This is a genomic window from Streptomyces sp. BK208, assembly GCF_004364245.1.
Classification (GTDB): Bacteria; Actinomycetota; Actinomycetes; order Streptomycetales; family Streptomycetaceae; genus Streptomyces.
In genome coordinates, this window is record NZ_SOAV01000001.1 from 452,333 (window position 1) to 676,476 (window position 224,144).

The following is a 224,144-nucleotide window of genomic DNA, read 5'->3' on the forward strand; positions in this document are numbered from 1 at the left end:
GTGGTCGTGGTGGCCGAGCGAGCGCCACAGCCGGGCCGTCTCCACCAGGAGTTCCAGGGCGGTCTCGCGCTCGAAGTCGGTGTCGCCGGTGGCCGCCGTGTAGCGCACCGCGGCGTGCGCGATGTCGGCGGCCACGTGGAAGGCGGCGGTGCCGGCCGGCCAGTACGCGGAGCCCTCCGAGCCGTCGATGGTCCGCCACGGGAAGGCGGCGCCGCGCAGCCCGAGCTGGGCGGCGCGTTCCCGGGCGGCGGGCAGGGTGGCCTGCCGCCAGCGCAGTGCCTCGGCGACGGCCTTGGGGGCGGTGTAGGTCAGCAGGGGCAGCACGAACATCTCGGTGTCCCAGAACGCGTGGCCGTCGTAACCGGAGCCGGTCAGTCCCTTGGCCGGAATCGCGCGCTGCTCGGCGCGGGCTCCGGCCTGCAGCACGTGGAACAGGGCGAAGCGGACGGCCTGCTGGATCTCCTCGTCGCCGTGCACCTCGACGTCCGCGCGGGCCCAGAAGTCGTCGAGGTACTCCCGCTGTTCGGCCACCAGGCCTTCCCAGCCGCCGTGCGCGGCGGCGGCCAGCGCGGCCTCGACCTGGTCGCTCATCGCGGGCCGCGACCGGGCACCCGACCAGCCGTGTGCGACGGTCTTCTGCACCCGCAGCCGCTGTCCCGGGTCCAGGACGGAGGTGATGGTCAGGCGGGAGACGTCCGTGTTGCTCTCACTGCTGGTGGTGATCTCTCCCGGGGCGTCGACGACGTGGTCGGCGGCCACGGCGACCCTGAGCCCGCTGCGCCGGGTGCGGTGGACCAGGCGCAGCCGCGATCCGGCCGCCAGGTCCTCCTCCGGTTCCAGCGGGGACTGCAGGGCCTTGGCCGTCCTCGGGTCGCCGTCCGGGCTGGGCAGGCTCTCGTTGGCGACCAGTTCCGACTGGATGACCACCCTGGTCCGGCTGTCGACGGGCTCGACCTCGTACTCCACGGCGGCGATGGCGCGTTGGGTGAGGGAGACCAGGCGGGTGGAGCGCACCCGGATGGTCGTGCCGGCCGGTGAGGTCCACTCGCAGGACCGCTCCAGCACGCCGCGCCTGAGGTCCAGGGTGCGTTCGTGCTTGCCGAGCCGCCCGTAGCGCAGGTCGAAGGGCTCGTCGTCGACCAGCAGCCGCAGCAGCTTGCCGTTGGTGACGTTGATGGCGGTCTGGCCCGACTCCGGGTAGCCGTAGCCCGCTTCGGCGTAGGGCAGCGGGTGCAGTTCGTAGACGCCGTTGAGGTAGCTGCCGGGCAGGCCGTGCGGTTCGCCCTCGTCGAGGTTGCCGCGCCAGCCGACGTGCCCGTTGGACAGGGCGAAGACGGACTCGCTCTGTGCGAGGAGGTCGAGGTTGAGGGCGGTCTCGCGCACCCGCCAGGGTTCCACGGTGTACGTCCGGTTGGTGATCACGCGCGGCCTCCCAGCTCGGCGAGGTCCTTGACGACGCGGTCGGCCCCGTGGGCGTACAGCGCGTCGGTCTGGCCGACGCGGTCGACGCCGACGACGAAGCCGAAGTGCCCGGAGCGGCCCGCGTCCATGCCGGCCAGCGCGTCCTCGAAGACGGCGGCCCGGGACGCCTCGACGCCGAGGTCGCGGGCGGCGGCCAGGAAGGTGTCGGGACTGGGTTTGCCCGGCAGCTTCCTCTCCCGGGCCACCACGCCGTCGATCCGCACGTCGAACAGCCGCTCGGCGTCGATGGAGCGCAGGACGTCCCGGGTGTTGGCGCTGGAGGAGACGATCGCGGTGGCGAGGCCCGCGGCGCGGACGGCCTCGATGTAGCGCAGCGTGCCCTCGTAGGGTTCGACGCCGTCGGTGCGGATCTTCTCCAGGAGGAGTTCGTTCTTGCGGTTGCCGACACCGTTGACGGTCCGCGCGTCCGCCGGGTCGTCGGGGGTGCCCTCGGGCAGCTCGATGCCGCGGGAGGCGAGGAAGGAGCGGACGCCGTCGGCGCGGGGGCGGCCGTCGACGTACTCGTCGTAGTCGGAGTCGGTGAAGGGGCGGAAGTCCGCGCCGTCCCGCTCGCGCAGGAAGGCGTCGAAGGTCGCCTTCCAGGCGGCGGCGTGCACCACCGCCGTCCTGGTGACGACCCCGTCGAGGTCGAAGAGACAGGCCTGGATGTCGTCGGGGAGTCCGAGCTGCGTCGTCATACCCCCACAGTTCCCCGCCGGGGCGGGTCCGATCAGGTGACACACTGTGGGATGTGCCGCTGACCTTCGACGACCTGCTCTCGCGTGCCCGCCGCCTCCCCGGTGAGGGCCGGCGGGCGATCCTGGGCATCGCGGGCAGTCCCGGCGCGGGGAAGTCGACGCTCGCCGAGGCGCTGGTGCGGGAGCTGAACGGTGCGGGAGAGCCGTGGGTGGCGCACGTGCCGATGGACGGCTTCCATCTGGCCGACGCCGAGCTGGACCGGCTGGGCCGCCGGGACCGCAAGGGCGCGCCGGACACGTTCGACGCGGCCGGGTACGCCGCGCTGCTGGAGCGGCTGCACCGGGAGACGGACGGCGAGACGGTGTACGCGCCGGGCTTCGAGCGGGAGCTGGAACAGCCGATCGCCGGGGCCGTTCCGGTGCCGCCCACCGCCCGGCTGGTCGTCACGGAGGGCAACTACCTGCTGCTGGAGAGCGGGGCCTGGGCGCGGGTGCGCCCGCGGCTCGACGAGGTGTGGTTCTGCGGCCTGGACGAGGCGGAGCGCGTCCGGCGGCTCGTGGCGCGGCACGAGCGCTTCGGCAAGTCCGCACCGGCCGCGGCCGCGTGGGCGCTCGGGCCCGACCAGCGCAACGCCGACCTGGTCGCGGCGACCCGGCACCGGGCGGACCTGGTGGTACCGGCGGACGCGCTGACGGGCCCGCCCCCGGGCGCGCCGGGAGCGGCGCCCTCACCGTCCTGGTGACTCGGTCACTCCTCGTCGAAGTCGTCGGGGCGCACGTGCGCCTCCTCCAGGGCCTCGCGCATGGTCCGGCCGGTGCCGCCCGGCGGGCGGGGCTCGTCCTCCTGGCGCCGGCCTGCGCGCTGGTCGAGAACGTCGTCGGTGGTGTCGGTCTTCGGCCGGTTCTCTTCCGGGACGGTCATGACGTGGTGCTCCTCGTCCGTGTCTGCGGGTGCTTCCGTGGCGGCGGGTTCCCGGGCGGCGCGGTGCTATCCCCGTCCGGGGCGGTGCCGTTGCCGCGCGCCGCGGCCGGCCCGGCCCGTCGCGGGGGGTGAGCTATGTTGACCTCCGTGGGAGACATGGGAGACACCGGAGGCGCACCCGTGCCGTCGCCGCAGCAGGCACGTGCCCAGGCGTCGGCGATCACCTCGGGACGGGCGGCCCCGCAGTCGGAGGTCTCCCCCACTTCACGGCTCAGGACGCTGTTCGACCGGCCCCGTCTCTCCCCGGGGCAGCGACGCATCGCCCAGTACCTCATCGAGCACCTCACCGAGGCGGCGTTCCTGTCGATCACCGACCTGGCCGACCGGGTGGGCGTGAGCCAGCCGTCGGTGACGCGGTTCGCCTCGGCCGTCGGGTTCAGCGGCTACCCGGCGTTGCGGGAGCAACTCCAGGCGATCGCACTGGGCGGACGGGGCGGTTCGGCGGCCGAGGAGTACGGGGGCAACGAACTCCAGGCGGCCGTGGACGCCGAGATCGAGAACCTGGAGAACCTGCGGCGCGACTTCGCCGACGCGGACCGGGTGATCGACGTGGGCCGCAAGCTGGCCGCCTCGGCGCCGCTGACCGTCCTCGGGCTGCGCATCTCCGTCTCGCTCGCCGAGTACTTCGCCTACGCGGCCCGTCGCGTCCACCCGGACGTACGGCTGGTGACGAGGGGCGGCACCGTCGCCTACGACGCCCTGCTCCAGTCCCGGGAGGCGGGCGGGACCTGGGTGCTGGCCTTCTCGATGCCCCGGCACGCCCACGAGACGCTGGGCGCGGTGCGGGTGGCACGCGACGCCGGGCTGAAGGTCGCGCTCATCACCGACCTGGCGCTGGGCCCCGTGGTGGACGAGGCCGACGTCACGTTCGCCACCGGCACGGGCTCCCGGCTGGTCTTCGACTCCTACGCGGCGCCCGGCGTGATGTGCGCGGCGCTGCTCCAGGCCATGACGGACGCCGATCCCGAGCGGACGCAGGCCCGGCTGGAGGGGTACGAGCAGGTCGCGGAGCAGCACCAGTTCTTCCTGCGGGACTGAGCGGATCTTCCTTCGGGACTGAGCGGACACGTCCCGCCCCGCGCCACCTGCCGTCGGAAGCAGGCATGAATGTTTTCATACGTCTTGCAAACCGGATGGCATATATAAATACTTCTCACGGATCGCGACCCGGCCGCCCCGGAGCGCGTCCGCACCTGCCGCGAACACCTCGGTCGCCGAACTCCTACCCGCTCCGGTGTGCCGGGTGTTCCGGTCGGGCATCGCCTGCGCGAGCGCCCGCGGCGGTCCCGGTCGTCCCCTGGACCGGGACCGCCCCCCACCCGTCGCCCACCCCGCGACGCCGCACCTCCGGAAGCGATGATCATGCCCCTGACGACCACGCGCATCAGCCCGGACTGGCCCTGCCAGGTCAAGGCGCCCGGCAGTTACGACTGGGAACGCTCGGCCACCAGGTGGCTGCGCGAGCTGGTCCCGGCGCGCTACGCCGGGTACCCGGCCCTGATCCGGCACCCGGTGCTGCTCGCCCGGCACGCGCACATCCAGGTGCAGCACGAGATCCGGGTGGCCCGCACCGCGCTGCAGACCGCCCGGGCGGACCTGCCGCGGCTCGGTCTGCACGAGGCGGCCATCGAGCACACCATCAAGCTGTACGCGGCGGAGGTCCTCCAGTTGCAGCACATCGCGCGCAGCGTGCGGGCGGTCACCGAGGCACTGGCCGAGCAGGGCGCCGCCGGTCGCTGAGCGGTCCTGCGCCCGTCAGTCCACCGGATGTCCCGGCCGGATGGTGCGGGCGCCGGAGAGCCGCAGCACCGGATCGCCGGCCCCCTTCCCGCGCCCGCCCCACTCGACCGGTTCGAGGACGAACCCGACGTGGTCGCCTCCCTCGGCCCGCTCCACGACCCGCCCGACGAACCACGCCTCGGCGTCCTCCAGCACGGCGGCCCCGCCGTGCGCCTCGCGCCAGCGCACCCGCCGGAACTTGTCGACGTCGTCGCCGCTGCGGCCGCCGAACAGCTCGGCCGTCTCCCGTTGGCCGCGCGCGATCAGGTGGACCGCCAGGACGTCGGCGGAGCGCGCGACGCGGAGGGTGTGGTTGACGTCGGAGATCCAGACGACGTACCGCACGGGGCGGATGGAGCACTGCGAGGAGAAGCCGACCAGGCAGCCGGCGCGTTCTCCGCCCGCGGCCGCCGTGACGACGCACATGTCCGGGTCGAGCCGGTCCAGGAACACGTCCATGGCGGCCATGCTAGGTCCCGCCCGGCCCGCCCCGTCCGTCGCCCGCCGGGCGGCCCTCACCGGCCGGAGGTGCGGCGGCGGGTCAGGCGGCGAGCAGGCGGCGCAGGGCCGTGCGCAGGGCGGCGACGAAGGCGTCGCGGGCCGGCTCGTCCAGGGCGTCCAGGGACAGGTAGGGGTTGAGGTCCTCCAGTTCGACCAGCAGCAGCTCCCCGTCGGGCGCGCGGCAGGCGTCGACGCGCTGGATGCCGTGGTCGACGCGGTTCCACTCGATGAACCGCCGCGCGAAGTCGAGGTCGGCCACGGTGGCGTCGTACGGCTCCAGCCGCCAGCGGCGGTCGGGGTGCGGCGCGTGGAGGGCGTACTGGTAGTCGTGGTCGACGAAGTAGAAGGAGACCTCGTAGGCGAAGTCGACGCGCGGCTGGACGAGCAGGTCCGGGGCGCCGCCCACCGCCTCCGGGACGCGCGCCGCCGGGACGGTCCGCAGGCCCGCCGAGTCCGCGCCGAGCCTGGGCTTGACCACGTACTCGTCGGCGGCGGGCAGCAGGTGGAGGTCCTCGGCGCGGTCGACGGTGGGGATGACCGGGAATCCCGCGGCGGTCAGATCGAGCAGGTACTGCTTGCCGAGCATGTCCGCCCGGCCCGTGAGCTGGTTGTAGACCCGCGTCCCGCGCTCGGCGGCACGCTCGCGGAAGGCGTCGTAGGCGTCCTTGTACCGCTGCACCGGACCGCTGTTGCGGACGACCACGGCGTCGAAGGCGTCCAGCAGCGCGGCGGCGTCCCTGGGGTGGCACAGGGCCAGGTCGAACTCGTCGCGCAGCCGGGAGGCGAGGAAGATGTCCTCGTCGCAGTAGCGCCGCCCGCGGGCCTGATAGGCCAGGTCGGTGACGTACAGGATGCGGGGGCGGGCGAACGGCATGCGGGGCTCCTCCGGGGCTGACCGGAAGTGATCGTATGCGACCGGTACGGAGCCGTGCCGAGTGCACTCAGTTCCCTCCGGTCACTGCACTGAGTGCCACACACCTCGATGGGCTGCTACGTTCCCCTTCCATGAGCACCAGCAGTGCGGCGCCCCGCCGCGGGGACGGGACGGACACGGCGGAGGCCAGGCCGCCGATGCGGGACGCGCTGGTCGCGGCGGCGTTCCGGCTGTTCCTCGAGCGGGGGTACGAACAGACCACCGTGGACGACATCGTCGCCCTCGCGGGCGTCGGACGGCGGTCCTTCTTCCGGTACTTCCCGTCCAAGGAGGACGTGGTCTTCCCCGACCACGAGCGGTGCCTGGCCGACATGACGGCGTTCCTGGCCCGCTCCCCCGAGGACGCCGACCCGGTGCGCCGGGTCTGCGACGCGGCCCGTCTCGTCCTGCGCATGTACGCCGAGAACCCGGCGTTCTCCGTGCAGCGCTACCACCTGACCAAGAAGGTCCCCGGGCTGCGCGCCTACGAGTTGTCGGTGGTGTGGCGCTACGAGCGCGCCCTCGCCGCGTACCTGCGCGGGCGGCTGGGCGGACGTCCGGACGGCATCCTGCGCGCCGACGTGATCGCGGCCGCGGTGGTCGCGGCGCACAACAACGCCCTGCGCTCCTGGCTGCGTTCCGACGGGCGCGACGACGCGGGCGCGGCGGTGGACCACGCACTGGCGTACGCGCAGTCCGCGTTCGGCGACGTGCCCGTACCGCCCCGCGGCGAGTCACCCGAGGACGTGGTGGTCGTGGCGGCGCGCCGCGGGACGCCCCTGTGGCAGGTGCTGCGCGAGGTCGAGACGGCGTACACGGGCGACTGACGACCGGCCGCCGCCCCGCCCCGCTCGGCCCTGCTCGACCCTCATTCGCAGACAAGGGTACCGAGTGCCTTTACGAGTGACACTGAGTGCCATACGCTGTCGTGCGTGCACGGTGGCACGGTGAGCCGCGCACCCGCGTGCCCGGGGACCGTGCACGCGGAATTCCGGCCCGAGTGCAGGGAGTTGACCAGCGTGTACCACTCAGGAAACGTCGCTCAGCAGGCGGCCGGCGCCGCGACGGGCCTGCTCGACTCCAAGCCGCAGGACCGGGCCACGGACACGGAGGCCGTCTTCTACCAGCGCTGCACCTGGTGCGGGACCGCCATGTACCACCGGGTGCTGTGCCCGGTCTGTCGCGGCAGCGAACTGCGGACCGAACGCAGCGAGGGCACGGGGACGGTGCGGCACGCCACGGTGGTGCACCGCAACACCCCCGCGGCGCGCAATGTCTCCCTCATCGAGATGGCCGAGGGTTTCGTGGTGCGCGGCCGGGTCATGGGCCCGCTCATCGGCATCCACAGCGGCGACCGGGTGCGGCTGTCCACGGCGAAGGACCCGGTGCGGGGCGAGCCCGTCTTCCAGTTGGTCGACGAGCCGTACCGGGCCTGGACCTGAGGGCCGGTCAGCTCCCGGCCGCCGGCCCCGGCGTCAGGGTGATGCGGATGCCCACGGTGCCGTCGAGTCCCCGGCGCAGCCTGCTGCCGAAGAGGGTGAGCAGGCCGATGACGCCGTACTTGCGGATCAGCAGCTTCCGGTAGCGGGCCGTGGTGGCGGCGTCGCAGATCTCCGCCGTCCCCGGGACCTGGCCACCGGTCGGCCTGCCGCGCACGTCGCAGGGGCCCACCAGGACGTCGGCGCGGTTGCGGACGCGCTTGACCTTCCAGGAGTCGGCCACCGTCCACACACCGAGCGCGTCCTCGTCCCGGACGACCCACACGGGGGTGGCGACCGGGGTCCCGTTCTTGCGGTAGGTCGTGACCAGCAGGTACTTGCCGGCGCCGAGCCGGTCCAGTGACGCGTCGTCGTCCATGGTCCGGGAGTCTAGACCCGGCCCCCGGGCGGGCTCGCCGCGCGCACCGGCTCGCGGCGGGCCGGGCCCGTGGACGTCCGCGCGTCACTCCAGGGCCGCCGCCATCCTCCGCACCGCCTCCGTGAGCACCTCGGGCGAGGTCGCCAGGTTGACCCGTACGTGCCCTGCGCCGCCGCTGCCGAAGGGGATCCCGGAACTGAGGGCCACCCGGCCGCGGCCCAGGAAGACCTCCGCCGGGTCGTCACCGAGGCCGAGGGGACGGCAGTCGAGCCAGGCGAGGTAGGTCGCCTGCCCCGCCCGGTGGACGACGCCGGGCAGGTGCTCGGCGAGCAGGGCGGTGAGCAGCCGCCGGTTCTCGTCCAGCCCGGCGAGCACCGCGTCCAGCCAGGCGGTGCCGTCGCGCAGGGCGGCGGTGTGGGCGAGGACGCCGACGTGGCTCGGCCCGTGCCCGACCTCCTCGGGCATCCGCGCCAGGTCGGCGGCGGCGCCCGGCCCCGCCAGGGCGAGGGCCGCCTTGAGGCCGGCCAGGTTCCAGCCCTTGGACGCCGACATCAGCGCGAGGCCGCGCTCGGCGCCGGGCACGCTCAGGTACGGCACGAACCGCGCGTCGGGGGCGGTGACGACGGGCGCGTGGATCTCGTCGGCCACGACCCGGACGCCGTGGCGCTCGGCGAGGGCGGCGACGTCCGCCAGTTCGCCGGCGGAGTGCACGGTGCCGGTCGGATTGTGCGGGCTGCACAGCAGGTAGGCCGCCCGGCCGCCGCCCGCGACGGCACGCCGGAACGTCTCTTCCAGCACACCGAGGTCGATCCGCAGGTCCGGGCCGAGCGGCGCCTCCACCACGCGCCGGTCCATGTGTGCGACGAACTGGTAGAACGGCGGGTACACCGGCGGGTTGACGATCACCGGGTCCCCGGGTGCGGTGACCAGCTTGAGCATCTCGACGACGCCCAGCATCACGTCGGGCACGATCGCCGTGCGTTCCACGGCCAGGTCGTCCCAGCCCCACCGCTTGCCGGCGAAGGCGGCCAGGGCCTCGGCGTAGGCGGTCCCGACGGGGTAACCGGTGTCGCCGCGCTCCATGGCGCCGGTCACGGCGCGCACGACGGCTCCGGCGAGCGGCACGTCCATCTCGGCCACCCACAGCGGCAGTACGTCCGCGGGGTAGGTGTGCCACTTCATGCTCGTACGGCGGCGAAGTTCGTCCAGGGTGAGCGCGTGCAGGGGGTTGGGTCCTCCGGACGGGTCCCGCTCGATGCTGGTCATGGGCCCAAGATAGGACGCCCTCGCGGACGGGGTGAACACCGCGCGGTCCGCCGCCGTATGGGAGGAGGGCGCTCGACGTCCGGAGCCCCCCGCGGCGGCGACGCCGCGCGGCCGGGTTCGGGAGCGCACGCATGAGGCACGCACGACGACGCATCGTCCGGCGAGTGGCACGGCTGGCGGCCGTCGGCGGGCTGCTGGTCGGGGGCACGATGGTCACCCGGGCGGTGGCGAGCGAACCCCCGGGCGCCTCCCCCGCGCCGCACACGCTCGCGCAGACCGCGTCCGGCGCCGGAGCGGACCTGGTGGCGCGGCTGGGCACCGACCGTACGGCGGGTCACTGGATCGGCGCCGACGGGCGGCCGGTCGTGGCGGTCACGGACGAGTCCGCGGCGCAGGAGGTGCGGCGGGCGGGCGCCACGGCGAAGACGGTCCCGCGCAGCATGACCGAGTTGAGGTCGGCGGCCTCGACGCTGCGTGCGGCGCCGCGGGTGTCCGGTACGGCATGGGCGCTGGGCTACCGGGCGAACGAGGTGGTGGTGCGCGGTGACCGCACGGTCTCCGGGGCCGACTGGTCGCGGCTGACGGACGTCGCCCGTGGCATCGGCGGGTTCGTCCGCATGGAGCGCACCGAGGGCACCTTCACCACCCGTCTGAACGGTGCGGAGCCGATCCTCTCCACGGCGGGCCGCTGCTCGGCCGGTTTCAACGTGACCGACGGCACCAGCGACTTCATCCTGACCGCGGGGCACTGCGGGCCGACGGGTTCCGTCTGGTTCGGTGCCGGCGGAGACGGACGGCAGGTCGGCACGACGGTCGCCGGCAGCTTCCCCGGGGACGACTTCTCCCTGGTGCGCTACGCGAACGGCAAGGCCGGCGAGGGCGCCGGCGTGGTGGCGGTCGGCGGCGGCAAAGGGGTGGCCGTCACGGGGGTGGGTACACCGGCGATCGGCCAGCGGGTGTTCCGCAGCGGGAGCACCAGTGGACTGCGCGACGGCCGGGTGACGGCGCTGGACGCGACGGTCAACTATCCGGAGGGCACGGTCACCGGCCTCATCCAGACCGACGTGTGCGCCGAACCCGGGGACAGCGGTGGGCCGATGTTCTCCGAGGGGGTCGCGCTGGGCGTGACGTCGGGCGGCAGCGGCGACTGCGCCAAGGGCGGTACGACGTTCTTCCAGCCGCTGCCGGAGGCCATGAAGTCGCTCGGGGTCCGGCTCGTCGTCTCCGGCGGGCCGGGAGGCACCGCGGGCACCTCGGCGACCTCGGCACCGGGTGCGGCGGCGCCGGGTGCGTCGGCAGCGGTGACGGGAGGCGTCTCGGGTCCGCCCCTGCTCGCCCGGCTCACGGACCGCAGGAACGTCGGGCCCGGGCTGCTGGTCGTGGCGGGCAGCCTGGTGGCGCTGGTGGCCACGCGGTGGATCCGTACGGAACGGGACCGCAAGGCCTACCGGCGGCACTACTCGGCGACGTGGGGATGACCGGAGCCGGGACGAGGGCCGGGTCCGTGGTGTGCGGCGGCGGGCCGGGGACGAGGAGCGTGGCCGCGGTCAGGCGGCGTTCACGGGCTCCGGGGCCGCGTGGGCCCACTCCATGACGAGCCGCTGGTACTCCGCACGCTGCTCGACGCTCAGTGTCCCGCCCGACCGGCGCCACAGGGCCCGGATCTCCTCGTTGACCTCGGCAGCCGATCGCTCGGAGGAGGGTTCAACAGTGGTGGACATGCTGTGAAGCATACGGGCCCCGGCGTGAAGACGATGTGAGTAATCGCGAGCCAAACGGACATAACGGACCGTGTCGCTGATCACGTCGATCCCGTCATCTGTCAAGACCTGCGGGCGAGTTCGATCCCACCCGATGTGTCGTGCCGCACACGGCCGGCTCTTCACGAGCGTTCCGCCGCCGAAGGTGAGCACGGGCCGCCGGTACGGGCGCCGCGGCGTGAGCCGGGCGCCCGTGTCCGTCAGGTGCCCGGCTTGCGGCCGTACACGTAGACGTCGTCGCCGTTCTTCAGCAGCGACCAGTACTTCTTGGCGTCGGTCTTCGTCATGTTGACGCAGCCGTGCGAGCCCGGCGGGTTCCACATGCTGACGCCGACGGAGTGGAAGGCCTGGCCGCCGTCGAAGAACTGGCTGTAGGGCATCGCCACGTGGTAGATCGTCGAGACGTGGTCGATGTGGCGCCAGTAGACCTTCTTCAGACCGGTGCGGGTCTCGTAGCCGTTGCGTCCGGTGCGGACCGGGACCGGCCCGTACACCAGCTTCTTGCCGTCCTGGATCCAGCTCAGCTGGAGGCTGAGGTTCACACAGGCGATACGGCCCTTGTTCGTCGGGCACTTGCCGGACTTGTTCGGGTTCTTCCCGACCGCCTTCTGCTTCGTCATGAGATCCATCACCCCCCAGGTGACGGGGCCCGCGTAGCCGGCGTTGGGCTGGATGCCGTGCTTGGTCTGGAAGGCGCGGATGGCCTTGCAGTCGGCGGTGGACTGCTTTCCGTCGGCCGTGCGGCCGAGGAATTTCTCCACCTTCTTCTGGTACGGGCCCGCTTTCGCGGTGCAGCTGCTCGCGGCCTGGGCCGGTGCGGCCGTGAGCGCGAGTGTGAGCGGTGCCACCAGTGCGGTGACGGCGAGTGCGACGGCTCCCCGTCTGCGTGTGTCCCCCATGGCCGGTCATGCCTTTCGCGTCGAGGCGGTGCGCTGGGCGGAAGGTCGCCTTCGTGCGATCCCCGCCTGCTAGACCGCCGTCCGGCCGCAATGGTTGCGCACCGTCGGCCGCCGCGACGAAACAGTGACAAAGGCCACCGGACGCTCCGATCCGTCAGTCCGTGCCGCCCGGCGCTCTCACGGCCTGCCGGAAGCCGGTGTTGACCGCGGTCAGGCCGCCGTCGACCACGAGGGTGGTACCGGTCACCCAGGACGCGTCGTGCGAGGCGAGGAAGGCGACGGCCGCAGCGATGTCCTCGGGCTCGCCGACCCGCCCCAGCGGGTACTGCCCCCGGACCGCCTCCAGGTCCTCGTCCCGCCCCTCCCAGGCCGTGGTGCGCACCGTGCCCGGCGTCACGAGGTTGACCCGTACACCGCGCGGCGCCGCGTGTCCGGCGAGCGTGCGGGTCAGCGAGGCGAGCCCCGCCTTGGCCGCGCTGTAGGCGTGGTTGCCGAAGTCCTGGATGCCGTTGACCGAGCCGATGCTCACGATCGCGCCGCGTCCCGAGGCGGCGAGGTGCGGCAGCGCCGCCCGGCAGCAGCGGTAGGCGCCGGTGAGGGTGACGTCGAGGTCGCGGGCCCAGACCTCGTCGGGCTCGTCCTCGAAGAGCGGGGCGTCGGGCGCGCAGGCGTAGGCGTTGTTGACCAGGACGTCCAGCCCGCCGAAGGTGTCCACGGCGTGCGCCACGGCGGCCTCCACGGACGTGCGGTCCCGCACGTCGCAGGCGAACGCCTCGACGGCGAGGCCTCCTTCGGCCGGATCCGTCATCCGCGCCGCGGCCCCTCGTGCCGCGTCGAGGTCCACGTCGGTCAGCAGCACCCGGGCCCCCTCCGTGGCGAGCCGGTGTGCGACGGCCGCGCCGATGCCCCGGGCGGCGCCCGTCACGAGTGCCGTGCGGTCGGTGAAACGCCTGGTGTCCGTCATGGGAGCGACCGTACTGCCGCGGTGATCGCGGGGGTAGCGTGCGGCCATGTCCGTGTTCCTGCAGCAACTCCCCGCGCTCATAGGTGTCGTGATCGGCGCCCTCGGTTCCTACCTCGCCGTGGTGCGCAGTGACCGTGCCCGGTACGACCGTGAGACGGCGGCCCGCTGGGAGGAGCGCAGGCTCGCGGTGTACGCCGACTACGCGCGGGCCCTGAAATCCTCCGTCACCCTGGCGTACCGCGTCGCCGCACACTTCGGCAACGACCCGCACCCGCACCCGCTGACTCCGCGGGAGGCGGCGCCGTCCCAGGCCGAGGCCGTCGTCGCCCGGGATCCGGCCGGGGAGGCACTGCTCCTGCTGGGCAGCAAGGACGTGGTGGACAGGGCGCGGGTCTGGGTGGTGGCGGTGATGGACATGGAGCGCTTCCTGCGCGAGGAGACCCGCGACCCGGAGGCCTGGCGGACCCTGCTGGAGGAACAGCGCACCGCGCGCGAGGGCTACTACGCGGCGGTGCGCGAGGACCTGGCCCTGCCGCCGGGGCACGGCGCCCGCTGGTCGCTGCCGCCCGTCAGCGGTACCCCGTGACGTCGGCCGGCTTGTCGGGGTCCTGGACCTCGACGAGATAGCGCCAGGCGTCCGGACGGCTGCCGTCGAGGTCGGTGAAGCCGTACTCCTGGGCGAGGGCGCCGCTGGACAGGGACTGCCCGTTGAAGCGTGCCACGGCCGGGTCGGCGGCCAGGGCGGTGACCGCGCGGCCCACGTAGCGGGGTGTCTCGGAGATGGCGAAGTGCGGGACGCGGTCAAGGGCGTCGCGCCAGTTCTCCTCGCGTACGCCGAAGTGGTCGAGCATCATCTCCGAGCGCATCCAGCCGGGGGTCAGCGCGAGCGCCGTGGCGCCGCGCGGTCCCAGTTCGTGACCGAGGGAGAAGGCCATGCGCAGGACGGAGGTCTTGGCGAGGTCGTAGAAGAAGCTGTTGCGGTAGTGGTCGCGGTTGTAGGCGTCGGTGCCGTCGGTGACCTCGACGACCAGTCCGCCCGGACGGCGCAGCAGCAGCGGCAGGGCGTGATGGCTGGTGACGGCGTGGGTCTCGACGGCGAGCCGCAGCAGCCTCAGGCCCTTGTCGAGGTCGTGCTCCCACACCGGGCTGTCCCACTCGAAGAGGTGCTCGCCGCCCCAGATGTCGTTGACCAGGACGTCGAGGCGGGCCTGTTCCCGGGCGATGCGGTCGACGAGGGTGGCGACCTGCGCCGGGTCGAGGTGGTCGGTGGGCACGGCGATGCCGCGGCCGCCGGCATCGGTGACCAGGTCGGCGGTGTCCTCGACGGTCTCGGGGCGGTCGTATTCCGAGCGCCGCGCACGGGTGCTGCGGCCGGTGACGTAGACGGTGGCGCCGGCCGCGCCCAGTTCGACGGCGATGCCCCGTCCCGCGCCGCGGGTCGCCCCGGCGACCAGTGCGACCCTGCCCGCCAGCGGACCCTTCGGTGACCCTGCCATGCCCGGCTCCCGTTCTCTCCTCGGCCCCCGCACGGGATCGGTCCCGTGCGGGCGATGTCGTGTTCGAGGGTGCCCGGGAAGCCGGACATCTTCTGTCACCTTTCACCGCGTGTCCGGGTCGCTCTCGGCGGTGCGCGTCCCGGGCGGGTCAGTGACCGCGGCTGATCCACTCCTCCAGGTGCGGGGCCTCGGCGCCGATGGTCGTGGGATCGCCGTGGCCGGTGCGCACCTGCGTCTCGGGCGGGAGGACGAGCAGCCTGTCGCGGATCGAGTCGATGATGGTCGGGAAGTCGGAGTACGAGCGGCCGGTGGCGCCGGGTCCGCCCTGGAAGAGGGTGTCGCCGGTGAAGACGGTGCCGAGGCCGGGGTCGTGGAGGCACACGGCGCCGGGTGCGTGGCCCGGGGTGTGCAGGACGGTGAGGTCGGCGCCGGCCGCCTCGATGACGAGGCCGTCGGTCAGCCACGCGTCGGGGTTCCGGTCGGGGTGGGTCTGCCGCCACAGGGGCAGGTCGTCGCGGTGCAGCCAGATGGTGGCGCCGGTGCGCTCGGCGAGTGCGGGCGCCGCGTTGACGTGGTCGTTGTGGGCGTGGGTGCACACGATGGCGGTGAGCCGGCGCTCGCCCACCGCTTCGGCGATCGCGTCGGCGTCGTGGGCGGCGTCGATGACGACGACCTCGTGGTCGTCGCCGACGAGCCAGACGTTGTTGTCGACGTCCCAGCTCCCGCCGTCGAGGCTGAACTGGCCCGAGGTGACCAGGCGTTCGATGCGGGGGGCCATCAGAGCACCACCACCGAACGCAGCACGTCGCCGGCGTGCATCCGGTCGAAGGCCTGCTCGACCTCGTCGAGGCGGATGGTCTCGGTGACGAACTTGCCGAGGTCCAGGCGTCCTTGCAGGTGGAGGTCGACGAGCATCGGGAAGTCCCGGGAGGGCAGGCAGTCGCCGTACCAGGACGACTTGAGCGAGCCGCCGCGGCCGAACACGTCCAGGAGCGGCAGCTCCAGCTTCATCTCGGGGGTCGGTACGCCGACGAGGACGACGGTTCCGGCCAGGTCGCGGGCGTAGAAGGCCTGCCGGTAGGTCTCGGGGCGGCCGACGGCCTCGATGACGACGTCGGCGCCGAAACCGCCGGTCAGTTCGCGGATCGCCTCGACGGGGTCGGTCTCGCGGGAGTTGACGGTGTGGGTGGCGCCCATGCCCCGGGCGGTCTCCAGCTTGCGCGCGTCGATGTCCACGGCGATGACCTTCGAGGCGCCCGCCAGGTGCGCCCCGGCGATCGCCGCGTCTCCGACGCCGCCGCAGCCGATGACGGCGACGGTGTCGCCGCGGGTGACGTTGCCGGTGTTGAGGGCGGCGCCGATGCCGGCCATCACGCCGCAGCCCAGCAGCCCCGCCACCTCGGCCGGGACGGCCGGGTCGACCTTGGTGCACTGTCCGGCGGCGACCAGGGTCTTCTCGGCGAAGGCGCCGATGCCGAGGGCCGGGGAGAGTTCCTGGCCGGTCGAGGCCAGGGTCATCTTCTGCTCGGCGTTGTGGGTGTCGAAGCAGTACCAGGGGCGGCCGCGCAGACAGGCCCGGCACGAGCCGCACACGGCACGCCAGTTGAGGATCACGAAGTCGCCCGGGGCGACGTCGGTGACACCGGCGCCGACCGATTCCACGACGCCCGCGGCCTCGTGCCCGAGCAGGAAGGGGTAGTCGTCACTGATGCCGCCCTGCTTGTAGTGCAGGTCGGTGTGGCACACCCCGCAGGCCTGGATCTTGACCACGGCCTCGCCCGGGCCGGGGTCCGGCACGACGATCGTCTCGATCCGCACCGGTTCGTCCTTGCCCGGTGCGATCACGCCGCGTACTTCCTGCGCCATGGTCCTGACCCCTTCCTCGGCCGTCCAGCGTTCCCCCAAACCCTACGCGCAAGTGATCGTGAAGCGGCAGGTGGCGGGGCGGTTCGCGGGGTACGGCAGGCCGCCCGCACGCCGGTGGTCCGTGGGCACGCGCCGGGACCCGGGTGACCGGCGATCCGCTGTACGCGGAGCCGAGGTCACCCGGGTCCCGGCGGCCGGCGGGCGCCGGTGCGGGTCGCCGCAGGCGTCAGCCCAGGGCCGGGACGGCGCCGAAGAGGGGCGCCGCCAGGCCGGTGACCTGCTGGAGCTGTTGCAGGTCGCTCAGCCGGTTGAGCTGCTGCGAGGGGAGCGGCATGCGGGCCCGGTCCTCGGCGGGCATGTCACCGACCGCGAGTGAGTCGAGGGTGTTCGTCACGCTGAGTTTCTCCGTGCCCAGCGGGCCCCCGCCGGCCGCGCTCGCCATCGGGACGGCGAGACCGGTGACACCGGCGGCGAGCCCGACGACGGCGACGATACGTCGTGTTGAGATCATGTGCTGCGCAACTCCGGCGGGCCGGGGGCGGACACGGGCGGGCGGCGCCGGTCACCCGTGTGGACCAGTCCGGGCCGGACGTTGCCCCTGGGGCCGGGAGGGAGGAAGCTCGAAGGAGGAGGGCCGTGACGGCCCGTTTCCGATCCGGGCCGCGGCCTTCGACGTCCGGAGGAGGTCGTCATGAGCACCACGACAGGCCCCGGTTTCGACACCGAAGCACTGCGCCGGGGCATCGAAGGAGAGACGGCGGCACCCCTGCTGTCGCTGTACGCGCGGGACGCGGAGGTCCGTATCGTCGACCGGCACGACCAGCCGAGCCGTCCCAAGGTCCTGCGCGGCCGGGACGAGATCGCCGAGATGCTCGACGACGTCTACAGCCGTGACATGACCCACCGGATGGCGCACTGCGTCGTCCAGGGCGACCAGGTCGCGTTCAGCGAGGAGTGCACCTATCCGGACGGCGTGCGGGTGCTCGCCGAGTCGATGCTGTCGCTGCGGGACGGCGAGATCGTCGAGCAGACCGTCGTCCAGGCCTGGGACGAGTAGCCCGGATCCGCGTCACGGGTGCGGGTTCGGCGTACCGGTCATCTCGGTGGCAGCCGGTGCAGCTCGACGTCCCCGAGCCGGCCGTCGGCGACCGTGGCGGTCAGGTAGGTGCAGTGGGGCTGGCGGCGGCGGTCGGTGGGCGAGCCCGGGTTGAGCAGCCGCAGACCGGTGGCCGCCGTGGTGTCCCAGGGGATGTGGCTGTGCCCGAAGACGAGGACGTCGAGGTCCGGGAAGCGGGCGGCGCAGCGTGCCTCGCGGCCCTGGGCGGCGCCGGTCTCGTGGACGACGCCGAAGCGCAGGCCGCCCAGATCCGCGTACGCCACCTCGGGCAGCCTGGCGCGCAGTGCGGGGCCGTCGTTGTTGCCGTACACCCCGAGGAGCCTGCGGCTGCGGCTCTCCAGCAGGTCGAGGGTGGCCGTGTCGACCCAGTCCCCCGCGTGCAGGACCACGTCCGCGCGCGGGAGCTCCGCCAGCAGCGGCGCCGGCAGTTCCTTCGCCCGCTTGGGCAGGTGGGTGTCGGACGTGATCAGCAGTCGCACGCGTTCCAGCTTAATCGACAGGCAAAACTGTGCAGTCTCAGCTGGACAGTTTTACCTGTCGAATTTACGGTGGTGGTTCCGTACGAGATCCATCTGAGAGGCACCACCCCCATGGCCGTCACCGCCCTCGACCCCCGCACCGCCCTCGTCGTGATCGACCTCCAGGCCGGCATCGTCGCCGCGCCCACCGAGCCCTGGAGCGGCGCAGAGGTCGTCGCCCGCAGCGTCGAACTGGCCGAGGCCTTCCGGGCCCGCGACCTGCCCGTGGTACTGGTCCGGGTCTCCTTCGCCGCCGACGGCGCGGACGCCGTGCCCGGGCGCACCGAGGCAGGAGGCGCCGCCGGCCCGCGGCCGGAGGGCTGGGACGTCATCGTCGACGAGCTGTCCGGGCACCCCGGTGACCTCACCGTCACCAAGCGCAACTGGGGCGCCTTCCACGGCACCGGCCTCGACGTCCAGCTGCGTCGCCGCGGTGTCACGCAGATCGTGCTGTCCGGCATCGCCACCAGCATCGGCGTGGAGTCCACCGCCCGCGCCGCCCACGAGCACGGTTACCACGTCACGCTCGCCACCGACGCCATGAGCGACATGAGCGCCGAGGCACACCGGGGCAGCGTCGAGCGGATCTTCCCGCGGCTGGGCGAGACCGGCACGACGCGGGAGATCCTCGACCTGCTCGCCAAGACGCACGGCTGACGATCCGGGCGCGACGGTCAGCCCGCGTCGGTGCGCCGCTTGAGCGGCTCCCACCAGGACCGGTTGTCCCGGTACCAGGCGACGGTCTCGGCCAGCCCGGCCGCGAAGTCGCGCCGGGGGCGGTAGCCCAGCTCCTCGCGGGCCTTGCTCCAGTCGACCGAGTAGCGCAGGTCGTGCCCCTTGCGGTCCTCGACGTGCACGACCCGCTCCGGGCCCGCGCCGCAGGCGTCGAGGAGCAGGGCGGTGAGGTCGCGGTTGCTCAGTTCCGTGCCCCCGCCGATGTTGTAGACCTCGCCCGCCCGGCCCCCGGTCCGGACGAGGTCGACGCCCTGGCAGTGGTCGTCGACGTGCAGCCAGTCGCGCACGTGACGGCCGTCCCCGTAGAGCGGGACCCGGCGGCCGTCGAGAAGACGGGTGACGAAGAGCGGCACGAGTTTTTCGGGGAACTGGTGCGGCCCGTAGTTGTTGGAGCACCGGGTCACGCGCACGTCGAGGCCGTGCGTGCGGTGGTACGACAGGGCCAGCAGGTCGCCCGACGCCTTCGACGCGGAGTACGGCGAGCTCGGCCGCAGCGGATGCTCCTCGGTCGCCGAGCCGGACCCCACGGAGCCGTAGACCTCGTCGGTCGAGACGTGCACGAACGGCCCGACGCCGTGGCGCACGGCCGCGTCCAGCAGGTTCTGGGTGCCGACGACGTTGGTGAGGACGAAGTCGGACGCGGCGTGGATCGAGCGGTCCACGTGGGACTCGGCGGCGAAGTGCACCACCTGGTCGGCCTCGGACACCAGCTTGTCGACGAGCGCCGCGTCGCGGATGTCGCCGTGCACGAACTCCAGGCGCGGATGGCCGAGTTCGAGGTTGGCCGTCGTTCCGGCGTAGGTCAGCGCGTCCAGCACCGTGATCCTCGGCGTCCCGGGGCCGTCGGAGGCGAGGAGCCCGCGCACGTACCGGGAGCCGATGAATCCGGCGGCGCCGGTGACCAGGATGTTCATGGAAGGTTCCGTGCCTTGCTGCGGTCGGGGGCGGTGCGTGCCGACGCTACCCGCGCTCCCCGCGCCCGGCGCGACCGGCCCCGGAACGCGCACCGCGCCGGCAACGAGGCCGGCGCGCTGGGCGGTGTCACCACCCTCGGGGCTCGCTCAGTCCTCGCCCCGGACTATGTTCGACTCCTGGCCCGCTTGCGGTGCGCGGGGGGCCGCGCCGTCCTCGACGGCGGGTACGCAGGTACGCATCGCGTCTCTGCTCCGCAGGCGGCGGGCCTTCGACCAGCCGGTCTCCAGCCTGCGGACGGCGGGTTCGCCGCTGGTGTCCGTGGTCACGAATATCATCTTCCTTCTGGTTCCGCGGCTGACGCGCCCGGGCTTCGACGTCGTCGTCCTGGCCCCGGTGCGCTCGCCGCTGCGGGTCCCCTCGCGGGGCGCGGCCAAACACCGGTCCCCTGCGAGCTGTCGCGCTCACGGGCGGGACCGTGGCCGGGCGCTCAGACGCCGCGCACCGGGATCTCGCTCCAGACCTGCTTGCCTCCGCTGACCGGCAGCGTCCCCCAGGTCGCCGACATCGCCTCGACGAGGAGGATGCCGCGCCCGCCCGTGGCCTCCCAGCCGATACTGGTCGGCTTGACGGGCGTGCGCGGCGAGGCGTCGGCGACCGCGACGCGCAGGCGCCCGCCGATCAGGGTGAGGTCGAGGCGCACCTTGCCGTCGGTGTGCACCAGGGCGTTGGTGACCAGCTCGGAGACGATCAGCAGCACACCCTCGATGTCGTCGTCGGGTACGCCCCAGGAGCGCAGGGTGCGCCGGGTGAAGCGGCGGGCGTGCCGCACGGCCTCGGGCAGCCGCCACACCGACCAGCTCTCCCGCAGCGGACGCAGGGACATCCCGTCGTAGCGCACCAGCAGCAGGGCGACGTCGTCGTTGCGGCGGGCGTTCCCGAGCAGGGCGTCGGCGACGAGCCCGAGGTGGGCGGGGGCGGACACGGCCAGCGCGTGGGCGAACCGGTCCATGCCCTCGTCGATGTCGGACTCCGGCGACTCCACGAGACCGTCCGTGGTCAGGGCGATCAGCGTGCCGGGCCGCAGCCGCAGCGGGCTCATCGGGAAGTCGGCCTGTGTCACCACGCCGAGCGGCGGGCCGCCCTCCACCTCCGCGATCTCCGTACTGCCGTCGGGGTGGCGCAGCACCGGCGGCAGGTGCCCGGCCCGCACGCACCAGGCGGAGCCCTCCTCCATGTCGAGGTCGACGTAGACGCAGGTGGCGAAGAGGTCGGTCTCCATGCCCGTCAGCAGCCGGTTGGCGTGGGACACCACGACGTCCGGCGGGTGGCCCTCGACGGCGTAGGCGCGCAGGGCCGTGCGCATCTGGCCCATCAGGGTGGCCGCGCCGGCGCTGTGGCCCTGGACGTCGCCGATGACGAGGGCGACGTGGTGGTCGGGCAGCGGGATCACGTCGTACCAGTCGCCGCCCAGCTCCAGTCCCGCCGTGCTGGGCAGGTAGCGGGCGACGGCGACCGCGCCGGGCAGCTTCGGCAGCCGGCGCGGCAGCAGCTGGCGCTGGAGCATGCCGACCAGTTCGTGCTCGGCGTCGAAGGCGTGGGCGCGCATCAGGGCCTGCCCGGCGAGCCCCGCGGAGGCGGTGAGCAGGGCGCGCTCGTCGGGACCGAAGTCGTGCGGGGCGTCCCAGCCGATCAGGCAGGCTCCGGCCATGCGGCCGCCCGCGGGCAACGGCAGTACGGCCAGGCCGCCGGGGCCGACGTCGGCGAGGGCGGGCTCCAGGTCGCCGGTGCCCGCGGGCCAGATCCGGGCGCGTCCCTCGCGCAGCGCGGCGGCCAGGGTGGGCATGGCCCGTACCGGCGCGTCCGGCCACTCGGTGCGCCACTCCAGCCGCCACAGCTCGGGCCAGGACTCGGGCTCCGGCGGATCGAGGACGGTGACGACGAGCCGGTCGTTCTCCACCTCGGCCAGCGCGATCCGGTCGGCGCGCAGCGGTCTGCGCAGGGCGGCGACGACGGCCTGACTGACGTCGCGGACGGTCCCGGCGGTGGCGAGCGCGGCGGCGAGGCGCTGGACGCGGGCGACGTCGGTGACGTCCGGGCGCAGGGTGGAGGCGTCGGCGACGGTGCCGACCAGGCGGGCGGGCCGGCCGTCGCCGCCGGGCAGCAGGCGCCCGCTGAGCCGGAGCCACTTCGGCGGGCCGGTGGGCTGCAGCACCCGGAACTCCAGCTCGCGTTCGCCGATGCTCATGTGGTCGGACTCGGTCACCGACATCAGCGACGGCAGGTCCTCCGGCACGGTGAGCCCGAGCAGCGTCTCGACCTTGCCGTCGAACTCGCCGGGGGCGAGGCCGAACAGGCGCAGGATGTCGTCCCCCACCTCGGCCCGGCCGGTGTCCATGGCCAGGGTGAAGGCGTCCGGCTGGAGCGGACCGGCCTCGGCGGGCTCGGCCGCCTCGGCGGGAGCGGGGCAGGTCAGGGCCTCGGCGATCAGGGCCAGGCACGCGCGGTCGTCGGCGTCGAACCCGTCCGGGCGCTCGGTCAGGGCGAGGAGACAGCCGCCGCCGTCCCCGCCCACGGGCAGGACGGCCAGCGAGAAACCGCTCGACGGCACGTGCCGCGACTCCGCCGATCCGGCGAACTCCTCCGGCCCGATCCACACCGTCTCACCGGCGCGGTGTGCGTCGGCGACCGGGGAGCCGCCGTCCGCGGGATAGCTGTCGCGCACGCCGTACAGGGTGCGCGGCACACCGGCGGACTCGACCAGGCAGAGCAGCTCACGGTCGTCGCCCGGCGTGTAGAGGGCGGCGAGGGAGGCGCCCGCGAAGACCAGCGCCTGTTCGAGGATCCCGCGTGACCGTTCCTTCGGCCGCGGACCGGCCGCGATCGCCTTCAGGGCGCCCTCGGCACGCAGCGTCCTCGGTCCGCGTTCCGCAGCGCCCTCTTCGACCACGTCGCCATTACAGCGCTTATGGGGCATCTGCGCAGCCCCTGCGGATGGAGTACCGGTGATCAGGAGCGCGCGGGGGCGCGGGGAGGCTCTTCGCGCCGCCGTGCGGAGCCGGTGCTCCCGTCGGCTGCGGAAGGGGGACACGACGGCAGGACGACGTCACGTGCGCGGCGGGTGCCCCCGTCCGCCCGCCCGCGTCCCGACGGACCGCGTCCCGACGGACCGCTGCCCGGCCCCGTCGGGGGTCGGGCAGCGGTCCGGGGGTCGGCCGTCGGTCCGCTGGCGGACACTGACCGCCGGCAGACACGGACCGGGGGACGCGGTCCCCGGGGACGGCGGTCCGGGGGGCGGGGCTGTGTCGAGCCCGCCGGACGTCAGCCCGTCGGACCCGAGCCGCCCACGCCGTCCGCGTCCGAGCCGTCGGACGTCAGCCGACAGCCGTCAGCCGTCAGCCGTCAGCCCGTCGGATGCGAGCCGTCCGAGCCGTCCACGCCCGTGCCGTCAGCCGCGTCACCGGTGCCGGCTCCGCTGCCGTCAGCCGCGCCGTCGTCGTCGGCACCGGAACCGGGGGCGCCCGAACCGCCGTCTCCGGAGGCATCACCGGCGCCACCCACGCCATCCGCGTCGCCCGCACCGGTGCCCTCGCCGCCCAGTGTGGCGCCGACCGCCTCCAGGGCGGTGGTGACCGGCTGGAAGAAGGTCTCGCCGCCGGCCGTGCAGTCGCCGCTGCCGCCGGAGGTCAGTCCGACCGCGAGGCCGTCCTGGGTGAACAGGGAGCCGCCGCTGTCTCCGGGCTCGGCGCAGACGTCGGTCTGTATGAGGCCCGTGACCGTGCCCTCGGGGTAGTTGACGGTGGCGTCCAGGCCGAGGACCCGGCCGTCGGCCAGTCCGGTCGTACTGCCCATGCGGAAGACCTGCTGCCCGACCGCCGCCTCCGCGGCCCGGCTGATCGCCAGTGTCCGGTCGCCCAGGTCGACCTCGCTCGGAGCCTCGGTCGCCGGGTCGTCGTACCTGACGAGCGCGAAGTCGCCCTCGCCGGGGAAGACCGCCTGGTCGACGGTGGCGATGGGCTGCCCGCCCTGCGCGTCGGACCACTGGTCGGCCGCGACCCCGCAGTGACCGGCCGTCAGGAAGGCGGGCGAGCCGTCGCCCGCGGTGACGTTGAAGCCGAGCGAGCAGCGTGCTCCGCCGCCGAAGACGGCGTCGCCGCCCGAGACGAAGGTCTTGAAGGTGCCGGCGGATTTCCTGACGGTCGCCATGCCGGAGCCGAGGTCCTGGACGGTGGACTCCAGCCGGTCCCAGCGGTCGCCGGTGACGGTGCTGTCGGCGGTCACCAGGATCTTGTTGGTGCGCGGATCGATCGCCCACGAGGTGCCCGGAATGCTCGCCCTGGATTTCAGGGTCTGCGCGCCGCTTTTCAGCTCACCCATGCTGTTGTCGACCTCGCGGACCGCCGCCCCCGCCTTCTTCGCCTCCACGACGCCCTGGTCGTCGTCGCCCGGGACGACGTTGACGACGAGCTGCCGGGCGCCCGGGTCGTAGTAGGAACCGGCGAAGGTGTCGCCGAGCAGGCCGGCCAGCCGTGAGGCGAGATCCGAGGCGTCCGCCGCCTTGAGGGTCCTGGGTGCCGGCGCGGCGTCCGGGGACCCGCCGTCCTGCGAGGCGTTGGCGTTCGGCAGCAGGACCGCGGCCGCGCCGAGCGCCACCACTCCGCCCGCCGCCATCGCGGCCCTGCGCTTGGGGATTCGCTTGTGACTCAACCTGCTCGACCTCCTGGGACCGGGGTCCGTGTCCACGGTCCGGCATCGGATGGGGGGCGCCTGGACGGCTGTTGGTACGCGCGGGCCGGGCAGGGCGTTCAGACGGTCCGTCGGATCGCGCCCCGTTCACGCGGTGCCCCGCACGGCGGCGCGACGGCCGTCGGCACCCTCCGCGTTCGTCCGACGACGCACTGTCCCGAACACGGAGCGGAATGACCGCTTCAGCGAATCTGCACATCGAATGCCCAACCCGGTCACCCCCGTCGGATCTTCTGCACAAGCCGACGGCGGTCCGCGCGCCTTTGCGGCGGGAGTGTCCCAATCGCACGCGTTCGGGCAAGGGGTCGTGCGGCGCGATGCCGCGCGCGGTGTGAAGAAGTCGCCGCGAAGGCGTGCGCGCTCCTGCACGCTTGGTCGCCCGGGCGTCGCAAGTGCGCTGGTGAGAGGGGTGATTGATTGGAAGCCCGCACCGGCCGCGTGCTTTGATCCATCGCACCGCGGGGGCCGCGGAGGGCTCGGGAAACGGGCCGCCCGGCGCCCGCGGTCGCGGCCGTCATCTGTCCCCAGAGGGGGCCGCTCCCCCCTTGTGAAAATGGCTATACGAAGGGAAGTTCCATCATGAACTCCACCCCCCAGGTTGAGACCGTCGAGATCTCCGACGCCGACCTCGACAACGTCTCCGGCGGCCTGAACGTGAACGCCGTCGGCACCGTCACCGGCCTGGTGGACGGCATCGCCCCGGTCTCCGGCCTGCTCAACACGGTCGTCGGTACCGTCGAGGGTGCCACCGGCCTGAACACGGCCCCGGTCACCAACCTGGTCGCCGGTCTCTGATCGCGCCCTTGCGTCGCTGAGTCCCGGAGCCGCCCAGGCTCCGGGGCTTTTCGGCCGTTCTCGCTCTTCGGCCGCTCCCGCTTCGGCCGATCGCGTTCTTCGGCCGTTCTCCATCGAGCCCTGGATACGTCAGCGTGCAGTTCCGCCAACAGGCCCTCGCAAAACTCCAGTCACCGGAGGAACTCGATCTCCCGGTGCGTTTCGCCCGTCCCCAGGGCTGGCTGGTGCTGTCCGTCACGGTGGTCGCGATGGCCGCCGCGTCCGTGTGGGCCGTGGGCGGCTCGGTGACCTCCACGGTCTCCGCCCCCGCCATCCTCACCCACGGGCAGGGCAGTTATCTGCTGCAGAGTCCCGTCTCGGGGCAGGTCACCGCGGTCCTGGCCCGCCCGGGTCAGCGCCTGGCCGCCGACGCCCCGGTACTGAAGGTCCGTACCGCCGACGGCGAGAGCGTGGTCCGCGCGGTCGACGCCGGCCGGGTCAGCGCACTCGCTGCCACCGTCGGGCAGATCATCGCTACCGGCGCGAACGTCGCCTCGGTGGAGAAGGTCGCCCACACCGACGACCCCCTCTACGCCACCGTGTACGTACCCGCCGAGAACGCCGCCGCCATCCCCGCGCACGCCCCCGTCGACCTGACCGTCCAGTCGGTGCCGACCCAGCAGTACGGCGTGCTGCACGGCACGGTGCAGTCCGTGGACCGCTCGGCCCAGTCGGAGCAGACCATCGGCGCGTTCCTCGGCGACAGCCAGCTCGGCGAGCAGTTCACCCGGGACGGCAGGCCGGTGGCCGTGACGGTGCGGCTGGCCGTCTCCCGGTCCACGAAGAGCGGCTACGACTGGTCCTCGGCGGACGGGCCGCCGTTCGCACTGACTTCCATGACTCTGGCGTCGGGCTCGATCCGGCTGGCCGACCAGCGTCCCGTCGATTGGCTGCTGCCGTGAGCACCGCACAGGAGACCCGGGGCAGACGCCGTGCCGCCCCGGCCGGGCGCGGTGTGCCCAAGGGCCGCGCGAAGACCGTCCGGACGCCGACCGTGCTCCAGATGGAGGCCGTGGAGTGCGGTGCCGCCTCACTCGCGATGGTGCTGGGGCACTACGGCCGCCACGTCCCGCTGGAGGAGCTGCGCATCGCCTGCGGCGTCTCCCGGGACGGGTCGCGCGCCAGCAACCTGCTGAAGGCGGCGCGCAGTTACGGGTTCACCGCCAAGGGCATGCAGATGGACCTGGCCGCCCTCGCCGGGGTGACGGCGCCGGCCATCCTGTTCTGGGAGTTCAACCACTACGTCGTCTACGACGGCATGGGCCGCCGCTTCGGGCGGCGCGGGGTGTTCATCAACGACCCCGGCAAGGGCCGCCGGTTCGTGTCCCTGGAGGACTTCGACGGGTCCTTCACCGGCGTCGTGCTGACGATGGAGCCCGGTGAGGGCTTCACCCGCGGCGGACGCAAGCCCGGTGTGCTCGGTGCGATGCCGGCCCGGTTGCGCGGTACCGCGGGCACGCTGCCCGCGGCCGTGCTCGCGAGCCTGCTGCTGGTGGCGGTGGGCGCGGCGGTGCCCGCGCTCAGCCGCACCTACATCGACATGTTCCTGATCGGGAGGCAGACCTCGCTGCTCGGCGTGCTGTTCGCGTCGATGGGCGCCTGTGTGCTGCTCACCGTGGTGCTGACCTGGCTCCAGCAGGCGAACCTGCTGCACGGCCGCATCATCTCCTCGACCCTCTCCAGCGCCCGCTTCCTGCGGCACCTGCTGCGGCTGCCGGTGACCTTCTTCTCCCAGCGCAGCCCGGCCGACCTTGTGCAGCGGCTCCAGTCCAACGACGCCGTCGCCGAGACGCTGGCCCGCGACCTCGCCGCGGCGGGCGTGGACGCGATCGTGGTCGTCCTGTACGCCGTGCTGCTGTACACGTACGACCCGCAGCTCACCTTCGTCGGCGTCGGTGTGGCGCTGCTCAACATCCTCGCGATGCGGATCGTCATCCGGCTGCGCGCGACCCGTACGGCGAAGCTGCGGGCGGACACGGCCCGGCTGACCAACACCGCGTACACCGGCCTCCAGCTGATCGAGACGATGAAGGCGACCGGCGGCGAGGACGGCTACTTCCGCAAGTGGGCCGGACAGCACGCCACCACTCTGGAGGAGCAGCAGCGCCTCGGGGTGCCGAGTGCCTGGCTGGGCGTGGTCGCGCCGACGCTGGCGACGCTGAACAGCGCGCTGATCCTGTGGATCGGCGGGATGCGCGCGGTCGAGGGTCACATCTCGGTAGGTCTGCTCGTCGCCTTCCAGGCGCTGGTGGTCCGCTTCACCGCCCCGCTGACCCGGCTGAACGGCGTCGCGGGCCGCATCCAGGACTTCGCCGCCGACGTGGCCCGGCTCAAGGACGTGGAGAACTTCCGGGCGGACCCGCTGTACGACCGTCCCGGCGGCGACTCCACGCGCCGGCTGCGCGGTCACGTGGAGCTGCAGAACGTCTCCTTCGGCTACAACCCGCTCGACAAGCCGCTGCTCACCGGATTCGACCTGACCGTCGGCCCGGGTCAGCAGGTGGCGCTGGTGGGCGGCTCGGGCAGCGGCAAGTCGACGGTGTCCCGGCTGATCTCCGGGCTCTACGCGCCCTGGGACGGGGTGATCCGCGTCGACGGGCAGCGGCTCGACGACATTCCGCGCGGGGCGCTGGCGTCCTCGGTCTCCTTCGTCGACCAGGACGTGTTCCTGTTCGAGGGCTCGGTGCGCGACAACGTGGCGCTGTGGGACCCGTCGATCCCCGACGACGCCGTGGTGGACGCGCTGAGGGACGCGGCGCTGTACGACGTGGTGATGCGCAGGCCGGGTGGCCTGCACAGCCCGGTCGAGCAGGACGGCCGCAACTTCTCCGGCGGTCAGCGCCAGCGCCTGGAGATCGCGCGGGCCCTGGTGCGCCGGCCCAGCATCCTGGTCCTGGACGAGGTGACCAGCGCGCTGGACGCGGAGACCGAACTGGTGGTCATGGACAACCTGCGCCGGCGCGGCTGCGCCTGCGTGGTGATCGCGCACCGGCTCAGCACCGTGCGGGACAGCGACGAGATCGTCGTCCTGGAGCACGGCACGGTGGTGGAGCGCGGGCGGCACGAGGAGCTGGTGGCGCGCGGTGGCGCGTACGCGGCGCTGGTCAGGGAGCGGTGAGATGACGACCGTGCAGGAGGGACAGGGCGACCTGGTCCTGGGGGCGCTCGGCTCGCTGGGTACGCGCGTCGACTGCGCCGGGTTCAACCGGCTCGACCTGGAGGGGCCGCAGGTGCTGTGGCTCGTGGTGTCGGGCGCGGTGGACCTGTTCGCCGTCGACGCCCGGGAGCAGGGCCACTGGCACCATCTGGGACGCCTGGAGGCCGGCTCGGTACTGCTGGGGCCGGTGTCCGGACCGCAGCACACACTGGTGGCGCGTCCGCTGCGGGACTGCGTGGTGCACCGCATCGCCCTGCGCGAGCTGTACCAGCCGGCGCACACCCAGACCTGGTCGTACGACGCCTACGGCAACCCGCAGTACGTGCCGCCGACGACGAGTCCGCTGGAGTACGCCCTCGCGCTCGGCGTGGGCCGGGGCCTGACCGTCCTCTTCCAGGCGCCGATGGCCGGCGAGCGGGCGGGCGCGCCCACCGACGACGACGTGTTCTGGATGCAGGTGCCGCCCGGCAGCGTGCAGTACGGGGCGGTCTACGGCGAGGAGGCGGCCGCCGACCTGCTGATGGACCCGGCGCTGTGGCAGAGCATGGTCGACCAGCAGTACCGGCTGCTGACCACCCTGGACCGCTGGATCGAACAGCTGGAACGCACCCACGAGACCCGGACCGCCGCCGGTATCAAGGCCGGTGAGGCGGTGCGCGCGCAGGCCGACCGTACGCTGCTGGCCTCCATCGGCAAGCGGTCGGCGCAGCGCACCACGGCCGCCGACGCGGACGCCACGTACGCGGCGTGCAGACTGGTCGCCCGCGCCGCCGGGATACCGCTGGCCGAACCGGCCGTGGGGGGCACGGAGAGCGAGCGGCTCGACCCGGTGGAGCGCATCGCGCTCGCCTCACGCGTGCGCACCAGGTCCGTACGGCTGGAGGACCGCTGGTGGCGCGACGACGTCGGGCCGCTGGTCGGGCACCGCACCCTGTCGGGGGCGCCGGTGGCGCTGCTGTGGCGGCGCGGGGGTTATGTGGCCGTGCATCCGGCGACCGGGCGCGAGACGCCGGTGGAGAAGGCCAACGCCGGGGAGTTCGAGCCGCGTGCGGTGATGTTCTACCGGCCGCTGCCGGAGCGGCGGCTGGGTCCGCTGAGGCTGCTGCGGTTCTGCCTGACCGGCACCCGCGGTGATCTGACGGGCCTGCTGCTCGCCGGTCTGGTGACGGTGGGCCTCGGCGCGCTGGTGCCGATCGCGACGGGCAAGGTGCTCGGCGAGTTCGTGCCGAAGGCGCAGACCGGGCTGATCGTGCAGGTGTGCCTCGCGGTGATGCTGAGCAGCGTCGTCGCGGCGGCCTTCATGCTGTTGCAGAACCTCACCATGCTGCGCCTGGAGGGCCGCATCGAGGCGACGCTGCAGCCCGCCGTCTGGGACCGGCTGCTGCGGTTGCCGACGAAGTTCTTCACCGAGCGCTCCACCGGTGAACTGGCGAGCGCGGCCATGGGCATCAGCGCGATCCGCAGACTGCTGGCGGGGGTCGGGCCGACGGTGGCCCAGTCGGTCACCGTCGGTGCGGTGAACCTGGTCCTGCTGTTCTGGTACAGCGTGCCGATGGCGCTCGCGGCGATCGGCATGCTGGTGGTCGTCGCCGGGGTCTTCCTGGGGCTCGGGCTGTGGCAGGTGCGCTGGCAGCGGCGGCTGGTCAAGCTCACCAACAAGCTGAACAACCAGGCGTTCCAGACACTGCGCGGACTGCCCAAGCTGCGAGTGGCGGCGGCGGAGAACTACGCCTACGCGGCGTGGGCGGAACGGTTCGCGCAGAGCCGCGAGCTGCAGCAGCGGGCGGGCCGGATCAAGAACCTGAACGCCGTTCTCGGTGCGGTCTACCTGCCGCTGTGCACGCTGCTGATGTTCATGCTGCTGGCCGGTCCGGCGGACGGTTCGATGTCGGCGGCCGAGTTCCTCACCTTCAACGCGTCGGTGACGATGCTGCTGACCTCGGTCACCCAGCTGACCGGCGCCTTCGTGTCGGGAGTGGCGGCGCTGCCGCTGTTCGAGGAGATCCGGCCGGTGCTGGACGCCACGCCCGAGGTGCGGACGGCGAGCACGCGGCCGGGACCGCTGTCGGGGGCCATCGAGGCGCGTCGGCTGTCGTTCCGGTACACCGACGACGGACCGCTGGTCCTGGACGACGTGTCCTTCGAGGTGCGCCCCGGCGAGTTCGTGGCGGTCGTCGGCCCCAGCGGCTGCGGCAAGTCGACGCTGCTGCGGCTGCTCATCGGCTTCGACCGGCCGCTGTCGGGCAGCGTCCTGTACGACGGTCAGGACCTGGCCGCGCTGGACCGGTCGGCGGTGCGCAGGCAGTGCGGGGTGGTGCTCCAGCACGCGCAGCCGTTCACCGGCTCGATCCTGGACGTCATCTGCGGAACCGAGCCGTACACGCCCGAGGAGGCGATGGCCGCGGCCGAGATGGCGGGACTGGCGGAGGACATCAAGCGGATGCCGATGGGCCTGCACACCATCGTGTCGGGCAGTGGAGCGGTCTCCGGGGGGCAGCGGCAGCGGTTGATGATCGCGCAGGCGCTGATCCGCCGGCCGCGCGTCCTCTTCTTCGACGAGGCCACCAGCGCCCTGGACAACGAGACGCAGCGCACGGTGATCGAGTCCACCAAGGCGCTCAACGCCAGCCGCGTCGTGATCGCGCACCGCCTGTCCACGGTGCTGGACGCCGACCGCGTGATCGTGATGGAGGACGGCAAGGTCGCCCAGCAGGGCTCGCCTGCCGAGCTGCTCGCCGACACCGGCGGCCGGCTGCACGAGCTGGTGCGGCGGCAGCTGGCCTGACCGGCGCGCACCTGGGTACTTGTTGCCCTTATGCGGATCAGCTTGGTGGATGTGGGGTCGAACACGGTCCGGCTCATGGTGGCGGACGCCGAGGGCGGGGTCCCGCTGCCGGTGCACACCGCGAAGTGGCGGCTGCGTCTGTCGGAGCAGGTGAGGCCGGGTGACCCGGTCCCCGAGGAGGCCGTGGAGCGGCTGGTGTCGGCGGTCGCCGACGCGAGCAGGACCGCGGGCCGGTGGGGTGCGTCGGGACCGCTGGCCTTCGCGACCGCCGTGGTGCGCGCCGCGCCGAACCGGCGTGAGGTGCTGCGCACCGTCCAGGACCGCACCGGGGTGCCGCTGTGCACCCTGCCCGGCGAGGTCGAGGCGGAACTGACGTTCCTCGGGGCACGGCGCTGGATGGGCTGGCGGGCGGGTCCGCTCGCCCTGCTCGACATAGGCGGCGGATCGCTGGAGCTGGCGTTCGGACGCGGCCGGCTGCCGGGCTTCGTGGCCTCTCTGCCGCTGGGGGCGGCCCGGCTGACCCACGAGTTCCTGGCGGGTGGTCAGGACCCGGCGTCGCCGGACCAGCTGCGGGCGCTGCGCCGCAGGGTCCGCCACCAGCTGCGGGACGCGGCGGCACGGATCCGCTGGGAGGGACCGCGCACCGCCGTGGCCACCTCGCGCACCTTCCAGCAGCTGGGGCGGTTGTGCGGGGCCCCGCCCGGTCGGCACGGGCCCTTCACGGAGCGCCGGATGCGCTGCTCGGACCTGGGGGACGCGGTCACCCGGCTGGCCGCCCTGTCCGCGCCCGAGCGGGCCCTGCTGCCCGGCATCTCGGCGCCGCGCGCGGCACAGAGCCTGGCCGGCGCCGTCGTGGGTCACACCGCGATGAAGCTGACCGGTCTCGACTCGGTGGCGCTCTGCCCCTGGGCGATCCGGGAGGGCGTCCTGTTGCGGCACATCGAGGACGGCCCGTCCTGGTGGGCCGAGGTCGTCCGCCGCAGCGACGAGGCCGCGCCTCCGGCACCGGCGCCACTGCGGCTCGCGTCCACGTCCGGCTGACCGCTGGAACACCGGTACGACCAGCACAACCGGTACCACCACACGGACCGGCAGAACCGGAAGCACGTACGAGGAGAGGAGCACTTCGTGTCCCACAACGGTGAGCACGACCACGAGCAGCCCCGGACCGCCGTGGAGGAGGTCCTGCGCGAGGTGGAGAACGCCAGGCCCCGCGACGCGGAGTCCGACGAGAAGGAGCACCGGGGCGAGGCCGGCGACGCCACCTCGCCGAACACCGGCGCCCAGGAGGACGCCGAGGGCGAGTGACGCACCGCTCGGCGCGCCCGGGGGTGCCGCGGCGGTCTCCGGGTACTCGCGGCGCATGGAGTTCGACCGCGAAGGACCACGACTGCCGGCGCCCCGGGGACCGGTCTCCGAGGCAGTCACCGCACATCTGCTGGGAACGGGCCCGTTGCCGGCCCCCGAGGCCGTCGCCGCCGCACCGGTCTACGGCGACGACCTGCAGCTGGCCCTGTACCAGTGCTACGAGCTGCACTACCGGGGCTTCGCCGGTGTCTCGCCCGACCTGGAGTGGGACCCGGACCTGCTGCGCACCCGGGCCGGACTCGAGCGGCGCTTCCTGGCCGCCCTGCGGGCCGACACCCCCGTGCACGACAGTGTGGAGGACGCGGTGGGGGCGCTGCTCGTCGAACCCGTCCACGGTGAGGGTGTCAGCCACTTCCTCCGGGACGAGGGCGAGTTGTGGCAGCTGCGCGAGTACGCGGCCCAGCGTTCCCTGTACCACCTGAAGGAGGCCGACCCGCACGCCTGGGTGCTGCCGCGGCTGTGGGGCCGCTCGAAGGCGGCGATGGCGGCGGTGGAGTTCGACGAGTACGGCGGTGGCCGCGCGGACCGGGTGCACGCCCGTCTGTTCGCCGACCTGATGACGGATCTGGACCTGGACACGACGTACGGGTGCCACCTCGACGCGGCCTCGGCCGAATGCCTGGCCACGGTGAACATGATGTCCCTGTTCGGGCTGCACCGGGCCCTGCGCGGCGCGCTGGTGGGGCATTTCGCGGCGGTGGAGATCACCTCGTCGCCCGGTTCCCGGCGGCTCGCCGAGGCGATGCGCCGTACCGGTGCGGGCCCGGCCGCCGAGCACTTCTACGACGAGCACGTCGAGGCCGACGCGGTCCATGAGCAGATCGTGCGGCACGAGGTCATCGACGGCCTGCTCGAGCAGGAGCCGTGGCTCGCGCCGGACGTCGTGTTCGGCATCGACGCCACCGGATTCGTCGAGGACCGCTTCGGTGACCGGCTGCTCGCCGACTGGCGGGCGGGACGGTCGTCCCTGCGCACGCCGCTGCCGGCCACGTCGCGCGTGCGTGAGGAAACTGCTCATATTCCGTGACGGCCGGGGTACCTGGGGTCCGTGAATTTCATGGTGCTACCGGGCGTCTACGCCCCCCAGGAGGACACCGCCCTGCTGGTCGGGGCGCTGTCCGACGAGCCGCTCCCGCCGGGCGCGGCCGTACTCGACGTGGGCACCGGCACGGGCGCGCTCGCCCTGGCCGCTGCCCGGCGGGGCGGCCGGGTGACCGCCGTGGACGTGTCCTGGCGCGCGGTGTGCGCCGCGCGGCTCAACGCCGCCCGGGCCGGGCTGCGGATCCGCGTCCGGCACGGCAACCTCTTCACGCCGGTACGCGGTGAGTCCTTCGACCTGGTGCTGGCGAACCCGCCGTACGTTCCGGCGCCGGGCGGTGGCCGGCGGCCGCGCGGTGCCGCCCGGGCCTGGGACGCCGGCCACGACGGCCGCATGGTCCTGGACCGGATCTGCCGGGAGGCGCCCGGGCTGCTGCGCCCCGGAGGCGTGCTGCTGCTCGTGCAGTCGGCGCTCAGCGATCCCGCAAGGACCGAGGCCCTGTTGCGCGAGGCGGGCATGAAGGCCGCGGTGACCCGGCGGCAGCGGATCGCGTTCGGTCCGGTGCTGCGCGGCCGGGAGCGCTGGCTGCGCCAGCGCGGGCTGCTGTCCATGGCCGAGTACGAGGAAGAGCTGGTGGTGGTCCGTGCCGAACTCCCCGTCTGAGACCCCTGACACCCCCGGCCCGCAGGAGGCTCCGCGCCGGATCAGGATCCAGCGCCGGGGGCCCCTGCTGGTGGAAGGGCCGGTGGAGGTGGAACTGGAGGACGGTACGACGGTGTCCTCCGACCGTTTCCGGGTGGCACTGTGCACCTGTCGCCGCAGCCGGCGTTATCCCTGGTGCGACACCAGCCACCGGGCCCGGTCGGGCGGGTCCGCCGACGGGCACGCCGGCCAGGAGTGACCTGGCGGCGCCTGAACCGGGAGGACGGCGGACGGCCCCACTCCGTCCGCCGCCCCCGGTGCGGGGCCGCGGGACCCGTGCGGCGGCGCTCGCACTCCCCAGTAGCGAGCCGCCGATCACGCCGCACGGTCCGGACGGTCCCGGTCCCTCAGAACGTGAAGACGCTCTCGCTTCCCGCGTTCTTCACGCACTCGTTGGCGAAGGTGCGCTCGTAGGAGAGGCGCCGGCCCTGCCAGACCCCCTCGACGGTGACGACCACGGGGGCGTACTCCCGGGTGCACATCACCGAGTCCTCGGCGGCGAGGACGCTCGGGTCCCCGCCCGCGGCGCGCAGTTCCGCGCAGGCCGCGGGGGCCGCGGGGTGGGTTCCGGAAGCCGTCGGGGCGCAGGTCAGGGTGACCGCGCGCAGGGGTGCGGCGGTGGCAGCGCTCTCTCCGTGTCCCACGGTCAGCACCAGGGCCGAGGGGGCGTAGAGCGACGCGGGGGCGTTGGCCGGGGAGGCAAGGGAGGCCCCGGCGAGGGGCCCGCAGACGGCGGTGGCCGTCAGGCCCAGAGTCGCTGCCCAGCGCGCGGTGTTCCGCATTGTGTGCATCCTTCCGCTCGTTTCGAGGGTGATGCCGGCCCGGCTCGGTCGGTGCCGGAACGGCGAGCGCGAGTCTGCCGAGTCCGGCACCGAAACTCATCTCGACCCCATGGATTTCGGTAACCTTGGGTATTCAATCAGTGGCGCGAAGTCACGAAATTGGAACGTTCCAAGTCCGGATCTGCGCGTTTCTTGATCGATTATTGAGATCAGAACTGGCCGAATGGCGTGATCCACACCTTCGCCAATAGGCCGGAAACATCCCTGAAACAGACCCGTCGACCCCGACGGCCGCCCTTTCGTACCCGCGGGTAGGGTGCCGGCAGCGCGAGCCCGACGAGGAGAGGCGGACCCGGGATGCCGAAGCACTGGGCGGATTTCCAGTACGAGATCTATCTGAACGGCATGACGGGCGCGGTCCCGCGGCTGCCCACCGACCTGACCCGGCTGGAGGAGCTGACCGAGCGGCGCCTGGGCCCCGGCCCCTTCGGGTACGTCGCGGGAAGTGCCGGCGACGGCAGCACCGCCCGGGCCAACCGGGCGGCGCTGGACAGGCACCGGATCGTTCCGCGCATGCTGCGGGACGTGCACGAGCGCGACCTGCGCGTCGAGGTCCTGGGCCGCGAACTGCCCGCCCCGCTGGCGCTGGCGCCGGTCGGCGTCCTGTCGATCATGCACCCGGACGCGGAGCCCGCCGCCGCCCGGGCCGCCGCCGCCCAGGGCGTGCCGTACATCCTCTCCTCCGCCTCCAGCACGCCCATGGAGCAGGTCGCCGAGGCGATGGGGGACGCCGAGCGCTGGTTCCAGCTGTACTGGCCGAAGGACCGCGAGGTGGCGCGCAGCTTCCTGGCCCGTGCCCGGGCGGCCGGGTACACCGCGCTGTTCGTCACGCTGGACACGCCGCTGCTGTCCTGGCGCCCGCGCGACCTCGACCAGGCGTACCTGCCCTTCCTGCACGGGGTGGGCACCGCCAACTACTTCTCGGACCCGGCCTTCCGCGCCGGGCTGGCGAAGCCGGTGCACGAGGATCCGAACGCGGCGGTGATGCATTTCGTCGGCATGTTCTCCGATCCCGCCAAGTCCTGGCCCGACCTGGCGTTCCTGCGGGAGAACTGGGACGGCCCGATCGTCCTCAAGGGCGTCCTGCACCCGGACGACGCCCGGCTCGCCGCCGACGCCGGGATGGACGGCGTGGTCGTCTCCAACCACGGCGGCCGTCAGGTGGCCGGGTCCGTCGCGGCGGCCGACGCCCTGCCGCGGGTGGTGGAGGCGGTCGGCGACCGGCTGACCGTCCTCTTCGACAGCGGTGTCCGCACCGGCGACGACGTCTTCAAGGCCCTCGCGCTCGGTGCGCGGGCGGTCCTCCTGGGCCGTCCCTACGCCTACGGACTCGGCCTGGACGGCCAGGCCGGTGTCGAGCACGTGATCCGCTGCCTGCTCGCCGAACTCGACCTCACCCTGGCCCTGTCCGGGCACGCCTCACCGGCCACGCCGGGGCCCGCCGACCTCGTCGAGGACCCGGCGTGAGGGTGCGGTGGCGCCGCCCGGCACATCCCTGACGGCGCCACCCGGTGCGCAGCCCTCAGCGACCGGACAGGTCGACGGCCCGCGCTCCCGGGGCGTCGGTGCGGGCGATCGACAGGGAGCCCTCCGCCGCCACTGCCGGTTCGGTGCTCCAGCGCTGGTCGTCGGAGCCGTCGTGCACCTTGACGACGACGTCGGCGTCCGGCGCCCGGGTGGTGGTGGCGAGCGCCAGCAGTTTCTGGCCGCGCGGCACCAGCTCCCCCTGCCCCGTGAGGTCGTAGCGCACGTCGTCGCCCCGCTCGGTGCCCTCGTCGGCGCAGGTACCGAGAATGACGACTCCGGCGTCCGCCCGCGAGTCCAGACACAGCCCCGGATCGGCGACGCTGCGCAGGAGCCCGTCCTCCTCGTGGGTCCACTGCTGGGTCCACGCCTGCGAGCACTTCACCACCCGGGCGGCGGCCCCGGCCCTCGGTTCCCCCCGCACGTCCAGGCACAGGTCCGCGGCGACGTTGCGCAGCCGTACGGGGTCGGCCGACGCGGGCATCCCGGCCGTGCCGGGAGGCCGGGGGCGGCTCGTCGCGGACGTCTCGCCGTCGACCGCGCTGGTGGAGGCGGCCGGGTCGGCGCCCCCGCCGTCGTAGGACCACACGCTCACCACGAGCACGACGGCCAGCACGCCGGCCGACGCGGCGCCGAACTGCCTGAGCAGTGACCGGCCCGAGCGCGGCCGTACCGGTGTCCTGCGCAGGGGTACGGGGACCCGGGCGAGCAGCCCGGGGCGCGCGCCGCGATGCCGGGCGGCGCCCTTGGCCAGCGTGCCGAGCGTCGCGCGCGCCGGGCGGGAGTCGAGATAGCGGCGTGCGCCCCAGCCGAGCACCGCCTCGGCGATCAGCGTGCCCAGCTCCCCTTCGAACTGGCCGAGCTGGTCGGCGGCATGCCGGCAGTGACGGCAGTCCGCCAGGTGCTTGCGCACATCCGGCAGCAGGGCGCCGCCCCGGCGGATCGGGACGTCGAGCAGCCGGCTGTGGAAGCGGCACTCCTGGCTCGGCGCCAGCTGCCTGTGGGCGTGCAGACATCCCTCGCGGAATTTCTCACGCGCCTGTTCGAGAGTGGCCGACGCGGTGTCGGTATCCATGCCGAGCAGACCCGCCGGGACGCTTATGGGCTCGCCTTCGACCTCCGTGTGCCACAGCAAACAACGGGCCGGTCCGGGAAGAGAGGCGAATGCCCGGGCCGCCAGCGTGCGGTTTTCCGGGGTCAGGGACTTCGCCGCCCGCATACCGCGTCCGCCGGCCGGTTTGAGCAACTGCGGCAGGATGCCGGATATCGCGTCGTCGGCGGACCACTGGCGGACCGTGTCGCGCACGGCGACCAGCAGGCGCGGACGCAGCGCGGTGGCCGGTTCGCCCTGGGCCAGACGGTCCAGCACCCGGTGCCAGGCGGCAGCGGTGACCATGGCGGCGACCTGGGACGACGTGGCGAGGCAGATGGCCGCGTAGTCGTGCGCGGGCTGCCAGTGGCGAGCCATGAGCAGCGCGGCGATCCGGGCGGCCTCGGTCTCCGGGCCGTCCCGCAGTCGGGCGGCCAGCAACTCGTCGGACTCCCCGGGACCCCCGCCGGTGGGCGGGTGGGCGGGCCGAGGGGGGTGGGGGGTGGGCACTGAGATGTTTCCTTCCCACGCGCAGGTGACTCAGAAGTTCCGAGCGCCGAAAAGGACCCACGGATTGGTGTGTACCTCTTGGACGCGGCACGGGAGGCGTGAATTCGCCACGGCGAATTCTGACCCGGCCCGTCAAAGCGCGTGCGAGACCCGGCCTTTGCCCCCCGCACGGGTGCTTCACTGTCGCACAAACCACTCATGGTCAACAAGGCGACCGGACAACATCGGCCGCCTTTGAAAGATGGTCAGAATCCCGGGCACGCCGAGAGGGCCGTACCGGCATTCCGCATTTCTCCGCGGAAGCGGCACGGCCCTCGGGTGCGGGGCGCCGGGATCAGGGCGCCGGGATCAACCGGTCATCCCTGGTCCGCCACGAAGGAGGCCATCCGGGCCAGCGCGGCGTTCCAGTTGATCGTGTGTTCGTTGGTCGACCAGGACTGGATGTCGTCGATGAAGCAGAACTGACCGACACAGCCCTGGAGTTTGCTCTGCGCGTAGGGGTCCTGGATGCTCGAGTTCGGACCGCCGGACAGGGTGCCGTCGGGCGGTGCGGGGAGCTTCGGGTCGAGCTGGTGGGCGTACCAGCGACTGTGCTGGTTGTGCGCGTTGGCCTCGCCGTACCCGGTGACGTAGGACATGTTCAGCGCGTTGCGGCCGAGGATGTAGTCCATGCTCTGGACGGCGCCGTCACGGTACTTGGAGCCACCGGTGATGTCGTAGGCGGTGGCGAGGACGACGGCGTTGTTCAGGACCTGGTGGCTGGAGCCCCAGTCGTAGACGTTGCCCGCGGGGGCGTAGGGCATGCCGTACGGGTGCGCCTTCAGCGTGGCCAGGTAGCCGTCGGCGCCCTCCACGACGGAGCGGCGGACCTTGTCCCGGCCGGGGAGGCGGCTGGGGACGGTCGCCAGGTCGAGGCGGGCGGGGGCCGCGGTGCTCGCCCAGTCGAAGCTGATCGGCCCGAAGACGTCGGCCGTGTGCACCGGGGAGTTCAGCACGTACTCCTTGAAGTCACGCTCCCCCGTAGTCAGGTACAGCTCGGCCGCGGCCCAGTAGAAGTCGTCGGCGACCTTGGCGTCGGGGTAGGCGCCGCCGCCGATGCCGTCGTTCTCGTCGGCGAGCAGGTCGGGGTGGGCGAGCGCCGCCTTCCAGGCGGTGCGGGCCGCGTCGAGCGCCTCGGCGGCGAACTCGCGGTCGTAGGGGCGGTACAGGCGGGCGGCCTGGGCGGCCGTCGCCGCCAGGTTGAGGGTCGCCGCGGTGGTCGGCGGGTGCAGCTCGCGCTTCTGCGGGTCGTCGCTCGGCAGCAGCGGCAGCCCGGTCCACTGCTCGTCGTGGATCTTGTGGTGGGCCATCCCCGCCAGCGGCTGCCCGTCCGGCACCTGCATCTTCAGCAGGAAGTCCAGCTCCCAGCGGGCCTCGTCGAGGATGTCCGGCACCTTGTTGCCGCTCTCGGGGATACGGAGCGATCCGTCGCCGAGCTTCGAGGGCTGCCCGGTGCGGGCGTGCAGCGAGCGCTCGTACGTGCTCAGCAGTTCCCAGGTGGAGATGCCGCCGTTGACCACGTACTTGCCGTGGTCGCCCGCGTCGTACCAGCCGCCGGAGACGTCCAGGGTGTAGTCGCACTCGCCGGGCCGGCAGGGCACCTCGGTGTCGCCCTGGTTCGGCGCCGTGCCGACGTGTCCGGCGGGGCGGCCGTAGCCGGGGCGGAGTTCGTCGCTGATCGCGATGCCGCTGCGCTGCGTGTAGTAGTACTTCGCGGAGTCCAGGCGCAGCCGCTCGTAGGCGGCGGTGCCGATGTCGAAGGGACGGCTGGTCTCGCCGTCGGCGACCAGCGTGTATCCCTCGCCCCGCGTCCTGTAGCGGCCGAAGTCGATCGAGTGGACGTTCTGCCCGGAGGAGGCGTCGACGCCGCGCGGCACGCTCCAGCCGTCGGCGACGACCCGTCCGGCGCCGTTCTTCAGCTGCCAGCGCAGGCGGGAGGTGGCGTCGGTGACGAGCGTGGCGTTCTTCGGTCCGGACGGCAGGTAGGCGACCTGGTTGACCCGGACCCGCGGTCCGGTGTCCGGCACGTACGGCTCGGGTGCCACACCGCCCAGCAGCGACACGTCGTCCACGCAGAACCGCCAGGCGTCGGGCGTGCCGCCGAGCTGGAAGCCGACCTGCCCCTGGGTGGTGTCGACGGGCGAGGTGAAGGTGTACGAGTAGGTGTTGCCGGAGACGCTCAGCTGCGGGCTGATCTCGTAGTAGGTGTCGTACGGGGACACCGACAGGCCGACGATCGCCCGGACCACGTGGTCGGCGGGCGTACCGGTGGCGGTGAAGGAGAACTTGTACGACTCCCCCGCCACCAGGGTGACGTCGTTCTGGCCGAGCGCCGCGTCCCAGCGGTTGGCGGTGCCGCCGGGGGCGTCGGCGCACAGCCGGCCGTCGGTCACGGCCGCGGTGACGTTGCTGCTCGTCCACCAGGAATCGGTGCCGTTGTCGAAGGTGCCGTTCCTGACCTGCTCGGTCTCCTCGGCGCCGGCCGGGGCGGCGGGCAGCGCGGTGACGGCCGCCGCCAGCAGGGCCGTCAGGGAGACGAGCGCGGTTCTGCGTCTTTTCACGTCCGGGCTCCTCGGGGGAGGTGGCGCTCGCCGGGAATGGGAGCGCTCCCAAATGCGGTCGCAGGCCATGCTTGTGGCAGACATGACACGCAGTCAACGGTCCGGACGGGACCGGTTTGCCGACCGGTCCCGTCCGGAGCGCGAGGCGGCGGCTCAGGCGGCGGGCGCCTCCAGGCGGCTGACGCGGATCGCTCCCCGCGTTTCACCGGGGTGGCGGCTGGTGAGCGTGAGGCGGACCCGGGAGCCGCGCTGCCGGTCGAAGGTGACGACGGTGGGCGCGTCGGAGGCGGTGGCCCAGTCGGTCCGCGTCCCCCGCGCCGCCCGCCAGGTGTGGCCGTCCCAGACGGCCACCTCGACGCCCGCGGGCAGGCTGTGGGCGTCGTCCACGGTGAAGGAGACCTCGATCCGGTCGTAGGCGCGGGTGCGTCCGTGGTCGACCGAGATCCAGTCCTCGGCGCGGGCTCCGTCGAAGGCGGGCAGCAGGGCGGTGGCGTCCTTGTGGAAGCCGTTGGACCAGCCGGTGGCCGGGTCTCCGTCCAGCATGGCGGCGGGCAGGGTGCCGGGCCGGCCGGAGTAGCTCGCGTCCGCGTACGGGTGGTCCGCGGGCGCCGGGTGCTCGGGGCGGAACGCGGGGGCCGGTGTGGTCGCCCGGTCCGCCGCCCGCCGGGCGCGGACCGTCGCCGTGCCGGAGCGCAGCCCCTCCGCCCGGGCCGTCACCCGGACCGTGCCCGGCCGGGTGCCGGACCGCACGATGGCCAGCGCCATGCCGTGGAAGGCGGTGCGGGTACTGGCCTGGTAGCGCTCGGCGCTCTCCTGGCGGCCGTTGTCGACACCGGCCAGTGAGCCGCCGGCGACGCCGAAGGAGATCAGGTGCTCGGCTCCGGGCACCACCACCCCGTGCCGGTCGACCACCTCGGCGGTCACGAAGACCAGGGAGCGGCCGTCCGCCGCGACGCTCTCGCGGTCCGGGGTGAGGCGCAGGGCGTGCGGCGCCTGGGCGGTGCGCAGCACGTCGGTGGCGACCGTCCTGCCGCCGCGCCGGGCGACCGCCTTCAGCTCGCCCGCCTCGAAGGGCACCCTCCAGGTCAGGTGCAGCTTGCCCGCGCTCCCGTTGGGGCTGGTGTAACTGCCGGGGTAGGGGCCGTCGGTGAAGGTCTTGTCGTCCCCGGTGGCCTCGGTGGTCTCCAGGTAGGCCCGGCCGTCGACGGTGCGCTTCCGGTCGAAGCGACGGGTGCCGAGGGACTTCCCGTTCAGGTACAGCTCCACGGTGTCCACATTGCTGTACGCCCAGACCTCGACGGTGTCGCCCGCGCGGTGGTTCCAGGTCGCCGGCAGCAGGTGGACCATCGGCTCCTCGGTCCACTGGCTGCGGAACAGGTGGTACATGTCCTTCGGGAACCCGGCCGTGTCGACCGCGCCGAAGAAGGACGCCTTCACCGGGAAGACGTCGTACGGCGTGGGCTCCCCGATGTAGTCGATGCCGGACCACAGGAACTGCCCGGCGAACCACTTGCGGTCCCGGTCCTTCTTGTGGCCGTACTCGCCGCTCATCGTCCAGGAGGCGAGGTTGTTGTCGTAGGAGGAGGTGGCCCGCCCGCCCGGTGTGTGGTTCTCGCCGGTGTTGAGGTGCTCCGGCTCCTGGTAGGTGCCGCGCGTGGAGGTCTCGGAGGACGACTCGGACTCGAAGAGGAACAGGTGCGGGTAGGCCGTGTGCAGGTCGTCCACCGACTTGGCGGTGTTGTAGTTCAGGCCGAGTCCGTCCAGCTTGGCCAGCATCAGGTCGGCCGCGGAGCCCTTGGCCGGCATCCGGCGGTACTTGTCGGAGCCGATGACCAGCGGGCGGGTGGCGTCGGCGGCGCGGACGGCGTCGATGATGCGGTCGGCCATGGCGAGTCCGGCGGTGGCGGTGGAGTCGGGGATCTCGTTGCCGATGGACCACATGACGACGGCGGGCGAGTTGCGGGCCGCGAGCACCATCTCGGTGGCGTCCCGCTCGCACCACTCGTCGAAGAACCGGCCGTAGTCGTAGCGGTTCTTGCCGGTGCGCCAGCAGTCGAAGGCCTCCACCAGCATGATGATGCCCAGTTCCTCGCAGACCTGGATCATCTCGGGCGAGGGCGGGTTGTGGGAGGTGCGGAAGGCGTTGACGCCCATCGACCGCATGAGGGTCATCTGGCGGCGGATCGCGTCGATGCTCACCGCCGCGCCGAGTGCGCCGAGGTCGTGGTGCAGGTCGACGCCCTTGATCTTGGCGTGCCTGCCGTTGAGGTGGAAGCCCTCGTCGGGGTCGACGTGGAAGGTCCGGATGCCGAACGGGGTGCGGTACGTGTCGACGGTCCGGCCGCCGACGCGCAGTTCGGTGCGCAGGGTGTAGCGGTGCGGGCTCGAGAAGTCCCACAGGCTCGGGCGCGCGACGGTGAGTTCGTGGGTCTCGGACGCCGCGTCGGCGACGTCCACCGTGGAGGCGGTGCGGGCCACGGTGCGTCCGTCGGCGTCCTCGACCGCCGACCGCACCTCGACCTCGCATCCGGCGCCCGAGGCGTTCACCACCGACGTCTCCACCCGGACGACGGCGCTGCCCTCGCTCACGCGCGGCGTGGTGACGTACGTGCCCCAGCGCCGTACGTGCACCGGTTCGGTGACGACGAGGCGGGCCTCGCGGTAGATGCCGCTGCCGGAGTACCAGCGGCTGCTGGGCAGCTGGTTGCGCACCTGGACGGCGAGGACGTTCTCGGTGCGGCCGTCGGTGTGCACCAGGCCGGTCAGGTCGAGGGCGAACCCGGTGTAGCCGTAGGGGTGGTGGCCGGCCTCCCGGCCGTTGCAGTGGACGCGGGAGTCCATGTAGACGCCGTCGAACTCGACCGAGATCCGCTTCCCGGCGAACGCGGGCGGCAGCGTGAAGGCGAGGCGGTACCAGCCGAGGCCGCCGGGCAGGAAGCCGGTTCCGCCGGTGGTGCCGTGTTCGGTGGTGGGCGTCTGCTCGATGCTCCAGTCGTGCGGGACGGCGACCTCGCGCCACGCCGAGTCGTCGTGGGCGGGATCGGCGGCGCCCGTGGTGTCCTCGGCCGCTCCGTCGGCGTCGACCAGCCGGAAGCGCCAGCCGTCGCGCAGGGCGAGCGTGCGGCGGCCCGCGGAGTCCGCGGCCCCGTCCGCGGCCCACGCCGACGGGGCGGTAAACGCCGCCCCGGCCGCGGGCGCGGCGGCGGAGGCGATCAGAACCGTTCTACGCGTGACCGACACGACGGATCTCCCTCATAGGAACTCAGCAGAAATCAACAGCACTCAGCAGAACCCAGAAACACTCACAAGCGATCGCGAACAAACAGATTCTGACGTCGCGCCCTATGCGCCCGTCAAGGGCACAGAAAGCACTTTCTGCCCTGCGTCGGAAGGGCCCGCCGCGGACTCGCGCGACGACCGGGCGCCGTGGGCCTGGTGGGTTCGGGGTCCGCGTGGGCCCCGAACCCACTAGGCTGGGAACAAGGTGACGCGGTGATCACTGTGGGTGCGCGCAATGGAGTGGCGACGATGAGTCCGGTCAACCCGTTCGACGATGCCGCCACGGCCCGCGCCGTCGTCGACGGCTCCGGCACCGTGCGGGAGTGGAACGAGGGCGCCCGCCTGCTGCTGGGCCACCCTGCCGCCGAGGTCGTGGGCCGCCCCGCCACCGGCCTCCTCGCGGACGGCCACGAGGGCACGCCGCCGGGACCCGGCGACGAGCAGTGGAGCGGCACCCTGAAGCTGCGCCACCGCGACGGGCACACCGTGCCCGTGTGGGTGCTCGCGCACCGCCGGCCCGAGGCGGACGGCGCCCCGGCCACGTGGCTCGCCGTGACCCCGCTGGAAGCCGGACCGGAACCGGAGGACGACTCACTGGTCAGGGCGGCGCTCACGCAGTCCCCCTGCGCCATGATGATCTTCGACGACCGGCTCCTGCTGCGCGGGGTCAACGACACCATGGCGCGGCTGATGGGGCTCCCGGCCGACCGGGTGCGGGGCCTGCGGGCCACCGACATCAGCGGCCGGCCGCAGAACGTGGAGCTGGAACGGCACATGAGGCGCGTGCTCGCCACCGGCCGCCGCCAGGACATGCAGGCCCGTCTCAGGGCAGTCGGCGAGAGCCGCGCCCACGCCTGGAACGCCCGGATCGCACCGCTCACCGACGCCGAGGGCCGGGTGTACGGCGTGTGCGTGAGCGCCCACGACTTCACGGAACAGCACCGCGCCCGCGAGCGGCTGCAACTGGTCAACGAGGCCAGCGTGCGCATCGGCACCACCCTCGACGTCACTCGTACGGCACAGGAGCTGGCGGACGTGTGCGTGCCCGTGCTCGCCGACTTCGTCAGCGTCGACCTGCTGGACCCGCGCGAGAACGGCGGTGAGCCCGCCGCCGTGGTCGAACCGCCGGTCGGCCTGCGCCGCACGGCGCACCGGTCGGTCACGGCCGACTGCCCGCAGGCGGTGACCGAGACCGGACGGCTGGACGTCTACCCGGCCGGCTCGCCCCAGGCCGAGTGCCTGCTCTCGGGGCAGGCGATCGTGGCCTCGGCGGCCTACGGCGACCTCGAACGCTGGCTGCAGTGGGACCCCGTCCGCCTGAAGCGGACGGAGGAGTACGGCATCCACTCCACGATGTCGGTGCCGCTCCAGGCCCGCGGCACCACGCTCGGCGTCGCGGTCTTCACCCGCTTCCGGCGTCCCGACCCGTTCACGCACGACGACGTGCTGCTGGCCGAGGAGGTCAGCGCCCGCGCCGCCGTCTGCATCGACAACGCCCGCCGCTACTCGCGCGAGCGAGAGGCGACGCTGACCCTGCAGCGCAGCCTGCTGCCCCGGTGGCTGCCGCCGACCGCCGCGGTGGAGGCGGCCTCCCGCTACCTGCCGGCGGCCCGCTCGGGCGTCGGCGGCGACTGGTTCGACGTCATCCCGCTCTCCGGGATGCGGGTCGCCATGGTCGTCGGGGACGTCGTCGGCCACGGCATCCCGGCCTCGGCCACCATGGGCCGGCTGCGCACCGCCGTGCGCACCCTCGCCGACATCGACCTGACGCCCGAGGAGTTGCTCACCCACCTCGACGACCTGGTGGTCCGGCTCTCCGAGGAGTCCGGTGACGACCGGGCGGGCGAGGTGGGCGCGACCTGTCTGTACGTGGTCTACGACCCGGTCTCGCGGCACTGCGCCATGGCCCGGGCCGGGCACCCGGCCCCGGTGCTGATCCCGCCGGACGGCCCGCCCGAGCAGGTCGAGCTGCCCTCGGGGCCGCCGCTGGGGGTGGGCGGGCTGCCGTTCGAGTCGGCCGAGATGCAGCTGCGCGAGGGCAGCGTGCTGGCGCTCTACACGGACGGGCTGGTGGAGAGCCGGGACCGGGACACCGACGCCGGCCAGGCGCTGCTGCGCGAGGCGCTGGCCGTCCCCGCCGGCTCCCTGGACGCCGCCTGCGACCGCGTCCTGCACACCCTGCTTCCCGCGGGCAGCGCCGCGGACGACGTGGCCCTGCTGCTGGCCCGGACCCGGGGGCTGCCCGCCGGCCAGGTCGCCACCTGGGACATCCCGGCCGACCCGTCGCTGGTCGCCCCGGTCCGCAAGCAGGTCCTGGAGCAACTCTCCGACTGGGGCCTGCTGGAGGCGACCTTCACCGCCGAGCTGGTGGTGAGCGAGCTGGTCACCAACGCCATCCGCTACGGCTCCCCGCCGATCCGGCTCCGGCTGATCCACGACACGGCCACCCTGATCTGCGAGGTGTCCGACACCAGTCACACCGCGCCGCACCTGCGCCGGGCCAGGACCTGGGACGAGGGCGGCCGCGGTCTGCTCCTCGTGGCCCAGCTCACCCAGCGCTGGGGCAGCCGGCACACGACGGAGGGCAAGACGATCTGGGCGGAGCTCGGGCTGCTCGACGACGAGGAGTGAGCCCTCCGCGCCTCGATGCGGAGCGCGCCCTCGTTTCCCGGGCCGCCCGGCGGGACACTCGGCAGTACGAGTCGCACGGGACGGCCGGTCGTCGCCGGGCCGTGCGCACGAGCCCGACGGGAGGGTGGAGAAGCGATGGCGAACACGTCCCAGCCACTGCACCGGACGGCCCTGCTCGCGAGCGGGGTCGCCGTGCTCGGTCTGCTGACCGCCTGCGGCAGCGAGAGCGCCACGTCGAGCGGCAGCCCCGAACCCGCCACGACCAGCCGCGGCAGCGCGGAGCCGAGCGCCGGCCCGGCGACCCCCGGGGCCACCTCCCCCACGGTCGGCGCCTCGCCCAGCGACACCGTGGGCTCGGCCTCCGCCTCGGCGCGCACCGACGGCCGCTGCCGCACCTCCGAACTGCGGGCCGCCGTCGGCCGCGTGGACCCGGGGGCCGGCCAGCGCAACTTCCCCGTCGTGCTGACCAACGCCTCGGACCGCACCTGCACGGTGTACGGCTTCCCGGGGGCCGCCTTCGTGGACGCGGCCGGCAAGCAGCTCGGCCCGGACCCCGAGCGCGCGTCCGGCTCGCCGGAGACGGTGACGCTGACGCCGGGCAGGAGCGCCTGGGCCGGACTGTCGTTCTCCAGCCCCCAGATCAGCGGCGCACACATGGCCGCTCCGGCGGCACTGCTCGTCACGCCGCCGGACGAGAGGGAGCCGCTGAAGGTGCCGTGGACGGCCGGCGAGGTCCCGGTCGGCGGCAACGCGTCCTCGGTGTCCGTCACCGCCCTGGAACCGGGCACCGGCCCCTGAGGTGCCGTGCCCCGAAGGCCCGGGACTCCGGCCCCGTGATCAGTGTCCGGCGATCGGGTGCGGCGCGTAGGAACGCTCCAGCTCCTCGGTCTCCTTCTCGGACAGCGTGAGTTCGACCGCCGCCACCGCGTCCTCGAGGTGGCCCGGCTTCGAGGCGCCGACGATGGGCGCCGTCACGGTGTCCTGGTGCAGCAGCCAGGCCAGCGCCACCTGGGCGCGCGGGACGCCGCGTTCGCCGGCGATGCGGGTGACGGCCTCGACCACCGCACGGTCGCCCTCCTGGTAGAGGGTGCTGCCGAAGTCGTCGGTGGCGCTGCGCTCGGTGGCCGTGTCCCAGTCCCGGGTGAGGCGACCGCGGGCGAGCGGGCTCCAGGGCAGCACGCCGACGCCCTGGTCCGCGCAGAGGGGCAGCATCTCCCGCTCCTCCTCGCGGTAGACGAGGTTGTAGTGGTTCTGCATGGACACGAACTTCGTCCAGCCGTGCCGCTCGGCGGTGTACTGCATCTTGGAGAACTGCCAGGCGTACATCGAACTGGCCCCGATGTAGCGGACCTTGCCCGCCCTGACCAGGTCGTGCAGCGCCTCCATCGTCTCCTCGACCGGGGTGTGCGGGTCGAAGCGGTGGATCTGGTAGAGGTCGACGTAGTCGGTGCCCAGGCGGCGCAGGCTGTGCTCGATCTCGGTCATGATCGCCTTGCGGGACAGCCCGGCGCCGTTCGGACCGGGCCGCATCCGCCCGTTCACCTTGGTCGCGAGCACGATGTCGTCCCGGCGGGCGAAGTCACCGAGCGCCTTGCCGACGATCTCCTCGCTGGTGCCGTCGGAGTAGACGTTGGCCGTGTCGAAGAAGGTGATCCCGGCCTCCAGCGCCTGCCGGATCAGCGGACGCGATGCCTCCTCGTCGAGGGTCCACTCGTGCGTGCCGCGGCCGGGAACTCCGTAGGTCATGCAGCCCAGGCAGATCCGCGACACGTCCAGACCCGTCGCACCGAGCTTCACGTACTGCATCGTTGCTGCTCCTGTCTTCGCCGGTCATCGGTGACAGGGCGAGCGTACGTCTTCGTGCGGGCTCGAACTCCGTCCGGATCAGCGCCGCTCGTCGAGCAGGTCCAGGGCGCGTTCCCAGCCGAACCCGGGCCGGCCGCCGTCCTGGCCCGTGTCCCCGGTGTACGGGTCGCCGAAGCGCACGCCCATCCCGCGCAGCCGGGCCAGGCTCTCCCGGTACGCGGGGTGCGAGGCCAGCGCGTCGGACACGCAGGGCAGGACGGCGACGGGGACGCCCAGACCGCTCGCCTCGCACAGGGTGGCCACGGCGAGGGTGTCGGCCAGGCCCGCGGCCCACTTGTTGATCGTGTTGAAGGTGGCGGGCGCGACCACGACGGCGTCGGGCGGCGGGAAGGGCCGCGGATCGGCCGGCGTGCGCCAGGCCGAGCGGATCGGCCGGCCGGTCCGCTCCTCGACGGCCGCCGTGTCGAAGAAGCCGTTCATGGCGACCGGGGTCGCCATGACCCCCACCTCCCACCCGCGTCCCCGCGCGGCGTCGATCAGCCCGCCGACGCCGTCGGCGACGCCCGCGGCACAGACGACGACGTAGAGGAAGGGCCTCGCGGCCGCGTCGGTTCCAGCCTGTTCGCTCACCCCGGAACCCTACTGGGCGGGCGTCCGGCGGGGGCGGGCACGGGTGCCGGGGTCAGCCCACCCGTTCCGAGACGGTGATCGCGCCCACCGGGCACGCACGGGCCGCCTCCCGCACCAGCGCGCTGCCGCCGCCGTCCTCCCGGCCGGGCCGCAGGGTGCTGTAGCCGTCGTCGTCCTGGGTGAAGACGTCGGGGGCGGTGAGGGCGCACTGGCCCGCGCCGACGCAGGTGTCCTTGTCGATGCCGATACGCATGTCCGTACCCTCCTACCAGGTCACGGGGAGTTCCAGCATCCCCTGGACGGTGTCGCCGGGTTTGAAGGGGATCTCGTCCGCCGGGGCGGCGAGGCGCAGCGTGGGCAGCCGTTCGAAGAGGGTGCGCAGGGCGATCTCCATCTCGGCACGGGCCAGGTTCTGGCCCAGGCACTGGTGGATGCCGAAGCCGAAGGCGACGTGGTGGCGGGCGGGACGGTGCCAGTCGAGGGCGTCCGGTTCGGGGTAGACGGACGCGTCGCGGTTGATGACGGAGGTCGAGAAGACGACCCCGTCGCCGGCCCGGATGGTCTGCCCGTCCACCTCGATGTCGTCGGTGGCCATCCGCAGCAGCCCGTCCGCGATCGACAGGACGCGCATCAGCTCCTCCACGGCGCCGGGCAGCAGGGCGGGATCCGCTTGCAGTTCGGCCAGCCGCCCGGGGTTGGTCAGGAGGGTGTAGGTGCCCAGCGAGATCATGTTGGCGGTCGTCTCGTGTCCCGCGACCAGCAGGATCACCGCGAACGCGATCAGCTGCCCGCGGTCGAGCGTGCCCTCGCTCAACTGCCGCCGGACCAGGTCGTCCAGGAGTCCCTCGCCGGGTGCGACCCGTTTGCGGTCGATCAACTCCCCCAGGTACGCCTCCAGTCGCTCGCGAGCGTCCTGGGTGTCGGCGGGCAGGGGGCCGCGCAGCAGGCGGCGGGACTGCTCCTCGAAGAAGTCGTGGTCTGCGTAGGGCACTCCGAGCAGCGCGCAGATCACCGTCGAGGGCACGGGCAGCGCGAAGTCCCTGACCAGCTCCGCGGGCGGGCCCTGCGCGGTCATCGCGTCGATCCGTTCGTCGACGATCCGCTGGATACTCGGGCGCAGTGCCGCGGCGCGTTTGAGGGTGAACTCCGGCAGCACCATCTTGCGCTGGGTGCGGTGCTCGGGGTCGTCGACCCCCAGCAGGGCGGTCCTGCGTCCGCGGACCGCGGCCAGACGCGCGGAGGTGGCGGGGAAGCCGTCGCGGGTGCGGTCGGCCGACAGGCGCGGGTCGGCCAGCAGCCGGCGTGCGGCGGCGTGGCCGGTCACCAGCCAGGCCTGACGTCCGTCGTAGAGCGTGACCCGGGCCAACGGCCGGGCGGCGCGCAGCGGGTCGTAGGCGGCGGGCGGGTGGTAGGGACAGGTCCGGTCCTGCGGGAAGGCGACGGGGTCCGCCGTGTCCTCGCCCGTCGCCTTGGTGGTGCCGGTCGTCGTGTCGGTGTCCGTCATGGAAGACCTCGCAGACGAAGAGTGCGTCGTACCGATCTTCATTAGATGCCTTGGGCATCTACAGGGGGACGGCAAGTTCGGCCAGATCGGTGGCGTGGGCAGACTGGCCGGGGATCACCGGTCCGTGGCGGCTGGACCCGTCCGCGGGGGCCGGGGCCGCGGCGCGAGTGGCGCGAACCGGCCCTCCGGCGGCCCCGGCCGTGCCCCGTGACTGGCCGAGCCGGACGGGGTGGCGCGCCGGCGGCCGGAGTTGCTCCGTCCGGATGTCCGCGCCGCCGTGGGGTACGCGGGGCGGGATGCGGTAAGGATGGTTGCGGGCCGGTGTCGGTGTCCACCGCCTCGGCCCGCCCCGGCCACGACGACACACGGACGGAGACACATGCCTCTTGACGGCGAGTACGAGCCCAGCCCCACGCAGTGGGTGCGCGAACAGGTCGAGCTGTACGAGAGTTCGGGCGGCACCGAGGGGACGACCCTGCTCGACACGGGCCTGCCCGTGATCGTGCTGACCACGCGGGGAGCGCGGAGCGGCAAGGTGCGCAAGACGCCGCTGATGCGCGTGGAGCACGAGGGCCGCTACGCGGTGGTCGCCTCCCTCGGTGGGGCTCCCAAGCACCCGGTCTGGTACTTCAACGTGATCGCCGACCCCCGGGTGGAGCTCCAGGACGGGCCGGTGAAGCAGGACATGACGGCCCGTGAGGTCACCGGAGCGGAGAAGGCCGAGTGGTGGGAGCGCGCGGTCGCGGCGTTCCCGCAGTACGCCGACTACCAGGAGAAGACCGACCGGGAGATCCCGGTCTTCGTCCTGGAGCCGTCCGGCGCGAGCTGAGCCGGGTGGGCGGAGGTTTCCCGATCACCGTGAATGAACCGGCGCCCGCCGGGCAGACGCCGGTCAGGCCCCGCCGCGTTCCCCCGTCGCGGCGGGGCCTTCCGCTGCCGCCGCCGGACTGCCGGCCGCCTCCCGCTCGCTGCGGTCCGTGACGTCGAGGAAGACCTCCCCCGCCTCAGGGACGGTGCGCGTGATCGACCTCTTGATGCGCACGGAGACCTCCTCCACCCGCTCACTGTCCAGGCCCGGCACGAGGTCGACGCGGGCGGCCACCAGGGTGGAGTCGAGTCCGGTCTTCATCGTGAACAGCGCCTCGACGCTGTCGATCTCCGGCTGGGCCCGCAGCAGCGCCCGGATCCGGCCGCTGGCCTCGGCGTCTGCGGCCTCGCCGATCAGCTGGTCGCGGGCCTCGCGGCCCAGTCGGTAGGCCACGTAGACGAGCAGGCCGCCGATCGCGAGCGAGGCGCAGGCCTCCCACACCACCTGCCCGGTGACCATGTGGAGCGCCATGCCGGCCATGGCGAAACTGACGCCGAGCACCGCGGTGCCGTCCTCGGCGACGACCGTGCGCAGCGCCGGGTCGCGCAGCCCGTCGGCGAGCCCGCCCTGGCCCCGCACCTGGTGCAGCGCCCGCAGCAGGGACGCGCCCTCGGCCAGGAAGGCGATGCCGAGCACGACGAGTCCGGCCACGTAGCCGCTGAGGCTCTCCTCCGCTCCGTTGCGCAGGGCTTCGACGCCCTGGAAGAAGGAGAAGCAGCCACCCATGACGAAGATGCCGACGGCCGCGAGGAGCGACCAGAAGAAGCGTTCCTTGCCGTAACCGAAGGGATGCTTCCGGTCGGCGGGGCGGCGGCTCCGGCGCAGCGCGGCGAGCAGGAAGATCTCGTTCAGACTGTCCGCGACCGAGTGGGCCGCCTCCGACAGCAGTGCGGGCGATCCCGCGACGAACCCGCCGATCGCCTTGGCGACGGCGATCACCAGGTTGGCCGCCAGGGCCACGAGCACGGTCACGCGTGTCTTGCGGTCGGCCTTCCGGCCGGGCTGCTTCTCTTCTCCGTCTGTCCCAGTCACGAAGCCCCGACTGCCCCCTGCCGGGGCGGCTCACACCCACCTGGCGGAGGGCCACCAGTGCCGACGGGCGAAAACGGGGAACGCCTCTACAAGGCACCGGTGCGCGGGCATACGGATCCACGGATCCGGACACACAGGCACTCGGACGACTCGAACGCGGGAAGGCAGGCAGGGTCATGAGCGGTGACGGCGGGACGCCCGGCAACAGCGGCTACGGAACGAAGGCGTTCAAGCGGTCCCGGAGCCACTTCGCGGACCGGATCACGGCGGACGGCCGGGACGGCTGGCCGGTGGAGGCCGGCCGCTACCGGCTGGTGGTGAGCCGCGCCTGCCCGTGGGCGAGCCGGGCCCTGGTCTCCCGGCGGCTGCTCGGCCTGGAGGACGCCCTGTCCCTGGCGGTCGCCGACCCGGTCCAGGACGACCGCAGCTGGCGGTTCACCCTGGACCCGGACGGCCGGGACCCCGTCCTCGGCATCCGCTACCTCAGCGAGGCCTACGACCGCCGGGAGACCGGCTACCCGGGCGGGGTGAGCGTGCCGGCCGTCGTGGACGTGCCGAGCGGGGCCCTCGTCACCAACGACTACCAGCAGATCACACTCGACCTGGCGACCGAGTGGACCGCTCTGCACCGGCCGGGCGCGCCCGACCTGTACCCGCAGGCGCTGCGCGACGAGATCGACGAGGTGATGGCCGGGATCTACGAGGACGTCAACAACGGTGTGTACCGGGCGGGCTTCGCCACCGGGCAGGAGGAGTACGAGGCCGCGTGCGCGGGGGTGTTCCGGCGGCTGGAGCAGCTGACGCCCCGGCTGGAACGGCAGCGCTACCTGGTCGGTGACACGATCACGGAGGCGGACATCCGGCTGTTCACGACGCTGGTGCGCTTCGACGCGGTCTACCACGGCCACTTCAAGTGCAACCGCTGGAAGCTGACCGAGAACCCGGTGCTGTGGGGGTACGTCCGAGACCTGTTCCAGACGCCCGGGTTCGGGGACACGGTCGACTTCGACCACATCAAACGCCACTACTACCAGGTGCACACCGGCATCAACCCGACCGGCATCGTGCCCCTGGGCCCGGACCTGGCCGGCTGGCTCACCCCCCACCACCGTCAGGAACTGGGCGGGCGCCCGTTCGGCGACGGCACCCCGCCGGGGCCCGTCCGGGCCGGCGAGGAGGTACCGGTGCGGGGCAGGCCCTGACCCGGTTCGCGTACGACCATTCAGCTGATACGAGGCAAGGAGATGCCCATGGCGAAGACGAAGAAGAAGAAGAAGCTCCCCCTCGCCTACAAGCCCGTCGGGTTCGCGCTCGGCTGGCTCGGCGGCACGGTGGCGGGGATGGCCTTCCAGAAGACCTGGAAGGTGCTCCGGCACGAGGACGACGCGCCCGACGCCCTGGACCAGGACCGCGGCTGGGGCGAGATCCTCCTGGCCGCGGCCATCCAGGGCGCCATCTTCGCCGCGGTGCGCAGCGCCGTGGACCGCACGGGCGCCAAGGCCATCGAGCGCTCCACCGGCGTCTGGCCGGTCGGTGACAAGGGCGGCCGGGACTGACTCCCCCGAGGGTGCCGTTCGGATCTCGCCGGGGCCGCCGGGCACCGCGGCCCGCGGCCGGCTGATCCGAACGGCACCCCTCAGCCCTGTTTGGGTGCCGTCGGGGCGAGCGTCCGCAGGGTGAAGGAGTGGCCTGCCGGATCCGAGTAGCCGCGCTCCTCGTGCGGACCCGCCGGGTCCTTCGCCTCCACCGGGCGCCCGCCCAGCCCCACGATCGCGCGCTCGGTCTCGTCCAGGTCCGACACCACGAAGTCCAGGTGGACCTGGAGCGAGTTCTCCGGGCGCGGCCAGCTCGGCGGGGTGGCGTTCACGTCCCGCCGGAAGGCCATGCGGAAGCCGCGGGGGCCCTCGATCTCGATCCGGTTGGCGCTCGCGTCGCTCTCCTCGGCGCCCAGCAGGCCCTTGTAGAACTCGGCGAGCCGCTCGGGTTCGGCGCAGTCGAGCACCACGACGCCCGCGTTGACCAGTGCCATGTCTCCTCCGAAGGATTCCGGGTCCGGAGCGCCGTGCCCCGTGCCCTGTACCTTGCGGATATCCCCGCCCGGCCGAATCAGTCGGCGGTCAACGGGAGGCGGTCACGCGCCGGTTCGCGTTCGCCGCCGCGGTACGGGCGGATCCGGGCCGGTCGTCCCGGCGGCGCCCGGCCCGGCGTGGCGGCCGGTGCCGGGACCGGCCGGCGCCGATGGTGCCACGTTGCGTGGGGCCCGGCTCGATCGCGTCGCCCCGCGGTGCCGAGGGACGCCGGGAATGGCACGATCACCTCGGGGGTTGCAGACCGTGTCGCCCGTCCCCTCCCGAAGTGCGAGGTCCCGATGAACACCATGCGCGCCATCAGCCAGGACGTCCTCGGCGGTCCCGAGGTTCTCAAGGAGGTACGGCCGGCCCGCCCCGAACCACGCCCGAACGAGGTCCTGGTGCGGGTGCGCGCCGCCGGGGTGAACCCGACGGACTGGAAGCACCGGGCGACCGGCGCCTTCCTCGGCGAGCCGCCCTTCGTACTGGGCTGGGACGTGTCCGGCGTGGTGGAGGCGGTGGGGATCGGCGTCGCCGCGTTCCGGCCGGGCGACGAGGTCTTCGGCATGCTGTCCTACCCCTTCGGCCACGGTTCCCACGCGGAGTACGTCACCGCCCCGGCGCGCACCTTCGCCCACAAGCCGACCGGAATCGACCACGTCCAGGCGGGCGCCCTGCCGCTGGTCTCGCTGACGGCGTGGCAGGCCCTGGTGGAGCGCGCGGAGCTGCAGCCGGGGCAGCGCGTGCTCGTCCACGCGGCGGCCGGCGGGGTGGGCCATGTGGCGGTGCAGATCGCCAAGGCCCGGGGGGCGTACGTGATCGGCACGGCCAGTGCGGGCAAGCACGAGTTCCTGCGCTCCCTGGGAGCGGACGAGACCGTGGACTACCGGGAGACGGACTTCGCCCGGGCCGTGAAGGACGTCGACGTCGTCCTGGACACGATCGGCGGGGACACGTCCCTGCGGTCGCTGCGTGTGCTGCGGCCGGGCGGCGTCGTGGTGTCGATCCTGCCGGTCGGGTCGGACGAGTTCTTCGAGGAGGCCGACCGGCTGGGTGTCCGGGCGGTGCGGATGCTGGTGGACGCCGACCGGGCCGGCATGGAGGAGATCGCCCGCCTGGTCGAGTCGGGGAAGCTGCGCGCCACGATCGCGCAGACGTTCCCGCTGGCGGAGGCGGCGCGGGCGCACGCACAGGGCGAGACCGGCCGGACGACGGGCAAGCTCGTCCTCGTGGTCGACTGACCCGGGGCGCGGGTCGCTCCCTTCCGACGGGTCCCGCCGGGGCTCCGCTCGTCGCCCGGGCGACCCCGGCGACGGGTCGGCGAGATTTCGATGACATATGTCAATCGAACATGCTCAAACTCGCTCGATCGGGGTAACTTTCCGAGCGAGCTGGGTAGTTGAGCCCCCGAAAGCAGGCCGGAAGGGCCCGCGACAGGCTGGAGGCAAGGTTCGTGCGGCAGAAATCCGGGTCGCCCACCCGGCACCTGCGGGTGCGCCACTACCAGGGGCACACGGTCCTTGAGTTCCGGGGCGAGATCGACATCGCCTCGGCGGCGGAGATCGTCCCGCACCTGGACCGGGAGACGGCACGCCCCGGCGCCCGGATCGTGCTGGACCTCGGCGGCATCGAGTTCTTCGACTGCTCGGGGCTGCGCCTGCTGTACCGGGCCCGCAGCCAGGTGCTGGACCAGGGCGGGCAGGTGCTCCTGGTGTGCGCCCACCCGCTGACCCTGCGCATGCTGCGGATCACCGGCCTGGCACGGCTGCTGCCGCCCCGGCCGACCCTCGACGAGGCCCTCGACGTCAGCCCGCCGGCCGGGCCTCGAACAGGGCGCTGACCGACTCGCCGTTGTGGATCCGGCGTACGGCCTCGGCGAGCGCCGGGGCGATCGACAGGATCCGCAGCTTGTCCGTGTGGTGGTCCACCGGCACCGGCACGGTGTTGGTGCACACGATCTCCAGCACGTCCGGCTGCTCGCTGAGCCGCCCCAGCGCACCGGCCGCGAACAGCCCGTGCGTGCAGGCGAGGCGGATGCTGCGCGGGCCCGACTCCCGCAGCCGGTCGAGCAGTTCCAGCACCGTGCTGCCCTTGGCGATCTCGTCGTCGAGCACGATCACGTCCCGTCCCGCGACCTCCCCGATCACCGCGCTGATGCTGACCCGGTCGTCCGCGTACCGCTGTTTGGCCCCGGCCGCCACCTGGGCGCCGAGCATCCGGGCGAACGCGGCGGCCTCCTTGGCGTTGCCCAGGTCCGGTGAGACGACGGTCGCGCGGGAGAGGTCGTACCGCCTGAAGTGCGCGGCCAGTTCCCGCAGCGCGTGCAGGTGGTCGACCGGGACCGAGAAGAAACCGTGCACCTGGGGCGAGTGCAGGGTCATGGCGAGGACCCGGCTCGCGCCCGCGGCCACCAGCAGGTCGGCCACCAGGCGGCCGCCCAGCGAGATCCGCGGGGCGTCCTTCTTGTCGGAGCGGGCGTAGGAGTAGTGCGGCATGACCACGGTGATGCGGCCGGCCGACGCCCCGCGGGCCGCGTCGCACATCAGCAGCAGCTCGACGAGGTGTTCCTGCACCGGCTCGACCAGCGGCTGGACGAGGAACACGTCCCGCTCGCGGCAGTTGGCCATCAGCTGCACTTCCAGGCAGTCGTTGGCGAACCGGCTGACCCGGGTGGGGCTGAGCGGCACGCCCAGCTGGGCGCAGACCTCCTCGGCCAGCTCGGGGTGGGCACTACCGCTGAACACGGCGATGTCTCGCACGGACCGCTCCTCGCGTGATCCTGTCCGGCCGGGACCCTCAGCTTACGGAAATCCCGTTGCGCCGCTCCCGGGGCCCCGCGCCATGATGATCCCCGTCCGTGTCTCTCCCCCGCTTCCCTCACGTCAGGACACCTCGCATGCGCCGACTCCTCGGAACCCCCCAGTGCCCCTTCCGGCCCACGGCTTTCGAGGACTCCTCCACGCATGCGCACCCTGAACATCGGCATCCTGGCCCACGTCGACGCGGGTAAGACCAGCCTCACCGAACGGCTGCTCTTCGACCACGGCGCCGTCGGCCGGCTCGGCAGCGTCGACGCCGGCGACACCCGTACCGACGACGGCGCCATCGAGCGCCGCCGCGGCATCACCATCCGCTCGGCCGTCGCCTGCTTCGACGTCGGCGACAGGCGGGTCAACCTGATCGACACGCCGGGACACTCCGACTTCGTCGCGGAGGTCGAGCGCGCCCTGGAGGTGCTCGACGGCGCGGTGCTGCTGCTGTCGGCCGTGGAGGGCGTACAGGCGCGGACCCGCGTCCTGATGCGCACCCTGCGGCGGCTGCGGATGCCCACTCTGCTCTTCGTCAACAAGATCGACCGTGCCGGGGCGCGCCCCGACGGCCTGCTCGACGACGTCCGGCGCCTGCTGACGCCGCACGTCGCCCCGCTGACCGAGGTGACGGGCGCGGGCACCCCGCACGCCCGGGTCACCCGCCGCCCACCGGACGGGCGGACCGCCGAGGCGCTCGCCGAGGTCGATCCGGACGTCCTGGCCGCCCTGGTGGACGGCCCCCCGCCGACCGCCAAGGACCTGGCCGGGGCACTGGCCGCCCGTACCGCCGACGGCTCGTTCCATCCGCTGTACCACGGCTCCGCGCTCGGCGGCCAGGGCGTCGCGGAGCTGGTCGAGGGCCTGGTGCGGACGGTGCCGGGCACCGCGCCCGGCGCGGACGGCACCGCCGAACCGCGCGGCACCGTCTTCGCCGTACGCCCAGGACCCGCCGGTGAGCGCACCGCGTACCTGAGGCTGTTCGACGGTGAGGTGCGTCCGCGTCGGCGGCTCACCTTCCTGCGGCGCGGGTCCGACGGGCGGACCACCGAGGTCGGCGGCCGGGTGACCCGCCTCGACGTGGTCGGCGGGGACCCCACACTCACCGCGGGGAACATCGCCGCGCTCACCTTCCCCGGGGGCCTGCGGGTCGGTGACCGGCTCGGTGAGCCGGCCGGCCGGGCACCGCAGTTCGCGCCGCCGACCCTGCGGACGGTGGTCCGGGCGGTACGGCCGGAGCAGGCCGCGCCGCTGCGCTCGGCGCTGCTCGCGCTGGCCGACCAGGACCCGTTGCTGCACGCCCGCCCGGCGGCGTCCGGCGCCACCGCGCTGCTCCTGTACGGCGAGGTCCAGATGGAGGTGCTCGCCGCGACGCTGGCCGAGGAGTTCGGCATCGAGGCGGAGTTCGCACCGGGCCGTGTCCGGTTCCTGGAGCGCCCGGCCGGTACCGGCGAGGCCGCAGAGGAGATGCCGTGGCTGGACCGCACCCGCTACTGGGCGACGATCGGGCTGCGCGTGGAGCCGGGGCCGCGCGGCTCCGGCGGGGTGTTCACCCACGAGACGGAACTCGGCGCGCTGCCCCGCGCCTTCCACCAGGCGATCGAGGAGACGGTCCACGCCACACTGCTGACCGGACTGACCGGGGCCGCGGTCACCGACTACCGGGTGACGCTGGTCCGCTCCGGCTTCTCCTCGCCGGTCAGCACCGCCGCCGACTTCCGCGGGCTGACCCGGATCGTGCTGCGCCGCGCCCTCACCCGGGCGGGGACCGTGCTGTACGAGCCCTGCCTGGCCTTCGAGGCCGAGGTCCCGCCGGACGCGCTGGCGGCCGTGACGGCCCTGCTGGGTACCCTCGGCGCCGACTTCACCGGCACGACGGGCGGCGACCCGGCCTGGATCGTCACCGGCGAGCTGCCGGCCCGGCGGGCGCGGGAGGCCGAGTTGCGGCTGCCCGGGCTCACGCGCGGGGAGGCCGTCTGGTCGACGCGGCCCTGCGCCGACCGGCGTCTCGGGGCCGGGCGCTGAGCCGACCGGTGTCTCGGGGCCGGGCCCTGCGCCGACCGGCCGTCTCGGGGCCGGGCGCTGAGCCGCCGCACGCCCCGCGGCCCTCACCTCTCCGGCCGTGCGCCAACTGCGCTGTCTGCCGCCGGAGATGACGGGCATCCGGGTCAGTAGGAAGGAGGGCCGTCGCCATGACGACTCCCGTCAAGAAGCCCACGAGTTCCGTCGAGAGGCCCGCGCGGCGCATCCCCGGCTGGGCCAAGGCGCTGACCGCGTTGCTGCTGGTGCTCGTCGTGCTGTTCGCCGGGCTGCGGTTGAGCATCGTGCCGGGGCTGAAGGACCTGTTCGGCTCCGAGACGCAGGACCGTTCGGGCCCCGCGCTGCTCAAGTCCGTCCAGGACATCAGCCGTTACGACGCCGCGTCCGGCAACTTCCAGGTCGTCGTGGACCTGGAGAAGGACGCCAAGTTCCTGCCCGACGCGATCCGCGGCAGCCGCACCCTGTACGTCGGGGCGGGCACCGTGGACGCCTTCGTCGACCTCGGGAAGGTGGGCGAGAACGACGTCACGGTCGACGACGAGCGGACGTCGGCCACGCTGCGGCTGCCGCACGCCGCACTCGGCGAGCCGGCCCTCGACCCCGACCGCTCCTACGCGGTCTCCAAGCAGCGCGGACTGCTCGACCGGCTCGGCGACCTGTTCTCGGACAACCCGAACAGCGAGCAGGCCGTGCAGAAGCTCGCAGCCCGGCACATCGGCGAGGCCGCGAAGGACAGCGAGTTGAAGGCGCGCGCCGAGAGCAACACCACCGCCATGCTCAGGGGACTGCTGACCTCCCTCGGCTTCGAGGAGGTCCGGGTGACGTACGGGACGACGTGACCCCCGCCCGCGGGCACGGCTCGGCCCACCCGGCGGCACACACCCCCGGGGTGGACGGGCGTGCCCGCGCACGGGGGAACCCTCGGCACGGCGAGACGGTGGACGAGGGCGGGGACGGCCGACCGGACGATCGCCGGGCATGCTCGGCGCAACGGCGGGCATCCTCGGCCATGGAGCGGGTAACCGCCCCACCACGCGGGGACGTCGAGACTGGAGGACTGACATGACTCGTGCCGCCTCACGGGCGCGTTCGTGGCCGCGCCCCCGCGCCGCCAGGACGCCGGAGGCCGAGCCGCAGAAACCCGAGCGTCGCGAACGGCACGCTCTCGCCCTGCCGTTGCGCCTGCTGGCGACGGCGTGCGCGTTCGTCTTCATGGTGGCGTTCGCCGTGGTGCTGGCGCGGCTGACCCTGAACCCCTCCCCCGCGTCCGAGGCCCTGACCCACACGAACCTGCACCCCGGGCGCTCCGTGCGGGCCTACCTGGACCAGCCCGCGCTGCGCGACGCCGTCAAACAGATCGGCGGGAACATCCTGCTCGGTGTGCCGTTCGGCGTCCTGGTCCCGGTCGTCGCCCCCCGTACGCGCGGGGTGCTGCGCGTGGCGCTGCTGACGGCCGTCGTGATGCTGCTGGTGGAGTTCGCGCAGGGCGCCCTGGTCACCGGGCGGGCCTTCGACATCGACGACGTCATCCTCAACACCACCGGCGCGCTGATCGGTTACCTGCTCCTCGGCCGCCGGATGAGCCGCACGGTGCACGCCCGCGTGACCCGCGCCTGAGGGCACGTCCCGGAGCGCGGGCCGCGAGAGCGGTCCGAGGGCGGCGACATCTGGTCCGTACCAAGGTATTGACCACCCCTTATCTCACTACTTGAATAAAGAGGCGACACACTTCCCGCCCCCACCTCGGTCGGCGCCCGCCGCGGGCGCCGTACGGAAGGGAGAGCCGTGGCACGTCCACGCCTGCTCCGCAGATGTCTCCTCGCCGCCGCCCTGTCCGCCGGACTGGCCGCGACCCTCGTGACCGGCCCCGCCCAGGCGGAACCCGGCACCTCTCCGGCCGCCGGGTCCGTCGGCGCCTCGTCCTCGGCGGCCGCCGCCGTGACCTTCTCCGACACCTTCGACGGGCCGGCCGGCGCCGCCGTCGACTCCTCGAAGTGGCAGATCGAGACCGGCGACAACGTCAACAACCACGAACGGCAGTACTACACGTCCGGCAACAAGAACGCGGCCCTGGACGGACAGGGCCACCTGGTCATCACGGCCCGCAAGGAGAACCCGGCCAACTACCAGTGCTGGTACGGCTCCTGCCAGTACACCTCCGCCCGGCTCAACACCTCGGGCAAGTTCACCGCGCAGTACGGGCACGTCGAGGCGCGCATGAAGGTGCCGCGCGGACAGGGCATGTGGCCGGCGTTCTGGATGCTGGGCACCCCGGTGAACTGGCCGGACTCCGGCGAGGTCGACATCATGGAGAACGTCGGCTTCGAGCCCTCCACCGTGCACGGCACCCTCCACGGCCCCGGCTACTCGGGCTCCGGCGGCATCGGCGCCGGCTACACGCTGCCGGGCGGGCAGGCGTTCGCGGACGCCTTCCACACCTTCGCCGTCGACTGGGCGCCCGACTCGATCACCTGGTCGGTGGACGGCAACGTCTACCAGCGGCGCACCCCGGCCGACCTGGGCGGGAAGCAGTGGGTGTTCAACAGGCCGTACTTCCTGATCCTCAACCTGGCGGTCGGCGGCTACTGGCCGGGCGACCCCGACGGCTCGACGGTCTTCCCGCAGACCCTGGTGGTGGACCACGTCTCGGTGGCCACGGGCGACTCGTCGGCCGGGGGCGCGATCCGCGGTCTGGCCGGCAAGTGCGCGGACGTCGCCGCGGCGAACACCGCCAACGGGACCCCCGTACAGCTCTACGACTGCAACGGCACCGCGGCCCAGCGGTGGACGGTCGGGTCCGACGGGACCGTCCGGGCGCTCGGCAAGTGCCTGGACGTCAACGCCGGCGGCACGGCGGACGGCACGGTCGTCCAGCTGTGGGACTGCAACGGCAGTGCCGCACAGCGGTGGGTCGTCTCCGCCGCGCACGACATCGTCAATCCGCAGGCGAACAAGTGCCTCGACGTCACCGGCAACAACTCGGCCAACGGCACCCGGCTGCAGATCTGGACCTGCACGGGCGGCGCCAACCAGAAGTGGACGGTGGGCTGAGGCCCGGGCGGGGACGGCCCGGGGCGCCCCTCAGCGCGCGGCCCAGGTGAACTTGTCCCCGCCCACCCAGCGGACGACGGCCGGATCGTCCAGGTCGTGAACGGTGATGCCGAAGGCGGCGGCCGCCTCCAGCACGTCGGTGACGGCCCTGGCCTCACCGACCACCTGGCCGTCGATTTCCACGATCCGGAACGGTGGCGGGCCCGGGTGCACCCCGAACACGAGGATCCGCGGACTGCCGATGTACGGGCTGTCGATCTCGGTCATGCAATCGAGGGTAGGCCGCGACGTCCGCGAGCGGGGACCCGTGCCCGGCCCGGCACCGGCCGGCCGGCCGTCTCGTGGTGCGGGTCCCGGTCCTCTGGGGAACCCTGGACGGTGAGGACCGGCGGGTCGGGCCGAGGTCGCGCGAGGAGGTGGCGATGGACCCCGTCGAGGCGCTGGAGCGGATCGCGTTCCTGCTGGAGCGGGCCCAGGCACCGACGTACCGCGTCCGCGCCTTCCGTACCGCCGCCGGGGTGCTGGGCGGGCTGCCGGCCGGCGAGCTGCGCGAGCGGGCGGGGTCGCTGGAGTCGCTCAAGGGGGTCGGTCCCAAGACGGCGCAGGTGGCACGCGAGGCGCTGGACGGACAGGTGCCGGGCTACCTGGCGAAGCTGGAGGCCGAGGCGGACACGCCGCTCGCCCGCGGCGGCGAGGAGCTGCGAAAGCTGCTGCGCGGCGACTGCCATCTGCACTCGGACTGGTCCGACGGCGGCAGCCCGATCGAGGAGATGGGCCGGACCGCGGCAGCGCTCGGGCACGAGTGGGCGGTCCTCACCGACCACTCGCCCCGGTTGACGGTGGCCAGCGGGCTCTCCCCCGCACGGCTGCGCGAGCAGCTGGACGTGGTGGCGGAGCTCAACGCGGCCTGGGCGCCGTTCCGGCTGCTGACCGGCATCGAGTGCGACATCCTCGACGACGGCTCGCTCGACCAGGAGCCGGAGCTGCTGGAGCGGCTCGACGTGGTGGTCGTGTCCGTGCACTCCAAGCTGCGGATGGACAGCCGTTCGATGACCCGCCGGATGGTCGCCGCCGTCCGCGACCCGCACGCCGACGTGCTCGGGCACTGCACCGGCCGGCTGCTGACCGGGCGCGGCAGGCCGGAGTCGGAGTTCGACGCGGACGAGGTGTTCGCCGCCTGCGCGGAGTCGGGTACGGCCGTGGAGATCAACAGCCGCCCGGAGCGGCTCGACCCGCCGCGGCGGCTGCTGCGCCGGGCGGTGGCGGCGGGCGTGCTGTTCTCCATCGACACCGACGCGCACGCGCCCGGTCAGCTGGACTGGCAGATCCACGGGTGCGCCCGGGCCGAGGAGTGCGGGGTGCCCCCGGAGCGCGTGGTCACCACGTGGTCCCTGGAGGAGCTGCTGGCCTGGACGCGTGAGGGCCGCACACCGCCTGGAGTGGCGGACCGCTGACGCGGGTACCCGGCCGCCGATCCACACTCCACGCACCACGAAAGGGACACCGCATGCAACGGGCGGCCGTGTTCGACGTCGACGGAACCCTCGTCGACACCAATCACCTGCACGTGACGACCTGGTGGGAGGCGTTCCGGCAGGCGGGCCACCAGGTGCCGATGCACGCGATCCACCGGGCGGTGGGCCTCCCCTCCACCGACCTGATCGCCCACCTGCTGGGCAAGGACCGGGACACGGACCAGGACGCCGCGCTGAGCGCCGCCCACAAGGCCCTCTACGGCCAGTACTTCGACCGGCTCCCCGCGCTGCCGGGCGCCGGTGAGCTGCTGCGCCGGCTGGCCGGGGACGGCTGGACGGTGGTCCTCGCCACCTCGGCGGGCGGTGCGGAGCTGGGCGCCCTGCGGCGGGCGATCGACGCGGACGACGCGATCGCCGCCACCGCGAGCGCCGACGACGTGGACGCGGGCAAGCCGGACCCGGAGCCGGTCCGGCACGCCCTGGAGCTGGCCGGGGTACCGGCCGAGCGGTCCGTGTTCGTCGGCGACACCGTGTGGGACATGCGCGCCGGCAGCCGGGCGGGGGTGCGCTGCGTGGGCGTGCTGTGCGGCGGCCTGCCCCGCGCCGACCTGGAGGAGGCGGGGGCGCAGGCTGTCTACGCCGACCCGGACGACCTGCTGTCCTCGCTGGACGGGAGCCCGTTCGCATGAACCGCGGTTCCATGTCCCACCGCCCGACGTTCCGCCCCCGTACGACTCCGCCGGCCGGGCGGACGTCCCGCGCCGCATGACCGCTGTGACACCCGGCCGCCGGAAGACGCTCCGGGGGCGGCGGCCCCTGACCGCCGTGTGGTGGGAGCTGTGTGCCGTCGGGCGGGCCGTGCGGGCCGCCTGGCGAGGTCCCGGGCGGGAACGCGACCTGGTGGTGCAGTCCCTGAAGGCCGCGGGTGCGGCGCTGCTCGCCTGGGCCGTGGCGGACCTCTGGCTGGACGACCCGATGGCGTTGATGGCGCCCTGGGTGGCTCTCGTCCTCGTCCAGGCCACCGTGTACAGCTCGGTGCGGCAGGCCGGACAGCAGTTCGCGGCGATCTGCGCGGGAGCGCTGGTCGCGTCGGCCGCGCAGGCGATCACGGACGACACCACGGGTGCGCTGGCACTGTCCCTGCCGGTGCTGATGCTGATGGCGAACTGGCCCCGCTTCGGCCGGCAGGGCATCTACACGGCCACCACGGCGGTGTTCGTGCTGGCCTCCGGCACGGCGGTGTCGGCCCCCGCGGTCGGCCACCGGATCGGGCAGGCGGCGCTCGGCGCGGTCATCGGCGTGGCGGTCAACGCCCTGGTGCTGCCGCCGATCCACCTGAGGGACGTCCGCGAGAACCTCGCGGCGCTGGCCCGGGAGTCGGGCGACGTGCTGAGCACCGTCTCCACCGGCCTGCGGGAGACCGAGTGGGACGCGCAGAGCGCGGCCGCCTGGTCGAGCGACGCCGCGCGCCTGCAGCGGCGGCTGGGGGCCCTGGAGTCGGCCCGCTCGTGGAGCCAGGAGAGTCTGCGCCTCACCTCCCGCTCGCTGCGCAGGCTGCACCGCGCACCCGCCACGGTGCCGCCGGAGGACGAGGACCAGCGGTGGAGCCGGGTCACCGGGAACATCACGGCGCTGATCCGGACGCTGGCGGTGGCGGTCGACGAGCGGCGGACACCCGCCCCGCCCGAACGTCCGGTGCTCGACCTGTACGCGCGCCTGCTGCGGCTGATCGCCGAAGCCTGCCACGCCGAGGCGAGCCGTCTGGTGGGAGAGAGGCCCGAGACGGACACGAAGGCGGCCGCCGAGGAGACGATGGAGGAGCTGCACCTGCAGTTGCAGGAAGGGCTGCGGGAGCACGCCGGGCGGGAGGCGGCACGGGCGGCGGTCCTCGGCACCCTGGTCCTGCAGGCGGAGAACCTGTGGGCCGAGGTCGTGCCCGAGGCCCGGGACTCCGCGGCACGTCCCGCGGAACACCCCGCGGACGACAGGCAGTGACGCACCTCACCGCCCACCGCGACGAACGGTGGAACACCCGCAGGTCGTTCACCGTTGAACAGACCGTGGGTACGGAGGGGACAGTGTCCCCGGGCCTCACCTATTGCCCACAGGGACGATCGTTCGGCTGAAGCCCTGTGGAGCCTTTCGCCGAGAGGCGACCGCCCTCCGTATCCGCCCCGGTCCGCCCCGGCCGTGATTCCCCCGTCACGGCCGGGGCTTCTCCTTGTGCGCCTCCCCGGCTCCCGCGCTTCTCGCGCGTGCTCTTCCCGGGCGGCGGGTACCCGGTGCTCTCCGCACGGGCACGCGACCGAGAGGAGCACAGGGTGAGCAGCACGACGGGCGGCAGGATCGTGGTCACGGGCGCGACGGGCAACGTGGGCACCAGTGTGGTGCGGCTCCTCTCCGAGGACCCGGAGGTGGGGTCCGTACTGGGGCTGGCGCGGCGGGTGCCCGGGTGGTCGCCCGCGAAGACGGAGTGGGCGGCGGTGGACCTGGCCTCGGAGCAGACCGACCTGGCCGGCCACTTCGCCGGGGCCGACGCCGTGATCCACCTGGCCTGGGCGTTCCAGCCGACGCACGACCCGGCGACGACCTGGCGCACGAACGTGCTCGGCTCGATCCGGGTCTTCGAGGCGGTGGCCGCGGCCGGGGTGCCGGCGCTGGTGCACGCCTCGTCGGTCGGCGCGTACTCGCCGGGGCCGAAGACCCACGCGGTGGACGAGTCGTGGCCGACGCACGGCTGGCCGGACGCCGCGTACTGCCGGGAGAAGGCGTACCTGGAACGGACCCTGGACACCTTCGAACGCGACCATCCGGGCATCCGCGTGGTGCGGATGCGGCCGGCCTTCCTCTTCAAGCGGGAGTCGGCCAGTGAGCAGCGCCGGATCTTCGGTGGCCGGTTCCTGCCGGGCCCGGCGACGCGGGTGGACCTGCTGCCCTTCCTGCCGGACGTCCCCGGTCTGCGGGTGCAGGCCCTGCACACGGACGACGCGGCAAACGCCTACCGGCTGGCGGCGCGCTCCGAGGACGCGCGGGGCGCGTTCAACCTGGCCGCGGAGCCGCCGGTCGACGCGGAGGTGCTGGGCGAGATGCTCGGGGTGCGCCCGGTGCGGCTGCCCCGCACCGCGGCCCGCTCGGCGATCGCCGCCGCGTGGGGACTGCGGCTGCTGCCGGCCTCGCCGCACCTGTTCGACGCGGTACTGCGGTTGCCGATCATGGACTGCGCGCGGGCCGGGGACGTGCTGGGCTGGCACCCGACGCGTACCGCCACGCAGGTGCTGGAGGAGTTCCTGCGGGGCCTGCGGGAGGGCGCGGGGGCGGACACGGAGCCGATGCGCGGGCGCAAGGTCGGCTGAGCCCCACGCGTGAGGGGCGGCGGGCACGGTGCCCGCCGCCCCTCACGCGTGGGAGCGCACGCCGGGACCGGGAGACTCGCTCGCCCGCCCCGGTCAGCCGGAGGACTCCTCGGGCAGGTCAGCCGGAGGACTCGTCGGGCACCGGATGCTCGGGGTGTACGGCGCCGGAGTGCGGCGCACCCTGCCGGCCGGTCCCCGCCTCGTCGGTGTCCGGTACGTCGGTCGCCGGCTCCGACTCCGCGTCACCGGCCCCGCCGTCCTCGGGCCGCTCGTCGTCCAGGCCCTGCCGGTGCTCGAGCTGCTCGCGGGTCGGCGAGGCCGCCTCCCACGGGTCGTCGTGGTCCCCGGCCTGCTGGTCCGGCATGTCGCGGGGGACGGGGGCACCGTTCTCCCCCGGTCCCTGCTCGCGGTGGTCGGACACGGCGCACTCCTTCCCGACGGTTCTCCAGGACATCCGGGGACGGCACCGGCGGTCCTCCGCCGGTGCCGGCCTCCGGAGCGGCCCCGGGTACCTCCTCGGGGCCCGGCGAAACCTCAGTGCGGCGCCCGCTCCTCGAGCGCCGTGCGCCAGGCGGGGACCGGGTACTCCGGGGCCGGCTCGGGACGTCTGCCGCCGCGCGTGAAGAAGTCGGCCAGGGGCAGGATCGCGGCGCCGACGGTCACGGCGTCGGGGCCGAGCCGCCCCAGGTCGACCGTGACCTTCCTGGCGGGGTGGCGCAGGGCGTAGGACACCGCGTGCCGGCGTACGGCGGGCAGGAAGCGGTCGCCCAGCTGGAGGCCGGCCCAGCCGCCGATGAGAATCCGCTCGGGCTGGAAGAGGTTGATCAGGTCGGACAGGCCGGCGCCCAGGTACTCGGCGGTCTCCTCCAGGACGGCGAGCGCGACCGGGTCGGCGGCCTCGCCGTCGGCGGGGTAGGCGGCGGCGAGCAGCGCGGTGAGGGCGCTCTCCTCGTCGGTGCCCTCCGGCACCCGGCCGCCCTCCTCCCGCCAGCGGGCCAGCAGCGACTCGGCGCCCGCGTACGCCTCCAGGCAGCCGAGTGCTCCGCAGCGGCAGCGGCGCCCTCTGACCCGGACCGTCAGGTGGCCCCACTCGACGGCCCGGCCCTGCTCCGCCTCGGGGGTGACGAGGCTGGCGCCGACGCCGGAACCGAAGAGGACCACGACCGCGTTGCGGGCGCCGCGTCCGGCGCCGAACCACATCTCGGCCTGGCCGAGGGTCTTGGCCCCGTTGTCGATGAAGTAGGGGACGGTGTCGGGCAGCGGGGAGCCGGCGCGCAGCAGCGCCTCCAGCGGGACCGCGTCCCAGCCGATGGTCTGGCCGTGCACCACGGCACCGCGGTCGGCGGTGTGCTCGACGATGCCGGGGACGCCGATGCCGGCGCCGAGCAGCCCGGCGGGCGCGAGTCCGGCCGTGGCCAGGACGTCGGCGATGCCGTCGCGGATGTGTCCGACGATGACGTCGACGTCGTAGCGCTGCTGGGCCAGCGGGCGTTCGGCGCGGGCGAGTTCGGTGAGGGTCAGGTCGAACAGCTCGACGCGCACCCGGGTCTCCCCGACGTCCACGCCGATCATGTGGCCGCTCGCGGGGGCCACACGCAGCAGCGTGCGGGGCCGGCCGCCGTCGGAGTCGACGCTGCCGGCCTCCTCCACGAGTCCGTCGGCGACCAGGTCGGCGACCACGTTGCTCACGGAACCGGAGCTGAGGCCGGTCGCCGGGCCCAGCTCGAAGCGGCTGAGCGGTCCGTCGAAGTAGAGCCGTTGCAGCACGGCCGTACGGTTGGCCCTCCTCAGGTCGCGCACCGTGCGTCCGTTCCGCCCCGCCATGTGGCTCCTCCCGTACGTGCCCGGTCTGCAACATACCTCTGCCGGACAACCGCACGCGACTTCCCTTCGCCCTTAATTCATGCTATGAACTCGCGCTCGCCGAGAAATCGCTGGCACCCTCCGCCGTAGGCTATCTACGCTAGGCGTAAACCTAGAGAGTCTAGTTTTGGTGTCCATGTGCAAGGGAGGCTCCCATGAGAGCACTCGACGAGCAGGCCGTCCGGGCCTCTTTCATCAACTGCTCGAAGGGCGAGGCGAAGCGCTTGGCCGTGCCCCGCGATCTCGGCGAACGCCCCTGGGACGACCTCGACTTCCTCGGCTGGCGTGACCCCGGGGCGCCGGACCGCAGTTATCTGGTCCTGGAGGACGGTGGCCGGCCCACCGGTGTGGCGCTGCGGTTCCAGCCGCCGCGCAGCGGCTTCCTCCAGCGCAGCATGTGTGCGCTGTGCCTGACCACCCATCCCCGCGGCGGTGTGTCGCTGATGACGGCGCGCAAGGCGGGGGCGGCCGGCCGCGAGGGCAACTCGGTCGGCCTGTACATGTGCACCGACCTCGCCTGTTCCCTGTACCTGCGGGGAAAGAAGGTGCCGGAGAGCGGCGGCCGGTTCGAGGAGAGCCTCACCCTGGAGCAGCAGATCGCCCGGACCGTGGGCAATCTCGCCGCGTTCGTCGCCAAGGTGACCGGCTGAACCGTCCGGCGGCGCCCGGCGCGTGAGAGGGGTCCGGCCGCCCGCGTCCGGCTACCGTCCTGATCGGACACGTTCGAGGCGCCTGCGGAAGGGAACAGCCCGAGGATGCGGGATGTGCTTGAGGCCGCCAAGGCGGCTCTGCGTCGGGTGAAGTGGCTGCGGGACCCCGTGGTCGTGCAGGCCCTGCGCTCCGCCGCCGCGGCTTCGATCGCCTACGTCATCGCGGTGCGGCTGTCCCCCGACAAGTCGGCGGCACCGCTCACCGCGCCCCTGACCGCGCTGCTGGTCGTCCAGGTCACCCTGTACGCCACGCTGAAGATGAGCTTCCGCCGGGTGAACGCCGTGGTGGCCGGCGTTCTGGTCGCCATCGCCTTCAGCCAGTTGGTCGGGCTGAGCTGGTGGAGCCTGGCCCTGATCATCGTGGCGGCGCTGGGCGTCGGGCACCTGGTGCGCGCCGAGGAGTTCACCGCCGAGGTCGCGATCAGCGCGATGCTGGTGCTCGGCGTGACCTCGCACGGGAGCCTGGCCTGGGCCCGGGTGGTGGAGACCCTGATCGGCGCGATCGTCGGTCTGGTCTTCAACCTGATCCTCGCGCCCCCGGTGTGGGTGGAGCAGGCCGGCGAGTCCGTCGTCGGGCTGGCCCGGCAGGTGCGCCAGCTGCTGCTGCGCATGGGCGAGGAAGCGGCCGGCAGCACGCCGTTCCACGAGGCGGCGGCCCGGCTGCACGAGGCGCGCCGGCTCGACCACGACATCGGCGAGGTGGACGAGGACCTGCGCCAGGCCGAGGACAGCCTGCGGTTCAACCCCCGGGTGCGCGAGGGACTCCTGCACCGGGTCGTGCTGCGCACCGGCCTGGACACCCTGGAGATCTGCACGGTCGTCATGCGGGTCCTCGCCCGCAGCTTCACCGACCTGGCCAAGGAGCGGGAGCCGGAGCCCCTGTTCTCGCCGGAGACGGGGGCCGCCGTCCAGCAGTTGCTGTCCGAGATCGCCGACGCCGTGGTGAGCTTCTCGGTGCTGGTCACCAGCAGCGCGAGCGAGAGCGCCGAGTCCGCGGAGGAGCGGCTGGCCGCCGAGCTGCGCCAGGCCGCGGCCACCCGGGACCGGCTGGCCGACCTGCTCCTCGACGAGGTCCGGCGCGACTCCCGGCAGTGGCAGCTGCTGGGCGCGGTGCTGGCCGAGGTGAACCGGATCATCGACGAGATGGACACCGAGCACCGCTCCCGCCGGCTCCTGGAGGAGCTGGACCGCCACACCCGCGAGCAGCGCGAGCGCATGCCGCGGCTCACCCGGCTGCGGGACCGCGTGCGGGGCCGGCTGCGGGGGCGGCCGCGCAGGCGGAACCGCGGGGCCGCCGCGCGGCGTTCCTCATGAGGAGCGACGAACAGGCACGGCGGATGAGGGGCGTTCGGATGACCGACACCAGTGTGCGGATCGACGGGAACCGGCTGATGCTGCCGGGGGGTGCGGCGGTGCGCTTCGTACGCACCCTGCGGCTGCCCGAGACGGGGACGCACCCGCTGCCGCCGGGGCTCGGCGAGTTCCCGGTCCGGCGGGTGGCCGACTACGCCGACAGCGTGCCCGAGGCGTGGCGTGCGCGCGGCGGCGTGATGCTGCCGGTGTACCTGCGCGAGGCCATGTGGCTGAGCTTCGCGGGCACCCGGGAGCCCGCCGCCCTTCAGGTGGGGGTGGGCAAGGTGTGCGCGGTCTCGGGCCGCCCGTGGAGCGACCGGCTGACGCGCGATCCGCAGAACTACGTGGTCCTCCCCCGCCAGCCCTGGCTGGACGGCATCAACTCCGGGTCCGGCACGGTCCGGCAGTTCGTGGCGGTGCCGCTCGGCATGGGGGCGACCGTCGAGGGCCAGGTCACCGGCGAGGAGGTCTGGGGAGGCGTCCAGCTCCAGGCGTTCACGCTGGGCGAGGCGGAACTGGCCCGCTGGCGCGAGGAGGAGCGACGCCGCGCGGAGCTGGCACGCAGGGCGGCCCCCTCGGGCGGCGCCTTCGGGGCCGCGGCGCCGGCGATGGCCCCGCCGGCCCCGGGTGCGGCTCCCGGGTACGGCGGTGCGCCACGGGCCCGGTCCGCGCCGGCCATGGGCCTCGGCGTCGGCGGCTCCATGCGCCAGGAGGTGTACCGCGACGAGCGGGCGCTGACGGACTGGGCCGAGCGCCCGGCAGGCCGGGTCTTCGTGCACCTGGTGACGCCGCCCGAGTGGCGCCGCATCACCGGCGAGGCGCCGCCGCCCTCGCCGGTGGACCGGGCGGCGTACACACGCGCCGGTCTGCCCTGGTACGACTACTACGACCAGGACGCCGACGACCTCGCGCCCACCGAGCCGCTGCGGGACGTCAAACCGGTCGGGGAGTGGGTCGGCGACGACCACGAGCCGTGGCAGACTCCCGCGCCCGGCCAGGTCCACCCGCTGGGGGACGCCCCGGGCAAGCCGGTGCAGGACGGGGACTGGTAGCCGCGAGCCGGGGCGTGCGGGGGACCATCGGAGGGCAGGGGCGGCTCGCACGGCCGCCCGCACCGGCACGGGAGGCGGCATGAGCGGTCACGGGTTCGACAGGCGCCGGTTCGTCCGGCTCCTCGCACGGGGCGCCGCCGCGGCGGCGCTCCCCGCGGCAGCGGCCTGCGGCGGACGGGCGGACCCCGACCGCCCGGCCCCGGCGGCCACCGCTCCCGGGGCGAGCCGCAACGCGGCGGGCGGGCGGCGGGAGGCGTCCGGCCCGCGCCCGCTCCTCCTCGGCACTTACACCTCCGCCGACGGCGGCGGCAGGGGCATCGGGCTGGCCGAGTACGACCCCGGCACGGGACGCGTCACGGGCCGGGGGGTCCTCGCCGAGGTGGACGACCCCTCGTACCTGGCGGTGCATCCCGACGGCCGCACCCTGTACGCGGTGAACGAGCGCGAGGACGGGGCGGTGACCGCCGTCCGGCTGGCGGACCGCAGGGTGCTGGGCAGCCGGAGCACCGGTGGCGCGGCGCCCTGCCACCTGTCCGTGCACCCGGGCGGACGCTGGCTGCTCAGCGCCAACTACGGTTCGGGCAGCGTGGCCGTGCACCCGATCGACGCCTCGGGCGCGCTCGGGGAGCGCACCGACCTGGTCACGCACACCGCTCCCCCGCCCGGCCCCGGACAGCAGGGCCCGCACGCCCACCAGGTCGTCACCAGCCCGGACGGCGGCCACGTGCTGGCCGTGGACCTGGGCACGGACACCGTGTACACCTACCGCCTGGACGAGAGCGCGGGCACCCTCACGGAAGTCTCCCGGGCGCGGACCCGGCCCGGCGCCGGACCGCGACACCTCACCTTCCACCCCGGCGGACGCCACGCCTACCTCGCCGACGAGGTCGACAACACCGTCGCGGTCTGCGCGTACGACCCGGGGACGGGACGCCTGACCGTCGGCGAGGGCCAGCCAACCGGCACCGGGCCGGACCCCGGGCCCGGCACCAACTACCCGGCGCAGCTGCTGGTCACGTCCGACGGCGCGTACGCCTTCCTCGCCAACCGGGGGCACGACAGCCTCGCACGGTACGCGGTGGAGGCGGAGGGGGCCCGGCTCCGGCTGCTGGGCACGGTGCCGGCCGGCGGCGCGTTCCCGCGGCAGATCGCGTTCTCCCCGGACGGCGGGCTGCTGTTCGCGGCGAACCAGCGGTCCGGCACCGTCAGCGCGTTCCGCGTGAGCGGGGACACCGGCCGACTGAGCCCGGTGGGAGAGCCGTTCGCGTCACCCGTCGCCGTCTGCGCGCTGCCGCTCTAGGGCCCGCGGGCACGAGGCGGCGCCCGCCTGCGCGAGCAGTACGTGCACCCGCTCCGTGAGCTGGGCGACCTCGTCGGCCGGCGCGTGGAAGGGCAGGCGTACGTCGCCCTGCCCGCGGACGCGCTCGATGCGCAGGGTCAGCCCGTGCCGGTCGACGGCGAGCGGCCGCACCCGGACCGCTCCGTGCAGGCTGTCCGGATCGACGAGACGCGTCAGCCGCTGCACGGCGTCGTCGTGGCAGTCGGCGAGATGGGTGAGCAGCCGGGCCTCGGCCAGGGCCAGCGGATCGGGCGCGGCGGCGGCGAACTCGTCGACGTCGACCACCACGGCACCGGACGGACGCCGCAGCACCACGCGGGTGGGCCGGAAGGCCAGGTGCCCCTCCTCCACGGCCAGCCGGCCGGCGAGCCAGAGCCGGGCCCTGATCCGGCTCCGCACCGGGACGGGCGCCACGTCGGCGAACTCCAGCACGGCGGACGGCTCCCCGCGGGGAGCACAGAGCGCCGCCGCGAGCAGGGTGCTGTCCTCGGGCACCCGCAGGAGCACCCGTCCGTCGTCGGCCACGCTGTGCGCCCCGACGAACTCGTCGCGGCCGCCCTCCGCGGTCACCGCGCAGGACCAGGCGGCGGCGAGCACGGACCGGGCCTGCTCCGCCGCGGCCGGCCCGGCCGTCCAGGCGTGGGTGTCTCCCATCCCAACCTCCGTTCGGGCAATTCATTAGGTAAGGCTCACCTAACCTATCGGAGATCGGAGAGCGCGCCAACCACGGCACCGGCTCCGTCCGCGATGCGGTCGCCGTGACCTCAGGGCGCGATGGCTCCCAGCAGCGCCCGTGCGCACAGGTCGCGCACCTGCTCGCGGCCGGGTTCCGGGTCCCGCAGCCACTCCAGGCAGACGGCGGTGGTGAAGGCCAGCCAGCCGCGCACCGCGAGCCGCACGTCGCCGCGCTCCGCGAAGGCCGGACCGAACTCCGGGTCGGCGGCCAGGGCGGCGAGGATCTGCCGCTCCTGCACCGCGAGCGCCCGCCGGTACACCCGGCGCACGGCCCGGTCGCCCGTGGCGTCGGCGCGATGGAAGGCGCGGTAGCCGTGCGCGTGGGCCCGGACGTGCTCGAGGTACGCGTCGAGGCCCGCGGCGAGCTGCTCGCGGACCGGGACGCCGGGCACGGCCGCCGTCAGCCGCAGCATCCGCTCGCTCTCCCGCTCCACGACCGCGGCGAAGAAGTCCCGCTTGTTCGGGAAATAGTGGTACAGCAGCCCTCGGGAGACCCCGGCGATCTCGGCGACCTGCTCGATCCAGACCTCGTCGTAGGGGCTCTCGGAGAACAGTCGCGCGCCCACCGAGAGCAACTGCTCCCGGCGCTCGGCGGTACTGAGCCGGCGGCGGGTGCGCTCGCCCTGGTTCGCGGCCATGCCCGCACCTTACTTGACGCCGGTTCAACAACGGGTCGAGACTGGACGCGTTATTGAATCCATGTACAACACGCTCGCCTCGGCTCGTGCAACACGCCGCAGCGTCAAGGGAGATCGCGTCATGGCCCAGACAGCGAGGGAGACCACCCGAGGCGGACTGCCCAAGGGTTTCCGCAGTGCCGAGCAGGGCTGGCCCGAGCTGCGCCGCATCCCGCACCCGCCGTACCGGCTGCCGCTGCTCGGCGACGTGGTGGGGGCCAGCCGGCGCACCCCGATGCAGGACTCGCTCGAGTACGCGCGGCGGCTGGGGCCGATCTTCCGGCGGCGGGCGTTCGGCAAGGAGTTCGTCTTCGTGTGGGGCGCGTCCCTCGCCGCCGACCTGGCGGACGAGACGCGGTTCGCCAAGCACGTGGGGCTCGGGGTGGCCAACCTGCGGCCGGTCGCCGGGGACGGGCTGTTCACGGCGTACAACCACGAGCCCAACTGGCAGCTCGCGCACGACGTGCTGGCGCCCGGCTTCAGCCGCGAGGCCATGGCCGGTTACCACGTGATGATGCTGGACGTGGCCGCCCGGCTCACCGGCCACTGGGACCTCGCCGAGGCGGCCGGGCGGGCGGTGGACGTGCCCGGCGACATGACCAAGCTGACGTTGGAGACCATCGCGCGCACCGGGTTCGGGCACGACTTCGGCTCCTTCGAACGCCCCCGCCTGCATCCCTTCGTCACCGCGATGGTGGGCACGCTCGGCTACGCGCAGCGTCTGAACACGGTGCCCGCGCCGCTCGCCCCCTGGCTGCTGCGGGACGCGAGCCGCCGCAACGCCGCCGACATCGCCTACCTCAACCGCACGGTCGACGACCTCGTCCGCGAACGCCGGGCGGGTGGCGGCGCGGACGGCCGGGGCGGTGACGGCGACCTGCTCGACCGGATGCTGGAGACGGCCCACCCGGAGACCGGGGAGCGGCTGTCGCCGCAGAACGTGCGCCGCCAGGTCATCACCTTCCTGGTCGCCGGCCACGAGACCACCTCGGGCGCGCTCTCCTTCGCCCTGCACTACCTCGCCCGGAATCCCGAGGTCGCGGCGCGGGCCCGCGCCGAGGTGGACCGGGTGTGGGGCGGCACCGAGGCGCCCGGGTACGACCAGGTGGCCAAGCTCCGGTACGTGCGCCGGGTGCTCGACGAGTCGCTGCGGCTGTGGCCGACCGCGCCCGGCTTCGCGCGGGAGGCCCGCGAGGACACGGTGCTCGGCGGCACGCACCCGATGCGGCGCGGGGCCTGGGCGCTGGTGCTCACGGGCATGCTGCACCGTGATCCCGAGGTGTGGGGTCCGGACGCGGAGCGGTTCGACCCGGACCGGTTCGACGCCAAGGCGGTGCGCTCGCGCGCCCCGCACACCTTCAAACCGTTCGGGACGGGAGCGCGGGCGTGCATAGGGCGGCAGTTCGCGCTGCACGAGGCGACGCTGGTGCTCGGGCTGCTGCTGCGCCGCTACGAGCTGCGGCCGGAACCCGGCTACCGGCTGCGGGTGACGGAGCGGCTGACACTGATGCCGGAGGGCCTGCGCCTGCACCTGGCCCGGCGGGCCCCGTCGGTGCCGGTACCCGCTTCCCGCACCGGTGCCGCCGCGGCCGACGGCACCGAGGGCGCCCGGAACGACGTTTCAGCGCCCCGCTGTCCAGTGCACCGGACGGGCGACTGAGTCCGGCAGCCTGGTGCCCGGGCCGCCACGGGCCGCGTCGACCTGCGGCTGGGTCAGGAAGAACGCGCCCGTCAGATCCGCGTCGCTCAGCTCGGCGTCGCGCAGGTCCGCACCGATCAGGTCGGCGCCCCGCAGGTCGGCGCCGGTGAGGTCGGCGGCGATGAGGTACGCCCCGCGCAGATCGGCGCCGGCCAGGTCGGCGCCCTTCAGGCGGGCGCCCATCAGGTCGGCGTTGCGGCGGTTCTTCTTCCGGCCGCCGGCGCCGGCGCGGACCAGCTCGCTGGTACGCAGCAGGAGCGCGTTGACGCGCTGCCGGTGTGCGGCCACGTCGAGTGCGGCCAGCTCCTCCGGGGTCCCCTCGGCGAGGCGTTCGGTCTCGGCGAGGGCGCCGCGCAGGTCGGCGTGGACCGGACGGGCGGCGGGCAGGGTCAGCGCCTCGGTCAGGTACCGGAGCAGCTCGTGCAGTTGGCGGACGACCGGGAACACCTCGAACATGCGCCGGGCCCGCTCCGGCGGGCCGGTGCGCCAGTCCCGGCCGCCGAAGGTGACCTGGGAGACCCGCTGCCCGGCGCCGAAGCAGTCGTAGACCGTGCAACCGGTGAAGCCCCGCTCGCGCAGCGTCGTGTGGATGCCGCAGCGGTGGTCGGTACGCAGGTTCGCGCAGGGCGTCCCGGCGTCCTTGTCGACCGCGAAGTCCGCCGAGCGGGCGAACGGCAGGGCCACGCAGCACAGGCCGAAGCAGCTCCCGCAGTCGCCGCGCAGTTCCGCACCGGGCCGGTCGTCCACCCGGTCCCCCTCGTGTTCTGGCATGTCGTCGAGGATACGGACCGCCGGGACGCGGGTACGAGATCGGCCCCGCGCCCCGGGTCAGGCCTCCACCGCCGACAGGTCCAGCCGGGCCAGCCGCTCCGGGTCGGACAGGATGTACAGCCCCGTGATGAGCCCGTCCGCGACGGTGACGTAGGTGACCGACACCGCGCGCCCCTCGGACACCGTGAGGGTGCCGACCGCGCCGTTGACCAGGACGACGCGGGCGAGTCCGGCGAGGTGGCGGAAGTGGAACGCCCCGGTGGCGACCGTCCGCGCCCCCCGCACCGCCTTCGAGGCCGCCACGCCGAGGGCCGCCGCGCCGGCGTCGGCCCGCAGCACCACGTCCGGGTGGAGCACGGACACCAGTGCCTCGAAGTCACCGGCGCGACTCGCGGCCAGGAACGCCTCGACCACCCGGCGCTGCCGGCCGAGGTCCGGTTCGGCGGCGGGCGTCGCGTCCCGCACCCGGCGGCGGGCCCGGTGGGCGAGCTGCCGGGTGGCGGCCGGGGTGCGCTCGACGACCGGCGCGATGTCGTCGAAGGGCACGGCGAACATGTCGTGCAGGACGAACGCCAGCCGCTCGGCCGGTTCGAGGGCTTCCAGCACCACCAGCAGGGCGATGCCCACCGAGTCGGTGTGCAGGGCCTCCGCCTCCGGGTCGGCCCCGGGCAGGGCCCGCAGCACGGGGTCCGGCACGAAGGAGTCGAAGCCCTCGGTCATCGGCTCCTCGCGACGGGCGGTGCGGGAGCGCAGCAGGTCCAGGCAGATCCGGCCGGTCACGGTGGTCAGCCAGGCGCCCAGATTGCCGACGCCCTCCCCGCCGGAGCGGTCGAGCCGCAGCCATGCCTCCTGCACCGCGTCCTCGGCCTCGGCCAGTGAACCGAGCATGCGGTAGGCCACCGCCCGCAGCCGGCCGCGATGCTCCTCGAACCGCTCCGCGAGACGCTGCCGCCCCCGTACGTCCCGCACGTCCTGCTCCCCCCGCACGTCCGGCTCCCCCGTCATGCCGCTACCGTCCGAAGACTTCGAAGGTCACCGCGGGCTTTCCGCCGAACCGCTCCCCCGCGGTCCGGGCGAAGCCGGTGAGGAAGCCGCGCACGTACGTCTCCGGGTCCTCGTCGGTCAGCACCTCGATGTACGTGCGGTGTTCGAGCAGCGAGCGCACCGCGCGCTCCAGTCCCGGGGTGGCGTCCACGGCGTGGGTGGGCGAGGAGGAGCCGGCCACCGCGACCCAGCGCACGCCGTTCCACGGTTCGAGGCCCTGCTCGGTCAGCTCCGGGAAGATCCACCGGTTGCCCGCGTCGGCCGCGGCGTCGAGCGTGGCACGGCCGACGGCGACGTGGTCCGGGGTGTTCCAGGCGACGCCGCCCCAGGTGTCCCGGTGGTTCAAGGTGATGACCAGCTCGGGCCGGTGACGGCGGATCGCGGCGGCGATGTCGCGGCGCAGCGCGGTGCCGTACTCGACGACGCCGTCCCGGTGGTCGAGGAACTCCACCTCGCTCACCCCGACGACGGCGGCGCTCGCACGCTGCTCCCGCTCGCGCAGCGGGGCGCACTCCTCGGGCGGCAGCGTGTCGATGCCCGCCTCGCCCCTGGTGGCGAGCACGTAGGCGACCTCGCGGCCCTCGTCGGTCCAGGCCGCGATCGCCGCGGAGCAGCCGTACTCCAGGTCGTCGGGGTGGGCCACGACGGCGAGGGCGCGGCGCCAGTCGCCGGGCATGGGCTCCAGTGGTGTGATCGTCGGCTCCGTCATGCCCGCACAGTAACCCGCGCCGCCGACACCGGGCCCGGATTTCCGGCGCCCCGCCCGTCCCGCCCCGCAGCGTCTCGCGCCCCGCGCGTCAGGCCTCGTCGCGGGCGAGGGCGAGCAGCCGGTCCAGGACGCGGGGGCCGCCGGCGCGGACGCCGTCGTGCTCGAACTCGTCGGTGACCCAGGTGCGCAGGCCCCGGATCGCCCGGGCGGTGGTGAGGGCGTGGGCGGTGTCGACGTACATGTCGTCGTGGTAGACCGCCGCGGCGGCCGGGACCTCGTTGGCGGCGAGGCGGGCGGGGTCGTACAGCGGTGTCCAGTCGGTGCGCGCGGCGAGCAGTCCGGCCGTCTCGCGCAGCGGGCGCAGGGCCGGGTCGCAGTCGAACGTCCAGGGGTGGACGGACTCGCCGGTGAAGAGCAGCGGTTCGTCGCCCGCGAGGGTCTTGGCGGCGTCGAAGCGCGGGAACTCGGCGCGGACCCGCTCGGCGGACCAGTCGGTGGGCCGGGCGTCCTGGCCGTAGATGGCCTCGTGGATCAGGGCGTACAGCGGGTGGCTCGCGTAGGACAGCAGGGCCTGGGCCTGCTCCTGGAAGGCGTCGGAGAGAGCGTGTCCCTGCGGGGTGCGGACGAAGGCGTCCTCCAGGAGGAAGTGCAGGTGGTGGCTGCCCTCGCCACCGCCGAGCACGATGCCGAGGGACTGGAAGGCCTCCACGGTGAGGCGGTAGCCGTTCGGCAGGACCACGTCGTGGGTGAGGAGGTGGTCGGCGATGCGGCGGGCGCGCTCGACGTCCTGCGGGTAGCGGGCGTAGTGGGCGACGACCTTGCGCTCGATGCGAGGGTAGGCGGCCCGGTAGACGTCGTCGGCGTGGGCGTCGAGGGAGGGCAGACCGCCGGTGATCAGCGCGGCGCTCAGGCCCTCGGGGGCCAGCGACAGGTAGGCGACGGTGCAGAAGCCCCCGAAGCTCTGGCCGAGGACCGTCCAGGGGGCGCCGCCGGTGACCTCGCGGCGGACGGCCTCGCAGTCCCGGACGATGGCGTCGGCGCGGAAGTGGGTGAGGTAGTCGGCCTGCTCCGCGGGGCCGCCGCGCAGCGGGAGCGTCTGGCGGTTGGCCGGGGTGGAGGCGCCGGTGCCGCGCTGGTCCAGGAGCAGCACCCGGTACTCGTCGAGGGCGCGGCCGAGCCAGGCGGGGCGGCCGACGAAACGGTTCGCCCCGAAGCCGGGGCCGCCCTGGAGGTACAGCAGCCACGGCAGGTCCTTGCCGGCCTTGCCGCTCGCGACCACCTCGCGGGCGTACAGCTCGATCGTCTCCCCGGTGGGGTCGGCGTGGTCGAGGGGCACGGTGAAACGGCGGTCGGTGAGGACGACACCTGGCTGGCGGTAGCTGAGGCTCAACGGGTCTCCCGGGGCGGACGGACACGACGGCCGGATCTTTCGGCCGTGTCCCAGTTCAGCACACGTTCCCGCGGCCGCCGACCCCCGGGATCACGCCATCTTCCTGAACGGCGGGTCAGCGGGCGGCGAGGCTGGAGCGGCGCACCACCAGTTCGGGCTGGAGGACGACCCGCCGGTGCGGGTGGGCGCGGTCGGTGCCCGCCAGCTCCGTCTCCTGGAGGAGCAGCTCGGCGGCCATGGCGCCCATGGTGACGGCGGGCTGGCGCACGGAGGTGAGGGGCACGGCCGCGGCCGCGGCGAACTCGATGTCGTCGTAGCCCACGATCGCGAGGTCGTCCGGGACGCCGACCCCGGCGGCGTACATGGCCTGCAGCACGCCGAGGGCGAGCAGGTCGTTGGCGCAGAAGACGGCGGTCGGCCGGTCGGCGAGGCCCAGCAGGCGGGCGCCTGCGTCCCGGCCCGCGGCGACGTCGAGCCGCTCGGTGGGCACCTCGCGCAGCGCGTCGGGGCCGAGTCCGGCCTCGGCGAGCGCGGTGAGGGCGCCGGTGCGGCGGTCGCGGACCTGGTTGAGGCCGGGCGGACCGCTGACGTAGGCGATGGAGCGGTGTCCGGCGTCCACGAGGTGACGCACGGCCAGCGCGCCGCCCGCGACGTCGTCGACGGAGACCGAGCACTCGGTGGTGCCCTCGGCGACCCGGTCCACGAGCACGAAGGGGATCCGGTGGCGCCGGAAGCCCTCGATGTTGCGGCCGGTGGCGTCGGCCGGGGTCAGCAGGACGCCCCGGACCCGCTGCTCGGCGAAGAGCGAGAGGTACTCGGCCTCCTCGCCGGGGCTCTGCGCGCTGTTGCAGACCATCACGCCGAGCCCGGCCTCGCGGGCCGCCCGCTCGGCGCCGCGTGCGACGTCGACGAAGAACGGGTTGCCCATGTCGAGGACGAGCAGCCCCATGATGCGGCTGCGGCCCGCGCGCAGCTGGCGTGCGGACTCGCTGCGGACGTAGCCCAGCCGGTCGATCGCGGACAGCACGCGCGCGCGGGTCTCGGTCGCGACGGTGTCGGGGCGGTTGATGACGTTGGAGACCGTGCCCACGGAGACTCCGGCGGCGCGGGCGACGTCCTTGATACCCACGGAATGGGCCATCGGGCAGGGACCTCCGAGGTCGGGCTGGGGGTGAGGGGGCGGCCGCAGGACCTTCACACAGTACCCGCGCCGCCCCTGGACGGCCCCGTCAGGCGAGGTGGAAGACCTCGGTGAGCGGCTTCATCGCCTCGTCGGGGCGGGCGCCGTCGAGGGACTCGAAGAGGGGCCCCATCTCGGCCTGCCAGCGGCCGTTGACCTCGGTGGCCTCCATGCCGGCCCGGGCGGCGGCGAAGTCCTCGGTCTCCAGGTAGCCCACGAGCAGGCCGTCGTCCCGCAGGAAGAGCGAGTAGTTGTGCCAGCCGGTGGCGGAGAGCGCCTCGCACATCTCCGGCCACACGGCGGCGTGGCGTTCGCGGTACTGATCGATGCGGTCCCGGCGGACCTTGAGCAGGAAACAGACGCGTTGCATGAAGGCCGCTCCCCGCGGGGCTAGAAGTCGAACTCGTCGACGTTGCGGGCGGTGAACACGGTCGGCTTGCCGAGGTCGATCACCCCGTCCTTGCCGATGGTGTACTCGCCCAGGGCGCCCGCCTCGAAGGTCTCGCCCTCCTTGCCGGTGATCTGGCCGGAGGACAGGGCGACGGCGGTGCGCGCGGCCAGCTCGCCGAGCTTGGCCGGGTCCCACAGCTCGAACGCCTCGACGGTGCCGTTCTTGACGTACTTGCGCATGTCGTTGGGGGTGCCGAGGCCGGTCAGCCTGACCTTGCCCTTGTACTTGGAGCCGGACAGGTACTGGGCGGCGGCCTTGATGCCGACGGTGGTCGGGGAGATGATCCCCTTCAGGTTCGGGTGCTCCTGGAGCAGGCCCTGGGTCTGCTGGAAGGACTTCTGGGCGTCGTCGTCGCCGTAGGCGACCTCGACCAGCTCGACGTCCTTGTACCTGGGGTCCTTCAGCTCGTCCTTCATGATGTCGATCCAGGCGTTCTGGTTCGTCGCGGTCTGTGCGGCGGACAGGATCGCGATCTCGCCCTTGTTGCCGATCTGCTCGGCGAGCTGCTGCACCTGGGTGCAGCCGATGTCGTCGGCGGACGCCTGGGAGATGAAGGCGTTGCGGCACCCGGGGTCGGTGTCCGAGTCGTAGGTGACGACCTTGATGTCGTTCTTCATGGCCTGCTTGAGCGCGGTGCACAGCGCGCCCGGGTCCTGAGCGGAGACGGCGATGGCGTCGACCTGCTGCTGGGTGAGCGTGTTGACGTAGGAGACCTGGCCGGCGGTGTCGGTGCCGCTGGAGGTGCCGACCTCCTTGTAGCTGGAGCCCAGCTCCTTGAGCGCCTTCTCGCCGCCTTTGTCGGCGACGGTGAAGTAGGGGTTGTTGACCTGCTTGGGCAGGAAGCCGACGGTCAGTCCCTTCTTCGTCTCGGCGTTCGGGTCCGCCTTGCCCGCCGTGGCGGCCTTGCCCCCCTCGTCCTTGACGTCCTCCTTCGTGGTGCCGCCACAGGCGGTGGCCGCGAGGGCGAGGGAGGTGACGGCGGCGAGGACCGCGCAGGTACGGCGGACGGACGACTTGCGCATGGTGGGTTCCTTACGGGGGTGGGTGAGCCGGGACGGAGTCACGCGGTGGGTGCGGGCGCCTCGGGCGGGGGCGCCGAGGCGGCCCTGCGTCCGGCCCTCGCGACGGAGATCTGCCGTGCGAGGCGGGGGCCGAGCACGGAGAGGACGAGCAGGACGCCGGTGACGACGGTCTGGGACTGGGCGGAGACGTCCCGCAGACTCATCACGTTCTGCAGCGCGCCGAGCAGGAACACCCCGGCGACCGCCCCGCCCAGCGTGCCCTTGCCGCCGTCGAAGTCGATGCCGCCCAGAAGCACGGCGGCGACGACGGAGAGTTCGAGGCCGGTGGCGTTGTCGTAGCGGGCGCTGGCGTAGTGCAGCGCCCAGAACACGCCGGTGAGGGCCGACATCAGACCGGTCAGCGTGAACAGGATCAGCTTCTGCCGCCTGACCCGGATGCCGGCGAAGCGGGCGGCCTCCTCGTTGGCCCCGATGGCGAACAGCGACCGGCCGAACGGCGTGGCGTGCAGGGCGACCACGGCGGCGGCCAGCAGCACCAGGAAGGGCAGGAAGGCGTACGGGAGGAAGGTGCCGTCGACGCGTCCGGCGGCGAAGTCCAGGTACTGCGAGGGGAAGTCGGTCACCGCGTCGGAGCCGAGGACGATCTGCGCGATGCCCCGGTAGGCGGCCAGTGTGCCGATGGTGACGGCGAGGGAGGGCAACCCGAGCCGGGTGACCAGCAGGCCGTTGACGAGGCCGCACGCCACGCCGAGCAGCAGGCAGACCGGGATGATCGTCTCGATGCTCATGCCCTGGTTCCACAGGGCGCCCATCACCGCGCCGGACAGGCCCGCGGTGGAGGCGACCGACAGGTCTATCTCGCCGGAGACGACCAGCAGGGTCATCGGCAGGGCGATGAGCGCGATGGGCAAGGTGTTGCCGATGAGGAAGGACAGGTTGAGGGCGTTGCCGAACCCGTCGACGAGGCCGAAGGAGAGCAGCAGGACGACCACGAGCAGGGCGCCCACGGCCCCGTCCCACCGCAGGGAGGCGGGCCGCGGGACGGCGCGCTTCGGGAAGCTGTCAGCCATGGCGGGCGTTCCTCTTCTTCAGGGCGTCGGCCACGCGCAGGGCGACGATCCGGTCGACGGCGATCGCGAGGACGAGCAGGACGCCGTTGATGGCCAGCACCCACACGGAGCTGACGCCGAGGGCGGGCAGCACGCTGTTGACGGACGTCAGCAGCAGCGCGCCGAGGGCCGCGCCGTAGACGCTGCCGGAGCCGCCGGTGAAGACCACGCCGCCGACCACCACGGCGCTGACGACGGTCAGTTCGTAGCCGGTGCCGGTGCCGGAGTCGACGTTGCCGAACCGGGCGAGGTAGAGGGCGCCGGCGAGTCCGGCGAGGGCGCCGCAGCAGGTGTAGGCGGCGAGGATCCGCTTGCGGACGGGGATGCCGGCCAGCCGGGCGGCTTCGGGGTTGGAGCCGAGCGCGTACAGCTCGCGTCCGCCGCCGAAGTGCTTGAGGTAGTACGCGGTGGCGACGAGGACCGCCAGGGCGATCAGGGCCGGCCAGGGCACCGCGGAGATCCCGCCGGAGCCGAAGTCGACGAAGCCCGCGGGCAGGTCGGCCGCCGTGATCTGGCGGGAGCCGACCCAGATGGAGTCGATGCCGCGGATGATGTAGAGGGTGCCGAGTGTGACGACCAGGGCGGGCACCTGGCCGAGACTGACCAGCAGGCCGTTGACGAGGCCGAGGCCGACGCCGAGGAGCACCGCGAGCAGCACGGCGACGACGGGGTTGCCGCCGCCCTGGAGGAAGGTGCCGGCGGCGAAGGCGCTGATGCCGAGGGTGGAGCCGACGGACAGGTCGACGTTGCGGGTGATGACGACCAGGGACTGCCCGGTGGCGACCAGGACCAGGATGGTCGCGTTCAGCAGGAGGTCCTTGATGCCCTGCTCGGACAGGAACTCACTGTTCCCGGCCTGGGTGACGGCGATCATCACCAGGAAGACGAGCAGGATGGCCAGTTCGCGCATCCTGAAGATGCGGTCCACCAGCCGGGTGGCGCCGGACCCCGGCACGTCGGTCGAGGGGGCCTGGTCGGGTGCGGTGACCGTCATGCGGCGGCCCTCCCCGTGGCTGCGGCCATCACGGTCTCCTCGGTGGCGTCGGTGCGGGACAGCTCGGCGGTCAGGCGTCCCTCGTGCATCACCAGGACGCGGTCGGCCATGCCCAGCACCTCGGGCAGGTCGGAGGAGATCATCAGGACGGCGACGCCGTCGGCTGCGAGCCGGCCCAGCAGCCGGTGCACCTCGGCCTTGGTGCCGACGTCGATGCCGCGGGTGGGTTCGTCGACGATCAGCACCTTCGGGCCGGTCGCCAGCCACTTGGCGAGGACGACCTTCTGCTGGTTGCCGCCGGACAGGGTGGCGACGGTGTCGGCGATGCGGGCGTACTTGACCTGGAGCTTGACGGCCCAGTCGAGGGCGCGGCTGCGTTCGGCGCCGCGGTCCACGAGGCCGGCCCTGACGGTCGTCCGCAGGCCGGTGAGGCCGATGTTGCGCTCGATGGACATGCCCATCACGAGCCCCTGGGCGCGGCGGTCCTCGGGGACGAGGGCGATCCCGGCGGCCATCGCGGCGGAGGGCGAGCCGTTGACGAGCGGCTTCCCGTCGACCTCGACCTCTCCGGCGTCCCGGCGGTCGACGCCGAAGACGGCACGGGCGACCTCGGTGCGTCCGGCGCCGACCAGCCCGGCCAGCGCGACGATCTCGCCGCGGCGCACCTCGAAGGAGACGTCGGTGAAGACGCCCTCGCGGGTCAGTCTGCGGACGCTGAGGGCCCGTTCGCCGGGGGTGACCTCCTGCTTGGGGTACAGCTCGTCGAGGTCGCGGCCGACCATGCGGCGCACCAGGTCGTCCTCGGTCATGCCCTCCAGCGGTTCGCCGGCGATCCGGACGCCGTCGCGCAGGGTGGTGACCCGCCCGCAGATGCGGAAGATCTCCTCCAGGCGGTGGGAGATGAACAGCACCGCGGCGCCCTGGTCGCGCAGGGTGCGCACCACGCCGAAGAGCCGGGCCACCTCGCTGCCGGTGAGGGCGGCGGTCGGCTCGTCCATGATCAGGACACGGGCGTCGAAGGAGAGCGCCTTGGCGATCTCCACGATCTGCTGGTCCGCGATGGACAGACCGCGCGCGGGCCGGTCGGGGTCGAGTTCGACACCGAGGCGCAGCATGAGCGCGGCGGTGGCGGCGCGGGTCGCCCGGTGGTCGATGCGGCCGAGGGAGCGGCGCGGCCGGCGGCCCATGAAGATGTTCTCGGCGATCGACAGGTCGGGAAAGAGGGTGGGCTCCTGGTAGATCACGGCGATACCGGCGTCGCGGGCGTCGCCGGGCCCGTGGAAGACGACCGGCGCGCCGTCGAGCAGCACCTGGCCGGCGTCCGGCCGGTGCACTCCGGCCAGCGTCTTGATGAGGGTCGACTTTCCGGCACCGTTCTCGCCGGCCAGGGCGTGCACCTCGCCCGGGAACAGCTCCAGGCAGACGTCCCGCAGCGCACGGACCGCGCCGAAGGACTTGGAGACGTCCCTGAGCGCCAGAACCGGGGCCGTACCCGTGTCGGACGGGTGGGTCATGGGGGCTCCTCGACGACACCGGGCGGGGTGGCCCTCACGGCATCGTGAAAGGTTTCAACTCGGTTGCCGGGGACGTTAGGCAGCGGGGCCATGTCACGTCAATGGTTCCGGGTCGAAAAAGTGTCGAACGTCGAAGGTTACGGCCGAGTCACGGAGCACCGGGGCGGCCGGAAGGGTTGACACCCCTTCGGGCGGCTCATAGCTTCACGTTCTGAATCGTTTCACACATTGGTCGCGCACACAGCGGACCACGACCCGATGCCACAGGAGCGCCGAAGTGACCGAGCTCGCCGCGGTGAAAGCCGCGCTCAGGACCCAGGCCGTCGAGACGCCGTCGTGGGCGTACGGCAACTCGGGCACCCGCTTCAAGGTGTTCGCCCAGGCCGGTGTCCCGCGCGACCCGTTCGAGAAGCTGGACGACGCGGCGAAGGTGCACGAGTTCACCGGCGTGGCCCCGACCGTGGCCCTGCACATCCCCTGGGACAGGGTCGAGGACTACGCGGCGCTGGCCGCCCACGCCGAGAAGCGGGGGGTGCGGATCGGCGCGATCAACTCCAACACGTTCCAGGACGACGACTACCGGCTCGGCAGCGTCTGCCACCCCGACGCGGCGGTCCGCGCGAAGGCCGTCGGCCACCTGCTGGAGTGCGTCGACATCATGGACGCCACCGGGTCCGGCGACCTGAAGCTGTGGTTCGCCGACGGCACGAACTACCCCGGCCAGGACGACATCCGCGCCCGGCAGGACCGGCTGGCGGACGGCCTGGCCGAGGTGTACGAGCGGCTCGGCGAGGGGCAGCGGATGCTGCTGGAGTACAAGCTCTTCGAGCCGGCGTTCTACACGACGGACGTGCCGGACTGGGGCACGGCGTACGCGCACTGTCTGAAGCTGGGCGAGAAGGCCCAGGTCGTGGTCGACACGGGGCACCACGCGCCGGGCACGAACATCGAGTTCATCGTGGCGACGCTGCTGCGGGAGGGCAAGCTCGGCGGTTTCGACTTCAACTCGCGCTTCTACGCGGACGACGACCTGATGGTGGGCGCGGCCGACCCGTTCCAGCTGTTCCGCATCATGTACGAGGTGGTGCGCGGGGGCGGGTTCACGTCCGACGTCGCGTTCATGCTCGACCAGTGCCACAACATCGAGGCGAAGATCCCGGCCATCATCCGGTCGGTGATGAACGTGCAGGAGGCCACGGCGAAGGCGCTGCTGGTCGACGGGGCGGCGCTGGCCGCCGCGCAGGCGTCGGGGGATGTGCTGGAGGCCAACGCCGTGCTGATGGACGCGTACGACACGGATGTGCGGCCGCTGCTTCGGGAGGTGCGGGAGGAGTCGGGACTGGACCCCGAGCCTCTGAAGGCGTATCGCTCCTGCGGGTGGGCGGAGAAGGTTGTCGCCGAGCGGGTCGGTGGGCGGCAGGCCGGTTGGGGCGCGTAGGCGTCTGCCGGATTTCTGCCGTTTCGCGACTGCGGGCCGGTTGCGGCTGGTCGCGCACTTCCCCGCGCCCCTCAAGAAGGGCGCTCCCCCACCCCTCGTTCAAGAAGGACTGTGAAGACATGGCGACCCACCCTGCTGCCGATGCCCTCCTCGCCCGCTCCCGTCGGCTCGGCGCCGATCCGCGCAACACCAACTACGCCGGTGGCAACGCGTCCGCCAAAGGCACCGGGACCGATCCCGTCACCGGGAGTGACGTCGAGCTGATGTGGGTCAAGGGGTCCGGCGGGGATCTCGGGACGCTCACCGGGGCGGGGCTCGCCGTGCTGCGGCTGGACCGGATGCGGGCGCTCAAGAGCGTCTACCCGGGCGTCGAGCGCGAGGACGAGATGGTCGCCGCCCTCGACTACTGCCTGCACGGCAAGGGCGGCGCGGCGCCCTCGATCGACACGGCGATGCACGGACTCGTCGAGGCGGCCCACGTCGACCACCTGCACCCGGACTCCGGGATCGCGCTGGCCTGTGCGGCGGACGGCGAGAAGCTGACCGCCGAGTGCTTCGGCGACACCGTCGTGTGGGTGCCGTGGCGACGGCCCGGTTTCCAGCTCGGTCTGGACATCGCCGCCGTGAAGAACGCCCACCCGCGCGCGATCGGCTGCGTGCTGGGCGGGCACGGCATCACCGCCTGGGGCGACACCTCCGAGGAGTGCGAGCGCAACTCGCTGCACATCATCCGCACCGCCGAGGCCTTCCTCGCCGAGCGCGGGAAGGCCGAGCCGTTCGGCGCGGTGGTCGACGCGTACGCTCCGCTGCCCGAGGCCGAGCGGCGTCGGCGGGCGGCCGCGCTGGCGCCGTACGTGCGGGGGCTGGCCTCACGGGACCGGCCGCAGGTGGGGCACTTCACGGACACGGACGTCGTGCTCGACTTCCTCGCGCGGGCCGGGCACCCGCGGCTCGCCGCGCTCGGCACCTCCTGCCCGGACCACTTCCTGCGCACCAAGGTGCGGCCGCTGGTCCTGGACGTGGCACCGACCGCGCCGCTGGACGAGGCCGTCGCCCGGCTCGGGGAGCTGCACGCCGCCTACCGCGAGGAGTACGCCGCCTACTACGAGCGCCACGCCGGACCGGACTCCCCCGCCATGCGCGGCGCTGACCCGGCGATCGTGCTGGTGCCGGGCGTGGGCATGTTCAGCTTCGGCAAGGACAAGCAGACCGCCCGGGTGGCCGGCGAGTTCTACGTCAACGCGATCAACGTGATGCGCGGCGCCGAGGCGGTCTCGTCGTACGCGCCGATCGAGGAGTCGGAGAAGTTCCGCATCGAGTACTGGGCGCTGGAGGAGGCCAAGCTCCGGCGGATGCCGAAGCCGAAGCCGCTCGCCACGCGGGTCGCCCTGGTGACGGGTGCGGGCAGCGGGATCGGCCGGGCGATCGCCCGGCGACTGGTCGACGAGGGCGCCTGCGTGGTGGTGGCCGACCTGAACGGCGAGAGTGCGGCCGGGGTCGCCGAGGAGCTGGGCGGGGACGACAGGGCCGTCGCCGTGACCGCCGACGTCACCTCGGAGGAGCAGATCGCCGCGGCGTTCGAGGCGGCCGTGCTCGCCTTCGGCGGGGTCGACCTGGTGGTCAACAACGCGGGCATCTCCGTCTCCAAGCCCCTGCTGGAGACCACGGCCGAGGACTGGGACCTCCAGCACGCCGTCATGGCCCGCGGCTCCTTCCTCGTCTCGCGCGAGGCGGCCCGGGTGATGACCGCGCAGGGGCTGGGCGGCGACATCGTCTACATCGCGTCGAAGAACGCGGTGTTCGCCGGCCCGAACAACATCGCCTACTCCGCCACCAAGGCCGACCAGGCCCACCAGGTGCGCCTGCTGGCCGCCGAGCTGGGTGAGCACGGCATCCGCGTCAACGGGGTCAACCCGGACGGTGTGGTGCGGGGTTCGGGGATCTTCGCGGGCGGCTGGGGGGCCCGGCGCGCGGCCGTGTACGGGGTGCCGGAGGAGAAGCTCGGCGAGTTCTACGCGCAGCGCACACTGCTCAAGCGCGAGGTGCTGCCCGAGCACGTGGCGAACGCCGTCTTCGCGCTGACCGGCGGCGACCTGACCCACACCACCGGCCTGCACGTCCCGGTCGACGCCGGCGTCGCCGCCGCCTTCCTGCGATGAGCACCGCCGCGGACGTCAGGGCGTACGCGGCGGTCGACCTCGGCGCGTCCAGCGGGCGCGTCATGGTCGGCCGCGTCGGTCAGGACCGGCTGGAGCTGACCGAGGTGCACCGGTTCCCCAACCGTCCGGTCCGTACACCGGAGGGCCTGCGCTGGGACGTCCTCGCGCTGTACGCCGGTGTGCTGGACGGACTGCGGGCGGCGGGCCGGGTGGACTCGGTCGGCGTGGACGGCTGGGCCGTCGACCACGGTCTGCTGGACGCGGACGGGGCGTTGCTCGGCAACCCCGCGCACTACCGCGACGCCCGCACCGAAGGTGTCGCGGAGCAGGTCTGGGCCACGCTGCCCGCCGCGGAGCTGTACGCGGCGACCGGGCTGCAGTACGCGCCCTTCAACACCCTGTACCAGCTCGTCGCCGCCCGGGGCACGGCCCAGTTCGCGGCGGCCCGGCGGCTGTTGCTGATCCCCGACCTGCTGGCCTACTGGCTGACCGGCGAGCAGGGCACGGAGCTGACCAACGCCTCCACCACCCAGCTCGTCGATCCGCGCACCGGGGACTGGTCGCGGGAGGTGGCGGACCGGCTGGGCATCGACCTCGGCCTGTTCGCGCCGCTGCGCCGGCCCGGCGATCCGGCGGGGCTGCTGCGGCCGGAGGTGCTGGAGGAGACGGGGCTGGCGGGGCCCGTGCCGGTGACGGCCGTCGGCTCGCACGACACCGCCTCCGCGGTGGCCGCCGTACCGGCCACGGGGGGACGGTTCGCGTACATCTGCACCGGCACCTGGTCGCTGGCCGGCCTCGAACTGACCGCTCCCGTACTGACGGAGGAGAGCCGGGCCGCCAACTTCACCAACGAGCTGGGACTGGACGGCACCGTCCGCTACCTGCGCAACATCATGGGTCTGTGGCTGCTCCAGGAGTGCGTGCGGGCCTGGGGCGACCCCGATCTGGGTGAGCTGCTGCGCGCGGCGGCGCGCGTGCCGGCGCTGCGGTCGGTGGTGGACGCGGGTGACGCCGCGTTCCTGGCGCCCGGGCGGATGCCGGAGCGGATCGCCGAGGCATGCGGCGCCTCCGGGCAGCCGGTGCCCCGGACGCCCGCCGAGGTGACCCGGTGCATCCTCGACTCGCTGGCGCTGGCCCACCGAAGAGCGGTGGCGGACGCCCAGCGGCTGGCCGGGCACCCCGTCGACGTGGTGCACGTGGTCGGCGGCGGTACCCGCAACGCGCTGCTGTGCCAGCTGACCGCCGACGCCTGCGGGCTGCCGGTGGTGGCGGGGCCGACGGAGGCCGCCGCGCTCGGCAACGTCCTGGTGCAGGCCCGCGTCCACGGACTGGCCGGCGACCTCCGCGGGATGCGCCGGCTGCTGGCGCGCACGCAGCCGCTGACCCGGTACGAGCCGCGCGGCGGCACGGCCCGGTGGCGGGCGGCCGCCGCCCGGATCGCCGACCGGTGAGCCGCGGCTCCCCCCGGCCCGGTCGGCCGACTAGCCTGCACTCACGTTCATCCGAGGACCGACAGCGAGGAGCCGCGATGCGTGTCGCCCTGTTCCTGACCTGCGTCAACGACACGCTCTATCCGGACACGGGCCGTGCCGTGGTGAGGCTGCTCACCCGACTCGGTGTCGAGGTCGACTTCCCGATGGCTCAGACGTGTTGCGGACAGGCCCACTACAACACCGGTTACCGGCACGAGGCCGAGCCGCTGGCCCGGCACTTCGCCGACGTGTTCGCGGACCACGACGCCATCGTGACGCCCTCCGGCTCGTGCGGCGCGATGGTGCGGGAGCTGTATCCGCGGATGGGCGAGCGGGCGCGGGCGGAGGGGCGCGGGGACACCCTCGCGGCCACGCTGGCGCCGGTGGTGCCGAAGACGTACGAGCTGACCGAGTTCCTCGTGGACGTGCTCGGGGTGACGGACGTGGGGGCGTACTACCCGCACAGGGTGACGTACCACCCGACCTGCCATGGCCTGCGGAGTCTGGGCCTGGGCGACCGGCCGCGGCGGCTGCTGGAGGCGGTGAGGGGGCTTGAGTTGGTGGAGCTGCCGGGCGCCGAGGAGTGCTGCGGGTTCGGCGGCACCTTCGCCGTGAAGAACTCCGACGTGTCGGCGGCGATGGGAGCGGACAAGGTGCGCAACGCGGAGTCGACCGGCGCGGAGGTGCTGTGCGCGGCCGACAACTCCTGTCTGATGCACATCGGCGGGACCATGACGCGGCTGCGCACGGGCATGCGGCCGGTGCACATCGCGGAGATCCTGGCGAGCACCGAGGAGGCGGCGGCCGTATGAGCGGGACGTTCGTGGGGATGCCCGCCTTCCCGGTGGCGGCGCGGGAGGCGGTGCGCGACACGACGCTGCGCGGCAATCTGCGCCACGCCACCCGCACCATCCGCGACAAGCGGGCCCGCGCGGTCGCCGAACTGGACGACTGGGCGGCGCTGCGCGAGGCCGGGAAGCAGATCAAGGACCACACGCTGCGCCACCTGGACCGGTACCTGGTACGGGTGGAGGAGGCGGTCACGGCGGCCGGCGGCACCGTGCACTGGGCCGCGGACGCGGACGAGGCCAACGAGATCGTCGCCCGGCTGGTCGAGGAGACCGGCGAGAGGGAGGTCGTCAAGGTCAAGTCGATGGCGACGCAGGAGATCGCCCTCAACGAGGCGCTGGAGGCACGGGGGATCCACGCCTACGAGACCGATCTCGCCGAGCTGATCGTGCAGTTGGGCAAGGACCGGCCCTCGCACATCCTGGTCCCCGCCATCCATCGCAACCGCGGGGAGATCCGGGACGTCTTCCGCTCCGAGATGGGCGAGTGGGGCCGTCCCGCGCCCGAGAACCTGACGGACACGCCCGCCGAACTCGCGGAGGCGGCCCGGCTGCATCTGCGGGAGAAGTTCCTGCGGGCCAGGGTCGGCATCTCCGGCGCCAACTTCGTCGTGGCGGAGACCGGCACGCTGGTGGTCGTGGAGTCCGAGGGCAACGGGCGGATGTGCCTGACCCTGCCCGAGACGCTGATCTCGGTCGTCGGCATCGAGAAGATCGTGCCGACGTGGCGGGACCTGGAGGTCTTCCTGCAGACCCTCCCCCGCTCCTCCACCGCCGAACGCATGAACCCCTACACCTCCATGTGGACCGGTACCACCGACGAGGACGGCCCCGGCACCTTCCATCTGGTCCTGCTGGACAACGGCCGCACCGACACCCTCGCCGACGAGGTCGGCCGCCAGGCGCTGCGCTGCATCCGCTGCTCGGCCTGCCTGAACGTCTGCCCGGTGTACGAGCGGGCCGGCGGTCACGCCTACGGTTCGGTCTACCCCGGCCCGATCGGCGCGATCCTCAGCCCGCAACTGCGGGGCACCGGAAGCGAGATCGACGCCTCGCTGCCGTACGCCTCCTCGCTGTGCGGGGCCTGCTACGAGGTGTGCCCGGTCGCCATCGACATTCCCGAGGTGCTGGTGCACCTGCGGGAACGGGTGGTGCAGGGCGGGCCGGCCGTCCGGCACGGCAACCGGGTGGTGCTGAAGCCCGCCAAGGGCCACGCCGCCGAGCGGGCGGCGATGCGGGCTGCGCAGTGGGCGTTCACGCACCCGGGCGCGCTGCGGGCCGGGCAGCGGCTGGCCTCGCGCACCCGCCGCCTGCACCCGCGCTCGCTGCCCGGCCCCGGCCGGGCGTGGAGCGGCAGCCGGGACCTGCCCGCGGTGCCCGCGGAGCCGTTCCGGGACTGGTGGCAGCGCACGCACGGCGGGAAGGGCGGAGCGAAGTGAGCAGCAGGGAACGCGTCCTGGGCCGGGTGCGGCGGGCGCTGGCGGACGTGCCGGCCGACCCGAGGCCCTACGAGGAGGCCGTCGCGCGGGACTACCTGCGCGAGCACGGGCACCGGTCCGCCGCGGAGACGGTGGACCTGCTCGCCGAGAACCTGGCGGACTACCGGGCGGTCGTGCACCGCGCGGACGAGGAGGAACTGCCGCTGCTCATCGAGCGGTTGCTGGCCGAGCGCGGCTCCCGGCAGGTGCTGGTGCCGCCGGGCCTGCCGCCCGGGTGGATGCCGGCCGCCGGTCCGGCGCGCGTGCACGACCGGGCGGCGAGCACACCGCACGACCTGGACCGGGTGGAGAGCGTCGTGACCGGCTGCGCCGTCGCCGTCGCCGAGACCGGCACGATCGTCCTGGACGGCTCCCCCGACCAGGGGCGGCGGCGCATCACCCTCGTCCCCGACCACCACGTCTGCGTCGTGCGGGTGCCCGAGCAGGTCGTGTCCTCGGTGCCCGAGGCCCTCCGACGCCTCGACCCGGCGCGCCCGTTGACGTGGATCTCCGGTCCGTCCGCGACCAGCGACATCGAGCTGGACCGGGTCGAGGGGGTGCACGGTCCGCGCACCCTGGAGGTGGTGCTGCTGGGCGGCCCGTAGCGCGGCCGGGGTGTCGCTGAGTACACCCTCCGATACGGGCTCTGCGCCCCGTGTGGCCGGGCGCCGCTCTCCGTAGCGTCTTCCACGAGGCGCCGCACAGGGCGGGCCGCACGGAAGGTGATGACGATGTTTCGTTCCGGCGCACGAGGCTCCCACGACCCGGGCCCCGCCCCGGAGGCCCTCCGGCTCGTCAAGGTGACCCGGACGTACGGCTCGGCGGACAACGCCGTGACCGCCCTGGACGGTGTGACGCTGAGCCTGCGGCGCGGCACCTTCACCGCGGTGATGGGACCCTCCGGTTCGGGCAAGTCCACGCTGCTGCAGTGCGCGGCGGGCCTGGACCGGCCGGACAGCGGCATCGTCTGCGTGGACGGCACGGAGCTGACCGGGAGCGGCGAGGCCGAGCTGACGAGGTTCCGGCGCGGCCGGGTCGGGTTCGTCTTCCAGCAGTACAACCTGCTGGAGACGCTGACCGTCGCGCAGAACACGGTGCTGCCGCTCAAGCTGGCCGGACGCCGCGTCGACCGGAAGCGGGTGCGGGAGGTCCTGGCGTCGGTCGGCCTCGGGGACCGGCTCGGTCACCGTCCCGGCAGGCTCTCCGGCGGTCAGCGGCAGCGGGTGGCGATCGCCCGGGCCCTCGTCACCGAACCGCGGGTGATCTTCGCGGACGAGCCGACGGGCGCGCTGGACACCCGCAGCGCCCGGCAGGTGCTGCTGCTCCTCCAGGAGGCGGTGCGGGTGCACGGGCGGACCGTGGTCATGGTGACGCACGACCCGGTCGCCGCCTCGTACGCCGACTCGGTGGTGTTCCTCGCCGACGGCCGGCCGGCGGGCCGGATGGACGCCCCGACCCCGGACGCGGTCGCGGAGCGCCTGGCGCACCTGGGCGACGACGTGCCGGCGGGGGTGTGAGCGATGTTCGTACTCGCTCTGCGGTCGATCCGGCGGCGTCCCGGACGCTTCCTCGCGACGCTGCTGTCCGCCTTCCTGGGGGCGGCGGTCATCATGACGTTCAACTCGATGCACGACACGGCCGGGCAGGACGGCGTCGACCCGGTCAGCTCTCAGACCCTGGGCACGGCGGCGGGGGTCGTCGGCGGGTACGGCACCCTGCTGGTGTTCTTCGCGGTGGCCTCGACGCTGACGGTCAACGTGCGTCAGCGCACCGCCGAGCTGGAGCTGCTGCGCTGCTCGGGGGCGACCCCGGCGCAGCTCAAGCGGATGGTCGTGGGTGAGGCGGTGGCCGTGGCGCTGGTGGGCGCCGCGCTGGCGATCGGCCCGGCGATGCTCGGCGGACGGGCTCTGCTGGACGTGTTCCAGGACAGCGGCCAGGTGGCCCGGTCCGTGGACTACTCCTTCGGTCCCGTCGCGCTGCTGAGCGGCGTGGACATCACCCTGCTGGCGTCCGCGGGCGCCGCGTTCCTCGCGGTGCGGCGGCTGAGGCGGGGCGGCCGGGAGCGGGCCGGGGCGAAGCGGTTCCTGGCCTGCGCGGCGCTGGTCACCGGCGCTCTGGGGGCCTGCTCGACCTTCTTCTTCTCCGCGACGGACGAGGCGCTGATGGCGGCGCCGGCCTACGGGGCGATCCTGCTGTCGGCCGGTTTCGCGCTGCTGTCGCCGCGTCTGCTGAAGGGCCTTCTCGACCGGCTGCCGCTGAGCGGTGCGAGCGGGTGGCTGGCCGTGCGGAACCTGCGGGAGCGGGCGGTCCATCTGGCCGGGGTCCTGGTCTCGTTGATCATGTTCACCGCCGTGTCGACGGCGACGGTCACGATGCAGGCGGTGGAGAGCGACGCGGTGAAGGCCTCGGGTCTGGTCAAGTCGGTCGACGCGAAGAACCTGGAGACGCTCAACCTCACGGTGGTCGGCATCATCGCGGTGTTCGTCTGCGTGATGCTGGTGAACTCGCTGTACGCGGCGACGACCTACCGCTCGCGTGAATTCGGTCAACAGCGGCTGGCGGGGGCGACGCCCGGTCAGGTGCTGGGTGTGGTGGCCGTCGAGGGCGTGATCCTCACGGTGACGGGGGCCCTGCTCGGCACGGTGGCCGCGCTGGCCGGTGTGGTGCCGTTCACGGTGGTCCGCACCGACGCGGTGCTGCCGGACCAGTTCCTCGGGGTGTGGCTCACCATGGTGTCGGTGTCGGCCGCGGTGACGCTGGGGACGAGCCTGGGAACGGCCCGGCGGGTGCTGCGGACGCCGGCGGTGCGGGCGGTGGCAGCGGCCGCGTGAGACCCGGGGCAGGCGAGGGGGCGACCGTCGTGGCGGCCGCCCCTTTCCTGCTGCCTCCGGACGTGGCTAGTCGGCCTTGGCGTACTCCTTCGCCATGCTGCCCGCGAAGTCGTACACGACGCACTGTCCGTCCCCCACGACCCAGGCGTCGTGGCCGGGCGAGCAGACGAACACGTCGCCGGGGCCCACCTCGCTCTCCGCGCCGTCGTCCATGCGGATGTGCATGCGTCCCTCGGCCACGTAGCAGTTGTGATGGATCATGCAACTGTCGGTGCCCGCGATCGGCGCCACGGACTCCGACCAGCGCCACCCCGGTTCGAAGGTGGCGACGGCGAAGTCGAGCCCTTCCATGTGCACGGCCTCGATGTGCCCACGGGGGAAATCGCGTCGCTCGTCCGGCTTGTCGAGCGTCTTTGCCTCCAGCATGACGCTCCTCCTTCCCTGGCCCCACCACTCCATCGTCCACCTGTCAACCCGGGGGCGCCATCCGGGGGACGCGCGCCGTCAGCGGGGCGCGCCGCAGAGGTCCGCGAAGCGGGCGGCGTCCACGTTGCCGCCGGAGAGGATCACGCCGACGCGGCGGGGCAGGGCGTCGACGCGGCCGCCGAGGAGGGCGGCGAGCGGGGTGGCGCCGCTGGGTTCGAGGACGGTCTTCAGCCGTTCGAAGGCAAAGCGCATGGCGCTGCGGATCTCGTCGTCGGACACCAGCACGACGCCGTCCAGGAGCCGCCGGTTGAGGGAGAACGTCAGCTCGCCGGGGGTGGGCAGGGCCTGGCCGTCGGCGATGGTGCGCGGGACGGGCACCGTCACGCGCCGGCCCGCGGCCAGGGAGCGCCTGGTGTCGTCACCGGCCTCCGGTTCGACGCCGATCACCCGGGTGCCGGGGTGCAGGCCCTTGACCGCGGTGGCGCTCCCGGCGATCAGTCCGCCGCCGCCGACCGGTGCGACCAATGCGTCCAGCTCGCCCGTCTCCTCGACCAGTTCGAGGGCGGCGGTGCCCTGCCCGGCGATGACGTGCGGGTGTTCGTAGGGCGGGATCAGGGTCAGGCCCCGCTCGGCGGCCAGCGCCTCGGCGATGGCCACGCGGTCGCCGGTGTAGCGGTCGTAGGTGACGATCTCGGCGCCGTAACCGGCGGTGGCGTCCCGTTTGGAGGGCGGCGCGTCCTCGGGCATGACGATCACGGCGGTGGTGCCCAGTTCGCGGGCGGCCAGGGCGACCGCCTGGGCGTGGTTGCCCGAGGAGTAGGCGGCGACGCCCCGGGCCAGCTGCTCCGGCCAGAGGCGGGAGACGGCGTTGTAGGCGCCGCGGAACTTGAAGGCGCCGACCCGCTGGAGGTTCTCGCACTTGAGGAAGACCTCGGCGCCGACGAGGGCGTCCAGGGTGCGCGAGCGCAGCACGGGCGTGCGGTGCGCGACGCCCTCGATGCGGGCGGCGGCGGAGCGGACGTCGTCGAGGGTGACCGGCGGGGTGGTGGTCGTCACGGGTGTCCTCAGGGGGTGTCGGCGGCCGGGCCGGTGACGGCGCGGGCCTGGGAGAGGTAGTGGTAGGCGGAGGCGCGGGAGATGCCGAGCCGGGCGGCGACGTGCTCGACCGAGCGGCGTACGGCGAACACGCCGCGCGCGTCGAGGTCGCGGAACAGTTCGAGGCGCCGGTCCCGGTCCAGCGCGGCCCAGCTCGTGTCCCGGCGCAGCGGGTGGTCGTCGACGATGGCGTCGACCACGGCGTCGATGTCGTCGCCGAAGGTGGTCGCCGGTACGTCGGCGGGGGTGCGCGCGGTGCCGGCGAGTGCGCCGAGGAGGGCGTGGGCCCGGTCGACGGCGGTGACGTCCAGGTTGACGCACAGGGCGCCGAACACGGAGCCCGTGGAGTCGCGCAGCACCATGGTGGAGGACTTGAGCAGCGTGCCGTCGGCCGTTCGCGTGACGTAGTTCAGCTCGTCGCGGGCCTCGTCGCCGCGGGCGAGCACGCGCAGGCCGATCTCGCTCATCGCCCCGCCCGCCGTCCGCCCGGTCACCGATCCCGCGACGGCGACGACGGAGTGCTCGGGGTGGCGGTAGTCGTGCAGCACCGCCTCGCAGACCGGTCCGAAGGTCGCGGCGATCCCCTCGACGACGGGGCGCAGCGCGTCGAGGACGGCGTCGCGCTCGGCGTCCTGTGCGGCTTCGGTCATGCGGCCCTCCTGGCTCCGTCTCCTCGCGGAGACTGCTCTTGCGGACTCCGCACTCAGACTACACGTCCAGTCACTGGACGAACAGTCCAGCCCTTCCCTTCCCGCCCGGCCGGCGTCACCCGTCGGCCGGACACCGCGGGAGCCCGCGGTCCGGCAGGGGTATGTGTCCCGCTGCCCGCAAGGCCGACGCGGCCGGCGACCGACCGGACCGGTCCGGCACTCCCCCTGCCCGAGCCACTCGTACGGAGGTCGCCCTTCATGCCCGAGGACGCCAGGTCCCCCAGGAAGCCGCGCGGCAACCGCGCCGCGCTCACGCACAAGCTCGGGTACGCGCTGCGCCACCCCGAGCGCGTCGCCCCCTACCTCCGCCGGGCAGGCCGGGACGCGTGGCTGCGCGCCAGGCACCCCGACCACGTCGGCTACTACCGCGCGGTGATGTCCTCCGACGCCCGGCGCAGCCCCGAGGCCGCGGTCGGGAGCCGTACCCACGACCGCTGGCTGGCGCTCGGGGCGATGCAGTTCGACTATCTGATGGAGCACGGGCTGCGCCCCGGGCACCGCATGCTCGACATCGGCTGCGGCAACCTGCGCGCCGGCTGGCGGTTCATCGACCACCTCGACACCGGCCACTATTACGGCGTCGACATCTCGCCGGACATCCTGATCGCCGCCACGGAGACGCTGACCGAGCGCGGACTGCAGGCCAAGCTGCCCCACCTGACGCTCACCGCGGACCTCCGGCTGGACTTCCTGCCGGAGAACCACTTCGACGTCGTCCACGCGCACAGCGTCTTCTCGCACTCGCCGCCGCGCGTGATCGACGAGTGTCTCGCACACGTCGGCCGCGTCCTGACCGACACCGGGTTCTTCGACTTCACCTTCGACCGGACCGAGGACACCGAGCACCAGGTGCTGCGCGAGGACTTCTACTACCGCACGGACACCCTGCTCACCCTGGCCGCCCGGCACAGACTGCACGCCCGGTTCATGGAGGACTGGGAGAAGCGGCCGCACGGCCAGTCCAAGATCCGCGTGAGCCGCTCGCCGCTGCCGTCGTAGACCGCGGATCCGACGCGACCGCCGCCGGCCGAGGCGGGCGCCGGCCTCCTACGGGCGCGGGTGGACGCGCCGCCAGGCGGGCCGGGCGTCCGCACCCCTGCGGCCGGCCGCGGCGGCACAGCGGGGGCAGACCCGGCGCACGGCGTCGGCGGCGCCGCCGGACTCGGGCAGCACGTCGGTCCAGGCGACGGCGGCGAACCGGGAGAGCCGCGAGCGGTGCAGGGACAGACCGCACACGGTCTCGTTCCTGCCCTGCTCCCATGCGTGCACCTCACCGGCCGGCAGCCAGCGGCCGTCGTCCTCGTCCCACCAGCGGCCGGAGGCCGCCACGTCGTAGCGCCGTGTCCTGGCCATCGGCCGGCCCTCCGCCTTCCTCTCCCGTACGCCCACGCCTCGCGGCTTCCGGGTGCCCCGAGGCCGCCGCGCCCACACGCGCGTACCTCCTCCTGTGTGATCACTCCGCAAGCCCTGCCCGTTTGGGGCGTTTTGTCTGCTTAGCATGCGGGGTCCGCGCATCGCGGGGCCGGCGCCGGCGAGCGACGGGGCCCCGGCACGGACTGCCACGCCCCGTACGAGAGGACAGCAGATGGCGACCACGGGCCGTCCCGGCGCACTGGCCGAGCACGCCTTCTCCCCGCACGACGCCGTGATGGGCGCCGCCGTCCGGCACCTCGGCCGTCGGCGCTTCCTCACCGTGACCGCGGCCGCCGCCGCGCTCGCCTTCTCCACCAACCTGCCCGCCCGCGGCGCGGTCGCCGCCCCCGAGCGCAGGGCCCGGATCGACAAGGACCCCTTCACCCTCGGTGTCGCCTCCGGCGATCCGCTGCCGGACTCGGTGCTGCTGTGGACCAGGCTGGCGCCCGAGCCGTTCCTCGAGGACGGCGGGATGGGCACGGAGCGGGTGACGGTCGAGTGGGAGGTGGCCCTCGACGAGTACTTCGCGGGTGTCCTCTTCCGCGGCACCGCCGACGCCCACGCCGAGTACAACCACAGCGTCCACGTCGACGTGAAGGGCCTGACGCCCGGGACGGTGTACTACTACCGGTTCCGCGCCGGTGTCTGGCTCAGCCCCGCGGGCCGCACCCGCACGGCGCCCGCGGCGGGCAGCGCCACCTCGTCGCTCAAGCTCGCGGCGGTCGCCTGCCAGGCCTACATGGACGGCTACTACACCGTGCTCCGCCACGTCGCCCAGGACGACGTGGACGTGGTGTTCCACCTCGGCGACTACCTGTACGAGTACGCGGTCAACCCCGAGGGCGGGGAACGGCACTACACCGACGTCACGCTGCCCGACGTGTTCAACCGGGAGACGATGACCCTCGCGGACTACCGGCTGCGCTACTCCCTCTACAAGAACGACGAGGACCTGCGTGCCGCGCACGCCGCCCACCCCTTCGTCGTCACCTGGGACGACCACGAGACCGAGAACAACTACGCAGGCAGCATCCCGGAGAACGACATCCCGCCGGAGGAGTTCCTGCTGCGCCGGGCCGCCGCCTACCGCGCGTTCTGGGAGAACCAGCCGCTGCGCGCCGCCCAGTTGCCGCAGGGCCCGGACGCCCAGCTGTACCGCCGGCTGCACTGGGGCACGCTCGCCCAGTTCGACCTCCTCGACACCCGCCAGTACCGCTCGGACCAGGCCTACGACGACCGGCCGCACGCCCCCGGGGCCGAGTCGGACGACCCGGCGCGCACCATCACCGGCGCCGCGCAGGAGCAGTGGCTGCTGGACGGCTGGAAGGGCTCGACGGCGCTGTGGAACGTGATGCCCCAGCAGGTGTGCTTCTCCCAGCGCAAGTTCGACGTGACCGCCGACGCCGCGCTCTCCATGGACGCCTGGGACGGCTACCGCGCCTCGCGGGGCCGGGTGATCGCCGGGGCGAAGGCCGCCGGGGTCGACAACTGGCTGATCCTCACCGGTGACGTGCACGTGGGCTACGCCCTCGACGTCAAGGAGAACTTCGACGACCCGGACTCCGCCACCGTCGGCACCGAGGTCACCTGCACCTCGGTGGCCAGCGGCCGGGACGGTGTGGAGAAGCCCGCCAACTGGGACCTGTACATGCAGGCCAACCCGCACATGAAGTTCTACAACGGCAAGCGCGGTTACGTCCGGGCCGAACTCGGCCGGCAGGCCACCCACCTCGACTTCCGGACGGTCTCCGCCATCAGCACCCCCGGCGCCCCGGTCACCACGGTCGCGTCCTTCGTCACCGAGGCCGGCGAGCCGGGACTGAAACCCGCCTGACCCCGCCCGCCCGCACGACGGCGTCCGCGTACTGCACATGGCACCCACGGCGTCCCCCATCGCGCGAAACAGGCCTGCGCCGGGCATCGCCGCGGATCTTTGCGGCAAGGCCTGTGACTTCGCCGCAGGCGCACCGTCATCCACGGTCGCCCACCGCACACCGCTGTCTCGCACAGCACTCGAAGGAGGCACATCGCATGGTCGGCAGACATGCCGCGCGCAGCCGCCGCGCAGCCCTCACCGCGCTCGGCGCCCTGGTCCTGACCGCACTCCCCTCGGCCGCGTCGGCCGCGCCGCCGCCCGTCCCGGGACCGCGGCCCGCCGCGGCCCGCACGCCCGACGCCGCCGTTGCCCCGGCGCGCCTGCTCAGCGCCATGGAGCGCGACCTGAAGCTGGCGCCCGGCCAGGCGGCGGCCCGGCTGGTCAACGAGGCAGAGGCGGGCACCCGTGCGGGCATGCTGCGCAACACGCTGGGCGACCGCTTCGCCGGTGCCTGGGTGAGCGGTGCGACCTCCGCCGAGCTGACCGTCGCCACCACCGACGCCGCGGACACCGCGGCCATCGAGGCACAGGGCGCCGAGGCGGCCGTCGTCGACCGGAACCTGGCGGAGCTGCGCGCGGTCAAGGAGAAGCTGGACGCCGCCGCCGTGCGGATGGGCACCCGGCAGACACCGGTCTGGTCCGTCGACGTGAAGGCCAACCGGGTCGCCGTCCAGGCCACCGGCAAGGCGCTCGCGAAGGCCTTCCTCGCCGTCGCCGGGGTGTCGGACAAGGACGTCGACGTCCAGGTCTCGGCCGACCAGCCGCGGGTGCTGGAGGACCTCGTCGGCGGCGACGCCTACTACATCGACGACCGGGCCCGCTGCTCCATCGGGTTCTCCGTCACCAAGGACGAGCAGCAGGGCTTCGCCACGGCCGGGCACTGCGGCGACCCCGGCGCCACCACCACCGGGTTCAACGAGGCCGCCCAGGGCACCTTCCAGGCCTCGACCTTCCCCGGCAAGGACATGGCCTGGGTGGCGGTCAACTCCGGCTGGACCGCCACACCGGACGTGAAGGCGCAGGACGGTGAGAAGATCCAGCTCGCCGGGTCGGTGGAGGCACTGGTGGGGGCGTCGGTGTGCCGTTCCGGTTCGACCACGGGCTGGCACTGCGGGACCGTGCAGCGGCACGACACGAGCGTCACCTACCCGGAGGGCACCGTCGCCGGGCTGACGCAGACGACGGTGTGCGCCGAACCCGGTGACTCCGGCGGCCCCTACGTGTCGGGCACTCAGGCGCAGGGCACCACCTCCGGCGGCTCGGGCGACTGCACGAACGGCGGGACGACCTTCTACCAGCCGATCAACCCGACGCTCAGCGACTTCGGCCTCACCCTGAAGACCACCTCCGCGGCGTCCCAGACGCCCGCGCCGCAGGACAACGCGGCGGCGGACGCGTGGGCCGCGGGCCGGGTCTACGAGGTCGGCACCACCGTGTCCTTCGACGGTGTGCGCTACCGGTGCCTGCAGAGCCACCAGGCGCAGGGCGCGGGATCACCGGCGAGCACGCCGGCCCTGTGGCAGCGGGTCTGACCGGCGTCGTACCCCGGCCTCCGGCGCGGGACCGCTCGACGCGGTCCCGCGCCGGACGCGTCTGCCTACCCCTCCGCGAGGAGCGCGTAGGCGGTGGCGATGAACGGGTCCCGGGCGCGGAACCGCCGGGTGCACACCGCCGCCAGGGCGGTGTCCGTGTCCGGCCGGAAGCCCAGGAACGCCTGCTGGCCCAGGGTGGCGCCGCTGTGGAAGTACATCGGTCCGCCGTCCGTGGGATGCCGGAACCAGCCCACCGTGTGCACGTGCCGGTGCCCCCAGCCCCGCCTGAGCACCGGCACCCGCACCGCCCGCAGCGCGCCGGCGGCCGGTGAACGGGCCGGGTCCAGGTGCGCCTCCAGGAAGGTGAGCAGGTCGAAAGGGGTGGACCGGACGGCCCCCGCGGCCAGGAAACCGCCCGCGTCGAAGGCGGGGACGGGGGTGCGGCCGTCCTTGCGGTGGCCGACGGCGTCGGTCTCGGGGCCGTGGGCCCGCAGGGCCGTGCCGCTGAGCCCGAGCGCACGCAGCACCTGCCCGGCGATCAGATCCTCCCAGGGGGTGCCGGTGGTCGCGGCGATCGCGTGACCGAGCACGGAGACGCCGTAGTTGGAGTAGTGCCAGCGGGTTCCCGGCCGGTGCCTCGGCGAGTGGCGCAGGAAGGTGTCGGTCAGCCGCTCGGCCGGGTAGCGGGCGTAGGGGTTGGTGCGCCAGGCGGGCAGGCCCCGGCGCACGAAGTCGGCCGGCAGGGCGGGCAGTCCCGAGGTGTGGGTGATCAGGTGGGCGAGCGTCACGGGATGCGGGCCGGCCGGCCTGCCGGGATCCAGGCAGTCGGCGGCCGCCTCGCCGCCGGTGAGCACGCCGCGCCGGATCAGACGGGTGAGCAGCAGCGCGGTGAACGTCTTGGACGCCGAGCCGATCTCGTAGCGCAGGGCCTCGCGGGGGACGGCGGGCGGCGGCGCGGTGCCGCCGCTGAGCAGGGTGCGCCGGCCCCGCCGGGAGACGGCGAAGACGACGTCGGGCGCGTCGGAGGCGTCCACGGCCTCGGCCAGCCGCCCGCGCAGCGCCGCGTCGTCGGCCGGCGCGGGCTCGGACACGGCGTGCTCGTCGGAGTCGGGGGCGCCCGGCCAGGGCGTACGACGGCCCGTCACGACGCGGAGTGCGCCAGCTCGGTGAGGGCGCGTGAGGTGGCCAGCAGGGACGCGAAGGCGGCGACCAGGGTGGGGTGGTAGACCACGTCGAACACCGTGTCGGCGTCTCCCTCGGGCATGGTGCGTACGGCGGGCATGGCCCCGTCGGGCTGCTGCGCGGCGGCGAAGCCCCGCCAGGCGGCCTCGTCGAGGGTGGGCCGGGGCAGGCAGGCGTCCACGACGAGGAGTTCGCCGAGCAGGTCCCAGCGTTCGAGGTCCAGCCAGTCGTCGATCCAGACCGGGAGCCAGGCGGCCAGGTAGTCGGCGACGTCGGGCGGCAGCCCGCCGGGGTTCTCGCCCCAGTCGGTGAGGTGGAAGACGGTGTGCGTGATGTCGTACGCGGTGTGGCCCTCGACCGTCCACGGTTCGGGGGTGCCCGCCAGCCAGGTGGTGGCGGCGAGGTCGGCCTCCGGCGGCCGCGCGCTCAGGCCGAAGCGGCGCTGGAAGGCGGACAGGCCGAGGCGCCGGGTGGGGGTCACCGGGAAGCGTGTCCAGCTGTCCAGCCGGTGGTTGAGGAGCGTGGCGGCCTCGATCTCGGGCTGGCTGTGGCCCAGCTCCTTGAACGGCAGGTAGACCTCGAAGGGGACGGGCGAGAAGGGTTCGATGCGCTGGGCGCGCACCAGCATGCGGCCGCCGTCCAGGGTCTCGCGCCAGGTGTGGTCGAGCAGTTGGCGCGCGAGCTGGGCCTGCCGGGACCCGGCGACGCCCTCGCGGAAGAGCACCGTGCAGATGAGGGCGAGTTCGCCGATCGGCTTGAAGCGTTCCAGGAAGCCGATCTCGGGGTCCACGTCCGGTTCCAGGCGGAATCCGTCCCGGTGGGCCCACAGCCACTCCAGGGCACCGGCTCCGACGCGGTGGATCAGGCGGGTGTCCGTCATCCCGGCGCTCCTTGTCCGGCGTGCCGTCCCGGGCGGGGTGCGGTGCGCCGCACGTCCGGCGGGCGGGTGGTGGCCGCCGTGGTGAGGGCCGCCGCGAACACCGCCATCAGGGTGGAGTGGTAGCAGTCGGCGAAGTCGTAGGGGTCCGGTGCCGGGTCGGGCCCGGCGGCGTCCTGGGCGGCGCCTTCCTCGGGGATCGCGCCGGAGCGGTCCTGGGCGGCCGCGACGCGCTGCCAGGCGTCCTCCAGGACGGCCGGCTCCGGCGGGCGCGGCAGGCTCGCCGCGACCGCGAGCAGCTCGCAGCTCAGGTCCCACATCCGGGCGTCGAGGCAGGTGTCGAGCCAGGGCGGCAGCCAGTGCAGCAGGTAGTCCGCGAGGCCGGCCGGCACGCCCCGGGCGGCGCGTCCCCAGTCGGTCAGGTGGAAGACGACGTGGGTGAGGGCGTATCCGGCCGCGCGCTCGAAGGTCCACGGCTCGGGCAGGCCGCCCAGCCAGGTGCGCTCCAGCGCCCGGGTGGCGTCCCCGTGCGGCGGGATGCCGCTGTGCCGCTCGGCCTCGAGCACGCCCAGGCGGCGGGTGGGGTACTGCTCGGTCAGCCGCCAGCCCCGGGTGCGGGCCACCACGGCGGCGGACGCCTCGTAGCCGGGGTGGCGCAGTCCGGCCGAGGCGAAGGCGGCGTACACCTCCAGCGGATAGGTGGCGAACGGCTCCAGCGACTGCATGAGCGGGAAGAGTTCGCCCCGGTGCGTCTGCTGCCAGGCGAAGTCGAGGAGTTCGGACACGCGGGTGTGCAGCGGGTCCTGGGGCGGGGTGCACAGGGACACCGAGGCGCAGACCCGGGTCAGCTCGCCCAGGGGCTTCCACGTCCGGTTGACCTGCCCGTCGGCCGCCAGCGCGTCGTCACCGAGCGCGAAGCGGTCGCGGTGGGCCCAGACCCAGTCCAGTGCGGCTTCCTCGACGTCCCGGACGCTCCCGCCCCGGACGCTCACAGCAGGACCCCGGCCGGCATCAGCCGCGCCGCCTCCAGTTGCAGGGCCACCCGCGGGTCGGAGCCGCCCATGAGGCATACGAAGTCCAGGCCGGCCTCCAGGCCGAGGGTGTCCGGCACCCCGTCCAGGAGCGTGAGCCAGCGTCCGGCTCCGGCCGCCTGCTGCCAGTCGCGGCGGCGTACCGCCCGGACGAAGCCGCGGGCGACGTCCACGGGCCGTCGGCGTGCCGCCCGGGTGACCGCGCACTCCTCGCCGGGCAGCGCGAGCGGGGCCAGGACGGCGAGCTGGTGGGTGAGGAACTGCCAGCCGGCGTCCTCCAGCCAGCGGGCGTCCGGTTCGGCGCCGGGCTCGTCGGCGAGGGGGCCGTTCAGGGGTGGTTCGATCCGGCGCAGGGCACGGGTCATGGCCCAGTGGCTCCACGCGACGGTGGGTGCCGCGTCGTCGCGCGGCGGGTGGGCCGCCACGGCGTCCTTGAACACGGCGAGTTGCCCGGGGTCGGGCGGGACGCGCAACAGGACGCTGGGCAGCAGGGTGTCCGCACCCAGGACGCGTACCGCCGCACGTGCGACGCCGTCGCCGGCGCCGTCCCGGGTCAGGGTGCCGCCCGCTCGCACGTGGTCTCCGCTCCGAAGAGCGGAGACCACGTCTGAAGCGAGGTCCAGCACCGTTCCCTGCAGGAGGGCCGATGTGCTCGACTGCTCCATCTCATTCTCCCGTCGGTCCGTCAGCCCTTCTTCGGGCGCGGGGTCGGCGGCGAGAGCAGGAGGCTGGTGCCTCCGGACTGCAGGGCGAGCGCTGCGCACTCGCGGCTGTCGCGGAAGACTCCGTCGGGCTCGGCGGGGTCGAGTACCGCGTCGATGTCGATGTTCTCGGTGCGGGTGACTTCCTTGAGCACCTTGTCCTTGGAAGGCATTTCACCATCTCCCTCTGGTAGCCAAATGGCCTTCACATCCAAGGGTGTCCGGTAAGTCCCAGAACATGCCTTTCATCACAAAATTCTCTTAGGTCACTCATTCAACAACCGTGCGGCGCAGGCGCCACACGTGGTCGTCGCGGAAACCCTCGCCGCCCTCGGGGGACATGCTGGGCCGTCGGGCGGTCCTGCGGGTCACCACGGTCCACCCGTCCCGCGGCAGGGCGAGTTCGGCCAGGACGCCGTCCAGGGTGGGGAAGACGGCGTCGAAGGGCGGTTCGGTCTGCCAGGAGGGCCAGCCGGCGTGCATGACGACCAGCAGGGTGCCGCCGGGCGCCACGGCCCGGGCCGCCGCGTGCAGCACGGACCGCTGGTCGAGGGCGACCGGGGACTGCAGGTAGTGGGCGCTCACCAGGTCGAAGGAGCCGCCGGGGAACGAAGGGCCCAGCTCGTGGCGTTCCCAGGCGACGCGGTCGCCGACCCCGGCGTCCGCGGCGTGCCCGGCCGCACGCGCGAGGGCGGTGGCGGAGATGTCCACGCCGGTGACCCGCCAGCCGCGCGAGGCCAGCCACACGGCGTCCGCCCCTTCGCCGCAGCCGAGGTCCAGCGCGGTTCCGGGAGCGAGGGCGCCCGCCTCCTGGACGAGCAGCTCGTTGGGGCGCCCGCTCCAGACGCGGCCGGTGTCGCGGTAGCGGGCCTCCCAGAACTCCTCGGCGGCAGCCGGAGCGGGGGTGTCGGTCATGGTGGGTTCCTCCTGGTGCGGGTCGGTCGCCTGCTCGGGCGGGCGCGCGACGGGCGCGCGTTCCGTGTGCAGGCTGCCCCGGTGCACCGGGAGGCGCCAAAGATGTTTGCCGATCCGGCAAGTCCGGCGCCGGCGGCCGGCACGTCAGCCCGTCAGCGCCTCCGACCGGCCCTCGGGGCCGTCCCCGCGCAGCCACCCCGTCCGCCGCGGGAAGGGGTCCTCGACGCCGGCCTCGTCCAGCGCCTCCTTGACCCGGCGGCGCAGCTCGCGCGTGACGCCCCACTGCTGCAGCGGCACCGTCTTGACGGCGAGGCGCACCAGCACCCCGTCGGCGTCCACGGACTGCACGCCCCACACCGCCGGTTCCTCCAGCAGGACGTCGGCGAAGTCGCGCTCCTCGCGCAGGGCGCGGCCGGTGTCCTCGAGGACGCGGTAGACGGTGTCCAGGTCCGCGTCGTGGGCCACGGCGACCCGAACATGACGACCGGCGCGCGTCGGGACGGCCGCCACATCTCGCCCGAGTTGTCCTTTGTGTCGGACGGTCGCGTCATCTTCACCCCCGCCGGGCCCATCGTCCGGGCCCTTCGGGGCACCCGCGGGGAGTCGTCCACAGCGGAGGGGGCCTGCGGCGTGGTTGTCGTTGCCGTCCTGCTACTGCCCGGACTGGGGCTGTTGCTGTTCACCATGACGTACCTGGAGGACCGGCTGCTGCGTGATCCGGGCCCGCCCCGGCACGCACGGCGGGGACATCTGCGTCTGCTCCCGGGCGGGCGGGGCCATCACTCCCGCCCGCGGCCGGAGCCGGCCGGGGCCCACGCGTCCGAACGGGACGCCGCCTGACCCGCCCCGGCCGCCGCCCGGAACCCCTGTCCCCACCCCGCCGAGCGGACGTCCGCCCCGCCGGGCGATGCTGTTCCGGAAGGGACACACGCGGCGCGGGTGAGGAGAGCGGATGGACGCCGGGGAACAGCACGACGCGGAGGACGAGTTCGTCCGGTTCTGGCAGGAGCGCCGGGTGTGCTTCCTGTCGACGCCGCGGGCCGACGGGACCCCGCACCTGGTCCCGGTCGGGGTGACGTACGACCACGCGACCCGCACGGCGCGGGTCATCACGGGCCGGGGCACCACGAAGGCGCGCAACGTGCGGCGGGCCGCCGGGGCGGTCGTCGCCGTGGGCCAGGTGGACGGCAGGCGCTGGTCCACCCTGGAGGGCGTCGCGTCCGTGCGGGAGGACGCCGGGTCCGTCCGCGACGCGGAGGCCCGGTACGCCGCCCGCTACCGGCAGCCCCGGGTGAACCCGGAGCGGGTCGTCATCGAGATCGCCGTACGGCGCTTCCTCGGCACGGTGCGGCCGCCGGCGGGGCGGCCGGAGGCGTGAGACCCCCGGCCGGGCGGGTCACTCCCGCCCGGCGCCGGCCCTGCGCCCCGGCCGCCCGGGCCACCAGGCGGGGGCGCCGATGTCGCGGGCGAGCGCGGGGACCAGCAGCGAGCGCACCACCAGCGTGTCCAGCAGGACGCCGAAGGCCACGATGAAGGCGATCTGGACCAGGAAGGCGAGCGGGATCACCCCGAGCGCGGCGAAGGTGGCGGCGAGGACGACGCCCGCCGAGGTGATCACTCCGCCGGTGGCCGTCAGACCGCGCAGGATGCCCTCGCGCACCCCGTGGTGCAGCGTCTCCTGCCGCACCCGGGACATCAGGAAGATGTTGTAGTCCACGCCGAGGGCGACCAGGAAGACGAACCCGTACAACGGGACGGAGGCGTCCGTGCCGCTGAAGCCGAACACGTGGGTGAAGACCAGCGCCGAGACGCCCAGGGTGGCCAGGAAGTTCAGCGCCACCGTCGCCACCAGCAGCACCGGCATCAGCAGCGAGCGCAGCAGGGCGATCAGGATGACCAGGATGATGGCGAGGACCACGGGCACGATGAGCGTGCGGTCGTGCTCGGCGGTGCGCTGGGTGTCGTACTGCTGGGCGGTGTAGCCGCCGACCAGGGCGTCCGCGTCGGGCACCTCGTGGACGGCCGACCTGAGACGGGCCACCGCGTCCTTGGCCGCGTCGCTGTCGGCAGGCGCCTGGAGCGTCGCGTCGATCCGCACCCGCCCGTCGACCACCTTGGGCTCGCCGCCGCCGGGGCGGCCGGACGCGGTCACCGGGGCGGCCGAGGCGACGCCGCGGGTGTCGCGGGCGGCCGCGAGGACGGGGTCGAGGCGGTCGGCGTCGGCGATGATCACGGCCGGGTTGCCGGAGCCGCCCGGGAAGTGCCGGGCCAGGGTCTGCTGCGCGGCCACCGAAGGGGTGTCGTTCACGAAGATCTCGTCCAGGGGCACGCCCTTGGAGGTGAGGGTCGGCGCGAAGGCGGCGCAGGCGACCAGCGCGGCCAGGCAGATCGCCCAGATGCGGCGCGGGGCCCGGTCCACCAGCGCGGCGACGCGGTGCCACAGCGGGTGTCCGCCGGCCGCATCCGGGTCACCGGCCGGTGCGGGCTTCGCGGGCCAGTACGCGGCCCGGCCGAGCAGCACCAGGACGGCGGGCAGGAAGGTGAGCGTGCTCAGTACGGCACAGACGATGCCGATGGCGCCGACGGGTCCGAGCGCGCGGTTGTTGGTCAGGTCGCTCAGCAGCAGCGCCAGCAGGGCGAGGGCGACGGTCGCCGCGCTGGCCACGACGGCGCTCCAGGAGGCCCGCAGGGCGGCGCGCACGGCGGTGAAGCGGTCGGGGTGCCGGGCCAGTTCCTCGCGGAAGCGGGCGGTGAGCAGCAGGGCGTAGTCGGTGGCGGCGCCGATGACGAGGATGGAGAGGATGCCCTGGACCTGTCCGTCGACGCGTACGACGTCGCGCTCGGCCAGCGCGTAGACGATCGCGCAGGCGAGGCCGAGGGCGAAGACGGCGCCCAGGATGATGACCAGGGGCAGCAGGACGCTGCGGTAGACGAGCAGCAGGATCACCAGCACGGTGATCAGTGCGACGCCCAGCAGCAGCCCGTCGATGCCGGAGAAGGCGTCGGAGAGGTCCGCCTGGGAGGCCGCGGGGCCGGCCAGTTGCGCCCGCGTGCCGGGCACCTGTCCGGCGGCGTCCTCGACCCGTGCCAGGACGTCGGGCAGCGCGTCACCGAGGTCGGGTTCGACCTGCACGACGGCCTGGAGCGCCTCGCCGTCCTCGGAGGGCAGCGCGGGCGACGCCTGCCCGACGACGCCCGGCTCGCCCCGCAGGGCGGCGAGGGAACGGGTGGCCTCGGCCCGGTGAGCGGTGACGGAGCCGCCGCCGTCGGCGGTCCACACGACGATCACCGGGAGCGTCTCGTCCTGCTGGAACGCCTTCTGGGCGTCGACGACCCGGGTGGACTCGGCGCTGCGCGGCAGGAAGGCGGCCCGGTCGTTGGTGGCGACCTCGCCGAGCTTGCCGGCATAGGGCCCGAGGGCCCCGCCGATGCCGAGCCAGACCAGGAGCAGGAGGGCCGGGACGAGCCAGCGGGCCCTTCGGGAGGGGGTGGACATCGGTGTGGGGTCTCCAGGTCTCCAGCGGCGCGGAAAGTAGCTCGGTCATAAGCAATCTCAATGATAAACAATCTCAATGATCGAGTTACCTGAGATCGTCGTGACACACCGACGTGTTCCCCGGGAGCCGCCCCGGACGCGGTACGGGCGGCGGATTCAGCCCTCGTCCGTGCGCACCAGGCGCAGTTCCTCGTTCATCGCCGTCAGGAAGCGGATGACGACGGCCATTTCGTCGTCGTCGAAGCGGGAGCGGGTCGCGGCGGCGGCCTCGGCCAGCGGCAGGAAGTACCTGCGGGCCGTCTCCCGGGCCTCGGGCACGTAGTGCAGGTGCACGACGCGGCGGTCCGCGTTCTCCCGCACCCGCCGCACGTGCCCCGCGCGCTCCAGCCGGTCCACGCAGGCCGTCACCGCGCCCGAGGTCAGACCCAGGTGCTCACGCAGCCGCCCCGGCGTCATGGGCTCGCGCGCGTCCAGGATGGCGGCCAGCGCCTGGACGTCGGTGGCGTGCAGTCCGTGGCTGCCGGCGAACGCGTGCACGAGACGGTTGATCTCGCCGTTCATCCGCCTCAGCCGGGCGGCCAGGACGTGCAGGTCGCTCGCCTCGGTGCCGGGTCCGGCTCCGGGCCCCCGCTCGTGCGCGTGCTGTCCGCGCTGGTTCGCTGTCGCCACGCGATCAGCGTATAGAAGGGTCGACCTGGGCCGGGACGCGTCCGCCGCGGGCCGTCGGGGGGAAGGGTGCATGTGACCGACTGTCCCGCGAGCGACGGAGCGCCATGAGCCAGGCAGACGAAGGACCCGACCGGACGGGCGACGAGGGCGGCGGAGCGGGCCTGCGCTGTCTGGTCACCGGCGCCACGGGATACATCGGGGGCCGCCTCGTGCCCGAGCTGCTCGACGCCGGGTACCGGGTGCGGTGCCTGGCGCGCTCCCCGGACAAGCTGCGCGACCATCCGTGGGCGGGGAAGGCGGAGGTGGTGCGCGGGGACGTCACCGACGCGGACTCGGTGGCGGGGGCGATGGAGGGCATCGACGTCGCCTACTACCTGGTGCACGCGCTCGGCAGCGGCGACGACTTCGAGGCGACCGACCGGCGGGCGGCGCGCGTCTTCGCCCGGCGGGCCGAGGCGGCGGGCGTGCGGCGCATCGTCTACCTGGGCGGCCTGACGCCGCCCGGCGTGCCGGAAGGGGAACTCTCCCCGCACCTGCGCTCCCGCGCCGAGGTGGGCCGCATCCTGCTGGCCTCCCGGGTGCCCACGACCGTGCTGCGCGCGGCGATCGTCATCGGTTCCGGTTCGGCCTCCTTCGAGATGCTGCGCTACCTCACCGAGCGGCTGCCGGTGATGGTCACGCCCAGCTGGGTCCACACCCGCATCCAGCCGGTCGCCGTCCGGGACGTGCTGCGTGCCCTCGTCGGCAGCGCGACCATGCCGGCCGAGGTGTCCCGGACCTTCGACGTCGGCGGTCCCGACGTCCTGACCTACCGGGACATGATGTTCCGTTACGCCGAGGTCGCCGGGCTGCGCCGGCGCCTGATCCTGCCGGTGCCGATGCTGTCCCCGGGTCTGTCCAGCCACTGGGTCGGCCTGGTCACGCCGGTGCCCGCGGGCATCGCGCGGCCGCTCACCGAGTCGCTGCGGCACGAGGTGGTGTGCCGCGAGAACGACATCGTCCGGTACGTGCCGCCCCCGCCGGGGTATCCGCTGGGCTTCGACGACGCGCTGCGGCTGGCCCTGCAACGGGTGCGGGACGCCCGGGTGACCACCCGCTGGTCGTCCGCGTCCGTGCCGGGGGCGCCCAGCGACCCCCTGCCCACCGACCCGGACTGGGCCGGCGGCAGCCTCTACACCGACCACCGCACGCTGACGGTCGACGCGTCGCCCGACGCGCTGTGGCGGGTCGTCGAGGGCATCGGCGGCGACAACGGCTGGTACTCCTTCCCGCTGGCCTGGGCGGTACGGGGCCGGCTCGACCGGCTGGTCGGCGGGGTCGGCCTGCGCCGGGGGCGCCGGGACGCCGCGCGGCTGCGGGTCGGCGACTCGCTCGACTTCTGGCGGGTGGAGGAGATCGTCCCCGGCCGGCTGCTGCGCCTGCGTGCCGAGATGCGGCTGCCGGGCCTGGCCTGGCTGGAGATGTACGCGGAGACCGACGACGCCGGACGGACGCGGTACCGCCAGCGGGCGCTGTTCCATCCCCACGGGCTGGCGGGCCACGCGTACTGGTGGAGCGTGTGGCCCTTCCACTCCGTGGTCTTCGGCGGCATGGCCCGCAACATCGCCCGCGCCGCCGCCCGCGCATCCCACCCGTCGCACCCGGCGCACGGCAACCCCGGCGCCTGAGGGCGGGTGCGCCGGGCCACCCGGGCCCGCGGGGTGACGGCTCCGTCCGGCGCGCTCGCCGTCCACCGGGGCACGGGGCGTGGCATCGGCCGCCGGGGACAGCCGCCACACGGGGTGACGACAACGGCCGGAGACCCCGTACGCCCGTCGGGGCCGGTGATCACGGCCTTGTACGGTCCTCCGGCCCGCTCTGGCCCGGCCGGCCCGGCCGGCGTGAAGGGCGTGGACGGCGTGGACGGCCTCCTCCGGTCGTCCGCGTCGTTCCTGGCGCCGGGGGCGCCGGCTCCCGCGCGTCCCCGGCCGAGGTATCCCCTGGTCCGGTACCGTCGCCCGCCCGACACCCCGTGCGAGGAGCGCCATGACCACGTCGGTCGTCCTGTTCACCCGCGATCTGCGGCTGCACGACCATCCGCCGCTGCGGGCGGCCCTGGACCGCTCCGCAGCCGTGGTGCCGCTGTTCGTCCGTGACCGGGCCGTGGACGCCGCCGGTTTCGCCGCGCCCAACCGGCTCGCCCTCCTCGCCGACTGCCTGCGGGACCTGGACGCGGGCCTGCGCGACCGGGGCGGGCGGCTGGTCGTGCGTTCCGGGGACCTGGTCGCGCAGGTGTGCGCGGTGGCCGGGGAGGCGGAGGCAGACGAGGTGCACATGGCGGCCGACGTCAGCGCGCACGCGCACCGGCGTGAGGAACTCCTGCGGTCCGCGCTCGAAGCGCGGGGCTGCCGGCTGCACGTGCACGACGCCGTGACGACCGTGCTGGCGCCGGGGTCCGTCACCCCGGCGTCCTCCGATCACTTCGCGGTCTTCACGCCGTACTTCCGGCGTTGGTGCGACCACCGGGTCCGCGAACCGCTGGCCGCCCCGCGCGGGGTCCGCGTCCCGGACGGGGTCGGTTCGGAACCGCTGCCCGGCCGCGGGGCGCCGGCGGAGCTGTCGCCCGGGCTGGCGCCCGGCGGGGAGCGGGAGGCCAGGAAACGGATGACGGCCTGGCTGCGCGACGGGGTCTCCGGCTACGCGGACCACCACGACGACCTGGCGGGCGACGCGACCTCCCGGCTCTCCCCCGACCTGCACTTCGGGGCGCTCTCCCCCGTCGAGCTGGTGCACCGGGCGCGCGGCGTGGAAGGCCCCGGCCCCGAGGCCTTCGTACGACAGCTTGCCTGGCGCGACTTCCACCATCAGGTGCTGGCCGCCCGCCCGCGGTCCTCGACCGCCGACTACCGCACCCGGCACGACCGCTGGCGCACCGGTGCCGCCGCCGAGGCGGACGCCGCCGCGTGGCGGGAGGGGCGCACGGGCTATCCGATCGTGGACGCCGCGATGCGCCAGCTGCGGCACGAGGGCTGGATGCACAACCGGGGCCGCCTGCTCGTCGCGAGCTTCCTCACCAAGACGCTGTACGTGGACTGGCGGGTCGGCGCACGGCACTTCCTGCACCTGCTGGCCGACGGCGACGTGGCCAACAACCAGCTCAACTGGCAGTGGGCCGCGGGCACCGGCACCGACACCCGGCCGCACCGTGTCCTCAACCCCACCACCCAGGCACGGCGGTTCGACCCCGACGGGGCCTACGTCCGGCGCTGGGTGCCCGAGCTGGCGGGACTGGAGGGCCGCTCCGTGCACGAGCCGTGGCGGCTGCCGGCCGAGGAGCGGTCCGCGTACGACGCCTACCCGGACCCGATCGTCGACCTCGCCGACGGCCTGGACCGCTTCCGTCGGGCCCGGGGACGCGACTGATCCCCGGGCCCGACGGGAGCGGTGCAGCGCCGGACCTGTCGGGCCCGGCGGGGAGGGTGGTCAGTCGGGCCTGCCGGGGCGGGACGTGTGGTCCGGGTGGTTCCGCGTACGGCGGGCCTCCTTCAGCTCCGCCTCGAACAGGTGGTCGCGTCCCTGGGCGAGACGCGCCACCGCCTCCCGCTCCAGGTCCCGGAACGCCTGGTAGTACGTCCGGTCGTACGCCTCGACGATCTGGAACGTCCAGTGGCCCGGGATGACGTTGCGGCCGACGATCTCCGTGCGGACGCGCTCCGCCCAGTCCTCGTGACCGGCGGCGCGCAGCAGTTCGACGGCGCGGTCGAGTTCGAAGTCCGCCGAGCCGGTGAGCTGGTGGAAGGCGAACAGGTGACCGCGGGCGCACTCGGTCGTCTCCAGCGCCTTGGACAGCGCCCCGAGGGCTTCGACCGTCGCGTCGCTGACCCCTTCGGGGCGCCGGTGCGAGTCGTCAGCCATGGTTCGCCAAGGGGTCGTGGCCCCAGTTCATGAGCGAGTACCGCCACCGGGTGTCCTCGACGTCGCCCGACGGGCGCTGGGCCAGGTGCCGACGCACGTAGCCGACGACCTTGCGCATGTGCTCGTAGTCGTCGTCGGACAGGTCGCCCTTCTTCTTCCGCTGGATCTCGACGATCCTGCGGCCGGACGCGTGCCCGACGGACTCGCCCCCGTCCTTGTGGTGCCCGGCGTCCCGCGACTCGTCACTGTCGAGCCACTTCTCCAGCTCCGCCGGTGTCATGTTCACCAGTTCCCGGAAGGCTTCCCGGGTCTCGTCCCGCTCGTCGCCGTCCACGGCCCCTCACTTCTTCTTCTTGAGCGCCGACGGCTTGTGCACCGCCGACCTGCCCGACTTGTCACTGCGCACCTCGTACTGCGGGTCGTCCGAGGAGGCGTCCACGGTGCGGCCGGACGCCTCGGTGCGCTCGGTGATCTTCTTCTCCACCTCGCCCTCGGTGCGCGAGCCGTGACTGCTCCAGGTGACCTTGTCGCCCTTCTTCAGGTGCTCGCCGTCGTCGCGGTTCTTCGCCATCGTGGTGCTCCCTCGCCTGCGCGCCCCCTCGGCTTCCTGGACACCCTGGGTTCCCAGCCGGGGGTCTCCCACTCGGGCGGGGCCGGATTCGCCGCCGAACTATCCTGGTCGCGGCCCCGGCGCCACCCGTTCGGCCCGCACCCGCACCCTCCACGCCGCCGTCGTTCCAGGAGCAGCCCGTTGAACACCAGCACAGCGACCCCGGACAGCTACTACGAGCGGATCGACGAGCACCGTTACAAGCCCACCGCGCACGCGGGCGGCGCGTGGAGCCCGGACGAGCAGCACTTCAGTCCGCTCGGGGGTCTGATCGTCCACGCCGTGGACCGCCATCTCGCGGGCCGGGCCGGTGCGGACATGTCACTGAGCCGGATCAGCTTCGACATCCTGGGCCGCCCGGCGCTGGACGAGTGCGAGATACGGGTGGAGACCGTCCGGCCGGGACGCACCATCGAACTGGTCGAGGCGACGGTGCTGATCGCGGACCGGTCGGTGGCGCGGGCCAGGGCATGGCTGCTGGCGGACGGGGACACGAGCACCGTCGCGGGCGGCGGCGCCGACCGGCTCACCGCTCCGGACACGCTGGCCCCCTGGCCGATGGCGACCGAGTGGCCCGGCGGCTACATCGCCTCCCTGGACGTCCGCCCGCTCTCCCCGCCCCGGCCCGGCCGCACCACCGCCTGGGTCTCCACCGCCCTCGATCTGGTCGCCGGGGAGAGCGCGAGCCCGCTGGCCTCCTACGTCGCGCTGGTCGACACGGCCAACGGCATCGCGGTACGGCAGTCGCCTCGGGAGTGGATGTTCCCCAACGTGGATCTGACCCTGCACCTGCACCGCGCGCCGCGCGGCCGCTGGACCGGTCTGGACACCACCGTCGTCTTCGGGCCCACCGGCCAGGGCGTCACCAGCACCGTGCTGCACGACGTGGACGGCCCCGTGGGCCACGCCCAGCAGATGCTGACCGTCCGTCCGCAGCCGTGAGCGGCCCGCGCCGGCCGACCTGCAGGACCGTCAGCCAGGCGTCAGGACCAGCCGTCCCCGCACCTCCCCGGCCTCCAGCCTGCGGTGTGCCTCGGCCGTGCCCGACAACGGCAGGCGGTCGGCGATGTGCGGGCGCCACGGCGTGTCCCGGAGCACCATGGCGACGCCCCGGGCCGCGTCGGCGAGGTCGGCGGTCGTGGCGTTGCTGATGGCGAAGCCCACGATGCTCGCGTCCCGGGTGTAGAGCCGGCCGAGCGGCAGCTCGACGGCTCCCCGGCCGAGCCCGACCATCGCGACCAGGCGCCCGCCGTGGGCCAGCAGGTCCACGGCGTCGGCCAGCACCCCGTGCCCGGACGTGTCCAGGTGCACGTCGTAGCCGTCGGGAGCCGCCCGGCGCAGTTGCCCGCCGAGATCCGGAGCCCGGTAGTCGAGGACCTCGGCCGCGCCCAGGCGCCGCACCTCGCCGGCGTCCTCGGCTCGGGACGTGGCGACGACGCGCGCGCCTGCGCGAGCGGCGAGGGCGACGGCGGCACCGCCCACGTTCCCGGCGCCGCCCCCGACGTACACGGTCTCCCCCGCCCGCAGCCGGCCGTGCCGGAACAGCGCCAGCCAGGCGGAGGCCGCCGGGTGCGCGGCGGCCACCAGGTCGTCGGCGGCGACGCCGGGCGGGACGGGGTAGAGCCGGTCGGCGGCGACCGCCGCGTACTCGGCGAAGGAGCCCTGCCGTCCCGCGTGGCCCAGGCTGTTGCACCACACCGGCTGCCCGGCGGAGAAACCCACCGTGCCCGGTCCGGCCGCCGCGACCTCGCCCACCAGGTCGCGGCCGACGACGAAGGGAAGGGGCAGCGAGGTGGCGTACGCCCCGGACCGCACGAAGGTGTCCACCGGGTCGGCGGCGACGGCGCCGACTCTCACCAGGACGTCCGTGGGCCCGATCGGCGGCACGGGGAGTTCGCCGTACCGGATGGTGTCGGCCGGTCCGACGGCGTCGATGTACGCCGCCCGCATGGTGTCGGAGACTGTGCCGTTCATGACGGCATGCTACGAACCGCCGGCCGCGACCGGCGACCGCGCCGGGTGAGTCCCCAGGGCTTGAGCAGCGAGAGCACCGTCATGAAGACGTAGGCGGACAGCGAGACGACCGGCCCGAAGAGCACGTCGCCCGCGTCGGGCAGCGGTGCTCCGGCGGCCACGGCGGCGAACGCCGAGTTCACCCCCGGGCGCAGTGCGAAGAAGGTGGCGAGGGTCGTGCCCAGGGTCAGCCAGAACTTCGTGTAGACCCACCGGTACCGGGCCAGTCCCCACGGCGTGCCCAGGGCCAGCACCAGGCCGCTGACCAGGGTGAGCAGGGCGAGGGGCAGCAACAGCCAGTCGGCGAACAGCTTCATGCCGCGGACACCGGCGGACACCGTCTCCGGGGCATCGGTGGTCGCGGCGGTGACGCCGAGGGCCAGCAGCCCGAGCGTGAGCCCGAGCCAGGCGGCGGAAGCGACGACGTGGACGACGAGGGCGGCCCTGCGGGCGGGGCGGGTCAGTTTCACGCCCCTCACGCTGCCGCTCCCGCGCCGTCCGGACGTCCCGCGAGGGGAGTAACCCGCCCTACCGAACAGGGCGTACGCGGCGGCCGTCACCGTGCCCGATCGGCGCAGGCCGCGGACGCCCACGCTGCGAGGGGTGCTCACGCGCCGTAGCCTGAGCGTGTCTCCAGGACACACCGCTAGGAGGTCCCATGCGTCTGCCCATCGCACTCCGGCACGTCGCCCCGCGACTGGCCACCGGGGCCTTCATTCTCAACTCCGGCCTGGCCAAGCGCGGTGGCGACGAGCAGACCGCCGCGATGATGCACGGCATGGCGAAGAACGCCTATCCGTTCCTCGGCAAGCTGCAGCCGGCGACGTTCCTCCGGCTGCTGTCCGCCGGTGAGATCACGCTCGGCGCGGCGCTGCTCCTGCCGGTCGTACCGACGGCTCTGGCGGGCGTCGGCCTGACCGCATTCTCGGCCGGGCTGGTGGGCCTGTACCTGCGCACCCCGGGGATGCGCGAGGAGGGCAGCCTGCGCCCGACCCAGGACGGCATCGCCCTGGCCAAGGACACCTGGATGCTCGGCATCGGGGTCGGATTCGTCGTCGACGGGGTCACGAGCAGGTCGCGCTAGCGGCAGCGGAAAGCCGGGAGAGCCACGCCTTCGGGGTCACCGGCTCGTGGCCGGGTCCGTGCTCCACGGCACCGTCGCCCGGCACCAGTCCTGCTCGGTGAGGGCCAGCATGGCTCCGACGGTGTCCGCGTCGGGCAACGGCCCGTGGTCCCCCACGACCCTCAGCGCGGAGGCGGCGGTGATGTGGCCGAGGCGCAGAGCCCGGGTCAGGTCCGTCCCGGCGCACAGCCCGGCGAGGAATCCGGCGGCGAACGCGTCCCCCGCGCCCACCGGCTCCACCACCTCCGTGGCCAGGGCGGGCACCGTGCACACCGCCCGCTCGGTGAACGCGGTGGCTCCCCGCCCGCCGTCCTTGACGACGAGCACACGCGGGCCGCTCAGCAGCCGGCGCACGTCCGCTTCGGTCAGGTGCTCGCCCCACAGTTCCTGGGCCTCGTCCAGGCCGACGAAGACGATGTCGGCGCGGTCGGCCAGGTCCCGCAGCACCGAGGGGGCGGTGTCCGGCGGCCACAGCGCGGGGCGGTGGTTGACGTCGAAGCTGACCGCGTGGGCGCGTCGTGCCGGCGGGGTGTGCAGCGCCCGTTCCACCAGGGCACGGCAGGTCGGGGAGAGCGCGGGGGTCACCCCGGTCAGGTGAAGGAGGGCGGCCGAGCCGAACCGTTCGTCGTCCAGGACGCCGGGACCGAGGGCCGAGGCCGCCGAACCCCGGCGGTAGTAGTGCACGCGCGTCCCGGCGGCCCCCGGGTCCTTCAGGAGCAGGCCGGTCGGCCGGTCCGGGTCGGTGCGCACGCCGGAGACGTCCACCCCCGCCCGTGCGACGGCCGCCCGCACGCGCCGGCCGAGCGCGTCGTCCCCGACCGCAGAGAGCCAGGAGACGGGCAGGCCGAGGTCCGCGAGGTACATGGCCACGTTCGACTCGGCGCCGGCCACCGACAGGCGGAGGGAGTCGGCCGTGTCGAGCGCATGCGGCGGGGGCGGGGCCATGGCCGCCATGGTCTCCCCGAGACACACCACGGGCCCCCGCGCCGGCCGCCAGAAGGCCGCGTCCACTTCGGCGGGGGCGTCGTCGTCCGTGCACATGCGCAGGACCGCGTCCCGCATGCGCACGGGGGCGTCCGGCGTGCGTGCCGGGGTGTCCGGCGTACGTGCCGGGGTGTCCGGCGTGCGTACGGCGGCTTCCGGCGTGCGTGCCGGCGTGTCCGGCGTCTGTGCGGCGGCTTCCGGCGTGTGTGCGGGGGCCGGCATGCTCGTGGGGACCGGCGTGTGTACGGGGGCGGGGGTGCCGTCGTCCCCCTCGGCGGCGGGCGGCGTGCTGGTCACGGCCGGGCCTCCCGGACGGCGGCGCGGAAGGCGCGGGCGCGGGCACGGAGGGCGTCGAGGCTGCCGCCGTCGGCGGCGTCGCCGATCAGCGGGGAACCGACCCCGACCGCGGTGGCGCCGGCCGCCAGGTGGGCGCGGGCGGCCGCCTCGTCGACGCCGCCGACGGGCACCAGCACCTCGTGCGGGAAGGGTCCGCGCAGGGCCTTGACGTAGGCGGGTCCACCGGCCTGGGCCGCCGGGAAGATCTTCAGCGCGGCGGCGCCGAGGGTGCGCGCCGTGATGACGTCGGTGGGGGTCATGACGCCGGCCAGGACGGGCATGCCGCGCTCGCGGGCCGCCACGACACCCTCCCCCAGGCCCGGGGTGACCGCGAAGTCGGCGCCGGCGCGATGCGCGGCCACGGCGTCGTCGGCGGTGAGCACCGTACCGGCGCCCAGGGGCCGGTCGGGCCCCAGGGCCGCTCTGGCCCGCTCGATGACCAGGAGGGCGTCCTTGCCGGTCAGCGACACCTCGACGAGTTCCACGCCCTCGTCGGCCAGGGTCAGCACGGTGCGCAGCGCGGCGTCGGCGTCGTCCCCGCGCACGATGGCGACGAGACGGTGGGCGGCGAGGGCGGCTCGCAGGTCCACGGGCGAGGCTCCTTCTCCGGGAGGTCCCGGTGTTGCGGATCGGTCGGCGCGCAGCGGCACCCGGCGGCCAGCGTAGGCCGCCGCCTCGGCGACGTCGCAGGCCGGGGACCCGGAGGCGTCGGCGAGGCGTCGTGGTAACGCGGAGCCGGCACCGGGCCGCCCGCCGCCCTCCACCCTTCAGACCACCAAGTCCATATTGAGCGTTTTGCCGCATTTCTCATGGTGACCCGGACGGAGGACATCCACGTGCGACGAGGTGAGAATCATGCTGGTGCTGGGCCTCCTGCTCATGGCGGGCGCCGCCGCCTTCGCAGGCCTGCTGATCGCGTACAACCTGTCCGGCGGTCCGGACTACACCGTGACGCTGCTGGGGAGCGAACCGTTCACGATCAGCACCCTCGGGGCGTTTCTCGGCGGTATCGCCCTGACTCTGATCTTCGGCCTGGGCATGTGGATGCTCTTGGCCGGGACGGTGCTGGCGCGCCATCGGGGCAAGAAGCGCCGCGGTGACCGCGAGACCGCCAGGCGTGCCACCGCGGAGCGCGACGAACTGGCCGGCCGTCTGGAGGGTCCGGGCAGCAGCGCGAGCGCCGCGGACGAACCGTCCGGACACCGCCGCCCGGCCGCCCACCGACCGCAGTGGCTGCGGCCGCACGGCCACCACTGACCGAGCGGAACACGGCCGACCGGCCCGGCTCCCCGCCGGGCCGGTCGGCCGTGCGCCCGATGAGCGAACACATCGACGACGCAAACACATCGACGACGTGGGTCGACTCCCGGTCGCCACGGGACAATTGGCTGCTTCTCGTCTGCCTCACCCGGACCTTCCGGACGCTTAATGGTGCTTGCGCTGCAGGAGTGGGTTGGCCACACGGGGGGAGCCGATGGATCACACAGGAAGCTCAGGCGCGTCGCCATGCGAGCCTCCCGAACAGCCCGAACTCCCGTCCCGGCCTCCGACCGTGCCGCCCGGACCTCCGCCCCTTCCGACGGCTCCCGTCAAAGGAAGTCCCCTGGTCCTCAGCGTCAGCCGCCGCATGCTGTGGGTGGGGTCTGCCGCCATCCCGCTGCACAACATCACCTGGGTCGACGCCTACCGGATGAAGCCCGACCGGGTCTCGGCCGCCGCCCGCCTCCTGGCGTGGCTGGTCGGCGCCGTGCTGGTCTACCTGCTGGGCAACTCCGCTACCGACGGGGACGCCGGGGGGAACGGCAACCTCTGGATCCTCGTCGTCGCGGTCGGCCTGGCGGTCGGTCTCAAGGGCCTCTTCGTGTCGGCGCAACCGGTGCTGGCCGTGGAGACGGCCAGTGGCTCCAAGGCGATCGTGACCCTGCCGAGCATGGACGAACTGCGTCAGATCGCCGGACGGATCGCGCACGCGATCGACCACCCGGAGGCCGAGTTCACCACCCTCGTGCAGCAGTACAACAACACGAACAACTACGGTCCGGTCGTCAGCATGAGGGACGGCCGGGGAAACACGGGGTTCAAGCTGTGAGCGACGCGTCGAACTACTACGGCCCCACGGTCAACATGAACGGCGGTCGCGACAACATCGGCTTCAACTACGGCACCGTCGGCGGCGGCTCCCAGGACGCCGAGCTGCGCGCCGCCGTCGAGGATCTCACCCGCTTCCTGCGTGAGCTGCGTCCCCACCTCACTCCCGACCAGACCCGGACGGTCGACGACGCGCTGCCCGAACTCACCCCGGACGCAGGTGCTCTACGGGAACGCGGCATCGTCCTGGCGTCCGTCGCACAGATCGCGGCCGCCGTCGGCGCGGTGGGCCAGCCGGTGTCGGAGGCGGTGGGAAGACTGCTGGCGCTGCTGAGCGGCCAGTGACCGGGGGCGGGCATCCGCCGACAGCGGCGACACACATCCCGCCCGGCGCTCCGGGCGGGTAGCAGTCACTCCTGCGCGCCCGAACCGCTGCGGACGGGAACGGCGTCACTTCATCCACCCCTGATCACGCCCAGGACATCGAGGAACTGGTGCACGCGACGGCCGTACAGCACGACGAGGACCACGATGCCGCAGCCGCCGATGACGTAGGCGTCCGCGCCCTCGGGCAGCGGAAGGAGGGCGGCCCCGACCGCGCAGGCCGCCACGAGCACGGCGGCGGATGCCAGGCGGAGGGGCTCGAAGTCCCGGGCGGGCGTCAGGTCTTCGGGGAGATGCCGCTCGTCGAGGAGCGCACCGATGCGTCCGTCGGCGATGCGCTCGGCGACGGCGGCGAGGAGGGAGGCCAGCGGCGCGAGCGCGGCATCCCCGTCGCAGTCGATGCGCGCCTCCGCTCGGCGCAGGGCCGCCACGACGAGCCCGGCGTGACCCTTGAGCTGCTGCCTGCGGTGGGACCGCACGGGCAGGCGGCCGCTCGTACGGTGCAGGCGCATGACCTCGTCCTCGACCCGCGACAGAGCGCGGGCCAGACGCCGCAGCTCCCTGGGCTTCTTCGGCCACCGCGCCTCCCTGACGCGAGCGCACACGGAGATCGCGTTCGCGGTCGCGCTGACGGAACGGAACCGGGTCGCCATACGAGTCGACCTGGACAGGGACCAGCCGCGCCCCGCCGAGGTCGCGAAGGCCAGTACAGGGGGGACGACCCAGAACAGCAGAAAGATCGCCGCCGCCACACACGGCATCACGACGGAAGTGCTCAGCGTCTCGGAGACGGTGTCGAAATGCCCGCTCCGCAGGGCCTGCCAACCGTCGACAGGCACTTGTGCGAACGGCTTCAGCGGAAACCACAGCCTGCCCTTCACCCACGTCGTGGAGATGGCGTCGACCCACAGCACCGCGACGAGCAGGGAGGGGATCTCGATCGCGGCCAGCATCAGAGGAGACGCGCGGTGCCTCGCCCGGACGGCCACGCGCAGGCGCCGGGAGGCCGGCGGAAGCCCCAACTCACCGAGGTCACCGTTCAGTCTGGCTATGGCTTCGTCGGCGGCCTTCCGGCTACGCGCTCGCAGCTTCCCCCTCATGCCCCCCACTATCCCGCGGCACAGCCATGGGACGGACGGTGTCACGCCAAGGAGAACGTCGGTGGTGTACGTCCGGCGGCGAGACGGCTGCCGGCCCTGCCGGCCGGCCGGCGGCCGGGCGCGGATCCACCGACAACGGCGGCGGACCCGGGGGCGGGCGGCCGAGCGGAACCGCCCGCTGCCGCTCACCCGCCGGTGTGCCCGGCGCCCTCGCCTGGCCCCCGCCCCGGTGAGGGCGCGGTACGGCGGCGGTAGTACGCGATCCCGAGAGCGACGGTGGCGGGGCCCCACAAGGCGAGCGGGGCGAGGCACACCGTCGCCAGTGCCTGCCAGGCGTCGTTGGTGTACCTGACGCCCTCGACGATGCCGTACGGCGTGAGCCCGCGGCCGTCACCGAGCGGAATGCTGGTGAACAGCAGGGTGAGAGCCAGGCCGCCCAGGACGGCCGGGGCGGCGGCCGCCCACGGTCGGACGGGTCTGCCGCCGATGAGCGGGATCCAGGCAGGTGCCACCTCTCCCCAGCCCCGGACCAGTCCGATGGTCAGGACCGCGATCAGCTCCGACAGCAGACTGAGCCCGAGGACGTACGGAACGCTCAGCCAGTAGGACGGCATGTCGAGGTCCTGCACCTGCCCCATCTCGAAGTGCAGGGCGAAGGGCAGCCGCCACAGGCATGACGGCAGCAGAAGCAGCGGGAGCGCGTAGCCCAGGCGACCGGCCCAACGGGGAACGGGCCGCTCGGTGTCGCTGACGGGCGGGGGCGAGTGGAGGAGTGCGGGTTTCATGGCCTCATCCTCGAGAAGCGGACGCCCGTGGTAGTCACCCCTGCGGGCCGAACCGCTACCCCCCGCGACGGACGTCGTGCCGGACGGTGTCCGCCGGGGGGATGAGACCGGCACCGGTCAGTCCGCGCACATCTGTTCGTCCATGAGCGTCATCATGGCCTCCTCGGTGTCCGGGCCGCCGTCGCTGGTCACGTACACCGAGACGGACCGGCTTCCGTCGCGGGTGATGCCGGCCCAGGTCCGGTAGCCGAGAAGTTCGCCGCGGTGGCCGAAGTAGCTGCCACCGCAGGTGAGCGGGATCTGCGCCAGGCCGAGACCGTACGTCACCCCGTCCCCCAACTCGGCGGCGGGCACCGTGGCCGTCATCTCGTCCAGTTGGGTCGCGTCCAGCAGACGGCCGTCGAAGAGAGCCGCGTAGAACCGGTTGACGTCGTGAGTGGTGCTGATGACCGAGCCGGAACCGGTGGCCATGCTCGGATCGAGGAGCGTCACATCGACGCCGGGATCCCCGCCGTGGCCGGCTCCGAATGCGGTGTAGGCGTGGGCGTGCGGGCCCAGGACGAGGGGAAATGCACCCGGGACACTGGTGTCGTGCAGTCCGAGCGGACGGATGATCCGGTCGGTGACCTCGCGTTCCCAGCTCCGTCCCGTGATCCGTCCGACGAGCATCGCCGCGAGTACGTAGTTGGTGTTGGAATAGGACCAGGCGGTGTACAGATCCGCGGAGTCGGGGACAGGCGCGGAACGTTGCCGCAGGGCCATGTCCACCAGCTCCTGCGGACGGTAGGTGCGCAGCCGCTCGGCTCGGTAGCCGTCCGCGCTGCTCATGGACGCGAGCCTCGGGACGTCGGGGATACCGCTGGTGTGCCGGAGGAGGTCCCGTACAGTGATCCGGTTGCCGTCGTGACCGTTGCCGCGGACGACGCCCGGCAGCCAGCGCTCCACGGTGTCACTCAACGACAGTCTCCCCTCACCCACCAGTTGCAGCACCACCGCGGCGGTGAACGTCTTGGTCGCGCTGCCTATCCGGAACCGGCCCTGCGCCGGCATCGGTTGCGGCGAACCCCAGCGGGCCGCCCCGGCGCTCTCGGAAAGGCGTACACGCGAAGACAGCACCTCGACGGAGACGCCCACGACACCCGTGTCGTGGATCGCCTCGACCTGGTGGGCGAGGGCATCGTCGTGCCGTGTCGCCACTGCGGCGACAGGACCGGTCGATGCGGAGACGAGCACGGTCGCGGTCAAAGCGGCCGTGGTGAGCCGTCGTAGTCGTCGACGCCCTGTCACATACATCCGGGTTTCCCTTCTCGTCCCGTCGCCCTGCGGGAACGCTCACCGGTCGACGACCGGTGCTTCGTCCCGTCTGGATGCGGTGGTCGCCCGTCATCCCACCAGCCGGGCGAAGCCGGGCCCAGCCGGCTGCCCCCAGCAGGGCCGGTCGGGCCGGCCCCCTGCGGTGCCGGGGGCCCGGCCGTGCCCGAACACTGCGGGCGTCCCCCTTGCCTCACCGACGGCGGCGTTCCAGCCCTGGTCGAAGCCCAGCCGCAATACCGCCGCCGCCGTTCCCCGCGCCTCGTCGCCCTTCGCGGTGGAGCCCTCATTTTGTCTAGACCTATTGCCCTGCCCGTGAGTCGGAGGCTACGTTTCGCGCTGTCGGGGATACCCCTGACTGGCCGTCAACTGCCTTGTCCAGCAAGGCGGAAGGAGCGTGGTCGCATGCACCGGAGCCCCTCGAGGCGGGCCGTTCTCGCCTCCGCGACCGTTGCCGCCGCGAGTGCCACGGGCGTCGTGGGCGTGACGGCCACTCCCGCCGTCGCGCACGGGCGCGACCGCCGCCTCAGGACCATCATGTCGAAGATGAGCGTCGAGGCGAAGATCGGCCAGCTGTTCGTGCCGTACTTCTACGGCACGTCGGCCACCACCCCCAGCCAGTTCGACCAGGACCGGAACCTGAAGGAACTCGGTGTCCGCACCGTTGCCGAGCTGATCGCCAAGTACCACGTCGGCGGTGTCGTCTACTTCTCGGGCTGGGCGAACAACATCCAGGATCCCCGCCAGGTCGCGGAGCTGTCGAACGGCGTGCAGCGGGCCTCGCTCGCCCTGCCCACCCCTGTCCCGTCCCTGATCTCCGTGGACCAGGAACACGGGGCCAACGTGCGCATCGGCGGCGGGGCGACCCAGCTGCCGGGAGCGATGGCACTCGGCGCGGGCCGCTCGTACTCCGACGCGTGGACCGCCGCCCGGATCTCGGGTACCGAACTCGCCGCCCTGGGCATCCACCAGAACTTCGCACCGGTCGCCGACGTCAACGTCGATCCGGCCAACCCCGTCATCAACGTCCGTTCCTTCGGCGCCGACGCCCGCGACGTCGGCCGCATGGTGGCGGCCCAGGTGACGGGTTACCAGCAGGTCGGTGTCGTGGCCTGCGCCAAGCACTTCCCGGGCCACGGGGACACCGGGGAGGACAGCCACACCGGACTGCCCGTGATCACCCACTCGCGCGAGGAGTGGGAGCGTATCGACGCCCCGCCCTTCCGGGCCGCGATCGCCGCCGGCGTCGACTCGGTCATGACCGCCCACCTCCAGGTCCCCGCACTGGACCCCAGCAACGAACCGGCCACCCTGTCGCCCACGATCCTCCAGGGGGTGCTGCGCGACGAACTGGGCTTCGAGGGCGTCATCGTCACCGATGCCCTCAACATGCGCGGTGTGCGCACCAAGTACGGCGACGACCGCGTGCCCGTCCTGGCCCTCAAGGCCGGTGCCGACCAGCTGCTGTTCCCGCCGGACATCGCCGTCGCCTACCAAGGCGTCCTGACCGCCGTCCGCAGCGGGGAGATCAGCGAGGAGCGGCTCGACGAGTCGGTTCTGCGCATCCTGCGCCTCAAGGACAAGGCCGGGCTGCTCAGCGGCAGCCCCTACGTCTCGCCGAAGGAGGTAGACCGGGTTGTCGGCGCCCGGGGGCACCGGATCGCCGCCGCACGGATCGCCGAGCGCACCACGACCCTGCTGGTCAATGAGGGCCGGACGCTCCCGCTGCGGCGCGGGCGGCAGAAGCTGCTCGTCGTCGGTGCGAGTCCGGCCTTCCCGACCGACGCGACCCGCAGCACGGTGCCCGAACTGGCCGCGGCCTTCGAGGCACTGGGGTACCGCACCACCCATCTCGCGACCGGTCCGGCACCCGACGCGGCGAAGATCGACGAGGCCGTCGCCGCCGCACGGGGACGGGACGCGGTGGTGGTCACCACGGACAACGTCGGCGCCACCAGCGCGCAGCGCACCCTGGTGGCCCGGCTGCTCGCGACCGGCGTTCCGGTGATCCACCTCGCGGTGCGCAACCCCTACGACATCGCCCACCTCGGCGGGGTCCGGGCGTCCCTGGCCGCCTACTGCTGGACCGAGGTCGAACTGCGCGCCGCCGCCCGGGTGATCGCGGGCCGGGTCGAACCGCGCGGCAGGCTGCCCGTGCCCGTCCAGCGGGCGGACGATCCGGCCGAGGTCCTCTTCCCGACCGGGTACGGCCTGTCGTACGACGACTGACCTGGCCCACCCGCACCGGTCCGCCGTCCGCGGCCGGCTGCGCTGACGCATTTGCGCGTGTCAGCGCACCCTTCCCCGCGGCTTCAACGGCACGGCGGCAGCGCAGGGGCAGGCAGCGGCGCGCCGTCGTAGCCCTTCACCTCGCCGAACCGTGTCCCTTCCGTCCAGTCTCGGCGGGCCTGCTCGATCTCCTCCTGGGGAGCGCCCGATCCAGTTCCAGAACAGCGAATCCTGCGCGTCTTTGAGCTGGTCAGCGGCGCTCCGGACCGCCGACGGTGAGCAAACTGTCGTCATCGGCCCTGAAGGGGTCAGCAACCGTGAGTGCCACCGGCTTCGTTCGTGGGATGGGTTCCTTTTTCAAGAAGTGTGAGCATCCGCGGTCGCGGTGGTCGAAGTGCTCACACCCGTACAAGATCCGGTATCGGTCGGCCGCCGGGAAGCAGGTGAAGGAGTCCGGGTTCTCGACCCAGGACAAGGCGGTCGCGCGTTTGACGGAGATCTACAACGCGAAGAAGGCCGCGCCGCGGGGACAGGCGAAGGCGGACCGGATCGCGAGGTATGGGGCGATGCGGTTCCAGGAGTACGCCGGCGAGTGGAAGGCCGGGCAGCGGGACCTCGGTCCGGCCTCGGTGGTGCACCTGGAATCGCTGCTGAACATCCACCCGCTGCCGCTGCTGGGCAGCCGGCGGATGAACACCTTCGTCCACAAGGTCGTCGAGGCGCCGACGTCTCCCGCCAGACCCCTGACTGGGGTCAGGTTGTGGCCGTGATACTTCTGCTTGCCGACGTCCAGGCCCAGGGAGACGCCCACCCCGTCGATGCTGATCACCGCGCCCCCGCATGTGTCGACGCGTGCCGGCCCCAGGATCGGGAGCCGTTCTCGCGCAGCCACGTTATGCAGACCTGCCGCCCGCGAGCAGCCGGGCATTGCGCCCGGCCGGGCGGTGGTCGGACCTCTGATCAGCGTTAACGACGGCACCCCTCGGACTCGGTGACACCACTCCCCAGGTCATCCGTTCGACAGGGGGCAACAGTCATGCCGGGCCCGGAAGCCAGCGGCCCTCTTGCAGGACCGCGAAGAAGATGACGGGGCCTGGTGACGCTCATGCCGCAACGGACCGATCTCAGATACGAGTCCAGCAATCACATCGAAAGAAGAGCCCGTGGTCCTCCGGTCGCTGATGATCGCTGAACGAGACGCGTTCCCCACCAGATGGACATGATCGACGATCAGGAGTCTCGACGTCTCACCGCCTGCCGTGCACGGGCTCGTAAGGTGGTCCTGCATGACGGGCACGAACCTGGTGCCACTCCCGCCAAGACGCGACCTGGGTGGGGCGCGTTGGGGCGCGCAAGGGGGGCGCAGGTGCCGCGTTGTGCCTCACCGAAACGTATTTCTTCACTCCGACGGGGTGTGGGTGAGGGGCAATCCTTGGATAGTGGAACAGGCCGTCTGTTGGCTTCTGGCGCATTGGATGTGATGTGCCAGATCCCCATCAAAGGAGACCGTCATGGTGTTGCTCAACAAGGAAGTGGATCTGGCCCAGGAAGTTTTCGCGGTGATGACGCCTGCGGAATCGTCTGTCGCGGACACCCCGGCGTATACGCCGATGTCCGCTCTGGGCGTGTTCCCGATCGCGCTGGGACCGGAGCTGCCGAAAGACCCGTCCTGAGATGATGCAGGTATCGCCTGTGTCCGGGAGGCCGAGATCAGCGTGACTACGGAGATCGAGAACGCGGTTGACCGGCTTGCGGCAGCTCTGCATGCCCGACTAGCCGATCGGGAGCGGCGTCCTCTTTCGGAGTCCCTCTCATCCGAGTCACATTCTGATACGGCCCTGGCCGCCGTGCGGGTGCTGGGGTGCGATGTCCTGGCGCCCGCTTTGGCACGCGGTGAACCACCGTGCGCCACCGAGCGGGCAGTCCTTGCTGAAGCGCTGAATCGCCTGCCTGCCACCTCAGCACAGCCGGTAGAGGTACGCATGATATCCATTGCTGTCTCCGGCTTCGCGCTCAACGGTGACTGCGCACCTGCGGCAGCCGAACAGGCCTGTAACGAGTGGTGGTGGCAGGTCGGCGACAGCGACTGGCGCGAGTTGGCCCGCAGTCTGATGTGGCTGGCACCCATGGCGTGGCCGCACACCAGCGGGTTTGCCATTCGGAAGCTGGCACAGCGCGAGATCGATGTCGGCCGTGCCGTGACTCGGGCACTGATGCGCCGGGACTATGCGGCCGCGGCTCGTTTGTGCCGATGGGCAGCCCTGGTAGAAGCCGGCGGCGCCACTGTCGGCCTGGACTTGGGGAAGGTACTGGAACGGCTGGAACTTGTGAGCGGCGGTGGCCCGCAGACAGCCCTGCATACAGTGCTCGGCCGCCTCGCGCTGACGGCGGGAGGGGCGCGGTGACCTCGCTCGACGAGTCAGTGGTGCTGGCGATGGCTGACAGGGCGGTGACCTGGTTGCATACTCATCTACCCCACGCGTCGATGCCGCCGGATGTCTCCGCGGACCTGGTAGACAGCATCAACGACTACAAAGCGCTGGGCGAACTGGCCGTGATGGCCAGCGTGATCATCCATGCTCTCCCGGACGCGATGCATCAGCGTGCAAGGGATGTACTGGACTTCAGCTGGAAGGAGTTGCACGGGGGCGGGCTGTTGTACGAGCGGCAACTACGCCATCCGACTCTGACCGACCCGGTCGAGTCCTACGCTCCGTTTGCTTCAGCCGGGTTTCACCACGCGGCCCTGGAAGAGCTTCTGCGACACGTACACGGCTTGGTCGCTTTCAAGGGAACCGAGTTGTATCCCAACCGCCGTCTGGGGGTGGCCAACGCCCAGCGACTTGCCGGACTTCCGCATCCCGACAACTGGCAGGATCTGGCAGCTGCTACGTGGCTGGGCCATCTGCCCGAGCCGTGGGCCATCGACTGGGACGATGCCTACTGCGTGACCCATACCGTGTTCCATCTCGCGGACTGGGGTCGCCGCCCTCTTGAGCTGCCTGCACCGGCCATCGTCTACCTCGAACGATGGCTTCCGGTGTGGCTGGACGCGTGGAGTGAGACTCAGGAGTGGGATTTGGTCGGGGAACTCCTCATCGTCGACCTGTGCCTGCCACACCCACTCTTCCCTCCCGAATTCTGGCTGTTGATCGCTGACGCTCAGCACGTCTCCGGTTTCGTCGCGCGCAAGGGTACGGCTGAACCCACACCTCAAGCCGATCCGGCCTCAGAGTTCCGGCGCCACCAGCACACCACCTGCGTCGTTGCCATCGCCGCAGCACTCGCGGCATCCCGGCTGCGTGATGTCTGAGCCCGATCCCGCAGATCTGGCCTCCGCCATACTGCGGGAAAGCGGGCCAAACCACGCGGCTGCTGTCAGTGTCTCGTGTGCCGCGGGCCGGTTTCATGTGTGTACCGGCTTCACCTCGCTGGCCGCCCGCACGCCGGTCACGTGCCACTCGGCATTCGAGGTGGGCTCCGTCAGCAAGACCTTCACCGCGCTGCTGCTCGCCGTGCTGATGGAAGAGGGCATTCTGAGCGGCGACGCCCTGCTGGCCGACTACGTGCCTGCGCGCTGTGTGCCCAAGGCGCCCACTGCGCGCCGGATCACAGCACTCCACCTGGCAACACACACTTCCGGGCTCCCGCACCTTGCTCCGCGGATGTTGCTCAAAGCGGTGCCTGCCTATGTCACCGACCCCTACCGTCACTACCACGAGGACGACCTCCTCCAAGACCTCGTGCACGCCCGGCCTCGCTTCACCCCGGGGGCAGCCGCCCACTACTCCAACTTCGGTTTCGCTCTCCTGGGCCACCTGATCGAACATGCCACCCAGCGCACCTTTGCGGACCTGATTGACGAAAAGATCACCATTCCCATGGGGCTCACTCAGACCACCGCCCACCGCGACCGAGCCCAGGCCGACGGATACTGGCACAACCTGCGCGTGCCTCCCCTGAATACACCCGCCTTCTTCGGCGCCGGATCAATCCGTTCAAGCGCCCATGACCTCACTCGCTACCTCCACCAGCACATCAACCCCGCACCAGAACTGCCCGATGCGCTGCGCCGCGCACTGCACGCTGTTCTTCATCCGCTCGTCGGCCTTCGAACACCCATGGCTTGGCACCACCGACAAACCGGTAACGGAGACCTGTACCTCCACCCCGGCAGCACTCGAGGTTTCACCGCATTCATCGGGTTCGGCCCCACTGCACGTACCACATGCGCCGCCGTCGCAAGCCGGGGCTGGACTCGCCGCAACACTCTGATCCAGAACTCCTACCTCTTGCTCCGCCACTACACGGCGCTTTCTCCACTGCCCCACGTCACCCCGCCGGCAGCCACCGCATCCACCCTCGGCCCTCCGAAATCCGACCCGCCGACTCCTCAGCAGTCGACGCTGTAAACCATCCGGACCAGTCATCTGACGAAGCGGTGTCGAAAGACACTGGCATCACTCGATGGTTCAACCGCTATCACGCCCAAGACTGCGAACCGACGCAAGTGAGCCCTCTAAACCTTGCCTGATGCGTCCACCTGGGAACACGCCACTTCCAGGGCAAGACCTCAAAGCCGTCCGCCGCTCCTGCCTCAACGCCGCCAGCCCCTCAGACGCTTCAGCTTTCACATATTTCGCTTCAACACCAGTCTAAAGTCCCGGCAAAATTTGCCTGGAAATCGATCCTGAAGGGACGGCGACTGAAACGAAGTGGCCTTTTTGGTCACCGCTATTTCACTCACGCGCAGGTGCGAGTAGCTTACGCGCAACAGCCCATTTACCCCGAAGGGAGAATCCATGATCAGAAGAAGGATCGTCAGCTTCGGCACTGCCGTCATGATCGCGGGAGCTGGCGCGGTGGTGGCCGCATCCCCGGCAAGTGCGACGCCGCAGGCATCGACGACAACAGCATTCCTCGAGTGCCAGGGATACACGCTCGGTGGTACCGCGACCGCCTTCACCCAGTGCTCCGGAGCCTCGATAGGTTCATACCTCAACGTCACCGTGCACGTTACGTCACCCGTGAGCACGACATTTCTCTGCACGAGTCTGACTGTTGTGGGAACCAATCCGGCGACGGGCGTCAACGCGCTCGGAGTGAACTGTGTGCCTATCGGCCCATGAGCAAGACAGTCCAGCAACTGCTTACTGCGCATTTTCAGCGTTGCCTCTCCAGGGTGAGAACAGCCTTGGCGACTGACGTCGTGCGGCTGGGGCTGATCCGGGACCTGCGGAAGATTCGCCAGGACTTCAGCAGTGCAATGCTCCGCGCGACAGGTGCTCGGGACTTGGCCAGGGCCCGGTTGACCGTCTGCTGCGTTGGGGACAGATGCCCGCCGGGCGGCCGTCTGCGCCCGGTTGTGACCCAGGGGCCGGCGCCCTGGTAGGCGCGGTCGGCAAGGACGGGGACGCCTTGGCGTTCGCAGATCCGGATGATCCGGTGAGTCCGGGCCGCGGTCAGGTCGTGGCCCCGGCCCGGCAAGGCCGGTGAGATCCACAGCACTTTCCCGGCAGGGTCGGTCACGACCTGCACGTTCACGCCGTGGCGGCGATGCTTGTGCGAGTAGTCGGCCTGGCCGTCGCCGACCCGGTCGCACTCGGCGAGCGTTCCGTCGAGCAGGACGTACTGCGGCTCGTGTTCGCGCAGGGCCTTGAGCAGGCCGGGCGCCCGGGCGGCCAGCAGATCGATCACCGCGGCCGTGTAGGCGTGGGCAGTGCCGACTGAGATCCCGAAGCCGGCGGAAATCTGAGCCAAAGTGTCGTGCTTGCGCAGGCACACCAGAGCGACGAGCGCGGGTTAGTACGGCGGGAGCCTGCAGCGGCGGTCACCCTCGCGAGTGACGATGTGCTTCCCGCTGGCGGGAAGCGATCCGGAGCAGGGCCGGCAGTTCCTGCTGGACCACGCTGCGGAGCATGGGAACTGTCTGCTCTACACGCCTGATGACTCGCTTTCCCTGACTGATATCGGTGTTCTTCTGCGCTCGCAGCGGGTCGGGGCAGCGCGCCTGACCCGTCCGCTGTTCGTGAAGGAGGAGTGGTCGGAGTCGGAGTACTTCCGAGACCGCCTTCCGCTGGAGGGCGCCTCAGGCTGAGCGCTCGATCTGGCGAACTGACGCCAGACTCTGTGTGCAAGTCGCGATGAGATGCCGCGGGTCTTGGACTCGACGATCTCGGTCGGCAAGGTGTCCGGGTGTGTGCTGATCTTGTGCCGGACGGCCTGCGGGGATCGGGTGGCCCCGTTGCTGCCGCCCCCTCCCGAACGATGCCACCGGCATCCCGGGAGGTGCGTGTTCCTGACCGAACAGCACTCGCCGGCGTCCTGTTCGTGCTGCGGACCGGTGTCGCCTGGCGGGACGTCCCGGCGGAGACTGTGAGCTGTTCCGGCGTGACGGCCTGGCGCCGACTGCGGGACTGGACCGAGGCCGGCGCCAGGCCACGCATGTACGCCGCCCTCCTGACCGAGCTCCGCCGCGCTGACCTGCTGGACCTGAACGACTGCTCCGCGGACGGATCGCATGTCCGGGCCCTCAAAGGGGGACCACGTCGGCCCCTCACCCGTCGACCGCGCCCGCCCCGGCTCCCAGCACCACCTGATCGTTGACCGCCACGGAACCTCACTCGCAGTCACGCTCACTGGCGGCAACCGACATGACGTCACCCAGCTCCTGCCCCTGCCCGATGCGGTCCCGCCGCAAACCCGGTGCCTGTACGCCGACCGGGGCTACGACTTCGGCAAGGACCGCCTGCTGCGGAAACGAGGCAGCAAACCCGTGATCGCCCGACGGTCCATCGCCCACGGCTCCGGACTGGGCAAGGTCCGCTGGGTGGTCGAGCGCACGTTCGCCTGGCTGCACCAGTTCACACGGCTCCGCACCCGCTACGAACGCCGCGCCGACCCCCAGCAGGGGTTGCTCGAACTGGCCTGCAGCCTCATACGCCTCCGCCGCCTTCGGACGTCATTCTGAGACGAACAGTTAGGCGCTGATTCGCGCTCGGGAGCGGCGCCCTGGGCGCACCCGTTGACGCTGAACGCTCCCCATGCTTCGTGTGCGCTCCCAATCTCGGAATCCATGGTGGTGAGAGTATGAGTGTCCCTCAAGTGTGCCTGGTGCGTGCGGAGTCCGCGCAGCGAATCTAAAAGGCGCGTGGCGGTTTCGTCCTGTATAATCGACGAAGAGGTCACCTCTCATGCCGTAACTCTCGATCGCACGATCGTCGCACGCCCACAGCCGACGAACCCACAGGCGAACATCCGGCTGAGCACATTTATCCGTCAGCACTTTTGCGAGTACGCCCACACCAGCGCATCTTCGCCCACCGCAGCAGGTCGGCGACCGGGGTCGAAGCGGGAAGGTTCGATATCCAGTAGCCGGTCGGGTGTTCTGGCCGTCCGGCCATTCGACCAGGAGCGTCTGTGCGGGCAGAACGCAGTCCCACCGGTTGCGGCCGCCGCCCGCCTCCTGAGCCGCGGCCAGGGACTGCTTGCCCGCAGGCCGGACGGTCAGTACCGCGAACCGTGGGGTCATCGCGCCTTTGCTGCCCTGACGCCAGGTCACTACGGTGAACCGGGCCGCGTCGGTCTCGGCCGCGAGGGCGGAGATGACTCGTGGTGGGGTGCGATAGCGGGGCAGCGTGGGCGGACCGAGCCCACTGTATGCCCGGATGCTGCGGCTCGGCGCCCTCGAGGTGGGCGACCTCCTTCCCGGTCAGCGCGAGGACGTAGGGCAGTCCTCGTTCCCCGAGGCCGATCCGAAACGGTGTTGACGCCGTAGCCAGCTTCGGCGACCACGATGGACGCCTTCAGCTGGTGGACGACGTCGTCGGGGACTCCCGCGCGACGGCAGCGGTCCGGTTCGGCCGTCCACTCCCGCGGGAGATACAACTGCCAGTTCAGCGGGCATGTGGCGGTGTCGGTGGGGGATGCTGACCGCGATCTGGCAGTTCGCCCGTCCGACCGCGCCGCAGTACTGCCGGGCCACCCCGGCCGACGCCCGCCCGCACTTGGGGAACAACACGTCGACCACACCTCGGGCGTGACCGTCTCGGTGAGCCGCTCGGCGATCCGTCGCCTGACCGGCAGCGGATCCCACGGCGGCTGGTTCACGAACTGCTGCAGGGCGTGCATGTTCCCGTCCGACAGACGCTCGGCCATCGGCTGGACCGACTTCCGCCGGCCGTCGAGCATCAAGGCCCCGCAGTTAACACCCGCCCCACCGCCGCTGATCCCGCCGCGGCGGTCTCCCGTTCCAGGTCCGGGGGCGGTCGGCTGTGCTATCAGATGGACAGCCGACTATGCGTGCGGGGTGTGCACAACGCGCGCCCCGTGCGCGGTAGATGCTCCTGATGACCGGCTCACCCCCGTGGACACCGCGGTACTGCTGTACCACTCTCAAGAGCGACACAGGACACCGCGCGGATCGACCACGGCGCGCCTCTGCGGAGCTTCTTGTGGATGACCGTTCCGTGTCAGCTGCGCGCTTGCCCCAGGAAAGGCCGTCCCGAAAGGTGCACCATGAAAATCAGCGCCACGACACACCACAGACCGGCACCGCGCACGATAGTCAGCCCAGTCACGGCATTACTGTTCTTGCTCACCGGCCTGCTGTGCACCGCCGGGCCGGCGAGCGCCAAATCGGATGGTCTGCTCGACGCCACCTGTATCCCGCCCAGCAGCTCGAACCTGACCTACAGTCCGCCTCTCACCAACGTCCCGCAGGTGAGCACCCCATCGCTGAGCTGGCAACTCGGACCCTGTGTCTCCACCTCAGTCCCCGCGCTCACCTCCGGTACAGCCACCGTCACCGGCACACCCCAGCCGCGTACCTGCCTCGAACTCCTCAGCGCAGGGCAAGGGACACGAACGATCCACTGGAACACCGGCGCGACCAGCACTATGTCGCTGAACCGGACAGTCACCCTGGCCGGTACGGCCCTCGTCGTCACCCACCCCGGCACCGTCACATCCGGCCTCTTCGCGGGCGACACCGTCGTCATCACCGAAACCGGAGTGGCCACCGACATCCTGCTCTGCACCGCCGGACTGGGCACGGTCAACAGCATCAACAATCTCATCACCATGGAGGTCACATCCGTGTGACCAGACCCCGCGAGAAGGCGGCCACCCAGCGTGCACGCCACCTTGAGAGTGTCTCTCCGAGTGAGCGCTTTCAGCCTGGGCACTGACCGGGTGACTCCAACGAAGGAGAGGTGGGGGCCACAACGCACGCTCTCCCGTGCGCCGTCGAGGTGGGTGTCTGACGTCTCAACCCGCCGCATGCCAGTCGGCGACAACCCAGCGGACTACTCAAGCAGCGCCGGCGCGGCGTGAACGTCCAGTTCATCACCGATCCGGCCGGCGCACTGCTGTGGATCTCACCCGCCCTTCAGGGCGGCACTCAAGACCTCACCGCAGCCCGTACCCACCGCATTATCCGCCACCTGCGAGCACCACCGTGCCGCCGTTGTCGCCGGCCGTGCCTACACAGGCGTCTGTTCCTGGCAGGGCCGATTCTCAACAGACCAAGAATCGCTGCAAGCTCACTTCCTCGGAGGAAAGTCATGCAGATCCGCACCCAAGTGGGGGCAGTGGCAGCCACAGTGACACTGGCAGGAGCCACGACCCTGATGGCCGCGCCGGTCGCCCAAGCGGTTCCCACCGACCTCGTGTGCACCGGGAGCCAGCAGGTCACCTTCGACCCCCCGGTCAAGAACACTCCGCAGACGGTGACCACTCACGCCCAGGACGTGTACAACTGCTCCTCGGTGCTGACGAACATCAGCTCTGGCGAGATGGACCTGACCACCGTTCGGCCCGACACGTCATGCCTGCTGATCATCACCCCGCCGAGTCCGCAGACGATGACCTTCCATTGGAACAACGGGCAGAGCAGCACCGTGACCTTTACCGTGTACACGACCGCCACTGCCGCGAACAACACTTTCGTCAGCATCGGCACCGGCACTGTGACGTCCGGTCTGGGCGTGGGGGCCCTTGTCACGCGCACGGTGGAGGTCCCCTCGTTGAACGCCGTCGCCTGCGCGAACGAGGGAATCAGCGCGAAGAGCAGCCTCGCCGCCACCCTGACGGTGACAGGTCTCTGACGCGTCGGCCCTCGCAGCGGACGGTCTGCGAGGGCCGGGCGTCGCCTGAGTCCGGAGGACCGGTTCGCATCCCCTTCGCTTCCTCGCCCAAGGGTTGCGTCGGCATCGCCGCGTGATCCGCTCCCGTGAGCTGCGGTTGGATGCCGCCCGTCGGGCTGCCCGCACGCTCGCCCGCCTGCGGGTGGGGCTCTTCTGTGCCAGCTCTAGACCGGATTCGGCGTCGGCACCACCACCGCATACCGCTACGTCACCGAAGCCATCCAATCTCCCACCCTCTACTCCGGCAAACACAAGAGACTCGGGATGAACGTGCAGGTCATCGCCGCCCCCTTCGGCCGGCTGCCGTGGACGTCGCAGGCCCGGCCCCGGCGCCGTCCAAGACGTCCGCGCGGACCGTGAACACGGCATTGTCGGTCTCCTCGCCGAGGCCGGCATCCGGTGCCTGGGCCGACACGGGGTAGCGAGGTGCCGGCGGCACGGTCCGCATCCCGTGGGGGTACGACGGGATCCCCTCCCCGCAGGCCAGCAGGCGGTGAGACCAGTCCACGCGAAGATCCGGACCTGGTCGAGCAGGCGTCGCCGCCCTCGGCTGCCGACGTCTCCTCCGCAAGCTCCGCTGCGCGGCCACCCGCCTTTCGAGCTTCGCCGTCACCATGTGCCGCACCAAGATCGGCCCTGCGGGGGAAGCCGCAGCCGACGCCTCGCCGGAACTGCGCCGCTACCTGGCCGCCTCGGCCCGTGGCTGCGCGCCAACACCGACTGGGCGATCGGCAACAGCCGCTACCCGCGCGCCGACGCCGCGCTGCCGACCCGATACACCGACACCCCGGTCGTCTCCAGACTCGAACCGCTTCCGTTGCCCTGCCCGGCCTGGTGGTGGGACCTGCTGTGAGCCCCACCGTCCAGGCGACCGCCCGGGTGACGAGCGTGACCGGCGGGGTCAGCCGGGAAGGCCTTCCGAGCACGCACCCCGTCTCGAGCCGCCACCAACCGCCCCGTGCGGCGCGGAAGGTGCGCCGCGTTGCTTCCCCATCAACCTCCACGTCACCGAAAGGCGGCTCGATGAACCGCTCCCGCACACACGCCGCTGGCCTGTCCTTGCTCAGTGCGGTGGTCATAGCCCTGCAACCGGCCACCGCCGCGCTCGCGGACGATCGTCCCACCAGCGGATGGAACGACTACTCCTGCCGTCCGTCGGCCGAGCACCCTCGGCCTGTCATCCTCGTGCACGGCACCTTCGGAAACGCCGTAGACAACTGGCTCGTCCTCGCTCCCTACCTGACCCGGCGCGGCTACTGCGTCTTCTCCCTCGACTACGGCCAGCGGGAGGGCATACCCCTGTTCCACGGCCTCGGCCCCGTCGACCGCTCCGCCCACCAGCTCGCGAACTTCGTCGAGCACGTCCGCGAGGCGACAGGAGCCAGGCAGGTAGACCTCGTCGGCCATTCCCAGGGCGGCATGATGCCGCGCTACTACCTGCGCTTCCTCGGCGGGGCCCCCCAGGTCCACGCCCTCGTCGGCCTGGCCCCAGACAACCACGGCACCACCCTGGACGGCCTGGCTACCCTCCTGCCGTCCGTCCCCGCCTCCGGCGAACTCCTGTCGGCGGCGGCCCCCGCCATCACCGACCAGCTCGCGGGCTCGGCGTTCCTCACCCGGCTCAACGCCGGGGGCGACACCGACGCCGGCGTCCTCTACACCGTCATCGCCACCAGGTACGACGAAGCGGTCACCCCGTACCCCAGCCAGTTCCTTAGCGGACCGGAGGTGAGGAACGTGCTGCTACAGGATCTCTGCCCTACCGACATCTCGGACCACGCTGCGATCGGGCTGTCCGACTACATCGCCTTCCACGAAGTGGCAAACGCCCTGGATCCCATGCACGCCACCCCCACCACCTGCGCCGACGCGGTGGCCTGACCTCCGTCGGCCCACCACTCCTCGTCCGCCTCGTCCGCTGAAAGAACCGCGGCGTCAGGCGTCCTCATGCTGGTCTGCGACGGCCTGAAGGGCCTGCCCGAAGCGGTGGAGACCGTCTGGCCGCGGACCATCGTGCAGACCTGCGTGGTGCATCTGCTGCGGAACCCCTTCCGCTATGCAGCCCGCCAGGACTGGGACAAGATCGACAATCCCCTCAAGCCCGTCTACACGGCGCCGACCGAAGAGGCTGCCCTGGACCGGTTCGCCGAGTTCGCCGACGCCTGGGGCCGGAAGTATCCGGCGATCGTGAAACTGTGGGAGAACGCCTGGGAGGAGTTCACCCCCTTCCTGCGGTTCGACACCGAGATCCGCCGCATCGTCTGCACCACCAACGCGATCGAGTCGGTGAATGCCCGCATCCGCCGGGCGGTCAAGGCCCGCGGGCACTTCCCCAACGAGCAGGCCGCCCTGAAGTGCGTCTACATGGCGATCACGTCGCTTGATCCCACGGGCAAGGGCCAGGCTCGCTGGACCATGCGCTGGAAGACCGCGCTGAACGCCTTCGACATCACCTTCGACGGCCGCCTGTCGGCAGCCCGTCTATAGCCCCAACTACCTAAGTTACACCGCTCGTTTGACAGACCCTGAGATCCGGGAGCTGACGCAATGTCGAGGCAATGAGAGTGATCAAGAGCCCGAGAACCCCGAAGATGGCGATGATCACGCTGGTGGCGACGTCCATGACTCAGAGCATGAGTCTGGCCTCTTACCAGCGCAAACAGCCGCGAAATGTATTTTCTGTTGAATTTCGGCAAGAGCGTGACCATTTACATATAAGCGGCCACTGTCACAGCCTTGACTAATTCCTACATGGCGCTTGGAGAAACTCGCAGTCAATTTGTCAAAGTGACAGTGACTGGCTGAAATGGGTTCATGAGAGGGTTCGTGCCCTCTGACGCCTATGCCGTTCCGCCCGACTACGTGGGATCGGCTACTGCTGGCCGGTCTCGACGAGGATGCGGTCGACCTCGGCTTGCACGGCGTCGTCGTTCCGATCGGGGTGCAGGATGCGCACCCCCGGGTCGACGCTCGCGGCCTGCGCCTGTGTTAACAGCCACAGGGTTTGGGGGACGCTGGTTGGGTCCTCGGTCACTCCGTCGCCGAACGCCACTCGGGGCCGCTCGACGACGAGCGAGGGCGTGAACAGCCGGCGGTCGAGCATGACCCGCCGTGCAGGATGCCGGCGAGGGCCGACGCCCGGTAACGCGACTTCTTCTCCCGGGTGGTCATGCAGCGCCGCATCCTCGCCTTGCCCTCGGTCGCAGTCACGGCGCCCTGATCGTCCATGCCGAATGTGGCCGGTGAGTAGCCGACGGAGGGTACGGCCTAGCGCAGGATTGCGTAGGACGTCGCCTGATGTTCGGCAACTCTGATCGCGAACTGCGACAGGGTGATGCTGGCACCCTCGGTGGGCGGATCGACAGGGCGGCCCATATTTCCCGGTCGTCGTCGAACGAGGCGCCGCGGCCAGGGCCGTGGTCGGGTAGGTAGGCGTCCGGGACGATCGGCCGCGCGCGAGCGATCCTGATGTCGCGCAGTCAACTTGACCATGTCTCGTCGAGTGCGTCCATGAGGTCGTGCAGGGGGCGGGTCGTAGTCGGAGCCTCCGAACGGGCTGCCGCGATGACGGCGGTTGGGGAACGCCTTGGGCACGTACGTCGCGGTGAGTGCGTCGACGCCGGTCGTAATGGTGTGGCCCTCGGCGTCGAGGGAGTCGACGATGCCGGCCGTGTGTGGGTGCTCGGTGAGCGGCACGCGAGTGCCGACCCGGTCGGACGTCCCCTAATACAGGGCGTGGACGATCCGCCCGCGCTCACAGCGTTCGAGGTGGCGCCACACGGTGTCGTTGTCGCCGCCGGGCAGCTCGCGCCAGAACGTCACGGCGCGCAGAGTCCCGTACGAGAACTCGGGTACAGCTCGGTCGGACGCATAACGGTGATCAGCGGCGGGCGGCATGGTCGGCATCCCAGGTAACGCGGAGGGGGGCGCACTGGCCGCGCGGTACGCGCTCGGCTGCGTCCTACGTACCTACCTCTTCGTGTCGGCAGCACTCGTCGTTGCCTTCGCGTCGTCCACCGACACACTCGTCCTGGCCTTCTGCGTCGGCGCCGCCATCGGAGTCACAGTCAACGGCTGCATCGCCGGCCTCTACGCCTTGACGCCGAGCGTCTACCCGGCACCGCTGCGGGCGACAGGGGTGGGAGCGGCGATCAGTGTCGGCCGCGTGAGTGCCATCACTCGATCACCGCGCAGGTCAGCATCGCCCCGACCCCTACCAACCCTGCAAACATTTACGCGAACGCCGGAAATACGCAGGTCCTTTAACCTCACCTGACGGCACGTCAGCAAAGTCAGCATTGAGTCAGCAAGTGTCCTGCCACAGCTGCCCACAGCCAGCCACACTGTGGCGTCGCCAACCACTACGGCCTGAGGTCGGCGAGCTGTTCAGGAGCTTTCCGGCAGGGGGGCCGCAAGCAACGAGGATCGCTGACCGCCTACCCCCCCCCGGCGGTCAGTAAAATCGACGCATTACCGAAGGTCAGCGCACCCTCCCTCGCGGTTTCAGCGGCACCGGGGGCAGTTCCGGAGCGGGCAGCGGCGCGCCGTCGTAGCCCTTCACCTCGCCGAACCGGGTCCCTTCCGTCCAGTCCCTGCGGGCCTGCTCGATCTCCTCCTGGGAGCGCCCGATCCAGTTCCAGAACATGATCAGCTCCTCCTCGAACGGCTCGCCGCCCAGGAGCATCAGGCCCGCGTCCGAGTCGGCCCGCAGGGGCAGTTCACGGCGGCCGCAGCCGAGGTAGAGCATGGAGCCCGGCACCAGGGGCACGCCGTCGACGTGGGCCTCGCCGCTCATGGCGAGGACGGCGTACTCGAAGTCCCTTTCCAGCGGCAGGCGTACGTCCGTGCCGGCGGTGAGGGCGAGGTCGGCGCCGACCAGGGGGGTGTACGTGGTGCCGGGCGAGGCGGCGCTGTCGAGGGTGCCGAGGAGCACGGTGGCCGTCAGGCCGGGGGCCGTGACGTGGGGCAGTTCGGCGTGGAACTCGAAGTGCGGGTCGGTGTGGCGGTGGGCGTCCGGGAGGGCCACCCACAGCTGGGCGCCGTGCAGGAGGCGGGCGTGGGCGCGCGGGCTCTCCTCGGAGTGGCTGATCGCGCGGCCGGAGGTCATCAGGCCCAGCTGGCGCGGGCGGATGGTCTGCAGGCTCCCGGTGGAGTCGCGGTGCAGCACCTCGCCCTCGTGCAGCCAGCTCACCGTCTGCAGGCCCATGTGCGGGTGCGGCGGGACCTGCATGCCGGGCTCGTCGGCGATGTCGTCGGGGCCGTAGTGGTCGACGAAGCACCACGCGCCGATCATGCGCCGGCCCAGGTTGGGCAGCAGGCGGCGGACCTCGGTGGACTCGCCGAGTTTCACGCTGCGCGGGCTCAGGAGTTCGCGTACGGGCTCCGCCACCACGAAGCCGCGGCCGCCGCACAGGCTGGGGACCGCGTCCCGGTCAAGGTTGCTCATACCGCCAAAGTAGCCCCCGGCCGGTGCTCCGCGTGGGGCGGTCCCCGAGGCGTCACCGTGGCGGGCGACGAACAGTAGTGGAATGTTCAACCGTGCGGCGTGGTTGGAGGGGCCGAAGGAGGTCTCTCGTGGACACGACGTACTACGACCACGGAACGCCGGCGGAGCGCTGGGAGCGCGCGCGGATGTTCTTCGACGCCAGGGACTACGCCGCCGCGGCGCGGGTCCTGGACGGACTGGTCGGGGAGGTCCCCGAGCAGACCGGCCCGCGGCTGCTGCTGGCCCGTTCCTACTACCACTCGGCCCAACTGCGGCGAGCGGAGGCCGAGCTGCGGGTCATCGTGGAGCGCGATCCCGTCGAGCAGTACGCCCGGCTGATGCTGGGCCGCACCCTCGAACGGCAGGGGCGGCAGGAGGAGGCCGACGCCCAGCTGCGGATCGCCTCGGCCCTCGGGGGCGACCTCACCGAGGTCTGAGCGTGGCATCCTGGCGCGATGGGAACCGCGATGGGAACCGCGATGGGAGCCGGGATGGACAATCCGCGTGATCGCGCCCCGCTCGCCGAGCGGGTCGAGGAACTGCTCGCCGTCGGCGGCCCGTTGCCGATCGTCGCGGCCGGGGACCCGGTGCTGCGGCGCGTGGCCGAGCCGTACGACGGGCAGCTTGCCCCCGCGCTCCTCGCGCGGTTCGTCGAGGCGCTGCGGCTGACCATGCACGCGGCGCCGGGTGTGGGCCTGGCCGCGCCGCAGGTCGGGGTGGGGCTCAGGATCGCGGTGATCGAGGACCCGGCGCCGGTGCCGGACGAGGTGCGGGTGGCACGGCGGCGGGTGCCGCAGCCGTTCCGGGTGCTGGTGAACCCGTCGTACGAGCCCGTCGGCGACGGGCGGGCCGCGTTCTTCGAGGGCTGTCTGAGCGTGCCGGGCTGGCAGGCGGTGGTGGCCCGCCCCGCCGAGGTGAGGCTGCTGGCGCGGGACGAGCGGGGCCGGGCGGTGGACGAGGTGTTCGCCGGCTGGCCGGCCCGGATCGTGCAGCACGAGACGGATCACCTGGACGGCACCCTGTACCTGGACCGCGCCGAGCCGCGTTCGCTGGCGTCGAACGCCGCGATGGCGGAGCTGTGGTCGCAGCCGACGCCGCGGCGGGCGGCGTCGGCGCTGGGGTTCGAGCTGCCCGGCCCGGCGGACTGACCGACCGCGGGCCCGCGGACGCCCGGACGGGCCCGTCAATTGTCCCGGTAGGTCTCCAGAAGCCTCAGCCACACCTCGCTGATCGTGGGGTACGACGGGACCGCGTGCCACAGGCGGCTGACCGGCACCCGGCCGGCGACGACGACGGTCGCGGAGTGGATCAGCTCTCCGACCCCGGGCCCGACGAAGGTGACGCCGCGCACGATCTCGTCCTCCAGGTCGACCACCATGCGGGCGCGGCCCCGGTAGCCGTCGCCGTACAGGCTCGATCCCGCCACCGCGATGGGGACGTCGACGGCGCGGACGCGGTGTCCCGCCCGCTCGGCCTCGGCCAGGGTGAGGCCGACCGACGCGGCCTCGGGGTCGGTGAAGACCACCTGGGGTACGGCGTCGTGGTCGGCGGTCGCGGCGTGCGCGCCCCACGGGCCGGACTCCAGGTCCGGTACCCCGGAGGCGCGGGCGGCGATGGCGGCGCCCGCGATGCGTGCCTGGTACTTGCCCTGGTGGGTGAGGAGGGCGCGGTGGTTGACGTCGCCCACGGCGTAGAGCCAGTCGTGGCCCGTCACCCGGAGGCTGTCGTCGACCTCGAGCCAGGAGCCCGGCTCGAGTCCGACGGTGTCCAGGCCGATGTCGCCGGTGCGGGGCGTCCGGCCGGTGGCGAAGAGGATCTCGTCGGCCTGCAGGCGGTCGCCGGTGTCGGTGACCGCCACGACGGTGCCGTTCTCGCGGGTGACGGACTCGACGGAGACGCCGGTGCGGATGTCGACCCCGGCCTCGGTGAGCGCGTCGGCGACCAGTTCCCCGGCGAACGGTTCCATGCGGGCGAGCAGTCCGCCGTCGCCGCGCACCAGCAGCGTGACCCGGGAGCCGAGGGCCTGCCAGGCGGTGGCCATCTCGACGGCGACGACGCCTGCGCCGACGACGATCAGGCGGCCGGGCGCGCTCTTGGCGCTGGTGGCCTCGCGGCTGGTCCAGGGACGCGCCTCGGCGAGCCCGGGCAGCGGGGGCAGCGCCGCGGCGCTGCCGGTGCAGACGGCGACGGCGTGCCGGGCGGTGAGGGTCCTCCGGGTGCCGTCGGGGTCGGCCACCTCCACGGTGCGGGGTCCGGCGAGCCGTCCCTGACCGCGGTACAGGTCGGCGCCGATGCCCTCGACCCACTGGACCTGGCCCTCGTCCTTCCAGTGCGAGGTGAACTCGTCGCGGCGGGCGAGGACGGCCGCGGCGTCGAGGGGTTCCTGGACCGCTCCGGCGAGGCCGGGCAGGCGGCGGGCGTCCGCGCGGGCGATGACCGGGCGCAGCAGCGCCTTGCTGGGCATGCACGCCCAGTAGGAGCATTCGCCGCCGACCAGTTCGCTCTCCACGATCGCGGTGGACAGCCCGGCCGCGCGGGTGCGGTCGGCGACGTTCTCGCCGACGGGGCCCGCGCCGATCACGACGACGTCGTACGTGAGGGAATCGGATTGCGTCATGGGGTCAGTCTGGTGGGTGGTGTGCGGCGTGGCCACATGGGTACGCGCGCGGAATACGCACGAGGTCGGCAGTGTTGTGCCGACGGCTTCTCCCCCGAATCAGGAAGAGGGAACACCTCATGACCAGCACCGTGGAACTCACCAAGGAGAACTTCGACCAGACGGTCACGGACAACGAGTTCGTGCTGATCGACTTCTGGGCGTCGTGGTGCGGTCCGTGCCGTCAGTTCGCCCCGGTCTACGAGAAGGCCGCCGAGGCCAATCCCGACCTGGTGTTCGGCAAGGTGGACACCGAGGCGCAGCCGGAGCTCGCGCAGGCGTTCGGTATCCAGTCGATTCCGACCCTGATGATCGTGCGGGACCAGGTGGCCGTGTTCGCGCAGCCGGGCGCGCTGCCGGAGGAGGCCCTCACCGATGTCATCGGGCAGGCCCGGAACCTGGACATGGACGAGGTCCGCAAGGCCGTCGCCGAGCAGCAGGCGCAGGCCGGGCAGAACGGCGAGGACGGCCAGTAACCTGCGGTTCGGCCGCCTTCAGCTCGACTCCCGGTGCACCACCTTCGCGCCCAGCACCTTGTGGCGCTCGGGCGGGGCCTCGGGGTCGTGCACCGCCCGGTCGACGAGCGCGGCCAGGTCGCGGCCGGCGGGCAGTTCCAGGTGGACGGTGCTCAGCCGGGGCCGCAGCAGCCTGCCCAGCATCAGGTCGTCGGCGCCGATCACGGCGGCGTCGCGGGGAACGGCGAGGCCCTCGTCCTGAAGGGCCCGCATCAGCAGCATCGCGTACTCGTCGTTGTACGCGAAGACCGCGTCGAGCCCGAGGGAGAGCCAGCGCGCGGCGAGGCGGGCGGCGTCGCGCTCGTCGTAGCGCAGCGGCAGCTCGGTGACGGTGGCCTCGGTGCCGGCCGTCGCGCGGCGCGCGCCGTCGAGGCGGGGCGCCGAGAAGACGTCCAGGCCCCCTTCCGCGGGCACGACGACGCCGATGCGGCGGCGTCCGCGGTCGTGGAGGTGGCGGGTCGCGGCCCGGCCGACGCCCTCCTGGTCGGTGAGCAGGGCGTGCGCCCCGTCGACGGAATCGGGGCCGAGGGTGACGACCGCCCGGGCGCCGGAGCGTTTGAGGATCTCCACACCCTGCGGGCCGATGCCGGAGCCGGGTACCAGGACGGCGACCGGGCGCAGCTCCGCCCATGCGCGGGCGGCGTCGTCGCCGTGGAGGCCGACGGTGCCGTACTGCACGACGGTGTAGTCGAGGCGGCCGAGCGCCCACTGGAGTTCGCCGAGGAAGCGGCTGTAGAGCGGTCCGACGGGGAAGGACGGCGCCGGCATCAGGACCATCCGGCTGTGCCCGGCGCGCAGTGACCGGGCCGCGGCGTGCGGGACGTACCCGAGCTCCCGGGCGGCCTCACGGACGCGGTGCCGGGTGGGCTCGCTGATCCTGACGGCGCCGGTGTTGTTGAGCACGTAGAGACGGTCGCGCGCGAGACGCCGGCCAGGCGGGCCACGTCGGCGCTCGTGGGCACGGAACGCGGGCCGGAGGAGTCGGGGGGCGGCGGATTCGGTGTCTGCACCATGTCGTACGGCATCCTGGCAGAAGCCGCTCACGGAGCAGCGGGCGGGTCAACGTCGTCCGCTCCGGGCGGAGTTCAGACCGGCGGTGCGGAGGGCGAGGGTGCGGTCCCGGCGGCGGGGAGCTCGGTGCGGGTCACCCGCGCGACCAGGTCGAGCCAGCCGGCCCGCACCCGCTCGGGGGGCATCCCGCACTGCTCGATGAGGTGGTGGACGAGGGGCGCGTCGAGGTAGGCCATCAGGGTGTGCGAGAGGAGTTCGCAGTCGGCGTCCGGCACGGCCTCCCGCAGCAGCAGCGCCACGTGCTGGCGCAGGAAGCGGCGCGGGGGGAAGGTGTGGCGCCGTTCGGCGCTGGGCTCCCCGGCCAGCAGCAGGTCGAGCTGGTCGACGGAGCGGCTCAGCAGGGCGCAGCCGAAGGCCCGCAGCCGCTCGACGGGTGGTGCGCCGGGGCCGAGCGGCGGCGGCCCGCTCAGGAGCGCGGCCTGGAACTTGCGCTCGGAGTGGTCGAGCATCGCCGCGAGCAGCCCGGTGCGGTCGCCGAAGCGGCGGAAGACCGTGCCCTTGCCCACGCAGGCCGCGGCGGCCACCGCCTCCATGGTGAGGGCGGCCGCGCCCTGCTCGGCGACGAGGCGCTCGGCGGCCTCCAGGAGGCGGGCGCGGTTGCGCGCGGCGTCGGCGCGCAGGCAGCGCTCGTCCTCGTCGATCCCGGAGCCGAGCTGCAGCAGCTCGGACGGGCCGGCGTTCTCCTGAGGCGATTGCGGGAGGGGCGGCAGGGCGGCGGACATGAAGCCAGCGTAAAGCACCGGGAAGAAAACTGGACCGCGGTCCGTTTGCCGTGCTAGAAAATTAAACGGACCCCGGTCCGGATCGTTTCCGCAGTGTTTCGGCCCGCCCGTCACCCTCTGTTTTCCGTGGGAGTACTCATGTCTGTCCGCATCCTTGCGCTCGTCGGCAGCCTTCGCGCCGGTTCGCACAACCGTCAGCTCGCCGAGGCAGCCGTCCAGCTCGCGCCGGAGGGCGCCGAGGTGCAGCTGTTCGAGGGGCTCGCCGAGATCCCCTTCTACAACGAGGACCTCGACATCGAGGGCAGCGTCCCGGCCGCCGCCGCCAAGCTGCGCGAGGCCGCCCAGGGCGCGCAGGCCTTCCTGCTCTTCTCGCCCGAGTACAACGGCACCATCCCGGCCGTCCTGAAGAACGCCATCGACTGGCTGTCCCGCCCCTACGGCGCCGGCGCCTTCACCGGCAAGCCCGTCGCCGTCGTCGGCACCGCCTTCGGCCAGTACGGCGGCGTGTGGGCGCAGGACGAGGCCCGCAAGGCCGTGGGCATCGCCGGCGGCAAGGTGATCGAGGACCTCAAGCTGTCCATCCCCGGTTCCATGACCCGCTTCGCCGAGACCCACCCGGCGGACGACGCGGAGGTCGCCGCGCAGCTGACCGAGGTCGTCGCCCGCCTGCACGGCCACGCGGACGAGCCCGTCGCCGCCTGACCGGCGCCGCAAGACTCACGACGGGACCGGAGCTCGACCGAGCTCCGGTCCCGTCGTGTGCCGGGCCACCGCCGCGCCGGGCGTCACGCCGGCTCCCGCTTCCTGGTCGTCCACAGGCTCGTCGCCGTCGTGACCGCGAGGACCAGCACGATGAAGCCGAGCGAGAACGGGATGCCGATCTCCGGCACGTGGACACCGGACTCGTGCAGGGCGTGCAGCACCAGCTTGACGCCGATGAACCCCAGGATGACCGACAGGCCGTAGGAGAGGTGGACCAGCTTCTTCAGCAGGCCGCCGATGAGGAAGTACAGCTGGCGCAGGCCCATCAGGGCGAACGCGTTGGCCGTGAACACGATGTACGGATCCTGGGTCAGCCCGTAGATCGCGGGGATGGAGTCCAGGGCGAACAGGACGTCGGTGAACCCGATGGCGAGCATCACCACCAGCATCGGCGTCATGACCCGCCTGCCGTTCTGCCGCACCCAGAGCCTGGTGCCGTGGTACCGGTCGGCCACACCGAAACGGCGCTCGATCGACTTCAGCAGCTTGTTCTCCTCGTACTCCTCCTGCTCGTGCCCTCCCCCGCGGGCGTCCTGGATCAGCTTCCAGGCGGTCCAGATCAGGAAGGCGCCGAAGAGGTAGAAGACCCAGGAGAAGGCGGAGATGAGCGCCGCGCCGAGCGCGATGAAGACGGCCCGCAGCACCAGGGCCACCAGGACGCCGACCATCAGCACCCGCTGCTGGTACTGCGAGGGCACCGCGAACTTCGCCATGATCAGGACGAAGACGAAGAGGTTGTCGACGCTGAGCGACTTCTCGGTGAGGTAACCGGCGAAGAACTCGCCGCCCGGCCCGCCGCCGCCGAGAACGAGCAGCCCCACCCCGAAGAGACAGGCCAGCACCACCCACACCGCCGTCCAGATCCCGGCCTCGCGCAGGGACACGTCGTGCGGCTTGCGCCCGATGAAGAAGTCGGCGGCGACGAGCACGCACAGGCCCGCGACGGTCAGCAGCCAGACGCTGAGGGTGACGTTCACCGGTACTCCTCGTGCGGGGGCGGGATCGCGGACGGGGCCGTTCCTGATCAGGGTGTTTCCGCGCCGCCGGGCGGGCAACCCGGGACCGTGCGCGGTACCGCGCGCCGAGCCGGGCGCGCGTCGGCACGACCGTGACGTGACGGGAGTCCCGGATGACTCTTCGGCCCTCACATCCGCACCCCGCCCGCCGAGGCCCGCGCATCGGCGTACTGGGTTCCTACGGCGGCTTCAACATCGGCGACGAGGCGATCCTGACCTGTGTGCTGAGCTGTCTGCGCGCCCGGCGCCCGGACGCACGGCTGGTCGTCCTGAGCCGGAACGCCGAGCACACCCGCGCCCACCACCCGGACGCCGACGAGGTGGTGCCCTGGGAGCGGGTCAGCCGCAACCACGTCCTGGACGTGCTGCCCGGCCTCGACCTGCTGGTGCTGGGCGGCGGCGGCATCCTCTACGACGGCGAGGCGCGGCGCTACCTGCGGCTGGTGCGCGCCGCGCAGACCCGCCGGGTGCCCACCTTCGCCTACGCCGTCGGTGCCGGGCCGCTCACCGACGCCGAGGACCGCGAGGCGGTGCGCACGGTGCTGGCCGAGATGGACGACGTCGTGGTGCGGGACGAGGAGTCGCGGCTGGTGCTGGAGGAGGTCGGCCTGGAGCGCGAGGTCGCGGTCACCGCGGATCCGGCGCTGCTGCTGGCCCCGGAGCCCTTCACCGAGGCGATGATGCGCGACGAGGGCATCCCGTCCGGCACCCGGCTGGTGGGGATGTCGGTGCGCGAGCCGGGGCGGGCCGCCGAGAAGCTCGACGAGGGCGACTACCACGCCCTCCTCGCCGACGTGGCGGACTTCCTGGTCCGCCGGCTGGACGCGCGCGTGGTGTTCCTGCCGATGGAGCGGCACGACGTGCGGCACGCGCACGCGGTGCTCTCCCACATGACGGCCCCGGACCAGGGCCGCATCCTGCACGGCGACTACAGCCCGGGACAGGTCCTCGGCTTCATGCGCCATCTCGACGTGGCCGTCGGCATGCGGCTGCACTTCGTGATCTTCGCCGCGCTCACCGGCGTACCGGTGCTGCCGCTGCCGTACTCCGGCAAGGTCTTCGACTTCGCGCGCCGGCTGGGCGCCCCGGCACTGGTGGGCGTGGCGCGGGAGCAGGCCGGGCTGCTGCTGGCGGAGGTGGACCGGCTCTGGGACGAGTATCCGCAGCGCAGGGACGACCTCGCGGACCGGATGACGGAGCTGTCCGCGTCGGCCCGCCGGACCTGCGAGCGGTGCGGGTCCCTGCTGGACCGGATCGCCGCCGCGCGCGAGCCGGGCGGCGCCCCGGCGGCGGGCGCGTCGGCGGCGGCCCCGGGGACCGCGGGCGGCGCTCCCTGCCGTGAGGAGCCGTACCGCGCCGAGCCGCGTCCGCTGAACGCCTGACCCGGAGGTGGCCGATGCCGGTCCTGGAAGAGCCCCGCGAGTCCCGCACCGTCACCCTGCCGCCCAGGACCGCACGGCACGGGGGCCGCTGCGACGTCCTGGTGGTGGGCGGCGGCCCCGCCGGGTTCGCGGCGGCGGTCGGAGCGGCCGACGCCGGGGCGGACACCGTCCTGGTGGAGCGGTATGGGTTCCTCGGCGGCAACGCGACCGTGGCACTGGTGATGCCGCTGATGTCGTTCCACAACGAGCACCGGCAGGCCGCGTTCACCGAGGCCGGGGACACCTCGCGGCTGCTGCCGACCGATCACGGCGAGGGCGAGCCGGTGGTCGCGGGTGTGCTGTGGGCCCTGCTGGACCGGCTCATGGGCCGGGGCGGCTGCCTGGCGCCCTCACCCCGGACCGGGTACACGGTCCCCTTCGACCCCGAGCTGTTCAAGTTGTCCCTGCTCGAGATGGCGGACGAGTCGGGGGTGCGGATGCTGTTCCACTCGTTCGCCTCGGGCACGCTGCCGCTGGAGGACGGTTCGGGCCGGCGGGTGGTGTTCGAGACCAAGTCGGGACCGGTGGTGATCGACGCCGGGGTGGTCGTGGACGGCACGGGCGACGGCGACGTGGCGACGGCCTGCGGGGCGCCGTACGAGATCGGCAGGCCGGAGGACGGGCTGGTGCAGCCCATGACGCTGATGTTCCGCGTCGCCGACTTCTCCCGGCCCGACTTCGCCGACTACGTGCGCGAGCACCCCGACCAGTGGCGGGGTGTGCACGGGCTGTGGGACCTGATCGAGGAGGCCAGGGCCAACGGCGAACTGCGGCTGCCGCGCGAGGACATCCTCTTCTTCGCGACCCCGCACCCGCACGAGGTGTCCGTCAACAGCACCCGCGTGAACCGGGTCCTCGGCAGCAGCGTCTGGGACCTCACCCGGGCCGAGTACACGGCCCGGCACCAACTGGCCGAGATCGACCGCTTCCTGCGCACCCGCGTGCCCGGCTTCGAGGAGTCGTACGTGGTGCAGAGCGGCACCCACGTCGGCGTGCGGGAGAGCCGGCGCGTGCTGGGCGACTACCGGCTGACGGGGCACGACATCCTGGCGGCGCGCATCTTCCCGGACGTGATCGCGCACGGCGCGTACCCGGTCGACATCCACAATCCGCGTGGCGACGTGCGGCGGACCAAGAGGGCCATGCCTCTCTGGCACGCGGGGCCGATCCTCAGGGCCTGTGCGCAGTCCTCGCCGCGACGAGTGGGCTGTGACGCGGGGCCTCCGCCGTCACGTCCCCAGGGCCCCGCGGATCGCCGCGAGCCATCCGTCGACCGGCCCGAAGGTGAGCAACCCGCTGCCCGCGCCCGCGAGTTCACCGGAGGCGGGCAGCAGCCTGTCGTACGTCCGCCGGAGCGCCGGGCGGTCGCCGAGGGAGAGGGCGAGCGCGGCCTCGGCACAGCACAGGGCTTCGTAGAGGAGGTCGGGCGGTGGCTCCGGCAGGGCCCGCAGGGCGCCGCGGGCCTCGGTATCACGGCCTGCGGCCAGGAGGGCGAACGGCTCGGCCCAGGGCCGGTAGGGCCCCCAGTCCGCGTCCGGGTCCACCCGCACGGGCCGTCCGTGGGCCAGCCGCAGGCCGAGCAGCGCCAGGGGCAGCAGCCCGCGCTCCAGCCCCGGCATCCCCATGCCGTCGAGCCGTGCGGCGGCCGCCCGGAAGGCGTTCTCGGCGCTGGCGCAGGACCCGCCGGAAACCGCCTCGCGCACGGCCAGGTACCACGTGGTGAAAACGCCGACGAGGGGACGCCCGTGGCGCTCGGCGAGTCGGTCCACGGCCCTCGCGTGCTCGTCGGCCGCGCTGAGGTCGGCGAGGGCCGCGCGGGCCTGGAGCCGGATCAGGTGGCCGAGCACCTCGTGGTTGACCATGCCGTGCCGGGCGCCGAGCGCGACGAGTTCGGCACCGATCGCGTCGCGGCGCGGCGCCAGGCCCGCGCGGGTGCAGGACTGCATGAAGAGGCCGTTGAGGGCGAACGCGAGCAGCGCGGGGTCGTCCAGGCCGCGGGCGATCCGCTCGGCCTCGGCGGCCGCCCGCGGCCCGCGCGGGGACCGCACGCCCCGCGATTCGAGGGCGACGGTGGCCAGCAGGCGGCAGCGTGCCGCGTCTGCGGTGGGATCCTCGGGCAGCGCGCCGAGGGTGCGCTCGGCGGCGGCGACGATCCGCCGGGCCAGCTCGGGGTCGTCGCTGCGGGTCCAGTTGGCGGGGACGTCGTAGGCACCGATCACCCGGGCCGTCAGGTCCGTGTCGCCCGTCTCCTCCGCCGCGCTGACCGCCGCCATGCGGTGCTGCCGGGCGGCTTCCAGGCCACCGCCGCCGGTGACGGCGAGGCCGCGCAGCAGGCCGACGGTGGATTCCAGGCGGGCCGGTGCCCCGGCGGCGACCGTGCGGTCGTACGCCTCGGTCGCCCGCGCCCACAGCCGGGCCGCCGCTTCCGCCGGTTCACCGGGCGGGTCGAGCTCCGGGTCCTGGGCCAGGATGCCCGCCTCCAGGCGGCGCAGCCGGGGTCCGGGGTCGAGGCCCAGGTCCCCGGCCAGCCGGGCGCGGGCCCGGCGCAGCACGGCGAGGGCGTCCGCCTGCCGGCCGGTCCGGTACAGGGCGAGGGCGAGCAGGCGCCAGGACTCCTCGCGCCAGGGGTGGTCGGCGAGGTGCGCGTCGAGGTCGGGGACCGCCTCGGCGGCACGCCCGAGTTCCACCAGCAGCTCCGCCCGGCGTTCCACGGCGCGCAGCCGCAGTTCGGTGAGCCGGGCGCACTCTCCCCTGGCCCAGTCCTCCGTGCCGAACTCGGCGTAGGCGGGCCCTCGCCACTCCTCCAGGGCCGCCCGCAGCCGCCCGGGTGCCTGGGCGGCGGGCAGCCGGTCGGCCTCGGCGACGGCGGCCTCGAAGCGCCACGCGTCCACGGCGTCCGGTGCCGCGCGCAGGGCGTATCCGGGGCCCTCGGTCACCAGCAGCCGGGCCGGGGCGCGCGGCGGACGGTCGGGTTCCAGGGCGCGGCGCAGGTCTCCGACGAAGGTGCGCACGGCGCCGACGGCCCGTGGCGGTGGATCGCTCCACAGGTCCTCGACCAGGCGGGCGACGGGGACGACCCGCCGCCTGGCCAGGACCAGCCGGGCCAGTACGGCGCGGTGCCGGGGGCCCTTGAGGCCGAGCGCCCGGCCGCCCCGCCGGGCGGTGACGGCGCCGAGCACGCCGAACGTGACCGCGTCCATGTGCCGTGTTCCGTCCGCTCCGCTCGCCACCGCTCGTGCCCTCCCCACGGTACGCGTGCGGGCCGCTGCCCGGCCGGTCGCCGAACGGTCGCCAACGGTCTGCCCACCGGGCCGACCGGCTGCTGACGGGTCGCTGATCGGTTGCTGATTCGCGGGCGGGAGCCTCGAAGGCGTCACGAAGGCGCGTGGCGCGAGCAGGAACAGAGAGGCACCGACCCCCATGGAACCCACGATCCCCGGCTTCACCCACGACCGTGTGACGGTCGCCGACGGCATCGGCCTGCACGTGGCCGTCGGCGGCACCGGCAGCCCGGTCGTGCTGCTGCACGGCTTCCCGCAGACCCACCTGATGTGGCGGCACGTCGCCGCCGACCTGGCGGCCGACCACACGGTCATCTGCCCCGACCTGCGCGGCTACGGCGCCAGCGACAAGCCCGCCGACCCGGACGGCACCGCGTACGCCAAGCGGACCATGGCCGCCGACGTGGTCGACCTGGCCCGGCGGCTGGGCCACGAGCGGTTCGCGCTGGCCGGTCACGACCGCGGGGCGCTGGTCGCGGTGCGCGCCGGGCTCGACCACCCCGGCGCGGTGACGCACCTGGCCGCGCTGGACGTGCTGCCCACCCTGGACATGTGGGACGTCCTGCGCGGCACGACGGCGGCGGTGGGCTTCCACCTGTATCTGATGGCGCAGCCGCCGGGACTGCCGGAGCAGCTGATCGGCGCCGCGCCGGACGCGTTCTTCGGTCACTTCCTCGACGTCTGGACCCGGGACCCGGACGCCCTGCCCGCCGACGTCCGCGCCGCCTACCTGGCGGCCTCCCGCGCGGCGGTGCCGTCCATCGTGGCCGACTACCGTGCCTCGGCGGGCATCGACGTCGACCACGACCGGACGGACCGGGAGCTGGGCAACCGGCTGGGGATGCCGGTGACCGTCCTCCAGCAGGACTGGGGCGCCGCCCTGGGCTACGACGCCGCCGCGCTGTGGCGGGCATGGGCGCCGGACCTGCGGCACGAGACCGTCGGCTGCGGGCACTTCATGGCGGAGGAGGCGCCCGACGCGGTGGCCGGGGCGCTGCGCGCCCTGCTGACCCGGTAGGCGGGACCAGCTCCGCCCGCGCACAACGGTCGGTTGTGCCTTCCGCCCCGCCGGTTGTTCGATCCGCCCGGCCCCGGATCGCTTTGACGCCGGCGTGACGAAGTCGGGTGTGGTCGAGTCGCACGTGGTGGGCGGCGGGCCGTGGGGGCGGGGGTTCGGCCGGCTGTGGGCCGCGTACGCGGTCAGCACGTTCGGCACGCGGCTCGCGTTCGACGCCTTTCCGTTGACCGCGGTCGTGGTGCTGGACGCCGGGCCGGAGCGGGTGGCGGCGCTCGCGGCGGCGGGGCTCGCGGTGGGCGCGGTGGCGGCGGTGCCGCTGGGGCCCCGGGTGGAGTTCCGGCGCAAGCGGCCGGTGACGGTCGCGATGGACCTGGTGCGGTGCGCGGTCCTGCTGAGCGTGCCGCTCGCGTACGTCTTCGGGCGGCTCGGCTTCGGGCGGCTCGGCTTCGTCCAGCTCCTGGTCGTGTCGGTCGTCGTCGCCGCGGCCGACATCGTGGGGTCTGCCGGCCGGCCTGACCGGGCCGCGGACCGCGGTCGCGCCGGCCGGCGTGCTGATGCTGGCGACCCCGCTCCTGCTGCCGCGGCGGGCCCAGGCACCCGCTCCGGCCCTGCCGGAGCCCGCCGGTGACGGGTGAGGCACCGGCGCTTGCCGGTGCCTCACGTGCGGCCGTCGGGTGCCCGTCAGCAGGCCCCGGGCACGTCCTCCGTGACACCGTTCAGCGGTGAGGACGGGTCAGTGCCGTAGGGGCGGGTGAAGGCCTCCATGCCGTGCCCGGCCGGGTCGGTGAAGTACACGCCCCGGCCGCCGTCGTTGCGGTTGATCCGGCGCGGGTGCCGGCCCTGCGGGTCGGCCTGGATGGGGGTGCCGCCCTCGACGAGCCGGGCGAGGACGGCGTCGAACTCGTCCTCGGAGACGAGGAACGCGTAGTGCTGCACGGGGATCTCGATGTCGACGGTGGCGAAATCGAGGGTGACGCCGTTGGCGGTCGTCACGGGCAGGAACATTCCGGCCGGCTCGCCGACCTCCAGGCCGAGGATTCCGGCGAGGAAGCGGGCGGACTTCTCCCGGTCTCGGGAGAGGACGATGGTGTGGTTGAACTCGACTGACACGGTCAATGCCTCCACGGGCATCTCCACGGCGCCTCCATGCCTCACCCGGACGGTGACCGACACGCGATGCCGCGCCGCGATCATAGTCCGCGTCCGCCCCCGTGTCCCGGCCTCAGCCGGACTGGTCGCTGTCCTTCATCGCTCCCCAGCCGTGCCAGCGCTCCACCTCGACGAAGACGCTGACCCGGGGGCGCTTGCGGTCCGGGTACGGGTTGCCGGTGTAGTGCCGGGAGAGCCGGTCGATGCCGGAGAGGTCCTCGTCGTCGCGCATCTCGGCGACGCGGCCGATGAGGGTGACGTGCGTGTACCAGTCGTCGCCCGCGAGGACGGTGAGGCTGACGCGCGGATCACGGCGCAGGTGGCCGAGGCGCACGCGGCCCGCGTCGAGGTTGATCAGCACGCGGCCGTCGTCGTCCCAGGCGTACCAGGTGGGCGTGGAGACGGGGGCGCCGTCCGAGCGGAGGGTGGCCATGACGCAGGGGTTGGGGCGGCGCAGCAGTTCTACGGCCTCGGCCGGCAGCGGCGGCTTGGACATGCGGGCTCCTCTGGGTGGTGGTGCGGTCCGGTCCGGGTCCGGTCCCGGTGTTCGGTTGTTCCGTGCCTCCGGTACCCCGGACGGGCTCAGTCGGTCGCCTTCTCCTCGAAACTGGCGAAGTAGGCCGCCGCCATGTCCTCGTCGCCGTGCCCCTGGGCGGCGGCCCGGGCGAACCGCTGCGCACCGGCGGCCGCGAGGTCCAGGCGGACACCGTTGGCCTCACCGGCCTCGACGATGAGGCGGGCGTCCTTCTCGGCGGTGGTGACGGCGAACTGGGCCGGCGTCAGCGCCCCGTCGCGGATCAGCGCGGCCTTGGCGTGGAGGTAGCCCATGTCGAGCGGACCGCCCGCGATCGCGTCGAAGAAGCCGTCCGGGTCCACGCCCAGCGCCTTGGCGAGCGACAGGGCCTCGCCGACCGCGTTGGTGGCGGCGAGGACCCAGCTGTTGGCCACCAGTTTCAGCCGGGTGGCGGTGCCGGCCGCGCCGTCCTCGCCGGTCCACACGGTGCGGGAGCCGACGGCGTCGAACACGGGCGCCACCCTGTCCCGTGCCGCGCCGGGACCCGCGGCGAGCACCAGCAGCTCGCCGGCCTCGGCGGGCTGCCGGGTGCCGAGGACGGGGGCGTCGAAGAAGACCAGGTCGTGTTCGTGGGCGAAGGCGGCCAGGTCGGCGACCGCGTCGACGCCCGCCGTGGTGGACTGCGCCCACACGGTGCCGGGCCGCAGTCCTGGCACGGCCCGCCGCATGACGTCGAGGGCGGCCGGGCCGTCGTACAGCATCGTGAGGACCGCGTCGGCGCCGCGTACGGCCTCCTCCGGGCTGTCGGCGACGTGCGCGCCGTCGGCGGCCAGCGGCTCGGCCTTGTCCCGGCTGCGGTTCCAGACGCGGACGCGGTGTCCGGCGCGGGCGAGGTTGCGGGCCATCGCGGCACCCATGATGCCGGTGCCCAGGACGCTCACGGTGAGCTGGTCGGTCATGACGTCGCCTTCTGCCTCGTGCTGACTCGTGCGGTTCATCGGCCGCCTTCCGGGCGCGGGCCCACAGGCCAGCCTGCCATCGGACCCGGGTCCCCGCGCGTCCGCGCGGCCACGTCCCGTACGGTACGGCCGTGAGCCCCTTTACCGACGACGTCGACAGCAACGGCGGGACCGCCCCCGGCCGTTACGGCCCCTCCGCCACCACCGAGGCCGACCCCCGGAAGGTGGGCCGGGTGCGGACCGAGTACTCCCCCGCGCACGACGGCGACCCCGATCCGGGCGAGATCGTCTGGACGTGGGTGCCGTACGAGGAGGCCGACGGGCGGGGCAAGGACCGGCCGGTGCTGGTCGTGGCCCGGGAGGCGGCCGGGACGGTGCTGGCGGTGCAGCTGTCCAGCAGGCGGCACGACGGTGACCGGGAGTGGGTGCCGATCGGGAGCGGGCCCTGGGACCGCTCCGGGCGCGATTCCTGGGTGGACGTGGACCGGGTGCTGCGGCTGCACGACGCCGGCATGCGCCGGGAGGCGTGCGCCCTGGACCGGATGCGCTTCGACCTCGTGCGGCAGCGGCTGCGGGAGCGCTACGGCTGGAGCTGACCGGAGCCGGCGGCCGCGCCCTCGGGGAAGACACGGTCGAACGCGGCCCGGACGGCACTGCCCGGGGTGCGGTCCAGGATGCCGAACGCCACCTGCTCGAAGGTCCCGGCGAACCGTCCGCCGGGCCCGAGCAGGGTCCGGAAGGCGCCCGCCACCTGGGCGGGGTCGTTGCGGAACACCCCGCAGCCCCAGGCTCCCAGCACCAGCCGCCGGTACCCGTGCGCGGCGGCCGTCTCCAGCACCCGCTCGGCGCGCGCGGCGAGGGCGGCGGGCAGCTCCGCGGCGCGCTCCGGGGCCGTGCGCAGCACCACGCCCGCGTTGGGCGCGGCGGCGGTGAGGAATCCGGCCGAGAACGGCTGGTCCAGCAGACGGCCCCGGTCGTCGCGGAAGACGGGCACGCCGGGCGAGTGGATGACGCGGTCCGTGTAGAACGGGTCGCGGTGGGCGCGGTGGTGGTCGTAGAACTCGGGGGCCCGCAGCAGGCAGGTGTACAGGGCGGAGGCCCGGCACAGGGCCTCCTCCTGGGCCTGGGCGCCGTTGAGGTAGCCGCCGCCGGGGTTGCGCGCGGAGGCGAAGTTGAGGACGGCGACCTCGCCGCCGAGCCGCCGGGCGGCCTCAAGGCTGCTCTCGCCGGTGACCTCGAGGACCGTCCGCACCGGCGTGGCGACGGGCGGCTCGACGGGCCCCGGACCGTACATGCGCGTGCCGTCCCGCGCCGCCTCGACGGCGGCCGCGACGGACACCTCTCGGCCGCCGGACGTGCGGTAGGACCCGGCCGCGACGATCTGTTCCGTCTGCTGTGCGATGCCCCGCAGGCGCGCGCTCACGGCGCCACCCCCGTGGACGTCGTGACCGCGCGCCGCGCGGTCTCCCCCGTGGTGCTCATGAGGGAATCCTGGGTGATGCTGGGGATGCGGTGCAACGGAGTTTCCCGACCGGCGAACGACGCGAACGACGGGGAAAGTCCCCGGGAACGGACGGATCGCGGAGATTGCCGAGCGGGAACGTCCCGATATGCATCCTTGTGCGGAGCGGCACGAGGGTCTTGGGTGGGACGAGTGTGCCGGCCCGGCCCGCCGTAGAAGGGCCGGCGGCATGGTGGAATCTCAGGAGGATCCCGACATGTCCGATACGGTTGGGGGCTGTATCCGGCCCCGTACCGCCGTCAGTGAGGCCGAGGTCGAGGCGCTGGTCCGCGGCATCTGCTTCAAGACCGGTCCGCCCAGGCTGCTCGGCGTCGAGGTGGAATGGCTCGTCCACGAGCTGCGCGCGCCGCGGCTCCCCGTGTCACCCGAACGGCTCCGTGCGCTGTACACCGCGCTGCGGGCCGTGCCCCTGAGGTCGGCGCTGACCGTCGAACCCGGCGGCCAGCTGGAGCTGAGTTCGCTCCCCGCCGCCTCGCTGACGGAGTGCGTCCGCTCCGTCTCCGCCGATCTCGACGCCGTCCGCGCCGTCCTGCGCGAGGACGGCCTCGCCCTGGTCGGCCTCGGCCACGATCCCTGGCACCCGCCGCGCCGCTACCTGCGGCAGCCGCGCTACGACGCCATGGAGGCCTGTCTCGACCGCTCCGGCGACGGTGGCCGCTTCATGATGTGTGCCTCCGCCTCCGTGCAGGTCTGCGTGGACGCGGGGCACGAGGAGCCGGGGCCGCAGGGGTATGTACGCCGGTGGTGGCTGGCCCATCACCTGGGCGCCGTCCTGCTGGCCGCGTTCGCCAACTCCCCGCTGTCCTGCGGCCGGCCCACGGGCTGGCGGTCCACCCGGCAGTTGCGCTGGACGCAGATCGGCGTGGGCCGTGCGGGCGGCCCCCCGCTGGACGGCGACCCGCGCGGCACCTGGTCCCGGCACGTCCTGGACGCCCCGGTGATGTGCGTGCGCCGGGACTCCGGCCCCTGGGACGTGCCGGAGGGCCTGTCCCTGCGGGAGTGGACCCGCGGGACGGTGCCGAGGCCGCCGACCCGGGAGGACCTGGACTACCACCTCACCACGCTCTTCCCGCCGGTCCGTCCGCGCGGCCACCTGGAACTGCGCATGATCGACGCGCAGCCCGGGGACGACGGCTGGATCGTGCCGCTGGCGGTGACCGCCGCGCTGTTCGACGACCCGGAGGCCACCGAGACCGCCTACCGCGCCGTCAAGCCCTTGGCCGAGCGCTCGCTCGGGCTGCCCGCGCCGCACAATCCGCTGTACGAGACGGCGGCCCGGGACGCCCTGACCGACCCCGAGCTGCGCGAGGCGGCCGTCGTCTGCTTCACGGCGGCGCTGTCCGCGCTGCCCCGGCTCGGCGCGGGCGCGGAGGTCGTGGACGCCGTCGGCGGGTACCTGGAGCGCTACGTCCGCCGGGGCCGCTGCCCCGCCGACGATCTGCTGGAGATGCCGGGCGGCGCGGACCGTGGCCCGCACGGGAGGGAGACCCGCTCATGACCGACCCCACTGACGCGACCACGGCCGCCGAGGCGACCGCCAAGGCCGAGGCGGCCGCCACCGCCGAGACGCTGCGGGAGCGGGCCCTGTCCACCCTCGTCGCGGCGCGGGAGCGCACCACGCTGCTGACCGGCTGTGTGGAGGGCCCCGACCTGACCGGCCAGGTGTCGCCGCTGATGTCCCCGCTGGTGTGGGACCTGGCGCACATCGGCAACCAGGAGGAGCAGTGGCTGCTGCGCGCGGTCGCCGGGCACGAGGCGATACGCCCGGAGATCGACAGCCTGTACGACGCCTTCGAGCACCCCAGGGCCGAACGGCCGAGCCTGCCGCTGCTGTCGCCCGCCGAGGCACGGCGGTACGCGGCGGACGTGCGCGGGCGGGCCCTGGACGTGCTGGAGAGCACGGCGTTCGAGGGGACGCGGCTGACGGAGGCGGGTTTCGCCTTCGGGATGATCGCCCAGCACGAGCAGCAGCACGACGAGACCATGCTGATCACGCATCAGCTGCGCAGGGGCCCGCAGGCCCTGACCGCGCCCGACCCGGACCCCGTGCCGCTGTTCACCGGACCGGCCGAGGTCCTGGTGCCGGGCGGCCCCTTCCTGATGGGCACGTCCACGGAGCCGTGGGCGCTGGACAACGAACGTCCCGCGCACCCGCGTGAGGTCGCGCCGTACTTCATCGACACCGTCCCGGTGACCAACGGCGCCTACCGGGCGTTCATCGACGACGGCGGCTACGACGACCCGCGCTGGTGGACCCCCGAGGGCTGGGACCACGTCCGTCGCCACTCCCTCACCGCCCCGCTGTTCTGGCGCCGGGACGGCGGGCAGTGGCTGCGGCGCCGCTTCGGGGTGACCGAGGTGGTGCCGGCCGACGAGCCGGTGCTGCACGTGTGCTGGTACGAGGCAGACGCCTACGCCCGCTGGGCCGGGCGCCGACTGCCCACCGAGGCGGAGTGGGAGAAGGCCGCGCGGTACGACCCGGCCGGCGACCGCGTGACGCGCTACCCGTGGGGCGACGCCGACCCGGGTCCGGAGCACGCCAACCTCGGGCAGCGGCACCTGCGCCCGGCACCGGCGGGCAGCTATCCGGCCGGTGAGTCGCCGCTCGGTGTGCGGCAGCTGATCGGCGACGTGTGGGAGTGGACGTCGAGCGACTTCGCCCCGTACCCGGGGTTCAGGGCGTTCCCGTACCGGGAGTACTCGGAGGTGTTCTTCGGCCCCGACTACAAGGTGCTGCGCGGTGGTTCCTTCGCCGTGGACGCGGTGGCCTGCCGGGGCACGTTCCGCAACTGGGACTATCCGATCCGGCGGCAGATCTTCTCCGGGTTCCGCACGGCCCGGTCGGCGGAGGTCGCCTGATGTGCCGTCACCTGGCCTACGTGGGCCCCGGGGAGCAGCTCGGCGCGCTCGTGGTGGCGCCGCCGCACGGTCTGTACCGGCAGTCGTGGGCACCCCGGCACCAGCGGCACGGCACGGTCAACGCGGACGGGTTCGGCGTCGGGTGGTACGCCGAGGGCGACCCGGTGCCGGCCCGGTACCGCCGGGCCGGTCCGATCTGGGCCGACCGGTCCTTCGCCGACCTGGCCCGGGTGGTGCGGACCGGCGCGCTGCTCGCGGCCGTACGGGACGCGACGCTGTCCGGCGCCGACGCGGAGGCGGCGGCGGCGCCGTTCGCCGCGGGGACCTGGCTGTTCAGCCACAACGGCGCGGTGGCGGGCTGGCCCGGTTCACTGGCGCCGGTGGCCGCGACGCTGCCGCCCGGGGAGCTGCTGGCGCTGGAGGCGCGCAACGACTCGGCGCTCGTGTGGGCCCTGGTCCTGGCCCGGCTGCGCGCCGGGGACGACGAGGGCCGGGCGCTGGCCGAGACGGTGCATGAGGTCGCCGCGGCGGCTCCCGCCTCCCGGCTCAACCTGCTCCTCACGAACGGCTCCACCGTCACCGCCACCACCTGGGGCGACACCCTGTGGTACCTGTCCCGGCCCGGGGGCGGCACGGTCGTCGCCTCCGAGCCCTACGACGACGACCCGCGCTGGCAGGAGGTCCCCGACCGCTCCCTGCTCGCGGCGAGCGGCACCGAGGTGCGGCTCACCCCGCTCAAGGATCCCGGCACGACCGCCCACGCAGACGCTTTCGCCACCCCGAAGGAGCCCCGCACGTGAGCCAGTTCCGTCTGACCCGGACGCTGCCCGAGGACGCCACGGACGCCGCCCTGCGCGCCGACGTCCTGGCGGGCCTGACGAGCACGCCCAAGTGGCTGCCGCCGAAGTGGTTCTACGACGCTCGGGGCAGCGAGCTGTTCGAGGCGATCACCGCGCTGCCCGAGTACTACCCGACCCGGGCGGAGCGGGAGATCCTGGTCGACCGGGCCGGGGAGATCGCGGCGGCGACCGGCGCGCACACCCTGGTCGAGCTGGGTTCCGGGTCCTCGGAGAAGACGCGCGTCCTGCTGGACGCGTTGACCGAGCGGACCGGGCTGAGCGGCTACGTGCCGGTCGACGTGAGCGAGAGCGCCCTCACCCTGGCCGGCGAGGCGCTCGTGGCCGAGCGTCCGGGGCTCCGGGTGCACGCGCTGATCGCCGACTTCACCGCGGGGCTGACGCTGCCCGACACGCCGGGCCCGCGGCTCGTGGCGTTCCTCGGCGGCACCGTCGGCAACCTGCTGCCCGAGGAGCGCGCCGCGTTCCTGGCCTCGGTCCGGGCCCTGCTCTCGCCGGGCGACACCCTGCTGCTGGGCACGGACCTGGTCAAGGACGAGGGGGTGCTGGTCCACGCGTACGACGACGCGGCGGGGGTGACGGCCGCGTTCAACAAGAACGTGCTGTCGGTGGTGAACCGCGAGCTGGAGGCCGACTTCGCGCCCGCGGCCTTCGAGCACGTGGCGCTGTGGAACGCCGAACGGGAGTGGATCGAGATGCGGTTGCGCTCGCGCACCGCGCAGACCGTCAAGGTCCAGGCGCTCGACCTGGCCGTGGACTTCGCGGACGGGGAGGAGCTGCGCACCGAGGTGTCCGCGAAGTTCCGCCGCGAGGGCGTGCGGACCGAGCTGGCGGCGGCCGGTCTCGACCTGACCCACTGGTGGACGGACGGGGAGGGCCGTTTCGCCCTGTCGCTGAGCGTGGTGCGCTGAGTCTGGTGAGCTGAGCGCCGTGCGCTGAGCGCACCCGCGCGTCGGCGGTGCCGAGCCGGAGCGGTCCGGACCCGGTGTGCCCGGGTCCGGACCGCGTCGGTCAGCGCGCGTTGGCGTCCAGCAGCCCGGTGATGCGGTCGGAGGCCTTCCGGGCCTCCGCCTTCGCGTCCGCGCCCTTGAGCACCTTCGTCATGTACGCCTTGATCGGATTGTCGGCCTCGACCGCGCCCCAGCGGGGCGTACCGGGGGTCGCCCGGCCCTGGGCGGCGCCGGCCGCCATCGCCTCGATCCCCTCCTCGCCCGACACGTCCTCGGCGAGCGACTTCTTGTTGGGGACGTAGTTCATGGTGCGGGCCAGGTCGGTGTTCCACTCGGTGCTGACGAGCGCCTCGACCACGGCGCGGGCCCCGTCCTCCTGGTCGGTGTTCTTCGGGACGACGAGGTCGGAGCCGCCGGTGAAGACGGCCCCGGGCCGGCCGGCGCTCCTGCCGGGCACCGGGAAGAAGCCGATCTTCCCCTTGAGGCCGGGGTTCTCGCGCAGGATGGACTGGGCCTGGCCCGGCACGGCGATGATCTGCGCGGCCCGCCCCTCGGCGAAGACGCCGGACTGCGGCGGGTGTTCCTCGTCCGCGTCGACCGGCCCGTCGCCCAGGGCCTGGAGTTCGCGGTAGAAGTCCATGCCGCGCAGGGCCGCCTCGGAGTCCAGGGCGCCGGTCCAGACACCGCCCTCGCCGTCCTGGGTGGCCAGCTCGCCGCCCTCGTCCCAGATGAAGCCGGAGAGCGTGTACCAGTCCTGGCCGGCCAGGTAGATGCCCTGGTCACCGTTCTTGTCGAGCTTCTCGGTGGTGGCGAGCCACTCCTCACGGGTGCGGGGCGGCTCGCCGACGCCGGCCTGCTCGAAGAGGTCCTTGCGGTAGATGACGACGCGGTTGGCGGCGTACCAGGGGATGCCGAACTGCTGGGACATCCACTGTCCGGGTTCGGCGAGGCCCGGCAGCCAGTCGCGGATGCCCCAGTCGCGCATCGACTCCAGGGTCAGGTCCTGCAGCAGGCCGCCCTCCGCGTACTGCGGAACCTGGGTGTTGCCGACCTCGACGACGTCGGGCCCGTCGGTCCCGTCGGCCTTCAGCGCGGCCTGCACCTTGTCGCCGATCCCGGTCCACTCCTGGATGCGGATGTCCAGGTCGAGGTCGGGGTGGTCGGCCTCGAAGTCCTCGGTGAACCGCTTCAGGAAGTCCTGCGAGGCGCTGTCCTTCATGAGCCACAGGGTGACGGTGCGCCCCCCGCTCCCGCCGTCCTGCGAGACCAGCCCGCAGCCGCTGAGCACGGAGGCGGACACACAGACAAGGGCGAGGAGGCGACGTCTCACGAGGGGTCCTTCTGGCTGACGAACACAGGGCTGAGGCAGGGGGACCTGCCCACGCGAAGGGAGACCCGACGTGGGGGACGAGCCCGAGGCTCGAACGGGTGTCTGGGATTTTGGTATGGACCAATACAAAGGTCAAGGGGAGTACCGGAGGGTTTCCGCCAGGAAGGCCGATGCCTCGCGCTCCGTCCCGACTTGGGGCACGGTGGAGTGACGCAGAGCACACCGCCGTCCTGCGGAAGGGAGCCCCGCATGTCCAACCACACCTACCGGGTCACCGAGGTCGTCGGCACCTCGCCCGACGGCGTCGACCAGGCCGTCCGCAACGCCATCACCCGCGCCTCGCAGACCCTGCGCAAGCTGGACTGGTTCGAGGTGACGCAGGTGCGCGGCCAGATCGAGGACGGGCAGGTCGCGCACTGGCAGGTCGGCCTGAAGCTCGGCTTCCGCCTGGAGGAGTCGGACTGACGCGCCGCTCGCCGGGGCCGGCCCCGGGCGGTCACGTCGGTCAGGTACGGCCCTCGCGCTCCTGCGCCGCGCGCAGTTCGGCCGACCGGGCCGCCCAGCGTGCCCGGAGCACGGTGAAACCGGCTCGTTCGGCGTCGTCGCAGACGAGTTCGTCGTCGTCCACCAGGATCCGGACCTCGCGGGTCCGCGCGAGCCGTCGCAGGATCTCCAGCTTGGTGCGCCGGGCGGGCCTGCGGTCGGCGTCGCCGCGCATGTGCACGGTCCCGTCCGGCAGACCGTGCGCGGCCAGCCAGTCGAGCGTGTCGCGACGGCATCGCTCGGGCCGCCCGGTCAGGTAGACGACCTCGCACTGCTTCGCGCTCTCCCGCACCAGCGCGACGCCTTCCGCGAGCGGCGGATCGTGCGGCGCGGCGGCGAAGAAGGCGTCCCAGTCACGCGGCCTGCGCTCCAGGAACCGCTGCCGGTGCGCGGTGTCGGCGAGAGTGTTGTCCAGGTCGAACACGGCCACCGGGGGCTTGCTGCTGTCGCTCACCCGGCCACCCTAGGGCGTGCCGCGCGACACCTGCCGATGAACCGGGAGCCGGAATCCGCGGGCCGGGAATCTGTGCGGCGTGCGGGCGTTGAACACCGTGTGACCTCAGTGATCTCCGGCATCCGCTTCTCCGTCCTCGACCGGTCCCGCATCCGGGCGGGCCGCACTGCCGCACAGGCGCTGCGCGACACCGTGGAGCTGGCGCGTGAGGCGGAGCGGCTCGGCTACCACCGCTTCTGGGTGGCGGAGCACCACGGCGTGCCCGGGGTGGCCGGGTCGGCGCCGACCGTGCTCGCAGCCGCCGTGGCCGGGGCCACCCGTCGCATCCGCGTCGGCACCGGGGGCGTGATGCTGCCCAACCACCGGCCGCTGGTCGTCGCCGAGCAGTTCGGCGTGCTGGAGTCGCTCTTCCCCGGCCGGATCGACATGGGGCTCGGCCGCTCGGTGGGCTTCACCGACGGCGTCCGGCGGGCACTGGGCCGGGAGAAGGACGACGCCGAGGACTTCGACGCGCAACTGGCCGAGCTGCTCGGCTGGTTCCGGGGCACCTCTCCCACCGGCGTGCACGCGCGTCCGGCGGAGGGACTGACCGTCCCGCCCTTCGTACTGGCCGTCGGCGAGGGCGCGGCCGTCGCCGCCCGGGCGGGGCTGCCGATGGTCATCGGGGACCTGCGCGACCGGGACCGGCTGCGCCGCGGCATCGACCGCTACCGCGCCGGGTTCCGCCCCTCCGAGTGGAGCGCGGAACCGTACGTCGTCGTCTCCGGCACCGTCGCGGTGGCCGCCACCGGCGAGGCGGCCCGGCGGCTCCTGGTCCCGGAGGCGTGGTCCATGGCCCACGCCCGCACGCACGGCTCCTTCCCGCCCCTGCCCCCGGCCGAGGAGGTCGGGGCACGGACGATGACCGCCAGGGAGCGCGACCTGTACGAGGCCGGCCTCGCGGGCCACGTCACCGGCACCGAGGAGCAGGTCGCCGCTGAGCTGGAGACGCTGGTGAAGGAGACCGGGGCGCAGGAGGTCCTGGTCACCACCAGCACGTACGACCGCGAGGCCCTCCTGGACTCCTACCGGCGGCTCGCCCGTGTCGCCGGTACGGGACCGGCGGGCGCTCCGGCGTAGAATCGCGGGGTTTGTCCCGCCCACCGTACGGAGTCGCCCGCGATGCACAGCCCCCACGATCCGTACGTACGGGTGCGCGACGCCCGCGAGCACAACCTCAAGGGCGTGGACGTGGACGTCCCGCGGGACGTGGTCGCGGTGTTCACCGGCGTCTCCGGCTCGGGGAAGTCGTCGCTGGCCTTCGGGACGGTCTACGCGGAGGCGCAGCGCCGGTACTTCGAGTCGGTCGCGCCCTACGCCCGGCGGCTGATCCACCAGGTAGGCGCTCCCAAGGTCGGCGCAATCACCGGGCTGCCGCCCGCCGTGTCGCTGCAGCAGCGGCGGGCGACGCCGACGTCGCGCTCCTCGGTGGGGACGGTCACCAACCTCTCCAACTCCCTGCGGATGCTCTTCTCCCGCGCCGGCGACTACCCGCCGGGCGCCGAGCGGCTGGACTCCGACGCCTTCTCGCCGAACACGGCGGCCGGGGCCTGCCCGGAGTGCCACGGGCTCGGCCGGGTGCACCGCACGACCGAGGAACTGCTGGTCCCGGACCCGTCGCTGTCGATCCGGGACGGGGCGATCGCCGCGTGGCCGGGTGCCTGGCAGGGCAAGAACCTCCGGGACGTCCTGGACGCGCTCGGGTACGACGTGGACCGGCCCTGGCGCGACCTGTCCGCCGAGGCGCGGGAGTGGATCCTGTTCACCGACGAGCAGCCGGTGGTCACGGTGCACCCGGTGCGGGAGGCGGGACGCATCCAGCGGCCGTACCAGGGCACCTACATGAGCGCCCGGCGCTATGTGATGAAGACGTTCGCGGACTCCAAGAGCGCCACGCTGCAGGCGAAGGCCGAGGGGTTCCTCACCAGCGAGCCGTGCCCGGTGTGCGGTGGTGCCCGGCTGCGGGCCGAGTCCCTCGCCGTGACCGTCGGCGGACGCACCGTCGCCGAGCTGGCCGCGCTGCCGCTCACCGAGCTGGTGGGACTGCTGCCGGCCGAGGGCGAGACCGCCAGGGTGCTCACCGAGGACCTCACCTCCAGGATCGCGCCGGTCGTCGAGCTGGGGCTCGGGTACCTGAGCCTCGACCGCCCCACCCCGACCCTGTCGGCGGGCGAGCTGCAGCGGCTGCGGCTGGCGACCCAGCTGCGTTCGGGGCTGTTCGGTGTCGTGTACGTCCTCGACGAGCCCTCCGCCGGCCTGCACCCGGCGGACACCGAGGCGCTCCTCACGGTGCTGGAGCGGCTGAAGGCGGCCGGCAACTCGGTGTTCGTGGTGGAGCACCATCTGGGCGTGATGCGCGGGGCCGACTGGATCGTGGACGTCGGTCCGCGGGCGGGCGAGCACGGCGGACGGGTGCTGTACAGCGGCCCGGTCGACGGCCTGGCCCAGGTCGCGGAGTCCGCCACCGCCCCCCACCTCTTCGGCCGCTCCCCCGCGCCCGCGCGGGAGGTGCGCGTGCCGCGGGGCACGGTGACGGTCGGTCCGGTGACCCGGCACAACCTGCGCGGGGTGACCGCGCGGTTCCCGCTCGGGGTGCTGACCGCGGTGACGGGTGTGTCCGGCTCCGGGAAGTCGACGCTGGTCGGTGAGATCACCGGGGAACCGGCGGGGGTGGACCGGCTGGTCTCCGTGGACCAGCGGCCGATCGGCCGCACCCCGCGCTCCAACCTGGCCACGTACACGGGCCTGTTCGACGTCGTGCGCAAGGTCTTCGCCGGCACCGATCAGGCACGGGAGCGCGGTTACGGCGTCGGCCGGTTCTCCTTCAACGTGCCGGGAGGGCGCTGCGAGACCTGCCAGGGCGAAGGGTTCGTCAGCGTCGAGCTGCTGTTCCTGCCGAGCACCTACGCACCGTGCCCCGACTGCGGCGGCGCGCGCTACAACCCCGAGACGCTGGAAGTGGCGTACCGGGGACGGAGCATCGCCGAGGTGCTGGACCTGACGGTGGAGGCGGCGGCGGAGTTCTTCGCGGACACGCCCCCGGCGGCCCGCGCGCTCGGCGCCCTGCTGGACGTGGGCCTGGGGTACCTGCGGCTCGGGCAGCCCGCGACCGAGTTGTCCGGCGGGGAGGCGCAGCGCATCAAGCTGGCGAGCGAGCTGCAGCGGGGGCGCCGCGGCCACACCCTGTACCTCCTCGACGAACCGACGACCGGTCTGCACCCGGCCGATGTCGCGGTGCTGATGCGCCAGTTGCACGGGCTCGTCGAGGCAGGCCACACGGTGGTCGTCGTCGAGCACGACATGAGTGTGGTGGCCGGCGCCGACCACGTGATCGATCTGGGGCCGGGCGGCGGCGACGCGGGCGGCCGGATCGTGGCCGCCGGGACCCCCGCCGAGGTGGCGGCCGCCGAGGGGAGCGCCACCGCGCCCTATCTGGCCCGGGCCCTGGACGGCGGGAAGCGCCGGTGAAGCTGGTTCACCGGCGCACGGTCCCGCGCTGACGCCGGGGGACGGTCACTCGCGGCCCCGCCGCTCGTCGCCCCGCCGCATCTCGTCCTCCGTGAAGGACTCGGTCTCGGCCTCGATGCGCTCCTTGCGGACCTGGCCGCGCACCGTCTCGTTCTCCGTGAGCTCCTCCGTGGTCATCCGGACGCGCTCCACCGGCACCGTCTCCGTCTCCACGACGGGGCGTTCGGCGTGCAGCGTGACCTCGTGCTCGGCCTCGGCGATCTCAGGCCCGGCCATGGCCTCGTCACGGTTGGCCTCCGTGATGGGCTCGCGCACCACCCGCACTTCCTCGTGGGTGACCGGAACGGTCTGCTGGACCTCTTCCGTGACCACGTACTTGCGCAGCCTGGCCCGGCCCGACTCGTGGCGTTCGACGCCGACGTGCATCTGCTCCTCGGAGCGGGTCATGGCCTCGTCGCGGCGCATGCCCTCGCGCTCCATGGCGTCCTCGCGGCCGGTCGTGCCGCCCGCCGTTCCGGCCGTGCCCGCGGTTCCGGCGGTTCCGGCGGTTCCGGCGGCGCCCGCGGCCGTGGCGGTGCCCGCCGTGCCCGGTCCCGCGGCCCAGCGGCCGTCGTCGGTGCGCTCGGCCTCGGACAGCACGCTGTCCCAGTTGATGCCGTAGTAGTCGTAGAGCCGGTGCTCCTCGGTCTCCGACAGATGGCCGCCCGCGTCGACGTCGACCGAGGGCGCGCCCTTGACCTGGTCCTTGCCGTAGGGAACCTCGAGGTGGTCCTGCACGAGCGCGGCGTCGCGAATGGGCACGAAGGACTCGGCAGAGCCGAACATGCCCGTCTTGACGCTCACCCACTCGGGGCGCCCGGTCATGTCGTCGAAGAAGACATGCTTCGCGTCGCCGATCTTGTTGCCGTCCCCGTCGTAGACCGGTTGGTCCAGGACGTTGGCGATCTCCTCACGGGTGATCATCTGCCATCACCCTCCTTTCGAGTGCCTGCCTTCCGGTTGTCCGCATCGAGAGGGAAGGAAACGGCACATAGCTCACAAAACACACATACTTTTCGAAGGTGCTTTCCCGTGGTGGCCGTGGGCATGATCGCGCGTGCGGTCCTCGGCCGGGCCGAGCACCGCGCGCTCGGCGGCTTCGGCCAGTGCCCGGCGGTCGGAGTGGCGGCCGGGCGCCAGGGCGGGGCAGACCTCCACTTCGGCGGTCAGCCCCCGGGCCGACGCCACCCGCCAGAGGGAGGCGAGCAGCGTGTCGGCGCCGACGAACGCGGGAGTCGTGCTCACCGCCCGCTCCCCCGTGCGGTAACGGATCCGGACCGGCTGGACGGGCACCCCGGCGTCCAGGGCGGCCTGGAACACCGCCCGGTGGAAGGGTCCACGGGCACGTCCGCACCACGTGCTGCCCTCGGGGAATGCGGCCACCGCGGCGCCCGCGCGCAGGACCCGTGCCATCGCGCCGACCGTGCCCGGCAGGGCTCGCAGCCGCTCCCGTTCGATGAACAGCACACCGGCGCGCGCGGCCGGCCCGCCCGCCCCCGGCCAGCGCCGGATCTCGCTCTTGGCCAGCATCCTGGCGGGACGTACGGCGGCCAGCAGCGGGATGTCGAGCCAGGAGACGTGGGGGGCGACGAGGAGCAGCCCGCCCTCGGGGGCCGCCGCCCCCGTGACGCGGACCCGGACGCCCACGGCCCGCACGACCCACCGGCAGTAGCGCCGCACCACGTCCGCGGGCAGTTGGCGCCGCAGCAGCCGGGACGGCGCGAGGACGACGGAGATCCCGGCGAGGAGCAGAGCGGCGACCACGGCGAGCCGCAGCACGGCGCGCGGCACGGCCGCCTTGGCCCGTGGCCGCTGCACGCACGCCGCGGGGGTGCAGGGTGCGACGGGCGGCCGGCCGCTCATCGGGCCGGGGCGAGCGAGAGGAAGTGCCGCAGGTAGCGCGGGTCGACGCGGCTCATCGGCAGCAGCACGTACAGGTCCGCGACGCCGAAGTCCACGTCGTGCGCGGGCTCGCCGCAGACCCAGGCGCCGAGCCGGAGGTAGCCGCGCAGCAGCGCCGGCAGTTCGGTGCGGGCGGCGGACGGGGCGGCGCGCGGGATCCAGGGCAGCAGCGGCCGTACCCGGTACTCCTCGGGCGCCAGGTGCTTGGCCCGCACCCGGTCCCAGGCTCCGGCGGCGAGCGCCCCGCCGTCGGCGAGCGGGAGCGAACAGCAGCCCGCGAGCCAGGCGTGGCGGCGGTCGGTCATGTAGCGGGCCAGGCCGGCCCAGACGAGACCGATGACGGTGCCGTCGCGGTGGTCGGGGTGCACGCAGGAGCGGCCGACCTCGACCAGCCCGGGCCGGATCGCGTCCAGCGCCGCGAGGTCGAACTCGCTCTCCGCGTACAGCCGTCCGGCGACCGCCGCGCGGTCCGGGGGCAGCAGCCGGTAGGTCCCGACGACCTGCCCGGTGATCTCCTCGCGCACGAGCAGGTGGTCGCAGTACGCGTCGAAGGGGTCGACGTCGTACCCGGGCTGCGGGCTCGCCAGCAGGGCGCCCATCTCCCCGGCGAACACGTCGTGCCGCAGCCGCTGCGCGGCCCGTACGTCGTCCTCGTCGCGGGCCAGGGCGACGGTGTAGCGGCGGGCTTCGGGGGGCGGTCCGCGGTCAGTACGCCGGTCATGGGTGCTCTCCTGCTCGTGGGGACGGTGTCGTGGGGACGGCTCCGCCACAGTTCTTCCGAGGCCGGCTGTACTGCGCGTGACGAGTGCCGGGAGCGCGGATGTGGGCTTGCTGAATGCCGGGCGCGGCCGTGTGCCGGGTGCGCGCAAGCGAGACGGGGCCGGGAGGAGCACCTCTCCCGGCCCCGTCCGTCCGCACCTTTCGGCGAACGTCGGTGGGGCTACTTCCTGGCCACCTTGCGCGTGGCCCGCAGCCACTCCTTGTTCATGCTGGTGATGGACATCAGCGGGATGCCCTTCGGGCAGGCGGTCGCGCACTCGCCGGCCAGCGTGCACCCGCCGAAGCCCTCGGCGTCCATCTGCCCCACCATGTCGAGCACCCGCGTCTCGCGCTCGGGCGCGCCCTGCGGCAGGACGTTCAGGTGGTTCACCTTCGCGGACGTGAACAGCATCGCCGCCCCGTTCGGGCAGGCCGCGACGCAGGCGCCGCACCCGATGCACTCCGCGTGCTCGAAGGCGAGTTCGGCGTCCGGCTTGGGCACCGGAGTGGCGTGCGCCTCCGGCGCGGCACCGGTGGGGGCGGTGATGTAGCCGCCGGCCTGGATGATCCGGTCGAAGGCCGAACGGTCGACGACCAGGTCCTTGACGACCGGGAAGGCGGAGGCCCGCCAGGGCTCGATGTCGATCGTGTCGCCGTCCCGGAAGGACCGCATGTGCAGTTGGCAGGTGGTGGTGCGCTCGGGGCCGTGGGCGTCGCCGTTGATGACCAGAGAGCAGGCGCCGCAGATGCCCTCGCGGCAGTCGTGGTCGAAGGCGACCGGGTCCTCGCCCTTGAGGATGAGCTCCTCGTTGAGGGTGTCGAGCATCTCCAGGAAGGACATGTCGCTGGAGATGCCGTCCACCTGGTACGTGGACATGGCGCCTTCGGCGTCGGCGTTCTTCTGCCGCCAGACGCGCAGGGTGAGCTTCATGCGTAGCTCCGCTGGGTGGGGTGGACGTACTCGAAGACCAGGTCTTCCTTGTGCAGGGTGGGGGCCTCGCCGGTGCCGTTGAACTCCCAGGCGGAGACGTAGCCGAACTCGTCGTCCTTGCGCGCCGCCTCGCCGTCCGGGGTCTGGGACTCCTCGCGGAAGTGGCCGCCGCAGGACTCGGCCCGGTGCAGCGCGTCGAGGCACATCAGCTCGGCGAGCTCCAGGTAGTCGACGACGCGGTTGGCCTTCTCCAGCGACTGGTTGAACTCCTCACCGGTGCCCGGGACCTTGATGCGGCGCCAGAACTCCTCGCGGATCTGCGGGATGCGCTCCAGGGCCTTGCGCAGTCCCGGGTCGGTGCGGGCCATGCCGCAGAACTCCCACATCAGCTCGCCGAGTTCGCGGTGGAAGGAGTCCGGGGTGCGGTCGCCGTCGACCGACAGCAGCAGGTTCAGCCGGTCCTCGGTCTCGGCCAGCACCTCCTGCACCACCGGGTGGGCGTCGTCCAGGTCGTCCTTGTGGGGGTTGCGGGCGAGGTAGTCGTTGATGGTGGCCGGCAGGACGAAGTAGCCGTCGGCCAGGCCCTGCATCAGCGCGGAGGCGCCGAGCCGGTTGGCGCCGTGGTCGGAGAAGTTGGCCTCGCCGATCGCGAACAGGCCGGGGATCGTGGTCTGGAGGTCGTAGTCGACCCACAGGCCGCCCATCGTGTAGTGCACGGCGGGGTAGATCCGCATGGGAACCCGGTACGGGTCCTCGTCGGTGATCCGCTGGTACATGTCGAAGAGGTTGCCGTACTTGGCCTCGACCGCCTTACGCCCCATGCGCCCGATCGCGTCGGCGAAGTCCAGGTAGACGCCCTGTCCGCCGGGGCCCACCCCCCTGCCCTCGTCGCAGACGTTCTTCGCGGCGCGGGAGGCGATGTCGCGGGGCACGAGGTTGCCGAAGGACGGGTAGATGCGCTCCAGGTAGTAGTCGCGCTCGTCCTCGGGGATCCGGTTCGGCGGACGGTCGTCCCCCTTGGCCTTCGGCACCCAGATGCGGCCGTCGTTGCGCAGCGACTCGCTCATCAGGGTGAGTTTGGACTGGTGGTCGCCGGTGCGCGGGATGCAGGTGGGGTGGATCTGCGTGAAGCAGGGGTTGGCGAAGTGGGCACCGCGCCGGTGCGCCCGCCAGATCGCGGTCGCGTTGGAGTTCATGGCGTTGGTGGAGAGGTAGAAGACGTTGCCGTACCCGCCGCTGGCCAGGACGACGGCGTCCGCGAAGTACGTGTCGATCTTCCCGGTGATCAGGTCCCGGGCGACGATGCCGCGTGCCCGGCCGTCCACCACGATCAGGTCGAGCATCTCGGTGCGCGGGTGCATCTCGATGGCGCCGGCCGCGATCTGCCGGCTGAGCGCCTGGTACGCGCCGAGCAGCAGCTGCTGTCCCGTCTGGCCGCGGGCGTAGAAGGTGCGGGAGACCTGGACGCCGCCGAAGGACCGGGTGTCGAGCAGACCGCCGTACTCGCGGGCGAAGGGCACGCCCTGGGCGACGCACTGGTCGATGATCTCGACGGAGATCTGCGCGAGCCGGTGCACGTTGGACTCGCGGGAGCGGAAGTCGCCGCCCTTGACGGTGTCGTAGAACAGGCGGTGGATCGAGTCGCCGTCGTTGCGGTAGTTCTTCGCGGCGTTGATGCCGCCCTGCGCGGCGATGGAGTGGGCCCGGCGCGGGGAGTCCTGGTAGCAGAACTGGACGACGTGGTAGCCCTGTTCGGCGAGGGTCGCGCCGGCGGAGCCGCCCGCGAGACCGGTGCCGACGACGATGACGGTCTTGCCGCGCCGGTTGGCGGGGTTGACCAGCTTCGCCTCGAAGCGGCGCGTGTCCCAGCGCTCGTCGACGGGTCCGGCCGGGGCCTTGGTGTCGGCGACCGGCTCGCCGGTCGTGTAGTCGGCGTAGGTTGTCATGTCAGCTCACCACTCCGGTCATGACGCCCACGGGTACGGCGATGAAGCCGATCGTGAGCAGCAGCGCGAGGACGTTCGCGGTCGTCTTCAGGACGCGGTCGCGGGTACGGCTGCCCGCGCCGAGGGTCTGGGCGGCGCTCCAGAAGCCGTGCCGGATGTGCAGGCCGAGGGCGAGCATCGCGACGATGTAGACGACATTGCCGTACCAGGTGGAGAAGGTGTCCACGACGTTCTGGTAGGGCTTGCCGGTCTCGAAGCCGCCGGAGTGCACGGTGCCGGTGGTCAGGTCGAGGAGGTGCCAGACGATGAACAGGCCCAGGATGACGCCGCCCCAGCGCATGGTGCGGGTGGCGTAGCCGGCGCGTGCCTTCTTGTGCACGTACTTGCTGGGCCGGGCCTTGATGTCGCGGCGGCTGAGCTGGTACGCGGAGACGGCGTGGGCGACGACGGCGACGACCAGCACCACGCGGATCAGCCAGAGCGTCCACTCGTAGTGCATGAACGGCTCGCCGACCGTGCGCAGCCAGTGGGCGTAGTGGTTGAACTCCTCGGTCCCGAAGAAGATCTTCAGGTTTCCGATCATGTGGGCGACCAGGTAGAGCAGCATGACGAGACCGCTGACCGCCATCACTGTCTTCTTGCCGACGGTCGAGTCCCACACGGTGCGCGCCATGGACGGCCGTCGGTCCGTCCGCGTTGCCAGAGCCATGGCACAGGACGCTACGGCGCCGAGGGCCCATCGGTCCAAGACATGGAACGCCTGGTTTCCATAGATACTGCCTATCGAGGTCGTATGCTCGCGGTATGCAGTTGCAACAGCTCCAGTACTTCGTGGCGGTGGCCGAGACCCGGCACTTCACCCGGGCCGCCGACGTGGTGCACGTGGCGCAGCCCTCACTGTCGCAGCAGATCAAGGCGCTGGAGCGGGAGCTGGGCGCCGACCTGTTCCTTCGGGCGCGCGGGAACATCACCCTCACCGACGCCGGGGAGGCGCTGCTCCCGCTGGCCCGGCGCATCCTGGCGGACGCGGACACCGCCCGGCACGAGGTGCTGGAGCTGGCCCAGCTGCGCCGCGGCCGGGTCAGGCTGGGCGCCACCCCGAGCCTGTGCACCGGCCTGCTCCCGGACGTGCTGCGCGCCTTCCACGACCGCTATCCCGGCATCCAGCTGCTCGTCGAGGAGAGCGGCTCGCACGACCTGGTGCGGGAGCTGGCGCGCGGCGCGCTCGACCTGGCCCTGGTCGTGCTGCCGCTGCCCACCGCGTCACCGTCGCTGACCACGGTGGAGCTGCTGCGGGAGGACCTGGTGGTGGTGTCGTCCCCGGACTCGCCCCGGCCGGGCGGCGGGCGCCGTGCCGTGCGCATCACCGACCTGGAGGGTGAGCGTCTGGTGATGTTCCGGCACGGCTACGACCTGCGGGAGCTGACCGTGGCCGCGTGCCGCTCGGCCGGGTTCGAGCCGGACTTCGCCGTGGAGGGCGGGGAGATGGACGCGGTGCTGGGATTCGTACGGGCCGGGCTCGGCATGGCGGTGGTCCCGCGCATGGTGGCCGCCCGCTCCGGGCGCGGGCTGCGGGTGACCCCGCTGGCCCGGCCCGGGCTGCACCGGACCATCGCGCTGGCCCACCGCAGCGACGTGGCCCCGCCGAGGGCGGCGCGGGAGCTGCAGCGGATGCTGCTGGAGCGGTGACGGCGCGGGCCGCCGGGGCGGTGGCGGTGCGGGTCAGGCGAGCGCGGCGGGCCTGAGGACCTCCTCGCACCAGCGGCGGAAGCTCGTCGGCGCGGTGTCCGGGGTGCTGGGCTCGGACGGGCCGTAGAAGCCCTGGGCGTCCATCGCCGAGGCCATGTCGGCCAGGCCCTGGGCGCCCGCCTCGCTCGCCCCGAACCGCAGGGCGGACGCCCGGTACTCCTCCGGGGTGCTCTCGCGCACCCGTACCGGACGGTCCAGCACCTCGGACAGGACCTCCGCCATGCCCGCGGGGGTCAGCGCGTCGGGGCCGACCAGGGGGACGTCGGCGCGGCCGGTCCAGGAGCCGTCGAGCAGCAGACGTGCGGCCGTGGCGGCGATGTCGGCGGTGGCACAGGTGCGCAGGACCCGGTCCGCGGCGTACGCCACGCGGAACTCGCCCATCTCGCGCAGGCCGGCCGCCTGCCCGAGCAGGTTCTCCATCAGGAAGGGCGGGCACAGCGCCCGGTAGTGCACGCCGGTGGCCGCGATCCGCTCGTCCATGGCGAGCGAGGCGGAGATCGGTCCGGCGTCCTTCGCCACGCCGCGTCCCAGGCTGGAGACGGCCACGATCCGAGGGACGCCCTGGCGCGCGATCACCTCGCACAGGGGCTGCGTGAAGGCGCGGAAGTGGCCCTCGACGCTGTCGGCGCCGGGCGCGGGCGGCACCAGCCAGAACACCTGGTCGGCGCCCTCGCAGGCCGCGCCCAGGACCTCGGGGTCGGCGTGCGAGCCCTGGAACACCTCGGCCCGCTCCCGGCCCCGGGCGGTGAGACGGCCGGGATCGCGGACGATCACTCGGACCGCGGCTGCGCCGTCCCGGGCGTCGAGGCCGTCCAGGACGTGGTCGAGGACCTGCCGGCCGATGCCGCCGGTCGGGGTGGTGATGACGATCACGGGTACAACTCCGGTTCGGGTGAGGAGGGGAGAGAGGAACCGCGCCGGGGCGGGAAGCCGGTCCCGTACGCTGTCCGGCGCCCTTCCATCCTGTTCGCCGGCCGGGCGGAACTGAAGGACCGGTCGGGTCCCGGTTGTTACCCTGAGAGCAATACCGGACGCACCTCCCGGGAGGCGGACATGGAGTCGCGATCCCTGCGCTACTTCGTGGCGGTGGCCGAGGAGCTGAACTTCGCACGCGCCGCCGAGCGCCTGGGCATCTCCCCACCGCCCCTGTCGAGGGCGATCCGCCGCCTGGAGGCCGAGCTGGGGGTCCCCCTGTTCGAGCGGACCACGCACCGGGTCACCCGGACCCCGGCGGGCGACGTGCTGCTCGCCGAGGCACGCGTCGCGCTCGACGCCCTGGAGGCCGCGGGGCGGCGGGCCAGGCGCGCGGCCGAGGGGCCGAAACTGGTGCTGGCCGTGAAGGCGGACGGGGACGCGGGACTGCTGGAGCCGATACTCGCCCGCTACGCGGCCGAGCCCGGGGCCGTGCCGGTCGCCGTCCGGCTGTGCGGGTGGCAGGAGCAGCCGCGGCTGCTGCGCGGCGGCGAGGCCGACGTCGCCCTGGTCCACGCGCCGTTCGACGGCACCGGCCTCGACTCCGAGACGCTGGCCGCCGAAGCGCGCGTCGCCGTGCTCGCCGCGGACCACCCGCTCGCCGGACGCGACCGCCTGGAGCTGGCCGACCTCGGCCTGGACGCGGACGGCGTGCAGAGGTACGTCGACGAGGCCCGGCGCGGCCACGACGACCTGGCGCAGGTGCTCACGGCCGTCTCCCTCGGCAAGGTCGTCACCCTGCTGCCCGCGTCGGTCAGCGCCCGCTATCCACGCCCGGGCGTCGCCTACCGCCCGGTCCTGGACGCACCGCCGGTCGTCCTCTCCCTCGCCTGGCCCAGCCAGTCACGCTCGACCGCCACCGCCGCCTTCGTGCGCGCCGCGACAGAAGTCGCCGAGGCCGCCCGCACCGCCACCTGAACCGAACGACGGCGCTCCCCCGTGCGCTCCACCGAGGCGGTCCGCGTCCGGGCCCGAGGCGGGGCGTGCGGGACGGAGGGCCGGCCGGCACACCACCGGTGGGGATCGAGCGGGGCTGCGGCCGCGGTCAGCCCGTGGCGTCCACCAGCGCCAGCTCGTGCAGCCGCTCCGGCGGGCCCGGGCGTGCGTAGTACCAGCCCTGGGCCGTGTCGCAGCCCAGTATGCGCAGCTGCTCGGCCTGGGCGCCGGTCTCCACGCCCTCCACGGTGACCGCGAGGTCCAGGCTGTGGGCCAGCGCGACGATCCCTTCGACGATCTTCAGGTCGACGGGGTCCGCCGGGAACTGCTGCATGCTCTGCGTGAACGAGCGGTCCAGCTTGAGGACGCTCACCGGCAGCCGGCGCAGGTTGGCCAGGTTGGAGTAGCCGGTGCCGAAGTCGTCCAGGGCGATGTCCACCCCCATCTCGGCCAGTCGGCGCAGCGGCTTCAGCAGGTCGTCGTCCGCACCGATCAGCGCCGACTCCGTCACCTCCAGGCACAGCGCGTCGGGCGTGACACCGGCCCGCTCCAGGATCTCCACGGTGTCCTGGACCAGTCCCGGGTGGGTGAGCTGGCAGGGCGAGAGGTTGACGTTGATGCGCAGCGGGCCCGCGACGGTCGTCTCGCCGTACCGCTCCCGCCACAGGCGGGCCTGGCGCACGGACTGTTCGAGGACCCAGCGGCCCAACGGCACGATCAGGCCCGTGTGTTCGGCGAGCGGGATGAAGCGGTCGGGACCGAGCACCCCGTGCTGCGGGTGCAGCCAGCGCACCAGCGCCTCGGCGCCGCGCACACTGCCGTCGCCGAGGTGGACCAGCGGCTGGTACTCGATGAAGAACTCGCCGCGCTCCAGGGCGGCCGGCAGCGCGGTGGTCAGCCCGTGCCGGGTGATGACGCGGGCGTCGGCCTCCGGGTCGGCCAGCTCGAAGCGGTTGCCGCCCGCCGACTTGGCCCGGTACATCGTGATGTCGGCGCTGCGCAGCACCTCGGCCGGGCTGCGCTCGCCCGCCGGGCCCTCGACGACGCCGATGCTGCCGCGCACGGTCAGGTCGCGCCCGTCGACGCTGACCGGGGCGAGCAGCGCGTTCATGATGCGCCCGGCCAGCTCGTCGACCTCGCGCCGGGTGTCGGGGCCCGTGGTCAGTGCCACGAACTCGTCGCCGCCCAGCCGGGCCACCATCTCACCGGGCGCGGTGGCGCAGGCCTGGAGCCGGTCGGCGACCTCCACCAGCAGCCGGTCACCGGCGGCGTGGCCGAGGCTGTCGTTGACGGCCTTGAAGCCGTCCAGGTCGAGGTAGCACAGGCCGAAGCGCTGGCCGGGGCCCGCGTTCAGGGCCTTCTCCAGCCGCTCGAAGAAGAAGCTGCGGTTGGGCAGGCCGGTGAGCGCGTCGTGGGTGGCCTCGTAACGCAGCCGCAGGTTGAGCAGCCGCCGTTCGGTGGTGTCCTCCATCAGCGCGAGCTGGTACTGCGGGGCGCCGTCGGCGTCGCGCAGCAGGGAGACGGTGAGGTTGGTCCACAGGACCGTGCCGTCGGGCCGGTAGAAGGCCTTCTCGACGTGGTAGTGCTCGCGCTCGCCGCGCACCAGCTCCTCGTAGAGCCGCCAGATCTGCGGCGCGTCGTCGGGGTGCGTCCACTCGGTCGCCCGGCGGCCGCCGAGCACGGGGTCGGGGATGCCGAACATCCGCATCAACGCGTCGTTGACCTGGAGGACGTTGCCGTCCAGGTCGGCGATGCCGATGCCTATGGCGGCGCCCTCGAAGACCGCGCGGAAGCGGGCCTCGCTGGCGTGCAGCGCCTGGGCGACCACGCCCTGCGCCTTCAGGGCGGCCTGCGCGATGGCCTCCTGCTCGGCCAGGGTCCTCGAGCGCAGCGCCCCGGCGAACCCGGCCGCCATCGCGTGCTGGAGCCGCGCCGAACGCGCCCGCAGGTCCTCCGGGTCGCCGTCCTCCCCGCAGTAGAGCACCAGGTAGGCGTCGACGCAGTCGAGTGTCCTGGAGAGCGCCTCGGGGTCGGTGCAGTGCGCGTCGACGAGGGCGGCGCCGACCGCCCTGCCCTCCGCCGCGTCGAAGCCCCGCGCCCGCAGCACCTCGCTCAGCCGGCGGGCCAGCGGCAGCAGTTGGGCCTCGAACTCGGGCCGCGTGGACGACGTCGAGGTCACCGGGAACACCGCCCGGCTCCAGATCGTCGCGAACCGGCGCAGCCGGTCCTCCGTCCCGTCCGGCTCCGCGCTCACGCCGTACGCCCCACGCCGGCGAACCCTGAGAACGCGTACGGGTCCTCTTCCTCGGGCTCCCCCTCCGGCCTCCAGCGCGGCATCGGAACCAGTCCGGGTTCCACCATGTCGTACCCCTCGAAGAACCGCGCGATGTGCTCGCGCGAACGCATGATCAGCGGATTGCGGATGTCCTTGTACACGTCCACCGCGCCCCCGGCCCGCTCGGCGGGCAGCGGGATGTTCTCGTACGAGGCGTGCGTGAGGACGAGCAGGCTGCCGGGCGCGAGCGCGTCGCTCAACTCGGCCACCGCAGCGTACGGGTCGTCCTCGTCCGCCACGAAGTGCAGTATGGCAACCAGCAGCAGGGCGACCGGCCGATTCAGGTCGATCAGCCGCTCCACCCGGGGGTCGGCCAGAATCTCCCGCGGCTTGAGCAGGTCGCCGGCCACGACGTCCGCGTGGTCGACGTCCGCCAGGACGGCCTCGCTGTGCGCCACCGCCACCGGATCGTGGTCCACGTAGACCACACGGGCGCCGGGACGGCTGCGTCCGGCCACCTCGTGGACGTTGCCGAAGGTGGGGATTCCGGAGCCGATGTCGAGGAACTGGTCGATGCCCTCGTCGGCGGCGAAGCGCACGGCCCGGCGCATGAACGCCCGGTTGGACTGCATGATCTTGGGGAGCCCCGGCATGAACTCCATGGCCCGGCGGGCCGCTTCCCGGTCGACCTCGAAGTTGTGCGAACCGCCCAGGTAGAAGTCGTAGATCCGGGACACGCTGGGCACCGAGATGTCGATGCTGCGAGGGGCCCAGGCGGGACGCTCCATCTAGCTCTCCAAGGCATAGGCGGTCCGGTGTTCGAGCTGAGGCTACTGATCGCCCGCCAAAGGAGCGAGCCCAACCGGAAATTGACCGTCCGTTCCCGGTCACTGCCTGCGGCACGTGCCGTGCGCGAAGGCGTGCCAAAACACACGAACGGGACCGTCCCCTCCGTCTGCGGACGGAGGGGACGGTCCTGTGTCTGGCCGCCGGAGGCCGGAGCGCGGGGGCCGCTACTTCTTCGGCGCGCCGACCGGTTTTCCGTCCGGCTTGACGGCGTACCAAGTGCCGCCGACGCCTTGGCCGTTGGTGTCGCCGGCCTTCTTGTCACCGGCGAACGTGTAAATGGGCCAGCAGTCGATCGTCTGCTGGGCGGCTCCGTCGGGGCGGGTGAAGCTCATCAGCCCCTTCTTCTCGACGCCCTCGGTGTCGTTCGTCTCGACGGGCGCCACGACCGGCCACTTCGCCAGGCAGCCGCCGGTGCACGCCGACACCGGCTTCGGCCAGGCCTCGTCCTTCATGAAGCGGTAGACCGTCATGCCGTTCTTGTCGACGACGATCTCGCCGAGTTTCGGGTCCTTGCGGGTCGCCAGCCCGGCGGCCGGCTCGGCCGTGGCCTTCTTGCCGTCGGCGGCCAGCGCGTACCACTTCTTGCCGACGCCCTGGCCCTTGACGTCACCGGCGGCGGTGTCCTTGGCGTAGCGGTACGCGGGCCAGCCGCCGATCGTCAGTTGTTTGGTGCCGTCGGGGCGGGCGACCTCGCCGAGCAGGTCCGCGTCGATGCCCTCACCGGCGAGGGCGTCGTCGGCGGCCACCGGCGGCCACGCGGTGGCGCAGTCGTTCTCGCAGGTCGTCTTGGGGGGCTCGGCGGTGTCGGCGTCGAAGCGGTAGAGGGTACGGCCCGCTCCGTCGGTCACCAGGTCGCCGATCTCGGCGTTCGGCGAGACGGACAGCTTGCCCGCGGGCTCCGGCGCGCCCGCCGGGGTCTGTCCGCCGCCCGCGCCGGTGCCGGCCCCGTCGCCGGCGCTCGCGCCGAGGTCGCCGACGTCGCCGGGCGCGGCCGTCGCGCCCACGTTCTGACTGCCGGTGGCGCCGCCGCCGTCCTGGCCGCACGCCGTCGTCAGCGCCAGCAGCGCCGCGGCGCTCACCACGAGTGAGGCGCTCCGCCAGGAGGTCTTCATCGTCAATCCCCGATCGTCACGAAGGTGTTGGGACGCCCTTCCGGCCGCCGCACGACACTGGGTACGCACGGGGGCGCCCGTCGTGTTCAACGAGGGCGCGGGTTTCTTTCCCGTCCGTCACTCGCCGCGCGACGTCTCGCACACATTTCCGAAGTCCGGCGCGGACCGGTCAGCCGCGGTCAAACCCCTGGTGGGGCCGTGTCCCTCCTTCGGGGCAATCGAGGGGCACTCGGCCGTGGGACGGTGCTCCAGGCTTCATGATCTGCGTCGTGCATGGACCCGAACCGACCCGACCCGCCGCCGCCGGGCGGGTGTTGGCCCTGGTGACGCTGACGTTCACCCTCGTCGGCATACCGGTGGGCCCGGCGCAGGCCGACGCCTGCGCGTACGCCTCGACCGGACCGGACGGCACCGACGCGGTGGCGGTCGCCGGGAACCATCCCTGGCCGCCCTTCCCGCCGTGCCCCAAGCCCACCCCGACTCCGACGCCCACCCCGACCCCGACACCGACACCGACACCTCCGCCCCCTCCGCCCGAGCCCCCTCCCCCGCCGCCCACGCCGAAGCCTCCCCCGCCGAAGCCACCGGCGCCGAAGCCCGAACCACCGCCGCCGGCCCCGCGTCCGGCGCCGCCCCGGCCCGCGCCGACCCCGCCCCCGGCCCCGGCACCCAGCACCGCCCCGCCGCCGGTCCGCCCCGCGTCGCCCGCCCCCGCCCCGTCGGTCACGCCCACGCCCACGCCGTCCCTCAGCCCGGTGCACTACCCGCGCCAGCGGGCCGCCCGGCCGCCGCGGCGGTCCACGGGCGGCGCCACGTCACCGCTCGTCTTCGTCCTGCTCATCACCGTGCCCGCGGTGGTCGCGGTCGCCGCGCTCCGTGCGCGCTGATTCCTGGAGGCCCTCTTGCCGGAATGGCTTGTTCTCACCCTCGCGATGCTGGCCGCCTGTGTCGTGGTGGTCATCGTCACCTTCCTGCGGCACCGCACCGCGTCCGACGACGAGGACATCACCGAGACTCCGGACGTCATCGAGTACATGACGATGTGGATCGGCGTGGTGTACGCCATCGTCCTGGGCCTGGCCATCGCCGGTGTCTGGGAGGCGCGCAGCGCGGCCCAGGCCGACGTGCAGACGGAGGCCGTGGCGCTGCACGAGGTCTCGGAGCGGGCGCGGGTCTACCCGCCCGAGGTCCGTGACCGCATCCGGGCGGATGTCAACGCCTATGTCGGACACGTCGTCACCACCGAGTGGAAGGCGATGGCCGATCACGGGGAGGTGACCGACCGCGGCACCGACCTGCTGGACCGCGTCCGTGCGGACGTCACCGACTACGAGCCGCGCTCGGACTTCGAGGCCCAGGCCTACCAGCCCCTCGTCGACCAGGTCGCCCTGGCGGACCAGGCCCGCAACTCCCGGGCGCAGTCGACCGGGGCGACCATGCCGGGGGTGGTGTGGTTCGGGCTCATCGCCGGGGCCGTCGTCACCATCGGGATGGTCTTCGCCCTGCAGATCCGTCGCACGCCCCGCGAACTGGTCCTCGCGGGACTGTTCTCCGCGCTGATCGCCTTCCTGCTCTTCCTGATCTGGGACTTCGACGCGCCCTTCAGCCGGGGCGTGGCGGCGTCCACCGACCCGTTCCTGAGCCTCTTCCCGGGCGCCGGGGACTGACACGGCGCCAGGGGCGGTGGCGGCCGACACGCCGCCACCGTCCCCTGACCGGCCCACACCCTTGCCCCATTCGCGCGACTGCGATCGCGGTGACGTGCGCGGTTTTCTAGCGTTTCGGACATCGAGGTGCATTTCTGGCGCGAGCGGAACTGGTCCGCCGCCGCTCCTCGGGGACCGGAGGATTCACCATGCGCGCGATACCCGTCGCCTCGGTCGCACTGCTGGGCGCCGCCGCCCTCTCCGCCTGTGTCCCGGCGGGTGCCGTGGGCTCGAACACGTTCGGCTTCACCGTCTCCCCGGCCACGGTGGAGCCGGGGAGCGAGGTCACGCTGGGGGTGGGCCGCACCGCCGCGGGCTGCCACGGGCGGGTGACGGTCACCTCTCCGGTGTTCGACACGGTCACCATCCCCCGGCACGAGTCGTCCGCGACGGCGCGCGTCGACCGGGATGCCCGGCGCGGCGCCGTCTACCGGGTGACGTTCGCCTGCCGGGACAAGACCGGCACGGCCGACCTGACCATCGCGGGCGGCTCGCACCGCCCGTCCGACGAGCCCTGGCACTCCAAGGGGGTGCACGCCGGTGGGGGCGGCAGCGTCGCCGGGTTCGACCTGAAGCAGATCGGGCTGGGCGCGGCGCTCGTCGCGGGGGCCGTGGGCACGGCGTACCACCTCATGCGCCGGCGTTCCGGCGAGGACGGCGCCTGATACCTCCGACGCCTCAGCACGACGCGCGCAGGACGTCGCCCCGGATCCGACGAGGGTCCGGGGCGACGTCGTGCGCCCGTGTCCGGTGGGGGCCGAGCGGGGTCAGATCCGCCGCTCGGACCGGCGGCGCATCCAGAACAGCCCGCCACCGGCGACGGCCGCGGCCACGAGCCCGCCGCCGATCGCGATGTCGGTCGAGGTCGCCCCGTCGGAGCTGCTGCCGCCGAGGCCGCCGCGGACACCGCCGATGACGGTGAAGGCCGCCGGCCGGGTCAGCCGCCGGCCCGAGCAGTTGACGGTGATGTCGTACGAGCCGGGCCTGGCGTCCTGCTTGATGGTGGCCGTGCCCCTGGACGTCTCGTTGGCCCCCCTGACCGGCGTCAGGTGGGTGGTCCGGAAGGCGTCCGAGGTCATGGTGCCGCCCTGGGGGCAGCCGTCGACCGTGACGGTCATCTGACCGCCGCGGGCGATGACGCTGGGCAGCGCGACGATGTTGCTCGGCTGGTTGTGGTCGCCGCCGGCGGTGGCCGCGGGGGCGGCCAGACCGAGGACAGCGACCGCGGCGCCGGCTGCCGCGAGGGCACGAGTGTTGCGCATGTGATCCTCCGCGGAAGACGCCCCGGGTCCCGTCCCCGGTCGATCGGCGAGAAGCGCCTCCCAGAAAGACCCTCAGTTGACCTGCGCGCAGCCGCATTTCGGGAATGGTCCGTCCTGGTGAGGGGGCCGCCGGGCGGCAACCGCGCGAGGGGATATCGCCGCAGGTCACACACCGTCAGAAAATCTCCGTCGGCCGCGTCCCGGATGGCGCACGTGAGGACGCCCGCACCACCCGTTCGCCGCCGCCCCGTCGCCGGTCCCCGGCGCGGCGCTTAGCGTGCTCGTATGCGCGGATGACCCGGCGACGGCCGGGTCGAGAGGGGATGGCGAATGTACGACTCCGAGTTGGCCGAAGAGGAGGAGCGGCGGAGGAAGCGCGCTCCCTGGAGCGTGATAGCGCTTGTTCTGCTGACCGGTCTCGCGCTCATCCGCAACGGCTCGGGGGAGTTCGACGTGGGCCCGCCGCAGCCGGCCTCGGCCGCCGCAGCCCCGGACACCCGCGCGGCCGGCGGCGACGCCGCCGCCCCCGGTGTGACGCCCCTGCCGTACTCGGTGCCCGACCGGGTCTCCGTTCCCGCCATCCAGGTGGACGCGCCGGTCATGGGGGTCGGTCTCGACGCGGACGGATGGGTGGACGCGCCGCCGCCCGAGGACCCGAACCTGGCCGGCTGGTTCACGGGCGCGGTCGCGCCGGGGGAAAAGGGCACAGCGGTCGTGGTCGGTCACGTCGACAACGAGCAGGGGCCCGCCGTCTTCTACGGGCTCGGCGCCCTGAAGAAGGGCAACAAGGTGGACGTGCACCGCCAGGACGGCAGGACGGCGGTCTTCGAGATCTACGGCATCGAGGTGTTCGAGAAGAACAACTTCCCCGGCGACCGGGTCTACGGCTCCAAGGGCAGCCCCGAGCTGCGGGTCATCACCTGTGGCGGCGGTTTCACCAAGCAGAACGGCTACGACGGGAACGTCGTCGCCTTCGCCCGCCTGGTCGGGGTCCGCTGAGCGTGCCCCGGCCCGGCGGGCGCCGCGGCGGTCAGATCAGTCGCCGCCGGGGGACGGTGAGGTGGTAGCCGGAGTCGAGCAGTTCGGGCAGATAGCGCCGCAGGGCGCGGACACTCTGCGAACGGTTGCCCCCGGCGTCGTGCGAGAGCACCACGACGCCGGGGGCGGCGCCTTCCTCGACCCGGTCGACGATGGTGCCGGTCCCGGGAGTCGTCCAGTCCAGGGTGTCGACGCTCCAGGCGAGCGGCTCCATGCCGAGTTCCGCGCCCAGTTGGAAGGCTGCGCGGTTCCAGGCGCCGTAGGGGGCCCGGAACCAGCGGGGCGCCTCGCCGTAGGCCTGCTCGACGACCTCGCTGGTGCGCTCCATCTCGGAGCGGATGCGGCGCCGGGAGAGCTTGGTCAGCAGCGGGTGGGACCAGGTGTGGTTGCCGACCGTGTGCCCCTCGTCGGCCATCCGGGTCAGCAGGTCCCGGTTGTAGTCCGCCATCTCCCCGCACACGAAGAACGTGGCGTGCACCTTGTACTTCGCGAGGGTGTCCAGGATCTCGGGGGTGTACTCGGGGTGGGGGCCGTCGTCGAAGGTGAGCAGCAGGGTGCGGCCCCGGCCGGTCATGCGCAGGATCGGCTCGCTGCGCACCGGGGGCCGCCGGGGCGTGGCTCGGGGTGCGCCGTATCCGGTCAGCGGCTGGAGGCGGTAGGCGGAGGGCTTGAGCGGGCTGCGCTGCGGGGGCCCCGGTGCGGGGAGGGGGGCGGGCGGGCTGACCGCTCCGTCGCCCGGTCCCAGGACGAGTGCGCCGCCGGCGCCGGCCGCGCCCAGGGCCGCGATGCCGGTGAGCAGGGTGCGGCGGGTGACCAACTGATCCTTCTTCATGACTCATCAGTCGCCCGCCCGCGGTGCGCCGCTCCTGAGAAACACCGGTGCGGCGGCACGGAACCACCCGCCCGGCTCAAGATCACGAAGGCTCCGATAGCCTCGCCGCGTGACGGAACAGCACTCCCATCAGTTCGAACGCGGCACGGACGGCCCGAAGGTCATCGTCGCCGGTGTGGACGGCTCCGACTCCTCGCTGCGGGCCGCGGCCTACGCCGGAGGGCTGGCCAGGAGGCAGGGCGCCCTGCTGGCCGTGGTGTACGTGCAGCCGGTGCTGGTGGGCGGCGCGGCACTCGGGGCGTCGGTGGCCGAGACGACCGACGAGATCGCCGAGGAGCTGGTGGCGCAGATCCGGGAGGCGACCGAGCGGGTGAAGGGGATATTCGACGTCCGCTGGGAGTTCCACACGTTCCGCGGCGACCCGTACAGCGGTCTGGTGCAGACGGCCGACCAGTTGAAGGCGGACGCGGTGGTGGTGGGCGCCTCCGAGCAGGCCGGTCACCGGTTCGTCGGCTCGGTCGCGGTGCGGCTGGTGAAGGCGGGGCGCTGGCCGGTGACGGTGGTGCCGTAGCACCGGCCGGGCCCGTGCGTGCGTCGTGCTTCCGTCGTGGACGTGTGTGCGTCATCATGATCCACCGTCAGCCGTTTGCCGATCACAAAGAGGTGGGGCGCATGGCCGGGTTCCGCATGGGTGAGGGTGTTCTCCGCCGCAAACCCATTGAGCGCATCGACGAGACGGAGAGCGGCGGGGGCCTGGTGCGCTCGCTGGGGCTGTGGCAGCTGACCGCGATCGGCGTCGGCGGCATCATCGGAGCCGGCATCTTCACGCTGGCCGGCACGGTCGCCAACGGCACGGCGGGTCCCGCGGTCCTCATCTCCTTCCTCATCGCCGGCGTCGCGAGCGCGGCGGCCGCCCTGTCGTACGCCGAGTTCGCCGGGCTGATCCCGAAGGCGGGCTCCGCCTACACCTACGGTTACGCGGTCCTCGGCGAGCTGGTGGGGTGGTTCATCGGCTGGGACCTGCTCCTGGAGTACACGGCGATCGTGGCGGTGGTCGCGATCGGCATCTCGGGCTACTTCAGCTTCCTGGTCGGCGAGATGGGTGCCGACCTGCCGAACTGGATGCTGGGGGCGCCCGGTACCGGCGACGGGCACAAGGTCGACCTGTTCGCGGCCGTGCTGTGCCTGCTGATCGCGTATCTGCTGACGCTGGGGATCAGGAACGCGGCCCGCTTCGAGATGGTCGTGGTCGTCCTGAAGGTGCTCGTGGTGCTGCTGGTGATCGGGGTCGGCGTCTTCCACATCAACACCTCGAACTACCACCCGTTCTTCCCCTTCGGGGTGGGCGGTGCGTTCACCGGCGCGGCCACGGTGTTCTTCGCGGTGTTCGGCTACGACGCCATGTCGACGGCGGCCGAGGAGTCCAAGGACGCCCAGCGGCACATGCCGAAAGCGATCATCTACTCGCTGATCATCTCGATGGTGCTCTACGTGGCGGCCTGTCTGGTGCTGACCGGCATGCAGAACTACAAGGACATCGACCCGGAGAGCGGCTTCTCGACGGCGTTCAAGTCGGTGGGGCTGAGCTCGCTGGCCGACGTCATCGCGGTGGGCGCCATCATCGGCATCCTCACGGTGATGTTCACGTTCATGCTCGGTGTCACCCGCGTGTGGTTCTCCATGTCGCGCGACGGGCTGCTGCCCAAGTGGTTCGCCAAGACCCATCCGACGCGGCACGTGCCGACCCGGGTCACCTGGATCGTCGGGTTCGCTTCGGCCGCCATCGCCGGGTTCCTGCCCATCGGTGAGGCGGCGGAGCTGACCAACATCGGCATCCTGCTGGCGTTCGTGGTGGTGTGCGCCGCGGTGATCGTGCTGCGCTACCGGCAGCCGGACCTGCCGCGCACCTTCCGCACGCCGTGGATGCCGTTCGTGCCGGCGCTGGGCATCGTCTTCTCCGTCTGGCTGATCACCTTCCTGCAGTGGCAGACCTGGGTGCGGTTCGCCGTGTGGTTCGTGGTCGGCCTGGTGGTCTACTTCGCCTACTCGTACCGCAGGTCCGAGCTGGCCGGTCGATAAGGCGACGGGCGGAGGACCCCCGACGCCCGGGGGCCGCGCCCCGGCTACTCCCCCATCACCAGGCCGTCCTCGGCGGCGCCCCGGCTGAGTACCACGTCGCGGACGCGGTCGCGGACGCCCCGCAGCTCGGCGCCCTTCTCCAGCGCGCGGTTCAGGTTCACCACCCGGCCGGCGTCGACGTCGAACAGCTGCGGGACGAACTCGGCCCTGGTCACCTTCCAGCGTTCGCCGGCCCGGTCGGGCGGGGCGAAGGTGAAGCGGCCGATGGTCGACTGGTTGCCGCGCGGGTCGCGGGCGCCCTCGCCGTTCACCATCTCGCCCGCGATCTGGTCGCCCATGCCGTAGACCACCCAGGTGCCGTTGACCTTCTCGTAGGCCTGCGGGACGTGGGCGTGGGTGCCGAGGATCAGGTCGATGTCGGGACGGTCGCCGGTGCGTGCCGCGGTCAGGCCGCGGGTCAGGTCCACCTGCTCCCGGTCGGGCGCGTCCTGCCACTCGGTGCCCCAGTGCAGGGACACGACGACGACGTCGGCGCCGGCCTCCCGCGCGGCCCGCGCGTCCTCGACGACGCGTGCCTCGTCGAGCAGGTCGACCGCCCAGGGCTGCCCGTCGGGAAGGGGGTGGCCGTTGGTGTGGAGGGTGTAGGCGAGGTGGGCCACCTGGGCACGGCCCGCGCGCAGCATCGTCGCGGTGTCCGCCTCGGCCTCGGTGCGCGCCGTACCGGCGTGCCGTACGCCGGCGCGGTCCAGGGCGTCCAGGGTGCGGCGGATGCCGTCGGCGCCGTCGTCGACGCTGTGGTTGGAGGCCGTGGAGCAGCCGTCGTAGCCGGTGGCGGCCAGCGCCCGGGCCACCTCGGGCGGTGACTTGAAGAAGGGGTAGCCGCTGTAGTCGCCGTTCGCGCCGTAGACGGTCTCCATGTGGCACAGGGCGAGGTCGGCGCGCGAGACGACGGGCCGGGCGCCGGCGAGCATGGGGCGGAAGTCGTAGCCGGCGCCGCCGGCGTCGAAGCGGGCCCGCTCGATGACCGAGTCGTGCGGGAGCACGTCCCCGGAGGCGACCAGGGTGAAGGCGCCTTCGACAGCGGCGGGCGGGGCCGGGGCCGGGGGTCTCGGCGGCTCGTGGTCGCGGGCCTGGCAGGCCGCGCCCGCGGTGAGGAGGGCGGTCAGGGCCAGGGCCACCTGCCGACTGCGTGTGATCATCGATTCACTCCGCTGGGTCGCACACACCGATGAAAGTCACATTTACTGACAAATAGATAAAGAGTCGCGGCTCGTCACGGGCGGCTCCGACACGCCCATTAGGCCGTCCGGCGTACGTGAACGGGGCGCCCGGACCGCCGGCCGGGCACGCACGACCGTTCGTCGAACCGTTCGTCGACGCGATCGACCGTCCGCCGCACACCCGTGCGCGCGCCCTGTCCCCGGACGGCCCCCTGCGGTGCCATACGGCCATGACGGCCGGAATCACCCTCACGGACACAGCGAACGGGACGACCGCCGAGCACGAGCTCGCCGCACTGCAACGCGAGCACGGCCGGCCGCTCTTCGCGCTGCTGCTGCGGCTCAGCGACGGCGACCGGCAACGTGCCGAGGACCTGGTGCAGGAGACCCTGGTCCGCGCCTGGCAGCACCCCGAGGCGCTGCGCGCCGACGACTTCGACTCCGTACGGCCGTGGCTCCTGACCGTGGCCCGGCGGCTCGCGATCGACGCGCGCCGGGCCCGGCTGGCGCGCCCGCCGGAGGTCGGCGACGCCGTGCTGGAGAACGCGCGCGTCTGCGGGGACCACGCCGAACGGGCGGCCGCCGCCCTCGATGTGCGCGAGGCTGTGAAGACACTCACTCCGGAGCACCGTGACGTCCTGGTGCTGGTGTACCTCCAGGGGGCGAGTGTGGCGGAAGCCGCGGCGGCCCTCGGCATCCCACCCGGTACCGTGAAGTCCCGTGCGTACTACGCGCTGCGTGCCATGCGCAGAGTGCTACCGGGATACGCCGCCGACCTGCGGTGAAACCGACCCTTTGGTCAAGCCTCTGCAAAGCGCCTTGCCCGGGACCCCGGTTGGGCAGTCGGCTGTCCTCATCCGTGTTCCGGACGGGGGTCCACGACCCGGGTCGGGCGACGCGCACGCACCGGAGGAAGGCAGGAAGGGATGCTGCACAGAGGTCAAGAGAGCACGGACGGTACCGGCGGGGGCGAACTGAGCGTTCCCATGGCGTGGTTGTACGCCGAGTACATCGCCGACGAGCTGCTGCGGACCGGCGACCTGATGCCGCCGACGTCCTTCGAGTTCCGCGCCGGACGTGACGCGCTGGCGCTCACCGTCTTCCTGTCCGACACCGACGACGAGCTGGGCGGCATCCGGGTCGTCACCCACCTGGAGACCTGGCTGTCCCTGACGGCCTACGACCAGCCGTGGCACGAGTGGGTGCACGGACGGCTCGCCGAGGTCACGGCCGACGCGCTCGCCGCCGGACGCCACTCGCCGGACCTGGAGCTGGCCCGGGCGGCCTGGCGCTGGCTGCAGGAGACGGAACTGCTCGCCCCCGACCTCAACGCGGTTCCGGGCGGGGCGGCGGTGGCCGGAGAGGACGAGGGACCGAAGGTGTGGACGCCCGCCTGGCAGCTGGGACTGCCCCTCGGGCACCTCGCCATCCACCTTTTCTGAGGCCCGCCCGCCGCCGGGTTGCGATTCGGTCGCGGCTTGAGTGATTCGGCTGTCGGGTGCGTACGGGTGGGAGCAAGGAGTAACCCCACCCGCACCCAACGGTACGAGGATTCGGCATGAGGTCCCTGGAAAGGCATGGTGACGTCGGCGCGTACGCGCTCGGCGTGCTGGACGAGGCGGAAGCGTTCCGCTTCGAGGACCACCTCATGGACTGCCCCCGGTGCGTGGCCCAGGTGACCGAATTCGGCCCCGCCACCCGCCAGTTGATGCTGTACCGGCAGGCGACGCCCCGTTTCGTCCACCCCCTGGCCGGGCCGGGACCGCGACTTCTCGACCGGCTGTTGTCCGAGGTGGTGGCGCGCGGGCGGGCCGGCCGCAGGCGGGTGCTGTTCGCCGTGGCCGCCGCCGTCGTGTGCGCCGTGGCGGCGCCCGGCGCCGTGCTGTACGCGAGCCGGGGCGACGAGCCGGTGGCGCCGCTCTCCGCGACCGACGCCCGGTCGGGGGTGTGGGCGCGGATCACGGCCCGGGACGCGGCCTGGGGCACGGACGTCCGGCTCGAGGTCGAGGACCGGGCGGGGCCGCGCTCGTGCCGGCTGGTCGCGGTCGGCCACGACGGGTCCGAGCAGACGGTCACCAGCTGGATGGTCCCCGGGCAGGAGGCCGCCCGGCCGCACACCGTGCGGGGCGGGGCAGCGCTGCATCCCGGCCAGATCGAGCGCTACGAGGTGCGGACGGCCGACGGTGAGCACCTGGTGACACTGCCGGCCGGCTGACCGGCCCGGCGGCGGTCGCCGCCCCGCCCCGCTCCGTCCGGTGCCCTCACTTCAGCAGCCGGGACATCCTGCGGTCCGCCAGCGGCTTGCCGCCGGTCTGGCAGGTCGGGCAGTACTGGAGCGAGGAGTCGCTGAAGGAGACCTCGCGGACGGTGTCGCCGCACACCGGGCAGGGCTCGCCGGTGCGGCCGTGGACCCGCAGCCCGCTCTTCTTCTCGGCCTTCAGACGTCCGGCGGCCACGCCCCGCGAACGCTCCACGGCCTCGGTGAGCGTGCCGCGCAGGGCCGCGTACAGCCGCGCGGTCTCCTCGTCGGTGAGGGAATCGGCCAGCTTGAACGGGGACATCTTCGCGGCGTGCAGGATCTCGTCGCTGTACGCGTTGCCCACCCCCGCGATCAGGCTCTGGTCGCGCAGGGCGCCCTTGAGGCGGCGCCGCTCGCCCTCCAGGAGCGCGGCGAGGCGCGCCTCGTCGAAGTCGTCGGCGAGCGGGTCCGGTCCGAGCCGGGCCACGCCCGGCACCTGCCGCGGGTCGCTCACGACGTACACCGCGAGCCGCTTCTGCGTGCCCGCCTCCGTGAGGTCGAAGCCGGCGCCGGTCTCCAGGGCGACCCGCAGGGCGAGCGGTCCCTTGCCCGGCCTGGGCATGCCGCTGGGCAGGCCGTCCCTCCAGTGCAGCCAGCCGGCCCGGGCCAGATGGGTCACCAGGTGCGGGCCGCCCTCGGTCTCCACGTCGAGGAACTTGCCGTAGCGGTGCACACCCGCCACCCGGTGGCCCTCCAGCGCGGTGAGCGGCGGGTCGTACGTCTTCAGGACGCTGATCGCCACGGGCAGCACCCGGACGATCTCGCGGCCGGTGAGATTCTCGGTCAGGAAGTCGCGGAGCGCCTCGACCTCGGGCAGTTCTGGCATACGTCCAGAGTGCCACCCGCCACCGACAGTGCCAGTGAGCCCGGCACCGGCGCCGGGCAGCCGGGGTCAGCCCGAGCCGTGCGCCACCACGAACTCCGCCCACACGACCTTGCCGCCGCCGCGCGCCTCCACGCCCCACTCGTCGGCGAGCGAGTCGACCAGGAGCAGCCCCCGTCCGGAGACCCCGTCGTCGCCGGCCTCCCGGCGGCGCGGCAGGGCGCTGGAGGAGTCCTCCACCTCGACCCGCAGCCGCCGGTCGGTGCCGGTGAGCAGTCGCAGCGTGACGATCGCGGTGCCCTCGGTGTGCATGAGCGCGTTGGTCGTCAGCTCGTCGGCGACCAGTTCGATCTCGTCGCTCTGGCCCTTCGCCCCCCAGGACCGCACCGCGGCACGGATCATGTGCCGGGCCTCGGTGAGGCCCTCGGGGTCGCCCGGGGAGACGTGCTGCTGGACCCGGCCGAAGGTCCTCGGGGTGCCCAGGCCGTGCCGGCGCAGGACGAGCAGCGCGACGTCGTCGTCGCCGCGGCGCTCGTCGGCCACGTCGATGAGCCGGTCGGCCAGGTCCCGCACGTCCTGCGGCCCGGAGCTGATCAGCGCCGTGAGGACGTCCATGCCCTCGTCGAGGTCGGCGCCGGGCTGCTCGACCAGGCCGTCGGTGCACAGCAGCAGGGTGCTGCCCGGGTCCAGCTCCAGGGTGGCCACCGGATAGGCGAGGCGCCCGAACTCCGCGGACAGGCCGAGCGGCAGCCCGCCCTCCACGCGCACCAGGCGGCAGGTGCCGTCGCCGAAGCGCAGCAGCGGGTCGATGTGCCCGGCGCGGACCACCTGGACCACTCCGGTGCCCAGGTCGGCCTCGGCGTACAGGCAGGTCGCGAAGCGGTCGGTGTCCAGCTCGTGCAGGAAGACGGAGGCCCGCGCCATCACCGTGGCCGGCGGGTGGCCCTCGGCCGCGTAGGCGCGCAGCACGATACGCAGCTGGCCCATGACGGCGGCGGCGTGCGTGTCGTGGCCCTGGACGTCGCCGATGACGGCGCCGACACGTCCGCCGGGCAGCGGGATCAGGTCGTACCAGTCGCCCCCGATGTCGCGGCCGAGGGTGCCGCCGATGGAGGCCGCGCGGTAGCGGACGGCGACGTCGCAGCCGGGGACGCTGGGGATGGTGCGCGGCAGCATGGCCTGCTGGAGGCCCTCGGCGAGGTCCATCTCCTGCTCGTAGAGCATGGCGCGCTGCAGGCTCTGGGCGATGCCGCTGCCGAGCGCCACCAGGACGTTGCGGTCCTCCGGGGAGAAGCCGCGCCGGTCGCTGTAGAGCAGTCCGATGGCGCCGATCGGCCGGGCCTGGGCGATCAGCGGCAGATAGGCGGCCGCGGTGATGCCGAGGTGGGTGATGTCCTTCCACAGCGCGGGGTAGCGCCGGGCGAACTCCTCCGGCGACTCGATGAAGCGGGGGCTGAGGGTCCGTACGGCCTCGCTCATCGGGTAGGGCTCGTCGATCCGGGTGACGCGGGTGCCGGGGACGAAGTCGTTCTCGGGGCCGTCGGCGACCAGCCGGATGCGGCCCGCCTCGACCAGGCCCATCACCAGGCTGGTGGCGCCCAGCCGGGTGAGGCCGTGGGTGTCGCGCAGCACGTCGATGACGTCGTCGACGGTGCGGGCGTGCGCGAGGGCGGCCGTGGCCAGCTGGACGACGTTGGTGAGCCGGCGGCGGGCCTCGTCCAGCTCGGCCTGCTCGCGGTCGGCCGCGATGTCCGCGATCTCCTGGGTGGCGTCGCGCACGATGCCGATGATCCGGTGCGGGCGGCCGGTCGCGTCGCGCCGGATGTAGCCCTGGGTGTGGGTCCAGCGCAGGGTGCCGTCGCGGCGGCGCAGCCGGAAGTAGGTGCCGTAGTTCTCGCTGCCGTCCTTCATGGCCCGGGCGACGATGGTGTCCATACGGCGGCTCTCCGCCGTCGGCACCCGCAGCGACAGCGACTCGGGGCGCCCGTCGTACTCCTCCGGGCGCAGGTCGAACACCTCGTGGGCCTGGGCGTCCATGTGGAACAGTCCGGTGTCCAGGTCCCAGTCGAAGCTGCCCATGCGGTTGAGCGCCAGGATCGGGTCCGGGTGGGCGGGCCAGTCCTCCGGGAGTGACGGGGCGCTCGCTCCCCGATCAGACATGCACCCCACCTTGCCAGGGTTTGTCCGAATCTTCGACTCCTGGTCCGCCGGGCAGGCCGGAGGGGGTCCGGCGGCCGACCGGGGTACACGGGGCGGGTAGGAGAGGAGCCCGGCCGTGGAGTGGTTCAACGCACCCGACTACTGGCCGGCCCGGCTGGTCTTCCAGCGGGCCCTGGCCGTGATGTACCTGGTCGCGTTCCTGACGGCCGCCCTGCAGTTCCGGGCGCTGCTGGGCGAGCGCGGGCTGACGCCGGTGCCCCGCTTCGTCGCGCGGGTTCCCTTCCGGCGGGCACCGAGCCTGTTCCAGTGGCGCTACTCGGACCGGTTCTTCGCCGGCTGCGCGTGGGCGGGCTGCGCGGTCTCGGCGGCGCTCGCGGCGGGGGCGGACTCGCTGCTGCCGCTGTGGGGCGCGATGCTGCTGTGGCTGGTGCCGTGGGCGCTGTACCTCTCGATCGTCAACGTGGGGCAGATCTGGTACGCGTTCGGCTGGGAGTCGCTGCTGCTGGAGACGGGCTTCGTCGCGGTGTTCCTCGGCAACGACGAGGTGGCGCCGCCGGTCGTGGTCCTGTTCCTGTTGCGGTGGCTGCTGTTCCGGGTGGAGTTCGGGGCAGGGCTGATCAAGATGCGGGGCGACGAGTGCTGGCGGAAGCTGACCTGTCTGGACCACCACCACGAGACCCAGCCGATGCCGGGCCCGCTGAGCTGGTTCTTCCACCACCTCCCGCGTCCCCTGCACCGCGTGGAGGTCGCCGCGAACCATGTCACGCAGCTGGTGGTGCCCTTCCTGCTCTTCGCCCCGCACCCCGTGTCCACGGCCGCCGCGGCGCTGATGATCGTGACCCAGTTGTGGCTGGTGCTCTCGGGCAACTTCGCCTGGCTCAACTGGATCACCGTCGTGCTGGCCCTGTCGGTGGTGCGGTTCCCGGCCGATCCGCCGTCCGTGCCCGCCACCCCCCTCTGGTACGAGGCGGTGGTCCTGGCGGCGGCGGCGCTGCTGGTGTTCCTGAGCCGTGGGCCGGTGCGCAACATGATCTCCCGCCGCCAGGTGATGAACCGCTCCTTCGACTCGCTGCACCTGGTCAACACCTACGGCGCCTTCGGTTCGGTCAGCCGGGTCCGGTACGAGGTGGTGGTCGAGGGCACCGCCGACGAGACGGCCCGCGAGGACGGGGACTGGCGGGAGTACGAGTTCAAGGGCAAGCCCGGGGACCCGCGCCGCTGGCCGCGTCAGTTCGCGCCGTACCATCTGCGCCTCGACTGGCTGATGTGGTTCGCCGCGCTGTCGCCCTCGTACGCCGGGCCGTGGTTCGGCACGTTCGTGGAACGGCTGCTGGAGAACGACCGCGCCACGCTGAGGCTGCTGCGCCGCTCCCCGTTCCCGCCGGACGCGCCGCCCCGTTTCGTGCGCGCCCGGCTCTTCCGCTACCGGTACACGACCTGGCGCGAGCTGCGGGAGACGGGCGCGTGCTGGGAGCGGACCTGTGTACGGGAGTACCTGCCGCCCACCCGGCTGACCCGGGTGCCGGAGCGGTCGTAGCGGGGCGGGCCCGGCCCACCGTCCGCGGTGGACCGGGCCCGCCGGGGCGCTACGCGCGCTTGAGCCGCAGGGTCACCAGCTGGAACGGACGCAGCCGCACCGCGATCCGGTCGCCGTCCAGCCGCAGGGCCTCCGCCTCCGCGAGCGGGCGTTCCAGCAGGTCGCACACCTGCACGCCGGTGGCCGCGAACCCGGTGGTGAGCGTGGCCCGGACCCGGCCGCCGTGGGCCTCGTGGAAGCGGACCACGACGTCCCCGCTGCCGTCGTCGGCGAGCTTGACGGCGGTGACGACGACCGCGTCCCGGTCCGCGGTGACGAGCGGCGCGACCTCCGCGGTGCCGCCGGTGAGGTGCCGCTCGGGCAGGTTGATCCGCCAGCCCTCGCGCACCGCGTCCCCGATGCCCGCGCCCGGTACCAGCGCGTGCCGGAACCGGTGCACGCCCTGGTCGGTCTCGGGGTCGGGGAAGCGCGGGGCGCGCAGCAGGGAGACGCGCACGGTGGTGGTCGTGCCGAGGTCGCCGTCGGTGCGGACGGTGCGGGTGACGTCGTGGCCGTACGTCGAGTCGTTGACCACCGCGACGCCCCAGCCGGGCTCCTCCAGGTGCACGAAGCGGTGGTTGCAGGCTTCGAACTTGGCCGCCTCCCAGCTGGTGTTGGTGTGGGTGGGCCGGTGGAAGTGCCCGAACTGGGTTTCGGACGCGTACCGTTCGGCGTGCACGTCGAGCGGGAAGGCGAGCTTGAGGAACTTCTCCGTCTCGTGCCAGTCGACCTCGGTGTCCACCTCCAGCCTCCGCTCCCCCGGCGCCAGCGTCAGCACCTGGGTGACGCGGGACGAGCCGAAGGAGCGGACGACGCGCACCGAGGCGCCGTCGTCGCCGGGCACGACCTCGTCGGCGTCGGTGAGGTCGGTGACCGTGTGGCGGTAGAACGCGTCGACGTCCCAGGCGTCCCACATGTTCGGGAAGTCGGGGTGCAGTTGGAGCAGGTTGCCCGCCCCTCCCGGCGCGATCGTCTCGCGGTCGGCGGCGAGGTCGTACGCCGAGACGACCAGGCCCCGCTCGTCGATCTCGACGCGCAGCAGCCCGTTGTCGAGGACGTGGCCGCCGGCCGGGCGGACGGTGCGGCCGGTGCGGCCCCCGGCGGCGGGGGACGCGGCGCCGCCCGCCGGGACCGCGGCCCGCGGGTGCGGGGCGGAGTTGAAGACCAGCGGGGTGTCGCCCTCGCCGGCCAGCGCGCGCTGGGCGGCGTCGATGACGCCGTTCAGTTCGGCGGCGACCCGGTCGTAGGTGGCGCGGGCCTCGCGGTGCACCCAGGCGATGGAGGAGCCGGGCAGGATGTCGTGGAACTGGTGCAGCAGGACCGTCTTCCAGATGCGGTCCAGGTCGTCGTACGGGTAGGGGAACCCGGCGCGCACGGCGGCTGTGGCCGCCCACAGCTCGGCCTCGCGCAGGAGGTGTTCGCTGCGCCGGTTGCCCTGCTTGGTCTTGGCCTGGCTGGTGAGGGTGGCGCGGTGCAGTTCGAGGTACAGCTCGCCGACCCAGACCGGCGGCTCGGGGTTCTCCGCCTCGGCCTTCTCGAAGAAGGCGTGCGGGGTCTCCCACTCGACCGTGGCCGAGCCCTCGAGGTCGCGCAGCCTGGCCGCCTTGGCGACCATCTCGCGGGTGGTGCCGCCGCCGCCGTCGCCCCAGCCGGTGGGGGCGAGGGAGTGCCGGGCGACGCCCTTGTCCTTGAAGTTCCTCGCCGCGTGGGCGATCTCGCTGCCCTTCATCGAGCAGTTGTAGGTGTCGACGGGCGGGAAGTGGGTGAAGATCCGGGTGCCGTCGATGCCCTCCCAGCGGAAGGTGTGGTGCGGGAACTTGTTCGTCTGCGACCAGGAGATCTTCTGCGTCAGCAGGTACTTGGCCCCGGCCGCCTTGATGATCTGCGGGAGCCCGGCCGCGAAGCCGAAGGTGTCGGGCAGCCACGCCTCGTCGTTCTCGACGCCGAACTCGTCGAGGAAGAACCGCTTTCCGTGCACGAACTGCCGGGCCATCGCCTCCGAGCCGGGCATGTTGGTGTCCGACTCCACCCACATGCCGCCGGCCGGCACGAACCGCCCGTCCGCCACGGCCTTCTTGACCCGCGCCCACACCTCGGGCCGGTGGTCGCGCACCCACGCCCACTGCTGGGCCTGGGACATGGTGAAGACGAAGTCCGGCTCGTCCTCCAGGAGGGCGGTCATGTTGGAGGTGGTGCGGGCCACCTTGCGCACCGTCTCGCGCAGCGGCCACAGCCACGCCGAGTCGATGTGCGCGTGGCCGACGGCGCTGATGCGGTGCGCGGAGGGCACGGCGGGGGCGGACAGCACCTCGGTGAGGCGGGCACGCGCCTGCTCGGCCGTGCCGCCCACGTCCTGGAGGTCGATGGCGTCCAGCGCCCTGTCGACGGCGCGCAGGATCTCCCAGCGTCGCGGCGACTCCACCGGCAGCTCGGCCATCAGCTCGCCGAGCACCTCCAGGTCGAGCACCAGGTTCCACACCGTCTCGTCGAGGACGGCGAGGTCCATGCGGGCGAGGGTGTACTGCGGTTCGCCGCCCGCGGTGTCCCTGTCGCCGAGCCGTGTGGGCACGAAGGGGTGGTAGTCGAGGATCACGGGGTTGGAGGCGGCCTCGACGTGCAGGCGGACCTCTTCGCCGCCCTCGACGGGGGCGCCGATCCGCACCCACCGGTTGCGCGGGTTGAGGCCCTTCACCGGGGTGCCGTCGGGGCGGTACACCAGGCCCTCGCACTGGAAGCCGGGCATGTTCTCGTCGAAGCCGAGGTCGAGGATCGCCTCGACGGTCCTGCCGGCCCACGCGTCGGGCACGGTGCCGGTGACGCGGAACCAACTGGTGCCCCAGGGTGCGCCCCAGCGGGCGCCGACCTCGATGGGTTCGGGCCGGGCGGCGAGGCCCTCCTCGACCGGGACGGGCTCGCCGGGCGCGTTCCAGACCGCGACGTCCAGGGGCACGGACTCGGGGTACACGGCGGGGCGGACGCGCTCGTCGAGGACGCGCTTGAGGCGGGCTTCGACCAGGCTGCGGTCGTCATGCATGCGGGTGCTCCGGGGTCGGGGGCGGGTGGTTGCCGGGGGTGGATCACGATGACGGGGCCGGTGTCAGGTACAGCTCCCCCGCCGGGCGCGGTCCGAACCGTGCGGGACGGGGACGGCGAGCACGGCGTCGGGCGTGACGACCTCGGTGATGCCGCGCGCCGCGAGGTGCCGGGGGTCCGCGGCGCGCGTGTCGAGGACGGTGGTGGGGCGGACGCCGTCGGCGACCAGCCGGAAGAAGGCGTCGAAGACGGCACCGCCGGGAGCGCAGGCCGGGCGCGCGGCGGGGTCGGCCGGGACGACGAGGGCGGTGGTGCGCGGGGCCGGGGCGGGACGGGCGCCGGTTCGGACCGCGCGTGCCGCGCTCGCCAGGGCCCGTGCCGTGTCCTTGGGGCGGCGGTCGTTGGTGAGGAGTCCGAGCCCGTACTCCAGCTCGGGGAAGTCGGCCAGGGTCCGGGACACGTCGTGGGAGCACCACCAGGTGACGCCCCACAGCCCGGGGCAGTCCAGGGCGTTGGCGACGGTGGCCTCGGTGAAGGCGGCGGCGTGCTCGGCGGGGACGAGGGGCGCGGGGGCTCCGACCTCCTGGAGCCAGACCGGGCGGTGCGCGTCGTCGGCCCATGCCTTGCTCAGTTCGATCAGGTAGGCGGCATGGTGCTCGCTGGGCACGGAGGTACGGCCGTGGCGCTGGGCGGTGCCGTTGAAGACCCAGGAGTGCACGGCCGTGACCGCGCCCCGCCGGGCGGCCTGGGCGGGGGTGAAGGGCTGGTCGCCCTGGTACCAGGTGGCGTCGTACTCGGCGTGCAGGTGCATGCGGCCGGGTGCCCCCTCCTCGCAGGCGGCCAGCATCCGCTCCAGCCAGGCGTCGATCTGGTCGCTGGTGGCGCGGTCCGGATCGGGGTGGGGGCCCGCGGAGAACTGGTTGACCTCGTTGCCGAGGGTCATGCCGAGGAAGTTGGCCCGGCCGGCCAGGGCGGCGGCGAGGGTGCGCAGGTAGGCGGCCTGGCCGTCGATCACGTCCGGGTCGGTGAACAGGTTGCGGCGGTGCCAGGTACGGGTCCAGGCCGGGACGAAGTCGAAGCTGCTCAGGTGGCCCTGGAGACCGTCCACGTTGACGTCGAGGCCGCGTTCGCCGGCCGCGTCGACCAGCGCCACCAGGTCCTCCACCGCGCGTTCGCGGATCAGGGAGCGGTTGGGCTGGAAGTAGGGCCACAGCGGGAAGACGCGGACGTGGTCCACGTCCAGGGCGGCGACGGAGTCCAGGTCGGCGCGCACCGAGTCGAGGTCGAAGTCGAGCCAGTGGTGGAACCACCCGACGCTCGGTGTGTAGTTGACGCCGAAGCGCACGGCAGAGGGCATGCGGGTGTCCTTGCTACGGGGGCGTGGGGGAGGTACGGGGTGCGGCCGGCGACCTCGGCCGGCGGGGTCAGCCCTTGACGGCGCCCTCGCCCACGCCGCGGAAGAAGTACCGCTGGAGGCAGGCGAAGAGGACGATGAGCGGCGCCACGGCGATGACCGTGCCCGCGGCGACCAGGCGTTCGTCGTTGGCGAAGGTGCCGTGCAGGTAGTTCAGGCCGATGGTCAGGGTGAATTTGGAGGGGTCGCTCAGCACGATGAGGGGCCAGAGAAAGTCGTCCCAGGCGCCCATGAAGGCGAAGATCGCGACGACGGCGAGGGTGCCCTTCACCGCGGGCAGCGCGATCCGGCAGAAGCGCTGCCAGACGTTGGCGCCGTCGACGAAGGCGGCCTCCTCGATCTCGTAGGGGAGGTTGAGGAAGGCGTTGCGCATCAGCAGCACGTTCAGGGCGCTGACGCAGCCGGGCAGCACCACGCCGACGAGGGTGTTGTTGAGACCCAGCTCCCGCATGGTGGTGAACTGGGCGATGACGATGCCCTCCACCGGCACGAGCATGGCCAGGACGAACACCAGCGCGGCGACGCGCCGGCCGCGGTAGCGCAGCCGGGCCAGGGCGTATCCGGCGAGGGCGGCGCCGACGCAGTTGGTGACGACGTTGGCGGCGGCGACCTTCAGCGAGTTCAGGGCGTAGTCCCAGACCGGGATGGTGTCGGCGACCCGCTCGTAGTTGTGCAGGGTGGGATCGCCGGGCAGGAACCTGGGCGGGGAGCTGAAGATGTCCTCGGTGGGGCCCTTGAGCGAGGTCGACAGCTGCCACAGGAACGGGCCGATGGTCAGGGCGAGGACGCCGAGCAGGAGAAGGTAGCGCAGGGCCAGTTCCCAGACGCGTACGCGGCGCCCGTGCTCGTCGGTGATCCGGGGTTCGCGTTCCCGGGTCCGGGGAGCGTCCCGGAGCCCGCCGGCCGGGCGGGTCTTCTCGGCGAGGCTCACGACTCCTCCTTCCGGTCGGCACGCAGGACCAGCAGCATCAGGACGACGGTGACGGCGAACACGACGACGGAGAGGGCGGAGGCGTAGCCGACCCGGCCGGTCAGGCCGGTGCCGGTGCGCTGGACCAGCATGACGAGGGTGGTGTCCTCGCCGGCCGGGCCGCCGCTGGGGCCCGCCATCAGGTAGACCTCGGAGAAGACCTTGAAGGCGGCGACCGAGGAGAGGGCCGCGACCAGGACCATGGTGGAGCGGACCGCGGGCACCGTGACGGTGAGGAAGCGGCGGACCGCGCCCGCTCCGTCCACTGCGGCGGCCTCGTGCAGCTCGCGGGGCACGTTGGCGAGCGCCGCCAAGTAGATGATCATGTAGTAGCCGAGGCCCTTCCAGACCGTGACGGCCATCGCGCTGAGCAGGATCAGCCACTGGTCGCTGAGAAAGCCGACCGGACTCGCGCCGAGCGTCTCCAGCAGGGAGTTGACCAGGCCGCGCTCGTCGAGGAGCCAGACCCAGATCAGTCCGACCACGACGATCGAGGCGACGACCGGGGTGTAGAAGGCCGACCGGAAGAAGGTGATGCCGGGGATGTTCTTCTGCACCAGCAGCGCGAGCAGCAGCGGCAGCAGGACGAGCGCGGGGACGACCCCGAGGACGTAGAGGGAGCTGTTGCGCAGGCCGATCCAGAACATGTCGTCGTGGAGCAGCTCGCTGAAGTTGTCGAGGCCCACGAACTCGCCCGGGACCAGCGTGCGGCGGTCGGTGAAGGAGTTGACGAGGGTGGAGACGAACGGATACAGGATGAAGGCGCCGGTGACCAGGAGGCCGGGGGCGGCGAACAGCCAGGGGCTGGCGGGCAGTTGGCGCCGCACGCGCCGGGCGCCGCCGCGCTTGCCGGTGCCCGGCGTGCCGGTGGTGAGGATGGGACTCGCCATGACGCCTCAGCCCTGCTGCTGAAGGAGCCGGTCGCACGCCTTGACAGCGTTGTCGAGGGCTTCCTTCGGGCTCTGCTTGCCCTGGAGCGCCTTGGCGACCTCGTTGCGCAGCTCGGTCTTCATCTGCTCGCTGAACAGCACGGGCGTGTAGTTCACGGCGTCCTTGAGCGACTTGGCGGCGGCCACCCGGACGCGGGTCTCGTCGGTGCCGTCCTCCTCGGTGAAGTACGGGTCGTCCAGCGAACCGGCGGTGCTCGGGAAGATGGCGACCTGCTTGGCGAACGACATCTGGTGGGCCGCGTCGGTGACGTGGTGCGCGAAGGCGACCGCGGCGGGCTTGCGCTCGCTCTGTGCGTTCACCATGAGGCCCATCACGTACATGTTGACGTGTCCTGTGCTGGTGATCTGGTCGGTGATGCCGATGTTCTCGTACAGGTTCGGCGCCTGCTTCTTGAAGTTGGCGAGGTCGAGCGCGCTGCCCGGGTTCATGGCGACGGCGCCGGTGAGGAACTTCTTCCCGGACGACTCGGGGGTGGCGGTCAGCGCCTGCGGGTCGAGGGCCTTGGCGTCGTACAGCTCCTTGTAGCGGGTGAGGAGCTGGACGCCCTTGGCGTCGTCGAACGCGAAGCCGGTGCCCTCCTTGTTCATGAGCGGGACGCCGTAGCGGCCGAAGTCCTCGATGGTGGGCACGTTGGCGAGGGTGGCGACCTCGCCGTCGGTCCTGTCGGCGATCTTCAGCGCGGCGTCGAAGACCTCGTCGTAGGTCTTCGGCGGCTGCTCGGGGTCGAGCCCGGCCTTCTCGAAGAGGGACTTGTTGTAGAAGAGCGGACCGGTGTTGAGGTACCAGGGGAAGGCGTACGTGCCTTCCATGCCCGGTATCCGGTGGCTGGCCCAGGCCCCTTCCAGGTACTCCTTCTCGTACTGGCCGGCGGCCTTGTCCAGGTCGAGGGCGAGACCGGCCTGGGCGAGCGGGGCGACCAGGTCCGGGGAGACGTTGACGACGTCGGGCAGGGTACCGCCGGCGGCGTCAGCGCTGATCTTGTCCGCGTAGCCCTCGCCGGGCTGGTCGACCCACTTGACGTGGGTGCCGGGGTACTTCTTCTCGAAGTCGGCGATCAGGCCCTCGAAGTAGTCCTTGAAGTTGGCCCGCAGGTTCCAGGTCTGGAAGGTGATGTCGCCCTCCACCTTTCCCGAGGCGTCGGTCGAGCCACCGCCGTCGCCTCCGGAACCGCAGGCGCTGAGCGGCAGGACGAGGGCGGCTACGGCGGCTGCGGCGAAGGTTCTGCGCGAGGTGGGCACGGTGACACGTCTCCCTTGAGGCGTCGGCGGCGGGATGCCAGCGACCATGCCCGGCGATTCCGCGGAAAGTCAATGGACTCGCGCCAACTAAAGAAGAAAGCGGGACATTAGTGCAGGTCAGAGCGGCAGCATTGCGCTCTTGCCAAGAAGAACTAATGCGCTTTAGGATCAGCGCACTCAAGCGCATTAGCTCGCACCGAGGAAAGGAGTGCGCATGCCGGCCAAGCGGCCCGCCGCGCGCCGGCCGACGATGAAGGACATCGCGCGGCGGGCCGGAGTCTCCGAGAGCGCGGTGTCGTTCGCGCTGAACGACCGGCCGGGGGTCTCCGAGATCACCCGGGACCGGGTGCGCCGGGTGGCGGAGCAGCTCGGCTGGCGCCCCAGCACGGCCGCGCGCGCACTGTCCGGAGAGGGCGCGGCGACGGTGGGCTTCGTCCTGGCCCGGCCCGCCCACACCCTCGGCGTGGACTCCTTCTTCCTGCAACTGGTCTCGGGCATCCAGGAGGTGCTGGCGGACCGCCATCTGGGGCTGCTGTTCCAGGTGGCGCGGGACGTCGACGACGAGTGCGCGGTCTACCGGCGCTGGTGGGCCGAGCACCGGGTGGACGGTGTCCTCGTGGTGGACCCGCGCACCGACGATCCGCGCCCGGACCTTCTCGACGAACTGGGCCTGCCCGCCGTGGTCATCGGCGGGGAGCCGGACGAGCGTCATCCGGGGCTGTCGACGGTGTGGGCGGACGACGCGGGGGCGATGGCCGCGCTGGTGGACGCGCTCCACGCGCTCGGGCACCGGCGGATCGTGCACATCGCCGGGCTGCCGGACCTGGCCCACACCGATCGCCGGGTCCGCGCCCTGCGCGCGGAGGCCGGACGACGCGGTCTCGGCGAGGTCGAGTCGGTGACCACGGACTACTCGGACGCCGAGGGCGCGGCCGTCACCCGCCGGGTCCTGGAGGCGCCCGCTCCCCCGACCGCGCTGATCTACGACAACGACGTGATGGCCGTCGCCGGGGTCGCCTCCGCGGCCGAACTCGGTTTCTCGGTACCGGCGGACGTGTCCGTGGTGGCCTGGGAGGACTCGGCCCTGTGCCGCATGGTCAAGCCGTGGCTGTCCGCCCTGTCCCGGGACAGCGTGGAGTTCGGCCGCACGGCGGCGACGGAGCTGACCGCCCTCCTCGACGGCGGCCCGGCCCGGACGGTGCGGGTGCCGGTACCGCGGCTGATCGAGCGGGACAGCACGGGGCCGGCCCGGCCGGTGTGAGCGCGATCGGGGACGACCGGGCGGCCCTCGCTCTCGACGTACGGGCGCCGGGACGAGCAGAGTACTGTCCTGCGTACTCACCAGTAATCCCGCATCCCGGTTCCCGCACCCCGAGGAGACCTCCGTGACCGACTGGGCCGGCCGTACCGCCGTAGAGATAGCCACCGCCGTACGGGAGAAGCGGGTCACGCCCCGCGAGGTGGTGGCGGAGCACCTGGCCAGGATCGAGCGGCTGGACGGCCGCGTCGGCGCCTTCCGTACGGTGCGGGCCGAGGCGGCGCTCGCCGAGGCCGAGGAGGTGGGCGCCCGGGGCGATCTGGGCGAACTGCCGCTGGCCGGTGTGCCGGTCGCGGTCAAGGACAACCTCGCGGTGCGCGGGGAGACCATGCGCGTCGGCTCGGCCGCCACGCCGCACACGCCCGCGGACGCCGACCACGTCACCGTGGCGCGGTTGCGGGCGGCCGGCGCGGTGGTGGTGGGGCTGACGAACGTGCCGGAGCTGTGCGTGTTCGGCACCACCGACGGGCTGCTCGGCACCGCCCGCAACCCGTGGGACCCGGCCCGCTCCGCGGGTGGTTCGTCGGGCGGCAGCGCGGCCGCGGTCGCCGCCGGGATGGTGCCGCTCGCGCTCGGCAATGACGGCATGGGCTCACTGCGCATACCCGCGGCCAACTGCGGTCTGGTCACCCTCAAACCGGGTCACGGCGTCGTGCCGGCCGGCATCGGCGAGGGCGACTGGTTCGGCATGTCCGAGAACGGGCCGCTGGCCACGACGGTCGAGGACGCCCGTCTGATGCTCGCCGTCCTCGCGGACCGGGCGCTGCCGGACCGCGAGGAGTCCGGCGCCCTCCGCGTCGCCGCCTCGCTGCGCAGTCCGCTGGCCGGCGTCCCCGTCTCCCGGCCGTACGCGCACGCGGTGCGCGAGGCGGCCGGGGTCCTGATGAAGGCGGGTCACCAGATACGGCGGGCGGACCCGCCCTACCCGGCGTCGCTGAGCCTGACGGCCCTGACCCACTGGACGGCCGGCACGTCGGTGGACGCGCGGGGCCTGGACCGGCGGCTGCTGACCCGGCGCACGCGGGTGCACGCGGCGCTCGGGCGGCGCTTCGTCGGCCGGGTGGCGACCGGCGGGGACCGGGAGCGGCTGCGCCGGCGCCTGGAGCCGTTCTTCGCCGAGTACGACGTCCTGCTCACCCCCGCGCTGGCCCGCCGCTCCCCCGAGGCCGGCCCCTGGCACGAACGGGGCTGGTTGCGCAACATGGTGGCGAATTCGGCGTACTCGCCGTTCACGCCGCCGTGGAACCTGACCGGCTGGCCCGCGATGTCGGTGCCGCTGGACACGCCGGACTCCGGCGCGCCCAGCTCCGTGCAACTGGTGGGGCGCCCGGGATCGGAGACGGCCCTGCTGGAACTGGCGGAGCGGATCGAGGCGCTGCGCCCCTGGCGGCGGACGGCGCCGCTCGACCGATGACGCCTCCGAGGCCCGGTGGTCCATCGGGGCGCGGTCGTCCTACAGGGACCGGTGCATGACGTACAGGCCGACCCGCCCGTGCCGCGGATGGTCGAAGGCGTCCGGCACCGTGCCCAGGATCGTGAAGCCGAGGGAGGTCCACAGCCGTACGGCGGGGTTGGTCTCGACGACGGCGTTGAAGACCATGCCCCGGTAGCCGTCGGCCCTGGCGGCCTCCAGGACGTGTTCGGCGAGGGCCCGTCCGGTGCCCCGTCCCGCCCGGTCGGGGTCGACCATGAACCCCGCGTTGGCGATGCCGGCGGCGGGACCGCCGTAGTTGGGGGTGACGTAGGCGGAGGCGACGACGGCGCCGGTGTCGTCCTCGACCACGTAGACGCGTTTGGCGGGGTTCATCCACAGGGCCCGGGCGTCCTCCTCGGAGGTGTCCGGGTCCCAGGCGTAGGTCTCGCCGGCGGCGACGATGCGGTGCCAGAAGGGCCAGATGTGCGGCCAGTCGCCGGCCGTGGCTTCCCTGATCAGCATGGGCGTGAGTCTGGCACGCCCATGCGCGGGCGATCTCGGCGGACGGCCCGGGCGGGTCAGTCCACGCTCGGCAGGATGTGCGGCTCGGCGAGGTCGTCCTCGTAACCCGCGAGGCGGATCGGTGCGGAGCGCGCCCACACGTCGAGGATGCCGATCTCGCCGGGCCGGCGGCCACGTCCGCCGCGTTCTTCGATGCGTTGCTCCGGGTTCGTCGTCGTTTCCGGTGTCACCGCGCACTCCTTATGTGTCGGGTCACCCTCGGGGGCTCTCCGCGCCAGTCTCCCGTCCGGCACTCGGCGCCCGCTGGGATGTGAGTCGGATGCAGTCAGGACGCGGTGGCGCCGGCAACTCGTTCGGAAGCAGGCCGTTGTCGACCGGCTTGTCCCATGACGGACCTCGGGTGCGGGTAGTGCCCTGCCCTGCCGTCCGTCCGATCCAGACTAACCAAATGAGCGGGGGTGCGCTCTATGGGGCTCAAAAGATGGGAGAAGCATTGCCCTTCGACCGGTGCGCAGTTGGCCCAAGTCTGCCCCGGAACGTTCACTTCCGCACCGTGCGCGAGTCACCCGTTCGGCCCACAGGGACGTCCACACCTTCGATTGCCCGCCGTGACGGGCCGCGCAGTTAAAGTGCCGTTGGCTGCGTCGCAAGCTCGCCATGGTCTGCTGCCCGTCGGCAACGGCTGTCTCGTGGGAGGACCGAGGCATGGAACTGCGCAGCGTCGAGGAGCTGATGGACCTGCTGTACGCCTGCCGGGGCGGGCGGACGGCAGCCGGGCCCGGGGGCCAGGCCGGAGGCGGGCCCGGTGACGGGGCCGGGGATGCGCACGGGCACGCGCTGCGGACGGCCGCGCTGCTGCGCCGGCGCCACCCGGCCGACAAGGAGTTGCAGCTCGCCGGCCTCGTCTCCCCCGTCGGCCGGCTGCTGTGGCCCGGCGACCCGGCATCCCGGACCGCCGACGCGGTACGGCCCCTGCTCGGCGCCCGGGTCGCCCGCCTGGTGCGCCGTCAGGCCCACCCCGAGGCGTGGGCCCACGACGACGATCTGGCCAGCCTGCGCCAGGCGGACGACGAGGCCCGCACCGCCGCCTTCGACGCCGGGGTCCTGGAGGACTGGCGCACGGTACTGGAGCTGACGGCGGCCCGGAACTCGCGGCTGGGTCTCGTGGACTGAGGCCGCGTCACCACTTCCCGGGCGCGTAGTCCTTGAGGAAGACGCCGTACAGGTCCTCGCCCGCCTCGCCGCGCACGATGGGGTCGTAGACACGGGCGGCGCCGTCGATCAGGTCGAGCGGGGCGTGGAAGCCGGCCTCGGCCAGGCGCAGCTTGTCGTAGTGCGGGCGCTCGTCGGTGATCCAGCCGGTGTCGACCGAGGTCATCAGGATCTTGTCGGTGTCGAACATCTCCTGGGCGCTGGTCCGGGTCACCATGTTCATGGCGGCCTTGGCCGCGTTGGTGTTCGGGTGCCCGGCGCCCTTGTAGCCGCGGGCGAACACGCCCTCCATCGCCGAGACGTTGACGACGTAGGCGCGTCCCGCGGGCGCCTTGCGCGCGGCCTCGGCCATCGAGGCGCGCAGCGCGCTGATGAGGATGAACGGCGACGTGTAGTTGCACAGCTGGGTCTCCAGCAGTTCCACCGGCGAGATCTGCTCGATGGTCTGGACCCAGGTGTTGGAGTCGACGACGTCGGGGACCAGCCCGCCCGCGTCGATGGCGGTGCCCTCGCGGTGCCGGACGACGCTGGCGTTACCGGCGACCAGGGCGAGGTCGGCCACCTTCTGCGCGTCGAGCCCCGAGGCACCCAGCGGCAGCGCGGCCAGACCGTCCACCGCGCCGGAGTTGAAGGCGCCGATGACCTGGTGGGCGGGGAGTTCACCGGCGGGCAGCGGGGCGCTCTCGCCCTCGACCAGCGCGGCGTAGGCGGAGGGCAGACGGCGCACGGTCTGGGTGGCGTTGTTGATCAGGATGTCGAGCGGGCCCCGCTCGGCGACCTGCTCGGCGAGGGCGACGGCCTGGGCGGGGTCGCGCAGGTCGATGCCGACGACCTCCAGGCGGTGCATCCAGTCGGCGGAGTCGTCCATCGCCTTGAAGCGGCGGATGGCGTCCTTGGGGAAGCGGGTCGTGATCGTGGTGTGCGCACCGTCGCGCAGCAGCCTGAGCGCGATGTACATGCCGATCTTGGCGCGGCCGCCGGTGAGCAGCGCGCGCTTGCCGGCGAGGTCGGCGCGGGCGTCGCGGCGGGACCGGTTCTCGGCGGCGCAGTCCTGGCAGAGCTGGTGGTAGAAGTAGTCGACCTCGGTGTAGCGCTGCTTGCAGATGTAGCAGGAGCGGGGGCGCTGCAGTATCCCCGCGATCGTGCCCTCCTCGGTGCGCGAGGAGGGCAGCAGGCCCTCGGTCTCGTCGTCGATGCGCTCGGCGGACCCGGTGGCGGTGGCCTCGGTGACCGCCCTGTCGTGGGCGGTCTTGGCGGCGCGGCGCTCCTGGCGGCGGCGCTGCTTGACCGTGCGGTAGATGTGCGAGGTGGCCCGGCGGACCCGGATCGCGTCCGGGTGGTCGACGTCGATCCGGTCGAGTTCCTCCAGCACGCTCAGGCAGACCGCGAGCCGCTCCGGGTCGATACCGGGGCCGTACGCGGAGGCGGCCACCTCGTCCGTGGTCGCCGAACCGTCCTGTGTCACCGTCATCGCCGCTGCCGTTCCCTGGTCACCGTTGCGGCGCTCGGAGGGCGACCGCTGTCGAACAGCGGATTTTATTCAGCGCGGGGCGCGGATCCAAACCCGCCGGGGTCAGGGACGGCAGGCCGTGAGCAACGTCTCCACCTCGTCGGCCAGGGCGGCGGCGAACCGGTCGAGGTCCGGCACCGCCTCGGCGTCGGCGACCAGACCGTAGTGGACCCGTCCGCGGTACGTGGAGACGGCCACCGCCAGGGAGTGGCCGCGGGCCAGCGGCGCCAGCGGGTAGACCTCGGTCAGCGGGTGTCCGCCGAGCCGCAGCCCGAGGCTGGGCAGGGGCACGCTGGTGACCAGGAGGTCGAACCAGAGCCGGGCGGCGCCCGAGACCAGCGGTCCGCCCAGCCGGTGCCCGAGCGCCGGCACGTGGTCGGCGAGCAGGGCGACGGCTCCGGCGCCGCGGCCCGGTCCGGCGTCCTTGTTGCGGTCCATGGCGGCGCGGACCGTGCCGAGGCGGGAGAGCGGGTCGGGATCGCCGACCGGCAGCCGCATGAGATACCCGGAGAGCCGGTTGCCCTGGGGGTGGGCGGTGCGCGGGCGGCGCTTGGACACGGGGATGAGGGCCCGGGGCTCGACGCCCTCGCTGCCGTCGCCGCGCTCGTCGAGCCAGCGGCGCAGGGCGCCGGCGACGACCGCGATCAGTACGTCGTTGACGGTGCCGCCGGTGGTCTTGCGGACGTGGTGCACGTCGTCGAGGTCGACGGAGACGCCCGCGATGCGGCGGGTGCCGGAGGACTCGGCGACGAGGGCGGGCGAGGAGCGCACGTCGAGGGTGGACAGCGCGGCGGCGGCACCGATGTCCAGGGCGCGCCCGGCGTCCGACAGGAGGCCGCGCAGCCGGTCGGGCAGCGCGCGCACGTCCGGCACGAGTCCGCGCGGCGGCCGCTCGGGGCGGGGCCGTGGGGCGGGCAGGTCCATCGGGTCGAGGACGCCGGCGGCGAGGGTCAGGGCGCGCAGCCCGTCGGCGAGGGCGTGGTGGAACTTGAAGAGCACGGCGAAGGCCCCGCCGTCCGCGCCCGGCAGCACATGGGCCTCCCACGGCGGCCGTCCGCGCTCCAGCGGACGTTCCATGAGACGCCCGGCCCGGGCGTGGAAGTCGGTGGTCGGGGCGTGCAGCCGTACGTGGTCGAGCGGGTCGAAGCGGGGGTCGGGCTCGCGGGTCGCGCCGCCGAACGTGAGCGGCCGCCGCAGTGCCGTCGGCGCCTGCCACGTGTCCCGGATCCTCATCCGCAGTCCGGGCACCGCGGGAGCGCGGGCCGCGAGCAGGTCCGCGGCGTGGGCACCCGCGGTGGGCGAGTCGGCCTCGAAGACACCGAGCGCGCCCAGGTGCATGGGGTGCTCGGCGGACTCGATGTTCCAGAACGCCAGGTCGAGGGGGGCGAGTGGATCGGGAGGAGTCAAGGTGCTGCCTCGCATGGACGACGGGTGGACAAGCAGTCAATCGCTCTCCGCCGATTACGGTCAAGTACGATCACGCTACGCTCGGTGAACAAAACGTCAAGGTCCCGCCCCTGCGGGCAGGGACGGGACCGGGGTGGCTCATGGGACGACTGTGCCCGCGCCGGCTCAGGTCAGCGGCGGCGGCACCGCCTGGGCCGAGGTTCCCCACCCGGACGGCTGCGGGCCGACCGTGAACGCGAGCGTCCGCACCGAGCGCAGGGCGTCCGTCGTCAGCCATGTCCGGGCGTAGTCGGAGCCGTCGGCACGGGCCGACTGGATGTACCGGTCGGTGTCCGAGGTGCCGGGCGCGGTGATCGTCAGGGCGCCGCGCGGATAGTAGCGGCGGTCGAGGGTGAGGTCGACGCGGTCGAACACCGGGGTGGACAGGCCCCAGGTGTCGTAGCCGGGCTGGATCGGGAAGACGCCGATCGAGGACAGGACGTTCCAGGCGGACATGGTCCCGAGGTCGTCGTTGCCGGTCATGCCGGTCGGCGCGTCCGTGAACAGGGTGAGCGCCGCGTGCACCACGTCGGTCGTCTTCCAGGGCTGCCCGGTCGACAGGTAGGTGTACGGGGCGATGAGGTCGGGTTCGTTCTGCGGGTTGTACTTGTCGGCGTTGTAGTAGTCGTACGGCCCGTTCACCCACACCTCGCGGGCGGTCTTCGCCGGGTCGGCGAGGAGCTGGTCGTAGGCGAAGAAGGAGTCGAGCCGGTCCGTCGCGGCCTGCGTGCCGCCGATGAGGTCGATCACGCCGGGCAGGTCCTGCGGCACCAGCCACTGGTACTGCCAGGACGTGCCCTCGTGGAAGCCCTCGCTCTGCGCCGGGTCGGCCGGGCCGGTGAAGGCGCCTTCGGCGTCGCGGGCGCGGAAGAAGCCGGTCGAGGGGTCGAAGACGTTCCGGTAGCTCCGGGCGCGCTCGGCGTACCGCTTCGCGTCCGCCTCGTGGCCGAGGTCGCGGGCCATGCGGGAGAGCATGGCGTCGGACAGGGCGTACTCCAGGGTCGCGGAGGCCCCGTGGTCGTAGTCGGAGTCGCCGGGCTTGGCGTGCGGGCGGCCCTTGACGTACGGCGCGAAGCCGTCGGCGAGGTACTCGCGGTTGGCCTCCCGGCCGACGGCCGGCGAGTCGGCGGGCGGGACGCCGTCGGCGTTCTTCGTCAGGGCCCGGTAGGCCCGCTCCTCCCAGCCGTGCAGCAGGCCCTGCTGGTAGGCGTTGGTCAGGAAGGGGGTCACCGGGTCGCCGGTCATGATGTTGGTCTCGACCGTCCCGTAGCCCCACTTGGGCAGCCAGCCACTCTCCTCGTCGATCCTGATGACGGAGATGGCCATGTCGCGCGCCTCGCGGGGCGCGAGCAGCGCGAGGAGCTGGGACTGGGTGCGGTAGGTGTCCCACAGGGACCAGTTCTGGTAGTACGTGAAGCCCTTGGCGCGGTGGATCTCCTGGTCCCAGCCGGTGTAGCGGCCGTCGGCGTCGCTGCCGACGTTGGGCGCGAGGAAGGACCGGTACAGGGACGAGTAGAAGGTGCGGCGCAGCGTGTCGTCGCCGCCGCGCACCTTCACGTCGTCCAGTCGCTGCTCCCAGGCGCGCTCGGCACCGCGGCGCACGGTGTCGAAGGAGTGCCCGCCCTCGGCGCGCAGGTTGAGCGCGGCGCCGCGCGCGTCCACGTAGGACAGGGCGGTGGTGGCCTCGACGGTGCGGTCCTTCGTGGTGTCGAAGCGGACGTAGGCACCGTCCCCGCCGCGCTTCGCGCCCGCGGTGACCGTGCCGTCGTCCCAGGTGCCCCAGGAGGCGAAGGGGCGGTCGAAGCGGGTGATCGTGTAGACGGTGTACGGCTTCGTGTCCTGGCAGAAGCCGCTTCCGGTGATCGCGGTGCGCACGGTGCGGCTGTCGAGGACCTCGACCTCGGTGCTGATGTTCCTGTGCAGCGACTGACCGGCGTTGAGCAGGACGTTGGCCTTGTCGGTGGCCGGGAAGGTGTAGCGCTGCACGCCGGTGCGCTCGGTGGCGGTCAGTTCCGCGCCGACGCCGGAGCCGAGACCGACCCGGTAGTAGCCGGGGCTCGCCTCCTCGTCGTCGTGGCTGAAGGAGGCGGCGTACTTCGCGTAGTCCGTCTCGGTGACGTCGCCGGTGGTCGGCAGCACCGGCAGGTCGCCGCCGAGTCCGCAGCCGACGCCGGAGAGGTGGACCAGGGAGAAGCCGCGGATACGGGTGTCGGAGTGGTCGTAGCCGGTGTTGTGGCCGGTGTCCGGCGAGAACTGCACCATGCCGAAGGGCACGGCGGCGCCGGGATAGGTGTTGCCCTCGTTCTCGGTCCCGATGAACGGGTTCACGAGGTCGGTCAGGTGCTGGTCGGTCGTCGGGGCGGCCTGGGCCGCCGGGGCGGTGAGCAGCGCGGACGCTGCCACCACCCCGGCGACGCACAGCCGCAGACGCCGGGTGGCTCTCATGTGCGGTGACCTCCGGAAGGTCTGCGGTGTCGTGCGGTTCTTCTTGTCCGGGAGCGGGTGATCAGGCGGTGCAGCCCGCCGGGGTGGGCCGGGACGCGTCGCGAATGAGGGCCTCCTGGGCGGCCCTCACCCGCTCGACGTCCGGCTTGAGCACCTTGCGGTCGTACGTCGTCAGGCCGTTCAGCTCGCCCTCGACGTCCGAGATCTGGGTGTAGACGGCGCCGTTGCCGCCCCGGCAGGCCAGGGCGCGCACCTCGTCCAGTTTGGTGAGGTAGTCGTCCGTGTACGTCTTCGGGTCGACGTCGACGTACGACTGCTGCACGGACCAGGCGTGTCCGGGCACCGCGAGGCCGAGGCCACCGTACTCGCCGGCGACCAGGGCGCGTTCACCGTCCGGGGAGGGCGGCAGCGCGGGGCTCGGGTAGCCGTGCTCGTCCATGATGTCGCCGGCGCCGCCGTCGGCGCCGAGGTTCAGGCCCGACTGGTTGTTGACGAGCCGGGTCGGGTCCCAGGCCTTGGCCTGCGCGGCGACGCGGCCGATGTCGTACTGCCCCCAGCCCTCGTTGAAGGTGACCCACATGACGATCGACGGGTGGCTGACGTGTTCGTCGATCATCTCCTTCATCTCGCGCTCGTACTCGGCGCGGGCAGCGGTGGACGGGTTCTTGCCGGCGGTCATCGCGGGCATGTCCTGCCACACCATCAGGCCCAGCCGGTCGGCCCAGTAGAACCAGCGGTCGGGCTCGACCTTGATGTGCTTGCGCACCGAGTTGAAGCCGAGCCGCTTGTGCAGCTTCAGGTCGGAGGCGAGGGCCTCGTCGGTGGGCGCGGTGTGCAGCCCGTCGGGCCAGAAGCCCTGGTCGAGGGTGGCCATCATGAAGACGGGCTCGCCGTTGAGCATGGTGCGCGGGACGCCGTTCACCTTCTCCACGGCGACGGAGCGCATCCCGAAGTAGCTCCCGACGCGGTCGCGTCCGACGGTGACCTTCAGGTCGTAGAGGAAGGGGTCGCCGGGCGACCACAGGCGCGGGTCGCGGATCTTCAGCGTCAGCGGCTCGCCGGTGCGGCCGCTGGCCGTGGCGACCTTGCGGTGCCCCGCGTACGCCGCGGCCTCGACGCGCACGCCGTCGCGCACGCCCTGGGGCTCGACGGTCAGGGTGCTCGCCGCGCCGTCGACGTGCGGAGTGAGCTTGAGCGAGTCCACGTGGTCCCGCGCGACGGGCTCCATCCAGACGGTCTGCCAGATGCCGGAGCTGGGCGTGTACCAGATGCCGCTCGGGTCCAGGCGCTGCTTGCCGAGCGGCGGGTTCTCGCCGTTCGCCGCGTCCGTCGGGTCGTAGACGCCGACGATCAGCTCCTGGGTGCGGCCCGGCTTGAGGGCGTCGGTGACGTCGGCGTCGAACTTGTCGTAACCGCCCTTGTGCTCGGCGACCTTGGTGCCGTTGACGTACACCTCGGACTGCCAGTCGACGGCGCCGAAGTTCAGCTTCAGCCGCTGCGAGGAGCCGATGTGCCAGTCGCGGGGCACGGTGAAGGTGCGGCGGTACCACATGCGGTCCTCGTGCCGCTGGACGCCGGAGAGCTGGGACTCCACCGGGTACGGGACGAGGATGCGCTCGTCGAGGTTTCTGCCCACCGGCGGCTGCTCGCCGGCCTCGGCGGCGGCGAACTGCCAGCGGCCGTTGAGGCTCTGCCAGTCGTCGCGGGTCAGCTGGGGGCGCGGGTACTCGGGCAGGGCGTTGTCCGGGCCGACCTCGTCGGCCCAGTCGGTGCGCAGTTCGTAGGTGGACTTGTTGCCGCCGCTGCTCCAGAAGGCGTTGACAACGTTGCCTTCGGTGTCGGTGAGGCCGCCTTCGCCGTCGTAGCGGACGTCGGCGGTGCCGGGCGCGTCGCCGTTCTTGTTGCCGACGACGGGTTCGTCGAGGGCGACCAGCAGGGCGCTCGGGTCGGCGGGATCGAGCCTGGCCTCCCCGAGCGGCCAGGTGGCGCCGCCGATCACCGCTTCGAGGTGGTCGGCGAGTCCGGCCGGGGGCGCGGCGAGAGGGCTCGCGAAGTCGAGCTTGAGGGTGCGGCCGGTGGACTGGACGGTGGTCGCCGTCGCGCCGTCGTAGTCGAAGCCGTCGGGCAGGCGGAACGCCGACTGCGGGACGGCCTCCTTGCTGCCGCCGGGCTCGGTCCAGCGCAGGTGGAGGTTGGAGCCGCCGTAGTGCTCGAAGTACTCCAGCTTGATGTCGTAGGACTGGCCGGCCGTCAGCTCGACGGGCCGGGAGGTCTGTTCGCGGTCCCAGTCGTCGACCCAGTGGTCGACGGCGAGCTGTCCGCCGATCCAGAGGCGGAAGCCGTTGTCACCGGTGATCGAGAAGGTGTGGGCTCCGGTCTTCTCCGGGACGAGCCTGCCGGTCCAGCGGACGTTCACGTCGTCCGACTGCCCGGTGGCGAAGGCGAGTCGCGGCTCCAGGCTGTCGAAGTCGACCTGGGGATCGAAGCCGGTGGCCTTGAGTTCGTGGAAGTCGAAGGCGCCGGGGGCGGACTGGGTGTAGTACTCGCCCTTCAGTCCGTGGATCTGAGCGGCGTCCTGGTCGCCGGCGGCGTGGGCGGCCGGGACGGCGGCGAGTCCCGCGGCGCCGAGTGCGGCCGCCAGCAGCAGCGCGAGTCGGTCTCTGAGTCGTTTGGTGCGCACTGACCCTCTCCTCGAGAACGGGTGGTGGCAGATGGCTCGGACATCGATGTCATACAACGATGTAACGGCAGGGTGCAGAGGCATGACAACACGGATTCCGCTTGGCGTCCAGGGACATGACAACGACCCCGGGGTCCACGCGCGTATCGCGCGCCCGGGGCCGCCGTCCGTCCGGTCCTCGGTCCGGTCCCCCGGTCCGGTCTCCGTCCGTCAGGACACCAGCTGACCCTTGCCCAGCGCGATCACGCCGCCCTTGGAGACGGTGTACAACTCGCCGTCCCGCTGCGGGTTGACGCCGATCGTCGCGCCCGGCGGCACCTGTACGTTCTTGTCCAGCACCGCCCCGCGCACCACCGCGCCCCGGCCGATGTGCACGTTGTCGTGCAGCACCGAACCCTGCACGACCGCTCCGGGGTCGACGACCACGCCCGGCGAGAGCACGGACCGGGTGACCTGCCCCCGGATCAGGCAGCCGGCGCTGATGATCGACTCGCTGGCGATGCCGCCGGCGTTGAAGCGGGCGGGCGAGAGCTGGGTGGAGTGGGTGTAGATCGGCCAGTCGCGGTTGTAGAGGTTGAAGGCCGGCCGCTCGGCGATCAGGTCCATGTGGGCGTCGTAGTAGGCGTCCAGCGTCCCCACGTCCCGCCAGTAGCCCTGGTCCCGGGAGGTCTCCCCCGGCACGTGGTTGGCGCTGAAGTCGTACAGCGCGGCCTCGCCCCGGTCGGTGAGCTGGGGAAGGATCGAACCGCCCATGTCGTGCACGGAGTTCTCGTCCTCGGCGTCCCGGTGCAGGGCCTCGACGAGGGCCTTGGTGGTGAAGACGTAGTTGCCCATCGAGGCGAAGACGCACCCCGGGTCGTCGGGGAGGCCCGGCGGGTCGGCGGGCTTCTCCAGGAAGCCCGTGACGGTCTGCCCGTCGGAGCCCGGGGTGATCACGCCGAAGGACGGCGACTCGGCGCGCGGCACCCGTATCCCGGCGACGGTGACGCCCGCGCCCGACTCGATGTGCTGGGCGAGCATCTGGCGCGGGTCCATCCGGTACACGTGGTCGGCGCCGAAGACGGCGACGTACTCGGGCTGTTCGTCGTGCACCAGGTTCAGGGACTGCAGGATCGCGTCGGCGCTGCCGAGGAACCAGCGCGGGCCGAGACGCTGCTGCGCGGGGACCGGCGTGACGTAGTTGCCGAGCAGACTGGACATCCGCCAGGTGGTGGTGATGTGCCGGTCCAGGGAGTGCGACTTGTACTGGGTCAGCACGCAGATCCGCAGGATGTCCCCGTTGACCAGGTTGGACAGGACGAAGTCGACCAGCCGGTAGGTGCCGCCGAAGGTGACCGCGGGTTTCGCGCGGTCCGTGGTCAGGGGCATCAGGCGTTTGCCCTCCCCGCCCGCCAGCACGATGCCGAGCACCGAAGGACCTCCACGACGCATGGCCGCTCCCCTCACCCTCGTCCCCGGCCGCCCCGGTGCGGGGCGGCTCAAGCCTGCTTGAGGATCTCCTCGTAGAGCCGGACCGTGCGGCGTGCGACCGTGTCCCAGCCGAACTCCCCGACCGCACGCGCCCGGCCCGCCTCGCCCATCCGCCGGGCGGCGTCCGGGTCGCCGAGCACGGAGTCCAGCGCACGCCCGAGTCCCGCCTCGAAGTCGTCGTCCCCGACACCCTCTCTCGGCACGAGTACCCCCGTTTCGCCGTCGGCCACGACCTCGGGGATGCCGCCCACCCGGGAGGCCACCACGGGAGTGCCGCAGGCCATCGCCTCCAGGTTGACGATGCCGAGCGGCTCGTACACGGAGGGGCAGACGAAGACGGCTGCGTGCGTCAGGAGCTGGATCACCTCGGGGCGCGGCAGCATGCCCGGGATCCAGTGGACGCCCTCGCGGGCGGCGCTCAGTTCGGCGAAGAGGCGGCGGAACTCCTGATCGATCTCGGGGGTGTCGGGGGCGCCGGCGCAGAGCACGACCTGGGCGGCCGGGTCGATGTCCCGCACCGCGCGCAGCAGGTGGGGCACGCCCTTCTGACGGGTGATGCGGCCGACGAACAGGACGTAGGGGCGGGAGCGGTCCAGGCCGATCCGGTCCAGTGCGTCGGTGCCGTGGTCCGGGCGGTAGAGCTGGGTGTCGATCCCGTTGTGCACGACGTGGACCCGGGAGGCGTCGAGGGCCGGGTAGCAGCCGAGGATGTCCTCGCGCATCGCGCCGGACACGGCTATCACCGCGTCGGCCGCCTCGACGGCGGTGCGCTCGGCCCAGCCGGACAGGGTGTAGCCGCCGCCGAGCTGCTCGGCCTTCCAGGGGCGCAGCGGCTCCAGGGAATGGGCGGTCATCACGTGCGGGACGCCGTACAGGAGCTTGGCGAGGTGTCCGCCGAGGTTGGCGTACCAGGTGTGGGAGTGCACCAGTTCGCGACCTTCGAGGGCGGCGGCCATGGCGAGGTCGACGGAGAAGGTGCGCAGCGCGTCGTTGGCACCGTCGAGCGCCGGCCAGGGCCGGTGGCGCAGCACCCCGTCGGTGCGGCCCTCGCCCCAGCTGTGCACGTCCAGGTCGACGAGGCGGGCGAGTTCCCGGGCGAGGAACTCCACGTGCACTCCGGCGCCTCCGTACACGTCCGGCGGGAACTCACGCGTCAGCAGTCCCACGCGCACCCGGAACCTCCCCTGTCGGCGGCTGTCACCCTCATGGTCACCCAGAGCGGGCGCCGGGGGAAGA

At 72.9% G+C, this 224,144-nt stretch carries 208 protein-coding genes and 10 pseudogenes (2 of these 218 running past the window's edge); 104 read left to right on the forward strand and 114 right to left on the reverse strand.

What is annotated here, in order from left to right:
- A protein-coding gene (locus EV562_RS02125) for a glycosyl hydrolase family 65 protein (protein WP_133884893.1) crosses the window boundary here: on the reverse strand, positions 1 to 1,422 show its 5' portion. 957 nt of this gene lie to the left of the window's left edge; the window shows 1,422 of its 2,379 coding nt (coding positions 1-1,422); it begins with the start codon at positions 1,420 to 1,422; its stop codon lies off the left edge, out of view.
- The gene (locus EV562_RS02130; RefSeq protein ID WP_133884894.1) at positions 1,419 to 2,159 is read right to left on the reverse strand and encodes a beta-phosphoglucomutase family hydrolase; all 741 of its coding nucleotides are present in this window, start codon (positions 2,157 to 2,159) and stop codon (positions 1,419 to 1,421) included. The genes EV562_RS02125 and EV562_RS02130 overlap by 4 nt, the downstream gene beginning before the upstream one ends.
- 53 nt (positions 2,160 to 2,212) lie before the next feature.
- Between EV562_RS02130 and EV562_RS02135 the strand changes: the two genes are divergently transcribed.
- A complete protein-coding gene (locus EV562_RS02135) occupies positions 2,213 to 2,902 on the forward strand; it encodes a nucleoside/nucleotide kinase family protein (protein ID WP_133884895.1) in 690 nt (229 codons plus the stop codon).
- A 5-nt stretch (positions 2,903 to 2,907) separates the two neighbouring features.
- On the opposite strand, the gene EV562_RS34970 is transcribed toward EV562_RS02135, so the two are convergent.
- Positions 2,908 to 3,081, reverse strand: coding sequence for a hypothetical protein (locus EV562_RS34970; protein WP_166661530.1), 174 nt, complete (start codon positions 3,079 to 3,081; stop codon positions 2,908 to 2,910).
- 180 nt (positions 3,082 to 3,261) lie between these two features.
- Between EV562_RS34970 and EV562_RS02140 the strand changes: the two genes are divergently transcribed.
- Entirely contained in the window at positions 3,262 to 4,179 is a 918-nt protein-coding gene (locus tag EV562_RS02140; protein ID WP_166661566.1) for a MurR/RpiR family transcriptional regulator, read from the forward strand.
- A gap of 318 nt (positions 4,180 to 4,497) precedes the next feature.
- Positions 4,498 to 4,881 carry a hypothetical protein gene (locus tag EV562_RS02145; protein WP_208298266.1) on the forward strand — a complete coding sequence of 128 codons (384 nt, stop codon included), beginning with the start codon at positions 4,498 to 4,500 and terminating at the stop codon, positions 4,879 to 4,881.
- Between the two features lie 15 nt (positions 4,882 to 4,896).
- Here the strand turns inward: EV562_RS02145 and EV562_RS02150 are convergent, their stop codons facing one another.
- Positions 4,897 to 5,388 (reverse strand): flavin reductase family protein, encoded by a 492-nt coding sequence (locus EV562_RS02150; RefSeq protein ID WP_133884897.1) that lies wholly within the window; start codon positions 5,386 to 5,388, stop codon positions 4,897 to 4,899.
- A gap of 73 nt (positions 5,389 to 5,461) precedes the next feature.
- Positions 5,462 to 6,295 carry a hypothetical protein gene (locus EV562_RS02155; protein WP_133884898.1) on the reverse strand — a complete coding sequence of 278 codons (834 nt, stop codon included), beginning with the start codon at positions 6,293 to 6,295 and terminating at the stop codon, positions 5,462 to 5,464.
- Between the two features lie 131 nt (positions 6,296 to 6,426).
- On the opposite strand from EV562_RS02155, the gene EV562_RS02160 reads away from it, so the two are divergent.
- Both EV562_RS02160 and EV562_RS02165 read left to right on the forward strand, forming a co-directional pair.
- Entirely contained in the window at positions 6,427 to 7,161 is a 735-nt protein-coding gene (locus EV562_RS02160) for a TetR family transcriptional regulator (RefSeq protein WP_133884899.1), read from the forward strand.
- Between the two features lie 192 nt (positions 7,162 to 7,353).
- The gene (locus EV562_RS02165) at positions 7,354 to 7,776 is read left to right on the forward strand and encodes a zinc ribbon domain-containing protein (protein WP_133884900.1); all 423 of its coding nucleotides are present in this window, start codon (positions 7,354 to 7,356) and stop codon (positions 7,774 to 7,776) included.
- Between the two features lie 7 nt (positions 7,777 to 7,783).
- Here the strand turns inward: EV562_RS02165 and EV562_RS02170 are convergent, their stop codons facing one another.
- Together EV562_RS02170 and EV562_RS02175 are read right to left on the reverse strand one after the other, a co-directional pair.
- Positions 7,784 to 8,191, reverse strand: coding sequence for a PPOX class F420-dependent oxidoreductase (locus EV562_RS02170; RefSeq protein WP_133884901.1), 408 nt, complete (start codon positions 8,189 to 8,191; stop codon positions 7,784 to 7,786).
- A gap of 84 nt (positions 8,192 to 8,275) precedes the next feature.
- Positions 8,276 to 9,457, reverse strand: a complete 1,182-nt coding sequence (locus tag EV562_RS02175; RefSeq protein ID WP_133884902.1) for an aminotransferase class I/II-fold pyridoxal phosphate-dependent enzyme — start codon at positions 9,455 to 9,457, stop codon at positions 8,276 to 8,278.
- 131 nt (positions 9,458 to 9,588) lie between these two features.
- On the opposite strand from EV562_RS02175, the gene EV562_RS02180 reads away from it, so the two are divergent.
- Entirely contained in the window at positions 9,589 to 10,935 is a 1,347-nt protein-coding gene (locus EV562_RS02180; RefSeq protein ID WP_133884903.1) for a S1 family peptidase, read from the forward strand.
- A 69-nt stretch (positions 10,936 to 11,004) separates the two neighbouring features.
- Here the strand turns inward: EV562_RS02180 and EV562_RS02185 are convergent, their stop codons facing one another.
- The 3 genes from EV562_RS02185 to EV562_RS02195 form a co-directional block, all read right to left on the reverse strand.
- Complete coding sequence (locus EV562_RS02185) at positions 11,005 to 11,190, reverse strand: hypothetical protein (protein WP_133884904.1); 186 nt, start codon at positions 11,188 to 11,190, stop codon at positions 11,005 to 11,007.
- 227 nt (positions 11,191 to 11,417) lie between these two features.
- Entirely contained in the window at positions 11,418 to 12,116 is a 699-nt protein-coding gene (locus EV562_RS02190; RefSeq protein ID WP_133884905.1) for a L,D-transpeptidase family protein, read from the reverse strand.
- Positions 12,117 to 12,270: 154 nt separating this feature from the next.
- Positions 12,271 to 13,080 carry an SDR family NAD(P)-dependent oxidoreductase gene (locus EV562_RS02195; RefSeq protein WP_133884906.1) on the reverse strand — a complete coding sequence of 270 codons (810 nt, stop codon included), beginning with the start codon at positions 13,078 to 13,080 and terminating at the stop codon, positions 12,271 to 12,273.
- A gap of 46 nt (positions 13,081 to 13,126) precedes the next feature.
- On the opposite strand from EV562_RS02195, the gene EV562_RS02200 reads away from it, so the two are divergent.
- The gene (locus EV562_RS02200) at positions 13,127 to 13,666 is read left to right on the forward strand and encodes a hypothetical protein (protein ID WP_133884907.1); all 540 of its coding nucleotides are present in this window, start codon (positions 13,127 to 13,129) and stop codon (positions 13,664 to 13,666) included.
- Here the strand turns inward: EV562_RS02200 and EV562_RS02205 are convergent.
- From EV562_RS02205 to EV562_RS02220, 4 genes are all read right to left on the reverse strand, one after another.
- Positions 13,650 to 14,576, reverse strand: coding sequence for an SDR family oxidoreductase (locus tag EV562_RS02205; RefSeq protein ID WP_133884908.1), 927 nt, complete (start codon positions 14,574 to 14,576; stop codon positions 13,650 to 13,652). The two genes, EV562_RS02200 and EV562_RS02205, sit on opposite strands and share 17 nt — an antisense overlap.
- Before the next feature lie 148 nt (positions 14,577 to 14,724).
- Positions 14,725 to 15,354 carry an MBL fold metallo-hydrolase gene (locus tag EV562_RS02210; protein WP_133884909.1) on the reverse strand — a complete coding sequence of 210 codons (630 nt, stop codon included), beginning with the start codon at positions 15,352 to 15,354 and terminating at the stop codon, positions 14,725 to 14,727.
- Positions 15,354 to 16,442, reverse strand: a complete 1,089-nt coding sequence (locus EV562_RS02215; RefSeq protein ID WP_133884910.1) for an S-(hydroxymethyl)mycothiol dehydrogenase — start codon at positions 16,440 to 16,442, stop codon at positions 15,354 to 15,356. Before EV562_RS02215 ends, EV562_RS02210 begins: the two co-directional genes overlap by 1 nt.
- A gap of 226 nt (positions 16,443 to 16,668) precedes the next feature.
- Positions 16,669 to 16,953, reverse strand: coding sequence for a hypothetical protein (locus EV562_RS02220; protein ID WP_133884911.1), 285 nt, complete (start codon positions 16,951 to 16,953; stop codon positions 16,669 to 16,671).
- 180 nt (positions 16,954 to 17,133) lie between these two features.
- Here EV562_RS02220 and EV562_RS02225 point away from each other — a divergent pair, with 180 nt between their 5' ends.
- Positions 17,134 to 17,499, forward strand: a complete 366-nt coding sequence (locus EV562_RS02225; RefSeq protein ID WP_133884912.1) for a nuclear transport factor 2 family protein — start codon at positions 17,134 to 17,136, stop codon at positions 17,497 to 17,499.
- A 38-nt stretch (positions 17,500 to 17,537) separates the two neighbouring features.
- On the opposite strand, the gene EV562_RS02230 is transcribed toward EV562_RS02225, so the two are convergent.
- A complete protein-coding gene (locus tag EV562_RS02230) occupies positions 17,538 to 18,038 on the reverse strand; it encodes a metallophosphoesterase (RefSeq protein ID WP_133884913.1) in 501 nt (166 codons plus the stop codon).
- A gap of 111 nt (positions 18,039 to 18,149) precedes the next feature.
- On the opposite strand from EV562_RS02230, the gene EV562_RS02235 reads away from it, so the two are divergent.
- Positions 18,150 to 18,734: a hydrolase gene (locus EV562_RS02235; RefSeq protein WP_133884914.1), complete on the forward strand. Its 585-nt coding sequence runs from the start codon at positions 18,150 to 18,152 to the stop codon at positions 18,732 to 18,734.
- A gap of 17 nt (positions 18,735 to 18,751) precedes the next feature.
- Here the strand turns inward: EV562_RS02235 and rfbB are convergent, their stop codons facing one another.
- The 4 genes from rfbB to EV562_RS02255 form a co-directional block, all read right to left on the reverse strand.
- Complete coding sequence (rfbB, locus tag EV562_RS02240) at positions 18,752 to 19,726, reverse strand: dTDP-glucose 4,6-dehydratase (RefSeq protein WP_133884915.1); 975 nt, start codon at positions 19,724 to 19,726, stop codon at positions 18,752 to 18,754.
- Positions 19,727 to 19,873: 147 nt separating this feature from the next.
- Complete coding sequence (locus EV562_RS02245) at positions 19,874 to 20,053, reverse strand: hypothetical protein (protein ID WP_133884916.1); 180 nt, start codon at positions 20,051 to 20,053, stop codon at positions 19,874 to 19,876.
- 161 nt (positions 20,054 to 20,214) lie between these two features.
- The gene (locus EV562_RS02250) at positions 20,215 to 22,701 is read right to left on the reverse strand and encodes a SpoIIE family protein phosphatase (RefSeq protein WP_133884917.1); all 2,487 of its coding nucleotides are present in this window, start codon (positions 22,699 to 22,701) and stop codon (positions 20,215 to 20,217) included.
- Between the two features lie 425 nt (positions 22,702 to 23,126).
- Positions 23,127 to 24,431, reverse strand: coding sequence for a S1 family peptidase (locus tag EV562_RS02255; protein ID WP_133884918.1), 1,305 nt, complete (start codon positions 24,429 to 24,431; stop codon positions 23,127 to 23,129).
- Between the two features lie 618 nt (positions 24,432 to 25,049).
- On the opposite strand from EV562_RS02255, the gene EV562_RS02260 reads away from it, so the two are divergent.
- From EV562_RS02260 to EV562_RS02300, 9 genes are all read left to right on the forward strand, one after another.
- Complete coding sequence (locus EV562_RS02260) at positions 25,050 to 25,265, forward strand: type A2 lantipeptide (RefSeq protein WP_133884919.1); 216 nt, start codon at positions 25,050 to 25,052, stop codon at positions 25,263 to 25,265.
- A 134-nt stretch (positions 25,266 to 25,399) separates the two neighbouring features.
- Positions 25,400 to 26,206 (forward strand): HlyD family efflux transporter periplasmic adaptor subunit, encoded by an 807-nt coding sequence (locus EV562_RS02265; protein WP_133884920.1) that lies wholly within the window; start codon positions 25,400 to 25,402, stop codon positions 26,204 to 26,206.
- Entirely contained in the window at positions 26,203 to 28,422 is a 2,220-nt protein-coding gene (locus EV562_RS02270; RefSeq protein ID WP_133884921.1) for an NHLP family bacteriocin export ABC transporter peptidase/permease/ATPase subunit, read from the forward strand. The genes EV562_RS02265 and EV562_RS02270 overlap by 4 nt, the downstream gene beginning before the upstream one ends.
- Position 28,423: 1 nt before the next feature.
- Positions 28,424 to 31,246 (forward strand): NHLP bacteriocin export ABC transporter permease/ATPase subunit, encoded by a 2,823-nt coding sequence (locus EV562_RS02275; protein WP_133884922.1) that lies wholly within the window; start codon positions 28,424 to 28,426, stop codon positions 31,244 to 31,246.
- Between the two features lie 30 nt (positions 31,247 to 31,276).
- Positions 31,277 to 32,287 carry a Ppx/GppA family phosphatase gene (locus EV562_RS02280; RefSeq protein WP_133884923.1) on the forward strand — a complete coding sequence of 337 codons (1,011 nt, stop codon included), beginning with the start codon at positions 31,277 to 31,279 and terminating at the stop codon, positions 32,285 to 32,287.
- A gap of 87 nt (positions 32,288 to 32,374) precedes the next feature.
- Positions 32,375 to 32,554 (forward strand): hypothetical protein, encoded by a 180-nt coding sequence (locus EV562_RS02285; RefSeq protein WP_133884924.1) that lies wholly within the window; start codon positions 32,375 to 32,377, stop codon positions 32,552 to 32,554.
- Positions 32,555 to 32,609: 55 nt separating this feature from the next.
- Positions 32,610 to 33,641 (forward strand): iron-containing redox enzyme family protein, encoded by a 1,032-nt coding sequence (locus EV562_RS02290; protein ID WP_133884925.1) that lies wholly within the window; start codon positions 32,610 to 32,612, stop codon positions 33,639 to 33,641.
- Positions 33,642 to 33,671: 30 nt separating this feature from the next.
- Entirely contained in the window at positions 33,672 to 34,316 is a 645-nt protein-coding gene (locus tag EV562_RS02295; protein WP_208298267.1) for a HemK2/MTQ2 family protein methyltransferase, read from the forward strand.
- Positions 34,297 to 34,554 carry a CDGSH iron-sulfur domain-containing protein gene (locus tag EV562_RS02300; protein ID WP_166661531.1) on the forward strand — a complete coding sequence of 86 codons (258 nt, stop codon included), beginning with the start codon at positions 34,297 to 34,299 and terminating at the stop codon, positions 34,552 to 34,554. Before EV562_RS02295 ends, EV562_RS02300 begins: the two co-directional genes overlap by 20 nt.
- A 148-nt stretch (positions 34,555 to 34,702) precedes the next feature.
- On the opposite strand, the gene EV562_RS02305 is transcribed toward EV562_RS02300, so the two are convergent.
- A complete protein-coding gene (locus tag EV562_RS02305) occupies positions 34,703 to 35,137 on the reverse strand; it encodes a protease inhibitor (RefSeq protein ID WP_133884927.1) in 435 nt (144 codons plus the stop codon).
- A 357-nt stretch (positions 35,138 to 35,494) separates the two neighbouring features.
- Between EV562_RS02305 and EV562_RS02310 the strand changes: the two genes are divergently transcribed.
- Positions 35,495 to 36,664: a lactate 2-monooxygenase gene (locus tag EV562_RS02310; protein WP_133884928.1), complete on the forward strand. Its 1,170-nt coding sequence runs from the start codon at positions 35,495 to 35,497 to the stop codon at positions 36,662 to 36,664.
- A gap of 55 nt (positions 36,665 to 36,719) precedes the next feature.
- Here the strand turns inward: EV562_RS02310 and EV562_RS02315 are convergent, their stop codons facing one another.
- The 3 genes from EV562_RS02315 to EV562_RS02325 form a co-directional block, all read right to left on the reverse strand.
- Positions 36,720 to 38,321 (reverse strand): RICIN domain-containing protein, encoded by a 1,602-nt coding sequence (locus EV562_RS02315; protein ID WP_133884929.1) that lies wholly within the window; start codon positions 38,319 to 38,321, stop codon positions 36,720 to 36,722.
- A gap of 356 nt (positions 38,322 to 38,677) precedes the next feature.
- Positions 38,678 to 40,921 carry a cellulase gene (locus EV562_RS02320; RefSeq protein WP_133884930.1) on the reverse strand — a complete coding sequence of 748 codons (2,244 nt, stop codon included), beginning with the start codon at positions 40,919 to 40,921 and terminating at the stop codon, positions 38,678 to 38,680.
- Between the two features lie 153 nt (positions 40,922 to 41,074).
- Entirely contained in the window at positions 41,075 to 44,161 is a 3,087-nt protein-coding gene (locus tag EV562_RS02325; protein ID WP_133884931.1) for a glycoside hydrolase family 2 TIM barrel-domain containing protein, read from the reverse strand.
- Positions 44,162 to 44,449: 288 nt separating this feature from the next.
- Here EV562_RS02325 and EV562_RS02330 point away from each other — a divergent pair, with 288 nt between their 5' ends.
- Together EV562_RS02330 and EV562_RS02335 are read left to right on the forward strand one after the other, a co-directional pair.
- Entirely contained in the window at positions 44,450 to 46,831 is a 2,382-nt protein-coding gene (locus tag EV562_RS02330) for a SpoIIE family protein phosphatase (RefSeq protein ID WP_166661532.1), read from the forward strand.
- Between the two features lie 135 nt (positions 46,832 to 46,966).
- Positions 46,967 to 47,629 carry a DUF4232 domain-containing protein gene (locus EV562_RS02335; protein WP_133884933.1) on the forward strand — a complete coding sequence of 221 codons (663 nt, stop codon included), beginning with the start codon at positions 46,967 to 46,969 and terminating at the stop codon, positions 47,627 to 47,629.
- 39 nt (positions 47,630 to 47,668) lie between these two features.
- Here EV562_RS02335 and EV562_RS02340 read toward each other — a convergent pair whose 3' ends face one another.
- The 4 genes from EV562_RS02340 to EV562_RS02355 form a co-directional block, all read right to left on the reverse strand.
- A complete protein-coding gene (locus EV562_RS02340; protein ID WP_133884934.1) occupies positions 47,669 to 48,637 on the reverse strand; it encodes an aldo/keto reductase in 969 nt (322 codons plus the stop codon).
- A gap of 78 nt (positions 48,638 to 48,715) precedes the next feature.
- Positions 48,716 to 49,267, reverse strand: coding sequence for a flavoprotein (locus tag EV562_RS02345; protein WP_133884935.1), 552 nt, complete (start codon positions 49,265 to 49,267; stop codon positions 48,716 to 48,718).
- A 52-nt stretch (positions 49,268 to 49,319) separates the two neighbouring features.
- Positions 49,320 to 49,520, reverse strand: a complete 201-nt coding sequence (locus EV562_RS02350) for a ferredoxin (RefSeq protein ID WP_133884936.1) — start codon at positions 49,518 to 49,520, stop codon at positions 49,320 to 49,322.
- Positions 49,521 to 49,532: 12 nt separating this feature from the next.
- Positions 49,533 to 50,771, reverse strand: coding sequence for a cytochrome P450 (locus EV562_RS02355; RefSeq protein WP_133884937.1), 1,239 nt, complete (start codon positions 50,769 to 50,771; stop codon positions 49,533 to 49,535).
- A 379-nt stretch (positions 50,772 to 51,150) separates the two neighbouring features.
- On the opposite strand from EV562_RS02355, the gene EV562_RS02360 reads away from it, so the two are divergent.
- On the forward strand, positions 51,151 to 51,600 hold the full coding sequence (locus EV562_RS02360; RefSeq protein ID WP_133884938.1) for a nitroreductase family deazaflavin-dependent oxidoreductase: 450 nt from the start codon (positions 51,151 to 51,153) through the stop codon (positions 51,598 to 51,600).
- Between the two features lie 63 nt (positions 51,601 to 51,663).
- Here the strand turns inward: EV562_RS02360 and EV562_RS02365 are convergent, their stop codons facing one another.
- A complete protein-coding gene (locus EV562_RS02365) occupies positions 51,664 to 52,671 on the reverse strand; it encodes a cation diffusion facilitator family transporter (RefSeq protein ID WP_133884939.1) in 1,008 nt (335 codons plus the stop codon).
- A 176-nt stretch (positions 52,672 to 52,847) separates the two neighbouring features.
- On the opposite strand from EV562_RS02365, the gene EV562_RS02370 reads away from it, so the two are divergent.
- Complete coding sequence (locus EV562_RS02370; RefSeq protein WP_133884940.1) at positions 52,848 to 53,873, forward strand: glutathione S-transferase C-terminal domain-containing protein; 1,026 nt, start codon at positions 52,848 to 52,850, stop codon at positions 53,871 to 53,873.
- A gap of 48 nt (positions 53,874 to 53,921) precedes the next feature.
- Positions 53,922 to 54,227, forward strand: coding sequence for a DUF4235 domain-containing protein (locus tag EV562_RS02375; RefSeq protein ID WP_133884941.1), 306 nt, complete (start codon positions 53,922 to 53,924; stop codon positions 54,225 to 54,227).
- Between the two features lie 80 nt (positions 54,228 to 54,307).
- Here EV562_RS02375 and EV562_RS02380 read toward each other — a convergent pair whose 3' ends face one another.
- The gene (locus tag EV562_RS02380) at positions 54,308 to 54,700 is read right to left on the reverse strand and encodes a VOC family protein (RefSeq protein WP_133884942.1); all 393 of its coding nucleotides are present in this window, start codon (positions 54,698 to 54,700) and stop codon (positions 54,308 to 54,310) included.
- 339 nt (positions 54,701 to 55,039) lie between these two features.
- On the opposite strand from EV562_RS02380, the gene EV562_RS02385 reads away from it, so the two are divergent.
- Both EV562_RS02385 and EV562_RS02390 read left to right on the forward strand, forming a co-directional pair.
- Positions 55,040 to 55,981, forward strand: a complete 942-nt coding sequence (locus EV562_RS02385; RefSeq protein WP_133884943.1) for an NADP-dependent oxidoreductase — start codon at positions 55,040 to 55,042, stop codon at positions 55,979 to 55,981.
- Between the two features lie 212 nt (positions 55,982 to 56,193).
- Positions 56,194 to 56,580, forward strand: coding sequence for an anti-sigma factor antagonist (locus EV562_RS02390; RefSeq protein ID WP_133884944.1), 387 nt, complete (start codon positions 56,194 to 56,196; stop codon positions 56,578 to 56,580).
- Here EV562_RS02390 and EV562_RS02395 read toward each other — a convergent pair.
- Positions 56,546 to 57,499 carry a ribose-phosphate pyrophosphokinase gene (locus EV562_RS02395; RefSeq protein ID WP_133884945.1) on the reverse strand — a complete coding sequence of 318 codons (954 nt, stop codon included), beginning with the start codon at positions 57,497 to 57,499 and terminating at the stop codon, positions 56,546 to 56,548. The genes EV562_RS02390 and EV562_RS02395 overlap by 35 nt on opposite strands.
- Positions 57,500 to 57,703: 204 nt before the next feature.
- On the opposite strand from EV562_RS02395, the gene otr(A) reads away from it, so the two are divergent.
- The 4 genes from otr(A) to EV562_RS02415 all read left to right on the forward strand — a co-directional run bounded on the left by otr(A) (position 57,704) and on the right by EV562_RS02415 (position 62,638).
- Complete coding sequence (gene otr(A), locus EV562_RS02400; RefSeq protein ID WP_133884946.1) at positions 57,704 to 59,572, forward strand: tetracycline resistance ribosomal protection protein Otr(A); 1,869 nt, start codon at positions 57,704 to 57,706, stop codon at positions 59,570 to 59,572.
- Between the two features lie 167 nt (positions 59,573 to 59,739).
- A complete protein-coding gene (locus EV562_RS02405; RefSeq protein WP_133884947.1) occupies positions 59,740 to 60,426 on the forward strand; it encodes a DUF4230 domain-containing protein in 687 nt (228 codons plus the stop codon).
- 223 nt (positions 60,427 to 60,649) lie between these two features.
- Positions 60,650 to 61,204 carry a VanZ family protein gene (locus EV562_RS02410; RefSeq protein WP_133884948.1) on the forward strand — a complete coding sequence of 185 codons (555 nt, stop codon included), beginning with the start codon at positions 60,650 to 60,652 and terminating at the stop codon, positions 61,202 to 61,204.
- Between the two features lie 168 nt (positions 61,205 to 61,372).
- Positions 61,373 to 62,638 carry a glycoside hydrolase family 16 protein gene (locus tag EV562_RS02415; RefSeq protein WP_133884949.1) on the forward strand — a complete coding sequence of 422 codons (1,266 nt, stop codon included), beginning with the start codon at positions 61,373 to 61,375 and terminating at the stop codon, positions 62,636 to 62,638.
- A gap of 30 nt (positions 62,639 to 62,668) precedes the next feature.
- On the opposite strand, the gene EV562_RS02420 is transcribed toward EV562_RS02415, so the two are convergent.
- Positions 62,669 to 62,905, reverse strand: a complete 237-nt coding sequence (locus EV562_RS02420) for a hypothetical protein (protein WP_133884950.1) — start codon at positions 62,903 to 62,905, stop codon at positions 62,669 to 62,671.
- A 155-nt stretch (positions 62,906 to 63,060) separates the two neighbouring features.
- On the opposite strand from EV562_RS02420, the gene EV562_RS02425 reads away from it, so the two are divergent.
- The 4 genes from EV562_RS02425 (at position 63,061) to EV562_RS02440 (ending at position 67,466) form a co-directional block, all read left to right on the forward strand.
- Positions 63,061 to 64,092: a PHP domain-containing protein gene (locus tag EV562_RS02425; RefSeq protein ID WP_208298268.1), complete on the forward strand. Its 1,032-nt coding sequence runs from the start codon at positions 63,061 to 63,063 to the stop codon at positions 64,090 to 64,092.
- A gap of 53 nt (positions 64,093 to 64,145) precedes the next feature.
- Entirely contained in the window at positions 64,146 to 64,802 is a 657-nt protein-coding gene (locus tag EV562_RS02430; protein WP_133884952.1) for an HAD family hydrolase, read from the forward strand.
- Between the two features lie 76 nt (positions 64,803 to 64,878).
- Entirely contained in the window at positions 64,879 to 66,108 is a 1,230-nt protein-coding gene (locus EV562_RS02435) for an FUSC family protein (protein ID WP_208298269.1), read from the forward strand.
- Positions 66,109 to 66,434: 326 nt separating this feature from the next.
- A complete protein-coding gene (locus EV562_RS02440; RefSeq protein WP_133884953.1) occupies positions 66,435 to 67,466 on the forward strand; it encodes an SDR family oxidoreductase in 1,032 nt (343 codons plus the stop codon).
- A gap of 118 nt (positions 67,467 to 67,584) precedes the next feature.
- Here the strand turns inward: EV562_RS02440 and EV562_RS02445 are convergent, their stop codons facing one another.
- Positions 67,585 to 67,887 (reverse strand): hypothetical protein, encoded by a 303-nt coding sequence (locus EV562_RS02445; RefSeq protein ID WP_133884954.1) that lies wholly within the window; start codon positions 67,885 to 67,887, stop codon positions 67,585 to 67,587.
- Between the two features lie 113 nt (positions 67,888 to 68,000).
- A complete protein-coding gene (locus tag EV562_RS02450) occupies positions 68,001 to 69,290 on the reverse strand; it encodes an ROK family transcriptional regulator (RefSeq protein WP_133884955.1) in 1,290 nt (429 codons plus the stop codon).
- A 194-nt stretch (positions 69,291 to 69,484) separates the two neighbouring features.
- Here EV562_RS02450 and EV562_RS02455 point away from each other — a divergent pair, with 194 nt between their 5' ends.
- From EV562_RS02455 to EV562_RS02470, 4 genes are all read left to right on the forward strand, one after another.
- Positions 69,485 to 69,979 (forward strand): FBP domain-containing protein, encoded by a 495-nt coding sequence (locus EV562_RS02455; protein WP_133884956.1) that lies wholly within the window; start codon positions 69,485 to 69,487, stop codon positions 69,977 to 69,979.
- 105 nt (positions 69,980 to 70,084) lie between these two features.
- Positions 70,085 to 71,353, forward strand: a complete 1,269-nt coding sequence (locus tag EV562_RS02460; RefSeq protein WP_208298270.1) for an FUSC family protein — start codon at positions 70,085 to 70,087, stop codon at positions 71,351 to 71,353.
- Positions 71,354 to 71,391: 38 nt separating this feature from the next.
- The gene (locus EV562_RS02465) at positions 71,392 to 72,444 is read left to right on the forward strand and encodes a hypothetical protein (protein WP_133884957.1); all 1,053 of its coding nucleotides are present in this window, start codon (positions 71,392 to 71,394) and stop codon (positions 72,442 to 72,444) included.
- Between the two features lie 79 nt (positions 72,445 to 72,523).
- A complete protein-coding gene (locus tag EV562_RS02470; RefSeq protein ID WP_133884958.1) occupies positions 72,524 to 73,744 on the forward strand; it encodes a lactonase family protein in 1,221 nt (406 codons plus the stop codon).
- Here EV562_RS02470 and EV562_RS02475 read toward each other — a convergent pair.
- Entirely contained in the window at positions 73,712 to 74,437 is a 726-nt protein-coding gene (locus EV562_RS02475) for a DUF2470 domain-containing protein (RefSeq protein WP_133884959.1), read from the reverse strand. The genes EV562_RS02470 and EV562_RS02475 overlap by 33 nt on opposite strands.
- 110 nt (positions 74,438 to 74,547) lie before the next feature.
- The gene (locus EV562_RS02480) at positions 74,548 to 75,156 is read right to left on the reverse strand and encodes a TetR/AcrR family transcriptional regulator (protein ID WP_133884960.1); all 609 of its coding nucleotides are present in this window, start codon (positions 75,154 to 75,156) and stop codon (positions 74,548 to 74,550) included.
- 121 nt (positions 75,157 to 75,277) lie between these two features.
- Between EV562_RS02480 and EV562_RS02485 the strand changes: the two genes are divergently transcribed.
- Positions 75,278 to 76,855, forward strand: a complete 1,578-nt coding sequence (locus tag EV562_RS02485; protein WP_133884961.1) for a cytochrome P450 — start codon at positions 75,278 to 75,280, stop codon at positions 76,853 to 76,855.
- Here the strand turns inward: EV562_RS02485 and EV562_RS02490 are convergent.
- The 10 genes from EV562_RS02490 to EV562_RS02535 form a co-directional block, all read right to left on the reverse strand.
- Positions 76,817 to 77,665 carry a pentapeptide repeat-containing protein gene (locus tag EV562_RS02490; RefSeq protein ID WP_133884962.1) on the reverse strand — a complete coding sequence of 283 codons (849 nt, stop codon included), beginning with the start codon at positions 77,663 to 77,665 and terminating at the stop codon, positions 76,817 to 76,819. The genes EV562_RS02485 and EV562_RS02490 overlap by 39 nt on opposite strands.
- Positions 77,666 to 77,722: 57 nt before the next feature.
- Positions 77,723 to 78,670: a sigma-70 family RNA polymerase sigma factor gene (locus EV562_RS02495; RefSeq protein WP_133884963.1), complete on the reverse strand. Its 948-nt coding sequence runs from the start codon at positions 78,668 to 78,670 to the stop codon at positions 77,723 to 77,725.
- Between the two features lie 4 nt (positions 78,671 to 78,674).
- Entirely contained in the window at positions 78,675 to 79,418 is a 744-nt protein-coding gene (locus EV562_RS02500) for a PIG-L deacetylase family protein (RefSeq protein ID WP_133884964.1), read from the reverse strand.
- An 88-nt stretch (positions 79,419 to 79,506) separates the two neighbouring features.
- Positions 79,507 to 80,808 (reverse strand): alpha/beta fold hydrolase, encoded by a 1,302-nt coding sequence (locus tag EV562_RS02505; RefSeq protein ID WP_133884965.1) that lies wholly within the window; start codon positions 80,806 to 80,808, stop codon positions 79,507 to 79,509.
- Between the two features lie 115 nt (positions 80,809 to 80,923).
- Positions 80,924 to 81,949: a LacI family DNA-binding transcriptional regulator gene (locus tag EV562_RS02510; RefSeq protein WP_133884966.1), complete on the reverse strand. Its 1,026-nt coding sequence runs from the start codon at positions 81,947 to 81,949 to the stop codon at positions 80,924 to 80,926.
- Between the two features lie 88 nt (positions 81,950 to 82,037).
- On the reverse strand, positions 82,038 to 82,358 hold the full coding sequence (locus EV562_RS02515) for an L-rhamnose mutarotase (protein WP_133884967.1): 321 nt from the start codon (positions 82,356 to 82,358) through the stop codon (positions 82,038 to 82,040).
- A 20-nt stretch (positions 82,359 to 82,378) separates the two neighbouring features.
- Entirely contained in the window at positions 82,379 to 83,461 is a 1,083-nt protein-coding gene (rhaS, locus tag EV562_RS02520; RefSeq protein WP_133884968.1) for a rhamnose ABC transporter substrate-binding protein, read from the reverse strand.
- Between the two features lie 38 nt (positions 83,462 to 83,499).
- Positions 83,500 to 84,531: an ABC transporter permease gene (locus EV562_RS02525; protein WP_133884969.1), complete on the reverse strand. Its 1,032-nt coding sequence runs from the start codon at positions 84,529 to 84,531 to the stop codon at positions 83,500 to 83,502.
- Complete coding sequence (locus EV562_RS02530) at positions 84,524 to 85,564, reverse strand: ABC transporter permease (protein ID WP_133884970.1); 1,041 nt, start codon at positions 85,562 to 85,564, stop codon at positions 84,524 to 84,526. The genes EV562_RS02525 and EV562_RS02530 overlap by 8 nt, the downstream gene beginning before the upstream one ends.
- On the reverse strand, positions 85,561 to 87,078 hold the full coding sequence (locus tag EV562_RS02535; protein ID WP_133884971.1) for a sugar ABC transporter ATP-binding protein: 1,518 nt from the start codon (positions 87,076 to 87,078) through the stop codon (positions 85,561 to 85,563). Before EV562_RS02535 ends, EV562_RS02530 begins: the two co-directional genes overlap by 4 nt.
- 277 nt (positions 87,079 to 87,355) lie before the next feature.
- Here EV562_RS02535 and rhaI point away from each other — a divergent pair, with 277 nt between their 5' ends.
- The 8 genes from rhaI (at position 87,356) to EV562_RS02575 (ending at position 97,304) form a co-directional block, all read left to right on the forward strand.
- Complete coding sequence (gene rhaI / locus EV562_RS02540) at positions 87,356 to 88,516, forward strand: L-rhamnose isomerase (protein WP_133884972.1); 1,161 nt, start codon at positions 87,356 to 87,358, stop codon at positions 88,514 to 88,516.
- Positions 88,517 to 88,635: 119 nt separating this feature from the next.
- A complete protein-coding gene (locus EV562_RS02545; protein ID WP_133884973.1) occupies positions 88,636 to 90,675 on the forward strand; it encodes a bifunctional aldolase/short-chain dehydrogenase in 2,040 nt (679 codons plus the stop codon).
- On the forward strand, positions 90,672 to 92,126 hold the full coding sequence (locus EV562_RS02550) for a rhamnulokinase family protein (RefSeq protein ID WP_133884974.1): 1,455 nt from the start codon (positions 90,672 to 90,674) through the stop codon (positions 92,124 to 92,126). The genes EV562_RS02545 and EV562_RS02550 overlap by 4 nt, the downstream gene beginning before the upstream one ends.
- A 77-nt stretch (positions 92,127 to 92,203) precedes the next feature.
- A complete protein-coding gene (locus EV562_RS02555; protein WP_133884975.1) occupies positions 92,204 to 92,959 on the forward strand; it encodes a (Fe-S)-binding protein in 756 nt (251 codons plus the stop codon).
- Positions 92,956 to 94,434 carry a LutB/LldF family L-lactate oxidation iron-sulfur protein gene (locus tag EV562_RS02560; RefSeq protein WP_133884976.1) on the forward strand — a complete coding sequence of 493 codons (1,479 nt, stop codon included), beginning with the start codon at positions 92,956 to 92,958 and terminating at the stop codon, positions 94,432 to 94,434. Before EV562_RS02555 ends, EV562_RS02560 begins: the two co-directional genes overlap by 4 nt.
- Positions 94,431 to 95,078 (forward strand): lactate utilization protein C, encoded by a 648-nt coding sequence (locus EV562_RS02565; RefSeq protein WP_133884977.1) that lies wholly within the window; start codon positions 94,431 to 94,433, stop codon positions 95,076 to 95,078. Before EV562_RS02560 ends, EV562_RS02565 begins: the two co-directional genes overlap by 4 nt.
- 126 nt (positions 95,079 to 95,204) lie before the next feature.
- Entirely contained in the window at positions 95,205 to 95,990 is a 786-nt protein-coding gene (locus tag EV562_RS02570; protein WP_208298271.1) for an ABC transporter ATP-binding protein, read from the forward strand.
- A 3-nt stretch (positions 95,991 to 95,993) separates the two neighbouring features.
- A complete protein-coding gene (locus EV562_RS02575; protein ID WP_133884979.1) occupies positions 95,994 to 97,304 on the forward strand; it encodes an ABC transporter permease in 1,311 nt (436 codons plus the stop codon).
- Positions 97,305 to 97,370: 66 nt separating this feature from the next.
- Here EV562_RS02575 and EV562_RS02580 read toward each other — a convergent pair whose 3' ends face one another.
- The 3 genes from EV562_RS02580 to EV562_RS02590 form a co-directional block, all read right to left on the reverse strand.
- The gene (locus EV562_RS02580; RefSeq protein WP_133884980.1) at positions 97,371 to 97,730 is read right to left on the reverse strand and encodes a cupin domain-containing protein; all 360 of its coding nucleotides are present in this window, start codon (positions 97,728 to 97,730) and stop codon (positions 97,371 to 97,373) included.
- 78 nt (positions 97,731 to 97,808) lie between these two features.
- On the reverse strand, positions 97,809 to 98,786 hold the full coding sequence (locus tag EV562_RS02585; protein ID WP_133884981.1) for a threo-3-hydroxy-L-aspartate ammonia-lyase: 978 nt from the start codon (positions 98,784 to 98,786) through the stop codon (positions 97,809 to 97,811).
- Positions 98,787 to 98,794: 8 nt separating this feature from the next.
- The gene (locus EV562_RS02590; protein WP_133884982.1) at positions 98,795 to 99,475 is read right to left on the reverse strand and encodes a PAS domain-containing protein; all 681 of its coding nucleotides are present in this window, start codon (positions 99,473 to 99,475) and stop codon (positions 98,795 to 98,797) included.
- Positions 99,476 to 99,733: 258 nt separating this feature from the next.
- Between EV562_RS02590 and EV562_RS02595 the strand changes: the two genes are divergently transcribed.
- On the forward strand, positions 99,734 to 100,534 hold the full coding sequence (locus EV562_RS02595) for a class I SAM-dependent methyltransferase (RefSeq protein ID WP_133884983.1): 801 nt from the start codon (positions 99,734 to 99,736) through the stop codon (positions 100,532 to 100,534).
- A 48-nt stretch (positions 100,535 to 100,582) separates the two neighbouring features.
- Here the strand turns inward: EV562_RS02595 and EV562_RS02600 are convergent, their stop codons facing one another.
- The gene (locus EV562_RS02600; RefSeq protein ID WP_133884984.1) at positions 100,583 to 100,888 is read right to left on the reverse strand and encodes a hypothetical protein; all 306 of its coding nucleotides are present in this window, start codon (positions 100,886 to 100,888) and stop codon (positions 100,583 to 100,585) included.
- A 232-nt stretch (positions 100,889 to 101,120) separates the two neighbouring features.
- On the opposite strand from EV562_RS02600, the gene EV562_RS02605 reads away from it, so the two are divergent.
- Positions 101,121 to 102,782, forward strand: a complete 1,662-nt coding sequence (locus EV562_RS02605) for an alkaline phosphatase D family protein (protein ID WP_133884985.1) — start codon at positions 101,121 to 101,123, stop codon at positions 102,780 to 102,782.
- Positions 102,783 to 102,979: 197 nt separating this feature from the next.
- The gene (locus EV562_RS02610; RefSeq protein ID WP_133884986.1) at positions 102,980 to 104,356 is read left to right on the forward strand and encodes a trypsin-like serine protease; all 1,377 of its coding nucleotides are present in this window, start codon (positions 102,980 to 102,982) and stop codon (positions 104,354 to 104,356) included.
- Positions 104,357 to 104,421: 65 nt separating this feature from the next.
- Here EV562_RS02610 and EV562_RS02615 read toward each other — a convergent pair whose 3' ends face one another.
- From EV562_RS02615 to EV562_RS02645, 7 genes are all read right to left on the reverse strand, one after another.
- Positions 104,422 to 105,501 (reverse strand): serine hydrolase domain-containing protein, encoded by a 1,080-nt coding sequence (locus EV562_RS02615; RefSeq protein ID WP_133884987.1) that lies wholly within the window; start codon positions 105,499 to 105,501, stop codon positions 104,422 to 104,424.
- Positions 105,498 to 106,418 (reverse strand): hypothetical protein, encoded by a 921-nt coding sequence (locus EV562_RS02620; RefSeq protein ID WP_133884988.1) that lies wholly within the window; start codon positions 106,416 to 106,418, stop codon positions 105,498 to 105,500. The genes EV562_RS02615 and EV562_RS02620 overlap by 4 nt, the downstream gene beginning before the upstream one ends.
- On the reverse strand, positions 106,415 to 107,407 hold the full coding sequence (locus tag EV562_RS02625) for a hypothetical protein (RefSeq protein ID WP_133884989.1): 993 nt from the start codon (positions 107,405 to 107,407) through the stop codon (positions 106,415 to 106,417). The genes EV562_RS02620 and EV562_RS02625 overlap by 4 nt, the downstream gene beginning before the upstream one ends.
- Complete coding sequence (locus EV562_RS02630; protein WP_133884990.1) at positions 107,404 to 108,111, reverse strand: hypothetical protein; 708 nt, start codon at positions 108,109 to 108,111, stop codon at positions 107,404 to 107,406. The genes EV562_RS02625 and EV562_RS02630 overlap by 4 nt, the downstream gene beginning before the upstream one ends.
- Before the next feature lie 20 nt (positions 108,112 to 108,131).
- Complete coding sequence (locus EV562_RS02635; RefSeq protein WP_133884991.1) at positions 108,132 to 108,320, reverse strand: hypothetical protein; 189 nt, start codon at positions 108,318 to 108,320, stop codon at positions 108,132 to 108,134.
- Positions 108,321 to 108,417: 97 nt separating this feature from the next.
- Complete coding sequence (locus tag EV562_RS02640) at positions 108,418 to 109,062, reverse strand: class I SAM-dependent methyltransferase (protein ID WP_133884992.1); 645 nt, start codon at positions 109,060 to 109,062, stop codon at positions 108,418 to 108,420.
- Between the two features lie 144 nt (positions 109,063 to 109,206).
- Positions 109,207 to 109,527, reverse strand: coding sequence for a mechanosensitive ion channel (locus EV562_RS02645; protein WP_243859948.1), 321 nt, complete (start codon positions 109,525 to 109,527; stop codon positions 109,207 to 109,209).
- Between the two features lie 165 nt (positions 109,528 to 109,692).
- On the opposite strand from EV562_RS02645, the gene EV562_RS34975 reads away from it, so the two are divergent.
- Together EV562_RS34975 and EV562_RS02650 are read left to right on the forward strand one after the other, a co-directional pair.
- Positions 109,693 to 109,902, forward strand: a complete 210-nt coding sequence (locus EV562_RS34975; protein ID WP_166661499.1) for a hypothetical protein — start codon at positions 109,693 to 109,695, stop codon at positions 109,900 to 109,902.
- Between the two features lie 112 nt (positions 109,903 to 110,014).
- A complete protein-coding gene (locus tag EV562_RS02650) occupies positions 110,015 to 110,440 on the forward strand; it encodes a TIGR03618 family F420-dependent PPOX class oxidoreductase (protein WP_133884993.1) in 426 nt (141 codons plus the stop codon).
- 18 nt (positions 110,441 to 110,458) lie between these two features.
- Here the strand turns inward: EV562_RS02650 and EV562_RS02655 are convergent, their stop codons facing one another.
- Both EV562_RS02655 and EV562_RS02660 read right to left on the reverse strand, forming a co-directional pair.
- Complete coding sequence (locus tag EV562_RS02655) at positions 110,459 to 112,558, reverse strand: MMPL family transporter (protein WP_133884994.1); 2,100 nt, start codon at positions 112,556 to 112,558, stop codon at positions 110,459 to 110,461.
- A gap of 156 nt (positions 112,559 to 112,714) precedes the next feature.
- Entirely contained in the window at positions 112,715 to 113,227 is a 513-nt protein-coding gene (locus tag EV562_RS02660) for a MarR family transcriptional regulator (protein WP_133884995.1), read from the reverse strand.
- Positions 113,228 to 113,331: 104 nt separating this feature from the next.
- Here EV562_RS02660 and EV562_RS02665 point away from each other — a divergent pair, with 104 nt between their 5' ends.
- A complete protein-coding gene (locus EV562_RS02665) occupies positions 113,332 to 114,894 on the forward strand; it encodes an SDR family oxidoreductase (RefSeq protein WP_133884996.1) in 1,563 nt (520 codons plus the stop codon).
- A 358-nt stretch (positions 114,895 to 115,252) separates the two neighbouring features.
- On the forward strand, positions 115,253 to 116,629 hold the full coding sequence (locus EV562_RS02670) for a deoxyribodipyrimidine photo-lyase (RefSeq protein ID WP_133884997.1): 1,377 nt from the start codon (positions 115,253 to 115,255) through the stop codon (positions 116,627 to 116,629).
- A gap of 60 nt (positions 116,630 to 116,689) precedes the next feature.
- Here the strand turns inward: EV562_RS02670 and EV562_RS02675 are convergent, their stop codons facing one another.
- The 3 genes from EV562_RS02675 to EV562_RS02685 are packed head-to-tail and all read right to left on the reverse strand — an operon-like array spanning position 116,690 to position 117,692.
- Positions 116,690 to 117,121 carry a hypothetical protein gene (locus EV562_RS02675; RefSeq protein ID WP_133884998.1) on the reverse strand — a complete coding sequence of 144 codons (432 nt, stop codon included), beginning with the start codon at positions 117,119 to 117,121 and terminating at the stop codon, positions 116,690 to 116,692.
- Positions 117,114 to 117,455: a DUF3140 domain-containing protein gene (locus EV562_RS02680; protein WP_133884999.1), complete on the reverse strand. Its 342-nt coding sequence runs from the start codon at positions 117,453 to 117,455 to the stop codon at positions 117,114 to 117,116. The genes EV562_RS02675 and EV562_RS02680 overlap by 8 nt, the downstream gene beginning before the upstream one ends.
- Before the next feature lie 6 nt (positions 117,456 to 117,461).
- Entirely contained in the window at positions 117,462 to 117,692 is a 231-nt protein-coding gene (locus tag EV562_RS02685) for a DUF2945 domain-containing protein (RefSeq protein ID WP_133885000.1), read from the reverse strand.
- A gap of 180 nt (positions 117,693 to 117,872) precedes the next feature.
- Between EV562_RS02685 and EV562_RS02690 the strand changes: the two genes are divergently transcribed.
- Positions 117,873 to 118,673 (forward strand): thioesterase family protein, encoded by an 801-nt coding sequence (locus tag EV562_RS02690; protein ID WP_133885001.1) that lies wholly within the window; start codon positions 117,873 to 117,875, stop codon positions 118,671 to 118,673.
- A 30-nt stretch (positions 118,674 to 118,703) separates the two neighbouring features.
- Here EV562_RS02690 and EV562_RS02695 read toward each other — a convergent pair whose 3' ends face one another.
- Together EV562_RS02695 and EV562_RS02700 are read right to left on the reverse strand one after the other, a co-directional pair.
- A complete protein-coding gene (locus EV562_RS02695) occupies positions 118,704 to 119,705 on the reverse strand; it encodes an NADPH:quinone reductase (RefSeq protein ID WP_133885002.1) in 1,002 nt (333 codons plus the stop codon).
- Positions 119,702 to 120,214, reverse strand: a complete 513-nt coding sequence (locus tag EV562_RS02700) for a DUF2269 domain-containing protein (protein WP_133885003.1) — start codon at positions 120,212 to 120,214, stop codon at positions 119,702 to 119,704. The genes EV562_RS02695 and EV562_RS02700 overlap by 4 nt, the downstream gene beginning before the upstream one ends.
- Before the next feature lie 188 nt (positions 120,215 to 120,402).
- Between EV562_RS02700 and EV562_RS02705 the strand changes: the two genes are divergently transcribed.
- Positions 120,403 to 120,828, forward strand: a complete 426-nt coding sequence (locus tag EV562_RS02705; protein WP_133885004.1) for a hypothetical protein — start codon at positions 120,403 to 120,405, stop codon at positions 120,826 to 120,828.
- Between the two features lie 36 nt (positions 120,829 to 120,864).
- Here the strand turns inward: EV562_RS02705 and EV562_RS02710 are convergent, their stop codons facing one another.
- Positions 120,865 to 121,908 (reverse strand): sugar kinase, encoded by a 1,044-nt coding sequence (locus EV562_RS02710; RefSeq protein WP_166661568.1) that lies wholly within the window; start codon positions 121,906 to 121,908, stop codon positions 120,865 to 120,867.
- Positions 121,909 to 122,144: 236 nt separating this feature from the next.
- Entirely contained in the window at positions 122,145 to 122,777 is a 633-nt protein-coding gene (locus tag EV562_RS02715; RefSeq protein ID WP_133885005.1) for a bifunctional 4-hydroxy-2-oxoglutarate aldolase/2-dehydro-3-deoxy-phosphogluconate aldolase, read from the reverse strand.
- 265 nt (positions 122,778 to 123,042) lie between these two features.
- Here EV562_RS02715 and EV562_RS02720 point away from each other — a divergent pair, with 265 nt between their 5' ends.
- From EV562_RS02720 to EV562_RS02730, 3 genes are all read left to right on the forward strand, one after another.
- Positions 123,043 to 123,444, forward strand: a complete 402-nt coding sequence (locus EV562_RS02720; RefSeq protein ID WP_133885006.1) for a hypothetical protein — start codon at positions 123,043 to 123,045, stop codon at positions 123,442 to 123,444.
- A gap of 295 nt (positions 123,445 to 123,739) precedes the next feature.
- A complete protein-coding gene (locus EV562_RS02725; protein ID WP_279588466.1) occupies positions 123,740 to 124,276 on the forward strand; it encodes a DUF6232 family protein in 537 nt (178 codons plus the stop codon).
- Positions 124,273 to 124,620: a hypothetical protein gene (locus EV562_RS02730; RefSeq protein ID WP_133885008.1), complete on the forward strand. Its 348-nt coding sequence runs from the start codon at positions 124,273 to 124,275 to the stop codon at positions 124,618 to 124,620. Before EV562_RS02725 ends, EV562_RS02730 begins: the two co-directional genes overlap by 4 nt.
- A gap of 110 nt (positions 124,621 to 124,730) precedes the next feature.
- Here EV562_RS02730 and EV562_RS02735 read toward each other — a convergent pair whose 3' ends face one another.
- From EV562_RS02735 to EV562_RS02745, 3 genes are all read right to left on the reverse strand, one after another.
- Entirely contained in the window at positions 124,731 to 125,759 is a 1,029-nt protein-coding gene (locus tag EV562_RS02735; RefSeq protein ID WP_133885009.1) for a hypothetical protein, read from the reverse strand.
- 185 nt (positions 125,760 to 125,944) lie between these two features.
- Positions 125,945 to 126,544 (reverse strand): hypothetical protein, encoded by a 600-nt coding sequence (locus EV562_RS02740; RefSeq protein ID WP_133885010.1) that lies wholly within the window; start codon positions 126,542 to 126,544, stop codon positions 125,945 to 125,947.
- A gap of 117 nt (positions 126,545 to 126,661) precedes the next feature.
- The gene (locus tag EV562_RS02745; protein WP_243859949.1) at positions 126,662 to 127,741 is read right to left on the reverse strand and encodes a serine hydrolase domain-containing protein; all 1,080 of its coding nucleotides are present in this window, start codon (positions 127,739 to 127,741) and stop codon (positions 126,662 to 126,664) included.
- A 519-nt stretch (positions 127,742 to 128,260) separates the two neighbouring features.
- Here EV562_RS02745 and EV562_RS02750 point away from each other — a divergent pair.
- Complete coding sequence (locus EV562_RS02750; RefSeq protein ID WP_133885012.1) at positions 128,261 to 130,084, forward strand: glycoside hydrolase family 3 protein; 1,824 nt, start codon at positions 128,261 to 128,263, stop codon at positions 130,082 to 130,084.
- Between the two features lie 60 nt (positions 130,085 to 130,144).
- Here the strand turns inward: EV562_RS02750 and EV562_RS02755 are convergent.
- Positions 130,145 to 130,309, reverse strand: a pseudogene (locus EV562_RS02755) (pirin family protein); the annotation flags it as partial.
- 218 nt (positions 130,310 to 130,527) lie between these two features.
- On the opposite strand from EV562_RS02755, the gene EV562_RS02760 reads away from it, so the two are divergent.
- The 5 genes from EV562_RS02760 (at position 130,528) to EV562_RS02775 (ending at position 134,496) form a co-directional block, all read left to right on the forward strand.
- Positions 130,528 to 130,854, forward strand: a complete 327-nt coding sequence (locus tag EV562_RS02760) for a hypothetical protein (protein WP_243859972.1) — start codon at positions 130,528 to 130,530, stop codon at positions 130,852 to 130,854.
- 741 nt (positions 130,855 to 131,595) lie between these two features.
- Positions 131,596 to 131,757 (forward strand): hypothetical protein, encoded by a 162-nt coding sequence (locus EV562_RS34980; protein ID WP_166661535.1) that lies wholly within the window; start codon positions 131,596 to 131,598, stop codon positions 131,755 to 131,757.
- A 42-nt stretch (positions 131,758 to 131,799) separates the two neighbouring features.
- On the forward strand, positions 131,800 to 132,489 hold the full coding sequence (locus tag EV562_RS02765) for a hypothetical protein (RefSeq protein ID WP_133885013.1): 690 nt from the start codon (positions 131,800 to 131,802) through the stop codon (positions 132,487 to 132,489).
- Positions 132,486 to 133,397 carry a hypothetical protein gene (locus EV562_RS02770; RefSeq protein WP_243859950.1) on the forward strand — a complete coding sequence of 304 codons (912 nt, stop codon included), beginning with the start codon at positions 132,486 to 132,488 and terminating at the stop codon, positions 133,395 to 133,397. The genes EV562_RS02765 and EV562_RS02770 overlap by 4 nt, the downstream gene beginning before the upstream one ends.
- Positions 133,390 to 134,496, forward strand: a complete 1,107-nt coding sequence (locus EV562_RS02775) for a serine hydrolase domain-containing protein (RefSeq protein ID WP_243859967.1) — start codon at positions 133,390 to 133,392, stop codon at positions 134,494 to 134,496. Before EV562_RS02770 ends, EV562_RS02775 begins: the two co-directional genes overlap by 8 nt.
- Positions 134,497 to 134,714: 218 nt before the next feature.
- Here EV562_RS02775 and EV562_RS02780 read toward each other — a convergent pair whose 3' ends face one another.
- A complete protein-coding gene (locus EV562_RS02780) occupies positions 134,715 to 135,050 on the reverse strand; it encodes a hypothetical protein (RefSeq protein ID WP_133885015.1) in 336 nt (111 codons plus the stop codon).
- 197 nt (positions 135,051 to 135,247) lie between these two features.
- A pseudogene (locus EV562_RS02785) lies at positions 135,248 to 135,934 on the reverse strand (transposase family protein).
- Positions 135,935 to 136,279: 345 nt separating this feature from the next.
- Between EV562_RS02785 and EV562_RS02795 the strand changes: the two are divergent.
- Positions 136,280 to 137,054 (forward strand): annotated as a pseudogene (locus tag EV562_RS02795) (IS5 family transposase).
- A gap of 741 nt (positions 137,055 to 137,795) precedes the next feature.
- Here EV562_RS02795 and EV562_RS35410 read toward each other — a convergent pair.
- The gene (locus EV562_RS35410; RefSeq protein ID WP_347877062.1) at positions 137,796 to 138,179 is read right to left on the reverse strand and encodes a transposase; all 384 of its coding nucleotides are present in this window, start codon (positions 138,177 to 138,179) and stop codon (positions 137,796 to 137,798) included.
- A gap of 422 nt (positions 138,180 to 138,601) precedes the next feature.
- On the opposite strand from EV562_RS35410, the gene EV562_RS02805 reads away from it, so the two are divergent.
- The 7 genes and pseudogenes from EV562_RS02805 to EV562_RS02835 all read left to right on the forward strand — a co-directional run.
- Complete coding sequence (locus EV562_RS02805; protein WP_133885016.1) at positions 138,602 to 139,186, forward strand: hypothetical protein; 585 nt, start codon at positions 138,602 to 138,604, stop codon at positions 139,184 to 139,186.
- Positions 139,187 to 139,369: 183 nt separating this feature from the next.
- Positions 139,370 to 139,534, forward strand: a pseudogene (locus tag EV562_RS02810) (IS5/IS1182 family transposase); the annotation flags it as partial.
- Positions 139,535 to 139,647: 113 nt separating this feature from the next.
- Complete coding sequence (locus EV562_RS02815) at positions 139,648 to 140,190, forward strand: hypothetical protein (RefSeq protein ID WP_133885017.1); 543 nt, start codon at positions 139,648 to 139,650, stop codon at positions 140,188 to 140,190.
- 198 nt (positions 140,191 to 140,388) lie between these two features.
- Positions 140,389 to 140,831: pseudogene (locus EV562_RS35415) on the forward strand (transposase family protein); the annotation flags it as partial.
- A 14-nt stretch (positions 140,832 to 140,845) separates the two neighbouring features.
- Positions 140,846 to 141,082, forward strand: a complete 237-nt coding sequence (locus EV562_RS02825) for a hypothetical protein (protein ID WP_133885018.1) — start codon at positions 140,846 to 140,848, stop codon at positions 141,080 to 141,082.
- Positions 141,083 to 141,252: 170 nt separating this feature from the next.
- A complete protein-coding gene (locus tag EV562_RS02830) occupies positions 141,253 to 142,110 on the forward strand; it encodes an alpha/beta fold hydrolase (RefSeq protein WP_133885019.1) in 858 nt (285 codons plus the stop codon).
- 69 nt (positions 142,111 to 142,179) lie between these two features.
- A pseudogene (locus EV562_RS02835) lies at positions 142,180 to 142,716 on the forward strand (transposase); the annotation flags it as partial.
- Positions 142,717 to 143,101: 385 nt separating this feature from the next.
- On the opposite strand, the gene EV562_RS02840 reads toward EV562_RS02835, so the two are convergent.
- Positions 143,102 to 143,332, reverse strand: coding sequence for a hypothetical protein (locus EV562_RS02840; protein ID WP_133885020.1), 231 nt, complete (start codon positions 143,330 to 143,332; stop codon positions 143,102 to 143,104).
- Between the two features lie 1,377 nt (positions 143,333 to 144,709).
- On the reverse strand, positions 144,710 to 145,675 hold the full coding sequence (locus tag EV562_RS02845; protein ID WP_133885021.1) for a pirin family protein: 966 nt from the start codon (positions 145,673 to 145,675) through the stop codon (positions 144,710 to 144,712).
- A 128-nt stretch (positions 145,676 to 145,803) separates the two neighbouring features.
- On the opposite strand from EV562_RS02845, the gene EV562_RS02850 reads away from it, so the two are divergent.
- Together EV562_RS02850 and EV562_RS02855 are read left to right on the forward strand one after the other, a co-directional pair.
- Positions 145,804 to 146,151, forward strand: a complete 348-nt coding sequence (locus tag EV562_RS02850; protein WP_133885022.1) for a tetratricopeptide repeat protein — start codon at positions 145,804 to 145,806, stop codon at positions 146,149 to 146,151.
- Positions 146,152 to 146,205: 54 nt separating this feature from the next.
- Positions 146,206 to 146,862: a peptide deformylase gene (locus EV562_RS02855; protein WP_133885361.1), complete on the forward strand. Its 657-nt coding sequence runs from the start codon at positions 146,206 to 146,208 to the stop codon at positions 146,860 to 146,862.
- A gap of 35 nt (positions 146,863 to 146,897) precedes the next feature.
- On the opposite strand, the gene EV562_RS02860 is transcribed toward EV562_RS02855, so the two are convergent.
- Positions 146,898 to 148,331, reverse strand: a complete 1,434-nt coding sequence (locus tag EV562_RS02860; RefSeq protein WP_133885023.1) for an NAD(P)/FAD-dependent oxidoreductase — start codon at positions 148,329 to 148,331, stop codon at positions 146,898 to 146,900.
- A 119-nt stretch (positions 148,332 to 148,450) separates the two neighbouring features.
- On the opposite strand from EV562_RS02860, the gene trxA reads away from it, so the two are divergent.
- Positions 148,451 to 148,846 carry a thioredoxin gene (gene trxA / locus EV562_RS02865; RefSeq protein ID WP_133885024.1) on the forward strand — a complete coding sequence of 132 codons (396 nt, stop codon included), beginning with the start codon at positions 148,451 to 148,453 and terminating at the stop codon, positions 148,844 to 148,846.
- Positions 148,847 to 148,864: 18 nt separating this feature from the next.
- Here the strand turns inward: trxA and EV562_RS02870 are convergent.
- Both EV562_RS02870 and EV562_RS02875 read right to left on the reverse strand, forming a co-directional pair.
- Positions 148,865 to 149,898, reverse strand: a pseudogene (locus tag EV562_RS02870) (LacI family DNA-binding transcriptional regulator).
- Positions 149,899 to 149,970: 72 nt separating this feature from the next.
- Complete coding sequence (locus EV562_RS02875) at positions 149,971 to 150,678, reverse strand: TetR/AcrR family transcriptional regulator (RefSeq protein ID WP_133885025.1); 708 nt, start codon at positions 150,676 to 150,678, stop codon at positions 149,971 to 149,973.
- Between the two features lie 138 nt (positions 150,679 to 150,816).
- Between EV562_RS02875 and EV562_RS02880 the strand changes: the two genes are divergently transcribed.
- Positions 150,817 to 151,380 carry an NAD(P)H-dependent oxidoreductase gene (locus EV562_RS02880; protein WP_133885026.1) on the forward strand — a complete coding sequence of 188 codons (564 nt, stop codon included), beginning with the start codon at positions 150,817 to 150,819 and terminating at the stop codon, positions 151,378 to 151,380.
- Between the two features lie 83 nt (positions 151,381 to 151,463).
- Here the strand turns inward: EV562_RS02880 and EV562_RS02885 are convergent, their stop codons facing one another.
- Positions 151,464 to 152,417 carry a TerC family protein gene (locus EV562_RS02885; RefSeq protein ID WP_133885027.1) on the reverse strand — a complete coding sequence of 318 codons (954 nt, stop codon included), beginning with the start codon at positions 152,415 to 152,417 and terminating at the stop codon, positions 151,464 to 151,466.
- Between the two features lie 152 nt (positions 152,418 to 152,569).
- Here EV562_RS02885 and EV562_RS02890 point away from each other — a divergent pair, with 152 nt between their 5' ends.
- Both EV562_RS02890 and EV562_RS02895 read left to right on the forward strand, forming a co-directional pair.
- On the forward strand, positions 152,570 to 153,838 hold the full coding sequence (locus EV562_RS02890) for a polysaccharide pyruvyl transferase family protein (RefSeq protein WP_243859951.1): 1,269 nt from the start codon (positions 152,570 to 152,572) through the stop codon (positions 153,836 to 153,838).
- Positions 153,839 to 153,852: 14 nt separating this feature from the next.
- Positions 153,853 to 154,944 (forward strand): annotated as a pseudogene (locus EV562_RS02895) (FAD-dependent oxidoreductase); the annotation flags it as partial.
- A gap of 162 nt (positions 154,945 to 155,106) precedes the next feature.
- Here the strand turns inward: EV562_RS02895 and EV562_RS02900 are convergent.
- A complete protein-coding gene (locus EV562_RS02900; protein ID WP_133885028.1) occupies positions 155,107 to 157,077 on the reverse strand; it encodes a BTAD domain-containing putative transcriptional regulator in 1,971 nt (656 codons plus the stop codon).
- A gap of 220 nt (positions 157,078 to 157,297) precedes the next feature.
- Here EV562_RS02900 and EV562_RS02905 point away from each other — a divergent pair, with 220 nt between their 5' ends.
- Complete coding sequence (locus tag EV562_RS02905; protein ID WP_133885029.1) at positions 157,298 to 158,176, forward strand: alpha/beta hydrolase; 879 nt, start codon at positions 157,298 to 157,300, stop codon at positions 158,174 to 158,176.
- A 109-nt stretch (positions 158,177 to 158,285) separates the two neighbouring features.
- A pseudogene (locus EV562_RS02910) lies at positions 158,286 to 158,669 on the forward strand (MFS transporter); the annotation flags it as partial.
- 188 nt (positions 158,670 to 158,857) lie between these two features.
- On the opposite strand, the gene EV562_RS02915 reads toward EV562_RS02910, so the two are convergent.
- From EV562_RS02915 to EV562_RS02925, 3 genes are all read right to left on the reverse strand, one after another.
- Complete coding sequence (locus EV562_RS02915) at positions 158,858 to 159,286, reverse strand: VOC family protein (RefSeq protein WP_133885030.1); 429 nt, start codon at positions 159,284 to 159,286, stop codon at positions 158,858 to 158,860.
- 112 nt (positions 159,287 to 159,398) lie between these two features.
- Positions 159,399 to 159,821 carry a PPOX class F420-dependent oxidoreductase gene (locus tag EV562_RS02920; protein ID WP_133885031.1) on the reverse strand — a complete coding sequence of 141 codons (423 nt, stop codon included), beginning with the start codon at positions 159,819 to 159,821 and terminating at the stop codon, positions 159,399 to 159,401.
- 86 nt (positions 159,822 to 159,907) lie between these two features.
- The gene (locus EV562_RS02925; protein WP_133885362.1) at positions 159,908 to 160,798 is read right to left on the reverse strand and encodes an NAD(P)-dependent oxidoreductase; all 891 of its coding nucleotides are present in this window, start codon (positions 160,796 to 160,798) and stop codon (positions 159,908 to 159,910) included.
- A gap of 131 nt (positions 160,799 to 160,929) precedes the next feature.
- Between EV562_RS02925 and EV562_RS02930 the strand changes: the two genes are divergently transcribed.
- Positions 160,930 to 161,394 carry a type II toxin-antitoxin system PemK/MazF family toxin gene (locus EV562_RS02930; protein ID WP_133885032.1) on the forward strand — a complete coding sequence of 155 codons (465 nt, stop codon included), beginning with the start codon at positions 160,930 to 160,932 and terminating at the stop codon, positions 161,392 to 161,394.
- On the opposite strand, the gene EV562_RS02935 is transcribed toward EV562_RS02930, so the two are convergent.
- A complete protein-coding gene (locus tag EV562_RS02935; protein WP_166661536.1) occupies positions 161,379 to 162,221 on the reverse strand; it encodes a TIGR02452 family protein in 843 nt (280 codons plus the stop codon). The two genes, EV562_RS02930 and EV562_RS02935, sit on opposite strands and share 16 nt — an antisense overlap.
- A 295-nt stretch (positions 162,222 to 162,516) precedes the next feature.
- On the opposite strand from EV562_RS02935, the gene egtA reads away from it, so the two are divergent.
- The 4 genes from egtA to egtD are packed head-to-tail and all read left to right on the forward strand — an operon-like array spanning position 162,517 to position 166,947.
- Positions 162,517 to 163,818 carry an ergothioneine biosynthesis glutamate--cysteine ligase EgtA gene (gene egtA, locus EV562_RS02940; protein WP_133885034.1) on the forward strand — a complete coding sequence of 434 codons (1,302 nt, stop codon included), beginning with the start codon at positions 162,517 to 162,519 and terminating at the stop codon, positions 163,816 to 163,818.
- Positions 163,815 to 165,179, forward strand: coding sequence for an ergothioneine biosynthesis protein EgtB (egtB, locus tag EV562_RS02945; RefSeq protein ID WP_243859952.1), 1,365 nt, complete (start codon positions 163,815 to 163,817; stop codon positions 165,177 to 165,179). Before egtA ends, egtB begins: the two co-directional genes overlap by 4 nt.
- Complete coding sequence (gene egtC, locus EV562_RS02950; protein WP_133885035.1) at positions 165,179 to 165,979, forward strand: ergothioneine biosynthesis protein EgtC; 801 nt, start codon at positions 165,179 to 165,181, stop codon at positions 165,977 to 165,979. The genes egtB and egtC overlap by 1 nt, the downstream gene beginning before the upstream one ends.
- Entirely contained in the window at positions 165,976 to 166,947 is a 972-nt protein-coding gene (egtD, locus tag EV562_RS02955) for an L-histidine N(alpha)-methyltransferase (protein WP_133885036.1), read from the forward strand. The genes egtC and egtD overlap by 4 nt, the downstream gene beginning before the upstream one ends.
- Positions 166,948 to 167,047: 100 nt before the next feature.
- Here egtD and EV562_RS02960 read toward each other — a convergent pair whose 3' ends face one another.
- Positions 167,048 to 168,316: an extracellular solute-binding protein gene (locus tag EV562_RS02960; RefSeq protein ID WP_133885037.1), complete on the reverse strand. Its 1,269-nt coding sequence runs from the start codon at positions 168,314 to 168,316 to the stop codon at positions 167,048 to 167,050.
- 249 nt (positions 168,317 to 168,565) lie between these two features.
- On the opposite strand from EV562_RS02960, the gene EV562_RS02965 reads away from it, so the two are divergent.
- Complete coding sequence (locus tag EV562_RS02965; RefSeq protein WP_030399431.1) at positions 168,566 to 168,781, forward strand: dodecin; 216 nt, start codon at positions 168,566 to 168,568, stop codon at positions 168,779 to 168,781.
- A 40-nt stretch (positions 168,782 to 168,821) separates the two neighbouring features.
- Here EV562_RS02965 and EV562_RS02970 read toward each other — a convergent pair whose 3' ends face one another.
- Positions 168,822 to 169,313, reverse strand: coding sequence for a hypothetical protein (locus EV562_RS02970; RefSeq protein WP_133885039.1), 492 nt, complete (start codon positions 169,311 to 169,313; stop codon positions 168,822 to 168,824).
- Between the two features lie 99 nt (positions 169,314 to 169,412).
- On the opposite strand from EV562_RS02970, the gene EV562_RS02975 reads away from it, so the two are divergent.
- Positions 169,413 to 170,432, forward strand: a complete 1,020-nt coding sequence (locus EV562_RS02975; protein ID WP_133885040.1) for an LLM class flavin-dependent oxidoreductase — start codon at positions 169,413 to 169,415, stop codon at positions 170,430 to 170,432.
- A gap of 42 nt (positions 170,433 to 170,474) precedes the next feature.
- A complete protein-coding gene (locus EV562_RS02980; RefSeq protein WP_133885041.1) occupies positions 170,475 to 172,820 on the forward strand; it encodes an excinuclease ABC subunit UvrA in 2,346 nt (781 codons plus the stop codon).
- A 45-nt stretch (positions 172,821 to 172,865) separates the two neighbouring features.
- Here the strand turns inward: EV562_RS02980 and EV562_RS02985 are convergent, their stop codons facing one another.
- The 6 genes and pseudogenes from EV562_RS02985 to EV562_RS03010 form a co-directional block, all read right to left on the reverse strand.
- Positions 172,866 to 173,783 (reverse strand): PRC and DUF2382 domain-containing protein, encoded by a 918-nt coding sequence (locus EV562_RS02985; RefSeq protein WP_133885042.1) that lies wholly within the window; start codon positions 173,781 to 173,783, stop codon positions 172,866 to 172,868.
- A 72-nt stretch (positions 173,784 to 173,855) separates the two neighbouring features.
- The gene (locus tag EV562_RS02990; RefSeq protein WP_133885043.1) at positions 173,856 to 174,722 is read right to left on the reverse strand and encodes a lysophospholipid acyltransferase family protein; all 867 of its coding nucleotides are present in this window, start codon (positions 174,720 to 174,722) and stop codon (positions 173,856 to 173,858) included.
- Positions 174,719 to 175,482: pseudogene (locus EV562_RS02995) on the reverse strand (GNAT family N-acyltransferase). Before EV562_RS02995 ends, EV562_RS02990 begins: the two are co-directional and overlap by 4 nt.
- A gap of 219 nt (positions 175,483 to 175,701) precedes the next feature.
- Positions 175,702 to 176,451, reverse strand: a complete 750-nt coding sequence (locus EV562_RS03000) for a succinate dehydrogenase/fumarate reductase iron-sulfur subunit (protein ID WP_133885045.1) — start codon at positions 176,449 to 176,451, stop codon at positions 175,702 to 175,704.
- Positions 176,448 to 178,397: a fumarate reductase/succinate dehydrogenase flavoprotein subunit gene (locus EV562_RS03005; protein WP_133885046.1), complete on the reverse strand. Its 1,950-nt coding sequence runs from the start codon at positions 178,395 to 178,397 to the stop codon at positions 176,448 to 176,450. Before EV562_RS03005 ends, EV562_RS03000 begins: the two co-directional genes overlap by 4 nt.
- A gap of 1 nt (position 178,398) precedes the next feature.
- Positions 178,399 to 179,070: a succinate dehydrogenase gene (locus EV562_RS03010; protein ID WP_133885364.1), complete on the reverse strand. Its 672-nt coding sequence runs from the start codon at positions 179,068 to 179,070 to the stop codon at positions 178,399 to 178,401.
- Positions 179,071 to 179,201: 131 nt separating this feature from the next.
- Between EV562_RS03010 and EV562_RS03015 the strand changes: the two genes are divergently transcribed.
- The gene (locus tag EV562_RS03015) at positions 179,202 to 180,086 is read left to right on the forward strand and encodes a LysR substrate-binding domain-containing protein (protein WP_133885047.1); all 885 of its coding nucleotides are present in this window, start codon (positions 179,202 to 179,204) and stop codon (positions 180,084 to 180,086) included.
- Between the two features lie 33 nt (positions 180,087 to 180,119).
- On the opposite strand, the gene EV562_RS03020 is transcribed toward EV562_RS03015, so the two are convergent.
- Positions 180,120 to 181,019 carry an NAD(P)H-binding protein gene (locus EV562_RS03020; protein WP_133885048.1) on the reverse strand — a complete coding sequence of 300 codons (900 nt, stop codon included), beginning with the start codon at positions 181,017 to 181,019 and terminating at the stop codon, positions 180,120 to 180,122.
- Between the two features lie 180 nt (positions 181,020 to 181,199).
- Between EV562_RS03020 and EV562_RS03025 the strand changes: the two genes are divergently transcribed.
- A complete protein-coding gene (locus EV562_RS03025; RefSeq protein WP_133885049.1) occupies positions 181,200 to 182,036 on the forward strand; it encodes a LysR family transcriptional regulator in 837 nt (278 codons plus the stop codon).
- Positions 182,037 to 182,163: 127 nt separating this feature from the next.
- Here EV562_RS03025 and rmdA read toward each other — a convergent pair whose 3' ends face one another.
- From rmdA to EV562_RS03040, 3 genes are all read right to left on the reverse strand, one after another.
- Positions 182,164 to 184,308 carry a cyclic Di-GMP phosphodiesterase RmdA gene (rmdA, locus tag EV562_RS03030; protein WP_133885050.1) on the reverse strand — a complete coding sequence of 715 codons (2,145 nt, stop codon included), beginning with the start codon at positions 184,306 to 184,308 and terminating at the stop codon, positions 182,164 to 182,166.
- Positions 184,305 to 185,117, reverse strand: a complete 813-nt coding sequence (locus EV562_RS03035; RefSeq protein ID WP_133885051.1) for an SAM-dependent methyltransferase — start codon at positions 185,115 to 185,117, stop codon at positions 184,305 to 184,307. Before EV562_RS03035 ends, rmdA begins: the two co-directional genes overlap by 4 nt.
- Before the next feature lie 225 nt (positions 185,118 to 185,342).
- Positions 185,343 to 186,290 (reverse strand): SCO0930 family lipoprotein, encoded by a 948-nt coding sequence (locus EV562_RS03040; protein ID WP_133885365.1) that lies wholly within the window; start codon positions 186,288 to 186,290, stop codon positions 185,343 to 185,345.
- Between the two features lie 755 nt (positions 186,291 to 187,045).
- Between EV562_RS03040 and EV562_RS35840 the strand changes: the two genes are divergently transcribed.
- The 3 genes from EV562_RS35840 to EV562_RS03055 all read left to right on the forward strand — a co-directional run bounded on the left by EV562_RS35840 (position 187,046) and on the right by EV562_RS03055 (position 188,661).
- Positions 187,046 to 187,177, forward strand: a complete 132-nt coding sequence (locus EV562_RS35840; protein ID WP_279588467.1) for a hypothetical protein — start codon at positions 187,046 to 187,048, stop codon at positions 187,175 to 187,177.
- Positions 187,178 to 187,192: 15 nt separating this feature from the next.
- Complete coding sequence (locus EV562_RS03050) at positions 187,193 to 187,957, forward strand: DUF4239 domain-containing protein (RefSeq protein WP_133885053.1); 765 nt, start codon at positions 187,193 to 187,195, stop codon at positions 187,955 to 187,957.
- Between the two features lie 188 nt (positions 187,958 to 188,145).
- Positions 188,146 to 188,661, forward strand: coding sequence for a hypothetical protein (locus EV562_RS03055; protein WP_133885054.1), 516 nt, complete (start codon positions 188,146 to 188,148; stop codon positions 188,659 to 188,661).
- Between the two features lie 102 nt (positions 188,662 to 188,763).
- On the opposite strand, the gene EV562_RS03060 is transcribed toward EV562_RS03055, so the two are convergent.
- The gene (locus EV562_RS03060) at positions 188,764 to 189,258 is read right to left on the reverse strand and encodes a hypothetical protein (protein WP_133885055.1); all 495 of its coding nucleotides are present in this window, start codon (positions 189,256 to 189,258) and stop codon (positions 188,764 to 188,766) included.
- A 330-nt stretch (positions 189,259 to 189,588) separates the two neighbouring features.
- Between EV562_RS03060 and EV562_RS03065 the strand changes: the two genes are divergently transcribed.
- Positions 189,589 to 190,257 (forward strand): class F sortase, encoded by a 669-nt coding sequence (locus EV562_RS03065; protein ID WP_133885056.1) that lies wholly within the window; start codon positions 189,589 to 189,591, stop codon positions 190,255 to 190,257.
- Positions 190,258 to 190,288: 31 nt separating this feature from the next.
- Here EV562_RS03065 and EV562_RS03070 read toward each other — a convergent pair whose 3' ends face one another.
- Complete coding sequence (locus EV562_RS03070; protein WP_133885057.1) at positions 190,289 to 191,128, reverse strand: polysaccharide deacetylase family protein; 840 nt, start codon at positions 191,126 to 191,128, stop codon at positions 190,289 to 190,291.
- 109 nt (positions 191,129 to 191,237) lie between these two features.
- On the opposite strand from EV562_RS03070, the gene EV562_RS03075 reads away from it, so the two are divergent.
- Positions 191,238 to 191,699: a universal stress protein gene (locus EV562_RS03075; RefSeq protein WP_133885058.1), complete on the forward strand. Its 462-nt coding sequence runs from the start codon at positions 191,238 to 191,240 to the stop codon at positions 191,697 to 191,699.
- A 101-nt stretch (positions 191,700 to 191,800) separates the two neighbouring features.
- Positions 191,801 to 193,207, forward strand: a complete 1,407-nt coding sequence (locus tag EV562_RS03080; protein ID WP_133885059.1) for an amino acid permease — start codon at positions 191,801 to 191,803, stop codon at positions 193,205 to 193,207.
- A 44-nt stretch (positions 193,208 to 193,251) separates the two neighbouring features.
- Here the strand turns inward: EV562_RS03080 and EV562_RS03085 are convergent, their stop codons facing one another.
- A complete protein-coding gene (locus tag EV562_RS03085) occupies positions 193,252 to 194,406 on the reverse strand; it encodes a CapA family protein (protein WP_133885060.1) in 1,155 nt (384 codons plus the stop codon).
- A gap of 251 nt (positions 194,407 to 194,657) precedes the next feature.
- Between EV562_RS03085 and EV562_RS03090 the strand changes: the two genes are divergently transcribed.
- The 3 genes from EV562_RS03090 (at position 194,658) to EV562_RS03100 (ending at position 196,642) form a co-directional block, all read left to right on the forward strand.
- A complete protein-coding gene (locus EV562_RS03090) occupies positions 194,658 to 195,212 on the forward strand; it encodes a sigma-70 family RNA polymerase sigma factor (protein ID WP_133885061.1) in 555 nt (184 codons plus the stop codon).
- Positions 195,213 to 195,353: 141 nt separating this feature from the next.
- Complete coding sequence (locus EV562_RS03095) at positions 195,354 to 195,869, forward strand: hypothetical protein (RefSeq protein ID WP_133885062.1); 516 nt, start codon at positions 195,354 to 195,356, stop codon at positions 195,867 to 195,869.
- Between the two features lie 116 nt (positions 195,870 to 195,985).
- Entirely contained in the window at positions 195,986 to 196,642 is a 657-nt protein-coding gene (locus tag EV562_RS03100; protein WP_133885063.1) for a zf-HC2 domain-containing protein, read from the forward strand.
- Between the two features lie 46 nt (positions 196,643 to 196,688).
- Here the strand turns inward: EV562_RS03100 and EV562_RS03105 are convergent, their stop codons facing one another.
- Both EV562_RS03105 and EV562_RS03110 read right to left on the reverse strand, forming a co-directional pair.
- Positions 196,689 to 197,552 carry a DNA-formamidopyrimidine glycosylase family protein gene (locus EV562_RS03105; RefSeq protein ID WP_133885064.1) on the reverse strand — a complete coding sequence of 288 codons (864 nt, stop codon included), beginning with the start codon at positions 197,550 to 197,552 and terminating at the stop codon, positions 196,689 to 196,691.
- Between the two features lie 66 nt (positions 197,553 to 197,618).
- On the reverse strand, positions 197,619 to 199,709 hold the full coding sequence (locus EV562_RS03110; RefSeq protein WP_133885065.1) for a SpoIIE family protein phosphatase: 2,091 nt from the start codon (positions 199,707 to 199,709) through the stop codon (positions 197,619 to 197,621).
- Positions 199,710 to 199,824: 115 nt separating this feature from the next.
- Here EV562_RS03110 and EV562_RS03115 point away from each other — a divergent pair, with 115 nt between their 5' ends.
- Positions 199,825 to 201,246 (forward strand): lipase maturation factor family protein, encoded by a 1,422-nt coding sequence (locus tag EV562_RS03115; protein WP_133885066.1) that lies wholly within the window; start codon positions 199,825 to 199,827, stop codon positions 201,244 to 201,246.
- A 49-nt stretch (positions 201,247 to 201,295) separates the two neighbouring features.
- Here EV562_RS03115 and EV562_RS03120 read toward each other — a convergent pair whose 3' ends face one another.
- From EV562_RS03120 to EV562_RS03140, 5 genes are all read right to left on the reverse strand, one after another.
- Positions 201,296 to 204,319, reverse strand: coding sequence for a glycoside hydrolase family 38 C-terminal domain-containing protein (locus EV562_RS03120; protein WP_133885067.1), 3,024 nt, complete (start codon positions 204,317 to 204,319; stop codon positions 201,296 to 201,298).
- A gap of 63 nt (positions 204,320 to 204,382) precedes the next feature.
- Positions 204,383 to 205,675, reverse strand: a complete 1,293-nt coding sequence (locus EV562_RS03125; protein WP_133885068.1) for a glycosyl hydrolase — start codon at positions 205,673 to 205,675, stop codon at positions 204,383 to 204,385.
- A 67-nt stretch (positions 205,676 to 205,742) separates the two neighbouring features.
- Positions 205,743 to 206,663, reverse strand: a complete 921-nt coding sequence (locus tag EV562_RS03130) for a carbohydrate ABC transporter permease (RefSeq protein ID WP_133885069.1) — start codon at positions 206,661 to 206,663, stop codon at positions 205,743 to 205,745.
- Positions 206,660 to 207,592 (reverse strand): sugar ABC transporter permease, encoded by a 933-nt coding sequence (locus EV562_RS03135; RefSeq protein WP_133885070.1) that lies wholly within the window; start codon positions 207,590 to 207,592, stop codon positions 206,660 to 206,662. The genes EV562_RS03130 and EV562_RS03135 overlap by 4 nt, the downstream gene beginning before the upstream one ends.
- A gap of 6 nt (positions 207,593 to 207,598) precedes the next feature.
- A complete protein-coding gene (locus EV562_RS03140; protein WP_133885071.1) occupies positions 207,599 to 208,891 on the reverse strand; it encodes a sugar ABC transporter substrate-binding protein in 1,293 nt (430 codons plus the stop codon).
- A 214-nt stretch (positions 208,892 to 209,105) separates the two neighbouring features.
- Between EV562_RS03140 and EV562_RS03145 the strand changes: the two genes are divergently transcribed.
- Positions 209,106 to 210,152, forward strand: coding sequence for a LacI family DNA-binding transcriptional regulator (locus EV562_RS03145; protein WP_133885072.1), 1,047 nt, complete (start codon positions 209,106 to 209,108; stop codon positions 210,150 to 210,152).
- Between the two features lie 124 nt (positions 210,153 to 210,276).
- Positions 210,277 to 211,623 carry an amidase family protein gene (locus EV562_RS03150; RefSeq protein ID WP_133885073.1) on the forward strand — a complete coding sequence of 449 codons (1,347 nt, stop codon included), beginning with the start codon at positions 210,277 to 210,279 and terminating at the stop codon, positions 211,621 to 211,623.
- Between the two features lie 39 nt (positions 211,624 to 211,662).
- On the opposite strand, the gene EV562_RS03155 is transcribed toward EV562_RS03150, so the two are convergent.
- Positions 211,663 to 212,145 carry a GNAT family N-acetyltransferase gene (locus EV562_RS03155; protein WP_133885074.1) on the reverse strand — a complete coding sequence of 161 codons (483 nt, stop codon included), beginning with the start codon at positions 212,143 to 212,145 and terminating at the stop codon, positions 211,663 to 211,665.
- Positions 212,146 to 212,201: 56 nt separating this feature from the next.
- A complete protein-coding gene (locus tag EV562_RS03160) occupies positions 212,202 to 212,375 on the reverse strand; it encodes a hypothetical protein (RefSeq protein WP_133885075.1) in 174 nt (57 codons plus the stop codon).
- Positions 212,376 to 212,850: 475 nt separating this feature from the next.
- On the opposite strand from EV562_RS03160, the gene EV562_RS03165 reads away from it, so the two are divergent.
- Entirely contained in the window at positions 212,851 to 213,318 is a 468-nt protein-coding gene (locus tag EV562_RS03165) for a hypothetical protein (RefSeq protein ID WP_133885076.1), read from the forward strand.
- A gap of 7 nt (positions 213,319 to 213,325) precedes the next feature.
- Here the strand turns inward: EV562_RS03165 and EV562_RS03170 are convergent, their stop codons facing one another.
- The 7 genes from EV562_RS03170 to EV562_RS03200 all read right to left on the reverse strand — a co-directional run.
- Positions 213,326 to 214,828: an SDR family NAD(P)-dependent oxidoreductase gene (locus EV562_RS03170; protein WP_133885077.1), complete on the reverse strand. Its 1,503-nt coding sequence runs from the start codon at positions 214,826 to 214,828 to the stop codon at positions 213,326 to 213,328.
- Between the two features lie 102 nt (positions 214,829 to 214,930).
- Positions 214,931 to 216,289: a wax ester/triacylglycerol synthase family O-acyltransferase gene (locus EV562_RS03175; protein ID WP_133885078.1), complete on the reverse strand. Its 1,359-nt coding sequence runs from the start codon at positions 216,287 to 216,289 to the stop codon at positions 214,931 to 214,933.
- Between the two features lie 150 nt (positions 216,290 to 216,439).
- Complete coding sequence (locus EV562_RS03180; RefSeq protein WP_133885079.1) at positions 216,440 to 218,758, reverse strand: GH92 family glycosyl hydrolase; 2,319 nt, start codon at positions 218,756 to 218,758, stop codon at positions 216,440 to 216,442.
- Between the two features lie 61 nt (positions 218,759 to 218,819).
- A complete protein-coding gene (locus EV562_RS03185) occupies positions 218,820 to 221,438 on the reverse strand; it encodes a PA14 domain-containing protein (protein ID WP_133885080.1) in 2,619 nt (872 codons plus the stop codon).
- A gap of 210 nt (positions 221,439 to 221,648) precedes the next feature.
- The gene (gene glgC / locus EV562_RS03190; protein ID WP_133885081.1) at positions 221,649 to 222,869 is read right to left on the reverse strand and encodes a glucose-1-phosphate adenylyltransferase; all 1,221 of its coding nucleotides are present in this window, start codon (positions 222,867 to 222,869) and stop codon (positions 221,649 to 221,651) included.
- Between the two features lie 47 nt (positions 222,870 to 222,916).
- Positions 222,917 to 224,080 carry a glycogen synthase gene (gene glgA / locus EV562_RS03195; protein ID WP_133885082.1) on the reverse strand — a complete coding sequence of 388 codons (1,164 nt, stop codon included), beginning with the start codon at positions 224,078 to 224,080 and terminating at the stop codon, positions 222,917 to 222,919.
- 37 nt (positions 224,081 to 224,117) lie between these two features.
- Positions 224,118 to 224,144, reverse strand: partial view of a (2Fe-2S)-binding protein gene (locus EV562_RS03200; RefSeq protein WP_133885366.1) — the 3' portion only. It continues 813 nt past the right edge of the window; the window shows 27 of its 840 coding nt (coding positions 814-840); the start codon falls outside the window, past its right edge; its stop codon occupies positions 224,118 to 224,120.

Excerpts from the sequence above, each read along its gene's own strand:
- EV562_RS02130 (WP_133884894.1), bottom strand. The coding sequence starts at position 2,159 with ATGACGACGCAGCTCGGACTCCCCGACGACATCCAGGCCTGTCTCTTC.
- EV562_RS34970 (WP_166661530.1), bottom strand. The coding sequence starts at position 3,081 with ATGACCGTCCCGGAAGAGAACCGGCCGAAGACCGACACCACCGACGAC.
- EV562_RS02145 (WP_208298266.1), top strand. The coding sequence starts at position 4,498 with ATGATCATGCCCCTGACGACCACGCGCATCAGCCCGGACTGGCCCTGC.
- EV562_RS02150 (WP_133884897.1), bottom strand. The coding sequence starts at position 5,388 with ATGGCCGCCATGGACGTGTTCCTGGACCGGCTCGACCCGGACATGTGC.
- EV562_RS02155 (WP_133884898.1), bottom strand. The coding sequence starts at position 6,295 with ATGCCGTTCGCCCGCCCCCGCATCCTGTACGTCACCGACCTGGCCTAT.
- EV562_RS02160 (WP_133884899.1), top strand. The coding sequence starts at position 6,427 with ATGAGCACCAGCAGTGCGGCGCCCCGCCGCGGGGACGGGACGGACACG.
- EV562_RS02170 (WP_133884901.1), bottom strand. The coding sequence starts at position 8,191 with ATGGACGACGACGCGTCACTGGACCGGCTCGGCGCCGGCAAGTACCTG.
- EV562_RS02175 (WP_133884902.1), bottom strand. The coding sequence starts at position 9,457 with ATGACCAGCATCGAGCGGGACCCGTCCGGAGGACCCAACCCCCTGCAC.
- EV562_RS02180 (WP_133884903.1), top strand. The coding sequence starts at position 9,589 with ATGAGGCACGCACGACGACGCATCGTCCGGCGAGTGGCACGGCTGGCG.
- EV562_RS02185 (WP_133884904.1), bottom strand. The coding sequence starts at position 11,190 with ATGCTTCACAGCATGTCCACCACTGTTGAACCCTCCTCCGAGCGATCG.
- EV562_RS02190 (WP_133884905.1), bottom strand. The coding sequence starts at position 12,116 with ATGGGGGACACACGCAGACGGGGAGCCGTCGCACTCGCCGTCACCGCA.
- EV562_RS02195 (WP_133884906.1), bottom strand. The coding sequence starts at position 13,080 with ATGACGGACACCAGGCGTTTCACCGACCGCACGGCACTCGTGACGGGC.
- EV562_RS02200 (WP_133884907.1), top strand. The coding sequence starts at position 13,127 with ATGTCCGTGTTCCTGCAGCAACTCCCCGCGCTCATAGGTGTCGTGATC.
- EV562_RS02205 (WP_133884908.1), bottom strand. The coding sequence starts at position 14,576 with ATGGCAGGGTCACCGAAGGGTCCGCTGGCGGGCAGGGTCGCACTGGTC.
- EV562_RS02210 (WP_133884909.1), bottom strand. The coding sequence starts at position 15,354 with ATGGCCCCCCGCATCGAACGCCTGGTCACCTCGGGCCAGTTCAGCCTC.
- EV562_RS02215 (WP_133884910.1), bottom strand. The coding sequence starts at position 16,442 with ATGGCGCAGGAAGTACGCGGCGTGATCGCACCGGGCAAGGACGAACCG.
- EV562_RS02220 (WP_133884911.1), bottom strand. The coding sequence starts at position 16,953 with ATGATCTCAACACGACGTATCGTCGCCGTCGTCGGGCTCGCCGCCGGT.
- EV562_RS02225 (WP_133884912.1), top strand. The coding sequence starts at position 17,134 with ATGAGCACCACGACAGGCCCCGGTTTCGACACCGAAGCACTGCGCCGG.
- EV562_RS02235 (WP_133884914.1), top strand. The coding sequence starts at position 18,150 with ATGGCCGTCACCGCCCTCGACCCCCGCACCGCCCTCGTCGTGATCGAC.
- rfbB (WP_133884915.1), bottom strand. The coding sequence starts at position 19,726 with ATGAACATCCTGGTCACCGGCGCCGCCGGATTCATCGGCTCCCGGTAC.
- EV562_RS02250 (WP_133884917.1), bottom strand. The coding sequence starts at position 22,701 with ATGCCCCATAAGCGCTGTAATGGCGACGTGGTCGAAGAGGGCGCTGCG.
- EV562_RS02260 (WP_133884919.1), top strand. The coding sequence starts at position 25,050 with ATGAACTCCACCCCCCAGGTTGAGACCGTCGAGATCTCCGACGCCGAC.
- EV562_RS02275 (WP_133884922.1), top strand. The coding sequence starts at position 28,424 with ATGACGACCGTGCAGGAGGGACAGGGCGACCTGGTCCTGGGGGCGCTC.
- EV562_RS02280 (WP_133884923.1), top strand. The coding sequence starts at position 31,277 with ATGCGGATCAGCTTGGTGGATGTGGGGTCGAACACGGTCCGGCTCATG.
- EV562_RS02290 (WP_133884925.1), top strand. The coding sequence starts at position 32,610 with ATGGAGTTCGACCGCGAAGGACCACGACTGCCGGCGCCCCGGGGACCG.
- EV562_RS02295 (WP_208298267.1), top strand. The coding sequence starts at position 33,672 with ATGGTGCTACCGGGCGTCTACGCCCCCCAGGAGGACACCGCCCTGCTG.
- EV562_RS02305 (WP_133884927.1), bottom strand. The coding sequence starts at position 35,137 with ATGCGGAACACCGCGCGCTGGGCAGCGACTCTGGGCCTGACGGCCACC.
- EV562_RS02310 (WP_133884928.1), top strand. The coding sequence starts at position 35,495 with ATGCCGAAGCACTGGGCGGATTTCCAGTACGAGATCTATCTGAACGGC.
- EV562_RS02330 (WP_166661532.1), top strand. The coding sequence starts at position 44,450 with ATGAGTCCGGTCAACCCGTTCGACGATGCCGCCACGGCCCGCGCCGTC.
- EV562_RS02335 (WP_133884933.1), top strand. The coding sequence starts at position 46,967 with ATGGCGAACACGTCCCAGCCACTGCACCGGACGGCCCTGCTCGCGAGC.
- EV562_RS02340 (WP_133884934.1), bottom strand. The coding sequence starts at position 48,637 with ATGCAGTACGTGAAGCTCGGTGCGACGGGTCTGGACGTGTCGCGGATC.
- EV562_RS02350 (WP_133884936.1), bottom strand. The coding sequence starts at position 49,520 with ATGCGTATCGGCATCGACAAGGACACCTGCGTCGGCGCGGGCCAGTGC.
- EV562_RS02355 (WP_133884937.1), bottom strand. The coding sequence starts at position 50,771 with ATGACGGACACCGACACGACGACCGGCACCACCAAGGCGACGGGCGAG.
- EV562_RS02360 (WP_133884938.1), top strand. The coding sequence starts at position 51,151 with ATGCCTCTTGACGGCGAGTACGAGCCCAGCCCCACGCAGTGGGTGCGC.
- EV562_RS02370 (WP_133884940.1), top strand. The coding sequence starts at position 52,848 with ATGAGCGGTGACGGCGGGACGCCCGGCAACAGCGGCTACGGAACGAAG.
- EV562_RS02375 (WP_133884941.1), top strand. The coding sequence starts at position 53,922 with ATGGCGAAGACGAAGAAGAAGAAGAAGCTCCCCCTCGCCTACAAGCCC.
- EV562_RS02380 (WP_133884942.1), bottom strand. The coding sequence starts at position 54,700 with ATGGCACTGGTCAACGCGGGCGTCGTGGTGCTCGACTGCGCCGAACCC.
- EV562_RS02385 (WP_133884943.1), top strand. The coding sequence starts at position 55,040 with ATGAACACCATGCGCGCCATCAGCCAGGACGTCCTCGGCGGTCCCGAG.
- EV562_RS02405 (WP_133884947.1), top strand. The coding sequence starts at position 59,740 with ATGACGACTCCCGTCAAGAAGCCCACGAGTTCCGTCGAGAGGCCCGCG.
- EV562_RS02410 (WP_133884948.1), top strand. The coding sequence starts at position 60,650 with ATGACTCGTGCCGCCTCACGGGCGCGTTCGTGGCCGCGCCCCCGCGCC.
- EV562_RS02420 (WP_133884950.1), bottom strand. The coding sequence starts at position 62,905 with ATGACCGAGATCGACAGCCCGTACATCGGCAGTCCGCGGATCCTCGTG.
- EV562_RS02425 (WP_208298268.1), top strand. The coding sequence starts at position 63,061 with ATGGACCCCGTCGAGGCGCTGGAGCGGATCGCGTTCCTGCTGGAGCGG.
- EV562_RS02430 (WP_133884952.1), top strand. The coding sequence starts at position 64,146 with ATGCAACGGGCGGCCGTGTTCGACGTCGACGGAACCCTCGTCGACACC.
- EV562_RS02435 (WP_208298269.1), top strand. The coding sequence starts at position 64,879 with ATGACCGCTGTGACACCCGGCCGCCGGAAGACGCTCCGGGGGCGGCGG.
- EV562_RS02450 (WP_133884955.1), bottom strand. The coding sequence starts at position 69,290 with ATGGCGGGGCGGAACGGACGCACGGTGCGCGACCTGAGGAGGGCCAAC.
- EV562_RS02455 (WP_133884956.1), top strand. The coding sequence starts at position 69,485 with ATGAGAGCACTCGACGAGCAGGCCGTCCGGGCCTCTTTCATCAACTGC.
- EV562_RS02460 (WP_208298270.1), top strand. The coding sequence starts at position 70,085 with ATGCGGGATGTGCTTGAGGCCGCCAAGGCGGCTCTGCGTCGGGTGAAG.
- EV562_RS02465 (WP_133884957.1), top strand. The coding sequence starts at position 71,392 with ATGACCGACACCAGTGTGCGGATCGACGGGAACCGGCTGATGCTGCCG.
- EV562_RS02470 (WP_133884958.1), top strand. The coding sequence starts at position 72,524 with ATGAGCGGTCACGGGTTCGACAGGCGCCGGTTCGTCCGGCTCCTCGCA.
- EV562_RS02475 (WP_133884959.1), bottom strand. The coding sequence starts at position 74,437 with ATGGGAGACACCCACGCCTGGACGGCCGGGCCGGCCGCGGCGGAGCAG.
- EV562_RS02480 (WP_133884960.1), bottom strand. The coding sequence starts at position 75,156 with ATGGCCGCGAACCAGGGCGAGCGCACCCGCCGCCGGCTCAGTACCGCC.
- EV562_RS02485 (WP_133884961.1), top strand. The coding sequence starts at position 75,278 with ATGGCCCAGACAGCGAGGGAGACCACCCGAGGCGGACTGCCCAAGGGT.
- EV562_RS02490 (WP_133884962.1), bottom strand. The coding sequence starts at position 77,665 with ATGCCAGAACACGAGGGGGACCGGGTGGACGACCGGCCCGGTGCGGAA.
- EV562_RS02495 (WP_133884963.1), bottom strand. The coding sequence starts at position 78,670 with ATGACGGGGGAGCCGGACGTGCGGGGGGAGCAGGACGTGCGGGACGTA.
- EV562_RS02500 (WP_133884964.1), bottom strand. The coding sequence starts at position 79,418 with ATGACGGAGCCGACGATCACACCACTGGAGCCCATGCCCGGCGACTGG.
- EV562_RS02510 (WP_133884966.1), bottom strand. The coding sequence starts at position 81,949 with ATGGCCCATTCCGTGGGTATCAAGGACGTCGCCCGCGCCGCCGGAGTC.
- EV562_RS02515 (WP_133884967.1), bottom strand. The coding sequence starts at position 82,358 with ATGCAACGCGTCTGTTTCCTGCTCAAGGTCCGCCGGGACCGCATCGAT.
- rhaS (WP_133884968.1), bottom strand. The coding sequence starts at position 83,461 with ATGCGCAAGTCGTCCGTCCGCCGTACCTGCGCGGTCCTCGCCGCCGTC.
- EV562_RS02525 (WP_133884969.1), bottom strand. The coding sequence starts at position 84,531 with ATGGCTGACAGCTTCCCGAAGCGCGCCGTCCCGCGGCCCGCCTCCCTG.
- EV562_RS02530 (WP_133884970.1), bottom strand. The coding sequence starts at position 85,564 with ATGACGGTCACCGCACCCGACCAGGCCCCCTCGACCGACGTGCCGGGG.
- EV562_RS02535 (WP_133884971.1), bottom strand. The coding sequence starts at position 87,078 with ATGACCCACCCGTCCGACACGGGTACGGCCCCGGTTCTGGCGCTCAGG.
- EV562_RS02545 (WP_133884973.1), top strand. The coding sequence starts at position 88,636 with ATGGCGACCCACCCTGCTGCCGATGCCCTCCTCGCCCGCTCCCGTCGG.
- EV562_RS02550 (WP_133884974.1), top strand. The coding sequence starts at position 90,672 with ATGAGCACCGCCGCGGACGTCAGGGCGTACGCGGCGGTCGACCTCGGC.
- EV562_RS02555 (WP_133884975.1), top strand. The coding sequence starts at position 92,204 with ATGCGTGTCGCCCTGTTCCTGACCTGCGTCAACGACACGCTCTATCCG.
- EV562_RS02560 (WP_133884976.1), top strand. The coding sequence starts at position 92,956 with ATGAGCGGGACGTTCGTGGGGATGCCCGCCTTCCCGGTGGCGGCGCGG.
- EV562_RS02570 (WP_208298271.1), top strand. The coding sequence starts at position 95,205 with ATGTTTCGTTCCGGCGCACGAGGCTCCCACGACCCGGGCCCCGCCCCG.
- EV562_RS02575 (WP_133884979.1), top strand. The coding sequence starts at position 95,994 with ATGTTCGTACTCGCTCTGCGGTCGATCCGGCGGCGTCCCGGACGCTTC.
- EV562_RS02580 (WP_133884980.1), bottom strand. The coding sequence starts at position 97,730 with ATGCTGGAGGCAAAGACGCTCGACAAGCCGGACGAGCGACGCGATTTC.
- EV562_RS02590 (WP_133884982.1), bottom strand. The coding sequence starts at position 99,475 with ATGACCGAAGCCGCACAGGACGCCGAGCGCGACGCCGTCCTCGACGCG.
- EV562_RS02595 (WP_133884983.1), top strand. The coding sequence starts at position 99,734 with ATGCCCGAGGACGCCAGGTCCCCCAGGAAGCCGCGCGGCAACCGCGCC.
- EV562_RS02600 (WP_133884984.1), bottom strand. The coding sequence starts at position 100,888 with ATGGCCAGGACACGGCGCTACGACGTGGCGGCCTCCGGCCGCTGGTGG.
- EV562_RS02605 (WP_133884985.1), top strand. The coding sequence starts at position 101,121 with ATGGCGACCACGGGCCGTCCCGGCGCACTGGCCGAGCACGCCTTCTCC.
- EV562_RS02610 (WP_133884986.1), top strand. The coding sequence starts at position 102,980 with ATGGTCGGCAGACATGCCGCGCGCAGCCGCCGCGCAGCCCTCACCGCG.
- EV562_RS02620 (WP_133884988.1), bottom strand. The coding sequence starts at position 106,418 with ATGACGGACACCCGCCTGATCCACCGCGTCGGAGCCGGTGCCCTGGAG.
- EV562_RS02630 (WP_133884990.1), bottom strand. The coding sequence starts at position 108,111 with ATGGAGCAGTCGAGCACATCGGCCCTCCTGCAGGGAACGGTGCTGGAC.
- EV562_RS02635 (WP_133884991.1), bottom strand. The coding sequence starts at position 108,320 with ATGCCTTCCAAGGACAAGGTGCTCAAGGAAGTCACCCGCACCGAGAAC.
- EV562_RS02640 (WP_133884992.1), bottom strand. The coding sequence starts at position 109,062 with ATGACCGACACCCCCGCTCCGGCTGCCGCCGAGGAGTTCTGGGAGGCC.
- EV562_RS02650 (WP_133884993.1), top strand. The coding sequence starts at position 110,015 with ATGGACGCCGGGGAACAGCACGACGCGGAGGACGAGTTCGTCCGGTTC.
- EV562_RS02655 (WP_133884994.1), bottom strand. The coding sequence starts at position 112,558 with ATGTCCACCCCCTCCCGAAGGGCCCGCTGGCTCGTCCCGGCCCTCCTG.
- EV562_RS02665 (WP_133884996.1), top strand. The coding sequence starts at position 113,332 with ATGAGCCAGGCAGACGAAGGACCCGACCGGACGGGCGACGAGGGCGGC.
- EV562_RS02670 (WP_133884997.1), top strand. The coding sequence starts at position 115,253 with ATGACCACGTCGGTCGTCCTGTTCACCCGCGATCTGCGGCTGCACGAC.
- EV562_RS02675 (WP_133884998.1), bottom strand. The coding sequence starts at position 117,121 with ATGGCTGACGACTCGCACCGGCGCCCCGAAGGGGTCAGCGACGCGACG.
- EV562_RS02685 (WP_133885000.1), bottom strand. The coding sequence starts at position 117,692 with ATGGCGAAGAACCGCGACGACGGCGAGCACCTGAAGAAGGGCGACAAG.
- EV562_RS02695 (WP_133885002.1), bottom strand. The coding sequence starts at position 119,705 with ATGAACGGCACAGTCTCCGACACCATGCGGGCGGCGTACATCGACGCC.
- EV562_RS02705 (WP_133885004.1), top strand. The coding sequence starts at position 120,403 with ATGCGTCTGCCCATCGCACTCCGGCACGTCGCCCCGCGACTGGCCACC.
- EV562_RS02710 (WP_166661568.1), bottom strand. The coding sequence starts at position 121,908 with ATGTGCACGGACGACGACGCCCCCGCCGAAGTGGACGCGGCCTTCTGG.
- EV562_RS02720 (WP_133885006.1), top strand. The coding sequence starts at position 123,043 with ATGCTGGTGCTGGGCCTCCTGCTCATGGCGGGCGCCGCCGCCTTCGCA.
- EV562_RS02735 (WP_133885009.1), bottom strand. The coding sequence starts at position 125,759 with ATGAGGGGGAAGCTGCGAGCGCGTAGCCGGAAGGCCGCCGACGAAGCC.
- EV562_RS02740 (WP_133885010.1), bottom strand. The coding sequence starts at position 126,544 with ATGAAACCCGCACTCCTCCACTCGCCCCCGCCCGTCAGCGACACCGAG.
- EV562_RS02750 (WP_133885012.1), top strand. The coding sequence starts at position 128,261 with ATGCACCGGAGCCCCTCGAGGCGGGCCGTTCTCGCCTCCGCGACCGTT.
- EV562_RS34980 (WP_166661535.1), top strand. The coding sequence starts at position 131,596 with ATGGTGTTGCTCAACAAGGAAGTGGATCTGGCCCAGGAAGTTTTCGCG.
- EV562_RS02775 (WP_243859967.1), top strand. The coding sequence starts at position 133,390 with ATGTCTGAGCCCGATCCCGCAGATCTGGCCTCCGCCATACTGCGGGAA.
- EV562_RS02805 (WP_133885016.1), top strand. The coding sequence starts at position 138,602 with ATGAAAATCAGCGCCACGACACACCACAGACCGGCACCGCGCACGATA.
- EV562_RS02815 (WP_133885017.1), top strand. The coding sequence starts at position 139,648 with ATGCAGATCCGCACCCAAGTGGGGGCAGTGGCAGCCACAGTGACACTG.
- EV562_RS02830 (WP_133885019.1), top strand. The coding sequence starts at position 141,253 with ATGAACCGCTCCCGCACACACGCCGCTGGCCTGTCCTTGCTCAGTGCG.
- EV562_RS02840 (WP_133885020.1), bottom strand. The coding sequence starts at position 143,332 with ATGCTCGACCGCCGGCTGTTCACGCCCTCGCTCGTCGTCGAGCGGCCC.
- EV562_RS02845 (WP_133885021.1), bottom strand. The coding sequence starts at position 145,675 with ATGAGCAACCTTGACCGGGACGCGGTCCCCAGCCTGTGCGGCGGCCGC.
- EV562_RS02855 (WP_133885361.1), top strand. The coding sequence starts at position 146,206 with ATGGACAATCCGCGTGATCGCGCCCCGCTCGCCGAGCGGGTCGAGGAA.
- EV562_RS02860 (WP_133885023.1), bottom strand. The coding sequence starts at position 148,331 with ATGACGCAATCCGATTCCCTCACGTACGACGTCGTCGTGATCGGCGCG.
- trxA (WP_133885024.1), top strand. The coding sequence starts at position 148,451 with ATGACCAGCACCGTGGAACTCACCAAGGAGAACTTCGACCAGACGGTC.
- EV562_RS02875 (WP_133885025.1), bottom strand. The coding sequence starts at position 150,678 with ATGTCCGCCGCCCTGCCGCCCCTCCCGCAATCGCCTCAGGAGAACGCC.
- EV562_RS02880 (WP_133885026.1), top strand. The coding sequence starts at position 150,817 with ATGTCTGTCCGCATCCTTGCGCTCGTCGGCAGCCTTCGCGCCGGTTCG.
- EV562_RS02890 (WP_243859951.1), top strand. The coding sequence starts at position 152,570 with ATGACTCTTCGGCCCTCACATCCGCACCCCGCCCGCCGAGGCCCGCGC.
- EV562_RS02900 (WP_133885028.1), bottom strand. The coding sequence starts at position 157,077 with ATGGACGCGGTCACGTTCGGCGTGCTCGGCGCCGTCACCGCCCGGCGG.
- EV562_RS02905 (WP_133885029.1), top strand. The coding sequence starts at position 157,298 with ATGGAACCCACGATCCCCGGCTTCACCCACGACCGTGTGACGGTCGCC.
- EV562_RS02920 (WP_133885031.1), bottom strand. The coding sequence starts at position 159,821 with ATGTCCAAGCCGCCGCTGCCGGCCGAGGCCGTAGAACTGCTGCGCCGC.
- EV562_RS02925 (WP_133885362.1), bottom strand. The coding sequence starts at position 160,798 with ATGACCGACCAGCTCACCGTGAGCGTCCTGGGCACCGGCATCATGGGT.
- egtA (WP_133885034.1), top strand. The coding sequence starts at position 162,517 with ATGTCCGATACGGTTGGGGGCTGTATCCGGCCCCGTACCGCCGTCAGT.
- egtB (WP_243859952.1), top strand. The coding sequence starts at position 163,815 with ATGACCGACCCCACTGACGCGACCACGGCCGCCGAGGCGACCGCCAAG.
- egtC (WP_133885035.1), top strand. The coding sequence starts at position 165,179 with ATGTGCCGTCACCTGGCCTACGTGGGCCCCGGGGAGCAGCTCGGCGCG.
- EV562_RS02965 (WP_030399431.1), top strand. The coding sequence starts at position 168,566 with ATGTCCAACCACACCTACCGGGTCACCGAGGTCGTCGGCACCTCGCCC.
- EV562_RS02980 (WP_133885041.1), top strand. The coding sequence starts at position 170,475 with ATGCACAGCCCCCACGATCCGTACGTACGGGTGCGCGACGCCCGCGAG.
- EV562_RS02985 (WP_133885042.1), bottom strand. The coding sequence starts at position 173,783 with ATGATCACCCGTGAGGAGATCGCCAACGTCCTGGACCAACCGGTCTAC.
- EV562_RS02990 (WP_133885043.1), bottom strand. The coding sequence starts at position 174,722 with ATGAGCGGCCGGCCGCCCGTCGCACCCTGCACCCCCGCGGCGTGCGTG.
- EV562_RS03000 (WP_133885045.1), bottom strand. The coding sequence starts at position 176,451 with ATGAAGCTCACCCTGCGCGTCTGGCGGCAGAAGAACGCCGACGCCGAA.
- EV562_RS03005 (WP_133885046.1), bottom strand. The coding sequence starts at position 178,397 with ATGACAACCTACGCCGACTACACGACCGGCGAGCCGGTCGCCGACACC.
- EV562_RS03010 (WP_133885364.1), bottom strand. The coding sequence starts at position 179,070 with ATGGCGCGCACCGTGTGGGACTCGACCGTCGGCAAGAAGACAGTGATG.
- EV562_RS03015 (WP_133885047.1), top strand. The coding sequence starts at position 179,202 with ATGCAGTTGCAACAGCTCCAGTACTTCGTGGCGGTGGCCGAGACCCGG.
- EV562_RS03025 (WP_133885049.1), top strand. The coding sequence starts at position 181,200 with ATGGAGTCGCGATCCCTGCGCTACTTCGTGGCGGTGGCCGAGGAGCTG.
- EV562_RS03035 (WP_133885051.1), bottom strand. The coding sequence starts at position 185,117 with ATGGAGCGTCCCGCCTGGGCCCCTCGCAGCATCGACATCTCGGTGCCC.
- EV562_RS03040 (WP_133885365.1), bottom strand. The coding sequence starts at position 186,290 with ATGAAGACCTCCTGGCGGAGCGCCTCACTCGTGGTGAGCGCCGCGGCG.
- EV562_RS03055 (WP_133885054.1), top strand. The coding sequence starts at position 188,146 with ATGCGCGCGATACCCGTCGCCTCGGTCGCACTGCTGGGCGCCGCCGCC.
- EV562_RS03060 (WP_133885055.1), bottom strand. The coding sequence starts at position 189,258 with ATGCGCAACACTCGTGCCCTCGCGGCAGCCGGCGCCGCGGTCGCTGTC.
- EV562_RS03065 (WP_133885056.1), top strand. The coding sequence starts at position 189,589 with ATGTACGACTCCGAGTTGGCCGAAGAGGAGGAGCGGCGGAGGAAGCGC.
- EV562_RS03070 (WP_133885057.1), bottom strand. The coding sequence starts at position 191,128 with ATGAAGAAGGATCAGTTGGTCACCCGCCGCACCCTGCTCACCGGCATC.
- EV562_RS03080 (WP_133885059.1), top strand. The coding sequence starts at position 191,801 with ATGGCCGGGTTCCGCATGGGTGAGGGTGTTCTCCGCCGCAAACCCATT.
- EV562_RS03085 (WP_133885060.1), bottom strand. The coding sequence starts at position 194,406 with ATGATCACACGCAGTCGGCAGGTGGCCCTGGCCCTGACCGCCCTCCTC.
- EV562_RS03090 (WP_133885061.1), top strand. The coding sequence starts at position 194,658 with ATGACGGCCGGAATCACCCTCACGGACACAGCGAACGGGACGACCGCC.
- EV562_RS03095 (WP_133885062.1), top strand. The coding sequence starts at position 195,354 with ATGCTGCACAGAGGTCAAGAGAGCACGGACGGTACCGGCGGGGGCGAA.
- EV562_RS03100 (WP_133885063.1), top strand. The coding sequence starts at position 195,986 with ATGAGGTCCCTGGAAAGGCATGGTGACGTCGGCGCGTACGCGCTCGGC.
- EV562_RS03105 (WP_133885064.1), bottom strand. The coding sequence starts at position 197,552 with ATGCCAGAACTGCCCGAGGTCGAGGCGCTCCGCGACTTCCTGACCGAG.
- EV562_RS03110 (WP_133885065.1), bottom strand. The coding sequence starts at position 199,709 with ATGTCTGATCGGGGAGCGAGCGCCCCGTCACTCCCGGAGGACTGGCCC.
- EV562_RS03120 (WP_133885067.1), bottom strand. The coding sequence starts at position 204,319 with ATGCATGACGACCGCAGCCTGGTCGAAGCCCGCCTCAAGCGCGTCCTC.
- EV562_RS03125 (WP_133885068.1), bottom strand. The coding sequence starts at position 205,675 with ATGCCCTCTGCCGTGCGCTTCGGCGTCAACTACACACCGAGCGTCGGG.
- EV562_RS03135 (WP_133885070.1), bottom strand. The coding sequence starts at position 207,592 with ATGGCGAGTCCCATCCTCACCACCGGCACGCCGGGCACCGGCAAGCGC.
- EV562_RS03145 (WP_133885072.1), top strand. The coding sequence starts at position 209,106 with ATGCCGGCCAAGCGGCCCGCCGCGCGCCGGCCGACGATGAAGGACATC.
- EV562_RS03155 (WP_133885074.1), bottom strand. The coding sequence starts at position 212,145 with ATGCTGATCAGGGAAGCCACGGCCGGCGACTGGCCGCACATCTGGCCC.
- EV562_RS03165 (WP_133885076.1), top strand. The coding sequence starts at position 212,851 with ATGGAACTGCGCAGCGTCGAGGAGCTGATGGACCTGCTGTACGCCTGC.
- EV562_RS03170 (WP_133885077.1), bottom strand. The coding sequence starts at position 214,828 with ATGACGGTGACACAGGACGGTTCGGCGACCACGGACGAGGTGGCCGCC.
- EV562_RS03175 (WP_133885078.1), bottom strand. The coding sequence starts at position 216,289 with ATGCGAGGCAGCACCTTGACTCCTCCCGATCCACTCGCCCCCCTCGAC.
- EV562_RS03180 (WP_133885079.1), bottom strand. The coding sequence starts at position 218,758 with ATGAGAGCCACCCGGCGTCTGCGGCTGTGCGTCGCCGGGGTGGTGGCA.
- glgC (WP_133885081.1), bottom strand. The coding sequence starts at position 222,869 with ATGCGTCGTGGAGGTCCTTCGGTGCTCGGCATCGTGCTGGCGGGCGGG.